Origin of the sequence: Streptomyces sp. NPDC048331 (assembly GCF_043201215.1) — a bacterium.
Classification (GTDB): domain Bacteria; phylum Actinomycetota; class Actinomycetes; order Streptomycetales; family Streptomycetaceae; genus Streptomyces.
On sequence record NZ_JBICYT010000017.1, the window covers coordinates 1 to 171,798 of the forward strand.

145 protein-coding genes and 1 tRNA gene are annotated in these 171,798 nt (G+C 72.7%); 80 read left to right on the top strand and 66 right to left on the bottom strand.

What is annotated here, in order from left to right:
- Nucleotides 1-126: 126 nt before the first annotated feature.
- Both ACGFYY_RS23630 and ACGFYY_RS23635 read right to left on the bottom strand, forming a co-directional pair.
- A complete protein-coding gene (locus ACGFYY_RS23630) occupies nucleotides 127-1,047 on the bottom strand; it encodes an NADP-dependent oxidoreductase (RefSeq protein ID WP_393712060.1) in 921 nt (306 codons plus the stop codon).
- Nucleotides 1,048-1,431: 384 nt separating this feature from the next.
- Nucleotides 1,432-2,151, bottom strand: coding sequence for a DUF2470 domain-containing protein (locus tag ACGFYY_RS23635; RefSeq protein WP_393712062.1), 720 nt, complete (start codon nucleotides 2,149-2,151; stop codon nucleotides 1,432-1,434).
- A gap of 155 nt (nucleotides 2,152-2,306) precedes the next feature.
- Here ACGFYY_RS23635 and ACGFYY_RS23640 point away from each other — a divergent pair, with 155 nt between their 5' ends.
- From ACGFYY_RS23640 to ACGFYY_RS23655, 4 genes are all read left to right on the top strand, one after another.
- The gene (locus ACGFYY_RS23640) at nucleotides 2,307-2,702 is read left to right on the top strand and encodes a cell division protein SepF (RefSeq protein WP_030012729.1); all 396 of its coding nucleotides are present in this window, start codon (nucleotides 2,307-2,309) and stop codon (nucleotides 2,700-2,702) included.
- A 229-nt stretch (nucleotides 2,703-2,931) separates the two neighbouring features.
- A complete protein-coding gene (locus ACGFYY_RS23645; protein ID WP_393712065.1) occupies nucleotides 2,932-4,095 on the top strand; it encodes an ATP-binding protein in 1,164 nt (387 codons plus the stop codon).
- A gap of 146 nt (nucleotides 4,096-4,241) precedes the next feature.
- Entirely contained in the window at nucleotides 4,242-4,583 is a 342-nt protein-coding gene (locus ACGFYY_RS23650) for a nucleotide pyrophosphohydrolase (protein ID WP_365274369.1), read from the top strand.
- A gap of 123 nt (nucleotides 4,584-4,706) precedes the next feature.
- On the top strand, nucleotides 4,707-5,192 hold the full coding sequence (locus tag ACGFYY_RS23655) for a DUF6099 family protein (protein ID WP_109778095.1): 486 nt from the start codon (nucleotides 4,707-4,709) through the stop codon (nucleotides 5,190-5,192).
- 45 nt (nucleotides 5,193-5,237) lie between these two features.
- Here the strand turns inward: ACGFYY_RS23655 and ACGFYY_RS23660 are convergent, their stop codons facing one another.
- Nucleotides 5,238-5,492: a hypothetical protein gene (locus ACGFYY_RS23660; protein ID WP_393712303.1), complete on the bottom strand. Its 255-nt coding sequence runs from the start codon at nucleotides 5,490-5,492 to the stop codon at nucleotides 5,238-5,240.
- Between the two features lie 203 nt (nucleotides 5,493-5,695).
- Here ACGFYY_RS23660 and ACGFYY_RS23665 point away from each other — a divergent pair, with 203 nt between their 5' ends.
- Both ACGFYY_RS23665 and mmuM read left to right on the top strand, forming a co-directional pair.
- On the top strand, nucleotides 5,696-6,619 hold the full coding sequence (locus tag ACGFYY_RS23665; protein ID WP_393712067.1) for an LLM class F420-dependent oxidoreductase: 924 nt from the start codon (nucleotides 5,696-5,698) through the stop codon (nucleotides 6,617-6,619).
- 13 nt (nucleotides 6,620-6,632) lie between these two features.
- Nucleotides 6,633-7,541, top strand: a complete 909-nt coding sequence (gene mmuM / locus ACGFYY_RS23670) for a homocysteine S-methyltransferase (RefSeq protein ID WP_393712069.1) — start codon at nucleotides 6,633-6,635, stop codon at nucleotides 7,539-7,541.
- Here the strand turns inward: mmuM and ACGFYY_RS23675 are convergent.
- A complete protein-coding gene (locus ACGFYY_RS23675; RefSeq protein WP_393712071.1) occupies nucleotides 7,535-8,317 on the bottom strand; it encodes a hypothetical protein in 783 nt (260 codons plus the stop codon). The two genes, mmuM and ACGFYY_RS23675, sit on opposite strands and share 7 nt — an antisense overlap.
- A gap of 189 nt (nucleotides 8,318-8,506) precedes the next feature.
- Between ACGFYY_RS23675 and ACGFYY_RS23680 the strand changes: the two genes are divergently transcribed.
- From ACGFYY_RS23680 to argF, 5 genes are all read left to right on the top strand, one after another.
- Nucleotides 8,507-10,036 (top strand): 3' terminal RNA ribose 2'-O-methyltransferase Hen1, encoded by a 1,530-nt coding sequence (locus tag ACGFYY_RS23680; protein ID WP_393712076.1) that lies wholly within the window; start codon nucleotides 8,507-8,509, stop codon nucleotides 10,034-10,036.
- Nucleotides 10,033-12,588: a polynucleotide kinase-phosphatase gene (locus tag ACGFYY_RS23685; protein ID WP_393712078.1), complete on the top strand. Its 2,556-nt coding sequence runs from the start codon at nucleotides 10,033-10,035 to the stop codon at nucleotides 12,586-12,588. The genes ACGFYY_RS23680 and ACGFYY_RS23685 overlap by 4 nt, the downstream gene beginning before the upstream one ends.
- 185 nt (nucleotides 12,589-12,773) lie before the next feature.
- The gene (locus ACGFYY_RS23690; protein WP_393712080.1) at nucleotides 12,774-13,280 is read left to right on the top strand and encodes a hypothetical protein; all 507 of its coding nucleotides are present in this window, start codon (nucleotides 12,774-12,776) and stop codon (nucleotides 13,278-13,280) included.
- 46 nt (nucleotides 13,281-13,326) lie between these two features.
- Complete coding sequence (locus ACGFYY_RS23695) at nucleotides 13,327-14,553, top strand: arginine deiminase (RefSeq protein ID WP_030009169.1); 1,227 nt, start codon at nucleotides 13,327-13,329, stop codon at nucleotides 14,551-14,553.
- 124 nt (nucleotides 14,554-14,677) lie between these two features.
- On the top strand, nucleotides 14,678-15,697 hold the full coding sequence (gene argF, locus ACGFYY_RS23700; RefSeq protein WP_393712083.1) for an ornithine carbamoyltransferase: 1,020 nt from the start codon (nucleotides 14,678-14,680) through the stop codon (nucleotides 15,695-15,697).
- Here argF and ACGFYY_RS23705 read toward each other — a convergent pair whose 3' ends face one another.
- Nucleotides 15,698-16,219 carry an ATP-binding protein gene (locus ACGFYY_RS23705; RefSeq protein WP_393712084.1) on the bottom strand — a complete coding sequence of 174 codons (522 nt, stop codon included), beginning with the start codon at nucleotides 16,217-16,219 and terminating at the stop codon, nucleotides 15,698-15,700. It abuts the gene before it with no gap.
- Nucleotides 16,220-16,348: 129 nt separating this feature from the next.
- Here ACGFYY_RS23705 and ACGFYY_RS23710 point away from each other — a divergent pair, with 129 nt between their 5' ends.
- The 3 genes from ACGFYY_RS23710 to ACGFYY_RS23720 all read left to right on the top strand — a co-directional run bounded on the left by ACGFYY_RS23710 (nucleotide 16,349) and on the right by ACGFYY_RS23720 (nucleotide 19,845).
- Nucleotides 16,349-17,176: an enoyl-CoA hydratase family protein gene (locus ACGFYY_RS23710; RefSeq protein WP_365274314.1), complete on the top strand. Its 828-nt coding sequence runs from the start codon at nucleotides 16,349-16,351 to the stop codon at nucleotides 17,174-17,176.
- A 4-nt stretch (nucleotides 17,177-17,180) separates the two neighbouring features.
- The gene (locus ACGFYY_RS23715) at nucleotides 17,181-19,430 is read left to right on the top strand and encodes a bifunctional salicylyl-CoA 5-hydroxylase/oxidoreductase (protein ID WP_393712087.1); all 2,250 of its coding nucleotides are present in this window, start codon (nucleotides 17,181-17,183) and stop codon (nucleotides 19,428-19,430) included.
- A 193-nt stretch (nucleotides 19,431-19,623) separates the two neighbouring features.
- The gene (locus ACGFYY_RS23720) at nucleotides 19,624-19,845 is read left to right on the top strand and encodes a hypothetical protein (protein WP_393712089.1); all 222 of its coding nucleotides are present in this window, start codon (nucleotides 19,624-19,626) and stop codon (nucleotides 19,843-19,845) included.
- 29 nt (nucleotides 19,846-19,874) lie between these two features.
- On the opposite strand, the gene ACGFYY_RS23725 is transcribed toward ACGFYY_RS23720, so the two are convergent.
- From ACGFYY_RS23725 to ACGFYY_RS23740, 4 genes are all read right to left on the bottom strand, one after another.
- Nucleotides 19,875-20,714: a GNAT family N-acetyltransferase gene (locus tag ACGFYY_RS23725; RefSeq protein WP_393712091.1), complete on the bottom strand. Its 840-nt coding sequence runs from the start codon at nucleotides 20,712-20,714 to the stop codon at nucleotides 19,875-19,877.
- A 72-nt stretch (nucleotides 20,715-20,786) separates the two neighbouring features.
- Nucleotides 20,787-20,975, bottom strand: coding sequence for a hypothetical protein (locus tag ACGFYY_RS23730; protein ID WP_393712092.1), 189 nt, complete (start codon nucleotides 20,973-20,975; stop codon nucleotides 20,787-20,789).
- A gap of 109 nt (nucleotides 20,976-21,084) precedes the next feature.
- Nucleotides 21,085-21,885, bottom strand: coding sequence for a PaaX family transcriptional regulator C-terminal domain-containing protein (locus tag ACGFYY_RS23735; RefSeq protein WP_393712094.1), 801 nt, complete (start codon nucleotides 21,883-21,885; stop codon nucleotides 21,085-21,087).
- A gap of 9 nt (nucleotides 21,886-21,894) precedes the next feature.
- The gene (locus ACGFYY_RS23740; RefSeq protein WP_393712096.1) at nucleotides 21,895-23,550 is read right to left on the bottom strand and encodes an AMP-binding protein; all 1,656 of its coding nucleotides are present in this window, start codon (nucleotides 23,548-23,550) and stop codon (nucleotides 21,895-21,897) included.
- Between the two features lie 146 nt (nucleotides 23,551-23,696).
- Between ACGFYY_RS23740 and ACGFYY_RS23745 the strand changes: the two genes are divergently transcribed.
- Together ACGFYY_RS23745 and ACGFYY_RS23750 are read left to right on the top strand one after the other, a co-directional pair.
- Nucleotides 23,697-24,887 carry an acyl-CoA dehydrogenase family protein gene (locus ACGFYY_RS23745; RefSeq protein WP_393712097.1) on the top strand — a complete coding sequence of 397 codons (1,191 nt, stop codon included), beginning with the start codon at nucleotides 23,697-23,699 and terminating at the stop codon, nucleotides 24,885-24,887.
- Nucleotides 24,884-25,282, top strand: coding sequence for a RidA family protein (locus ACGFYY_RS23750; RefSeq protein ID WP_393712098.1), 399 nt, complete (start codon nucleotides 24,884-24,886; stop codon nucleotides 25,280-25,282). The genes ACGFYY_RS23745 and ACGFYY_RS23750 overlap by 4 nt, the downstream gene beginning before the upstream one ends.
- Before the next feature lie 505 nt (nucleotides 25,283-25,787).
- On the opposite strand, the gene ACGFYY_RS23755 is transcribed toward ACGFYY_RS23750, so the two are convergent.
- Nucleotides 25,788-27,158: an aminopeptidase P family protein gene (locus ACGFYY_RS23755; protein WP_393712099.1), complete on the bottom strand. Its 1,371-nt coding sequence runs from the start codon at nucleotides 27,156-27,158 to the stop codon at nucleotides 25,788-25,790.
- A gap of 174 nt (nucleotides 27,159-27,332) precedes the next feature.
- Here ACGFYY_RS23755 and ACGFYY_RS23760 point away from each other — a divergent pair, with 174 nt between their 5' ends.
- The 9 genes from ACGFYY_RS23760 to ACGFYY_RS23800 all read left to right on the top strand — a co-directional run bounded on the left by ACGFYY_RS23760 (nucleotide 27,333) and on the right by ACGFYY_RS23800 (nucleotide 37,482).
- Nucleotides 27,333-29,708, top strand: coding sequence for a collagenase (locus ACGFYY_RS23760; protein ID WP_393712100.1), 2,376 nt, complete (start codon nucleotides 27,333-27,335; stop codon nucleotides 29,706-29,708).
- A gap of 100 nt (nucleotides 29,709-29,808) precedes the next feature.
- On the top strand, nucleotides 29,809-30,984 hold the full coding sequence (locus ACGFYY_RS23765; protein WP_393712101.1) for an NAD(P)/FAD-dependent oxidoreductase: 1,176 nt from the start codon (nucleotides 29,809-29,811) through the stop codon (nucleotides 30,982-30,984).
- Nucleotides 30,984-31,295 carry a (2Fe-2S)-binding protein gene (locus ACGFYY_RS23770; RefSeq protein ID WP_365274726.1) on the top strand — a complete coding sequence of 104 codons (312 nt, stop codon included), beginning with the start codon at nucleotides 30,984-30,986 and terminating at the stop codon, nucleotides 31,293-31,295. Before ACGFYY_RS23765 ends, ACGFYY_RS23770 begins: the two co-directional genes overlap by 1 nt.
- Nucleotides 31,276-32,730, top strand: coding sequence for an NAD(P)/FAD-dependent oxidoreductase (locus tag ACGFYY_RS23775; protein ID WP_393712103.1), 1,455 nt, complete (start codon nucleotides 31,276-31,278; stop codon nucleotides 32,728-32,730). Before ACGFYY_RS23770 ends, ACGFYY_RS23775 begins: the two co-directional genes overlap by 20 nt.
- Before the next feature lie 75 nt (nucleotides 32,731-32,805).
- Nucleotides 32,806-33,720, top strand: coding sequence for a dihydrodipicolinate synthase family protein (locus ACGFYY_RS23780; protein WP_393712105.1), 915 nt, complete (start codon nucleotides 32,806-32,808; stop codon nucleotides 33,718-33,720).
- A gap of 18 nt (nucleotides 33,721-33,738) precedes the next feature.
- The gene (locus tag ACGFYY_RS23785; RefSeq protein WP_393712106.1) at nucleotides 33,739-34,743 is read left to right on the top strand and encodes a proline racemase family protein; all 1,005 of its coding nucleotides are present in this window, start codon (nucleotides 33,739-33,741) and stop codon (nucleotides 34,741-34,743) included.
- Complete coding sequence (locus ACGFYY_RS23790) at nucleotides 34,740-35,759, top strand: proline racemase family protein (RefSeq protein WP_393712108.1); 1,020 nt, start codon at nucleotides 34,740-34,742, stop codon at nucleotides 35,757-35,759. The genes ACGFYY_RS23785 and ACGFYY_RS23790 overlap by 4 nt, the downstream gene beginning before the upstream one ends.
- A gap of 29 nt (nucleotides 35,760-35,788) precedes the next feature.
- A complete protein-coding gene (locus ACGFYY_RS23795; RefSeq protein WP_393712110.1) occupies nucleotides 35,789-36,697 on the top strand; it encodes an ornithine cyclodeaminase family protein in 909 nt (302 codons plus the stop codon).
- A 71-nt stretch (nucleotides 36,698-36,768) separates the two neighbouring features.
- The gene (locus tag ACGFYY_RS23800; RefSeq protein WP_365274743.1) at nucleotides 36,769-37,482 is read left to right on the top strand and encodes a GntR family transcriptional regulator; all 714 of its coding nucleotides are present in this window, start codon (nucleotides 36,769-36,771) and stop codon (nucleotides 37,480-37,482) included.
- A 21-nt stretch (nucleotides 37,483-37,503) separates the two neighbouring features.
- Here the strand turns inward: ACGFYY_RS23800 and ACGFYY_RS23805 are convergent, their stop codons facing one another.
- Nucleotides 37,504-39,426, bottom strand: a complete 1,923-nt coding sequence (locus ACGFYY_RS23805) for a bifunctional metallophosphatase/5'-nucleotidase (protein ID WP_393712288.1) — start codon at nucleotides 39,424-39,426, stop codon at nucleotides 37,504-37,506.
- A gap of 258 nt (nucleotides 39,427-39,684) precedes the next feature.
- On the opposite strand from ACGFYY_RS23805, the gene ACGFYY_RS23810 reads away from it, so the two are divergent.
- The 8 genes from ACGFYY_RS23810 to ACGFYY_RS23845 all read left to right on the top strand — a co-directional run bounded on the left by ACGFYY_RS23810 (nucleotide 39,685) and on the right by ACGFYY_RS23845 (nucleotide 47,848).
- Entirely contained in the window at nucleotides 39,685-41,427 is a 1,743-nt protein-coding gene (locus ACGFYY_RS23810) for an ABC transporter substrate-binding protein (protein WP_365274746.1), read from the top strand.
- Between the two features lie 22 nt (nucleotides 41,428-41,449).
- Nucleotides 41,450-42,565, top strand: a complete 1,116-nt coding sequence (locus tag ACGFYY_RS23815; RefSeq protein ID WP_393712113.1) for an ABC transporter permease — start codon at nucleotides 41,450-41,452, stop codon at nucleotides 42,563-42,565.
- Entirely contained in the window at nucleotides 42,562-43,548 is a 987-nt protein-coding gene (locus tag ACGFYY_RS23820) for an ABC transporter permease (protein WP_365274749.1), read from the top strand. Before ACGFYY_RS23815 ends, ACGFYY_RS23820 begins: the two co-directional genes overlap by 4 nt.
- On the top strand, nucleotides 43,548-44,615 hold the full coding sequence (locus tag ACGFYY_RS23825; protein WP_393712116.1) for an ABC transporter ATP-binding protein: 1,068 nt from the start codon (nucleotides 43,548-43,550) through the stop codon (nucleotides 44,613-44,615). The genes ACGFYY_RS23820 and ACGFYY_RS23825 overlap by 1 nt, the downstream gene beginning before the upstream one ends.
- On the top strand, nucleotides 44,612-45,679 hold the full coding sequence (locus tag ACGFYY_RS23830; RefSeq protein ID WP_393712118.1) for an ABC transporter ATP-binding protein: 1,068 nt from the start codon (nucleotides 44,612-44,614) through the stop codon (nucleotides 45,677-45,679). Before ACGFYY_RS23825 ends, ACGFYY_RS23830 begins: the two co-directional genes overlap by 4 nt.
- Before the next feature lie 126 nt (nucleotides 45,680-45,805).
- Complete coding sequence (locus ACGFYY_RS23835) at nucleotides 45,806-46,147, top strand: hypothetical protein (protein WP_365274755.1); 342 nt, start codon at nucleotides 45,806-45,808, stop codon at nucleotides 46,145-46,147.
- 5 nt (nucleotides 46,148-46,152) lie between these two features.
- Nucleotides 46,153-47,535, top strand: coding sequence for a hypothetical protein (locus ACGFYY_RS23840; RefSeq protein ID WP_393712120.1), 1,383 nt, complete (start codon nucleotides 46,153-46,155; stop codon nucleotides 47,533-47,535).
- Entirely contained in the window at nucleotides 47,528-47,848 is a 321-nt protein-coding gene (locus ACGFYY_RS23845) for a hypothetical protein (RefSeq protein ID WP_393712122.1), read from the top strand. The genes ACGFYY_RS23840 and ACGFYY_RS23845 overlap by 8 nt, the downstream gene beginning before the upstream one ends.
- Nucleotides 47,849-48,075: 227 nt before the next feature.
- Here ACGFYY_RS23845 and ACGFYY_RS23850 read toward each other — a convergent pair whose 3' ends face one another.
- Nucleotides 48,076-50,133 (bottom strand): alpha/beta fold hydrolase, encoded by a 2,058-nt coding sequence (locus tag ACGFYY_RS23850; RefSeq protein ID WP_393712124.1) that lies wholly within the window; start codon nucleotides 50,131-50,133, stop codon nucleotides 48,076-48,078.
- A gap of 83 nt (nucleotides 50,134-50,216) precedes the next feature.
- On the opposite strand from ACGFYY_RS23850, the gene ACGFYY_RS23855 reads away from it, so the two are divergent.
- Nucleotides 50,217-51,770, top strand: coding sequence for an MFS transporter (locus ACGFYY_RS23855; protein ID WP_393712126.1), 1,554 nt, complete (start codon nucleotides 50,217-50,219; stop codon nucleotides 51,768-51,770).
- A 44-nt stretch (nucleotides 51,771-51,814) separates the two neighbouring features.
- Here ACGFYY_RS23855 and ACGFYY_RS23860 read toward each other — a convergent pair whose 3' ends face one another.
- Nucleotides 51,815-52,324: an FBP domain-containing protein gene (locus ACGFYY_RS23860; RefSeq protein WP_393712128.1), complete on the bottom strand. Its 510-nt coding sequence runs from the start codon at nucleotides 52,322-52,324 to the stop codon at nucleotides 51,815-51,817.
- A gap of 147 nt (nucleotides 52,325-52,471) precedes the next feature.
- Nucleotides 52,472-53,953 carry a cytochrome P450 gene (locus ACGFYY_RS23865; RefSeq protein ID WP_393712130.1) on the bottom strand — a complete coding sequence of 494 codons (1,482 nt, stop codon included), beginning with the start codon at nucleotides 53,951-53,953 and terminating at the stop codon, nucleotides 52,472-52,474.
- A 185-nt stretch (nucleotides 53,954-54,138) separates the two neighbouring features.
- Between ACGFYY_RS23865 and ACGFYY_RS23870 the strand changes: the two genes are divergently transcribed.
- Nucleotides 54,139-54,975 (top strand): class II glutamine amidotransferase, encoded by an 837-nt coding sequence (locus tag ACGFYY_RS23870; protein ID WP_393712133.1) that lies wholly within the window; start codon nucleotides 54,139-54,141, stop codon nucleotides 54,973-54,975.
- Between the two features lie 33 nt (nucleotides 54,976-55,008).
- On the opposite strand, the gene ACGFYY_RS23875 is transcribed toward ACGFYY_RS23870, so the two are convergent.
- Nucleotides 55,009-55,530 carry a hypothetical protein gene (locus tag ACGFYY_RS23875; RefSeq protein ID WP_393712135.1) on the bottom strand — a complete coding sequence of 174 codons (522 nt, stop codon included), beginning with the start codon at nucleotides 55,528-55,530 and terminating at the stop codon, nucleotides 55,009-55,011.
- Nucleotides 55,531-55,824: 294 nt separating this feature from the next.
- On the opposite strand from ACGFYY_RS23875, the gene ACGFYY_RS23880 reads away from it, so the two are divergent.
- Nucleotides 55,825-56,166, top strand: coding sequence for a His/Gly/Thr/Pro-type tRNA ligase C-terminal domain-containing protein (locus ACGFYY_RS23880; protein ID WP_393712137.1), 342 nt, complete (start codon nucleotides 55,825-55,827; stop codon nucleotides 56,164-56,166).
- Between the two features lie 169 nt (nucleotides 56,167-56,335).
- Here the strand turns inward: ACGFYY_RS23880 and ACGFYY_RS23885 are convergent, their stop codons facing one another.
- The 3 genes from ACGFYY_RS23885 to ACGFYY_RS23895 all read right to left on the bottom strand — a co-directional run bounded on the left by ACGFYY_RS23885 (nucleotide 56,336) and on the right by ACGFYY_RS23895 (nucleotide 59,568).
- Nucleotides 56,336-57,301, bottom strand: a complete 966-nt coding sequence (locus tag ACGFYY_RS23885; protein WP_393712140.1) for an HNH endonuclease — start codon at nucleotides 57,299-57,301, stop codon at nucleotides 56,336-56,338.
- Nucleotides 57,302-57,482: 181 nt separating this feature from the next.
- The gene (locus ACGFYY_RS23890) at nucleotides 57,483-59,012 is read right to left on the bottom strand and encodes a UDP-N-acetylglucosamine 1-carboxyvinyltransferase (RefSeq protein WP_365281480.1); all 1,530 of its coding nucleotides are present in this window, start codon (nucleotides 59,010-59,012) and stop codon (nucleotides 57,483-57,485) included.
- 70 nt (nucleotides 59,013-59,082) lie between these two features.
- Nucleotides 59,083-59,568, bottom strand: coding sequence for a MarR family winged helix-turn-helix transcriptional regulator (locus tag ACGFYY_RS23895; RefSeq protein WP_393712142.1), 486 nt, complete (start codon nucleotides 59,566-59,568; stop codon nucleotides 59,083-59,085).
- 97 nt (nucleotides 59,569-59,665) lie between these two features.
- On the opposite strand from ACGFYY_RS23895, the gene ACGFYY_RS23900 reads away from it, so the two are divergent.
- Complete coding sequence (locus ACGFYY_RS23900; protein WP_393712145.1) at nucleotides 59,666-60,550, top strand: haloalkane dehalogenase; 885 nt, start codon at nucleotides 59,666-59,668, stop codon at nucleotides 60,548-60,550.
- Nucleotides 60,551-60,601: 51 nt separating this feature from the next.
- Here ACGFYY_RS23900 and ACGFYY_RS23905 read toward each other — a convergent pair whose 3' ends face one another.
- On the bottom strand, nucleotides 60,602-62,521 hold the full coding sequence (locus tag ACGFYY_RS23905) for an amidohydrolase (protein WP_393712147.1): 1,920 nt from the start codon (nucleotides 62,519-62,521) through the stop codon (nucleotides 60,602-60,604).
- Nucleotides 62,522-62,613: 92 nt separating this feature from the next.
- On the opposite strand from ACGFYY_RS23905, the gene ACGFYY_RS23910 reads away from it, so the two are divergent.
- The 5 genes from ACGFYY_RS23910 to ACGFYY_RS23930 all read left to right on the top strand — a co-directional run bounded on the left by ACGFYY_RS23910 (nucleotide 62,614) and on the right by ACGFYY_RS23930 (nucleotide 70,182).
- Entirely contained in the window at nucleotides 62,614-63,672 is a 1,059-nt protein-coding gene (locus ACGFYY_RS23910; protein WP_393712150.1) for a LacI family DNA-binding transcriptional regulator, read from the top strand.
- Between the two features lie 155 nt (nucleotides 63,673-63,827).
- Entirely contained in the window at nucleotides 63,828-66,542 is a 2,715-nt protein-coding gene (gene acnA, locus ACGFYY_RS23915; protein WP_365272988.1) for an aconitate hydratase AcnA, read from the top strand.
- Nucleotides 66,543-66,840: 298 nt separating this feature from the next.
- Nucleotides 66,841-68,268 (top strand): N-acetylglucosamine/diacetylchitobiose ABC transporter substrate-binding protein, encoded by a 1,428-nt coding sequence (gene ngcE / locus ACGFYY_RS23920; protein ID WP_393712290.1) that lies wholly within the window; start codon nucleotides 66,841-66,843, stop codon nucleotides 68,266-68,268.
- Between the two features lie 19 nt (nucleotides 68,269-68,287).
- Nucleotides 68,288-69,232 carry a sugar ABC transporter permease gene (locus tag ACGFYY_RS23925; protein WP_365272942.1) on the top strand — a complete coding sequence of 315 codons (945 nt, stop codon included), beginning with the start codon at nucleotides 68,288-68,290 and terminating at the stop codon, nucleotides 69,230-69,232.
- Between the two features lie 14 nt (nucleotides 69,233-69,246).
- Nucleotides 69,247-70,182 carry a carbohydrate ABC transporter permease gene (locus ACGFYY_RS23930; RefSeq protein ID WP_393712153.1) on the top strand — a complete coding sequence of 312 codons (936 nt, stop codon included), beginning with the start codon at nucleotides 69,247-69,249 and terminating at the stop codon, nucleotides 70,180-70,182.
- Between the two features lie 4 nt (nucleotides 70,183-70,186).
- Here ACGFYY_RS23930 and ACGFYY_RS23935 read toward each other — a convergent pair whose 3' ends face one another.
- Nucleotides 70,187-71,068, bottom strand: coding sequence for a hypothetical protein (locus ACGFYY_RS23935; RefSeq protein ID WP_393712155.1), 882 nt, complete (start codon nucleotides 71,066-71,068; stop codon nucleotides 70,187-70,189).
- A 100-nt stretch (nucleotides 71,069-71,168) separates the two neighbouring features.
- Nucleotides 71,169-73,889 (bottom strand): magnesium-translocating P-type ATPase, encoded by a 2,721-nt coding sequence (gene mgtA / locus ACGFYY_RS23940; protein ID WP_393712157.1) that lies wholly within the window; start codon nucleotides 73,887-73,889, stop codon nucleotides 71,169-71,171.
- A 633-nt stretch (nucleotides 73,890-74,522) separates the two neighbouring features.
- Here mgtA and ACGFYY_RS23945 point away from each other — a divergent pair.
- The 6 genes from ACGFYY_RS23945 (at nucleotide 74,523) to ACGFYY_RS23970 (ending at nucleotide 83,035) form a co-directional block, all read left to right on the top strand.
- Complete coding sequence (locus tag ACGFYY_RS23945; protein WP_365272952.1) at nucleotides 74,523-75,737, top strand: ROK family transcriptional regulator; 1,215 nt, start codon at nucleotides 74,523-74,525, stop codon at nucleotides 75,735-75,737.
- 117 nt (nucleotides 75,738-75,854) lie between these two features.
- Nucleotides 75,855-76,964, top strand: coding sequence for a sugar ABC transporter substrate-binding protein (locus tag ACGFYY_RS23950; protein ID WP_181382417.1), 1,110 nt, complete (start codon nucleotides 75,855-75,857; stop codon nucleotides 76,962-76,964).
- Nucleotides 76,965-77,125: 161 nt separating this feature from the next.
- A complete protein-coding gene (locus tag ACGFYY_RS23955) occupies nucleotides 77,126-77,914 on the top strand; it encodes an ATP-binding cassette domain-containing protein (protein ID WP_030760712.1) in 789 nt (262 codons plus the stop codon).
- Nucleotides 77,915-77,940: 26 nt separating this feature from the next.
- On the top strand, nucleotides 77,941-79,227 hold the full coding sequence (locus ACGFYY_RS23960) for a sugar ABC transporter permease (protein ID WP_393712292.1): 1,287 nt from the start codon (nucleotides 77,941-77,943) through the stop codon (nucleotides 79,225-79,227).
- A gap of 264 nt (nucleotides 79,228-79,491) precedes the next feature.
- On the top strand, nucleotides 79,492-81,408 hold the full coding sequence (gene dxs, locus ACGFYY_RS23965) for a 1-deoxy-D-xylulose-5-phosphate synthase (protein WP_393712161.1): 1,917 nt from the start codon (nucleotides 79,492-79,494) through the stop codon (nucleotides 81,406-81,408).
- 124 nt (nucleotides 81,409-81,532) lie between these two features.
- Nucleotides 81,533-83,035 carry an amino acid permease gene (locus ACGFYY_RS23970; protein ID WP_393712164.1) on the top strand — a complete coding sequence of 501 codons (1,503 nt, stop codon included), beginning with the start codon at nucleotides 81,533-81,535 and terminating at the stop codon, nucleotides 83,033-83,035.
- Nucleotides 83,036-83,140: 105 nt separating this feature from the next.
- On the opposite strand, the gene ACGFYY_RS23975 is transcribed toward ACGFYY_RS23970, so the two are convergent.
- The 3 genes from ACGFYY_RS23975 to ACGFYY_RS23985 form a co-directional block, all read right to left on the bottom strand.
- On the bottom strand, nucleotides 83,141-84,178 hold the full coding sequence (locus ACGFYY_RS23975; RefSeq protein WP_365272962.1) for an LCP family protein: 1,038 nt from the start codon (nucleotides 84,176-84,178) through the stop codon (nucleotides 83,141-83,143).
- Nucleotides 84,179-84,269: 91 nt separating this feature from the next.
- Entirely contained in the window at nucleotides 84,270-86,408 is a 2,139-nt protein-coding gene (locus ACGFYY_RS23980) for a 3-hydroxyacyl-CoA dehydrogenase NAD-binding domain-containing protein (RefSeq protein WP_393712166.1), read from the bottom strand.
- On the bottom strand, nucleotides 86,405-87,631 hold the full coding sequence (locus ACGFYY_RS23985) for an acetyl-CoA C-acyltransferase (RefSeq protein ID WP_327264969.1): 1,227 nt from the start codon (nucleotides 87,629-87,631) through the stop codon (nucleotides 86,405-86,407). The genes ACGFYY_RS23980 and ACGFYY_RS23985 overlap by 4 nt, the downstream gene beginning before the upstream one ends.
- A gap of 342 nt (nucleotides 87,632-87,973) precedes the next feature.
- Between ACGFYY_RS23985 and ACGFYY_RS23990 the strand changes: the two genes are divergently transcribed.
- Nucleotides 87,974-89,146: an alpha/beta hydrolase gene (locus ACGFYY_RS23990; protein WP_393712169.1), complete on the top strand. Its 1,173-nt coding sequence runs from the start codon at nucleotides 87,974-87,976 to the stop codon at nucleotides 89,144-89,146.
- 51 nt (nucleotides 89,147-89,197) lie between these two features.
- Here ACGFYY_RS23990 and ACGFYY_RS23995 read toward each other — a convergent pair whose 3' ends face one another.
- From ACGFYY_RS23995 to ACGFYY_RS24005, 3 genes are all read right to left on the bottom strand, one after another.
- On the bottom strand, nucleotides 89,198-90,481 hold the full coding sequence (locus ACGFYY_RS23995; RefSeq protein ID WP_365272971.1) for a ribonuclease D: 1,284 nt from the start codon (nucleotides 90,479-90,481) through the stop codon (nucleotides 89,198-89,200).
- A 161-nt stretch (nucleotides 90,482-90,642) separates the two neighbouring features.
- Nucleotides 90,643-91,305, bottom strand: a complete 663-nt coding sequence (locus tag ACGFYY_RS24000; protein WP_007267191.1) for a response regulator transcription factor — start codon at nucleotides 91,303-91,305, stop codon at nucleotides 90,643-90,645.
- Between the two features lie 273 nt (nucleotides 91,306-91,578).
- Nucleotides 91,579-92,235 carry a DUF3000 domain-containing protein gene (locus ACGFYY_RS24005; RefSeq protein WP_365272974.1) on the bottom strand — a complete coding sequence of 219 codons (657 nt, stop codon included), beginning with the start codon at nucleotides 92,233-92,235 and terminating at the stop codon, nucleotides 91,579-91,581.
- A 91-nt stretch (nucleotides 92,236-92,326) separates the two neighbouring features.
- Between ACGFYY_RS24005 and hemE the strand changes: the two genes are divergently transcribed.
- Nucleotides 92,327-93,391 (top strand): uroporphyrinogen decarboxylase, encoded by a 1,065-nt coding sequence (hemE, locus tag ACGFYY_RS24010; protein WP_365272977.1) that lies wholly within the window; start codon nucleotides 92,327-92,329, stop codon nucleotides 93,389-93,391.
- 89 nt (nucleotides 93,392-93,480) lie between these two features.
- Nucleotides 93,481-94,665, top strand: coding sequence for a GDSL-type esterase/lipase family protein (locus tag ACGFYY_RS24015; RefSeq protein ID WP_393712173.1), 1,185 nt, complete (start codon nucleotides 93,481-93,483; stop codon nucleotides 94,663-94,665).
- Here the strand turns inward: ACGFYY_RS24015 and ACGFYY_RS24020 are convergent.
- Nucleotides 94,662-96,041, bottom strand: coding sequence for an FAD-dependent oxidoreductase (locus tag ACGFYY_RS24020; protein WP_393712176.1), 1,380 nt, complete (start codon nucleotides 96,039-96,041; stop codon nucleotides 94,662-94,664). The genes ACGFYY_RS24015 and ACGFYY_RS24020 overlap by 4 nt on opposite strands.
- A 59-nt stretch (nucleotides 96,042-96,100) precedes the next feature.
- Nucleotides 96,101-97,096 carry a DUF4349 domain-containing protein gene (locus ACGFYY_RS24025; protein WP_393712178.1) on the bottom strand — a complete coding sequence of 332 codons (996 nt, stop codon included), beginning with the start codon at nucleotides 97,094-97,096 and terminating at the stop codon, nucleotides 96,101-96,103.
- A 139-nt stretch (nucleotides 97,097-97,235) separates the two neighbouring features.
- On the opposite strand from ACGFYY_RS24025, the gene hemG reads away from it, so the two are divergent.
- Both hemG and hemQ read left to right on the top strand, forming a co-directional pair.
- On the top strand, nucleotides 97,236-98,702 hold the full coding sequence (gene hemG, locus ACGFYY_RS24030; RefSeq protein WP_393712180.1) for a protoporphyrinogen oxidase: 1,467 nt from the start codon (nucleotides 97,236-97,238) through the stop codon (nucleotides 98,700-98,702).
- Nucleotides 98,703-98,706: 4 nt separating this feature from the next.
- Nucleotides 98,707-99,420 carry a hydrogen peroxide-dependent heme synthase gene (hemQ, locus tag ACGFYY_RS24035; RefSeq protein ID WP_030719802.1) on the top strand — a complete coding sequence of 238 codons (714 nt, stop codon included), beginning with the start codon at nucleotides 98,707-98,709 and terminating at the stop codon, nucleotides 99,418-99,420.
- A gap of 130 nt (nucleotides 99,421-99,550) precedes the next feature.
- On the opposite strand, the gene ACGFYY_RS24040 is transcribed toward hemQ, so the two are convergent.
- From ACGFYY_RS24040 to ACGFYY_RS24055, 4 genes are all read right to left on the bottom strand, one after another.
- Entirely contained in the window at nucleotides 99,551-101,206 is a 1,656-nt protein-coding gene (locus tag ACGFYY_RS24040) for an alpha/beta hydrolase (RefSeq protein WP_393712183.1), read from the bottom strand.
- 133 nt (nucleotides 101,207-101,339) lie between these two features.
- Nucleotides 101,340-102,392: a TIGR04222 domain-containing membrane protein gene (locus ACGFYY_RS24045; RefSeq protein ID WP_393712185.1), complete on the bottom strand. Its 1,053-nt coding sequence runs from the start codon at nucleotides 102,390-102,392 to the stop codon at nucleotides 101,340-101,342.
- Nucleotides 102,389-103,732, bottom strand: coding sequence for a DUF692 family multinuclear iron-containing protein (locus tag ACGFYY_RS24050; protein ID WP_393712187.1), 1,344 nt, complete (start codon nucleotides 103,730-103,732; stop codon nucleotides 102,389-102,391). The genes ACGFYY_RS24045 and ACGFYY_RS24050 overlap by 4 nt, the downstream gene beginning before the upstream one ends.
- Nucleotides 103,733-103,864: 132 nt before the next feature.
- Entirely contained in the window at nucleotides 103,865-104,617 is a 753-nt protein-coding gene (locus ACGFYY_RS24055) for a peptidyl-tRNA hydrolase (RefSeq protein WP_393712189.1), read from the bottom strand.
- A 71-nt stretch (nucleotides 104,618-104,688) separates the two neighbouring features.
- Here ACGFYY_RS24055 and ACGFYY_RS24060 point away from each other — a divergent pair, with 71 nt between their 5' ends.
- The 4 genes from ACGFYY_RS24060 to ACGFYY_RS24075 all read left to right on the top strand — a co-directional run bounded on the left by ACGFYY_RS24060 (nucleotide 104,689) and on the right by ACGFYY_RS24075 (nucleotide 107,473).
- Nucleotides 104,689-105,363: an AIM24 family protein gene (locus tag ACGFYY_RS24060; RefSeq protein WP_393712191.1), complete on the top strand. Its 675-nt coding sequence runs from the start codon at nucleotides 104,689-104,691 to the stop codon at nucleotides 105,361-105,363.
- Entirely contained in the window at nucleotides 105,360-106,178 is an 819-nt protein-coding gene (locus ACGFYY_RS24065) for an ATP-binding cassette domain-containing protein (protein WP_393712294.1), read from the top strand. The genes ACGFYY_RS24060 and ACGFYY_RS24065 overlap by 4 nt, the downstream gene beginning before the upstream one ends.
- Complete coding sequence (locus ACGFYY_RS24070; RefSeq protein WP_393712193.1) at nucleotides 106,175-106,825, top strand: ABC transporter; 651 nt, start codon at nucleotides 106,175-106,177, stop codon at nucleotides 106,823-106,825. Before ACGFYY_RS24065 ends, ACGFYY_RS24070 begins: the two co-directional genes overlap by 4 nt.
- 216 nt (nucleotides 106,826-107,041) lie before the next feature.
- On the top strand, nucleotides 107,042-107,473 hold the full coding sequence (locus tag ACGFYY_RS24075) for a hypothetical protein (protein WP_393712195.1): 432 nt from the start codon (nucleotides 107,042-107,044) through the stop codon (nucleotides 107,471-107,473).
- Here ACGFYY_RS24075 and ACGFYY_RS24080 read toward each other — a convergent pair.
- Genes ACGFYY_RS24080 through ACGFYY_RS24090 form a run of 3 tightly spaced genes read right to left on the bottom strand, consistent with a single transcriptional unit; the run spans nucleotide 107,368 to nucleotide 111,121 of the window.
- A complete protein-coding gene (locus ACGFYY_RS24080) occupies nucleotides 107,368-108,510 on the bottom strand; it encodes a TolB family protein (RefSeq protein ID WP_393712197.1) in 1,143 nt (380 codons plus the stop codon). The two genes, ACGFYY_RS24075 and ACGFYY_RS24080, sit on opposite strands and share 106 nt — an antisense overlap.
- Entirely contained in the window at nucleotides 108,507-109,763 is a 1,257-nt protein-coding gene (locus ACGFYY_RS24085; RefSeq protein ID WP_393712199.1) for an MFS transporter, read from the bottom strand. Before ACGFYY_RS24085 ends, ACGFYY_RS24080 begins: the two co-directional genes overlap by 4 nt.
- Entirely contained in the window at nucleotides 109,763-111,121 is a 1,359-nt protein-coding gene (locus tag ACGFYY_RS24090) for a discoidin domain-containing protein (RefSeq protein WP_393712201.1), read from the bottom strand. The genes ACGFYY_RS24085 and ACGFYY_RS24090 overlap by 1 nt, the downstream gene beginning before the upstream one ends.
- A gap of 245 nt (nucleotides 111,122-111,366) precedes the next feature.
- Here ACGFYY_RS24090 and ACGFYY_RS24095 point away from each other — a divergent pair, with 245 nt between their 5' ends.
- Complete coding sequence (locus tag ACGFYY_RS24095; protein ID WP_365277207.1) at nucleotides 111,367-111,564, top strand: hypothetical protein; 198 nt, start codon at nucleotides 111,367-111,369, stop codon at nucleotides 111,562-111,564.
- 111 nt (nucleotides 111,565-111,675) lie between these two features.
- Here ACGFYY_RS24095 and ACGFYY_RS24100 read toward each other — a convergent pair whose 3' ends face one another.
- The 4 genes from ACGFYY_RS24100 to ACGFYY_RS24115 all read right to left on the bottom strand — a co-directional run bounded on the left by ACGFYY_RS24100 (nucleotide 111,676) and on the right by ACGFYY_RS24115 (nucleotide 115,703).
- A complete protein-coding gene (locus tag ACGFYY_RS24100) occupies nucleotides 111,676-112,545 on the bottom strand; it encodes a polysaccharide deacetylase family protein (RefSeq protein ID WP_393712296.1) in 870 nt (289 codons plus the stop codon).
- A 98-nt stretch (nucleotides 112,546-112,643) separates the two neighbouring features.
- Complete coding sequence (locus tag ACGFYY_RS24105) at nucleotides 112,644-113,690, bottom strand: PPK2 family polyphosphate kinase (protein WP_393712204.1); 1,047 nt, start codon at nucleotides 113,688-113,690, stop codon at nucleotides 112,644-112,646.
- A gap of 64 nt (nucleotides 113,691-113,754) precedes the next feature.
- Nucleotides 113,755-115,143, bottom strand: coding sequence for an alkaline phosphatase PhoX (locus ACGFYY_RS24110; protein ID WP_393712206.1), 1,389 nt, complete (start codon nucleotides 115,141-115,143; stop codon nucleotides 113,755-113,757).
- Entirely contained in the window at nucleotides 115,143-115,703 is a 561-nt protein-coding gene (locus ACGFYY_RS24115; RefSeq protein ID WP_365277197.1) for a hypothetical protein, read from the bottom strand. The genes ACGFYY_RS24110 and ACGFYY_RS24115 overlap by 1 nt, the downstream gene beginning before the upstream one ends.
- Nucleotides 115,704-115,951: 248 nt before the next feature.
- Between ACGFYY_RS24115 and ACGFYY_RS24120 the strand changes: the two genes are divergently transcribed.
- Together ACGFYY_RS24120 and ACGFYY_RS24125 are read left to right on the top strand one after the other, a co-directional pair.
- Nucleotides 115,952-117,286: a cytochrome P450 gene (locus tag ACGFYY_RS24120; RefSeq protein WP_393712209.1), complete on the top strand. Its 1,335-nt coding sequence runs from the start codon at nucleotides 115,952-115,954 to the stop codon at nucleotides 117,284-117,286.
- An 8-nt stretch (nucleotides 117,287-117,294) separates the two neighbouring features.
- A complete protein-coding gene (locus ACGFYY_RS24125) occupies nucleotides 117,295-118,416 on the top strand; it encodes an amidohydrolase family protein (RefSeq protein WP_393712211.1) in 1,122 nt (373 codons plus the stop codon).
- Nucleotides 118,417-118,556: 140 nt separating this feature from the next.
- On the opposite strand, the gene ACGFYY_RS24130 is transcribed toward ACGFYY_RS24125, so the two are convergent.
- Both ACGFYY_RS24130 and zapE read right to left on the bottom strand, forming a co-directional pair.
- On the bottom strand, nucleotides 118,557-118,982 hold the full coding sequence (locus ACGFYY_RS24130; RefSeq protein ID WP_365277665.1) for an OsmC family protein: 426 nt from the start codon (nucleotides 118,980-118,982) through the stop codon (nucleotides 118,557-118,559).
- Nucleotides 118,983-119,044: 62 nt separating this feature from the next.
- Nucleotides 119,045-120,100, bottom strand: a complete 1,056-nt coding sequence (gene zapE / locus ACGFYY_RS24135; RefSeq protein ID WP_393712298.1) for a cell division protein ZapE — start codon at nucleotides 120,098-120,100, stop codon at nucleotides 119,045-119,047.
- 84 nt (nucleotides 120,101-120,184) lie between these two features.
- On the opposite strand from zapE, the gene ACGFYY_RS24140 reads away from it, so the two are divergent.
- From ACGFYY_RS24140 to msrB, 4 genes are all read left to right on the top strand, one after another.
- Complete coding sequence (locus ACGFYY_RS24140; RefSeq protein WP_393712214.1) at nucleotides 120,185-121,003, top strand: pyrimidine reductase family protein; 819 nt, start codon at nucleotides 120,185-120,187, stop codon at nucleotides 121,001-121,003.
- A 147-nt stretch (nucleotides 121,004-121,150) separates the two neighbouring features.
- Nucleotides 121,151-121,618 carry an indole-3-glycerol-phosphate synthase gene (locus ACGFYY_RS24145; RefSeq protein WP_033217927.1) on the top strand — a complete coding sequence of 156 codons (468 nt, stop codon included), beginning with the start codon at nucleotides 121,151-121,153 and terminating at the stop codon, nucleotides 121,616-121,618.
- A gap of 61 nt (nucleotides 121,619-121,679) precedes the next feature.
- Nucleotides 121,680-123,077: a UDP-N-acetylmuramate--L-alanine ligase gene (gene murC / locus ACGFYY_RS24150; RefSeq protein ID WP_393712217.1), complete on the top strand. Its 1,398-nt coding sequence runs from the start codon at nucleotides 121,680-121,682 to the stop codon at nucleotides 123,075-123,077.
- Nucleotides 123,078-123,100: 23 nt separating this feature from the next.
- The gene (gene msrB, locus ACGFYY_RS24155; RefSeq protein WP_365277654.1) at nucleotides 123,101-123,514 is read left to right on the top strand and encodes a peptide-methionine (R)-S-oxide reductase MsrB; all 414 of its coding nucleotides are present in this window, start codon (nucleotides 123,101-123,103) and stop codon (nucleotides 123,512-123,514) included.
- 14 nt (nucleotides 123,515-123,528) lie between these two features.
- Here the strand turns inward: msrB and ACGFYY_RS24160 are convergent, their stop codons facing one another.
- The 4 genes from ACGFYY_RS24160 to ACGFYY_RS24175 all read right to left on the bottom strand — a co-directional run bounded on the left by ACGFYY_RS24160 (nucleotide 123,529) and on the right by ACGFYY_RS24175 (nucleotide 127,494).
- Nucleotides 123,529-124,839, bottom strand: a complete 1,311-nt coding sequence (locus tag ACGFYY_RS24160) for an MFS transporter (protein WP_393712220.1) — start codon at nucleotides 124,837-124,839, stop codon at nucleotides 123,529-123,531.
- A gap of 3 nt (nucleotides 124,840-124,842) precedes the next feature.
- Nucleotides 124,843-125,370, bottom strand: coding sequence for a DUF5825 family protein (locus ACGFYY_RS24165; protein ID WP_393712222.1), 528 nt, complete (start codon nucleotides 125,368-125,370; stop codon nucleotides 124,843-124,845).
- Entirely contained in the window at nucleotides 125,367-127,256 is a 1,890-nt protein-coding gene (locus tag ACGFYY_RS24170) for a RiPP maturation radical SAM C-methyltransferase (protein WP_393712225.1), read from the bottom strand. The genes ACGFYY_RS24165 and ACGFYY_RS24170 overlap by 4 nt, the downstream gene beginning before the upstream one ends.
- A 115-nt stretch (nucleotides 127,257-127,371) precedes the next feature.
- Nucleotides 127,372-127,494 carry a hypothetical protein gene (locus tag ACGFYY_RS24175; RefSeq protein WP_258309265.1) on the bottom strand — a complete coding sequence of 41 codons (123 nt, stop codon included), beginning with the start codon at nucleotides 127,492-127,494 and terminating at the stop codon, nucleotides 127,372-127,374.
- Nucleotides 127,495-127,707: 213 nt separating this feature from the next.
- Between ACGFYY_RS24175 and ACGFYY_RS24180 the strand changes: the two genes are divergently transcribed.
- The 6 genes from ACGFYY_RS24180 to ACGFYY_RS24205 all read left to right on the top strand — a co-directional run bounded on the left by ACGFYY_RS24180 (nucleotide 127,708) and on the right by ACGFYY_RS24205 (nucleotide 137,497).
- The gene (locus ACGFYY_RS24180) at nucleotides 127,708-132,204 is read left to right on the top strand and encodes an Hsp70 family protein (RefSeq protein WP_393712228.1); all 4,497 of its coding nucleotides are present in this window, start codon (nucleotides 127,708-127,710) and stop codon (nucleotides 132,202-132,204) included.
- 4 nt (nucleotides 132,205-132,208) lie between these two features.
- Nucleotides 132,209-133,561, top strand: coding sequence for a serine/threonine-protein kinase (locus tag ACGFYY_RS24185; RefSeq protein ID WP_393712231.1), 1,353 nt, complete (start codon nucleotides 132,209-132,211; stop codon nucleotides 133,559-133,561).
- Nucleotides 133,562-133,751: 190 nt separating this feature from the next.
- Nucleotides 133,752-136,106 carry a nitrate- and nitrite sensing domain-containing protein gene (locus ACGFYY_RS24190; RefSeq protein WP_393712232.1) on the top strand — a complete coding sequence of 785 codons (2,355 nt, stop codon included), beginning with the start codon at nucleotides 133,752-133,754 and terminating at the stop codon, nucleotides 136,104-136,106.
- Complete coding sequence (locus ACGFYY_RS24195; RefSeq protein ID WP_030012808.1) at nucleotides 136,103-136,519, top strand: roadblock/LC7 domain-containing protein; 417 nt, start codon at nucleotides 136,103-136,105, stop codon at nucleotides 136,517-136,519. The genes ACGFYY_RS24190 and ACGFYY_RS24195 overlap by 4 nt, the downstream gene beginning before the upstream one ends.
- Entirely contained in the window at nucleotides 136,519-136,899 is a 381-nt protein-coding gene (locus ACGFYY_RS24200) for a DUF742 domain-containing protein (RefSeq protein WP_393712234.1), read from the top strand. The genes ACGFYY_RS24195 and ACGFYY_RS24200 overlap by 1 nt, the downstream gene beginning before the upstream one ends.
- Nucleotides 136,886-137,497 carry an ATP/GTP-binding protein gene (locus ACGFYY_RS24205; protein WP_393712235.1) on the top strand — a complete coding sequence of 204 codons (612 nt, stop codon included), beginning with the start codon at nucleotides 136,886-136,888 and terminating at the stop codon, nucleotides 137,495-137,497. Before ACGFYY_RS24200 ends, ACGFYY_RS24205 begins: the two co-directional genes overlap by 14 nt.
- On the opposite strand, the gene ACGFYY_RS24210 is transcribed toward ACGFYY_RS24205, so the two are convergent.
- From ACGFYY_RS24210 to ACGFYY_RS24230, 5 genes are read right to left on the bottom strand one after another with little or no spacing between them, the layout of a single operon-like run.
- Nucleotides 137,487-138,410: an NAD-dependent epimerase/dehydratase family protein gene (locus ACGFYY_RS24210; RefSeq protein WP_393712236.1), complete on the bottom strand. Its 924-nt coding sequence runs from the start codon at nucleotides 138,408-138,410 to the stop codon at nucleotides 137,487-137,489. The genes ACGFYY_RS24205 and ACGFYY_RS24210 overlap by 11 nt on opposite strands.
- Complete coding sequence (locus tag ACGFYY_RS24215) at nucleotides 138,407-139,552, bottom strand: cytochrome P450 (protein WP_393712237.1); 1,146 nt, start codon at nucleotides 139,550-139,552, stop codon at nucleotides 138,407-138,409. Before ACGFYY_RS24215 ends, ACGFYY_RS24210 begins: the two co-directional genes overlap by 4 nt.
- Entirely contained in the window at nucleotides 139,549-141,045 is a 1,497-nt protein-coding gene (locus ACGFYY_RS24220) for an AMP-binding protein (RefSeq protein ID WP_393712239.1), read from the bottom strand. The genes ACGFYY_RS24215 and ACGFYY_RS24220 overlap by 4 nt, the downstream gene beginning before the upstream one ends.
- A complete protein-coding gene (locus ACGFYY_RS24225) occupies nucleotides 141,045-141,800 on the bottom strand; it encodes a glycosyltransferase family 2 protein (protein WP_393712241.1) in 756 nt (251 codons plus the stop codon). Before ACGFYY_RS24225 ends, ACGFYY_RS24220 begins: the two co-directional genes overlap by 1 nt.
- Nucleotides 141,797-142,819 (bottom strand): ketoacyl-ACP synthase III, encoded by a 1,023-nt coding sequence (locus tag ACGFYY_RS24230; protein ID WP_365280255.1) that lies wholly within the window; start codon nucleotides 142,817-142,819, stop codon nucleotides 141,797-141,799. Before ACGFYY_RS24230 ends, ACGFYY_RS24225 begins: the two co-directional genes overlap by 4 nt.
- Nucleotides 142,820-142,978: 159 nt before the next feature.
- On the opposite strand from ACGFYY_RS24230, the gene ACGFYY_RS24235 reads away from it, so the two are divergent.
- Nucleotides 142,979-144,460 carry a hypothetical protein gene (locus tag ACGFYY_RS24235; RefSeq protein WP_393712243.1) on the top strand — a complete coding sequence of 494 codons (1,482 nt, stop codon included), beginning with the start codon at nucleotides 142,979-142,981 and terminating at the stop codon, nucleotides 144,458-144,460.
- Between the two features lie 23 nt (nucleotides 144,461-144,483).
- Nucleotides 144,484-144,810 (top strand): hypothetical protein, encoded by a 327-nt coding sequence (locus ACGFYY_RS24240; RefSeq protein WP_393712245.1) that lies wholly within the window; start codon nucleotides 144,484-144,486, stop codon nucleotides 144,808-144,810.
- 43 nt (nucleotides 144,811-144,853) lie between these two features.
- Here the strand turns inward: ACGFYY_RS24240 and ACGFYY_RS24245 are convergent, their stop codons facing one another.
- Genes ACGFYY_RS24245 through ACGFYY_RS24280 form a run of 8 tightly spaced genes read right to left on the bottom strand, consistent with a single transcriptional unit; the run spans nucleotide 144,854 to nucleotide 155,715 of the window.
- Nucleotides 144,854-146,185 carry a protein kinase gene (locus tag ACGFYY_RS24245; RefSeq protein WP_393712247.1) on the bottom strand — a complete coding sequence of 444 codons (1,332 nt, stop codon included), beginning with the start codon at nucleotides 146,183-146,185 and terminating at the stop codon, nucleotides 144,854-144,856.
- Nucleotides 146,182-147,138, bottom strand: a complete 957-nt coding sequence (locus ACGFYY_RS24250; RefSeq protein ID WP_393712249.1) for a PP2C family serine/threonine-protein phosphatase — start codon at nucleotides 147,136-147,138, stop codon at nucleotides 146,182-146,184. Before ACGFYY_RS24250 ends, ACGFYY_RS24245 begins: the two co-directional genes overlap by 4 nt.
- A gap of 8 nt (nucleotides 147,139-147,146) precedes the next feature.
- The gene (locus ACGFYY_RS24255; protein WP_365280262.1) at nucleotides 147,147-147,809 is read right to left on the bottom strand and encodes a tellurium resistance protein; all 663 of its coding nucleotides are present in this window, start codon (nucleotides 147,807-147,809) and stop codon (nucleotides 147,147-147,149) included.
- A 36-nt stretch (nucleotides 147,810-147,845) separates the two neighbouring features.
- Nucleotides 147,846-147,974 carry a hypothetical protein gene (locus ACGFYY_RS24260; RefSeq protein WP_365280241.1) on the bottom strand — a complete coding sequence of 43 codons (129 nt, stop codon included), beginning with the start codon at nucleotides 147,972-147,974 and terminating at the stop codon, nucleotides 147,846-147,848.
- Nucleotides 147,971-149,653, bottom strand: a complete 1,683-nt coding sequence (locus ACGFYY_RS24265; RefSeq protein WP_393712252.1) for a hypothetical protein — start codon at nucleotides 149,651-149,653, stop codon at nucleotides 147,971-147,973. Before ACGFYY_RS24265 ends, ACGFYY_RS24260 begins: the two co-directional genes overlap by 4 nt.
- A complete protein-coding gene (locus ACGFYY_RS24270; protein ID WP_393712254.1) occupies nucleotides 149,650-152,100 on the bottom strand; it encodes a GTPase-associated protein 1-related protein in 2,451 nt (816 codons plus the stop codon). Before ACGFYY_RS24270 ends, ACGFYY_RS24265 begins: the two co-directional genes overlap by 4 nt.
- Nucleotides 152,097-153,389 (bottom strand): hypothetical protein, encoded by a 1,293-nt coding sequence (locus tag ACGFYY_RS24275; protein WP_393712256.1) that lies wholly within the window; start codon nucleotides 153,387-153,389, stop codon nucleotides 152,097-152,099. The genes ACGFYY_RS24270 and ACGFYY_RS24275 overlap by 4 nt, the downstream gene beginning before the upstream one ends.
- Before the next feature lies 1 nt (nucleotide 153,390).
- Entirely contained in the window at nucleotides 153,391-155,715 is a 2,325-nt protein-coding gene (locus tag ACGFYY_RS24280) for a hypothetical protein (RefSeq protein WP_393712259.1), read from the bottom strand.
- A 185-nt stretch (nucleotides 155,716-155,900) separates the two neighbouring features.
- Here ACGFYY_RS24280 and ACGFYY_RS24285 point away from each other — a divergent pair, with 185 nt between their 5' ends.
- Nucleotides 155,901-157,961 carry a phosphocholine-specific phospholipase C gene (locus ACGFYY_RS24285; RefSeq protein ID WP_393712261.1) on the top strand — a complete coding sequence of 687 codons (2,061 nt, stop codon included), beginning with the start codon at nucleotides 155,901-155,903 and terminating at the stop codon, nucleotides 157,959-157,961.
- On the opposite strand, the gene ACGFYY_RS24290 is transcribed toward ACGFYY_RS24285, so the two are convergent.
- Nucleotides 157,948-158,679: a hypothetical protein gene (locus ACGFYY_RS24290; protein WP_393712264.1), complete on the bottom strand. Its 732-nt coding sequence runs from the start codon at nucleotides 158,677-158,679 to the stop codon at nucleotides 157,948-157,950. The two genes, ACGFYY_RS24285 and ACGFYY_RS24290, sit on opposite strands and share 14 nt — an antisense overlap.
- Nucleotides 158,680-158,750: 71 nt before the next feature.
- Here ACGFYY_RS24290 and ACGFYY_RS24295 point away from each other — a divergent pair, with 71 nt between their 5' ends.
- On the top strand, nucleotides 158,751-159,506 hold the full coding sequence (locus tag ACGFYY_RS24295; RefSeq protein ID WP_393712266.1) for an alpha/beta fold hydrolase: 756 nt from the start codon (nucleotides 158,751-158,753) through the stop codon (nucleotides 159,504-159,506).
- 68 nt (nucleotides 159,507-159,574) lie between these two features.
- Here ACGFYY_RS24295 and ACGFYY_RS24300 read toward each other — a convergent pair.
- Nucleotides 159,575-159,647: transfer RNA gene (locus tag ACGFYY_RS24300), tRNA-His, on the bottom strand.
- A gap of 74 nt (nucleotides 159,648-159,721) precedes the next feature.
- Nucleotides 159,722-160,531 (bottom strand): hypothetical protein, encoded by an 810-nt coding sequence (locus ACGFYY_RS24305; protein ID WP_393712268.1) that lies wholly within the window; start codon nucleotides 160,529-160,531, stop codon nucleotides 159,722-159,724.
- Between the two features lie 79 nt (nucleotides 160,532-160,610).
- Here ACGFYY_RS24305 and ACGFYY_RS24310 point away from each other — a divergent pair, with 79 nt between their 5' ends.
- Both ACGFYY_RS24310 and ACGFYY_RS24315 read left to right on the top strand, forming a co-directional pair.
- Nucleotides 160,611-161,456 (top strand): LysR family transcriptional regulator, encoded by an 846-nt coding sequence (locus ACGFYY_RS24310; protein WP_365277946.1) that lies wholly within the window; start codon nucleotides 160,611-160,613, stop codon nucleotides 161,454-161,456.
- Nucleotides 161,453-162,577 (top strand): M24 family metallopeptidase, encoded by a 1,125-nt coding sequence (locus ACGFYY_RS24315; protein WP_393712271.1) that lies wholly within the window; start codon nucleotides 161,453-161,455, stop codon nucleotides 162,575-162,577. The genes ACGFYY_RS24310 and ACGFYY_RS24315 overlap by 4 nt, the downstream gene beginning before the upstream one ends.
- 3 nt (nucleotides 162,578-162,580) lie before the next feature.
- On the opposite strand, the gene treZ is transcribed toward ACGFYY_RS24315, so the two are convergent.
- Nucleotides 162,581-164,338: a malto-oligosyltrehalose trehalohydrolase gene (gene treZ / locus ACGFYY_RS24320; protein ID WP_393712274.1), complete on the bottom strand. Its 1,758-nt coding sequence runs from the start codon at nucleotides 164,336-164,338 to the stop codon at nucleotides 162,581-162,583.
- 110 nt (nucleotides 164,339-164,448) lie between these two features.
- On the opposite strand from treZ, the gene ACGFYY_RS24325 reads away from it, so the two are divergent.
- Nucleotides 164,449-165,012 (top strand): DUF1707 and FHA domain-containing protein, encoded by a 564-nt coding sequence (locus tag ACGFYY_RS24325; protein WP_365277941.1) that lies wholly within the window; start codon nucleotides 164,449-164,451, stop codon nucleotides 165,010-165,012.
- Nucleotides 165,013-165,101: 89 nt separating this feature from the next.
- Nucleotides 165,102-165,635 carry a GNAT family N-acetyltransferase gene (locus ACGFYY_RS24330; RefSeq protein WP_393712277.1) on the top strand — a complete coding sequence of 178 codons (534 nt, stop codon included), beginning with the start codon at nucleotides 165,102-165,104 and terminating at the stop codon, nucleotides 165,633-165,635.
- On the opposite strand, the gene ACGFYY_RS24335 is transcribed toward ACGFYY_RS24330, so the two are convergent.
- Nucleotides 165,625-166,740, bottom strand: a complete 1,116-nt coding sequence (locus ACGFYY_RS24335; protein WP_393712279.1) for a MerR family transcriptional regulator — start codon at nucleotides 166,738-166,740, stop codon at nucleotides 165,625-165,627. The two genes, ACGFYY_RS24330 and ACGFYY_RS24335, sit on opposite strands and share 11 nt — an antisense overlap.
- 230 nt (nucleotides 166,741-166,970) lie before the next feature.
- Between ACGFYY_RS24335 and ACGFYY_RS24340 the strand changes: the two genes are divergently transcribed.
- Complete coding sequence (locus tag ACGFYY_RS24340) at nucleotides 166,971-167,807, top strand: 2OG-Fe(II) oxygenase (protein WP_393712281.1); 837 nt, start codon at nucleotides 166,971-166,973, stop codon at nucleotides 167,805-167,807.
- A gap of 19 nt (nucleotides 167,808-167,826) precedes the next feature.
- Here ACGFYY_RS24340 and ACGFYY_RS24345 read toward each other — a convergent pair whose 3' ends face one another.
- Nucleotides 167,827-169,158, bottom strand: coding sequence for a M14 family zinc carboxypeptidase (locus tag ACGFYY_RS24345; protein WP_393712301.1), 1,332 nt, complete (start codon nucleotides 169,156-169,158; stop codon nucleotides 167,827-167,829).
- 138 nt (nucleotides 169,159-169,296) lie between these two features.
- Nucleotides 169,297-170,709 carry a dihydrolipoyl dehydrogenase gene (gene lpdA, locus ACGFYY_RS24350; RefSeq protein WP_393712283.1) on the bottom strand — a complete coding sequence of 471 codons (1,413 nt, stop codon included), beginning with the start codon at nucleotides 170,707-170,709 and terminating at the stop codon, nucleotides 169,297-169,299.
- A gap of 83 nt (nucleotides 170,710-170,792) precedes the next feature.
- On the opposite strand from lpdA, the gene ACGFYY_RS24355 reads away from it, so the two are divergent.
- On the top strand, nucleotides 170,793-171,798 hold a 1,006-nt coding region (locus tag ACGFYY_RS24355), incomplete at its 3' end, for a LysR family transcriptional regulator (protein WP_393712285.1).

Consider the following 171,798-nt stretch of genomic DNA (forward strand, 5'->3'; position numbering starts at 1 on the left):
CGCCCCGCCGCCCCCCCCCCCCCCCCGGCCCCCGCCCCGGGCCCCCCCCCCCCCCCCCCGCCGGCCCCCCCCCCCCCCCGGGCCCCGCCGCCCCCCCCCCCCGCGCCCGTATGCGGGGGAGGCCGGTCAGACGGTCAGGACGATCTTGCCGCGGGTGCGGCCCGCGGCGCTCAGCTCCCAGGCCTTGGCGGCCTCGGCGAGCGGCAGCGCGTGTTCCACGTTGACCGTGAGCTTCCCCGCGTCGGCCAGTTCCGCCAGGAAGGTCAGGTCGGCGGTGTCCGGGCGCACCCACAGCTGGTGCGCACCCTTGGCGGCCGCGGCGTAGTCGGCGATGGAGACCACCCGGTGGCGTTCCTTGACCAGGGACTGCAGCGTCCCGATGACATCGTCGCCGTAGAAGTCCAGGCCCGCGTCGATGCCTTCGGGTGCGAGCTCGCGGATCCGGTCCGCCATTCCCTCCCCGTACAGCACGGGCTCGGCGCCGAGGGAGCGCAGGTAGTCGTGGTTGTGCGCGCCCGCCGTACCGATGACCCGCAGGCCGAGCGCGACCGCGATCTGCACGCCGAAGGATCCGGTGCCACCGGCCGCGGAGTGGATGACCACGGTCTCCCCGGCCTTGAGGCCGACGCGGGTGAGCGACTGGTAGGCGGTGAGGCCGGCCAGCGGGAGGCCCGCGGCCTGCTCGAAGCTCAGCTCGCGGGGTTTGCGGGCGAGGGTGCGCACGGGGGCGGACACCAGCTCCGCGTACGTGCCGAGCTCGACCCACTCCTTGCGGACGTAGCCGTAGACCTCGTCGCCGACGGCGTGGTCGAAGGTGTCCTCGCCGACCGCCTCGACGACTCCGGCCACGTCCCAGCCGGGTATGACCGGGTACCGGACTTCGAGGATCGGGTCGAGATATCCGGCGGCGAGCTTCCAGTCCACCGGGTTGACCCCGGCGGCCTTGACACGCACGAGCACCTCGCCCGGCCCCACCTTGGGCCGCGCTACGTCAACGAGCTTCAATGTGGCGGGAGTTCCGTATGCGCTGTATGCGATGGCCTTCATGATCGCCCCCAACGCGGTCCCGCAGTAGGGTATTCCGCAGGGTCGACCCGGGGCGCTCGACGACGGAACGCGACATCTCCTACCCTGCCCCGGCAGGGGGTGGCGCCTGGGCGGGGGGATCCAGCGGTAGCCACTCGACCTCGCCGCCGCGCAGATCACCTCTGAACGTCAGCGCCTCACGGCCCACGCCCAGTGCCGTGAGCAGGATGTCGATCGCGGCTTCGTCCTCCTCCGTGTCCCGGATGACGAACTTCCGCCTCCGCTTCGACCGAACCCTACTCGGGGCCGACCGGCCGACCGGCCGAACCCCCGGGATCTGCCCCAGCCCCGCGCCGGGCCGCAGGGGAGGCCATGGGAAGGCCATGGGGGAGGCGGTGCGCCCCGTCAGGCCGGCAGGGTGTTGTGGTGCGAGCTCCGTCGGGCCGCGCTGAAGAGTGCCTGGATCTGCGTACCGGCCTGCTCGACGTCGTCGAGCGGAGAGGGGAACGCCAGCCGTACGTCGCGGTGGCCGCGCCGTTCCTCCAGGCGCAGGGTGATCCCGTAGCGGTCCATGGCGACCGGCAGCGCGCGGAGCACGGTGGCGGTGGGCAGCGGCCGGATCAGGCGCAGCAGCAGGGTGACGAGGTCGTGGTGGTCGTCGAGGAGGTGGGTGAGCATACCCGCCTCGTACGGGGACAGCGGGTCGGGGCAGGACGCGTCCAGCTCTTCGAGGCCGACGTGCGAGCGGCCCTCCGGGGTCTCCAGGACGGCCCGGTCGAACTCCATGCAGGTGGAGTCGGCGCCGGAGCCTTGGGCCAGGTCGGAGTAGGGGGTCAGCAGGCGGCCGAGCACGGTGACGCGGGCCCGCACCCGGTCCCGTACGGGGGTGGGGGCGATGTCCGTGAACTCCAGCCGGATCGTGGGCCGGAACTCGGACTCGCCCCCGGGCTCGGCGGGGTGCAGGTGCAGTCGGCCCATCGGGTCGCTGCCGTCGAGGTGGCGGACCTCGGAGCGCTGTCCGTCGGTCACCACGGTCATGGAGTGCGCGGCGGTCAGGATCGACCGGATGCGCTCGGCATCGGTGGGCCGGTCGGCCGGGGTGGCGGGGGCACCGATCAGGCGCATGCGGATCTCTCCTCGTCCGAGTGACTTAGGTATGCCTAACCTAACCTATCTGGCTCTCCGGGAGTACCCGGGACGCTCGTGTCGTTGTTGGGCTGAACGGGTGAAACGCGAGAGGATGGGGGGATGCACATGAAGCGCACGGCCGAGGCGGCCCGGTGAGCAGGTACGACGTCACCGACGAACAGTGGGAGGGGCTCGCGCAGGTGGTCCCCCTGCGCAGTCGCAACGAATGGCCCTCCCGGGTGGACCACCGCACGATTCCCACGGCGCCCGGGGCGTCGGCGGCGGAGCAGCGGCGCTTCGTGGTGATCAGAGTCCAGATCTTCGCGGACGCGCGGGAGGTGGCGGAGTACCTGATCGCGCAGATCCCGGTCCTGCTCGACCTCACCGGGGCGGACAGCGAAGTGGCCAAGCGGATCCTGGACTTCAGCAGCGGTGTGGTCTTCGGCCTGGGCAGCGGGATGCACCGGGTGGACCGGAACGTCTTCCTGCTCGCGCCGGTGGGGACCGAGGTCGAGGGGATCGCGGCCGCGGCCGTCCCCCGATCGTAGGAAGGTCCCCGCGAGGGAACGGTTCGCCGGAGCCACGGGGGGTCCGGCGGGCCGTACCGTCCCGCGCATGGACGCCATTTCGGACGCGACGGCGCTGGGCGCGCCGGCCGCCGTCGCGTTAGCCGACACCCCAGCCGTTCCCGTTCCCTCAGCTGTTCCTGTACCCGTTCCTCCAGTCGTTCCTGCTCCCGCGGCCGCCGCCGGGGCGGCGGAGGGCGACGCCCCGGTCGTGCCCGCCCAAGCCCGCCCCGCCGAGCCCGCGCAGCGGCATCCGCGGCCCGTGGTGACCGAGCTGCGGCTCTCCGCCTTCGGCCCGCACCGCTCGGCGGTCTTCCCGCTCGGCCCCGTCACCCTCTTCGCCGGGCCGAGCGGCAGCGGCAAGTCCCAGGCCCTGACCGCCTACGAGGCCTTGGCCGGGCTGGGCTCCGGGGCCACGCTGGAGGAGGCCTTCCCGGATCCGCGGGCCCGCATCCCCGACCGGGCCGTCCCCGACGCGCAGCGCCGGCGCGGGATCCGGCTCGGCTGCACCGTGGACGGCCCCGTCGGCCCGGTCCGGCTCGACCTCGCCGTCCAGGTCGAGCCCACCCTGCGGATCGTCGGCGAGCGGCTCTCCCAGGACGGGCAGATCCTGCTCGCCACCGCCCTGCGCGACCCCGGCCGACGCTCGGTCCAGGCCGCGTGGCTCACCGGTGGCGCCGTCGGCGTCACCCGGGCCCCGCTGCCCGACGACCGGCTGGGCACGGCGCTGCTCCCGCTCCGCGTCGCCGGTTCCACCGCGGGCCAGCGCCAGGTATTGGCCGCCGCCGAACAGGTGGTCGTGGCCCTGCGCGCGGTGTTCCCGTGCGACCCCCGCCCGGACCGGATGCGTGCCGCCGTCGCGCCGGGGGAAGGGCGGCTGCTGGGCGACTGCGCCAACCTGGCCGATGTGCTGCGCCGGACCCGTAGCGAATGCGGTACCCGCCACGCACTGCTGGCGGAGGCGGCCCGGACCGGTTGCGCCGGGTCCGTGGCGGGGCTGGACGTACGGGCTCCCGCGGGCGGTGGCCCCGTCGAGGCGGTGCTGGACCGCGGCCCCGGCCGGCCCGCGACCGAGCTGGCCCGGCTGGGCGCGGGCGAACTCCGCTTCCTCGCGCTGGCCCTGGTCCTGCTCACCGGACCGGGGGTGCTGGCCATGGAACCGGCGGCCGAACTGCTCTCCGCGCGGCAGGCGCTGACGGTGCTGGCCGACGACTTCGACCGGGCCCTCGACGGGTGCCAGAGCGCCGAGCTGTTGCGCCTGGCCCTGCTGTCCTGCGGCCGCGGCCATGTCCGGCTCGTGGCGGCGGTGGGGGAGGGGACCGCGGCGGCCGCCCGCGACCTGCCGGGCGTCGCGATGGTAGACCTGACGGCATGAGCGAGACGCAGGAACAGCCCGAGCGACGGCCGGAGTCGCCGGAGGGGCGGCCCGCCGACGGGCCGGGTGAGGGGATCGACGACCGGCCTGACGAGCGGATCGGCGACCGGCCTGACGAGCGGATCGGTGACCGGCCCGACGAGCGGCTGGACCGACTGCAGCGTCGGCTCGCGCGGTTCGCGGCCGCGCGCGGCTGGGAGCCGTACCACACGCCCAAGAACCTGGCGGTGGCGCTGAGTGTGGAGGCGTCCGAACTGGTCGAGATCTTCCAGTGGTTGACGCCCGAGCAGTCGGCGAAGGTCATGGAGAAGCCGGAATCGGCCCACCGCGTGGCCGACGAGGTGGCCGACGTGCTCGCGTATCTGCTGCAGTTCTGTGAGGTTCTCGGGGTGGATGTGCTGGATGCGCTCGCCGCGAAGATCGAGAGGAACGAACTCCGCTTTCCCGTGCCGGGTACATCGACACCGAATCGTCACTCTTCGGAGTGATGGACTCATCCACAATCACGTTTGTGTCCACATTTTCCGAATACCCCTGGCTTTACTGGCTCATTGCCCTCACTCTGGGTAGTGGTGAGGATGGCGGGATGTCGTGCGGACGGGGGACGGCATATGGATGCGGTACGGCTCATCGCGGCCGGCCGGCACGCGCTGGCACAGAGTGGGGTCGCGTGGGACATCGTGGGCGAGGCCTGGCAGGCCCAGGCGCTCGCGCAGGGCATAGGGAGCTATCTGGCGGTCACCGGGCCGCCGGAGCTGAGATCGGAGGCACGGGGACTGGGGGAAGCGGGAGGCAGAGGCTGCGGGGTGCTCGACCGGGCGGCCCTGCGCGGAGAGGGCAGCGCGCCCGAGTATCCGCCGAGAGCCGCGCAGTTGAGTGAGGTGTCGGACGTCCGGCAGGCGATGCTCGGACTCCAGGCGCTGCTGGGCGAAGTGGGGATAGCCCTGGTCGGGGTGGCCTGCGGGACGGACGACGAGGCCCTGTACTGGCAGTGCATAGAGTCGATCGACGCGGCCGACGAGTCGAGCGACCGGGTGCGGGCGATCCTGCGCCGCATGGTGGTCCGGGAGCGGGGGTCCGCCTCGGGCGTGGCCTGAGGGCGCTGCGGATGGGTCCCGCCGCGCTCGGCGGGACCCGCGTGGTCAGGACGGCCGGGAGGACGGACGCTCGCTCTCGGTGGTGCGGTCCGTGGCGGCCTGGAGGTCGGCGTCGAGCTGGGACAGGTCGGCGTTGAGCGCCGCCATCAGTTCTTCCATCTGCTGGAGCAGGCCCTTCGGCGCGCCGTCCCCCTGGGCGGCTGCCGCAGGCTCCTGACCTGCCCGGTCGTGTGCTGCCTGTGCTGCCTGTCCGATCGGTCCGGTGTGTCGGTGGGTATCCGGCACGGCCTCGTGGGACATGGCGGCCTCCTCGGCCCTGGCCCTTCCAAGGCGGAAGGGGGCGGTGGACGCACCTGCGGGACGCCGCCGGCGCGCGGGCCGGGCGGTCCGGCTCCGTCCGAGCCAACGATCACCGTCCGGGCTGGTCACTGGCGCGCCCGGGCGTGGACCGTCCGGTTGACGAGGATTCACCCTGCGGGGGCGGGAAGTGCAGGATGGAGAGTATGGATCTTCGCATCTTCACCGAGCCCCAGCAGGGCGCGAGCTACGACACCCTCCTGACCGTCGCCAAGGCCACCGAGGACCTGGGCTTCGACGCCTTCTTCCGCTCCGACCACTATCTGCGCATGGGATCCGCCGACGGCCTGCCCGGCCCCACCGATGCCTGGATCACCCTCGCGGGCCTGGCCCGGGAGACCGAGCGGATCCGCCTCGGCACCCTGATGACGGCGGGAACCTTCCGGCTGCCCGGAGTCCTCGCCATCCAGGTGGCCCAGGTCGACCAGATGTCCGGCGGCCGTATCGAACTGGGGCTCGGCGCGGGCTGGTTCGAGGAGGAGCACAAGGCGTACGGGATCCCCTTCCCGGCGGACCGGATGTCCCGGCTGGAGGAGCAGCTCGCCATCGTCACCGGCCTGTGGGCCACGGAGGCCGGCGCCACCTTCGACCACGCGGGCAAGCACTACCAGGTGGAGAACTCGCCCGCGCTCCCCAAGCCCGCCCAGGCCAAGGTGCCCGTCCTCGTCGGCGGCCACGGGGCCAAACGCACCCCGCGGCTCGCCGCCCGGTACGCGGACGAGTTCAACATGCCCTTCGCGTCGATCGCGGACAGCGAGCGGCAGTTCGCCCGCGTCCGGGAGGCGGCCGAGGAGGCCGGGCGGGGGCCCGACGCCCTCCGCTACTCCAACGCCCTCGTCGTCTGCGTGGGCAAGGACGACGCCGAGGTGGCCCGCCGGGCCGCCGCCATCGGACGGGACGTCGACGAGCTCAAGGCCAACGGCCTGGCCGGTTCTCCGGCCGAGGTCGTGGAGAAGATCGGTGCCTACGGCGCCGTCGGAGCCTCCCGCGTCTACCTCCAGTTGCTCGACCTCCACGACCTGGACCACCTGGAGCTGATCTCCGCCCAGGTGCTCTCCCAGGTCCGCTAGGACGGGGAAAGCCGTGCCACGCGCCGTCGGCCCGCTCGCCGAAGCCCTCGCCCGCCGAGCCGTGCTCCTGGACGGCGGGCTCAGCAACCAACTCGCCGCCCAGGGCTGCGACCTGTCCGGAGACCTTTGGTCGGGCCGGGTGCTCGCCGAGCATCCGGACCAGGTGGTGGCCGCCCACACGGCGTACGCGCGGGCCGGCGCCGAGGTACTGATCACCGCCAGTTACCAGGTCGGCTACGAGGCCTTCGCCGCCCACGGTCACGACCGCGCCGAGACCACCGCCCTGCTGCGGCGCAGTGTGCGCCTGGCCGCCCGGGTGGCCGAGGCCGCCGACCAGGAGGTGTGGGTGGCCGCCTCCGTGGGCCCGTACGGAGCGGTGCTCGCGGACGGCTCCGAGTACCGCGGCCGGTACGGGTTGGGTGTGCGCGAACTCGCCGCCTTCCACCGGCCCCGCGTCGAGGCCCTGCTCGCCGCCGGCCCCGACGTCCTGGCCGTGGAGACGATCCCGGACACCGACGAGGCCGAGGCGCTGCTCACCGTCCTCGCGGAGACCGGCGCCCCCGCCTGGCTCTCCTACACGGTGGCCGACGGTCGCACCCGGGCCGGGCAACCCCTGCGCGAGGCGTTCGCCCTCGCCGCAGCCTCCCCGCAGGTGATCGCGGTCGGTGTCAACTGCTGTGATCCCGCCGATGTCCTGCCCGCGCTCGAGGCGGCCGCCTCCGTCACCGCGAAACCGCTGCTGGCCTACCCCAACGACGGCTCCGTCTGGAACGCCACCACCCGCACCTGGCACTCACCCGAAGCCCCCGCCCCCTGGCCCACCCACGCCTGGCGCACCACCGGAGCCCGCCTCGTCGGCGGTTGCTGCCGCATCGGCCCGGACCGGATCGCGGAGTTGGGCGCCGACGTCCTGCGTCACTGACGCCAGTGCTTGTCCCGGCAGGTGTACACGCGGCCCTTGTACGTGCCGGTGGCGCCGGCCGGGGAGCAGAAGGCGCCGGGCCTGATGGTGCCGACGCTGTCCGACCCGCCGGAGGAGCCCGTCGACCCGCCCGAGGAACCGGTCGAGCCGTCCTCCTCGACCGTCGGCTCGGGGGTGGGCGTCGTGGGGGTGGGCTTCGGCGTGGTCTTCGGGCGCAGGAGGGAGTCCTTCCCGGTCGGGCAGGTCGTACCGGGTGCGACGAGGTGGACGGTGACCGGGACGGACTTCGACGCGAGCGGGGTGCCCGCCGCGGGCTCCTGGAAGCACACGACCCACGTCGCGTGGTCGGCCGCCGGCGTCACGTCCTTGTACGCGCCGAGGGCGGTCAACCGGGTGTCGACCACGGCTTCCACGGCCTTCTCCGCCGAGGCGAAGGGGGTGCCGACGACCGAGGGCATCACCACGGCAGGGGCCGGTGGCTGCTGCGTGGCCGCCGGCGCCGAGGACCGGGGCGTGTCCGTCGCCGTCGCGGCGGCCGGGGACTTGGCGTCGTCGCCGGTCTTCTTCGACGAATCCGGTGACAGGAAGACCAGCAGGAACCAGAGGCCCGACAGGACCGAGGCGATGATCTTCTTCTTCTGGCTCCACCGGCTCATCCAGACCAGTGCGATGCCCGCCGGAGCGAACAGGACAAGGGCGGCGATGATCAGCGCCGGGTGTTGCCACCAGCGTCGTATCGGCTGGAACGGCGTGTGGGAGTGAGGCGGAGGGTACACAGGGCTCCTGAGGGCACGGGGATAACGGTTGTGTTCAAGCCAGCACAGAGTGTCAAAACGTGACCGACTTTGTAGGGGAAACGTGAAGATCACTTACGGAGCTGTTCGGACGACCGACCGCCGACGGCCCGTCCCGGCGCACGTAAAACGTGGTGGTCCCCTGAGCAGCCTCAACGCATACTCGGACGTGTGTTCCTGACGATCTCCACCACCGGCTCCCCTGAACGACCCGCCACCGACCTGGGCTACCTGCTGCACAAGCATCCCGGGAAGACGCAGGCGTTCTCCACCTCCTACGGCACCGCCCATGTCTTCTACCCCGAGGCCTCGGCCCAGCGGTGCACGGCGGCCCTGTTGCTGGAGGTGGATCCCGTCGCGCTCGTGCGGCGCGGCCGGGGCAAGGGCCGGGGCGGGGCGCCGGACGCCGCGCTCGCGCAGTACGTGAACGACCGGCCGTACGCCGCGTCCTCGCTGCTCGCCGTCGCGCTCGGCGGAGTGTTCCGCACCGCGCTCAAGGCGCAGTGCGCCGCCCGTCCGGAGCTGCCGGAGCAGGTGCGGCCGCTGCGCGTCGAGATCCCGGTGCTGCCCGCCCGCGGCGGCGCCGCGCTCGTGCACCGGCTGTTCGGCCCGCTCGGCTGGGACCTCGTCGAGGCCGAGGCCGTACCGCTCGACGAGCAGTTCCCCGAGTGGGGGGACTCCCGCTACGTCCGGCTCGTCCTGGAGGGCGAGCTGCGTCTCGCCGACGTGCTGCGCCAGCTCTACGTGCTGCTGCCGGTCCTGGACGATGCCAAGCACTACTGGATCGCGCAGGACGAGGTCGACAAGCTGCTGCGCGCCGGCGACGGTTGGCTCGCGGCCCACCCCGAGAACGGACTGATCACCTCCCGCTACCTGGCCCGGCACAAGCGGCTGACCCAGGACGCCATCGAGCGCCTGGAACTGGTCCGCCTCGCCGAGGCCGACGGCAGCGAGGTCGAGGAGATCGACAACGCGGTCGACGAGACCCGCGACACCGAGGAGCGGCCCGTGCCGCTCGCCGTGCAGCGGCGCGAGGCGATCCTGGCCGCCCTGCGGGGCGCCGGCGCCCAGCGGGTGCTGGACCTCGGCTGCGGCCAGGGCCAGTTGCTCCAGGCGCTGCTCGGGGACCCGACGTACTCCGAGATCGTCGGTATGGACGTGTCCGTACGGGCCCTGCAGATCGCGGCCCGGCGGCTGCGACTGGACCGGATGGGCGAGCGGCAGAGCGCGCGCCTGAAGCTCCTGCAAGGCTCGCTGGCGTACACCGACAAGCGGCTGGCCGGCTACGACGCGGCCGTGCTCAGCGAGGTCATCGAGCACCTGGACCCGGAGCGGCTGCCCGCGCTGGAGTACGCGGTGTTCGGCTCGGCCCGCCCCCGCACGGTCCTCGTCACCACCCCCAACGTCGAGTACAACGTGCGCTGGGAGACCCTGCCCGCCGGGCACGTCCGCCACGGCGACCACCGCTTCGAGTGGACCCGCGAGGAGTTCCGCGCGTGGGCCGAGGAGGTCGGGCGGCGCCACGGCTACGCGGTGGGGTACGCGCCCGTCGGCGACGACGACCCCGAGGTCGGTCCGCCGACCCAGATGGCCGTCTTCACGCAGAGCGATCCCACCGACACCACAGACGCCGCGGACACCGTGGACACCGCGGACACCACCGACACCACCGACACCCCGAAGGAGGGCGAGGCAGCATGACCAGCACCGAGACCCCCCGTACGCGCACACTTCCCGTCACCGACCTGTCCCTCGTCGTCCTGATCGGGGCCACCGGATCGGGCAAGTCCACCTTCGCCCGCAAGCACTTCAAGGCCACCGAGGTCATCTCCTCCGACTACTGCCGGGGCCTGGTCTCCGACGACGAGAACGACCAGAGCGTCAGCCGCGACGCCTTCGACGTCCTGCACTACATCGCGGGCAAGCGCCTCGCCGCCGGCCGACTCACCGTCGTCGACGCCACCAGCGTCCAGGCCGACGCCCGCCGACAGCTGGTCCAGCTCGCCCGCGAGCACGACGTGCTGCCCATCGCCATCGTCCTGGACCTGCCCGAGCAGGTCTGTGCCGAGCGCAACGCCGCCCGCCCTGACCGGGCCGGCCTGCCCCGCGCGGTCATCCAGCGGCACCGCCGCGACCTGCGGCGCTCGCTGCGCGGTCTGGAGCGCGAGGGCTTCCGCAAGGTCCACGTGCTGCGCTCCGTCGACGAGGTCGAGACCGCCGAGGTGGTCCTGGAGAAGCGGTTCAACGACCTCACCCACCTCACCGGCCCCTTCGACATCGTCGGCGACATCCACGGCTGCTCCTCCGAACTGGAGACCCTGCTCGCCAAGCTCGGCTACGAGGACGGGGTCCACCCCGAGGGCCGCACCGCCGTCTTCGTCGGCGACCTCGTCGACCGCGGCCCCGACAGCCCCGGCGTGCTGCGCCGCGTCATGGGCATGGTGAAGTCCGGCAACGCCCTGTGCGTGCCCGGGAACCACGAGAACAAGCTCGGCCGTTACCTGAAGGGCTCCAAGGTCCAGCGGACCCACGGCCTGGCCGAGACCATCGAGCAGCTGGAGAAGGAGCCGGAGGAGTTCGTCGAGGAGGTGCGGGAGTTCATCCGCGGCCTCGTCAGCCACTACGTCCTCGACGGCGGCAAACTGGTGGTCTGCCACGCCGGCCTGCCCGAGAAGTACCACGGCCGTACCTCCGGCCGGGTCCGGTCGCACGCCCTCTACGGGGAAACCACCGGCGAGACCGACGAGTTCGGCCTGCCCGTGCGCTACCCGTGGGCCGAGGACTACCGGGGCAAGGCCGTCGTGGTCTACGGACACACCCCGGTCCCCGACACCACCTGGATCAACAACACCATCTGCCTCGACACCGGCGCCGTCTTCGGCGGCCGGATGACCGCCCTGCGCTGGCCCGAGCGCGAACTGGTCGACGTACCTGCCGAGAAGGTCTGGTACGAGCCGGTCAAGCCGCTCGTCGCCGAGGCGCCGGGCGGGCACGACGGCCGCCCGCTCGACCTGGCCGACGTGCACGGCCGCCGGGTCGTGGAGACCCGGCACCTGGGCAACGTCAACGTGCGCGAGGAGAACGCGGCCGCGGCCCTGGAGGTCATGAGCCGCTTCGCGGTGGACCCCCGCCTCGTCCCGTACCTGCCGCCGACCATGGCGCCCACGGCCACTTCCCGCGAGGACGGCTACCTGGAGCACCCGGCCGAGGCCTTCGCCCAGTACCGCAAGGACGGCGTCGCCCAGGTGGTGTGCGAGGAGAAGCACATGGGCTCCCGCGCCACGGTCCTCGTCTGCAAGGACGCCGACGCGGCCCGGACCCGCTTCGGCGTGGACGGACCCACGGGCTCCGTCTACACCCGCACCGGGCGGCCCTTCTTCAAGGAGCCGGAGGTCACCGAGGAGGTCCTCACCCGGCTGCGCTCGGCGGTCACCGACGCCGGCCTGTGGGAAGAGCTCGACACCGACTGGCTGCTGGTCGACGGGGAACTCCTGCCCTGGTCCCTGAAGTCCACCGGCCTGTTGCGCAACCAGTACGCCGCCGTGGGCGCGGCCTCCGGCGCCGTCTTCCCGGGCGCCATCGCCGCCCTGGAGGCGGCCACCGCCCGGGGTGTCGACACCGGCGAGCTGCTGGAGCGCCAGCGCGGTCGGGCGGCCGACGCGGCGGCTTTCACCGACTCCTACCGGCGCTACTGCTGGACCACCGACGGGCTGGAGGGCGTACGGTTCGCGCCGTTCCAGCTGCTGGCGGTGGCCGGGCGGTCGCTGGCCGCGGTGCCCCACGACGAGCAGCTGTTCTGGCTGGACCGCCTGGTCGCCGCGGACGAGGCGGCCGGCACCGGGCTGCTGCGCCGCACCGGCCGGATCCTGGTGGACACCGCGGACGAGGACTCCGTACGGGCCGGGACCGACTGGTGGCTGGAACTGACGGCCGCCGGCGGCGAGGGCATGGTCGTCAAGCCGCTCCAGGCGTACGCCAAGGACGGCAAGGGCCGACTGGTCCAGCCCGGGGTCAAGGTGCGCGGACGTGAGTACCTGCGGATCATCTACGGCCCGGAGTACACCCGCCCGGACCACCTGGAGCGGCTGCGGGAGCGGTTCCTCGGGCACAAGCGCTCGCTCGCCCTGCGCGAGTACGCGCTCGGGCTGGAGGCCCTGGACCGGCTGGCGGCCGACGAGCCGCTGTGGCGGGTCCACGAGGCGGTCTTCGCAGTGCTCGCGCTGGAGTCGGAGCCGGTCGACCCGCGCCTGTGAGCCGGCACCTTCGCGGGAGCGGGCCGCGTCAGCACGGCCCGTAAAGGGGTGGCCCCCGTACGGCCTCGAATTAGGTCGTATGGGGGAACTTTCGCGGAGAACTCCGGGAAATCCACCGGCGGGATCGTTCATCCAGGGCAGCGGAATGTCCGCGACCCTGGAAGGACGGAACGTCACCTATGAAGATGACCGCGCGCGGAAGCATTGCGGCACTCCTGACCTGTATGGCCGCGGCCGGTGCGGCCACCCCGGCCATGGCCCAATCGGTGCCGGTCGATCTCCCGCTCGACGCCGTGAAGACGACGCTGGGCGTGGACACCCCGCGCGTGGGCACGGGCGTGCCGATGCCGGTCACGGGAGCGCCCGAGGCGCCCCGCTTCCACAAGGGGAACATGCTCCCGACCCCACTGCTCCCGTCGGTCCCGATCGGTACCGAGCTCGGCCGCACCCTCGTCACCTCCCCGGTGCCGAACCTGCTGGGCAAGCCGGAGACGGACGGCGAGGGTTCCGTCGAGGCGCCGGCCACCGACCTGCTCGCCCGGACCCCCGGTCTGGTCGCCGGCGGTCTGCTCACGATGCCGGACGCCTCCAACTCCGGGGTGCCGAACCTGACCATGCCCGAACTGGGCCTGACCACCCCGGAGCTCACCGGCGCCCCCTCGGCGCTTCTCGGCCTCGCCACCCCTCGCTGAGCCGACGCCAGGTCAAAAAGCCGTTCGGTCTGGGAATGTGTACGGCATGGGATTCCATGTCGACTCCGAGACCGGGCGGCTTCGCCGCGTCATCCTCCACCGGCCCGACCTGGAGCTGAAGCGGCTCACACCGAGCAACAAGGACGCGCTCCTCTTCGACGACGTGCTGTGGGTGCGCCGGGCCCGGCAGGAGCACGACGGCTTCGCGGACGTGCTGCGGGACCGGGGCGTGGAGGTGCACCTCTTCGGTGACCTCCTGTGCGAGGCCCTCGACATCCCGGAGGCGAGACACCTCGTACTGGACCGGGTCTTCGACGAGAAGGAGTACGGGCCGCTCGCCACCGACCACCTGCGGTCGGTCTTCGACGGGCTGACCTCGGCCGAGCTGGCGGAGGCGCTCGTCGGCGGGATGACCAAGCGGGAGTTCCTGGAGCGGCACGCCGAGCCGGTGTCGGTGCGCTTCCACGCGCTGGACCTGGACGGTTTCCTGCTGGGCCCGCTGCCCAACCACCTCTTCACCCGGGACACCTCCGCCTGGATCTACGACGGGGTGTCCATCAACGCGATGCGCTGGCCCGCCCGGCAACGCGAGACGGTCCACTTCGAGGCGATCTACAAGCACCACCCGCTCTTCACCACCTCCGGCGCCTTCCACTACTGGTCGCAGGGGCAGGCGGACTATCCCTCGACCATCGAGGGCGGGGACGTCCTGGTCATCGGCAACGGGGCGGTGCTGATCGGGATGAGCGAGCGGACCACCCCGCAGGCGGTGGAGATGCTGGCGCGCGGCCTGTTCGCGGCCGGTTCGGCGACGTCCATCGTGGCGCTCGACATGCCCAAGTCGCGGGCCTTCATGCACCTGGACACGGTGATGACCATGGTCGACGGAGATACGTTCACTCAGTACGCCGGACTCGGGATGCTGCCCTCCTACACGATCGAGCCGGGCGGCGGTCCGCACGAGCTGAAGGTGACCGACCATCCGGAGGACCACATGCACCGGGCCATCGCGGGGGCGCTCGGTCTGGATTCGATCCGGGTGCTGACCGCCACGCAGGACGTGCACTCGGCGGAGCGCGAGCAGTGGGACGACGGGTGCAACGTGCTGGCCGTGGAGCCGGGGGTGGTGGTCGCCTACGAGCGGAACGTGACGACCAACACGCACCTGCGCAAGATGGGCATCGAGGTGATCGAGATCCCGGGCAGCGAGCTGGGGCGGGGCCGGGGCGGGCCGCGCTGTATGAGCTGTCCCGTCGAGCGGGACGCGGTCTGAGGCGGCCGGACCTGGGGGAGGGGTCCCGGGCCCGGGGAAAGACCCTGGGCCCGGTCCGTATATCAATACAGAGGATCGTATAGACTTCCATCATCCCCTGTCACCGTGACGCTGGAGCGACCCCATGGCCATCGACCTCGCCGGCCGCAGTTTTCTCAAGGAGCTGGACTTCACGGCCGCCGAGTTCCGCGGTCTGATCGAGCTCGCCGCCGACCTGAAGGCGGCCAAGAAGGCCGGGGTCGAGCAGCGCCACCTCCAGGGCAGGAACATCGCGCTGATCTTCGAGAAGACCTCGACGCGGACCCGCTGCGCCTTCGAGGTCGCCGCCGCGGACCAGGGCGCGCACACCACCTACCTGGACCCGGCCGGCTCCCAGATGGGACACAAGGAGTCGGTCAAGGACACCGCCCGAGTGCTCGGCCGGATGTTCGACGGGATCGAGTACCGGGGCGACAGCCAGCAGGCCGTCGAGGAACTCGCCGCCCACTCGGGCGTCCCCGTCTTCAACGGCCTCACCGACGACTGGCACCCGACCCAGATGCTGGCCGACCTGCTCACCATGACCGAGCACACCACCGAGCCGCTGAACCGGATCGCCTTCGCCTACCTCGGCGACGCCCGCTTCAACATGGGCAACTCCTACCTCGTGACCGGCGCGCTGCTGGGCATGGACGTACGGATCGTCGCGCCCCGGTCCTACTGGCCCGCCGAGTCGGTGGTGGCCGCGGCGCGCAAGCTCGCGGCGGAGAGCGGTGCCCGGCTCACCCTGACCGAGGAGGTCACCGAGGGGGTCCTCGGCGCGGACTTCGTCGTGACCGACATCTGGGTGTCCATGGGGGAGCCCAAGGAGGTCTGGGACGAGCGGATCGCGGCCCTGTCCCCGTACGCGGTGACCATGGACGTGCTGCGCGCCACCGGTAATCCGGACGTGAAGTTCATGCACTGCCTGCCGGCCTTCCACGACCTCGGCACCAAGGTGGCCCGGGAGATCCACGAGCGGCACGGGCTCGACTCCCTGGAGGTGACGGACGAGGTGTTCGAGTCGGAGCACTCCATCGTCTTCGACGAGGCCGAGAACCGACTGCACACCATCAAGGCCGTGCTCGTCGCCACCCTCGGCCGACCCGCCCGAGGTGACGCATAGTCATGCGCCGCGGGGGCCGGTCCGCTGCGCGGGCAGGGTGAACCACACGGCCTTGCCCTGGGGAGTGGGGCGGTGGCCGCAGTCGGAGCTCAGGCTCCGGATCAGCAGCAGGCCGCGGCCGTGCTCCTGCCAGGGGTCGGGTCGGCCGTCGTCCCGACGGGCCGACAGGTCGCCGGGCGGGCAGGGGTCGCCGTCGTGGACCTCGACCTGACAGCCGTTCGCCAGCAGCTCCACGACCAGCTCGATCGGTGCGCCGGAGCTGGTGTGCGCCACGGCGTTGGCGACCAGCTCCGCCGTCAGGAGCTCCGCGGTGTCCCGGTCGGCGGGCGCGTCGGTGTCGGCCAGCGCGGTGCGGACGAGGGCGCGGGCGAGGGGTACGGCGGCCGCCGTGTGGGGCAGGGCGATCCGCCAGGCGGAGGCGTCGGGCAAGGAAAGGCCATCCGTTCCGGGGTCGGGGGGTCGGCTTCGGGCTCGGATCGGGGTCGGGGGCGAGGTCGGGGTCGGGGTCGGGACAGTAGACATCCCATTTTCAACGATACGAAGTCGAATTCTCATTCCGCAGGCGCCCCCCGGATCTCCGATCCGTCCCGCGGAGGCGAATGTGTCGCGCTTCTGTGACGGCAGTCACGATCAGGTGATACCGTCGGTGAGGTGAGCCCCTTCATCGGTTCCACACCAGCGACCGAACGGTGGCACCACCTCCGGGTCACCCGGCAGGACGGCGTCGCCACCGTCACCTTCGACCGCCCCGAAAAGCTCAACGCGCTCACCTTCGGCGCCTACGCCGACCTGCGCGATCTGCTCGGCGAACTGTCCCGTGAGCGCTCCGTACGCGCCCTCGTGCTCGGCGGCGAGGGGCGCGGCTTCTGCTCCGGCGGGGACGTGGACGAGATCATCGGCGCCACCCTCGCCATGGACACCGCCCAACTCCTCGACTTCAACCGGATGACCGGCCAGGTGGTCCGCGCCATCCGCGAATGCCCCTTCCCGGTCATCGCCGCCGTGCACGGGGTCGCCGCCGGAGCCGGCGCCGTCCTCGCCCTCGCCGCCGACTTCCGGATCGCCGACCCCACCGCCCGCTTCGCCTTCCTCTTCACCCGCGTCGGCCTCTCCGGCGGCGACATGGGCGCGGCCTACCTGCTGCCCCGGGTCGTCGGCCTCGGCCACGCCACCCGCCTGCTGATGCTCGGAGAGCCCGTACACGCGGCCGAGGCCGAGCGGATCGGCCTGCTCAGCGAGCTCACCGAGGAGGGCAAGGCCCACGTACGGGCCGCCGAACTCGCCACGCGCCTGGCCGCGGGCCCCGCCCTCGCCCACGCGCAGACCAAGGCGCTGCTCACCGCCGAGCTCGACATGCCCCTGGCGGCGTCCGTGGAACTGGACGCCAACACCCAGGCCCTGCTGATGCACGGCCAGGACTACGCCGAGTTCCACGCCGCCTTCACCGGGAAGCGGCCGCCGGAGTGGAAGGGCAGGTAGCCACATGACTCCTGGTGCCATGCGGGTCGCCGTCGTCGGCGGGGGACCGGGAGGGCTCTACGCCGCCGCGCTGCTGGCCCGCCAGGGCCACACGGTGGAGGTCTGGGAACGCAACGCCCCGGACGACACCTTCGGCTTCGGAGTGGTGCTCTCGGACGAGACCCTCGGCGGCATCGAGCGGGCCGACTCCGTCGTCCATGCCGCCCTGAGCGCCGAGTTCGTGCGCTGGGACGACGTGGACATCGTGCACCGCGGACGGCTGCTGACCTCCGGCGGGCACGGCTTCGCGGCCGTCGGGCGACGCCGGCTGCTGGAGATCCTCCACGAGCGCTGCGCCGGACTCGGCGTCCGCCTGCGCTTCCGCTCCGAGGCCCCGCCCGTGGCCGAACTCGCCGCCTCGTACGACCTGGTGGTCGCGGCGGACGGGGTGCACAGCGCGATCCGGGAGGCCGGCGCCGCGCACTACGGGCCGACGCTGACCGGCGGACGCTGCCGCTACATCTGGCTCGCCGCCGACTTCGCCTTCGACGCCTTCCGCTTCGAGATCGCGGAGACCGAGCACGGCGTCATGCAACTGCACGCCTACCCCTACTCCGCCGACGCCTCCACCGTGATCGTGGAGATGCGCGACGAGGTCTGGCGGGCGGCCGGCTTCGACCTGTGCGACGAGGAGGAGTCCGCGACGCGCTGCGCCAAGATCTTCAGCGAGGCCCTGCGCGGGCGCCCGCTGCACGGCAACCGCTCCGCCTGGACGCGGTTCCGTACCGTCGTCAACGAGCGCTGGTCGCACGACAACATCGTCCTGCTCGGCGACGCCGCGCACACCGCCCACTTCTCCATCGGGTCCGGCACCAAACTGGCCGTGGAGGACGCGCTCGCGCTCGCCGAGGCGGTGGGCGCCGCGCCCGGCGACGTCCCGGCCGCCCTCGCCGCGTACGAGGCGACACGCCGCTCGGCGGTCGCCAGCACCCAGCGGGCGGCGGCGGCGAGCCGGCAGTGGTTCGAGGAGATCGCCGGATACGTCGACCAGCCCGCCCGGCAGTTCGCCTTCAACCTCCTCACCCGCAGTCGCCGCGTCACGCACGACAACCTACGGCTGCGCGACGCCCGCTTCACGCGGGCGGTGGAGAAGGACTTCGGCTGCCCGGACGGCACCCCCGCGATGTTCACCCCCTTCACCCTGCGCGGCCTGACCCTGCGCAACCGGGTCGTCGTCTCACCGATGGACATGTACTCGGCCGAGGAGGGCGTGCCGGGCGACTTCCACCTCGTCCACCTGGGCGCGCGGGCCCTCGGCGGCCCCGGCCTGGTGATGACGGAGATGGTCTGCGTGTCCGCCGAGGGCCGCATCACCCCCGGCTGCACCGGCCTCTACACCCAGGAACAGGCCGCCGCCTGGAAGCGGATCACCGACTTCGTCCACACCTCGGCGCCCGGCACCGCCCTCGGCGTCCAACTCGGCCACGCGGGCCGCAAGGGCTCGACCCGGGTGATGTGGGAGGGCATGGACGACCCCCTGCCCGAGGACAACTGGCCGCTGGTGGCCGCCTCCGCGCTGCCCTACCGACCCGGCGTCTCGGCGCTCCCGCGCGCCCTCGGCCCCGACGACCTGGCCGCGCTGCGCTCCGAGTTCGCGGCCGCCGCCGTCCGCGCCGCCGACGCGGGGTTCGACCTGCTCGAACTGCACTGCGCCCACGGCTACCTGCTCTCCGGATTCCTGTCCCCGCTGACCAACCACCGTGACGACGCGTACGGCGGCTCCTTGGAGAACCGGCTCCGGTTCCCGCTGGAGGTCTTCGACGCGGTCCGCGCGGTGTGGCCCGAGGACCGCCCGATGACGGTCCGCCTCTCGGCCACCGACTGGGCACCCGGGGGCACCTCGCCCGAGGACTCGGTGCGGATCGCGGCCGCCTTCGCCGCCCGGGGCGCGGACGCCATCGACGTCTCGACGGGCCAGGTGGTCGCCGACGAGGCCCCCGAGTACGGGCGCTCGTACCAGACCCCGTACGCCGACCGGATCCGCGGCGCGCTCGGCGTGCCCGTCATCGCGGTCGGCGCCATCTCCTCGTGGGACGACGTGAACTCGCTGCTGCTGGCCGGCCGTGCCGACCTGTGCGCGCTGGGCCGCCCCCACCTCTACGACCCCCACTGGACCCTGCACGCGGCGGCCGAGCAGTCCTACGAAGGCCCGGGCGCCCCCTGGCCGGCCCCGTACCGCGCGGGCAGCCGCACCCCGCCGACGGGACGCGGCTAGGGCCTGCCCTTCGGATCAGGCCGGATCAGGGAGCGGCGCACACCGAGAGCTCCGTGGGCGGGCCGCTGCTGTGGCCGGCGGACGAGGCGTGGCCGGTCGCCGGGTGTGGTGCCGACTTCGCCGAGGCGCCGGGCACCGAACCCGGCGGATACCCCTCCTGGTTCACCGGGGAGGGACGGGTGGACTGCGAGGGATGCGGCACCGCACGGACCACCTGCTCACGGTGGCAAGTCGGGAGTGCGACGGCGCCTCGTGGCGCATCCGGCTGCCGTCGGAGGACCGGGACGAGGACGGCGGCCGTGCGGTCCCGGTGGACCCCACGGCCCTCGAACCGGGCGGTGTGGGCGCGGTGTACGTCTTCCAGTGCCGCGCCCGCCCGGATCGCCCCTTCGCCCACGGGTGGGACTGCGGCTGACCGGCCCCACGCGAAACGGCGCCGCGCCGTCACGTCGCGACGATCTCGGTGCGATCCTCGACCGGGGTGTAGCCCAGCCGCAGGTAGACGCCGTTGCTCGTGGGGTTGGCCAGGTCCGTGAAGAGCAGGACCTCGGCGGCGCCCGTCGCGTACGCCGCTTCGCTCGCCCCGTGTGTGACCCCGGCGGCGTAGCCGCGGCCGCGGTGCTCCGGCGGGGTGTAGACCGGGCCGATGCGGGAGGTGGAGCCCATGGCTCGGGTGAAACCGGCCAGCGAGACGGGAGCCCCGGCCCGCTCCCACAGCAGGGCCCCGCCGTAGGAGATCCGGTCGCGCAGCACGGCCTCGGAGGCGCTGCCGGGCACCCCCGCCTCGGCCTTGAAGGCCGTGACCCAGTCCAGCAGCAGCGGGAGGTCGGCCTCGGTGGCGGGCCGGGCCCGCCCGGCCGGGGCGGGGTCCGGGGCGGCCAGTGCGGCCAGCCGGTACAGGCGCTGCTCCTCGGAGGTCCGGGTGGGCCGCCCCCAGGCCGCGGCCAGCGCCTGGGCGTCCGGGCGGCGGGCGTTGAGCGTGCGGACCCCGGCGAGCAGCGGCTCGGTGGCGAGCGCCGCCCCCAGTGCCCGGACCGCCTCCGCGGGCACCACGCCGAGGTGCAGCGGGAACGGCGGGGTGCACAGCAGACCACCGGCGACGGCGCCGTCGGCGCCGGTCCACCAGCCGAAGAAGGGGGTGCCGCCGCCGTAGGTACCGGTGCCCCGCCGCACCAGGGCGTCGGTCACGCTCAGCAGGACGGTGTTGGGGACGGGCCGCGCGGCCAGGGCCGGGCCCGCCGCGCGCACGAAGGCCGCCAGATCCGTGGTGAAGGTCCAGGTCATGTCCCATCGTGATGCGGCGCGCGCCCGCCCGCACCCGGATTTCCGCCCGGCCCCCGGTCCGCGAGGCGCTCCCTACCGGGGCAGACCGTCCGGCCACCACGGCGGCACGTTGTCCGGCCCGCACCTGGAGGGGTCCCCGGGATAGCCGTCGAGGGTGCCGAACACCGAGAAGAACACCAGCGTCAGGACGGTGAGCACCAGCAGGACGGCGCTCAGTCGCAGTACCTCCGGGCATGGGAGGACAGCGATACGGCGACGCAAGCTGCGGCGATTCCGGCGAGCGCGGCCGGGCCCAGCGTGAGGAGAGGCCTCTTCGGCGAGGGCCGCGGAACGGATGAGGTCATGACCGGTGAGGACGTCCACCGGCCGGTCACGGTTGCGCGAAGCGCTCCCCGGCGGCGCGCAGCCGTTCGTGCAACTCGGCGAAGACGGCCGCCGCCCGGTCGCCCGGCCAGTCCGCCGGGAGCAGTTCGCGCGGCAGGCCCGGGTCGGCGTACGGCAGCCGGCGCCAGGTGTCCAGCGCGAGGAGGTAGCCCCGGTAGGCCTCCTGCGGGGTCGGCTCCGGGCCCGACCGGAGGGCGCGCAGGACGGGTTCGTGAAGGTCCAGGAACTCCTCGTGCTGCTTGGCCAGGGCCGCCAGGTCCCACCAGCGGGCCACCGCCTCGGCGGTCGGGGCGAAACCGAGGTGGGCACCGCGGAACAGTTCCACGTACGGGGTCAGGTGCAGCCGCTCCAGGGTGTGCGCGGTCTCCTCGGCGAGCCGGGCCGGGGCGATCCACACACCCGGCGCCACCGCGCCGAAACCGAGCCGGGCCAGCCGCGAGCGCAGCAGGTGCCGCTTGCTCCGCTCCTGCTCCGGGACCGAGAACACCGCCACCAGCCACTCGTCCGACAGCCGCGGGCTGCCGTAGATCCGGCGGTCGCCGTCGTCCAGCAGCTGCCGGGCTTCCTCGGAGAGCCCGTACGCCGCCGAGCCGTCCGCCGTGCGCTCGGGCAGCAGGAAGCCGCGCCGCTTCAGCCGGGACACCGACGAGCGGACGGACGGGGCGTCCACGCCGGCCGCGCCCAGCAGGCGGATCAGCGCGGCCACCGGGACCGGGCCCTCGAAGGCCCGCCCGTAGGCTCCGTAGAACGTGACGATCAAAGATCGCGGAGTGTGCTGCTCGACCACGGTTTCACTCTAGGCGGTGTGGGGCGGGTCGGGTCGGGCGTCGGGATCACGCAGCCGGAACCGCTGCAGTTTGCCCGTCGCGGTACGAGGGAGGGCCGGGAGGAAGACGAAGGAGCGCGGGCACTTGTGCGGGGCCAGTTCCGCCCGCATGAAGGTACGCAGGATCTCCTCCGTCAGCACCGCGCCGTCGCGTGCCACGGTGTACGCCACCACGATCTGGCCGCGGCGCTCGTCCGGGAGGCCCACGACCGCCGCCTCCACCACGTCCGGGTGGCGCAACAGGGCCTCCTCCACCTCGGGGCCGGCGATGTTGTAGCCCGCGGAGACGATCATGTCGTCGGCCCGGGCGACGTAGCGGAAGTAGCCGTCCGGATCACGGACGTAGGTGTCGCCGGTCAGGTTCCACCCGTCCCGTACGTACTCGCCCTGCCGGGGATCGGCCAGGTAGCGGCAGCCCACCGGGCCGCGCACGGCCAGCAGTCCCGGCTCGTCGTCCGGGACCGGGCGGCCGGCCCGGTCCACCACCCGGGCCTCCCAGCCCGGGACCACCCGACCCGTCGTACCGGGGCGGATGTCCTCGTCGGCGGCGGAGATGAAGATGTGCAGCAGCTCGGTCGCCCCGATGCCGTTGATGATGCGCAGGCCGGTGCGCTCGTACCAGGCCTGCCAGGTGGCGGCGGGCAGGTTCTCCCCGGCCGAGACGCAGCGGCGCAGCGCCGACAGGTCGTACATGCCCACGTCGTACGGGCCCAGCGCGTCCAGCATCGTCCGGTACGCGGTGGGCGCGGTGAACAGCACCGTCACCCGGTGTTCCGCGAGCGCGGGCAGCAGCCGCCGCGGCACCGCCTCCTCCAGCAGCAGCGCCGAGGCCCCGGCGCGCAGCGGGAAGACGACCAGCCCGCCGAGGCCGAAGGTGAAACCGAGCGGTGGGCTGCCCGCGAAGACGTCGTCGGGGCGGGGCCGCAGCACGCTGCGGGAGAAGGTGTCGGCCACCGCGAGCAGGTCACGGTGGAAGTGCATGCAGCCCTTGGGCCGCCCGGTGGTCCCGGAGGTGAAGGCGATCAGGGCGACGTCGTCCGCGGAGGTCGGGGAGGCCGGGAACGGCTCGGGGTGTTTCTCGGCCAGCCGGAGCAGATCGTCCGGGGCGGCGCCCCCGTACACGGTGATCCGCAGCCCCGGCACCTCTGCCTTGACCAGGTCGTCCAGTACGTCCGCATGGCACAGGGCGTGCCCCACCCGCGCCATCGCGCACACCGTGGCCAGCTCCTGCGCGCGCTGCTGGGGCAGTACGGTGACGGCCACCGCGCCCGCCTTCATCACCGCGAGCCAGCAGGCCGCGAGCCAGGGGCCGGTGGGCCCGCGCAGGAGCACCCGGTTGCCGGGGACCACGCCGAGGTCGGCGGTGAGGGTGTGGGCCAGTCGGTCCACCCGCTCGCGCAGACCTCCGTACGTCCACACCTCACCCGTGGAGCTACGGAAGGCCGGGCGATCGGCGCCCGCCGGACCGAACCGGGCGATGGTGGCGTCGAGCAGCTCGGCCCCGCAGTTCAGACGGTCCGGATAGGCCAGTTCGGGCAGATCGAAGACAAGCTCCGGCCAGGTGTCCGCAGGTGGCAGATGGTCACGGGCGAAGGTGTCGATGTGAGCCGAAGGCTTGAGGTCCAAGGCGGGTCGCCCCCCTTGCGGCGGTCCGGGGTGGGGTGGAGCCGGCCGTGCGGTAGTTCCCGCCGGCCACGCCGGAAGGTCCTCCCAGGAGCGTATCGTGATGGTGACGGCAGTCAACAGGACGCGATAGATGCGGGGATGTTCGGATGACCGGATTCGCGCTCGGGGTGGACCAGGAGGAGTGGTGCGGGCAGTTGCGCGCACTCGCGGCGGAGCGGCTGCGGCCACTGGCCGAGAAGGGGGAACCGGGCCGGGTCAACCGGCCGCTGCTGGCGGCGCTGGGCGAGCTGGGCCTGCTGGAGCGGGTGTTCGCCTCGGGCGCGCTGGAACTGTGCCTGCTGCGGGAGTCCCTCGCCTACGGTTGCACGGAGGCCGAGACGGCGCTCGCCCTGCAGGGGCTCGGGGCGTACCCGGTCCTGCGCGAGGGGAGCGAGGAGCAGCGGGAGCGCTGGCTGCCGGGCGTACGCGCCGGGCGGACGGTGGCGGCCTTCGCGCTGAGCGAGCCGGGGGCGGGCTCGGACGCGGCGGCACTGGCCTTGGCGGCGACCGCCGATCCCGCCGGTGGCGGTGGCGGTGGCGGTGGTGGCCGTGGCTGGCGGCTCAGCGGTGAGAAGTGCTGGATCTCCAACGCCCCCGAGGCGGACTTCTACACCGTGTTCGCCCGAACGGGGGAGGGGCCGGGGGCGAAGGGCGTCTCGGCCTTCTTGGTCCCGGCAGACCGTCCCGGACTCTCCGGCGCGGCTTTGGACATGCTCTCCCCGCACCCCATCGGTTCCCTGGCCTTCGACGGAGTGCCGGTCGGCCCGCGGGACCTGCTGGGTGAGCCCGGGCGGGGATTCCGCGTCGCGATGGACACCCTGAACCTCTTCCGGCCGAGCGTCGGCGCCTTCGCGGTGGGCATGGCCCGGGCCGCGCTGGACGCGACGCTCGCGTACACGGCGGACCGGACCGCCTTCGGCGGAACGCTGAGCGACCTCCAGGCGGTGGCGCACCGGGTGGCGGAGATGGCCACCCGCACGGAGGCCGCCCGGCTGTTGGTGTACGCGGCGGCCGGGGCCTACGACCGCGGCGCGGGGGACGTCCCGCGCCGGGCGGCGATGGCGAAGCTGCTGGCCACGGAGACGGCCCAGTACGTGGTGGACCACGCCGTCCAACTGCACGGCGCGGTCGCCCTCCGACGCGGCCACCTGCTCGAACACCTCTACCGGGAGGTACGGGCACCGCGGATCTACGAAGGGGCGAGCGAGGTGCAGCGCACGATCATCGCGAAGGAGCTGTACGCGGGGGTCGCGGGGGTCGCGGGCGCGGCGGGTGTGTCGGGGGTGGCGGCGCGATGAGCCTGGACCGGATCAATCCGCCGGAGCTGTCGCCGGCGACGGGCTTCTCGCACGCGGTCGCGGCGATCGGCACCCGGTTGGTGTTCCTGGCGGGCCAGACCGCCTTGGACGGCGCGGGCAAGGTGGTGGGCGAGAGCCTGCCGGAGCAGTTCGAGATCGCCCTCACCAACCTCCTGACGGCCCTCGCCGCAGCGGGCGGTACCCCGGCGGACCTGGCCCGGGTGACGGTGTACGCGGTGGACGTGGCGGCGTACCGGACGCACGCGGCCGAACTGGGCCGCATCTGGAAGCGGTCGGCGGGCCGCGACTACCCGGCGATGGCCGTCATCGGCGTGGTCCGCCTGTGGGACGACGCGGCCCTGGTCGAGCTGGACGGGGTGGCGGTCCTGGCGTAGCCGCCGGGGGCTCCGCCCCCGGGCCCCCGCCGGGGCGCTGCCCCGGGCCCCCGCGCCTCAAGCGCCGGCGGGGCTGGTGGTGTGGGTCGGTGCCCCGGTGGAGTGTCTCCTCGGCTCGCGCGGTACGGCATGTCTCGGCCGTACCCGGTGGTGCGCGCTCGTCCTGCGGGGACACTCCACCGTGTCCCCGCCCCACGGCAGGACTTCGACAGTGGCCCCGAAGCCGCCCCGACGCGTGGGGAGCGGGGACGGGCAGGGGTGTCCCCGCAGGACGAGGCGCCACCACCGGGTACGGCCGAGACATGCAGCACGCGCCGAGCCGAGGAGACACCCCTGCCCGGCCCCGCGCACCCGCCCGCGCCGTGATCGGATCCCGCCCCGCAGACCGATACGGATCGGCTAGGTCGGCCGGGGCCGCTACCTGCCGCGGGAGCGGTCCGGGCGGACCGATACGGATCGGCTAGGTCGGCCGGGGCCGCTACCTGCCGCGGGAGCGGACCGGTGGTCAGGGCTCCAGGAGGGTGCCCATCCATTCCTCGATACCGGCCACCGTGCGCGGCAGTCCGCCGGACATCAGGCGGGCGCCGGTCGGCGTGATGACCAGGTCGTCCTCGATGCGGACGCCGATGCCCCGCAGTTCCGCCGGGAGGGTCTCGTCGTCGGGCTGGAGGTAGAGGCCCGGCTCCACCGTCAGGACCTGCCCCACCTCCAGGACGCCGTCCAGGTAGGTCTCCGCCCGCGCCTTCGCGCAGTCGTGCACGTCCAGCCCCAGCATGTGGCCGCTGCTGCACAGCGTGTACCGGCGGTGCAGGTCGCCCTCCGCGTTCTTCAGGACGCCCCACTCCGCCAGGCCCTCCGCGATCACCCGCATCCCGGCCCGGTGGAAGTCACCGAAGCTCGCCCCCGGGCGCAGCGCCGCGATGCCCGCGTCCTGCGCGGCCAGGACCAGTTCGTACACCTGGCGCTGCACGGGGGAGAAGCGGCCCGTCAGCGGGAGGGTGCGGGTGATGTCCGCCGTGTAGAGGGTGTCCGTCTCCACACCCGCGTCCAGCAGCAGCAACTCGTCGCCGTTCAGCCGGCCGTCGTTGCGGATCCAATGCAGGGTGCAGGCGTGGGCGCCGGACGCCGCGATCGTCTCGTAGCCGGTGCCGTTGCCCTCGGCCCGGGCGCGCAGGCCGAAGACCCCCTCGATCCAGCGCTCCCCGCGCGGATGCGCCAGCGCGCGCGGCAGGGCCCGTACGACGTCCTCGAAACCCGCCGTCGTGTGGTCGACGGCCAGTTGGAGCTGGGCCACCTCCCACGCGTCCTTCACCAGGCGCAGCTCCGAGAGGGCGGCGGCGAGTTCGGCGTCGGAGGCCGCGTCGCGCCCCGCCGGTGAACCGAGCCGGTCCAGGTGCGCGCAGCGGATGCCGGTGAGGCGTTCGGCCTCCGCGAGGTCGGGCCGGCGGCCCACCCAGAACTCCCCGTATCGGCGGTCCCGGTAGAACTCCCCGTCCCCGCCCTGCCGCGGTGAGCGTGGCCGCAGGTACAGCACGGCCTCGTGGCCGTGCGGACCCGACGGTTCCATGACCAGGACGTGGCCCGCCTGGTCCTCGCCGGTGAGGCCGGTCAGCCAGGCGTACGCGCTGTGCGGCCGGAAGCGGTGGTCGCAGTCGTTGGAGCGGACCTTCAGCTCCCCGGCCGGGACGATCAGCCGCTCGCCGGGGAAGCGGGCCGAGAGGCGCGCCCGGCGGGCCGGGGTGACGTCGTGGCCGGGGACGCGGGCGGAGTCGGGCAGCGGGCTCGCGGCCCAGTTCCCCGCCATGAACCGGGACAACTCCGGCGAGACCGGGCGGTCATGACTGCCCGTGTTGAGGCGGTCGGAGGCGTCGGTCACGAGGACTCCCTCTGGAAAGAAACGAACTGGTGGGCGCACAGGGGTTGTCAGTGCAATTTCACATTACTATGTTACAGCTCACACCGCGGCACGTTAATCCCCGTCAAACGCCGTGTGACGCAGGGCAGTTCACGCACCACCCCCCACCTCACCCTCTCCAATCAGGAGTTATCGGTGCTCAAGCACAGAGCTGTGCGCTCTTCCCTCCTCGCCTCCGCCGTGGCCGTGACCCTCCTCGCCACCGCGGGGCAGGCCACCACGCAGGCCGCCGAGTTCGCGGCCCCGGCGTCCTTCGCCGGCGCGCAGGCCCCGGCCGCCCCCGGCCCCACGGGGAACCCGTTCGACGAGGTCGACCGCCTGGCCGACCCGAAGGACAACACCCCGGTGCCGGCCCCGGCCCCGGGCGGGCAGAACATCACCGGGCAGGTCCCGGGCGCCGCGACCGCCGCCGCGCCCGCCGACGACCTGCAGAAGCGCGGCAGGACGGCCAAGGCGGCCCCCACCGCGAAGAGCGTCGCCGCGGGCGTTCCCTGCACCCTCGACGGGATCACCGGACTCACCCCCGAGCAGTTCGCCGACTTCCTCGCGGACCAGGCGGTGCTCGCCGACGGCTGTCTGCGCGGTCTCATCTGGACCTGGGACGCCCGCCTGACCCCGGTCATGTCGGACGCGCACGTGCAGGCCGTCTCCCGCCGGATATCCGGCCTGGCCGCCGCCCACGACGGCCGTAACTCCTCGCACCTGGAGGAGATGTTCACGTACCTGCACGCGGTCGCCTACCACGACTACTCGCGCCCCGAGATCGACGTCACCGACGCCCCCACCGTCGATGCCATGCGCCGGGCCATCGCCGACTTCGGCGCCGCCGCCCGCACCTTCGACGCGACGCCCTCCAACGCCCGCACCCTGCGCGAGGCCCTCTACGCCGGCAGTGCGCCCGGCCTGCGCCAGCACCAGCTCGGCCTCATCAAGAAGGTCCTGGCGACCATGGACCCGGCCCACCCGGCCACCCACCTCGACGCCGGCTGGGGCGGCGCCGCGCTGGCCGCGCTGTCCGTCTCCTACCTGGGCGTCTACCCGGGCAACCAGGACGCGGCCTTCCACTCCGCCGTGGCCGCGGACCCCTCCTATCGCGACGCCTTCAAGGCCTTCTCCGGATACACCCACCTCAAGGGCACCGGCAACGCCTGGGTGGTGCGCGACGCGCTGAGCGAGTACGCCCGCTTCGGCCAGGTCGAGGGCCTGCGGGACCGGGTCGTCGCCGACCTCGGCGCGATGCTCGGCCCGGTCCGGGCCGCCTTCGGTGACGGCAGCGAACCGTGGGCCAAGATCGTCTCCTGGCTCAACGTCTACGAGGCCTGCAAGCCGTACGGGGTGTGCAAGGAGGACATCGAGAAGCAGCTCTTCCCCTACACCTACTCCTACGACAACGGCGCCATCAAGGTCCGCACCGCCTTGGACCGGGCCACGGTCGACCAGCTGTACTACGCGAGCAAGCAGGTGAAGGCCCAGTACCACCGGGTGCTCGGCACCGACCAGCCGCTCGCGGGCGACCCCAACACCACGCTGAACATCGTGCTCTACGCCTCCCGCGCCGACTACGTGAACTACCACCCGATCCTGACCGGTTACGACACCAACAACGGCGGCATCTACATCGAGAACGGCGCCACCTTCTACACCTATCAGCGCCGCGTCCCCCAGGACTCCTCCCTCACCCTGGAGGAGCTCTTCCGCCACGAGTACACGCACTATCTCAACGGCCGGTTCGCCGTCCCCGGCTTCTTCGGTCAGGGTCCCTGGTACGAGAGCGACCGCACGACCGCCATGGACGAGGGCACGGCCGAGTTCTTCGACGGCGCCACCCGCGACAACGGCATCGCCGTCCGCAAGTCGCTGGTCAAGAGCATCATCAGCGACACGGCCGGCGGCGGCCCGCGGATGAGCGTCGAGCAGTTGTTGAACGCCACCTACGACGGCGACGGGTTCCGCTTCTACAGCTACGCGGGCACCTTCTTCGAGTTCCTGTGGGCCGAGAAGCCCACGCTCCTGCGCGAGATGTACACGCACCTGCGGGCCGACGACGTGGCGGCCTACGACGCCTGGCGCCACCGGATGGGCGCGGACACCTACCTCCAGCGCGACTACGACCGCTTCCTGGACGCGCAGATCGCCAAGGTCGACCAGCTCTACGTGCCGAACACCTCCTTCACCGCGAACGACCGGCTGCGCGACGCGGCGCTCGCCTCGGTGAAGTCCTCGTTCGCCGCGGCCACCTACAACACGCCGGACTGCGTGGAGAACGGTGACCCCGGCAAGCGCCGCTTCACCTGCACGGGTCGGATCACCGCGAACCTGAAGAACTGGCGCAACGACGACCAGGTGTTCAAGGACATGTCGGAGACGGTCGACTACTTCATCCTCGACCGCGCGGGCGCGGCCTCCAACAACCTCGCCGACATGAACTGTTCCTTCGGTCCGGTGGAGATCTGGACGAACAAGGTCGCGGGCACGTCCAGTTACAGCTGTGAGGGTCCCCTCCGCAGCTGACCGGCGCAGGCCCGGCACCCGAGCGGTCCCGCATCCGAGGGGGGTGCGGGACCGGTCCGGGGAGCTGGGCAGGCTCTAAAGAATGTGACATATTACTGCCGTGCTCAAGAGACACTCCCTGGACGCCGTGATCATCGGCGCCGGCGTCGTCGGGGCGGCCTGCGCCTACTACGCGACCCGCGCCGGACTCTCCGTCGCCGTGGTCGACCGGGGCCCCGTGGCGGGCGGTACCACCGGTGCCGGTGAAGGCAACCTGCTGGTCTCCGACAAGGAGTCCGGACCCGAACTCGACCTCGCCCTGCTGTCCACCCGGCTGTGGACCGAACTCGCCGCGATCCTGCCGCGGGAGGTCGAGTACGAGGCCAAGGGCGGGCTCGTCGTCGCCCCCGACGAGACCACCGTGAAAGCCCTACGGCACTTCGCGGAGGGCCAGCGCGCGGCCGGCGTCGACGCGGTCGAGGTGGCCGCGGACGCCCTGCGCGACCTGGAGCCCCACCTGGCCCCAGGCCTCGCGGGCGGTTTCCACTACCCGCAGGACGCCCAGGTCCAGCCCGCCCAGGCGGCGGCCCGACTGCTGGCCGCGTCGGGTGCCCAGGTGCACCTCGGCGAGGAGGTGACGGAGATCCTGCTGGACCGCGGCGCCGTACGCGGCGTGCGCACACCGCACCGCGAACTCCTCGCCTCGGCCGTGGTGAACGCGGCCGGCACCTGGGGCGGCCGCGTCGCCTCGCTGGCCGGGGTCGACCTGCCCGTGCTCCCGCGCCGCGGCTTCGTCCTGGTGACCGAACCCCTGCCGAGGGTGGTCCGGCACAAGGTCTACGCCGCCGACTACATCGCGGACGTCGCCAGCGGCTCCGCCGCCCTGCAGTCCTCGGCGGTGGTCGAGGGCACCCCCTCCGGCCCGGTCCTGATCGGCGCCACCCGGGAGCGGGTCGGCTTCGACCGCACCCTCTCGACGGAGGCCCTGCGCCGGCTCGCGGGCCAGGCCGCGGCGCTCTTCCCCGTGCTGGCCGACGTCCGGGTGCTGCGCGCCTACCACGGCTTCCGCCCCTACCTGCCCGACCACCTCCCGGCGATCGGCCCGGACCCCCGACGTCCCGGGCTGCTGCACGCCTGCGGTCACGAGGGCGCGGGCATCGGCCTGGCCCCGGCCACCGGAGCGCTGATCGCCGCCGCCCTGACGGGGACCGAACCGCCGCTCCCCGCGCACCCGTTCCGCCCGGACCGCTTCCCCGCGGAACCGGCCGACCCCGACACCCCCGAGGAGCAGCACTGATGCGCAGCCCCCGCTCGCTGGTCGGTGGCAGCCCGGCAGCCGCGTACGAGATCACCTTCGACGGCCGGGAACTGCCCGCCCTGCCCGGTCAGAGCATCGCCGCCGTGCTCTGGGGCGCGGGCATCCTGGCCTGGCGGACCACCCGGGAGGGCGGCGCCCCGCGCGGCGCGTTCTGCGGGATCGGCAGCTGCTACGACTGCCTCGTCACGGTCAACGGCCGCCCGAACGGACGCGCCTGCCTGCTCCCGGCCCGGCCGGGGGACTCCGTCACCACCCAGGAGGGAACCGGCCATGCCGACCTCGCCGTCTGAACCCGCCGCCGCTGCCGGGCTCGTCGACCTGGCCGTCGTCGGGGCCGGTCCGGCCGGCCTCGCCGCAGCCGTCACGGCCGCGGGCCTCGGGTTGCGGGTCACCCTGCTCGACGCGGGCGACCGGCCCGGCGGGCAGTTCTACCGCCATCCCGCCCCGGGGTTGGGCGCGGCCCGGCCCGAGGCGCTCCACCACGGTTGGCCGCGGTTCGCGACCCGTGAGGCCGCCCTGCGCGCCCACGTCTCGGAGGGCCGCATCACCTACCTCCCGCTCCACCCTGTGTGGGCGGTCGTACCGGGCCGGGCCGCCGTGACGCGCCGCGGGTCCGCCGCCCCCGTCACGGAGTGGATCCTGCACGCCGTCGCCGGTCACGCCCCCGAGGAGGAGGCCGCCACCGTCACCGCCCGGGCGGTGCTGATCGCCACCGGCGCCTACGAGCGGCAACTGCCCTTCCCCGGCTGGACCCTGCCCGGAGTGGTCGGGGCCGGCGGGGCGCAGGCGATGCTGAAGGGCGGGCTGGTCCTGCCGGGCAAGCGGGTCGTCGTCGCCGGCAGCGGGCCGCTGCTGCTCGCCGTGGCCGGGTCGCTCGCCGCCGCCGGAGCCACCGTGCCCGCCGTGGTGGAGGCCGCCGCCTACACCGCGTACGCGGGTCAGGTCCCCGCCCTGCTGCGCAACCCCGGCAAGCTCGTCGAGGCGGCCGGCTACGCCGGGGCGCTGGCCCGCCACCACGTCAGGCTGCTCACCCGGCACGCCGTCACCGAGGCGCACGGCACCGACCGGGTCGAGGCCGTCACCGTGGCCCGGCTCGACCGGGACTGGCGGCCGCTGCCCGGCACCGCCCGCCGGATCCCCTGCGACGCGCTCGCCGTCGGCCACGGGTTGGTGCCCCAGCTGGAACTCGCCACCGGCCTCGGCTGCGAGACCCGCCTGTCCGCCGACGGCACCGTCGCCCTCGTCCTCGACGCCGAGCAGCGGACCTCCGTCGCCGGCATCTGGTCGGCGGGCGAGACGGGGGGCATCGGCGGAGCCCAACTGGCCATGATCGAGGGCGAGCTGGCCGCGCACTCGGTGGCGGGCGCGCCGCCCGGGGCCCGCCTCGTCCGAAGCCGCGCCCGGATGCGGGCCTTCGCCGACGCGATGGCCACCGCCCACCGCCCCGGCGAGGGATGGACCGGCTGGCTCCCGGACGACGCCGTGGTCTGCCGCTGCGAGGAGGTGCCGGCCGGGCGCATCCGCGAGGCGGCGGACGAGCTCGGCGCGCGGGACGCCCGTACGGTCAAGCTCCTCACCCGGGCCGGGATGGGCTGGTGCCAGGGCCGGATGTGCGGTCCGGCCGTCGCGGCCCTGGCCGGGGACGAGCCCGCGGCCGACCGGCGGCCGCTGTCCTGTCCGGTTCCGCTGCGCCACCTCGCCGAACTTCCGCCCGCCACGCACTGATCGGGGCGCCGGGGCCCTTGTGGCCGCGCCGCACCCACTAGTAAAATGTCACACACCACACTAGGGAGCTCTCACATGACCCACGCGCACACCCCCGCGCCCCGCACCCGTCCCTGGCACGGAATCATGGTCGCCACCGCGCTCCCGCTGCGCGAGGACCTCACCGTCGACCACGACGCGTACGCCGAACACGTGGCCTGGCTGATCGCCAACGGCTGCGACGGCGTGGTCCCCAACGGCTCTCTCGGGGAGTACCAGACCCTCACCGACGAGGAGCGGGCGCGGGTCGTGCGTACCGCCGTCGAGGCGGCCGGTGACGGCGCCCGCGTCATGCCCGGCGTCGCCGCCTACGGCAGCGCCGAGGCCCGCCGCTGGGCCGACCAGGCCGCCGAGGCCGGCGCCGGCTCCGTACTCTTGCTGCCCCCCAACGCCTTCCGGGCCGACGAGGACGCCGTACGCGCCCACTACGCCGAGGTCGCCCGCGCCGGGCTGCCCGTCGTCGCGTACAACAACCCCATCGACACCAAGGTGGACCTGACCCCGGACCTGCTCGCGCGGCTGCACGCCGACGGCTCGATCGTCGCCGTCAAGGAGTTCAGCGGGGACGTGCGCCGCGCCTACGAGATCGCCGAGCTCGCCCCCGGCCTCGACCTGCTCATCGGCGCCGACGACGTCCTCCTCGAACTCGCCCTCGCGGGCGCCGTCGGCTGGATCGCCGGTTACCCCAACGCGCTCCCGAACGCATGCGCCCAGCTCTACCGGGCCGCCGTCGCCGGAGACCTCGACACCGCCCTGCCGCGCTACAAGTCCCTGCACTCGCTGCTGCGCTGGGACTCCAAGACGGAGTTCGTCCAGGCCATCAAGCTCTCCATGGACCTCGCCGGGCGCCCCGGCGGCCCCACCCGCCCGCCGCGCTTCCCGCTCACCGGCGAGATCGAGGCCGCCGTCCGCGCCGCCACCGAGAAGGCCCTCGCCGAGGGCCTCAACTAGTCATCGGGGGAACCGCACATGCGCACGCGTCACGTCTACCACGCGGTGGACTCGCACACCGAGGGCATGCCGACCCGGGTCGTCACCGGGGGAGTCGGGGTGATTCCCGGCGCCACCATGGCCGAGAAGCGGCTCCACTTCATCGAGCACATGGACCACGTCCGGACCCTGCTCATGTACGAGCCGCGCGGGCACTCCGCGATGAGCGGCGCCATCCTGCAGCCTCCGACCCGCCCCGACGCCGACTACGGCGTCCTCTACATCGAGGTGTCGGGCCTGCTCCCCATGTGCGGGCACGGCACCATCGGCGTGGCCACCGTCCTCGTCGAGACCGGCATGGTCCCGGTCGTCGAGCCGGTCACCACCGTCCGGCTCGACACCCCGGCCGGGCTGGTGAGCGTCGACGTCCGGGTCGAGGACGGGGCGGCCACCGCCGTCACCCTGACCAACGTGCCCTCCTTCGCCGTCGGCCTCGACCTCAAGACCGAGGTCCCCGGTTTCGGCACGGTCACCTACGACCTGGCCTACGGCGGCAACTTCTACGCCTTCGTCGAACTGGACTCCCTGGGACTGCCCTTCGACCGTGCGCGCAAGGACGACCTGCTCGCCGCCGGGCTCGCGGTGATGGACGCGATCAACGCCGGCCCGGACCGGCCCGTCCACCCCGAGGACCCCGCCATCGCCGGGGTCAAGCACGTCTACCTCGCCGCCCCCGGCTCCGACGCCCGTCGCTCCCGGCACGCCATGGCCATCCACCCCGGCTGGTTCGACCGTTCGCCCTGCGGTACGGGGACCAGCGCGCGGATGGCCCAGCTGCACGCCCGCGGCCTCCTGGAACTCGACACGGACTTCGTGAACGAGTCCTTCATCGGTACGGAGTTCACCGGCCGGCTGGTCGCGGAGACCACCGTCGGTGGGCTCCCCGCCGTGATCCCCACCGTCACCGGTCGGGCCTGGATCACCGGCACCGCCCAGTACTTCCTCGACCCGGCCGACCCCTTCCCCGGAGGGTTCCTCCTGTGATCACCGTCCGCACGGTGGACTACCACACCGCCGGCGAGCCCTTCCGGATCGTCGACACCGCCGCGGCGGGAATGCCGCCGGCCGCGGGTGACACCGTCGCCGAGCGCTGCGCCACGGCCATCGGTCCGGGAGGCTCCGGGACCGCTCCGCGCCGGGGCGCCCTGGACGACGTACGGCGCCTGCTCGTGCAGGAGCCGCGCGGGCACGCCGGGATGTACGGGGGGTTCGTGGTCCCGGCCGACGACGACGGGGCCCACTTCGGCGTGCTGTTCTGGCACAAGGACGGCTACTCCACCGCCTGCGGCCACGGCACCATGGCGCTCGGGGTCTGGGCCGTGGACACCGGCCGGGTCGCCGCCCCGGACGACGGGGACGTCCCGGTGCGCATCGACGTACCGTCGGGACGGGTCACCGCCACCGTCCATCGCGCCGGGGGCCGCACCACCGGGGTCACCTTCCGCAACGTCCCGGCGGTGGTCGGCGCCCGCAAGGTGCCGGTCGCCACCTCGTTCGGGCTCGCCGAGGTGGACATCGCGTACGCCGGAGCCTGTTACGCCGCCGTCCGCGCGCGCGACCTCGGCCTGGATGTCACCCGGGCGGCGCTGCCCGCCCTGGTGCGGGCCGGACAGGAGATCCGGGCGGCGCTGGCCACCCATCCCGCCACCTGGCACCCGGACGGCCCGCTGCTCTCCGGCGTCTACGGGGTGATCCTCCACGAGGAGCTGCCCGACACCCCCTTCGGGCCGCACCAGCGCAACGTCACCGTGTTCGCCGACGGGCAGGTCGACCGCTCGCCCTGCGGCTCGGGAACCTCGACGCGGCTCGCGCTGCTGGCGCAGGACGGGCGGCTCGGTCCGGAGGAGGACCTGCTGCACGAGTCCGTCACGGGCACGGTGTTCACCGGGCGGATCTCCGCAGGCGGGGTCACCGAGGTCACCGGCACCGCCCACCGCACCGGCGAGCACACCTTCGTGGTGGACCCGCAGGACGCGCTCGGTACCGGATTCCTGCTGTGACGGGCATCCCGCAGCTCGGGGCGGGGAGGATGGCCGAGCTGATCGGTCCCGCGGCGGCCGCCGACGCCGTGGCCGCCGCCCTGCTCGGCGGACTCGACCCGGAGAGCTGCCCACCGCGTTCCGCGATCGAGGTGCCCGGCGGGGGCGAACTGCTGCTGATGCCGGCCGCGTCCGGCGCGTACGCCGGGGTGAAGATCGCCGGGGTCGCGCCGGGCAACCCGGCCCGCGGGCTGCCCCGGATCACCGGCTCCTACCTCCTGCTGGACGGGCCCACCCTGCGCCCGCTGGCCCTGCTCGACGGCGCGGCGCTGACCACCCTGCGCACCCCGGCGGTCTCCTCCCTCGCGCTGCGTCACCTGGCGCCGGCGGGTCGCCCGCTGCGGCTGGTGCTCTTCGGATCCGGGCCCCAGGCGTACGGACATCTGGAAGCGACCCTCGCCGTACGGGAGTTGGCCGAGGTGGTGGTGGTCGCCCGGGACCGCGGGCGGGCGGAGGAGCTCGCCGCGTACGCCCGCACCCTGGGCCCGGCCGCCCGGACGGGCACCCCGAAGGAGGTGGCCGACGCCGATCTGGTGATCTGCTGCACCACGGCGCGCGAGCCGCTCTTCGACGGGCGTCCGGTCCGGCCGGGTGCCACCGTCGTCGCCGTCGGCTCGCACGAGCCGACGGCCCGGGAGACGGACACCGCCCTTGTGCGACGGGCGGCGGTGTACGTGGAGTCCCGGGCGGCGGCCCTGCGCGAGGCGGGGGACCTGCTGGTCCCGGAGGCCGAGGGAGCCATCGGACCCGGTCACATCAGCGGCACCCTCGCCGACCTGGTCGGCGGTCGGATCCCGGCGGGCGGGACGCCGAGTTGTCCACAGCTCTTCAAGAGTGTGGGCATGGCCTGGGAAGATCTCGCTGTGGCGGTCGCGCTGTACGAGGCCGCCGGAGTGTGAGCAGCGCAACGTGACATTGTACGCTGTTCCTCTCCTCGTCGGTGGTGTACGGGGGTCTCGGAGGAAAAGCAATGGGTGACCTGAAGCAGCACAGTCTCATCAAGGCCCAGGAACGCCTCCGCGACCAGGTCGGCCACGCCCTTCGGGCCGCGCTGATAGCGGGTGAGCTGCGCCCCGGGAGCGTCTACTCCGCACCGGGCCTCGCGGCCGAACTGGGCGTATCGGCCACCCCCGTCCGCGAGGCCATGCTCGACCTGGCCCGGGAGGGGCTGGTCGAACCGGTCCGCAACAAGGGCTTCCGGATCACCGAGGTCAGCGAGCGCGACCTGGACCAGTTCACCGAACTGCGCACGATGATCGAGGTGCCGACCATCGGCCGGATCACGAAGATCGCCACGGCCGAGGCGCTGGAGGCGCTGCGCCCCATCGCCGAGGAGATCGTCACCAGCGCGCGCGAGCACAACCTCATCGGCTACCTGGAGGCCGACCGCCGCTTCCACCTCTCCCTGCTGGCTCTCGCGGGCAACGACCGGCTGGTGGAGACGGTCGGCGACCTGCGCAAGCGGTCCCGGCTCTACGGTCTGACCGGACTGGACGAGGCCGGCAAGCTGGTCTCCTCGGCGGAGGAGCACATCGAGCTGCTCGACCTGATGCTGAGCGGGGACGCCGAGGCGGCGCAGGAGTGCATGCTCCGCCACCTCGGCCACGTGCGCTCCCTGTGGGCCCAGGGCCGCGACGAGCCGGTCGGCCGGGTCCCCGGCGGTCTGGGCTCGGGCGTGCAGTAGCCCGCAGGGGGTTCGCGCCGATCAACAGGGTGCGCGGCCGCCGTCGTGGGCCGGCCGTGGCCGGTCCGCCGAGATGATCGCCGCCTCCGGGCGCGGTACCGGGGTGCCGTCGGGCAGGAGCGGCACCGGCGGGTCCACCACGGTGCCCACCGCGCCCGCCCCGCCGCTCGTTGCCGCCACCGTGACCCGCCCCCGGGGCTGCGGGGTCAGCACGGCCGTCTCCCGCACGTACGCCACGAAGCTCTCGAAGTCCCGCTGGTGCCGGAAGGGCTCCTCGAACGCGGAGAGGGCCGGATAGCCGTCGCTCGCGAGCAGGGTGTACGAGGGTGCCGCGAGCCGGTAGCTGCGGTCGAGGTCCAGCGCGACGCCGCCGACGAACACCTCGGCGGGGTGCACCCGGTCCCCGACCGGGCCCCCCGCGTCGAAGCTGTAGCGCACGTTCCGGGAGACGGCCAGGGGCGCGAAGCGCAGCTCGCCGCTCTCCGTCGTCGTCCACTGCTCCTCCAGCGCGTCGTGGATCCGCTCCCCGCTCACCCACGCGCTCACGATCGGATCGCCGAAGCCGATGGCCCGCCAGGCACTGCCGAAGGTGACGACGCCGCCCGAGGCCGAATCGAGGACGAGGTCCCCGGCGACGACGGTCTGGCCGACCCGGGGCGCCGCGGCGACCACGGCGAGCTCGGCCGGGACGTTGGGGTGGATGTTGGCGTCGTTCTCGGGATCGGTGGGCCTGCTGCCCGCCCACAACGCCCAGTCGGCGGCCAGGTTGCCCATGGTGCTCTCGCCGGCCGTGTTCCGCGCGCGCAGGAACGAGCCGGTCTGCCGTCCGATCGGGGTCCTGTCGCGCTCGGCCGCCTGCCCCGCCCAGTAGGTGACGACCTCCTGCAGCTCCGGATGCGGTGCGATGTCCCGGGTGTTGGGGTGGTTGGTGGAGACGGTCAGCTCTCGGACGACGCGGCCGGTGAGCGGGTCGAGCCGTAGGTTGATCTCGTTGATGACCTGGCCGTAGCAGCCGGCCTCGACGAACGGGCGGGGGACGCCGTTCGGGTCGGGGACCATCATGTTGAACCGGGTGTGCCAGTGCCCGGTGACGATCACGTCGATGTCGGGGGAGACCCGTAGCGCGAGGTCGAGGGCCGGCCCCGAGGGGTCGACGCCGCTGTTGAAGTCGGCTCCCGCCACCGCCCCGTCGTGCAGGCTGAGCACGATCGCGTTCACACCCTGGCTCTTGAGCAGCGCGGCGTAGCGGTCGGCGGTGGCGACGTCGTCGAGGGTGGCGAGCCCCGGCTGGTAGGAGCCGGGGAAGCGTTCGGCGCCCACGGCGGTGAGGTGGATGAACCCGATGGGCAGCTCCCGGCCGTCGGCGGTGCGTACCCGTTCGATGTTGTAGGCGGGCAGGACCGTCCCCCCGTCCTGGGCGCGGACGAGGTTGGCGCTGTAGTAGCGGAAGTCGGCGCCGTGGAAGCGCAGGCCGGTTGAGTCGGTGAAGGAGGTGTCGCGGCCCTCGACCGGGAAGGGGATCCCCTGCTCCATGTGGCGCCGGAGCATGGCGGGCGACTTGTCGAACTCGTGGTTGCCGGCCGTCGCGAAGTCGAGCCCCATGCGGTTCAGGGCCTCGATCGTCGGCTCGTCGGCGAAGGCGGCGGCGTCGAACTCCCAGCCGGAGAAGGCGTCCCCGGGGGTGAAGAAGAGGGAGTTGGGGTGCCCGTCGCGGAGCCGTTCGAGGTGCGCGGCCATGTACGCGACGCCGCCGACGGTGTAGCCGATGCCGCCGTTGCCGACGATGACGGAGTTGCTGCCCGGTGCGCCCTGCAGGAAGCCGTGCAGGTCGGTGATGTCGAGGAGCTGGACGTCGACGTACTCGACGGCCGTGGCGGCGTCCCGGGCGGCGTCGGTGGCGCGTGCGGGGACCCCGAGCGCGAAGGTCGCCGCCGCGGCCCCCACCGCGGTGAGGAAGTCGCGCCGCCCCGGTTCCGGCCGCCCCGACTCCCGGCGCCGTGAACTCCTGTTCCACCGTGTGCCCTTGGTCGTGGTGATCACATCGGGCATGTTCCCGCCCGCCGGGTCGGCTGTCGTGCCGACGCGCCGCCCGCCCGTTTTGGACACGGCTGGATAACGGCGGCCCCCACCCCTTGTCAGTGCAATTTCACATTACTATGTTACCGGTCACATCCTAGAGCGCGGCCCTTCACTGGAGTGACCATGACCAAGCGCACCCAACTCGCCCTCGCCACCGCCCTGGTGGCAGCTCTCGCACTCGGCGCCTCGGGCTGCTCCGACACCAAGAAGGGCTCGGCCGGCGCGGGCGGTGCCAACCCCGCCGCCGCCAACGACGGCAAGATCCTCGGCGGGACCCCGGTCAAGGGCGGCACCCTCACCGTCCTGTCCAACCAGGACTTCGCGCACCTCGACCCCGCGCGCAACTGGACGATGCCGACCATGGACTTCGGCACCCGGCTGCTCTACCGCACGCTCGTCACCTTCAAGGCCGAGCCCGGAAAGGCCGGCAGCGAGCTGGTCCCCGACCTCGCCACCGACCTCGGCACCTCCTCGAACGGAGGCCGCACCTGGACCTTCACCCTCAAGGAGGGCGTGAAGTACGAGGACGGCAGCCCGGTCAAGGCCCAGGACATCAAGTACAACGTCGAGCGCTCCTTCAGCCCCGACCTCACCGGCGGCCCCGACTACGCCGCCCAGTACCTGGCCGGGACCGAGGGCTACAAGGGCCCGCTCCAGGGGCAGCACCTCGACTCCGTCAAGACCCCCGACGACCGGACGATCGTCTTCGAACTCAAGCGCCCGGTCGCCGAGTTCTCCGCGACCGCCACCCTGCCCACCTTCGCCCCCGTGCCCCAGGCCCAGGAGAAGGGCACCCAGTACGACGCCCGCCCGTTCTCCTCCGGCCCGTACAAGATCGAGTCGTACGACCGCGACAAGAAGCTGGTCCTCGTCCGCAACGAGCACTGGGACCCGGGCACCGACACCGTCCGCAAGGCCTACCCGGACAAGTTCGTCGTCGTCATGGGCCTCAAGGGCGGCCAGATCGACGACCGGATCATCGCCGGCGAGGGCGCCGACGCCTCCACCGTCCAGTACGCCGACATGCGCCCCGAGAGCGCCCCCAAGGTGCTGCCCAAGCCCGAGGTCAAGGCCCGGCTGCTCGCCGAGTCCCAGGGCTGCACGGAGATGCTGCACCTGAACAACTCCCGCGCCCCCTTCGACGACCCGAAGGTCCGCGAGGCCATGCAGTACGCCGTGGACAAGGAGGCCGTCATCACCGCCGGCGGCGGCCCGGCCCTCAACGAGATCGCGACCGCCTACCTGCCCCCGGCCCTCTCCGGCGGCAAGCAGGCCGACGTCCTGAAGATCGCCCCGGCCGGCGACCCGGCCAAGGCCAAGGAACTCCTCAAGGCCGCCGGCAAGGAGACGCTCAAGGTGTCCCTGTCCGTCTCCACGGGCGACAAGGGCAAGGCGGAGGCCATCCAGCAGGGGCTGTCACGCGCCGGCATCGAGGTGGTCATCGACACCGTCGACCCGGGCGCCTACTACGACGTCATCGGTGACCTCTCCACCACCCCCGACATGACCCTCACCGGCTGGTGCCCCGACTACCCCTCCGGCTCCACCTGGATCCCGTTCGTCTTCGACGGACGCACCATCAAGGAGAAGGGCAACCAGGGCAACTACAGCCAGTTCCGCGACGAGGCGACCATGAAGCGGATCGACGAGATCAACGCCATGGCCGACGCCAAGGAGGCCAACCAGGCCTGGATCGACCTCGACGCCGCCCTGATGGCCAAGTCCCCGAACGTCCCGCTCCTCCTGGAGCGCAAGCCGCTCCTCGTCGGCACCAACATCGCCGGCGCCTTCGGCCACCCCGTGTGGACCGGCACCATCGACTACGGAACCGTCGGCCTCAAGGACCCGGCGAAGAGCCAGGGCTGAGGAAGCCGGAGCCCTGGACGCCATGACCACCACCGCACCGGTCCCGGAGGACCGGGCACACCAGGCCACCGCAGGCCCCCCGGCCCCGGACGCCGCCGCTGCCGCGAGCCCGAGCCCGAGCCCGAGCCCGAGCCCGAGCCCGAACCCGGGCCCGGCCCCCGACGGCGCGACAGCCCACGGCCCGGACCCGGTCCCGGCCCCCGCCCCCGATGCCGCCACCGTCCGGCCCGCGGCAGCGTCCGGCAGCAGCCCCTGGCAGCTCGCCCGACGGGAACTGCGCCGCCGCCCCGCCGTCCGCGTCAGCCTCGGCGTCGTCCTCCTCTTCGTCCTGATGGCCGCCACCGCCCCCTGGCTGGGCGCCCTCGGCGGCTGGTCCCCGAACGAGTTCGACAAGACCGCCATCGACCCCTACCTCGGCGGCCAGCCGCTCGGCGCCCTCGGCGGGATCAGCCCCGAGCACTGGCTCGGGGTCGAACCCGTCACCGGCCGCGACCTGTTCGCCCGCGTGATCAACGGCGCGCAGGTCTCCCTCCTGATCGCCTTCGCGGCCACCGCCATCGTGGTGGTCGCCGGTACCGCGGCCGGGATCGCCGCCGGCTACTTCGGCGGCCGCACCGACACGATCCTGTCCCGGCTCATGGACCTGACCATGTCCTTCCCCTCGCTGATCTTCATGATCGCGATGCTGTCCGTGGCCAAGGACGTCAACCGGATCGTCCTCATGACCACCGTCATCGGGGTCTTCGGCTGGCCCGGCGTCGCCCGCGTGGTCCGCGGCCAGACCCTCTCCCTCAAACACCGCGAGTACGTCGACGCCGCCCGCGTCGGCGGCTCCGGCCCCTGGCGGATCCTCACCCGCGACATCCTCCCGGGCGTCTCCGGCCCGGTCATCGCCTACACCACCCTGCTGATCCCCGGAATGATCAGCACCGAGGCCGCCCTCAGCTACCTCGGCGTCGGCGTCCGCCCGCCCACCCCCTCCTGGGGCCAGATGATCGCCGAGTCCGTGGCCTACTACGAGACCGACCCCATGTACTTCGTCATCCCCAGCGTCTTCCTCTTCCTCGCCGTGCTCGCCTTCACCCTGCTCGGCGACGCCCTGCGCGACATCCTCGACCCGAGGGGCGGCCGCAGTTGATCCTCTACTTCGCCCGCCGGCTGCTCGCCCTCGTCGGCGTGCTCCTCGCCATCGCCGCCGTCACCTTCCTCATCTTCTACGTGCTGCCCGCCGACCCGGCCGCGGCCGCCTGCGGCAAGACCTGCAGCGCCGAACGTCTGGCCGACGTACGCGCGTACCTGGGCCTCGACCAGCCCCTGTGGCGGCAGTTCACCGACTTCCTCACCGGCATCTTCACCGGCCGCACCCTGGGCACCGGCCAGTACGCCGTCGACTGCGACTTCCCCTGCCTCGGCTACAGCTACGAGAACTCGCTGCCCGTCTGGGACCTGCTCATGGACCGGCTCCCGGTCTCCGCCTCCCTCGCCGTCGGCGCCGCCGTGCTGTGGCTGCTCCTCGGCCTCGGCGCCGGGGTCACCGCCGCCCTGCGCAAGGACACCGCCACCGACAAGGCCCTGATGGTCGGCGCCGTCGCCGCCGCCTCCCTGCCCGTCTACTTCACCTCCGTGATGCTCATCTACGGCGTCATCCGCGTCGCCGGCCTCCTGCCCTACCCCACCTACCAGGCCTTCTCCGACAACCCGCTCGCCTGGGCCACCAACCTGACCCTGCCCTGGATCGCCCTCGCCCTGCTCTACGCCGCCATGTACGCCCGCCAGAGCCGCGGGTCGATGATCGAGGCGATGGCCGAGCCGTACATCCGCACCGCCCGCGCCAAGGGCATGCCCGAGCGCACGGTCGTCGTCAAACACGGGCTGCGCTCCGGCATGACCCCGATCCTCACCATTTTCGGGATGGACCTCGGCGGCCTGCTCGCCGGAGCGGTCATCACCGAGTCCATCTTCGGACTCCCCGGCATCGGGCGGCTGTTCTACGGCGCCCTGGTCAACTCCGACCAGCCCGTGGTCCTCGGCGTCACCCTGCTCGCCGCTTTCTTCATCGTCGTCGCCAACCTCCTCGTCGACCTCCTGTACGCCGTCATCGACCCGAGAGTGAGGTACTGATGGCAGCCGACACCGCCGCTCCGCTCCTCGACGTACGCGATCTGCGCGTCACCTTCACCACCGAGCGCGGCACCGTACGGGCCGTCGACTCGATCGGCTTCACCGTCGAAGCCGGCCGCACCCTCGGCATCGTCGGCGAGTCCGGCTCCGGCAAGTCCGTCACCTCGCTCGCCGTCATGGGCCTGCACCGTGGCCCGGTCGAGGTCAGCGGCTCCGTAGCCCTCGCCGGCCGGGAGCTGACCGGGCTCCCGGAACGGGAACTGTCCAAGGTCCGCGGCCGCCGGATGGCCATGATCTTCCAGGACCCGCTTTCCAGCCTGCACCCCTACTACACCGTCGGCGAGCAGATCGCCGAGCACTTCCGGGTGCACTTCAAGGCAGGTCGGGCCGCCGCCCGCAAACGCGCCGTCGACATGCTCGGCGAGGTCGGCATCCCGGAACCGGCCCGCCGCGCCGGGGAGTACCCGCACCAGTTCTCCGGCGGCATGCGCCAGCGCGCCATGATCGCCATGGCCCTGGCCTGCGAACCGGACCTGCTGATCGCCGACGAGCCGACCACAGCCCTGGACGTCACCGTGCAGGCGCAGATCCTGGAACTGATCGCCCGGCTCCAGCAGGAGCGCGGCCTCGGTGTCGTGATGATCACCCACGACCTGGGCGTCGTCGCCCGGGTCGCCCACGAGGTGCTCGTCATGTACGGCGGTCGTGCCGCCGAACAGGCCCCCGCGGACGATCTGTTCGCCGACCCCGCCCACCCCTACACCCGAGGACTGCTCGACTCGCTGCCCCGCCTCGACACCGCCGACGACGTCCCCCTGCCCTTCATCCCCGGCTCCCCGCCCTCCCTGCTCACGCCCGCCCCGGGCTGCGCCTTCGCACCGCGCTGCCCCGTGGCCGCCGCCGGCCCGGCCGACCGGAGGGCGCGTTGCTCGGGCGAGCGGCCCGAACCCGCACCGTACGGGGCGCGGGGGCGGCTGGCCGCGTGCCATTTCGCGGGATCCACCGCGACCTCACCGGGCGGCTCCGCGCCCGGGGTCCCTTCGACCGCCCCGGGGGTGTCCCGATGACCGTCGGAGCCGATTCTTCCGCGAACGCCGCAGTCCAAGGCGCGGCCCAAGGCACGGCCCCTGCGGCAGCCGCGACCGCCGCAGGGCCCGACCCGGCCGCACCGCTGCTGTCCGTCCAGGACCTCACCATGACCTTCCCCGGCCGACGATCCGTGACCGGGCGCCGGGGGGCGCCCGTGCGCGCCGTCGACGGGGTCTCCTTCGACCTGGCGGCCGGGCAGACCCTGGGCCTGGTCGGGGAATCGGGCTGCGGGAAGTCCACCACCGGCCGGATGCTGGTCCGGCTGCTGGAGCCCACCGCGGGCCGGGTCGCCTTCGAGGGCAAGGACATCAGCCGCCTCTCCCCGTCCGCCATGCGTCCGCTGCGGGGGCACATCCAGATGGTCTTCCAGGACCCGCACTCCTCCCTCAACCCGCGCCAGACCGTGTCCCGGATCATCTCCGACCCGCTGCTGGTACAGGGCTGGAGCGCGGGGGACGCCCGCCGCCGGGCCGCCGAACTGATGGAGCTCGTCGGACTGATCCCGGAGCACATCGACCGCTACCCGCACGAGTTCTCCGGCGGTCAGGCCCAACGCATCGGCATCGCCCGCTCGTTGTCCACCAGCCCTCGCCTGATCGTCGCCGACGAGCCGGTCTCCGCGCTGGACGTCTCCGTGCGGGCGCAGATCGTCAACCTGATGGAACGGCTACGGGCCGAACTCGGCCTCGCCTACGTGTTCATCGCGCACGACCTGTCGGTGGTCAAACGGGTCAGCGACCGGGTCGCCGTCATGTACCTCGGCAGGATCGTCGAGATCGGGGACAAGAAGTCCCTCTACGAGAACCCGCAGCACCCGTACACCCGGGCGCTGCTGTCCGCCGTACCGCTGCCCGACCCGGCGGCGGAACGGCGGCGGGAGCGGATCGTGCTGCTCGGCGACCCGCCGAGCCCGGCCGCTCCACCTCCGGGCTGCACCTTCCACCCGCGCTGCCCCAAGGCCCAGCAGCTCTGCCGCACCGACCGCCCCCCGCTGCGCCCCGCCGCCGCCCGCGAGGTGGCCTGCCACTTCCCCGGTGACTGACGGGGACCCGAGGGAAGGAAGGGGGAGGACCCGGAGCCGACACGATCGGCCCCGGGTCCTTCCGCTACCCGGGTGTTCGCGCCGTGTCCCGTAACATCATTCACCGCAAATGATCTAGGGGCGGACATGACATCGAGTAGCGACGGATATGTGGCGAACGCCGCGTCCATCAACGGGAATTCGCACCTCCTCGTGGAACTGGCGGGGCTCTTGTACGCGGGGCGGCCCGACGGCGAGATGACGGTCATGGCCCGGGTGCCACGCTCGCACCAGGAGGTGTCCACCGCTCTGGACTCCTTCGCGCGGTTCGGCAACGACCAGTACCTGGACACCGTTTCGCTCCTGGCCGCGCTGGCCACCAAGCTGAAGGTGGCGGGTGGTGACTACGCGCAGACCGACCTCGCCGCGGAAGGCGCGTTCCGCACGGTTCTCGACAACGGCCGGTTCATACCCGCCGAGGACAGGTGACCGGCATGACCTACCGCACCGAGGTCGAGTTCCTCGAACTGTGCAGTCCTCCCCTGATCGAACGCACCGCCCAGGAGTACCGCAGGCTCCATCTGCTGCTGGAATCCGCCGACTCGGCCTTCCTGAAGGCGACGCGCACCCACTGGGTGAGTGACGCCGAGCAGCTCTACGTCAAGCGGCTCGGCGAGGCCGAGAAGCTGGCCACCGCCCTGTCGGGCGCCTTCCGCGGTGTCCACGCCGCGCTGGTGGACTACGCCGAAGCGGTGGGCCGGGCCAAAGGGCGCTACGAGAGCGGCCTGTCGAACGAGCGCGCCCTGTCCAGGGTCATGGCGCGGGTGGCCAGTCCGGTGACCGAAACGGCGCAGCGGGCCGAGCCGATGAGGCAGTGGGAGGACCTCCGCAAGCGCACCGGCGTCCTCGACTGGCTGGCCGAGATCACGGTCGACGTCGACGAGATCCGTGACGAGGCGGAGCAGCAGTACAACGGGGCGAAGCAGGCCTTCGGCGACGCCGAACGCATCGAGCACGAGGCGCGCACCACGTGCGTGGCCCAACTGGGCAAGGCACAGCGCGACCTGCCCGACTTCCGGGGCGACCTGCCCCACCCTTCGGTGCTCCTCGCGGGGATGCCCGCGCTGAGGCAGGAGGTGGGGGAGGCCGCACACGACCCCAACGCCGCGCTCCCCGGCGCCGGCCCACGCGTCGACGGCATCGCCCCGAACGTCGGCCAGGAGACCGTGTCCCCCAAGCTGAGGGAGATCCGGTCCCGGCTGGCGGGACTACCGCCCGCCATGGACCAGAACCAGTGGCTGCCGTCGGATTCGGACGAGGACCGGCGCGAGTGGATCCGCGCCAACCGCGCGCACATCCGGGACGCGGCCGCGTACACGGGTCTGCCGGCCGACATGATTGCGGGAATCGCCTGGAAGGAGGTGCAGGGCGACCCGAAGTGGGCCGACAACATCGCGGTGAACTACCGGCGGAGCCAGTACGAGGTCTGGCCGGAGTTCCAGTGGTTGGCGGAGAAGGCCCACCTGTCGGGCGAGGCGGACCAGACGTCCATGGGGCCGATCGCCATCCAGCTCCGCCGCTCCGCGGAAGTGCTCGGCTACGACCCGGAGAATCTCACGCGGAACCAGAGGGACGAGATCCAGAGGGCGACGCAGAACCCTTCGACGAACATCTACATCGCTTCCGAGTACCTCGCCCAACTCAAGGCGGAGAGCTCGTTCGCGGACGTACCCGCCGAGGAGATGACCCCCGCCCAGTACCAGGAACTGGCCGCCAGGTACAACGGCGGACCGGGCTGGCGCACGGACGAGGCGCAGAACTACGGTCGTGGCTTCGGGGCGAACATCGAGAACGCGAGGCGGGCGCTGAATGACTGAGCAGCGGACAGCGCGGGTCACGCGCGCTCATGTGGCCACGGCCGCGTGGGCGACCGTCCTGGTGGGGTTGCACGCGGTGGCGGGGTTCTTCGTGCTCAACGCGGTGCTCACCCAGTCCGAAGGACCCTGGGATCGTACGGTGACGGGCACCGCGCGGCTGATGGCGGGGCTCGGGCTGGTGGTGGAGCTGATGGCCCTCGCGGGGACGGCGGCCGGTGTGAACACGGGCCGGCTGCGGCGTTGGTGGTACGCACCGGTGGCGATGCTGGTCGTCATCGCCCTGGTGCGCATCGTGTTCGCCCCGCAGCCCTGACCGCCCCGCCGGCGGGCAGGTCGGTCAGGGCCGCGACGACCTGGTGCCGTGACCGGAAAGATTCACCGGGTCGCGCTGCCCGGCACGGCACCTCGCCGCGTTGTCGGACCACGGCGGTACGTCCGGTACGAGCCGTGGCCCTCCGCCCGGGGGCCCCTCCCAGCGGTAGCTGGGGGAGATGCACCGCACCGGACAACACGACCCGGCAAACCTTTCCGGTCACGGCACTAGGCGAGTTCGCGGCGGAAGAAGTCGAGTTCCAGCGCCATGATCTTCTCCCGGATGCCGCCCGGGGTCATGTGGGTGACTCCGGGCAGCGCCAGGAGCTGGTGGGGTCGGCCCGCGTCCGTCAGGGCCTGGGACAGCCGCAGGGTGTGCGAGGGGTGGACGTTGTCGTCGGCCAGGCCCGTGATCAGCATCAGGGGGCGGGACAGCTTCGGGGCGTCGGGGATGAGGGAGTCCCGCTCGTACACCTCGGGGTGCTCCTGCGGGAGGCCCAGGTACCGCTCGGTGTACGCGGTGTCGTAGTGCCGGAAGTCGGTCGGCGCGGCCCCGGCGGCCGCCGCGTGGAAGACGTCGGGGCGGCGCAGCACGGCCATGGCCGAGAGGTACCCGCCGTACGACCAGCCGCGGATGCCGACCCGGCCGAGGTCGAGGTCGGTGTGGCGGGCGGCGAGCGCGTGCAGCGCCGCGACCTGGTCGTCGAGGGTGATCTCGGAGAAGCCGCGGTACAGGGCGTGGGTGTGGGCGGGCGAGACGTAGGCGGTGCCCCGGTTGTCGACGGTGACGACGGCGAAGCCCTGGTCGGCCCACCACTGGCGGTGCTGCCAGCGGCGCGGGTCGGCGGTGACGTCCTGCGCGCAGGGGCCGCCGTAGCTGTCCATCAGGACGGGCAGCTTCCGGCCGGGGACGTGGTCGCGCGGCAGGACGAGGGCGGTGGGGACGCGGTGCTCGGTGACCCGCTCCAGGACGGGCTCCACCCGGTGGGGGAGCGGCTGGGACAGGTCGGCGGGGGTGAACTCCCGCCCGTCGGGGGTGCGTACGGTGCGCCGTACCCCGTCGGCGTCGGCGGTGGTCAGCAGCAGGGTCCCGGCCGACGCGGACACGGTGTGCACGCCGGGCCCGTCGGCGAGCGGGGTCAGCTTCCCGGTGTCCGGGTCCAGCAGCAGGACCTGCTGCTCGGACGGGTCGCGCAGGCCCGCCTCGATCAGCAGCCGGCCCTCGTGGACCCCGGCGACGGCACGGACCTGGATCCCGTCCCCGGTGAGCGGTGCGCCGTCCACCGCGAGGGCGCGGGCGGCGCCGTCCGGGGTGTCGGCCGCGGTCAGCATCCGCCCGTCGGCGAGGCGGGCCGGGGTGCCGGGGACCAGCGGGTCCACCCACCGCGGGTGCGTGGTGCGGGAGAGCTCCCGGGTACGGCCGGTGGCCGGGTCGGCGGAGAGCAGCAGCACGCTCTGCTGGAGCCGGTCCTGGACGGTCAGCAGGATCTCGGTCTCGGACTCCCAGCCCGCGTCGGAGACGTACGGGTAGGTGTCGGCGTCCCAGTCGAGCCGTATCCGGGTCCCGCCCTCGCCGAGCACCCACAGCTGGACGTCGGCGTTGGGGCCGCCCGCCTCGGGGTAGGCGAAGTCCTCGGCGGGCCGTTCCGGGTGCGCCGGGTCGGCGAACCAGCGCCGCTGGAGGGCGGATTCGTCGACGCGGGCGGCCAGCAGGGTGACCCCGTCGGGGGACCACCAGTGGCCCCGGGGGCGGCTCAGCTCCTCGGCGGCGGCGAATTCGGCGAGGCCCCAGCGGGCCCCGTCGTCGGGGCTGATCCGGCCGCCCGGGGCGACGTACAGGACGTCGTCGGCGACGTACGCGGTGCGCGAGCCGTCGGTGTTCGGCCGCGGGTCCAGCGCGGGTCCGGCGGCCGGGATCTCCTCGGGGGTGCCGGCGCCGCCCGCGGCCACCGCGAAGAGCCGCCCGTACAGCGCGAAGGCGGCGCGCAGGCCGTCACCGGAGAGGGCGTACGAGCCGATTCCGGCGGCGACGAGCCGGGTCCGCTCGCGCAGCCGGCGCTCGGCGTCGGGGAGGGGGCCGGGCTCGGCGCACAGTTCGCGGGGATCGGCGAGCCGGGTCTCGGCGCCGGTGGTGGTGTCCAGCACCCAGAGCGAGTCGAAGGCGTCGGTGGGGCCCGTCGACCGCAGGAACCAGAGCAGTCGGCCGTCGTCCCCGAAGGAGAAGGCGCGCGGGGCGCCGTGGGTGAAGCGGGCCGTGCTCGCGGAGAGCCGAAGAAAGTCATCCATGATCGTAGTGTGACATGTGAAATGTCACCACTACTAGGCTGTTCGAGTGGTGACCCCAGAGGCGCGGGCTTAGCGTCGAAAAGGTGGATCCGAACGCATCGCCGAGCAACAGCGGGACCGAAGGCAAGGTCCGGGGAAGCGGCAGCGGACTCGCCCTGTTCGTCATCGCCTCCTGCCAACTCATGGTGGTTCTCGACATCACCATCGTGAACATCGCGCTGCCACACATCCAGACGGCTCTCGACTTCTCGACCGAAAGCCTTTCCTGGGTCGTCAACGCCTACACCCTCGCCTTCGGCGGACTGCTGCTCCTCGGCGGCCGCACCGGCGACATCCTCGGCCGCAAACGCGTCTTCATCTTCGGCGTCCTGCTCTTCGGACTCGCCTCGCTCCTCGGCGGACTCGCCCAGAACGAGGGCCAGCTGATGGCCGCACGCGCCCTCCAGGGCGTCGGCGGCGCCATCGCCTCACCGACCTCCCTCGCCCTGATCACCACCACCTTCCGCGAAGGCCCGGCCCGTAACCGGGCGTTCGGCGTGTTCGCCGGAGTCTCGGCCGCCGGCGGCGCGATCGGCCTCCTCGCGGGCGGCGTCCTCGTCGAGTGGCTCGACTGGCGCTGGGTGCTCTTCGTCAACGTCCCGATCGCCATCGTGATCGCGCTGCTGGCCACGAAGGTCCTGCGCGAGTCCGAACGCCACCCGGGACACTTCGACTTCGCGGGCGCGCTGCTGTCCACGCTGGGCATGGTCTCGCTGGTCTACGGCTTCATCCGGGCGTCCCAGGAGGGCTGGCGCGACCCGATCACCCTCGGCTCCTTCGGCGCCGCCGTGGTCCTGCTGACCCTCTTCATCCTCAACGAACGGCGCTCGCCGCAACCGATCACCCCGCTCCACATGTTCGCCGACCGCAACCGGGCCGGGACCTACGGCATCATGCTCATGCTCGCCTGCGCGATCTTCGGCATGTTCTTCTTCCTGACCCTCTTCGTGCAGATCGTGCTGGGCTTCAGCCCGATCCAGGCCGGCCTCGCCTTCCTGCCGGTCAGTGCCGTGATCGCCGTGGGCGCCGCCCTGACCGCGAAACTGCTGCCGAAGCTCGGCCCCAAGCCCTTCATGGTCACCGGCGCACTGTCCTCGGCGGCCGGCCTCGCCTGGCTGACGCAGATCGACGTCGACTCGACGTACCTCGGGAGCATCCTGGGGCCGATGCTGCTCTTCGCCCTCGGCATGGGCCTGCAGTTCGTCTCGCTGACGCTGATGGCCCTGTCCAACGTCACCGACCGGGAGTCGGGCGCCGCGTCCGGACTGCTGAACACGATGCAGCAGGTGGGCGGCTCACTGGGCCTGTCGATCCTGGTGACCGTCTACGGCACGGCGAGCCGCAACGAGGCCAAGCAGCAGATACCGGAGTTCCTCAGCACCGCCGGCCCGGTGCAGAAGGCCCTGTTCCGGCGCACCGGACAACTCCCCAAGCCCTGGGGCGACCAGGTCCTCACCTCGGGCATCAGTACCGCCTTCGTCGTGGCGTCCGCGTTCACCCTGGTCGGCGCGCTGATCGCGCTGTTCGTCATCCAGGTCCGCCCCTCGGACCTCGCACGCCTCCAGGGCAATCACACACCGGCGGCGGACCGGACCTGAGGGGGCCCCGGGGGCGCCCGGGAGCGGAGTGCGGCTCCGTGCCGCTACACCGCCGTGACGCGGGCAGCGAAGGCGTTCAGGTTGTCCCCCATGCGGGCGAGCCGCTCGTCCAGCGTCAGGGACTCCTCGTACTGCCCGGCGCGCAGCTTCGCCTGACGCTTGCCGCGTACGTACAGCGGACAGGCGAGGTCCGCGCAGATGTACGTGCCGACCGTGTTGCCCTCACGACCGCGGGCGCCCGCCAGTGGCGCGGCGAGCAGGGTCACCCCGGAAGAGGCGTGCCCCGTCAGGCAGATCTGGCACAGGCTGGACTTCACCACGCTGGTGCGGCCGACCGCCGGTACGCGCAGCGAGATTCCCAGCGGACCTGAACCGTCCTCCCGGGGCAGCACCAGATGGGCCCGCAGGGGCGCTCCCGGGTCCACCCACCCCAGGAAGTCCAGGTCCTTCCAGGGCAGTTCGGCGAAGTCGAGCGGTAGGCGCAGCCGTGCCGCCTCGCCCTTGGTGCAGTTCACGAAGGACGAGCGGATCTGTTTCTCGGTGAGTGGTTCCACGGGAATCGACCCTATTACCCGCCTCGACCTGCCCGCATCCCGTATATCCGTGACACGGAGCGGTCTACGGCGCGTCGTCGACGCGGTCCACGACGCGGTCCACGACGCGGTCCACGACGCGGTCCACGACGCGGTCCACGACGCGGTCTACGGCGTGCTCGGGCGACGGATCCGGCAGCGCGCCGGGCCGGTCGTCCGCAGGGTGATTCCGGCCCCCACCGGGACCTCGGTGTCCACGGCCTCGAACTCGTAGGCCCGCAGGATCATCGCCAGCGCGATCACCGACTCCAGCATGGAGAAGTGCTGCCCGATGCAGGCGCGCGGCCCGCCGCCGAACGGGAACCACGCGTAGCGCGGCCGCCCGGCCTCCGCCTCGGGGGTGAAGCGCTCGGGGTCGAAGCGGTCCGGGTCCGGCCAGTACGCGGGATGGCGGTGCGTCACCCAGGGCGCCACGATCACGTCCGCGCCCGCGGGGACGGTGTGCTCCCCGATCCGGGTGGCGGCGACGGCCTTGCGCCCGATGACCGGCGCGGCCGGGTACAACCGCATGGCCTCCTTGAGGACCTGGGTGAGGTACGGGAGCCGCTCCAGGTCGGCGGCCTCGGGCGTACGGTCGCCCAGCACGCGGGAGACCTCCGCGCGGGCCCGGTCCTGCTGCTCGGGATGGAGGGCCAGCAGGTGCAGGGCGAAACAGAGGGAGGTGGCGGTCGTCTCGTGCCCGGCGAGCAGGAAGATCAACACCTGGTCGCGCAGCTCGGCGGCGTCGAACTCCCCGTCGTCCGAGCTCTTGGCGGCGGCGAGCAGCGTCAGCAGGTCCTCGCCGGGAGCCCCGGCTCGGGCCCCGGCCCCGGTGCCGTCGTCGCCGGCGCCGTCATCGGCGGTGACCTCGCGCCGGCGCTCCGCGATGATCCTGTCGCACACCCCGTACAGCTCGTCCAACGCGGCGGCGGCCCGCCGGTTGCCAGGAGTGGGCCAGTGACGGGGAATGTTGGCGGGGGAGTAGCCGCGGCGCAGCACGTAGTCGGTGATGACCGGAAAACATTCGGCCACGACATCGGCGGTGGTCTCGACATCGGTGCCGAAGAGGATGCGCGCGACGGCCCGCAGGGCCAGGTGCATCATCTCGTCGGAGACGTCGACGACGCCGTCGAGGGCATCACCCCAGGAGTCGATGACGGATCGGGTCTCGGCGGCGATCGCCTCGGCGTACCCGTCCACCCGGCGGCGGGTGAACAGCGGTTGCACGAGCCGACGCTGGCGCAGGTAGTCCTCGTCCTGGCTGGTCAGCAGGCCGTTGCCGAAGGACTCCCGGACCTCCTGGTAGAAGCGGTTGTCCTTGCGGAAGCCCGCCGCGTCGGAGGCGAGCACCTGCTGCGCGCCCTCGGCGGAGAAGACGCAGTACAACTCGGCGCGCATGCCGGGCGGACCGGCGGTGATGCGCACCAGGTCGCCGTGTTGCTGCTGGGCGCGCAGATAGGTCCCGAGGGAGTCGGACCTGAGGTCGAGGAGTGAGCCGAGCAACGGAACGCCGGCCGGGCCGGGGACCTCCGTACGCGTGCCCGTGCCCGTGCCCGTGCTCGTGTCCGCACCCGTACCCGTGTCCCCGCTCGCGTTCGCCTGCACCGTCATGGCCCCCGCCCCTTCGTCCTACGGAAACCCGATTCTGCCGCCCCCGTGCTCGCCTGGCGAGGACGAGGGCCCATCAGGCCGCACAGTGGCCTGATCGCGACGCCCCCGCCGGCGTGGCGATCATCAAGGGGTGCCCCCACACTGGATAGGGCTACCGTGCGTGTTGTCCCCGGAGGTGATCGCTCATGTGCCGATGGCTCGCGTATTCGGGAACACCCCTGCTGCTCGAAACCATCCTGTACAAACCGGCCCACTCGCTGATCGACCAGAGCCTGCACTCCAAGCTGGGTGTGGAGACGACCAACGGGGACGGATTCGGCGTCGGGTGGTACACGGAGGAGGACACGACCACCCCGGCGACCTTCAGGGACATCGGCCCCGCCTGGAACAACCGCAATCTGCGGGAACTCGCGGACCACGTCCGCTCCCCGCTGTTCTTCGCCCACATCCGGGCGTCGACCGGTACGGCGGTGCAGCAGACGAACTGTCATCCCTTCCGGTACGGCCGCTGGCTGTTCATGCACAACGGGGCCATCGCCGACTTCCACCGAATGCGGCGGGAACTCACCCTGCTCATCGACCCCGTGCTGTACCCCGACGTCGAGGGGACGACGGACTCCGAGGTGATGTTCCACCTGGCGCTCACCTGCGGCCTGGAGGCCGATCCGCCGGGCGCGGTGGCCCGGATGGCGGGCGTGGTGGAGCGCGTCGGCCGCGAGCACGGTGTGGAGTACCCGCTCCAGATGACGCTCGCCATCAGCGACGGCGAACGCCTCTGGGCCTTCCGGTACTCCAGCCGGAGCGAGTCGCGATCGCTGTTCTACAGCAGCCGGGTGGACGCGCTCCGCAAGTTGCACCCCGACATGGAGTTCCTCCAGGAAGTCTCCGACGAGACCCGCCTGGTCGTCTCCGAGCCCCTCGGTGACCTTCCCGGCGCCTGGAACAAGGTCCCGGAGAGCACCTACGGCATCGTCGGTCCAGGCGGCGATTCCCTCCACCCCTTCACCCCGCAGGCGGCGTAGGGCCCGGGGCCGGGGCCTGCGAACGGCGGACGGTCAGTAGCCCCAGCGCTGGCCGACGCTGTCGTCGTCGCGGCAGTGGATGGCGCGCCCGCCCGCGTCCCGCCCGGACGTGCCGACATCGGCCTTCCGGCATATCTGACCGGCCTTGTAGCAGTTGCCGGCGTTGGAACGGGGATAGCAGCCGGCGGTCGCCTTGGTGGGCTCGGGCGCGGGCGCGGGCGCCTGGGTACGGGTACGGGTCGGGGCCGGCGGCGCGGGGGCGGCCTTGGTGGGTGCCGGAGCCTCGGTGGTGGGGGCGGCGACGGGGGCCGGTAGGGTCGGCGCGGCCGTGGTGGGTTCGGCGCTGGGGGTCGGGCTCTCGCTCGGGCTCGGGGTGACCGACACCGCGGAAGGGCTGGGACTCGTACGCGCGGTGGCGGAGGCGCTGACGCTCGGGGTGGTGGCCGGCGCCGCCGGATCGCAGGCGGCGAGCGACAGAACGGCGGCGAGGACGACGAGGGCGCCTCTGGAGCGCTTCTTCATGGCGTTCGTTCTGCGGCGGGTCGGGATGTTCATCGGTAACTCCTGGGTCGTGAGTGCTCCTTGAGCGGCGCTCAAGATACCCAGAAGGTTGAATTCGCTACCAGTGTTGACGAGGGGTGAGACGGAGGGGCGGTTCGAAGGGGGTCGGCGTCGGTGGCGCCGCCTCAAGTCGGTTGATCACGCACAGCTCCGTGTACGACGCTGGTCACCGGCGTCCGATCGAGTCCGCGACTCGACCGTCGAGCGGATCACGGCGAAATCTGCTCCGGCGGGCGCTACGAGAACCTGACCGGATCCTTCATCCGGCGCGGGCTCCCGGGTGTGGGGATGTCGATCGGGCTGACGCGCATCTTCGCCAAACTCCTGGCGGAGGGGCTCCTGGAGACCCCCGTGAAGTGCCCCAGCGACGTACTCGTGGTCGTCCCGCGGGACGACCGCCGGCCCGAGGCCGAGGCCACGGCGGCGCTCCTGCGCCGCCGCGGGATGAACGTCGAGCTCTACCACCAGGCCGACAAGGTGGCCAAGCAGGTCCGCTACGCGTCCCGGAAGGGCATCCCGTTCGTCTGGTTCCCGCCGTTCGAGGAGGGGGCCGCACACGAGGTGAAGAACCTGGCGACGGGCGAGCAGCCGACGTCCGATCCCACGACCTGGCTCCCGACCCCGCACTGACGGCGCACCGGTCGGCGGTGTCGTCTCGAGCGGGTTCACGACTCTGCGGAGTGCCCACCGAGCGGGTTCCCCTTCTGGGAGTGGGTGATGGCAGGACTGCGCGGGGCGGCTCAGGTTGTGGAGGGGCACGATCACCTCCCGCCGGCGGTTCGTGGCCGATCCGGCGTACCTACCCGGCCATGGCCGCCTGGTGGGCCTTGCGGGCGATCTCGAGCAGGGTCTGCTGGAGCTTGTGCCGCGTGGATCCACGCGTCTTGACGGCGTGACAGTTCGGGCACAGCGCCACCATCTGCTCCGGATGATCACGGCCCTCCTCGGCGATGGGGCGGACGTGATCGACTTCGAGGATCGGCTTCCCGGTGTCGGTGACATCTGTCGGCATCCCTGAGCATTCAGGACTCTCGCACCGGCCGCCGCAGCGCTCCAAGACCGCTTCCTTGGCCGACTGCCGGCGCACCGGGACGCTGCTGGTGCGCTGGGCGCGATGGCCGGGGACTTCCCTCTGCTCGATGCGAGCGACCAGCTCCTGATATCGGTTGCGGTGAGCCGGCACCGCCGGCCCGGGATCCGTGATGGCGAGACGGGGGTTCTCGCAGCGCTGATGCCGGGTGTAGCCGGACGGGAGGGGCTGGTGGCAGACCGGACAGGCCTTCTTCGGCCGGGGCGCCCGCGGTGCCTGATCCCCGGCCTGCGCGGCGTTGCCCGGAGCGGAGGTGCGTTTCTCGGGGGTACCCAGGGTCGCGTTGATCACGGGGCGGAGCCTTTTGAAGGTGTGCTCGACCCAGTCGACGGCTCGACTACGCAGTCCGAACGGAAGCGGCTCGCTGACCAAGCCGATCTGCGCAGTGGTGGGGTTCAACGGTTTGGCATAGGTGGTCGAGCCGTACTTCGCCACGGCTCGCAGGAGCACCCTCATCTTGTCGGCATCGCAGTCCCGCACGGTGAGGACGATCTGCGGGGCGAGCCGGTTCTCGCCGTCGAACCCGTGCTCGTAAACGGAAGCCGCGTACCGCAGCCTGCCGTCTTTGTGCAGAAAGACTTCCCGACCTTTGACGTTCCAGTGCGGTCGCCGGTCGCTCACCCGGCCCAGGAAGCGGTCGATTTCGCGCTCTGCCGTCGCCGGCTCGTGCCCCATGCTCTCCCCCATGCCGATTTCGAGGACATTGAAGCAAAACGGGATGCCGAGGGGTAGTGATCATCGCCTGGTGGACGTAAGGACCGAAGCGCTGAGGCCCCATCGCCCTTGGTGAAGGGGGATGGGGCCTCAGGCGTGCGCTTGCCTCGTAGTTGGCGCGTCGGTCGATCGATCCGGCTTCCTAGATGTCGCGGAAGATCTCGATCTGGGCGCCGACCGAGTTGAGGCGCTCGGCCAGTTCCTCGTAGCCGCGGTTGATCACGTAGACGTTGCGCAGCACCGAGGTGCCCTCCGCCGCCATCATCGCCAGGAGGACGACCACCGCCGGGCGCAGGGCCGGCGGGCACATCATCTCCGCCGCCCGCCAGCGCGTGGGGCCCTCGACCAGGACGCGGTGGGGGTCGAGGAGTTGGAGGCGGCCGCCGAGGCGGTTCAGGTCCGTCAGGTAGATGGCCCGGTTGTCGTACACCCAGTCGTGGATCAGGGTCTGGCCCTGGGCCACCGCGGCGATGGCCGCGAAGAAGGGGACGTTGTCGATGTTCAGGCCGGGGAACGGCATGGGGTGGATCTTGTCGATCGGCGCCTCGAGCTTCGAGGGGCGGACCGTGAGGTCGACGAGCCGGGTGCGGCCGTTGTCCGCCGAGTACTCCGCCGAGCGGTCGTGGTCCAGGCCCATCTCCTCCAGGACCGCGAGCTCGATCTCCATGAACTCGATCGGCACCCGGCGGATGGTGAGTTCCGACTCCGTGACGACCGCGGCGGCGAGCAGGCTCATCGCCTCGACCGGGTCCTCGGAGGGGGAGTAGTCCACGTCCACGTCGATGCTCGGGACGCCGTGGACGGTGAGCGTGGTGGTGCCGACGCCGTCGACCCGGACGCCCAGGGCCTCCAGGAAGAAGCACAGGTCCTGGACCATGTAGTTGGAGGAGGCGTTGCGGATGACGGTCACGCCGTCGTGTCGGGCCGCGGCCAGCAGCGCGTTCTCGGTGACGGTGTCCCCGCGCTCGGTCAGCACGATCGGGCGGTCCGGGGAGATCCCGGGGACGACCTTCGCGTGGTAGATGCCCTCGGTCGCGGTGATGTCCAGGCCGAAGCGGCGCAGGGCGATCATGTGCGGCTCGATGGTGCGGGTGCCGAGGTCGCAACCGCCCGCGTAGGGCAGGCGGAAGGTTTCCATCCGGTGCAGCAGCGGGCCCAGGAACATGATGATGCTCCGGGTCCGGCGGGCCGCGTCCGCGTCCATCGCCTCCATGTCGAGGCGGGCCGGCGGGATCAGCTCCAGGTCCACGCCGTCGTTGATCCAACGGGTGCGGACACCGATGGAGTTGAGGACCTCCAGGAGGCGGTAGACCTCCTCGATGCGGGCCACCCGCCTCAGCACCGTACGGCCCTTGTTGAGCAACGAGGCGCAGAGCAGGGCGACGCACGCGTTCTTGCTGGTCTTGACGTCGATGGCGCCGGACAGGCGGCGGCCGCCCACCACGCGCAGATGCATCGGGCCGGCGTAGCCGAGGGAGACGATCTCGCTGTCGAGCGCTTCGCCGATGCGGGCGATCATCTCAAGGCTGATGTTCTGGTTGCCGCGCTCGATCCGGTTCACTGCGCTCTGGCTGGTGCCGAGGGCGTCGGCGAGCTGACTCTGTGTCCAGCCGCGATGCTGCCGGGCGTCACGGATGAGCTTGCCGATGCGTACGAGGTAGTCGTCTGCCATAGGGGCACGCTATCTCAGATATGAGATGACTCCCGCGTCGGGTGTGGCAAATGGGTGAATTGAGTAGTTGTTACCGACCCTCAGGTCCCATTGCGGGGGCCCCGTACGCGTGATGGTCGACGATCCGACCCAGTAGGTGGGTCAGCTGCTCCCGCTCCTGGATGGACAGTGGGGCCAGCAGTTCCTCCTGGGCCGCGGTGAGGATCTGTTCCAGTTTGCGTAGGTGTCGCCGGCCGGGCGGCGTGAGGGTGACGACATTGCGCCGGCGGTCCGCGGGGTCGGGGGTCCGCTCCACCAGTTCGCGTGCGGCGAGTTCGTTGACGACGGCGACCAGGTCGCTGCGGTGGATGCCGGTGCGGGCACTGAGGGTGGCCTGGCTCGCCGGGCCGGACTCCTCCAGGGCGACCAGGGCCGCGTAGTGCCACGTACGGGCGTCCGCCCCGCTCAGCCCCTCGGTCACGAGCCGCTGCGCGTGGGTGGAGGCCTGTCCCAGTAGTCGGCTGGGCAGTTCGCGCAGCCGCGCGGGGACGCGGGGGTCGTTCTCTTCCGTGGTCATGGGCCGATGGTACCCATTGCGTTGGTGGCACTAACGATATAACTTCGTTCGTGTCACTAACGTTAGTCAGACCAACGATTGCTGGAAGGGGCCTTCCATGCCCACGATCGACGTACTCGGCACGACGATGTACTACGAGGACCACCGCGGCGACCACGCGCGGCCCGGCGCCGTGCCCTTCGTGTTCCTGCACGGCAACCCGACCTCCTCCCACCTCTGGCGGCGCGTCCTGCCCCGGATCGAGGGCGCGGTCCGCGTCCTGGCCCCGGACCTCATCGGGATGGGCCGCTCCGGAAAGCCGGGCGGGGAGTACCGCTTCGAGGACCACGCCCGCCATCTGGACGCCTGGTTCGACGCGCTCGGGCTCGACGAGGTGGTGCTGGTCGGTCAGGACTGGGGCGGGGCGCTCGCCTTCGACCGGGCCGCCCGCCACCCCGGTCGGGTCCGCGGCATCGCTTTCATGGAGACCATCGTGCGACCGCTGAGCTGGGCGCAGTACCCGCCCGCCGCGCGGGCCCGGTTCGAGGCGATCCGCACCCCGGGCGTGGGGGAGGAGATGGTCCTGGACCGGAACATCTTCATCGAGGACAGCGTCGGGCAGACCGTGTTGCACCCGATGGGCGAGGCGGACCACGCCGTCTACGCCGCCCCCTACCCGACCCGCGAGAGCCGGCTGCCCCTGCTGCGGTGGGCCCGCTCGCTGCCCATCGACGGAGATCCGGCCGATGTGCACGCCGCCGTCGAGCGGTACGGCGCCTGGCTGGCGGACAGCCCGGAGGTGCCCAAGCTGCTGCTCACCTTCGACGGCTCGCCGGCCCTCATGGTGGGCCCCGAGACGGTCGCCTGGTGCGAGGAGAACGTCTCGGCGCTGGAGGTCGAGTACTGCGGGCCGGCCGCCCACCTCTGCCCCGAGGACCGGCCCGAGGAGATCGCCGCCGCGCTCAACTCCTGGGCCGCCCGTCACGGTCTCGCGGCGGGCTGAGCCCGGCGACCGGCCCGCGGCGGCCGAACCCCGCCGGCCGCGGACCCCCGCTCAGTTCTTGCAGGCGTGGTGCCGCCCGCCGGCGTGCACCGTCGCGTACGAGGCCGGGCGCGGGCCCGACGCCGCGCCCGCCACCCGCGCCGAGGCCGCCTTCCCCGACGCGGAATCCGCGTCGTGCACCACGCGGCCGCCGACCAGGGTCATCCGGACCCCCGTCCCGCTGATGTCGGCCACCGGGCAGCGCCTCACGTCCCGGTCCAGCACCACCAGGTCCGCCGCCCGGCCCGGCTCCACCGTGCCCGTCAGCTCCTCCTGGCGCAGTTGCCACGCCGTTCCCGAGGTGTGCATCCGCAGCACGGCGTCCCGGTCGAGCCCCTCCAGCTCGCGGTACAGCGGCCCCGCCCCGAAAGCGCCCTGGCGGTCGATCGCGGTCCGCAACTGGTTCCACACCTGGAGGGCGTCCACCGGCCAGTCGGAGCCGCCCGACAGCCGCGCACCCGCCTTCTCCAGGCTCCGCGCCGGGTACATCCACCGGTGCCGCTCGGGGCCGATGTAGGGCAGCAGCGCCTCCATCGTCCAGGTGTCCTTCGCCGCCCACTGGAGCTGCATGCAGGCCGTCACCCCCAACTGGGCGAACCGCCGCAGGTCCGCCGGGTCCACGAGCTGCAGGTGCGCGACGGCGTTGCGGGCGTCCCGGAGGCCCGTCACCCGCTTGGCGTAGGCGTATCCGTCCAAAGCGGTGCGTACCGCACGGTCACCCAGCCCGTGCGCGTGCATCTGCCAGCCCGCCTTGTTGAAGGCGGCGGCGAGCCGCCCGTAGTCCGCCGCCGAGGTGTACAGCTCGCCCCGGTTGTCGGTCGGCCCGCCGTTCCCGTCGAGGTAGGGCTGCAGCAGCGCGGCGGTCTGCGCCGGATACTCGATGACCCCGTCCAGGAACACCTTGACCATCCCGAACCGCAGTCCCCGCACGCCCGCGAACTCCCGCCGCAGGCCCCGGGCGTACGCCAGCGCGCCCGCCGGGTCCTTGGTCTGCTCGGCCTCCAACCGGATCGCGGGCACGATCCGCTGCGGCAGCTTCCCGGCCGCCGACAGCGCCTGGTAGAGCTCCAGTTCGTGCCGACCCACCAGCGCGTCCATCATCGTGGTCACCCCGGAGGCGGCCGCCAGCCGCAGCACCTCGGCGCACGCCGCGACCAGGTCGGCCCGGGTGGGCTCCGGTACGTGCCGCCGTACCAGGCCCTGGGCGTCGTCCTTGAGGACGCCCGTGGGTCGGCCGTCCGCGCCCTTGACCACCTTGCCGCCGACCGGGTCCGGCGTGGCCGCCGTGATCCCGGCGATGTCCAGGGCCCGCCCGTTGGCCCACAGGTTGTGGCCGTCGCCGCCGACGAGGGCGATCGGCCGCCGGGTCGGGAGCGCGTCCAGCATCGTGTGGTGGGGGTTGGTGCCCACGGGGAGCAGTCCGACCGGGTTCCAGTCCTCGACCACCAGCCAGCGGTCGGGCTCCGCGCCCGCGCCGCCCGTGTCGGCGAGGAAGCCGGTCAGGATCTCCTGGAGCTCGGCCAGGGTGGTCTCCGCGCCCTCCAGGGAGGGCGACAGCGAGCGCTCGCCGGCGCCGAGCGGATGGACGTGGCCGTCGTGGATGCCGCTCATGACCGTGTTGCCGCGGGCGTCGACGACCTCGGTGTCCCGGCCCACGTACCGGCGCAGCGCCGCGTTCGTCCCGGTGGCGAGGATCCTGCCGTCCCGGCCGATCGCGACGGCCTCGACGCGTGCCCGGTTGCCGGTCCCGGTGAACACCGAGGCGTTGTGGACCACCAGGGCCGCCGAACCGCGCCCGGAGGTGGGGGCGGGGGCGGAGGCGGGGGCGGCCGAGGCCGGGGCGGCCCCCAGCAAGCCGGCCGCCCCGGCGACCCCGGTGATCCCGGCGGCCGCGAGCAGTCCCCGGCGGGAAAGGTGCGAAGAAGACGTCATGCCCACTCCAAACGTTGGTGTGGCCAGGACACTGTTTGATTAACCGCTTAACCAGAAGCCGCCCCCATCGACGAAATCCGTACGATGGCCGCGTGCCAGAGCAGCCACCCGCGCCCGGACCGACCCTCGCCGACATCGCGCGCGCCGCCGAGGTGTCCACCGCGACCGTCTCCCACGCGCTCAACGGCACCGGCCGCCTCGGCGAGTCCACCCGGCGCCGGGTCCGCGAGGTGGCGGGCGCCCTCGGCTACGGAGCCCGCCGCGGCCCGCGCACCCGCAGCCTCGGCGTCGCGGTGACCACGTACGCGGGGGACGCCTGGGACTTCGTCGGGATCGCCTACTTCTCCCGGCTGCTCACCGCCGCGACCTCGGCGGCGCACGCGCACGGGTACGCCCTGACCACCCTGCCCGCCGACCGGGGCGCCGAGCCGCTGTGGCACACCCTCTCCGTGGACGGGATGCTGCTGCTCGACAGCCCGGCCGGCGACCCGGTGCTACGGGCCCTACGGGCGCGGGGTCTGCCGGTGGTCTTCGACGGCCGGCCGCCCGACCCGTGGCCCGCGGACGTGTGGGTGGACAACGACCACACCACGACCACCCGTGAGGTGCTCGACCATCTCACGGCCTCCGGGGCCCGGCGGATCGCACTGCACTGCGGCTACGGCCGCGAGTTCTACACCGGGGCCGTCACGTCGGCCTACGAACAGTGGTGCGCGGAGCGCGGCCTGGCTCCGCTCCTGGTCCCCTTCGATCCGGACGACGCGGCGGGGCACGCCTTCGACTCCGCCTTCTCGGGGCCGGACCGCCCCGACGCCGTGTACTGCGTGTACGACCCGGGGGGCCGCCAGGTGCTGGCCGCGGCCGCGCGCCACGGTCTCCGTATACCCGGCGTACCCGGCGTACCCGGCGTACCGGGCGGCTCGGGGCGGGATCGGGGGCTGCTGCTGGTCTGCGCGAGCGAGGATCCCGCCTACGCGGAGACCGAACCCGCCGTGACCACCGTCACCCTCGATCCGGAGCGGATCGCCGCTTCGGCGGTATCTGTCCTGGTCAACCTGATCGAATCCGGGCATGCGGAATCGCCTGGTCAGCGGACGGTCCCGGCAGGACTGCGGGTGCGCGCCTCGTCCCTCCCCCCGGACATGTACTAGAGTTATCTCGACATCGAGATATCTGCCGAAGGCGTACCGCAGCCGCCCCCGCTGGTAAGGGTTACCTAACTTAGCCCTACCTTAGCGGATTGGCCAAGGGGCGTGGCGGCAGGATTGCGGTAATACGCGCGAATTCATGCATGAAGGAGACTGTCGTGTCGGCGAACAGCTTCGACGCCCGCAGCACGCTGCAGGTGGGCGACGAGTCGTACGAGATCTTCAAGCTGGACAAGGTCGAGGGCTCCGCCCGCCTTCCCTACAGCCTGAAGGTCCTGCTGGAGAACCTGCTTCGCACCGAGGACGGCGCGAACATCACCGCCGACCACATCCGGTCGCTCGGTAACTGGGACTCGCAGGCCCAGCCCAGCGAGGAGATCCAGTTCACGCCGGCCCGCGTGATCATGCAGGACTTCACCGGCGTCCCCTGCGTGGTGGACCTCGCCACCATGCGTGAGGCCGTCAAGGCCCTCGGCGGCGACCCGGCGAAGATCAACCCGCTCTCGCCCGCCGAGATGGTCATCGACCACTCGGTCATCGCCGACAAGTTCGGCACGAAGGACGCCTTCGCGCAGAACGTCGAGCTGGAGTACGGCCGCAACAAGGAGCGCTACCAGTTCCTGCGCTGGGGCCAGACCGCCTTCGACGACTTCAAGGTCGTCCCCCCGGGCACCGGCATCGTGCACCAGGTCAACATCGAGCACCTGGCCCGCACGGTCATGGTCCGCAACGGCCAGGCGTACCCCGACACCCTCGTCGGCACCGACTCGCACACCACCATGGTCAACGGCCTGGGCGTGCTGGGCTGGGGCGTCGGCGGCATCGAGGCCGAGGCCGCGATGCTCGGCCAGCCGGTCTCCATGCTGATCCCGCGCGTCGTGGGCTTCAAGCTGACCGGCGAGCTGCCGACCGGCACCACCGCCACCGACCTGGTGCTGACCATCACCGAGATGCTGCGCAAGCACGGCGTCGTCGGCAAGTTCGTCGAGTTCTACGGTGAGGGCGTCGCCGCCACCTCCCTCGCGAACCGCGCCACCATCGGCAACATGTCGCCGGAGTTCGGCTCCACCGCCGCGATCTTCCCGATCGACGACGAGACCCTGAAGTACCTGCGCCTGACCGGCCGCGACGCCCAGCAGGTCGCGCTCGTCGAGGCGTACGCCAAGGAGCAGGGCCTGTGGCTGGACCCGGCCGCCGAGCCGGACTTCTCCGAGAAGCTGGAGCTCGACCTCTCCACGGTCGTCCCCTCCATCGCCGGCCCGAAGCGCCCGCAGGACCGCATCGTCCTGGCCAACGCCGCCGAGCAGTTCGCCGTCGACGTGCGCAACTACGTCTCCGACGACGAGGAGGCCGGCAAGGAGTCCTTCCCGGCGTCCGACGCCCCGGCGTCCTCCAACGGTGTGCCCACCAAGCCCACCCTGGTGACCCTGGCCGACGGCACCTCCTTCGAGATCGACCACGGCGCCGTCACCGTCGCCGCGATCACCTCCTGCACCAACACCTCGAACCCCTACGTCATGGTCGCCGCGGCGCTCGTGGCCAAGAAGGCGGCCGAGAAGGGCCTGAGCCGGAAGCCCTGGGTCAAGACCACCCTGGCCCCCGGCTCGAAGGTCGTCACCGACTACTTCGACAAGGCCGGCCTGACCCCGTACCTCGACAAGATGGGCTTCAACCTCGTCGGGTACGGCTGCACCACCTGCATCGGCAACTCCGGTCCGCTGGACGAGGAGATCTCGAAGGCGATCAACGAGGCCGACCTCGCGGTCACCTCGGTGCTCTCGGGCAACCGCAACTTCGAGGGTCGCATCAACCCCGACGTCAAGATGAACTACCTGGCCTCCCCGCCGCTGGTCGTCGCGTACGCCATCGCGGGCTCCATGAAGGTGGACATCACCAAGGACGCGCTGGGCACCGACACCGACGGCAAGCCGGTCTTCCTCGCGGACATCTGGCCCTCCGAGGCCGAGGTCAACGACGTCGTGGCGAACGCCATCGGCGAGGACATGTTCAGCAAGTCCTACCAGGACGTCTTCGCGGGCGACGCCCAGTGGCAGGCGCTGTCGATCCCGACGGGCAACACCTTCGAGTGGGACCCGCAGTCGACCTACGTGCGCAAGCCCCCTTACTTCGAGGGCATGACCATGGAGACCACCCCGGTCTCCGACATCGCCGGCGCCCGCGTGCTGGCGAAGCTGGGCGACTCGGTCACCACCGACCACATCTCCCCGGCCGGTGCGATCAAGGCCGACACCCCGGCCGGCAAGTACCTCACCGAGCACGGTGTCGAGCGTCGCGACTTCAACTCGTACGGTTCCCGCCGTGGCAACCACGAGGTCATGATCCGCGGCACCTTCGCCAACATCCGCCTGCGCAACCAGATCGCGCCGGGCACCGAGGGCGGCTTCACCCGCGACTTCACCGTCGAAGGCGCGCCGGTCTCCTTCATCTACGACGCCTCGCAGAACTACCAGGCCGCCGGCATCCCGCTGGTCATCCTGGCGGGCAAGGAGTACGGCTCGGGCTCGTCCCGTGACTGGGCTGCCAAGGGCACCGCGCTGCTCGGCGTCAAGGCCGTCATCGCCGAGTCCTACGAGCGCATCCACCGCTCCAACCTGATCGGCATGGGCGTCCTCCCGCTGCAGTTCCCGGAGGGTGCCACCGCGGCCTCCCTGGGTCTGACCGGCGAGGAGACCTTCTCCTTCACCGGTGTGGAGGAGCTGAACGACGGCACCACCCCGCGCACCGTCAAGGTGACCACCGAAACCGGTGTGGAGTTCGACGCGGTCGTCCGCATCGACACGCCGGGTGAGGCGGACTACTACCGCAACGGCGGCATCATGCAGTTCGTGCTCCGGAACCTCATCCGCGGCTGAACCGCGCAGTAGACGCCGAAGGGCCGTACCCCCGTCGAGGGGGTACGGCCCTTCCGTTCGTCCGGCGGCGTGTCCATGTGACGGACAGGTCTCAACTCGGAAAAACTGGTGGCCATAAATGTGCATGATCTTGCTCACACGAGCGCAAGTGGACTATACCTGTGCCCGTCCGGATCACCGCGAGACGAGCGGCTCCGGGCCGGGGGTGGGCGGGGACCTGTGGTGATGTCCGCATGCACGGTCACCACCGTGAATCCCCGGTCTCCTTCACACTTCTGACGAAGGCGAGGACATGAGCATGGGATCCACTGGTGAGGGCCTCGGACGCCGCGACCTGATCAAGCGCTCCGCAGCACTCGGACTGATCACGGTGCCGACGATGAGCTTCCTGTCCGCCTGCGCGTCCGGCGGTGCGGAGAACTCCACGAAGGGCCCGGCCAAGGCGCCGGTGACCAAGGAGAACCCCTTCGGCGTCGCGAAGGGCGGCAAGCTGGACGTCGTCGTCTTCAAGGGCGGATTCGGCGACGACTACGCGAAGGCCTGGGAGGCCGCCTTCGACAAGAAGTGGGGCACCACCAGCTCCCACCTGGGCACCCAGGAGATCACCGCCAAGCTCCAGCCCCGCTTCAACGCCGGGAACCCGCCGGACGTCGTCGACGACTCCGGCGCCCAGCAGATCAAGCTGGACGTGCTCGCCAAGGGCGACCAACTCGCCGACCTCACCGCCGTGCTCGACTCGCCCTCGCTCGACGACCCGAGCAAGAAGGTGCGCGACACCCTGGTCGACGGCGCCTACGAACAGGGCCTGCAGGGCGGCAAGTTCGTCGTCCTGAAGTACGTCTACGCCGTATTCGGCTTCTGGTACTCCGGCAAGCTCTTCAAGGAGAAGGGCTGGGCGCCGCCGAAGACCTGGGACGAGTTCCTGGCCGTCTGCGCCAAGGCCAAGGAAGCCGGCATCGGCGGCCTCGCCCACCAGGGCAAGTTCCCGTACTACATCAATGTCGTCATCATGGACCTGATCGCCAAGAAGGGCGGTCTGGACGCCATGAAGGCGATCGACAACCTGGAGCCGAACGCCTTCGAGGGCAACCCCGCCGCCCTCGCCGCGGTCGAGGCGGTCTACGAGGTGGTGGAGAAGGGCCTGCTGATGCCGGGCACCAACGGCCTCACCCACACGGAGTCACAGACGGCCTGGAACCAGTACAAGGCCGCTTTCATCCCCTCCGGCTCCTGGCTGGAGAACGAGCAGCTGAAGCAGACCCCGGAGGACTTCGACATGAAGTTCCTGCCGATGCCGCTGCTCGCCGACAGCAAGCTGCCCTTCGAGGCGATCCGGGCCGGTGTCGACGAGCCCTTCATCGTCCCGGAGAAGGCCGCCAACAAGGCCGCGGCCTTCGAGTTCCTCCGCTCCATGCTGTCCCGCGAATGGTCGACGATCTTCGCCCAGCAGGCGAACTCGCTCACGGTGGTCAAGGACGGGGTGGACCCCGGCGTCAAACTGCGGCCGGGCACCCAGTCGGCGGTCGAGGCCCTCAAGGCCGCGGGCGGCAACACCTTCAGCTACCGCTACCCCGACTGGTACAGCGAAATGGACACCGAGATCCAGAACGCGTCCAATGAGCTCATGGCGCAGCGGATTCAGCCGAAGGAGTGGATCAAGCGAGCCCAGGCCGCGGTGGACAAGGCGGCCAAGGACCCGAACGCCAAGAACAACAAGCGCGCCTGACACCGCGGGGACGGACACCATGAGCCAAGTAGCCCAGAGGAAGGGGCGGGCCGGTTTCATCACCGGCTTCCTCTTCGCACCCCTAGCGCTGTACCTGACCTTCGTCATCTGGCCGTACGTGCAGACGTTCGGTTACTCCTTCACCAACTGGAGCGGGCAGTCCCCGACGTTCGACTTCGTCGGCATGGACAACTACGCGACGTTGCTGACGGACGAGGTCTTCCGCGGCGCGCTCTGGCACAACCTGCTGCTCCTGGTGTTCGTCCCGCTCGTCACCATCCTGCTCGCCCTCTTCTTCGCCTTCATGGTGAACGCGGGCGGGCGCGGCGGAGCCGGCGGGGTGCAAGGAGTCGGCGGATCGCGCTTCTACAAGGTCGTCTACTTCTTCCCCCAGGTCCTCTCCCTCGCCATCCTCTCCGTGCTCTTCGGCGCGATCTACCGCAGCGACGAGGGCGGCCTGCTCAACGGCTTCCTGACCAAGGTCGGCCTGATCGACGCGGCCCACCCGGTCGAATGGCTCAACGAGCCGAACCTCGTCCTGTGGTGCCTGCTCCTCGTCGTCGTCTGGCACGGCGTCGGCTTCTACCTCGTCCTGTTCTCCGCGGCCATGCAGTCCGTCCCCAAGGACATCTACGAGGCCGCCCTGCTCGACGGCGCCGGGCGCGCCCAGACCTTCTTCAAGGTGACGCTGCCCTTGCTGTGGGACTCTGTGCAGACCTCGGCGGTCTATCTGGGCATCGCCGCCATGGACATGTTCGTGCTGGTGTCGACCATGACCTCGGGTCAGTTCGGCGGCGGGCCCGACCACCACAGCGAGGTCATGTCGACGGTGCTGATGCGCAACTTCCTCTACTTCGGCAAGAGCGGGTACGCCTGCGCCATGGGCGTGGTCATGCTCGCCCTGACCATGATCCTCTCCGTCATCACGCTGCGCGCCACCCGCCGCGAGCGCATCGAGTTCTGAGCGGAGTTTCCACGATGACCGCACCATCCACAGTGATCAAGGCTCCCGGTGAGAACACCGCGGAGCGGGCCGGCGGCGCCGGACGGCCGGGGAAGCGGGAGGGGCGCCGCTCCGAGGGCATGGCCCTCAACGTCTTCTCGCACGGCTTCCTGGTCGTCTGGGCGATAATGATCGTGCTGCCCCTGCTCTGGCTGGCGCTCGGGGCCTTCAAGACCGACGCGCAGATCGGCGGCTCGGCCCTCAGTTGGCCCTCCAACTGGCACTTCGACGCCTTCGGGCGGGCCTGGACGAAGGGCATCGGAGGCTACTTCGCCAACACCCTCATCGTGCTGGTGTTCTCGGTCCCGCTGACGATGCTGTTCGGCTCCATGGCCGCGTACGTGCTGGCCCGCTACCCCTTCACGGGGAACCGGCTCATCTACTACTTCTTCGTCAGCGGGGCGATGTTCCCCGTGTTCCTGGCGCTCGTACCGCTGTTCTTCATGGTCAAGCGCTTCGACATGCTGAACACCTACCAGGGTCTGATCCTGGTCTACGTCGCCTACTCGATGCCCTTCACGGTCTTCTTCATGCACTCCTTCTTCCGGACGCTGCCGACGGCGATCCACGAGGCGGCGGTCATCGACGGAGCCTCCGACACCCGGATCTTCTTCCAGGTGATGCTGCCGATGGCCAAGCCCGGTCTGATCAGCGTCGGGATCTTCAACGTCCTGGGCCAGTGGAACCAGTACATCCTGCCCGCCGTGCTGATGCAGCCGCAGACCAGCGCCGACCCCGAGCGGTACATGCTCACCCAGGGGCTCATCCAGCTCCAGTACCAGATGGGCTACGAGACCGACCTGCCGGTGCTGTTCGCCGGTGCCACCATCGCCATGGTCCCGATGCTCGTGGTCTACCTCTCCTTCCAGCGCCAGATCCAGGCGGGCCTCACCTCGGCGACCCTGAAGTAGAGCCTCAGGGCCGGGTCCCGTCAGGAGCCTTGTTCAGCCTGTAGAGGTATCCGGGACCCTGGTCGCCGATCTGCCGGACGATCCGGGGGTTCTCGGCGGTGCCGCCGACGTCCCACACGGGCAAGGTGCACCCGGGGATGTCGATGCGCACCTTCTGCGCCCGGACGTTCGGGCCGCCCTCGTAGACCCAGGTCCCGGAGCCCCAGCAGCCCGGGTACGGGTCGTAGGGGTAGTCGAAGGCGAAGCGCCTGCCGACGCCGGTGGCGGTGACCCGGCCGTCCGCGGTGAAGACCAGGTCGTGGCCCATGCCGTCGTTCCAGAGGCCGACCATGGTCTGCGGCCCGATCCTCGGCGGCTCGTACGCGGGCAACAGGCCGACGGCCAGCCCGAGCGCGCCGAACAGCCCCGTCCCCACCACCACACCCGTGCCCCACCGCGCCACCCGCCCCAGCAGCCGGTCGTCCCGGGGCAGGGCGATCAGCGCTCCCGCCGAGAGCGAGGCCGTGGCAGAGACCCAGAAGAGCAGCGTGGCCCGCGTCTGCGTGTCGTTGTACGCCGCGTAGCCGAAGACGGGCGGCGTCAGCAGGGCCGCCACGATCAGCGGCGCCGACCACCAGGCCGCGTGCCTGCCGAGCCATCGGCCGAGGAGGTCGGCCAGCGCGACCGCCGGGAGGACGAAGACCAGCGACAGCAGGAAGGAGATGAAGCCGATGAGGGGCACGGTGGCGACCAGGTCCGCCCCGATCTCGACCCAGTCCGGGCCCCTGTCCGGCGGCGGTTGCGTCTGTACGTACAGCACGACCACCACAACCGTGAGCGCCACCTCCAGGAGTCCCACCAGCGTCGAGACCACCAGCACGACTGCGTACGACCGTTTCTGATGCACGATCAACCCCCCTCGTGGCACGGCGAACCCACGGTCCGCCCGGCCGGCGACGTCCTGGAGCCATAGTGCCGGCCGGGCTGAACGTGTTCAATTCATTCTCCTACAGCCAGGTGCCGAAGCGGCGGATGTACCAGGTCTTCACGAGCTGGGTGAGCGTGCAGTACGCGAGCAGCACGCCGATCAGCCACGGGAAGTAGCTCGCCGGCAGGGCCACGAAGCCCAGCGAGGACGCCAGCGGCGAGAAGGGCAGCCAGAGCCCGGTCAGCACCGCGAGGACGGTCATGACCATCACCGGCCAGGAGGCGCGGGACTGGATGAAGGGGATCTTCCGGGTGCGGATCATGTGGACGATCAGGGTCTGCGAGAGCAGGCCCTCGACGAACCAGCCGGACTGGAAGAGGGACTGGCTCGCCTCGCTGTTCGCCGCGAACACGTGCCACATGATCAGGAACATCGCGATGTCGAAGATCGAGCTGATCGGGCCGATCGTGACCATGAAGCGGCCGATGCCCTTGGCGTCCCAGTTGCGGGGCCTGCGCAGGTACTCCTCGTCCATCCGGTCCCACGGGGTGGCCAGCTGGGCGATGTCGTAGACCAGGTTCTGGACCAGCAGCATGATCGCGAGCATCGGCTGGAAGGGGATGAAGGCGCTCGCGACCAGGACCGAGAAGACGTTGCCGAAGTTCGACGACGCCGTCATCTTGATGTACTTGATCGTGTTGCCGAAGGTGGTGCGGCCCTGGAGGACGCCCTGCTCCAGGACGGTGAGGTCCTTCTCCAGCAGGATGATGTCGGCCGACTCCTTGGCGATGTCCACGGCGGTGTCCACCGAGATGCCGACGTCGGCGTCGCGCAGCGCGGCCGCGTCGTTGATGCCGTCGCCGAGGAACCCGACGGTGTGGCCGCCGGCCTGCAGGGCCCGGACGATCCGGGCCTTCTGGACCGGGTTGACCTTGGCGAAGACCGTCGTACGGGCGGCCAGCGCGCGCAGTTCGGTGTCGTCCAGGTCGTCGGTCTCGGGGCCGAGCACCACCTGGCCGACGTCGATGCCGACATCGGCGCAGACCCGGGCGGCGACGAGGTCGTTGTCGCCGGTGACCACCTTCACCGCGATGCCCTTGTCGGCCAGGCCCTGGAGGGCTCGGGCCGCGTCGGCCTTCGGCGGGTCGAGGAAGGCGAGGAAGCCGACCAGCGTCAGCCCCTCCTCGTCGGCGACCGTGTAGGTCTCGCGCGGGCCGGCGATCGTGCGGGTGGCGACGGCGAGGACGCGCAGGCCCTGACGGTTGTTGTCCTCGGCGATCCGGGCGACGTGCCACCGCAGCTGCTCGGTCAGCTCGACCGTCTCCCCGCGGTCCGTCATGTGCGTGCAGAGGTCCAGGACCTCTTCGACGGCACCCTTGGTGATCATGATGTGCTCGCGCCGTCCGAAGTCGCCGACCAGGGAGTTGCGGGAGAGGACCACGGACATCCGGCGTCGGGCGAAGTCGAAGGGGATCTCGTCGACCATCGAGAACCGTGCGTCGACGACAACCTCCTCGGCCTCGTCGACGCGGTCGATGACGGCCTGGTCCATCAGGTTCCGCAGGCCGGTCTGGAAGTGCGCGTTGAGGTAGCCGTACTCCAGTACCTCGCCGTCCTCGTGGCCGTGCACGTCCAGGTAGCGGTCCAAGGCGATCCGGTCCTCGGTGAGGGTGCCGGTCTTGTCCGTGCAGAGCACGTCCATCGCGCCCAGGTTCTGGATCGCGTTCAGTCGCTTGACGACCACCTTCCGCCTGGACATGGCCACCGCGCCGCGCGCCAGGTTGGCGGAGACGACCATCGGCAGCATCTCGGGGGTCAATCCGACGGCGACGGCGATGCCGAAGAGGAGGGCCTCGTCCCAGTCGCCCTTGGTCAAGCCGTTGATCATGAAGACGACCGGGACCATCACCAGCATGAAGCGGATCAGCAGGAAGCTGACCTTGCGCACGCCGGTGTCGAAGGTGGTCTGCGGGCGCTCGCCGACGAGCGAGCCGGCCATCGAACCGAAGTAGGTGTCGGCGCCGGTGGCGACGACCACCCCGGTGGCGGTGCCGGAGGTGACCGAGGTACCCATCAGGGCCAGGTTGTCGGCCTCCACCGGGTCCGTGGTCCCCTGCCCGCCGAGGTCCGGAGTGCGGGTGTCGGCCTTGGCCACCGGCAGGGACTCGCCGGACAGCGCGGCCTGGCCGACATTGAGGTCCTTGGCGGTGACGATCCGCAGGTCGGCCGGGATCAGGTCACCGGCCGCCAGCTTGACCACGTCGCCCGGGACCACCTGGTCCATGGGTACCTCGAACGTGGTGGGCGCGGAGCCGCTGCCGGCCCGGCGCTGCACCGCGCACGTGGTGGTGACGAGCTTCTTCAGCGCGTCGGCGGCGCGGCCCGAGCGGAATTCCTGCCAGAAGCGCAGCAGTCCGCTGATCCCCACCATCACGGAGAGGATGACGACGCCCGGGTCACCGGGGTCCTGCCAGTACATGACCGCCGCGAGGAGGACCAGTACGGCGATGAAGGGGTTCGCGTAGGCCTTGGCCAGCTGGAGGTACCAGCGGGGGGCGCGCTCGTGGGCGACGGTGTTGGAGCCGTGCCGCTCCAGGCGCAGCGCGGCCTCGGCGTGGGTGAGGCCGGCCGGGGAGGTGTCCACCTCCTGAAGGACCTCGACGCCCGAGCGGGCGCCGATCCCGGCGAGCCGCTCGCCGACGAGGCGGGTGCGGTCCTGGAGCTCGGCGGCCTTGCGCTCACGGCGGGAGCGGCCCGGCGGTGCGAGGGTGGTCGGGGTACGGGGGGTGAGCATGGTCATGACGAATACCTCCCTCCACGGTGTCCGGGCAGCGCGGAGCCGCTCGGTCACGTGGAGTGATCACGGGTCGGCGCACGACGGCCCGATGGGCCCGCGGCACGCCGGTGGGCATGGATGACGCACGCCCGGCGGAGTTGGCAGGGCATGCGGAAGGAAGGGAGTGTGGAAGGAGTGAACGCGAAGGAACGCGAAGGAACGCGACGCGATGCGAACGGAACGCGAGCGCGCACAGGGCAGGCGGTCCACCGCTGCCGTGCGTACCCGGAGAGAGGTCAGCCGGTCACGAGGTCAGCCGACGAGAGCAACGAGAGCGCTGCAAGGACTTCGATCGGGACTCATCCCGAACACCTCCTTGCGTAGCGCGGTCAATGCCCGACGCCAGGTCCGGCCGAAAGGGCCGCAGAGGACCGGCGTCCCAGCGACCGTAGCACGATCCAACAGGCGCTTCTCTCCATCTTTAGGTCGGTACCAGCCGTTTCATCCCGTGTCAGCCTCTTGACGTGTGGATGCGTTAAGGCTCGACTTAAGGTTCACAAGTTGGAGAGATGCCGGGGTCTCGGAGCGTGCAGCCGTGACATGCCCCGGCCGGGGGGCGACGGCTCGCCGTCGCTAATGGGCAGGAGTGGATGAGTCGTGCAGACTCCCGGATCGCAGTCGTCACTGCATCGCGCGAATCTCGAACGGGTCGTGCGGGCGGTGCGGCTCGCGGGATCGCTGACCCAGGCGGAGATCGCCCGTGCCACCGGACTGTCGGCGGCCACGGTCTCCAACATCGTCCGGGAGCTGAAGGACGGCGGGACCGTCGAGGTCACCGACACCTCGGCCGGTGGCCGCCGGGCGCGCAGCGTCTCGCTCAGCGGTGACGCGGGGATCGTCATCGGTGTCGACTTCGGCCACACCCACCTGCGGGTGGCGGTGGGGAACCTGGCCCACCAGGTACTGGCGGAGGAGTCCGAGCCGCTGGACGTCGACGCGTCCTGGACGGACGGCTTCGACCGGGCGGAAGCCCTGGTCGGAAGGCTGATCGCGGACATCGGCGTGGGGCTGGAGAAGGTCATCGGCGTCGGGCTCGGCGTGCCGGGCCCGATCGACGTGGAGTCCGGGACCCTGGGCTCGACCGCGATCCTGCCGGGCTGGGCGGGCATCAATCCCCGCCAGGAGCTCTCGCAGCGCCTCGGAGTGCCCGTGTACGTGGACAACGACGCGAACCTCGGCGCCCTCGGTGAACTCGTTTGGGGGAGCGGGCGGGGAGTGAAAGACCTGGCCTACATCAAGGTGGCCAGCGGCGTCGGCGCCGGCCTGGTGATCAACGGCCAGATCTACCGCGGACCCGGCGGCACGGCGGGCGAGATCGGGCACATCACCCTGGACGAATCGGGCCCGGTCTGCCGCTGCGGCAACCGCGGCTGCCTGGAGACCTTCACGGCGGCCCGGTACGTACTCCCGCTGCTCCAGGGCACGCACGGCCCGGAGTTGACGATGGAGCGCGTGGTCGAACTGGCCCGTGAGGGGGACCCGGGCTGCCGCCGGGTGATCACGGACGTCGGCCGGCACATCGGCAGCGGCGTGGCCAGTCTGTGCAACCTCCTGAACCCCAGCCGGGTGGTGCTCGGCGGCTCGCTGGCGGAGGCCGGTGAGCTCGTCCTCGCGCCCATCCGTGAATCGGTGGGGAGGTACGCGATCCCCAGCGCGGCCCGGCAGTTGTCGGTGCTGACGGGGAACCTGGGAGGGCGGGCCGAGGTGCTGGGAGCACTGGCGCTCGTCCTCAGCGAGATGGGCGATTCGACACTTTTGTCAGATCATGGAAGTGGAGTGCGAGCTCCAGCCGTCTTGTCTTCAGGTAGATAACGAATGGCACCGTTGTCATCTCGTTAAGAATTCACTCCTTGACGGCAAAACGCGGCCGGGGTTGACTCACATCCACCTCGGCCGCGCCGCTGCGGCCTCGTCAGGGAGGTTCAAGTAATGAACACGCGTATGCGCAGAGCCGCCGTAGCTGTCGCCGCTGGTGCCATGGCCGTTTCGCTCGCCGCTTGTGGCAGTGCGAAGGAGGCGGGCGACACGACGAAGGAGTCCTCCGGCGCTGCCAAGGGCGATGCGATCAAGGTCGGTCTGCTCCTGCCGGAGAACCAGACCGCGCGTTACGAGAAGTTCGACAAGCCGCTGATCGAGAAGAAGATCGCCGAGCTCACCGGCGGCAAGGGCGAGGTCGTCTACGCCAACGCCAAGCAGGACGCGACCACGCAGAACTCCCAGGTCGACACGATGATCACCAACAAGGTGGACGTCCTGATCATCGACGCGGTGGACTCCAAGGCCATCGCCGGCTCGGTCAAGAAGGCCAAGGACGCCGGCATCCCGGTCGTCGCCTACGACCGCCTGGCCGAGGGCCCGATCGACGCCTACACCTCCTTCGACAACGAAGAGGTCGGCAAGGTCCAGGGCAAGGCCCTGCTGGAGGCGCTGGGCGACAAGGCCAAGGACGGCCAGATCGTCATGATGAACGGTTCGGTCACCGACCCGAACGCCAAGCTCTTCAAGTCCGGTGCGCACTCCGAGCTCGACGGCAAGGTGAACGTCGGCAAGGAGTACGACACGGTCGAGTGGAAGCCGGAGAACGCCAACACCAACATGGCGGCCGCGCTCTCCGCGCTCGGCAAGGACAAGGTCATCGGCGTCTACTCCGCCAACGACGGCATGGCCGGCGGCATCATCACCGCCCTCAAGGCCGCCGGCGTCAACCCCCTGCCGCCGGTCACCGGCCAGGACGCCGAACTCGCCGGTGTGCAGCGGATCGTCGCCGGTGAGCAGTTCATGAGCGTCTACAAGCCGTACGCCCCCGAGGCCGAGGCCGCCGCGAAGATGGCCGTCGCCCTCGCCAAGGGTGGCAAGCCCGAGTCCACGTCCACGGTCGACAGCCCGACCGCCAAGGGCGTCGCCTCCGTCCTGATCCCGGTCGTCTCGCTCACCAAGGCCAACATCAAGGACACCGTCGTCAAGGACGGCGTCTACTCGGTCGACGAGATCTGCACCGACAAGTACGCGGCCGCCTGTGCCGCCGCCGGCCTGAAGTAACGGCCCCCCGCCGTCTCCCCACGAGACGGCCCCCGTGCCTGACCGGCGCCCCTCCCTCTCATCCCGCCACCGGGCGGGGCGCCGGGCAGAAACGTTCCTCCCCTATTCGTCCCGCTCCTGCTCTTTTGCACGACATCCCCGCCGGTCAGGCGGCGAAGGAGATGGTTCATGTGTCCGCTGCGCCCGTGCTGGCGTTGCGAGGGGTCTCGAAGCGGTTCGGCGCCGTTCAGGCCCTCACCGACGTAGAACTCGAGATCCACTCCGGTGAAGTGGTCGCCCTCGTCGGCGACAACGGTGCCGGAAAGTCCACGCTGGTCAAGACGATCGCCGGCGTGCACCCCATCGATGAAGGTGTCATCGAGTGGGAGGGGCGCCCGGTCGCCATCGGCAAGCCGCACGACGCCCAGAACCTGGGCATCGCGACGGTCTACCAGGACCTGGCGCTGTGCGACAACATCGACGTCGTCGGCAACCTCTTCCTCGGCCGGGAGCTCAAGAGCTTCGGCATCCTCGACGAGGTGGAGATGGAGCGGCGCGCCCGCGAGCTCCTGACCACCCTGTCCATCCGGATCCCCAGTGTCCGGATCCCGATCGCCTCGCTCTCCGGCGGTCAGCGCCAGACCGTGGCGATCGCCCGTTCCATGCTGGGCGAGCCCAAGCTCGTCATCCTCGACGAGCCCACCGCCGCCCTCGGTGTCGAGCAGACCGCACAGGTTCTCGACCTGGTGGAGCGGCTGCGCGAGCGCGGCCACGCCGTCATCCTCATCAGCCACAACATGGCCGATGTGAAGGCCGTCGCCGACAAGGTGGCGGTCCTGCGGCTGGGCCGCAACAACGGTGTCTTCAACGTCGCCGACACCTCGCAGGAAGAGATCATCTCCGCCATCACCGGTGCCACGGACAACGCCGTGACCCGCCGGGCGGCCCGCACCTCGGAGGCCGGCAAGTGAGCACCCAGAACCCTGCCACCGGTCCACTGGACAAGGGCGTCGATCAGCAGGAACACATCGACCCGGTCAACCCCGCGGCCGCGCACGACGCGATCCCGGCGGTGGACCCCCGCCTGCTCGTCCGCGAGGAGGGCCTCGCCGGGTACGTGGGCGAGTTCAAGCGGAAGATGAAGGCGGGCGACCTGGGTTCCCTCCCGGTCGTCATCGGCCTGATCGTCATCTGGTCGATCTTCCAGGGGCTGAACTCGAACTTCCTCTCCCCGGAGAACCTGACCAACATCGCGATCACGATGACCGGCACCGGCATGATCGCCATCGGCATCATCTTCGTGCTGCTGCTCGGCGAGATCGACCTCTCGGTCGGCTCGGTCAGCGGTGTCTCGGGCGCGATCGTCGCCGTCATGGCCGTCACGCACGGCGTGAACGAATGGCTCGCCATTCTCGCGGCCGTCGTGGGTGGCGCCCTGATCGGCTCGATCCACGGCTTCTTCTTCGCCAAGGTCGGCGCCCCGGCCTTCGCCGTCACCCTGTCGGGCCTGCTCTTCTGGCTCGGCGCGATGCTGCAGATCCTCGGCAGCAACGGCACGATCAACATCGACTCCGACGGCGTGGTCGGCCAGCTGACCACGTACTTCTTCTCGGACGTGGCCGTCGCCTACGGGCTGGCCGCGCTCGCGGTGGCCGGCTACTTCCTCGCGGCCTTCCTCGATGCGAGGCGCCGCGAGGCGGCCGGGATGCCCTCCCGCCCGCTCGCCGAGATCCTGCTGCGCACCGGCCTGCTCGCGCTGTGCACCTTCGGCCCGGCCGTGCTGTTCAACCAGTACAAGGGTCTGCCGCTCGCGGTGGTGCTCTTCCTGCTGGCCCTGGTCCTCACGGACTTCCTGCTGCGTCGCACGACCTTCGGGCGAAACGTTTTCGCACTGGGTGGCAGCGTCGAGGCCTCCCGCCGCGCGGGCATCAACGTGACCCGCGTCCGGATCACGGTCTTCGCGATCTCCAGCACCTTCGCCGCCATCGGCGGCCTGTTCTGGGCCTCCAAGATCGCGGCGGCCAACCAGAGCGCCGGCGCCGGCGACCTGCTGATGAACGTGATCGCGGCGGCCGTCATCGGCGGCACCAGCCTCTTCGGTGGCCGGGGCCGGACCTGGAACGCCCTCCTCGGCGTCATGGTCATCGTCTCGATCCAGTACGGTCTGGCCCTGGAGGGCATCGCCACGCCGATCCAGTACATGATCACCGGCGCGGTGCTGCTGGCGACCGTGGTGATCGACTCGGTGACGCGCAAGACCCAGAAGACGGCCGGCCGCGCCTGATCGCGCGTCCGACCCGCCCGCCGGAGTGATGTCCGGCGGTAAGACCGGTCACAGTGCCCGGCGCCACTTCTCGTGGCGCCGGGCATCCGTGCGTGCCTGAACGGGGTACTCATGTACGGGTATACGCCCGTATGTGATGTGTGGCCGCCAGGCCGTGCGTACATGTATGACAAAGGTGTGACTCCCTCGGGACGGCCCGATGACCGTGGCCGGGGGCGGAACATTAGACTCGACAGACCAGCAAGCAACTGCAAGGAGGCACGGGTGCTGCTGACCCGCATCAAGGGACCGCGCGATCTGGACCGGCTCAGCCAGGAGGAGCTCGACCAGCTCGCGGCCGAGATCAGGTCCTTCCTCGTCGACGCCGTCTCCAAGACCGGCGGGCACCTCGGCCCCAACCTCGGGGTGGTCGAACTGACGATCGCCCTGCACCGGGTCTTCGACTCGCCCAAGGACAAGGTCCTCTTCGACACCGGCCACCAGGCCTACGTCCACAAGCTGCTCACGGGCCGCCAGGACTTCGCCGGCCTGCGGACCAAGAACGGTCTGTCCGGCTACCCCTCGCGCGCCGAGTCCGACCACGACGTGATCGAGAACTCGCACGCCTCCACCGTGCTCGGCTGGGCCGACGGCCTGGCCAAGGCCAACGAGGTGCTGGCCCGCGAGGACCACCACGTCGCCGCCGTCATCGGCGACGGCGCCCTGACCGGTGGCATGGCCTGGGAGGCGCTGAACAACATCGCCGCCGCCAAGGACCGCCCGCTGGTCATCGTGGTCAACGACAACGAGCGCTCGTACGGCCCCACCATCGGCGGCCTCGCGAACCACCTGGCGACCTTGCGCACCACGGACGGCTACGAGCGCTTCCTGGCCCGCGGCAAGGAGATCCTGGAGCGCACCCCGGTCGTCGGGAAGCCGCTCTTCGAGACCCTGCACGGCGCCAAGAAGGGCCTGAAGGACTTCATCGCCCCGCAGGGCATGTTCGAGGACCTCGGGCTCAAGTACATCGGGCCCATCGACGGCCACGACATCGAGGCCCTGGAGTCCGCCCTGCAGCGCGCCAAGCGCTTCAGCGGCCCGGTCATCGTGCACTGCCTCACCCAGAAGGGCCGCGGCTACACCCCGGCCCTGGAACACGAGGCGGACCGCTTCCACGCGGTCGGCGTCATCCACCCGGACACCGGCCTGCCGGTGAAGACCGCCGCCGCCAGCTGGACCTCCGTCTTCGCCGACGAGATGGTCAAGATCGGTCACGAGCGCGAGGACATCGTCGGCATCACCGCCGCCATGCTCCACCCGGTCGGCCTCAACAAGTTCGCCGAGGCCTTCCCGAACCGCATCTACGACGTGGGCATCGCCGAGCAGCACGGCGCCACCTCGGCGGCCGGTCTGGCCACCGGCGGGGTCCACCCGGTCTTCGCGGTGTACGCGACCTTCCTCAACCGTGCCTTCGACCAGGTCCTGATGGACGTGGCCCTGCACAAGTGCGGGGTCACCTTCGTCCTGGACCGCGCCGGTGTCACGGGCGACGACGGCGCCTCCCACAACGGCATGTGGGACATGTCCATCCTGCAGGTCGTCCCCGGCCTGCGGCTCGCCGCGCCGCGCGACGCCGAGCAGCTGCGCGCCCAGCTCCGTGAGGCCGTCGAGGTCAAGGACGCCCCGACCGTCGTGCGCTTCTCCAAGGGCGTCGTCGGCCCGGCCGTCCCGGCCGTCGGCAGGATCGGCGGCATGGACGTGCTGCGCCGTCCGGCCGACGAGGTCACCCGTCCGGACGTACTGCTCGTCTCGGTCGGCGCACTCGCCCCGATGTGCCTGGAGATCGCCGATCTGCTGGACAAGCAGGGCATCTCCACGACCGTGGTCGACCCCCGCTGGGTCAAGCCCGTGGACGAGGCCCTGGCCCCGCTCGCGGACCGGCACCGGGTGGTCGTGACCGTCGAGGACAACGGCCGTGCCGGCGGTGTGGGCTCCGCCGTCTCGCAGGCCCTGCGGGACGCGGGTGTCGACGTACCGCTGCGCGATTTCGGTATCCCGCAGCGCTTCCTCGACCACGCCCTCCGCAAGGAGATCATGGCCGAGATCGGCCTGACGGCGCCGGACATCGCCCGGCAGGTCACCGGCCTCGTCGCCAAGCTGGACGGCCGTTACGACAGCGAGCCGGCCGCCGCCGTCGACTAGTCCGGAACTCGCCACGCGCGCCGTTCGTAGATCGACGCGCGGTTGCACGTCACGGGCCGGGAGATCACTCTTGAAGAGTGGGCCTCCCGGCCCGTTCGTGCGTCGTCACCTCTCGGAGGCGTCGGTGAGCAAGGATCTGAACAGCCCATTCCGTACCAAGACGGTGGAGCAGTCCATCCGCGACACGGAGGAGCCGGAACACGCGCTCCGGAAGTCGCTTTCCGCGTGGGACCTCACGGTCTTCGGTGTGGGCGTCATCATCGGCACCGGCATCTTCGTCCTCACGGGCATCGCCGCCCGGAACAACGCCGGTCCCGCCACCGCCCTGGCCTTCGTGGCCGCGGGCATCGTCTGCGCCCTCGCGGCGCTCTGCTACGCCGAATTCGCGTCCACCGTCCCGGTGGCCGGATCGGCGTACACGTTCTCGTACGCCTCGATCGGCGAGCTGCCCGCCTGGATCATCGGCTGGGACCTGGTGCTGGAATTCGCACTGGGCACGGCCGTCGTCGCGGTCGGCTGGTCCGGGTACGTACGCCACCTCATGGACACCAACCTGGGCTGGACGCTGCCGGCCTCCCTGTCCGGCCCCGATGTCCCCGGCGGGCACTTCGACCTGCTGGCGTTCCTGCTGGTCCTGGTGCTGACGTGGATCCTGGTCGTCGGGACGAAGCTCTCGGCCCGCATCACCGCGGTCGTCGTCGCCATCAAGGTCACGGTCGTGCTGCTGGTCATCGTCGCGGGTCTGTTCTTCATCAAGGCCGACAACTACTCGCCGTTCATCCCGCCGGCCCAGCCACAGGCCGAGGGCGTCAGCGGCTGGCACTCGCCCCTGGTCCAGGTGCTCTTCGGCTACGAGCCCACCAACTTCGGCGTCATGGGCATCTTCACGGCGGCCTCGCTCATCTTCTTCGCCTTCATCGGCTTCGACGTGGTGGCGACGGCGGCCGAGGAGACCAAGAACCCCCAGCGGGACATGCCGCGAGGCATCCTCGGCTCGCTGCTGGTCTGCACCGTGCTCTACGTCGCCGTGACCCTGGTGGTCACGGGCATGCAGAAGTACTCGGAGATGTCCCCGACCGCGCCGCTCGCCGAAGCCTTCAAATCGGTGAACCAGCCGTTCTTCTCGGGCGCCATCAGCCTCGGCGCGGCCGTCGGCCTGATCACCGTGTGCATGATCCTGCTGCTCGGCCAGACCCGTGTGTTCTTCGCGATGAGCCGTGACGGACTGCTGCCGCGGGTCTTCTCCGTGACGCACCCGAAGTACCGCACCCCGTACCGGGCGACCATGTTGCTCGGTGGGGTCATCGCGGTCGTCGCGGGCTTCACCAGCCTGGAGACCCTCGCGGAACTGGTAAACATCGGCACCCTGTTCGCCTTCGTGGTGGTCGCCCTCGGCGTGATCGTCCTGCGCAAGACCCGCCCCGACCTGCACCGGTCCTTCCGTACCCCGTGGGTACCGTTCATCCCGATCGTGTCCATCGCGGCCTCGCTCTGGCTGATGCTCAACCTGCCGGCCGAGACCTGGGCCCGATTCATCGGCTGGATGGTCATCGGCGTCATCGTCTACTTCGTCTACGGCTACCGGAACAGCCGGCTGCACAAGGTCGGCCGGAACGCGGAGTTCTGAGCGCCGGCGTCGTCACCCCGCACATGACACGGCGGGCCCGTACGGGACATCTCCCGTACGGGCCCGCCGCGGCCGCGGTGGCCGAAGGCTCGGCGGCTCGGCGGCTCAGCCCTTGGCGGGGGAGTTCTTCGCCGAGGCCGGGACCTTCTGGTCGTTGCGCAGGGCCTCCCACAGCTGGGTCGCCTGCGGTTCGGCCACGATCACGCGGTTCGGGTCCACCTTGTCGTAGGCGACCGGAAGCATGATCGTCTCCATGGTGTCCGGGTCGACGCCCTTCATGCTCTGCGCGAAGTCGGACAGCGCGGTGAGCGAGGCGAGGTCGCGGTCGGTGGTGAGCGACTTGGTCCCGGCGTCGGCGAGCTTGTACAGCCGCGCCGGGTTGCCGAGGGCGTCCTGCTTCTTGATCTCGGACAGCATGGCCATCATGAACTGCTGCTGCAGGCCGATGCGGCCGAGGTCGCTGCCGTCGCCGTAGCCGTAGCGGGTACGGACGAACTTCAGCGAGTCGGTGCCGTTCAGCCGGTGCGAGCCGGCGTCCAGCTTGAGGCCGCCCTTGGCGCCGCTCATCGGCTTGTCCAGGGTGACGGTGACCCCGCCCAGCGCGTCGACCAGGCCCTTGAAGCCGGCGAAGTCGACCTCGACGAAGTGGTCCACGCGGACGCCGGACATCTGCTCCACCGTGTTGACCACACAGGCCGGGCCGGCGAGCGAGTAGACGGAGTTGAACATGACCCGCTTGGCGGACGGCAGGGTCTTGCCCTCGCCGTCCTTGCACTCGGGCCGGGTGATCAGGGTGTCGCGGGGGATGCTCACCGCGGTCGCCTTGGCCCGGCCCTCGGGTATGTGCACCAGCATCGCGGTGTCCGAGCGGGCACCGCTGACCTCGCCGTGGTCGAGGTCCGCGTTGGCCCCGGCGCGCGAGTCGGAGCCGAGGACCAGGATGTTCTGGGCGTTCGCGACAACCTTCTTGGGCCGGTTGTCGCCGATCGCCTGGTCCAGGTCGACGCTGTCGATGTTGGAGTTCAGGTGGCTGAAGGCCCACCAGCCGGCCCCGGCCGTGCCCAGGATCAGCACGGCGACCAGCAGCAGGGTGATCCGCAGAACGCGGCGGCGGCGCTTGGGCCGCGCGTGCTTTTCCGTCATGGGGGTGAATCTTAGACAGGTATTCGAACGGCTGTGGCCCGCCCCCCGGAAGGGGCGGGCCGAGCCGTGGAACAGCCCTCGCAGACCCGGACTAGGCCGGGATGCTCGCGAGGCCGGGGGCGAGGAACTTCTTGCCGTTCACGCGCTCCGAGACGCCTTCACGGTCCAGGTACGGGGTGATGCCGCCCAGGTGGAAGGGCCAACCGGCGCCCGTGATGAGGCAGAGGTCGATGTCCTGGGCCTCGGCCACGACACCCTCCTCCAGCATCAGGCCGATCTCCTGCGCCACCGCGTCCAGGACGCGGTCGCGGACCTGCTCCTCCGTCAGGACGGAGTCGCCCTGCACCAGGAGGGCGGCGACCTCGGGGTCCAGCTCCGGCTTGAAGCCGTTCTCGGCGGAGTAGACGTAGAAGCCGCGCTTGCCGGCCTTGACGACCGCCGCGAGGTTCGGGGAGACGGTGAAGCGCTCCGGGAAGGACCGGTTCAGGGTCTCGGAGACGTGCAGGCCGATCGCCGGGCCCACGAGCTCCAGCAGCACCAGCGGGGACATCGGCAGGCCGAGCGGCTCGATGGCCTTCTCCGCCGTGACGACGGGGGTGCCCTCGTCGATGACGTTCTGGATCTCGCCCATGAAGCGGGTCAGGATGCGGTTCACGACGAACGCCGGGGCGTCCTTGGTGAGGACCGCGGTCTTCTTCAGCTTCTTGGCGACACCGAAGGCCGTGGCCAGGGAGGCGTCGTCGGTCTGCTCACCGCGGACGATCTCCAGCAGCGGGAGGATCGCGACCGGGTTGAAGAAGTGGAAGCCGACCACACGCTCCGGGTGCTGGAGCTTGGAGGCCATCTCCGACACCGACAGCGAGGAGGTGTTGGTGGCGAGGATCGCGTGCGCCGGGGCGACCGCCTCGACCTCCGCGAACACCTTCTGCTTGACGGACATCTCCTCGAACACGGCCTCGATGATGAAGTCCGCGTCCGCGAAGCCCTCGGCCTTGTCCAGGACACCGGTCACCAGGGCGGTCAGGCGGTTGGCCTTGTCCTGGTTGATGCGGCCCTTGCCGAGCAGCTTCTGGATCTCGGCGTGGACGTAGCCCACACCCTTGTCCACGCGCTCCTGGTCGATGTCGGTGAGGACCACCGGCACCTCCAGGCGGCGCAGGAAGAGCAGCGCCAGCTGCGAGGCCATCAGGCCCGCGCCGACGACGCCGACCTTCGTGACCGGACGGGCCAGGGACTTGTCCGGGGCACCGGCCGGGCGCTTGGCGCGCTTCTGCACCAGGTTGAAGGCGTAGATGCCCGAGCGCAGCTCGCCGCCCATGATGAGGTCGGCCAGGGCCGTGTCCTCGGCGTCGAAGCCGGCCTGCAGGTCGCCCGACTTGGCGGCGGCGATGATGTCCAGCGCGCGGTAGGCGGCGGGAGCGGCGCCGTGCACCTTGGAGTCCGCGATGAAGCGGCCCTTGGCGACGGCCGCGTCCCAGGCCTCACCGCGGTCGATCTCGTCGCGCACGACCTCGGTGGTGCCGTTCAGGACGTTCGCGGTCCACAGGAGCGACTGCTCCAGGAAGTCCGCGCCCTCGAACAGCGCGTCCGCGATGCCCAGGTCGAAGACCTGCTTGCCGCGCAGCTGCTTGTTCTGGTTGAGCGAGTTCTCGATGATCACCGAGACCGCCCGCTCGGCGCCGATCAGGTTCGGCAGGATGGCGCAGCCGCCCCAGCCGGGAACCAGGCCGAGGAAGACCTCGGGCAGCGAGAAGGCCGGGATGGCCTTCGAGACGGTGCGGTAGGAGCAGTGCAGACCGACCTCGACGCCGCCGCCCATGGCCGCGCCGTTGTAGTACGCGAAGGTCGGGACGGCCAGCGCCGAGAGGCGCTTGAAGACGTCGTGGCCGCCCTTGCCGATGGCGAGCGCCTCGTCGTGCTTCTTCAGCAGCTCGACACCCTTGAGGTCGGCGCCGACCGCGAAGATGAACGGCTTGCCGGTGATGCCCGCGCCGACGATGGTGCCGGCGGTGGCCTCCTGCTCGACCTGGTCGATCGCCGCGTTCAGGTTGGCGAGGGACTGCGGGCCGAAGGTGGTCGGCTTGGTGTGGTCGAAGCCGTTGTCCAGCGTGATGAGCGCGAAGCGCCCGGCGCCGAACGGCAGGTCCAGGTGGCGGACGTGCGCGGACGTGACGACCTCGTCCGGGAACAGCTCGGCCGCGCCCTTCAGGAGCTCAGCGGTGGTGCTCACTTGGAGTCTCCCTCGGCGTTGAAGTTCGGGTTCTCCCAGATGACCGTGGCGCCCATGCCGAAGCCGACGCACATGGTGGTCAGGCCGTAGCGGACGTGCGGCTGCTCCTCGAACTGACGGGCCAGCTGCGTCATCAGGCGCACGCCGGAGGAGGCGAGCGGGTGACCGAAGGCGATGGCGCCGCCGTACTGGTTCACGCGGGCGTCGTCGTCGGCGATGCCGTAGTGCTCCAGGAACGCGAGGACCTGGACCGCGAAGGCCTCGTTGACCTCGAAGAGACCGATGTCCTCGATCGTCAGGCCGGCCTGGGCCAGGGCCTTCTCGGTGGCCGGGATCGGGCCGTAGCCCATGACCTCGGGCTCGACACCCGCGAAGGAGTACGAGACCAGGCGCATCTTGACCGGGAGGTTGTTCTCCCGGGCGAAGTCCTCGGACGCGATGATCGCGGCGGTGGCACCGTCGTTGAGACCGGCGGCGTTGCCCGCGGTCACGTTGCCGTGCACGCGGAACGGGGTCTTCAGGCCGGCCAGGTTCTCCAGCGTGGTGCCCGGGCGCATCGGCTCGTCGGTGGTGACCAGGCCCCAGCCCGTCTCACCGGCCGCCTCGTTGGTGTTGCGCACCGAGATCGGGACCAGGTCCTGCTGGATCTTGCCGTCGGCGTACGCCTTGGCGGCCTTCTCCTGCGAGCGCACGGCGTACTCGTCGGCGCGCAGCTTGGTGATCGTCGGGTACCGGTCGTGCAGGTTCTCGGCGGTCATGCCCATGAACAGGGCGGACTCGTCGACCAGCTTCTCGGAGACGAAGCGCGGGTTCGGGTCCACGCCCTCACCCATGGGGTGACGGCCCATGTGCTCGACACCGCCGGCGAGGGCGACGTCGTAGGCACCGAAGGCCACACCGCCCGCGACGGCGGTCACGGCGGTCAGCGCGCCGGCGCACATGCGGTCGATGGAGTAGCCCGGTACGGACTGCGGGAGGCCCGCGAGAATTCCGGCGGTACGGCCCAGCGTCAGGCCCTGGTCACCGATCTGCGTGGTCGCGGCGATGGCGACCTCGTCGATCTTCTTGGGGTCCAGGTCCGGGTTGCGGCGCAGCAGCTCCCGGATCGCCTTCACGACGAGGTCGTCGGCGCGGGTCTCGTGGTAGATGCCCTTCGGGCCCGCCTTGCCGAACGGGGTGCGGACGCCGTCGACGAAGACGACGTCCCTGACGGTACGAGGCACGTTGGCTCTCCTCCAGGTGCGGGGTGGCACTGCTGCGCGGGGGCGCGTTCGGCATACGTTGCTGAGCGCCCGCTCACCCGACCATGCTACTTGCGGGTAACCAATGTGCACACCCCCTCCCGGAGGAGCGGCGAAGGTCACACTCCGCGCCCCGCGCCGCGACTCCGTGCGCCCCCTCCTCACGCCCGCCCGATCGGAGCGCGGGCGGTGACCCGATCGGGTCGGCCGCCCGATCGTCACGGTCACGTCAATGGCGTCGGGCACACCCGCTTCCGGATTCTGGCCTCGTCCCGGGGCGTCCCGCCCCCCGGACCCCGGCCGACCCGAACGGAGACCCCGGCCATGCAGATCAAGACGATCGACCACGAGGTCAAGCACTCCTCCACCCTCCCCGTCAACGACGGGGAGGTGATCAAACTCTTCGTCCGGGAGCGTGACGGGACGAAGAATCCGACCAAGCGCACGGCCGTCCTGATGCTGCACGGTCGCAGCGTCCCCGTACTGCCCGGTGCGGACCTGGGCACCGGTGAGTACAACTGGATGCTGTTCCTCGCCAAGGCGGGCTTCGACGTCTTCGCCATGGACCTCCAGGGCCACGGCCGCTCGCCGCGCCCGACGGTCATGAACGAGCCCTGCAACACCAATGCCGCCCAGCAGGCGAAGCTCCTGCACGACAACCACCCGCTGCCGGGCCCCTGCACCCCCCCGTACGCCAAGCACCTCGGCGACTCCGCCGCCGACTGGGCCGAGGTCCACACCGTCGTGGAGTACATCAAGGCCGAGCGCGGCGTGGAGAAGGTAGCCCTCTTCGGCTGGTCCGCCGCCGCCATCGCGTTGGGCCCGTACGCCATCCAGCACCCGGAGAACGTCTCCAGCCTCTTCCTGCTCGCCCCGGTCTTCCGGCCGGACGGACCCGAGAGCAAGCCCGGCACCAAGTGGGAGCGGCCGGACGCGCTGCCGCCGCCGCCCACCCTGTGGAACTTCCCGATGCACATCACCGGCAGGCAGGGTTTCGGCGAGGCCTGGGACAAGGAACTCGGCTGCGGCGACGAGCAGCGTGAGGAGGGCATGGTCGACACCGTGTGGGCGGCGATCATGGAGAACGACGTGGTGGGCCGCAACTGGGGGCCACCGGTGTCCGGCGTGCCCTCGGGCGTGCTGCGCTTCCGCAACGCCTTCTGGTGGGGCTGGAACAAGGCCGGTGCCAAGGTGGACAACATCCTCGGCCACAAGATCCCGGTGCTCATCGTCGTCGGCGAGCACGACAAGACGGTGAACAGCGCTCCGGGCACCAATCCCTTCCTCTCGGTCACCGAGCTCTACAAGGCCATTCCGGGTCCGAGGAAGATGCACTTCAAGGTCGCCTGCGCGGGCCACCAGATCCCGTGGGAGCGGGTGGTCAAGCACGTCCACCACCTGTCCCGGAAGTGGCTCAAGCACACCGAGATCGACGGCAACACGAAGGGCACCTTCTACATGGACACGGAAGGCGACTACGTCGAGCAACCGCTCTGACCCGGACCTGCCCCGGTCCGCGCGGCGCGGACCGGGGCACGCCGGCGTCCCCTACGCGGTGGCCGACAGGGCCGTGACCAGGGCGGGGGTCACCAGTTCGATCTGCCAGGGGCGGGCACCGTGGCCCGCCAGGACCTCCGCCACCGCGTCCGCCTGCAACCGCTGCGGCGGCTCCCAGCACAGCCGGCGGACCGTGTCCGGGGTGATCAGGTTCTCCTGGGGCAGGTTCAGCTCCTCCGCCAGCGCCGAGACGGCCGCACGGGCCGCCGAGAGCCGGGCCGCGGCCGCCGGGTCCTTGTCCACCCAGGAGCGCGGCGGCGGGGGGCCGGCCGGGGTCGCCCCCGGCTGCGGCAGCTCGTTCTCGGGCAGGGCCTTCGCCCGGTCCACGGCGGCCATCCACTGGTCCAGCTGCCGCCGGCCCATCCGCTGCCCGTAGCCGGGCAGCGCGGACAGGGTGTGCACGTTGGTCGGCAGGGCGAGCGCGGCCTCCACGATCGCGGCGTCGCCCAGTACCTTGCCCGGGGACACGTCACGCCGCTGCGCGATCCGGTCGCGGGACTCCCACAGCTCCCGCACGACCGCCATCTGCCGGCGGCGGCGCACCTTGTGCATGCCGGACGTACGGCGCCACGGGTCCTTGCGCGGAGGGGCGGGCGGGGCGGACGCGATGGCGTCGAACTCCTGGTGGGCCCATTCCAGCTTGCCCTGGCGGTCCAGTTCCTTCTCCAGCGCGTCCCGCAGGTCGACCAGCAGCTCCACGTCCAGGGCGGCGTAGCGCAGCCACGGCTCGGGGAGCGGGCGGGTGGACCAGTCGACGGCGGAGTGGCCCTTCTCCAGTGCGTAGCCGAGCACGCTCTCGACCATCGCGCCGAGTCCGACCCGGGGGAAGCCGGCGAGGCGGCCGGCCAGCTCGGTGTCGAACAGGGAGGTGGGCACCATGCCTATTTCGCGCAGGCAGGGCAGGTCCTGGGTGGCGGCGTGCAGGATCCATTCGGTGCCGGACAGGGCTTCGCCCAGTGCGGACAGGTCGGGGCAGCCCACCGGGTCGATCAGCGCGGACCCCGCACCCTCACGGCGCAGCTGCACCAGGTAGGCGCGCTGGCCGTAGCGGTACCCGGAGGCCCGTTCGGCGTCGACGGCGACGGGGCCGGTGCCCGCGGCGAAGGCCGCGACCACTTCGGCGAGGGCGTCCGCGTCGGCGACCACCGGAGGAATCCCCTCACGGGGCTCCAACAAGGGGGTCGGCAGCCCACCGGGCGGAACAACGACGTCGTCCGAGGGGCCGCCCCCGGTGGTGGTGCGCAGGTCTGCTGCGGGATCTTGGGCGTCGGTCACCGGTCAAGGGTATCCGTGTATACGACGCGCCCGTCGCCGGAACGTTCCGTCGACGGGCGCGGGCGGTATGCGGGGCGTTCTCCCGGGGTATTCCGGGGGTCTCCCGGCACGTTCCCCGGCAGCGGCTCCCGGGGTGGATATCCGGGGGCTCCGGGCCGCGGTCAGTGGATGATCCCGGTACGCAGCGCCACGGCGACCATTCCGGCGCGGTCACCGGTGCCCAGCTTGCGGGCGATGCGGGCGAGGTGGGACTTGACGGTCAGGGCGGACAGGCCCATCGAGACGCCGATGGCCTTGTTGGACTGGCCCTCCGCGACGAGGCGCAGGACCTCGACCTCGCGGCCGGAGAGCTCTCGGTAGCCGCCCGGGTGGCTCGGGGCGCCCGGGGGGCGGCGGTGCATACGGGCGGCGGCAGCGCCGATGGGGGCGGCGCCGGGCCGGGTGGGGAGCCCGATGTTGGTCCGCGTACCGGTGACGACGTAGCCCTTGACGCCGCCCGCGAGGGCGTTGCGCACGGCGCCGATGTCGTCGGCGGCGGACAGGGCCAGGCCGTTGGGCCAACCGGCGGCCCGGGTCTCGGAGAGCAGGGTGAGACCGGAGCCGTCGGGCAGGTGTACGTCGGCCACGCAGATGTCGCGCGGGCTGCCGACGCGGGGGCGGGCCTCCGCGATGGACGACGCCTCGATCACGTCACGTACTCCGAGGGCCCACAGATGACGGGTCACGGTGGAGCGGACGCGCGGGTCGGCCACGACGACCATGGCCGTCGGCTTGTTCGGGCGGTAGGCGACCAGGCTTGCGGGCTGCTCGAGAAGAACGGACACCTAGGCCTCCTGGGGGAGTGGCGGGACGGCCGGCTCGGGGAAGGAAGCCGGTGCGAACCGTGCGGATGGTCACCCACTCCTTCGGCACGTCACCCGCCCGGCTTTAGGGAATGATCACGATTTGGTGAGTAACAATTCGGGCAATTCGGACGCACGATCGATCATCGGTTGATCAGAAGCCCGCAAGGGGCGCCGTCTTTCGACCGTCCGACCTGTTCTTCGATCAGCCGTTCTGCGGTGCGCGCCGCATGCGGCCGCCGTCCGGCCCCACGGCTACGGGTGGTGCGGACCGCGACGCTGTGGCAGGGAGACCACACCCGTCGCCGTGTCGGTCGGACCCACCGGCGGCAGCCCCGCGACCTGGCACAGCAGTTCGCACCACGCCGACAGGTGAGCCGAGGTGTCCGGCACCCCGCCCACGCCCTCGCGCGGCGTCCACGAGGCCCTGATCTCGATCTGGGTGGCCGGCCGTCGCTCCGCGAGTCCGCCGAAGTAGTGCGAGCCCGCCATGGTCACGGTGCCGCTCGCCTCCCCGTACGCCAGCCCGCGCGCCTCCAGCGCCCCCGTCAGCCAGGACCAGCACACCTCGGGCAGCAGCGGGTCCGCGGCCATCTCCGGCTCCAGCTCGGCGCGCACCAGCGTCACCAGCCGGAAGGTCCCCTGCCAGGCGTCGTGCCCGGACGGATCGTGCAGCAGGATGAGCCGGCCGTCGGCCAGGTCCTCCTCGCCGTCCACCACCGCGGCTTCCAGGGCGTAGGCGTGCGGCGCCAGTCTCTGGGGCGGTTTCGTGGGGTCGATCTCGATCCCCGGACGCAGCCGGGCCTTCCTCAAGCCGTCGACCGCCCGCCGGAACGGGAGCGGGACGGAGCTCTCCTTCGCGCTGTCCATACCCTCGGCGCCATCTGAAAATCGTCCCTGAGCCGCAGCCATGCGGGGAAGACTAGGCGGAACGAGCGCCCGTACGGCGCAGGGACACCCTCGCCGGGTCGGACACTTCTTCATACGTGCGAAGATTTGGGTCGTGAGCGCCAACACCCGCCCCACGGGCCAGCCGAGTCAGACGTACGATTCCGCCTTCCTGAAGGCGTGCCGGCGGGAGCCGGTGCCGCACACCCCGGTGTGGTTCATGCGGCAGGCGGGACGCTCACTCCCGGAGTACCGCAAGCTGCGCGAGGGCACGCAGATGCTGGAGTCCTGCATGCGGCCCGACCTGGTCACCGAGATCACGCTGCAGCCGGTGCGCCGCCACGACGTGGACGCGGCGATCTTCTTCTCCGACATCGTGGTCCCGCTCAAGGCCATCGGCGTCGACCTGGACATCAAGCCGGGCATCGGCCCGGTCGTCGCCCAGCCGATCCGCCGCCGCGAGGACCTCGCACAGCTGCGCGACCTCACCCCTGAGGACGTCCCGTACGTCACCGAGGCGATCGGCATGCTCACGGGTGAACTGGGTGCCACGCCGTTGATCGGATTCGCGGGCGCGCCGTTCACCCTCGCGAGCTACCTGGTCGAGGGCGGTCCTTCCAAGAACCACGAGCACACCAAGGCCCTCATGTACGGGGACCCGCAGCTGTGGGCCGACCTCCTGGACCGCCTCGCGGAGATCACCTCCGCCTTCCTGAAGGTCCAGATCGAGGCCGGCGCCTCCGCGATCCAGCTCTTCGACTCCTGGGTCGGCGCCCTCGCCCCGGCGGACTACCGCCGCTCCGTGATGCCGGCCTCCGCGAAGGTCCTGGAATCCGTCGCCTCCTACGGAGTCCCGCGGATCCACTTCGGCGTGGGCACGGGCGAGCTCCTCGGCCTCATGGGCGAGGCCGGCGCCGACGTCATGGGCGTCGACTACCGGGTCTCCCTCGACGAGGCCGTGCGCCGGGTCGGCCCCGGCAAGGCGCTCCAGGGCAACCTGGACCCGGCCGTGCTCTTCTCCACCCCCGAGGCGGTCGAGGCCAAGACGGACGAGGTCCTCGCGGCCGCCGCCGGCCTGGAGGGCCACGTCTTCAACCTGGGCCACGGCGTCCTCCCGACGACCGACCCGGACGCGCTGACCCGCCTGGTGGACTACGTCCACACCCGCACCGCGCGCTGAACCCGTACCCCGCCACATCATGACCGGGCGCACGGCGCGGCCCGGTAATGGTGTGGCGGACGCGGGAGCCGGTTCGGCAGGGTGGGTGGATGAGTCACGAATCCGACCGGATCACCACACCCCTCACCCCGGACCTGCTGCGCGGCGCCCTGGAACTGGAACGCACCGAGCACGGGCTGCTGCCGCACCGGCTGCCCGCCCGGGCCCGGGCCCAGTCCGCCGACGGTGATCTGGCCACGGTCGAGGCCCAGCCCTCCGGCGTACGGCTGGTGTTCCGCACCCGGGCCACCGTCATCGAGCTCGACACCCTGCGCACCAAGATGGCCTACGACGGCGCCCCGCCCCGCCCCGACGGCCTCTACGACCTGCTGATCGACGGCCTGCCGGCCGGGCAGGAACGTGTCGGCGGCGGCAACGTCCTCCAGGTCGACATGGCCACCGGCGCCACCGAGACCAGGCCCGGCCCGCCCGGGACCGTACGGTTCTCCGGCCTGCCGGGCCGTGCCAAGGACATCGAGATCTGGCTGCCGCACAACGAGATCACCCAGCTGGTCGCCCTGCGCACCGACGCCCCCGTCGAGCCGCGGCCGGACACGGGCCGCCGCCGGTGGCTGCACCACGGCAGTTCGATCAGCCACGGCTCCGACGCCGCGAGCCCCAGCACCACCTGGCCCGCGCTGGCCGCCGGCCTCGGCGGGGTGGAGCTGACCAACCTGGGCCTGAGCGGCAACGCGCTGCTCGACCCGTTCACCGCCCGGACCCTGCGCGACACTCCGACGGACCTGATCAGCGTCAAGATCGGCATCAACCTCGTCAACCGCGACCTGATGCGCCTGCGGGCCTTCGGCCCCGCCGTGCACGGGTTCCTCGACACCGTGCGCGAGGGGCACCCCACCACCCCGCTCCTGGTCGTCTCGCCGATCCTGTGCCCCATCCACGAGGACACCCCCGGCCCCAGCGCGCCGGACTTCACCGACCTCGCCGAGGGGCGGCTGCGGTTCCGGGCCGCGGGCGACCCCGCCGAACGGGCCTTCGGCAAGCTGACCCTGCGCGTCATCCGGGAGGAACTGGCCCGGATCGTGCGGCAGCGCGCGGCCGACGACCCGAACCTGCACCTCCTCGACGGCCGCGCCCTGTACGGCGAGGCGGACACGGCCGAGCTGCCACTGCCCGACGCCCTCCACCCGGACGCGGCCACGCACCGCCGGATGGGCGAACGCTTCGCGGCCCTCGCCTTCGCCCCGGACGGCCCGTTCGCGGCGCCGGCGGCCTAGACCGCCGCGCGGACCGCCGCGACCGCCTTGCGGGCCGCCACCAGGATCGGGTCCCAGACCGGGGAGAACGGCGGGGCGTAGCCGAGGTCCAGGGACACCATCCCGTCCACGGTCATCCCCGCGGTCAGGGCCACCGCCGCGATGTCCACCCGCTTCGCGGAGCCCGCCCCGCCGACGATCTGGACCCCGAGGAGGCGGCCCGTGCGGCGTTCCGCCAGCATCTTCACCGTCATCTCCGCCGCGCCCGGGTAGTAGCCCGCCGTGTTGGTGGAGGTGATGGTGGCCGTCACGAACCGCAGGCCCGCCTCCAGCGCGTCCCGCTCGCGCAGCCCCGTACGGGCGATCTCCAGGTCGCAGACCTTGCTGACCGCCGTCCCCACCACCCCGGGGAAGGTCGCGTAGCCGCCGCCCACGCCCGAACCGATGACCTGGCCGTGCTTGTTGGCGTGCGTGCCCAGCGGGATGTGCCGGGTCCGCCCCGCGACCAGGTCCAGGACTTCCACGCAGTCGCCGCCCGCCCAGATGTTCTCGTGGCCCCGGACCCGCATCGAGAGGTCCGTGAGGATGCCGGCCGACGGGCCGAGCGGGAGGCCGGCCGCGCGGGCCAGGGCCGTACGGGGCTCGACGCCGATGCCGAGCACGACCACGTCCGCCTCGTACTCCTCGCCCGCCGAGGTGGCCACCGCCCGGGCCCGGCCCTCCTCGTCGGTGAGGATCTTCGTCACCTCGGCGCGGGAGACCGTACGGATCCCCATCCGGTTCATCGCGCTGTGCACCAGGCCGCCCATGTCCGGGTCCAGCGTGGCCATCGGCTGCTCGCCCCGGTGCAGGACGGTGACCTCGTACCCCCGCGCGACCAGGGCCTCCGCCATCTCCACGCCGATGTAGCCCGCGCCGACCACGACCGCCCGGCGGCCTTCCGTGCGCCGCAGGGTGTCCATCAGGCGCCGGCCGTCGTCCAGACTCTGGATGCCGTGGACCCCGTGCGCGCCGATGCCGGGGAGCCTGGGCCGGATCGGGCGGGCGCCCGTCGCCAGGACCAACTTGTCGTATTCCGTCCAGGATTCGGACCCGGTGTCCAGATCGCGGGCGCGGACCCGGGACCCGGGGAGGTCGAGCTCCACGACCTCCGTGCGCATGCGCAGATCGATGTCCCGGGCCCGGTGCTCCTCCGGGGTACGGGCGATCAGGTCGTCGCGTTCGGCGACCTGACCGCCGACCCAGTACGGGATCCCGCACGCCGAGTAGGAGGTGAAGTGCCCGCGCTCGAAGGCCACGATCTCCAGCTCCGCCGGGCCCCTCAACCTGCGGGCCTGTGACGCGGCGGACATCCCCGCCGCGTCACCGCCCACCACCACCAGTCGTTCCGTCGCCATCGTCCGTACCGCCCCTTCACCACTCTCGGATGGTGAACACGCTACGGCCGAAGGCACGTTCAGTCCTGTACGTCTGCCTCGGCCTCGGGAGCCGTCCGGGCCGCCGGTACCGTCGCCCGCCACGGCACCGGGGCCGGCTTCGGGGCCGCCGGACGCCACCGCCGGTAGGCCCGGAACAGCAGCAGCCCCACCACGGCCGTCAGCACGAACGGCAGTACCGCGCCCACCGCCACCGTCAGGTAGCGGACGACCTTGGTGAAGACGTCCCAGCCCCCGCCCAGGGCCCCCAGGAAGGTGGGCTCCTTCTTCTTCTCCTTCTTCGCGGCCTCCGGCTTCGCGGGCGGCTCCGAGACCTCCAGCGTGATCGTGCCCAGCGAGGTCTGGTCCTTCAGCGCCGTCTGCTGCGCCAACAGCGACTCCAGGTCGGACTGACGGCGCGACAGCTCGCTCTCCAACATCACCACCTCGCTCAGCGCCGAGGCCTTGCCCATCATCTCCCGCACCCGCGCCACGCTGGCCTGCTGCGAGGCGACGCGGCTGCCGATGTCGGCGACCTTCTCCGTGACGTCCTGCGCGTCGACCTTGCGGTGCAGGAGCTTCCCGCTGCCCTCCATGGCACCCAGCACGGCGTCGTAGCGCTCGCCCGGCACCCGCAGGGTCACCGTCGAGGTCATCCGGCCGTCCTCGCCGCGCTTGGTGGACTCGTTGCCGACGTAGCCGCCCGCGTCGTCGGCGGCCGTGCGGGCCGCGGCGAGCGTCTTCTGGACGTCCGCCGTCTCGATGCCGAGCGTCGCCGTCCGGATCACGTTCGGACGGACCGCGACCGGCGGCGCGGCGTTCTTGCTCGTGGAGGAGCCCGCGGCGCCCGCGGACCCGGCCGGCGCCGGGGCCGCCGCGGCGCCCTCCGGGGCCTTGCCGTCGGCGGCGGGCGCCACCGCCGCCTTGTCGCTCGCCGAGCCCTGGCCGCTCGCGCCGCAGCCGGTGAGCGCGAGCGCCCCGGTCAGCGCGAGGGCGGCCAGGGCCGCCGCGGAACGGTGTCTGTCGAAACTGCGCATCGCTGTGAACCCCCGAGGATCGGCTGGTGTTGCCGGTTCGACGTCCAGAGTCCCGTCGCGGGTTTCGAATCCACGGTCCCGGGGTGATCCCGATGCGGTCACGGTCCGGCCTCGGAGATCGGTCTGAGACGATGTGTCCATGCACGAAGCGGACATGCGTACGGATCAGGGCCACGCCGTTGTCATCGGCGGTGGCATCGCCGGCCTCGCGGCGGCCCACCGGCTGCTCGCCGAGGGCGTCCGCGTCACCCTGCTGGAAGCCGGCCCGCGGCTCGGCGGCAAGCTGTACTCCGGCGAACTCGCCGGAGCCCCCGTGGACCTCGGCGCCGAATCCATGCTCGCCCGCCGCCCCGAGGCCGTGGCCCTCGCCGAGGCCGTGGGTCTCGCCGAGGCCGTACAGGCGCCCGCCACCGCCACCGCCCAGCTGTGGACCCGCGGCGCGCTGCGGCCGATGCCGCGCGGCCACGTCATGGGCGTCCCCGGCGACCTGGGACCGCTCGCCGCCTCCGGGGTGCTCTCCGCCGAGGGACTGGCCCGCATCGAGGCCGAGCGCACGCTGCCGCCCACCGAGATCGGTGAGGACGTCGCCGTCGGCGAGTACGTCGCGGCCCGCCTCGGCCGCGAAGTCGTCGACCGGCTGGTGGAACCGCTGCTCGGCGGGGTCTACGCGGGCGACGCCTACCGCATCTCCATGCGCGCCGCCGTGCCCCAACTCTTCGAGGCCGCCCGTACGCACGCCCTCCTGGGCGACGGCGTACGCGAACTGCAGCGCCGGGCGGACGCCGCGCCCCAGCCGGCCGGCCCCGTCTTCGCCGGCATCGACGGCGGCATCGGACGGCTCCCGATCGCCGTGGCCGAGGCCTGCCGCGCCGCGGGGGCCCGGCTCGTCACCGACACCGCCGTCGACGAGGTCGTCCGTACCGCCGAGGGCTGGCGGGTGGTGGCCGGCGCCGAGGTCCTCGACGCCGACGCCGTGATCCTGGCCACCCCGGCCGGGGCCGCCGCACGGCTGCTGGACGGGCTCGCCCCGGCCGCCGCCGCCGAGCTGCGCGAGGTCGAGTACGCCTCGATGGCCCTCATCACGATGGCGTTCCGCCGCTCCGACCTGCCGGAGGCCGTCGCCGGCGGCGGCGCCAGCGGATTCCTCGTACCGCCCGTCGACGGGCGGACCATCAAGGCCTCCACCTTCTCCAGCAACAAGTGGGCCTGGGCCGGGAGGGATCCCGACCTCTTCCTGCTGCGCACCTCGGTCGGCCGCCACGGCGACGAGAAGGAGTTGGCCCGCGAGGACGGCGAGCTCGTCGACGTCTCCCTCACCGACCTCGGGGAGGCCGTGGGTCTGACGGCCCGGCCGGTCGCCTCCACCGTCACCCGGTGGGACGGCGGGCTGCCCCAGTACCCGGTCGGCCACCTCGACCGGGTCGCCCGCATCCGCACCGCGGTCGGCGCCCTGCCGGGCCTCGCGGTGTGCGGAGCGGTCTACGACGGCGTGGGCATCCCGGCCTGCGTCGCGAGCGCCGGCAAGGCCGCGGACGCGGTGATCGCGGCACTCGGCACGCGTACGGCACCCCTGGCACAGACCACTGATCAGCGCACGGGACAATAGGCACATGACTGCACCAGAGAAGATTCCCAACGCGGGGAAGAAGGCGAAGGACCTCAACGAGGTCATTCGCTACACCCTGTGGTCCGTCTTCAAGCTGAAGGACGTTCTTCCCGAGGACCGCACCGGCTACGCCGACGAGGTCCAGGAGCTCTTCGACCAGCTTGCCGCCAAGGACATCACCGTCCGCGGCAGCTACGACGTCTCCGGCCTGCGCGCCGACGCCGACGTCATGATCTGGTGGCACGCCGAGACGGCTGACGAGCTGCAGACCGCCTACAACCTGTTCCGCCGGACCAAGCTGGGCCGCGCCCTGGAGCCGGTGTGGTCGAACATGGCCCTGCACCGCCCGGCCGAGTTCAACAAGTCGCACATCCCGGCCTTCCTGGCCGACGAGGTCGCGCGCGAGTACGTCAGCGTGTACCCCTTCGTGCGCAGCTACGACTGGTACCTGCTGCCCGACGAGGACCGCCGCCGCATGCTCGCCGACCACGGCAAGATGGCCCGCGGCTACCCGGACGTGCGCGCCAACACCGTCGCCTCCTTCTCCCTGGGCGACTACGAGTGGCTGCTGGCCTTCGAGGCGGACGAGCTGTACCGCATCGTCGACCTCATGCGTCACCTGCGCGCCTCCGAGGCCCGGATGCACGTCCGTGAAGAGGTGCCCTTCTACACCGGGCGCCGCAAGTCCGTCGCCGATCTGGTGGCCGGGCTCGCCTGATACCTCCCCTGGGGGGAAGGACCGGAGGACGACCACACCGTCAGGTGAGTTCCTCCGGTGGATCGGGAGGCTGGTCCGGAAGACGGCCCCTGCCCCCGAAACGACGCAGCCGGAGATCCCGCCCGGAAGTTCAGACGATCGGTGGCAGCAGTGCCCTGTGGGTACTCGCTGCCCGGTCGTCCAGCGACACCGGTGCGGGCTCCGGATGCGGCGCACATGTGACACGCCACCCGGGGGTGGCGCCCGTCAGCAGATACCGCTCCACGTGACGGTCCACGCAGCTGTTGCGTCCGCCGACCACTCCGTGGGAGCCCGCCCCCGTCTCCGTCACCAGCGAAGCCCCGGCGCCGAGCCGCCGCTGCAGTTCCAGAGCGCCCGGGTACGGGGTCGCCCCGTCCCGCTCCGCCGCGACCACCAGGGTCCCGGGCAGCCGCTCCGGCTGGGCCCCGACCGCCACCGGCCGCTGCCGCTCCCGCACCGGCCAGAAGGCGCACGGGAGGTTCAGGAAGGCATTGGCCCAGGTCTCGAACGGGGCCCTGCGCGCCAACTCGGTGTGGTCGCGGTCCCAGGTCCGCCAGTCCGCGGGCCAGGAGGAGTCGTTGCACAGCACCGCCGTGTACACCGCCGTCGCGTTCTCCACCTCGGCCGCCGTCGCCGGGTCCGGGGCGGCCTGGGCGGTCAGCCGCGCGGGATCGCCGCGTAGGAAGGCCGCGAGGGCCGCCGCCCGGTCCGGCCACACGTCGTCGTAGTACGCGGCCTGGAGGTAGGCGGCCCGCAGCTCGCCGGTGCCGACGACCCCGCCCGCCGGCGTACGGGCCACCGCGTCCCGTACCCGGGCGTAGCTCGCCTGCACGGCCGCCGGGGTGGCGCCGAGGCCGTACGTCGCGTGGTGCCGGGCCGCCCAGGCGCGGAAGTCGTACCAGCGGCGCTCGAAGCCGGCCGACTGGTCGAGGTTGTTGCGGTACCAGACGCGGCGCGGGTCGGGGTCGACCGCCGAGTCCAGGACCATCCGCCCGACGCGCCCCGGATGCAAAGTGGCGTAGACGGCGCCGAGGTAGGTGCCGTACGAGGCCCCCATGAAGCTCAGTTTCCGCTCGCCGAGCGCGGCCCGCAGGACGTCCAGATCACGGGCGTTGTCGAGCGTGCTGTAGTACGGCAGGGCCGCGCCGGCCCGCCGCGCGCAGCCGCGGGCGTAGGCCCGGGCGGCCGCGAGGCGCTGCCTCTTGTACGCGGGCGAGGGCTCGGCCGGGACCTGGGTGGGTCCCTCGGCCGCCGGGGCGGGGTCCTGGCAGGAGAGCGGGGCGGAGCGGCCGACGCCGCGGGGGGCGTAGCCGACCAGGTCGTAGGCGGCGGCGATCCGCTCCCAGCCGGGGAGGTCGGCGAGCAGCGGGAAGGACATGCCGGAGGCTCCGGGACCGCCGGGGTTGTGGACGAGCGCGCCTTGGCGGACGGCGCCGCGGGCGCCGGTCGCGGCGACCTTGCTGACGGTGAGGGAGATCTGCGGGCCGTCGGGGCGGGCGTAGTCGAGCGGGACCCGCAGCGTCGCGCAACGGACCGGCGCGGGAAGCCCCTCGGCGTCGGGGCAGTGGCGGAAATCGAGGCCGCCGCTGCCTCCGGCCGTGGCCAGGGCCGCCGCGCGGCGGGCGGCGAGGGCGGCGCCCGCGGCCTCGGGAGCCGTCCCGCCGGTCGGTCCGGGCCACGTCGGCCGCGCGGCGTGGGCCGGCGCGCAGAGGAGGACGGAGAGCGCCGTCACGGCGGCCGCCCGGCCCGCGAGTCCCGTCCGCATGGCGGCCCCTTCCTCTCATCCGATGAACCGATGAGAGGTCGGGCCGCCCTCCTTGTAAAGGATCACCGGCCGGTGTCGGCGCCGATGGCCCCGTTGCCGCGGATTCCGCCCCCGGTTGCCGTACGTCCGGCGGTCAGGAGCTGCTGCCGCAGCTGGAGCTGGACGAACTGCCGCAGCTCGACGAACTGCCGCAGCTGGAGCTGGACGAACTGCCACAGCTGGAACCGGACGAACTGCCGCAGCTGGAGCCGCCGCCCGAGGACCCGCAGCCACCCCCCGAGGACCCGCACCCCGAACCGCCGCCGCAACTCGAGCCGCCGCCACCGCCGTCGCTTCCGGCGCACCAGACGATCGGCAGCATCTCGACCCCCGACGGATGCGAGGAGCTGTTCGTGCTGTGGGGGCGGGTGTGCGACTGGGCCGCGGCCAGCCGGGTACCGCGCACGGCGGGCACCAACTGCTGTCGCAGGTACGGGTCCCGTAGACCGCGGAGCCCGAACAGCGCGGTCTGCACGTGCGGGGTCCGGTCGTGCAGGTATGCGGAGCGGATCGAGGCCAGCGCCCGCGCCCCGGCCTTCGTGACCCGACTCCTGGCCCGGGCCGCGCAGATCAGGCCGACCAGGATGCCGCCCACCAGGACGAGCACCACCTTCGCGACGAACGGCACCTGGGAACCGGAATCGAGGGCGAGCCCCACGACGGTCAGCACCACGGACACCGGGAACAGCAGCAGCGCGCACACGACGGCCTGGATCAGCGCCCAGCGGCGCATGCGGCGCATCCCCGATCCGGGCGGGTTGATCAGCCCGCGGTCGGCCAGCGCGCTCCCGATCTCCTGCACGGCGGGGTCGCACATGGCGCCGTAGCGCACCTGGTAGAGCCATCCCGAGGGCGCCGCCCGATGGGCCTGGAGCACGGCCCGCTCGGCGGTGTCGACGGCCCGCGCCCCGGGGCGTACCTGGACGATGCCCGGGCCCCCGGCGATCAGCCGGCCGTCGCCGAGCATGGAGACGAGCGCGGCATCCACCACCGTGCCGGGGCCGCCCACCAGGAAGGCGGCCTCGGAGAGGTCGTGCAGGGCGGGCGCGGGGCCGGCGGACGCGGACCGGGCGCCGCGGAGCCTGACCATCAGCAGGACGGAGGAGAGGACGACGGCGATCCAGATCACCACGGCGATGACGTTCATGCGGCTCTCCCCGACAGCGTCCGGGCCCAGCGCACGATCCGGCGGGGCGGTTTGGCCCCGGCCCGGTCCCGCCACCAGGTGGTGAGTCGGCGCCGGGCGGCCGGATCGGCCGGCAGGTCCCGGATCAGCAGGTCCTCGGCGAAGTCCAGCGCGTCCCGGCGGTATCCGGAGGTCATCGGGCGGCTCTTGGCGTAGGAGAGGAAGGCCTCGCGGTACGGGTCCGGGCCGCCCAGGATCACCGGCAGCTCGGGAGCCACCTTCGCCACGACATCGGCCCGCTTGGCGGCCAGCGCCCGGGCCTGTACCCGGATGCGCCGGCGGTCGAAGCCCTCGGGGACCGGGGTACCCGCCACCAGCGCCGAGAGCAGCGCGGCCTGGCCGAGCGCCACCCGGGTCCGGGTCGACTCCGCGACCGGGTGCGGCTCCGCGACCGGGTGCGGTTCCGCGACCGGGTCCGGATCGGCGGCCGCCTCGGTGCCCGCCGTGCCGGATCCGGCGGCGGTCGGGGCCACGGGCGTGCCGGCGCCGGCCGTCACCACGGCGCGGATCGCCGTCAGCTCGCCCGCGAGCTCGGCCTCCGGCGGGAAGTCGTCGTCCCGCTCCAGCAGGACGCCCGCCGGTTCCACCCGGGAGCGCAGCTCGGCCAGCAGGTCGAGCACCACCGGCGGGACCGGGTGCGCATGGGTGTCGTGCCAGACACCGCCGCGTTCGACGCCGCCCGCCACGTGCACGTACGCCAGTGCCTCCAGCGGGATCGCGTCCAGCACGGCGGCCGGGTCCTCGCCCCGGTTGACCCGGTTGGTGTGCAGGTTGGCCACGTCGATCAGCAGCCGGACACCGGTCCGCTCGACCAGCTCCGTGAGGAACTGCCCTTCGGTCAGTTCCTCGCCCGGCCACGAGAACAGCGCGGCGATGTTCTCCAGGGCGAGGGGGACCGGCAGGGCGTCCTGCGCGATCCGCACGTTCTCGCACAGCACGTCCAGCGCGTCGCGGGTGCGCGGTACCGGCAGCAGGTGTCCTGCCTCCAGCACCGGCGAGGAGGTCCGTACGAAGGCGATGTGCTCGGTGACGAGCGGCGCCCCCAGCGCCACCGCCCGCTCGCCGAGCGCCGCCAGCTTCGCCGGATCGGGGCGGTCCGCCCCGCCGAGGCCGAGCGAGACCCCGTGCGGAACCACGCGCGTGCCCCGCTCGCGCAGTCGCAGCAGGGACTCGGGCAGGTGGCCCGGGCATACGTTCTCGGCCACCACCTCGACCCAGTCCAGGCCGGAAAGCCGCTCGACGGCGTCCGCGATCTCCGGCCGCCAGCCGATGCCCACCCCCAGGTGTGCCATGGGCTTCATGTCCCCTCGCCCCCTCTCGTCGTACCGTGTGCCGATGTCATGGCCCCGACGGAGTCGCGCCAATCGCAGGAGGGGACGTTCAGAGGAACATTTGAGGTTCCCGCCCGGCCGGCGCGCTCCGGGCCGGAGCCCTCAGAGCCTGGAGCGCAGCGCCGGATGGTCGGCGACCACCGTCGCGCTGCCCGGCGCGATCTCGGTGAACCCGGCGTCCCGGACCACCGGCAGCCCGCTCCCGCTCAGCTCGGCCCACCGCTCGCGGGGGGCCGTCCGTACCGCCAGCCGGAAACCGGAATCCCGCCAGGCGGCCCGCTCCGCCTCCGTCAGCTCCCACCACGCCAGCTGCGCCGCGTGACCGGCCTGGGCCATGGCCTTGCCGGCCGACATGTCGAGGCCGGGGTTGAGCCACAGCACGGGCAGCTCCGGCTCCACGACCGCGGCGACCGGCTCCGGATCGTCCAGATCGGTGCCCGACACCTGGAGCTTGGCCAGTTCCTTGGGCCAGCCGTCGAGGGGCACCGGCGGGAACACCCGGACCCGCGCGGCGTCACCGTGCACGGTGACGCCCGGCAGGGTCTCCGCCTTGCGCCACTCCGCCCCCCGCGCCCGCCGGACCACCTTGCGGATCCGGGCGTCCTGCCAGTCGCGGACGGCCTGGGCCCATGCGCCCTCGCCGTGCGCCCGCTCGTCGGTGAGCAGGACCAGTACCGCCCGGGCCGCCGTCTCCAGGGCGTCCGTCCGGGCGGGCGGCTCGGCCTTCTCGATCCGCACCACCAGCGGCAGCACGAACTGCGGTGCCTCGTCGCGCAGTACGTGCTCCTGGCGGAAGGGGCTGTCCGCGCCGACCGAGGGGAGGCCGGAGATGTCGTTCGTGTGCTGGCTGCTCATCCCGCCAAGGATGCCGGCCTCCGCCTTCAGGATGATGCCCCGGGTGGCCGTACCGGGTGAGGATCGACGCCATGAAGAGTGATCTTTTCGCGTCCGAGAACCTGGCCCAGGCCGCCGTCGCCCCCGGCATGACCCTGCAGAACGCCAAGTCGGTGAAGTACAACGTCAACGGTGAAATGCTGGCCCGTCAGGGCTCGATGGTCGCCTTCCGCGGCAACCTCCAGTTCGAGCGCAAGGGACAGGGCATAGGCGGCATGCTCAAGCGCGCCGTGACGGGCGAGGGCCTCGCGCTCATGTCCGTACGCGGACAGGGCGAGGCCTGGTTCGCGCACCGGGCGGGCAACTGCTTCATCATCGACTTCGAGCCGGGTGACGCCCTCACCGTCAACGGCCGCAACGTGCTCTGCTTCGACCCGACCTTGTCCTACGAGATCAAGATGGTGAAGGGCGCCGGCATGACCGGCGGCGGCCTCTTCAACAGCGTCTTCACCGGCACCGGCAAGCTCGCCGTCGTCTGCGACGGCAACCCGATCATCATCCCGGTCACCGCCCAGGCCCCTGTCTACGTCGACACGGACGCCGTGGTCGGCTGGAGCGCCCAGCTGGAGACCGGCCTGCACCGCTCCCAGTCGGTCGGCTCGATGATCCGCGGCGGCTCCGGTGAGGCCGTCCAGCTGAAGCTGAGCGGCGAGGGCTTCGTCATCGTCCGACCCAGCGAGGCCGTCGAGACGGTGGCCGCGCACTGAACCTGACCGATGTGGGCCGCCGCTACGGACGGCGCCGACCCTGGGTGCTGCGCGGGATCACGCTGGAACTCCCGCGCGGCGCCCTCGTCCGCGTCGAAGGCGGCAACGGCGGCGGCAAGTCCACCCTGCTGCGCCTCGTCGCCGGGATCGAGGCCCCGAGCGAGGGGCACGTCGACGGCCGCCCACGCCGCACCGCCTACGTGCCCGAGCGCTTCCCGGCGGCGCTGCCGCTCACGGCCGCCGCCTACCTGACCCACCTGGGCCGGGTGCACGGCCTGCGCCGTGCCGAGGCGGCCCGTCGGGCGGTCGACGCTCTGGAGCGCTTCGGCGCCGCCGCCCACGCCCGTACCCCGATGGCCGAACTGTCCAAGGGAGGCAGCCAGAAGGTCGCCGTCGCCCAAGCCCTGCTCGCGGAACCGGAGCTGCTCGTCCTCGACGAGGCGTGGACCGGTCTGGACGCGCCCGCCCGGACGGAGCTGGACCGGGCCGTCGCCGAACGCACCGCGGCCGGCGCCACGGTGGTGTTCGTCGACCACGACCCGCGGCGGCTCGCGGGCGCGGCCGACGCCCACTACCGGGTCCAGGACACCGCCCTGCTACCGGTGTCCGGCCCGGCACGGCCCCGCGTACGGATCCACGCCGTCGGCCCGCCCGGCCGGGCGCTCCCCCCAAGGCCCCCGGACCTGGACGCGTCTCCGGCACCCGGCGGGGGAGTGCTGCTCACCGTGGACGCCGAACGCTCCGACGCGGTCCTGCGCGACCTGCTCACCGCCCGGCCGCCCTGGCACATCCGTGCCGTGGAGGAACTCCCGTGACCGCACTGTTCCGCTACCAGGCTGTCCTGTTGCTGCGCTCCCAGCGCTGGCTCGCGCCCCTGATCACCTACGCCGCCTTCGTGGCCGTCGGTATCCGCCCGGGCGACCCGGTGCCGGACTCCCTCGGCCTCGCGGCCGCCGGCCTGGTCCCGGCCACCGCCTGGTTGGTCCGGATCTGCGTGACCGTCGAACCCGCCGCGGCCCGCGACTGCACGGCCGCCGCGGCCGGTCCCGTACGGGTGCACGCGGCGGCCCTGCTCACCGCCTTGGCCGGGGCGGTGCTCGCCGGATCCGCGGCCGCCGCCCTCGCCCTGCTGACCGGTGAGCGGTCCGGGGCCGGCCCCGGCGGGGCCGCCCTGGCCGGAGCCTTCGCGGTGGTGGCCTGCGCGCTGACCGGCGCGGCCGTGGGCGCCCTGTGCAGCCGGCCCCTGCTCCGGCGCCGGGGCTACGCCGTCCTGGCCGGGACCCTGGGCTCCCTGCTCGCCCTGGTCCTCGCGGGCTCCCCGGCCCGCGGCGCGGTGTCGGCCCTGGTCGCGGCGGGACGCTCGGGGGTGGTGCCGTTGCCGCTCGCGCCCCTGGCGCTCGCCCTGCTGCTGGCCGCGGGGGCGGGCACGGCGGCATGTCTGACCGCCGCCCGCCGGCGCTAGCGCGTCGTTGGAGCCGTTCGCAGTTCCGAAGAGTGATGATATGTAGCCGTCTGTGATCGGCCTGTCGGGGGCGGGAATGTTCGTTCCCGTAGATGTGGCCACTTCGCGCATGCGGCGGAGGGCCTCCCCTCCAGGAAAGGACGCACATGAGGAAGCCGGCTGGGGCTGCGCGGGGCATGTCGGTCGTATCGGGAGCGGTCACTGCTCGGGGCCCTCGTGGCCCCGTCCGCGGTCGCCGAGGACAGCCCGGGTAGCACCCCGTCCCCCAACAGCTCCATGGCGGTGCAGGGCAAGAAGTGCGGTGCGCGCGACGTCAGCTCCGCCGCTCCGGACTATGTCAACTTCAACACCCCCGTCGTCTTCCGGGTCGCGACCGACGCGCAGGGCCACTCGTTCGTCAACGACAGCCGCAACGCGGGTGTGTGGATCAACCTCGGCCTTCTCGCGAACGCGCCGACGTGCGTCACCGACAGCGCGCTCTCGGTGACCGAGGCCAACCCGGGCATCCTCTACACCACCCTGCTCGCCGGGAACGGGGTGCTTCACGAGGCCCAGTGCACCACCAGCGACACGGCGTTCGCGCCGTCGAACCTCGTGGCGGCCTGCGGCGCCGGGTTCTCGATCCTCCCGAACACCCCCGTCGTCTGAGTTGAGCCATGACCAGGGGCGTCCTGCTGCCCGACGGCGGCAGGACGCCCCTGGTCCACCCGGACGGGGGAGGAGCCGCCCGGGACGAGGAGGGCGGGCTCGCCCGTGCCGTCCGCCGGGGTCGACCAGACGTCGCTCGCGCGGGAGCCTTGGCCCGGCAGGGCGTAGGCCAGGGTCGCGTCGTCCAGCCACGCGGCCTGGTCGTCGACGCTGCGGGCCTCGGCCAGTGGGTGTTCGCGCATCGTCGCCAGGTCGAGGACGTACAGCCGCCAGGGTGCCCGGGGGTCGTCGGAGACCTTCTTCTTGAAGGCGACACGCGTGCCGTCCGGGGACAGCGAGGGGCATTCGGCGTTCTCCCGCAGGGCCTTCGCCGACCAGGCGCGCAGATCGCCCTCGACGAGGTGGGTGGCGCCCCGGGTGGAGACGGTGGCGTAGAAGCGGTTGTCGTCGGCGGCGAAGGTCACGCCCCAGTAGTTGACGTCGGAGTCGTGGTGGCGGGCCCCGTCGAGGGTCAGCGGGATCTGCTCGATCGACTTGATCAGATACCCGGTGCGCAGGTCCAGGATGGCCGTCCGGGTGGAGAACGCGGCCGTGTTGTAGGAGTCGCCGGTCGTGAAGGTGGTCCAGGACAGGACCTGGCCCGAGGCCGAGACGCGGGCCCGGTTCGGGATGCCGGGGACGGTCACCTTGCGGACCTCCCGCATACGTCGATCCAGTACGAGAGCCTCCGTGCGCGCCGGTAGCCCGGGCAGCTTGCGCAGGCACAGGGCGTGGCCGCCGGCGGTGTGGAAGCGGTCGCAGGACGGGCCGCCGGTCACCCGCGGCAGGCCGGGGCCGCCCTGGCGCGCGATCCGCCCGCCGGTCGCGTCCCGGAAGTAGAGGCCCGGCTCCAGGGCGCCGAAGGAGGCGTCGACCCCCTGAGCGGGCGGCCGTTCGCGGTGTCGCGCGTGCAGTACGTAGCCCAGCGAGCCGCCCGCCAGCAGCAGCACCGCGGTGACGACCAGGACCAGGCGAAGCCGGCGGGACGGGGGATTCACGGGACCTCCGGAGCGGCCGAGGCGTTCGGGGGAGCGGCGGGCAGGATGCGCGAGGCGGCCGCGAGCGCCCCGGCCAGCGCGAGGGTGGCGACCCAGAGGGCGGGCCGCTGCCCCCAGAGGGTCCAGGCCGCCCCGAAGCCGGCGGCGCCCAGCAGTCGGGCCAGCGCCTGCCCGGTCTGCAGCACCGCGAGCCCGCCGGCCCGACCGGCCGTGGGCAGCGCGGGAGCGGCGAGCGCCATCAGCACCCCGTCGGTGGCCGCGTAGAAGATCCCCAGCAGGGCGAGCACCCCCACGACGGTCGGCGTCGAGACGGGGGCGAGCAGCAGGGCGTACGCGCCGAGCAGGCCGCAGTGCCCGAGCAGGAAGGCCGTCCGGCGGCCGGTCCGGTCGGCGATCCGGCCGGCGGGGACGGCGAGCAGCAGGTAGACGGCGGCGGACCCGAGCGGCAGCAGCGTGAACAGGGCGGGTGGCAGGTCCAGTGCGCGCAGGAGCAGCAGGTAGAGGAAGGCGTCGCCGATGGTGGTGGCGCCGAGAAGGGCCGAGGCGTACAGCACCCGGCGGAACGCGCGGTCGCGCAGGACCGGGAGCCTGGGCGGACGGGCCCCGGCCGGAGCCGGAGCGGCCGACCCCGGTGCCGCCGGGACGTACACGACCAGCAGCAGCACGCCGAGCAGGCCGACGCAGAAGCTGACGGCGAACACCGCGTCGTAGGCGTCGGCGGTGGCCCACAGCACGGCGAACGCGGCGAGCGGCCCGAGCAGCGCGCCCGTGGTGTCCATGGCCCGGTGCACGCCGAAGGAGCGGCCGAGACTCTCGGGGGGCCCGCTGAGCGAGATGAGGGCGTCGCGCGGGGCGGTACGGATGCCCTTGCCGAGCCGGTCGGCGGCGAGCGCGGCGGCGATCCCACCCGTGGCGCCGCCGGCGAGCAGCAGCCCGAGCCGGGAGAGGGCGGAGAGCAGGTAGCCGGCCCCGGCGACCCGCTTGTGGTGACCGCGTCGGTCGGCGAGCCGCCCGCCGAGCAGCCGGACGAGGGCGGTGGCCCCGTTGAACATCCCGTCCAGGAAGCCGAACTGCAGGGGGGTCAGGCCCAGACCGAGGACGAGGTAGAGGGGCAGCACCGCCGTGACCATCTCGGAGGAGATGTCGGTGACGAGGCTGACCGTGCCGAGCGCGAGGACGGCGGCGGGGACGCGCCGCCGGACCCCTGGGGGGCGGGGCGGCGCGTCCGGGCGGCCGTTGGCGGCCAGGTACATCAGTGGCAGCTGTACTTCGGGCTCGTGTCCTTGACCTGGCCGTCGGTGGCCACGTAGGTCCACCCGTAACCGGAGTCGGTGAAGTCCAGCTTCACCACGCCGTACGGTCCGCTGATCCGCTTCTGGCTGTTGGGCTGGACCTCCTCGATCGGATAGGGCTCGGCGCCGCCCATCCCGCCGACGATCTCCACGATCCCGTCGGCGGTCGCCCGGCCCTCGGGGTCCTGCGGGGCGAAGCGCTCGTAGTGGTGGTCGTGCCCGTTCAGGACCAGGTCGGCCTTGGCGGCGTAGAGGATCTTCCAGACCGGTTTGGAGACGGGGTCGTTGCCGTGCCCGCCGGAGGAGAACAGCGGGTGGTGCCAGTAGGCGGCGACGCACGGCTTGGTGTTGGCGGCGAGGTCGGCCTTCAACCAGTCGATCTGGGCTGCCTTGTCGAAGGAGTTGGAGTCGAGGGCCACGAAGTGCCAGTTGCCCTCGTCGAAGCTGTAGTAGCTCTTGCCCTGCGGGTACGCGATGCTGCCGAAGTACGCCTTGTATCCGGCGAGCGGGCCGGCCGGGTCGTACGTCTCGTGGTTGCCGGGGACCGGGCGGGTCTTGGCCTTGAAGGCGCCCCAGCTCTTGTCGTAGTAGGCGCGGTAGTCGGACAGCCGGGCGTCGTCGTACTGGTTGTCGCCCATCGTCAGGTAGAACTTCGGGTCGATGCGCCGCGCGAGCGCGGCCGTCTTCGGGTGCGCGCAGCCGCTGTCGGACGCCGTGCACTGCGCGGCGATGTCGCCTGCCGCGACGACCGTGAAGGAGCCACCCGGCGGCGGCCCGTCCCCGACGGTGCCGTACACCTCGGCCTCGAAGAGCGAGTAGCCGTACGAGGTGCCGCGCGCGGTGCCCTGGACGCGCAGGTAGCGGCCCTTGCCGGACAGGCCGGTCCAGTCGTCGACGCCACCGTTGCCGGCGCTCTCGACGGCGAGCGCCGTCCAGGTGGTGCCGTCGGCGGAGACCTCGACGCGGTACGCCTTGGCGTAGGCGGCCTCCCAGGTGAGCCGCACGCGCGAGACGCGGGCCCCGGCGCCGAGGTCGACCCGGATCCACTGCGGGTCCTTGCCCTCGGCGCTGGCCCAGCGGGTGGCCGGGTCGCCGTCGAAGGCGTTCTTCGCGCCCAGCGCGGAGGATTCGGTGGAGGAGGCGGTGGCGGGCTTGCCACGGGATATGAGGGGGTCGGCGGCGGCCCCGGCCCGGCCGGGCCAGGCCAGGAGGAGTCCGCCGACGAGCGTGAGTGCGGCGAGGCCGGTGAGGGCGGTGAGCAGGAGGGTGCGAAGGCTGCCGCGTAACAGAGGGGGATGAGCGGAGGCGTTCAGGCGCATACCTGGAACTCCCTGCCTTGAGGGGCGGCGAGAGCTGGACACTGGCGCGGAGCGCCGCCCCCTGCCCGCGGGCGGGCAGGGGGCGGCGCCACGGCGGCCGGGTCAGAGCTCTCACTGAGCGCGTCATGCCCGTGGGGGTGGGCACCGCGCCAAGCCGCCGCCCGGGACACTAACAGGAAGGAAAGTTTCCTACCAGTACTCGTGCGGCACCTGTCCGAGAGCCGTCGGCCGATAGGCTCGTCCCCATGGACCGGACGGACGAAAGCGCCTCGTACTGCCCCGCACCCGCCGACCACGCCCCCGCCGGCCGGGTGGCGGGACCGCCGTACGCGGACTGCGTGCTGTGCGGCGAGCCCACCGAGTACGGGGTCGCCACCCCGGGCGTGGTGCTCTGTCCCGTGTGCGAGTGGCAGGAGGCCCAGCGCACCGCCTGCTCCGGCTGACCCTGGGATCCGCCGGATCGGCCGGATCGGCCGGATCCGCCGGAGCCGCCGGAGCCGCCGGAGCCGCCGCACCCGGTGGACGCGCCGGCCGAAGTCCGGCGCACGGCACGGCTACTTCCCGATCAGCTCGGAGACCTTCACGAAGCGGTAGCCGCGCTTGCGCAGTTCCGGGACGATCCGCCGGACGGCTTCCTCGGTGACCGGCGCGGCGCTGCGCGTGCAGTGCATGACCACCACCGAGCCGGGCTTCACGCCGTCGAGCACCTGCTCGGCCACCGGGCCCGGGTCCTTGGCGAAGGCGTCCCCGCTGACCACGTCCCACTGGACCGCCGTGACCCGGGCCGTGGACAGGGCCCGCAACGCCTGGTCGTCGTAGCAGCCGCCGGGGAAGCGGAAGTACGGGACGGTGTTGACGGCGCCCGCCTGCCGGAAGGCGGCGAAGGCCCGGTCGACATCGGCGCGGGCGGCCGCGCCGTCGAGGGCGGGCAGCCCGTAGCAGGGGGACGTGAAGGCGTGGTGGCTGTACGAGTGGTTCGCGATCTCGAAGTTCGGGTCGGTGCCGATCGACTTGGCCTGGTCCGGGTACTCCTCGGCCCAGCGGCCCGTCATGAAGATCGTCGAAGGCACCTCGAGGGTGCGCAGGGTCGAGATCAGCGCGGGGTTGTCGAAGTGCTCCCCGTCCGCGGCGCGCGGCCCCTGGTCGGAGGTCATGTCGGCGTCGAAGGTCAGCGCCACGGTCTTGTCCGTCCGCTGCTTCGCCCGTTCGAAGACGGGGGTCAGGCCGTTCGGGCCGGGTGCCATGGTCGGGGGCTTGGCGGGCGCACCGGCCTGCGGGGAGGCGGCGGGTGATCCGGAGGCGGGGGCCGAGGACGCCGTGGAGGACGCCGAGGCGGCGGGGGTGCCCATACGGGCCTCACGGCCGGCGTCCGACGCGCCGGCGCCGCCCCCACATCCCGCGAGCGCGGCGCCGAGCACCGCCATGGCGGCCGCGGCAGCTACTTTTCGTACGGAATTGGTCACGTACGCAAAATATATGACTAACTGATCAGAAGAATGAACGACAGGCGGTCAGCCGGAACTCACCCCGCCAGCAGCCTCCTACGGCACTCCTCGACATCGAACTCCGCCTTCGGATACCGCGGATCGATGCCCTCCAGGTGCTCCCGCAACAGCGTGCTGATCGCCCAGTTGCGGTACCACTTGCGGTCCGCGGGCACCACGTACCAGGGCGCCTCGTCGGTGGAGCAGCGCTCCATCGCCACCTCGTACGCCTCCTGGTACGCGGGCCACACGGTGCGCTCCTCGATGTCGCCCACGTTGAACTTCCAGTGCTTGTCCGGGTCGTCCAGCCGCTGCAGGAGCCGGGTCCGCTGCTCCTCGTAGCCGATGTGCAGGAAGACCTTCACCACGGTCACCCCGTCGTCCGTGAGGGCCTTCTCGAACCGGTTGATCTGGGCGTACCGGGCGCGCACCCGGTTGCGCGGCACCAGCTCGCGGACCCGGGCGATGAGCACGTCCTCGTAGTGGGAACGGTCGAAGATGCCGATCTCGCCCGGCCGGGGGAGTTCCTGCTTGATCCGCCAGAGGAAGGGGTGGCCCAGCTCCTCCTCGGTGGGCGCCTTGAAGGCCTTGATCCGGCAGCCGGAGGGGTTGAGCAGCCCGATCACGTGCTTGAGGGTGCCGCCCTTGCCGCTGGTGTCCATGCCCTGGAGGACGAGCAGGACCCGACGGCGGTCACCGGCGGTGCTCGCCGCGTAGAGCCGCTCCTGGAGCGAGCCCAGCGGCTGCGCCAGCAGAGCGGTGGCCGCCACCCCGGCCGCCTTGTCGACGGGACCGCCGGGCGTCGCGGAGGGGTCGAGGCGGGCGAGGTCCGGCCGGTCGCCCGGGGTGACGCGCAGCAGCTCCCGCAGCGGCCGGGCAGGGGAGGCCGCGGCCGCGGACCGCTTCCCCGACTCCCCGTGCTTGCCGTGCCTCGCGGACTTCGCGCCCTTCCCGGCCTTGCCGGACCTGGCGTCCTTCACGTCCTTCGCCGGCCCGGCGGACTCCTCCCGCTTCTCGGACGACCTCGCCGATTTCCGCTTCTCGTCCCGTTTCTCGTTTCGTTTCTCGTTCTGCTTCCCGGCCATAGCTGACCACCCCAATCCCGTCGGTTCCGTACGATCTTCCGGCAGACCGAACGGGAGCGCGAGATCAGTGCCAGGGCCCCGTCACCGCGAACGTGGTCCCCGGCGCGTAGGCGTTCACGAACATCGTCCGCCCGTCGGGGGAGAAGGTGACCCCGGCGAACTCCCCCCACTCCGGGGCCCCGAGCCCTCCGATGTCCTCGGCGTTGCGGGCCATCGGGTAGACCTCGCCGCCCTGCGTCACCCCGAAGACGTACTGCGCGCCGCCGCCGTCCTCGCACACCATCAGTCCGCCGTCCGGAGCCAGGCAGATGTTGTCGGGGGAGTCCCCGGGCAGCGCGATGTCCGTGGCCGGGCCGAAGCGCACGTCCAGTCGGATCGTGGAGCGCCGCGGGTCGTGGAACCACACCTGCCCGTGGTGGTCGGCGGCCGCGCCCTCACCGCTGCGGGCGAAGCTGGACACGAAGTGCACCCCGCCGTCGCCCCAGTAGCAGCCCTCCAGCTTCTGCGCGTGGGTGATCCCGCCGGGCCCGAAGTCCTGGAGCCGGATCGGCGTACCGGCCGCCGAGGGATCGGGTACCGGCACCCACTCCACCGGGAACTCCGCCCCGGGCTCGTCCACCACCGCCAGGTCCGCGAGCCCGGGTACCCGCAGGGCCTCCAGCCGGCCCCCGGCCCGCAGCGAGCCGAGCCCGCCCAGCGGCCGCTCCGGCAGGAACCGGTAGAACAGCCCGAACGGCCGGACGAAGGCGTCCTCGGTCTCGTAGACGACCCCGCGGTACGGGTCCACGGCCACGGCCTCGTGCGCGAACCGGCCCATCGCGGTGAGCGGAACCGCGCCCGAGCGGCGCGGGTCGGCCGGGTCCACCTCGAAGACGTAGCCGTGGTCGCGGGTGTAGCCGGAGGTGCCCGCGCGGTCCTCGGTCTCCTCGCAGCTCAGCCAGGTGTTCCAGGGGGTGCGCCCACCCGCGCAGTTGACGGCGGTGCCGGCGAGGGCGACCCGCTCGCCGGTGACCCGCCCGGCCGCGTCCAGCTCCAGGGCGGTGCAGCCGCCGAGGGCCTCGGGGTCGTAGGTCAGCCCCGGGACGGCGGGGACGCGCAGAGCGGCGGTGGTGCGGTTCTCGTGGTTGCGGACGAGGCGCACGCGGCCGCCGCCGGCCCCGAAGGCGGCCATGCCGTCGCAGTTGGCGGGTACGGCGCCCTCGCCGGAGCGCAGCGGCTCGCCGGCCCGGGACAGCACCCGGTACGTGAACCCCGCGGGCAGGTCGAGCAGCCCGCGCGGATCGGCGACGAGCGGCCCGTACCCGCGGCCGGTGCGGGGGGACCGCGGGGCCCGGGCGGCGGCCCGGGAGCCACCTCCGGCGAACAGGGCGCCCAGCGCCCCGCTGAAGACGATCCCGCCCGCGGCGAGCAGGCCGCGTCGGGTGAGGGGCGCCGATGCCTCCCGGTGGGGCATCAGAGCGACGGCTTGGGGCGCGTGGTGCCCGGAAGGCAGGTCACCGCCCGGTTGAAGGTCTCGAACAGGCCGTCGGGATTCTTCTTCCAGAGCCACATGTGCAAGGCGTAGTGCACCGGCTGGCCGGGGAAGTTGCCGGGCTTGGGGCCCTTGAAGGGGATGCCGAACATCGTGGGGCGGTCGTCGTCCGTCGTCAGCTTCTGGTCGCGGTCGTAGAGCAGCCACTGGACGGCGACGAGCCGCTTGCCGCCGCGCCCGTCGTCCTCGTAGAACAGCGCGGCGGGCTTCTTCGGGTCGAGGGAGTTGTCGTACTTGTGGTTGAAGTGCGGGTAACCGAGCGCGCCCGGGCCCGCCTTGTCGACGACGCAGTACTGGTCGGGCTTGTAGCCGTCCGCCACGGCATTGGCGTGGACCTGATATCTGGCGGTCGCCGCGTAGGTGAGCGCCCGATCGCCCTGGGCCCGGCCGGGGCCCGGGTCCGAAGCGGCGGGCGGAGCGGCGACGGCCGCCAGGGTGAGCGAGGCGGCTGCCGTGAGGGCCAGGGCGAGACGACGGGCCATGCGCGGGCTCCTTGTGACGGGCTGGCTGGGGGCACCAGCAGCCCTTCCCCGGCCCGCCGCGCCCGCCACACACTCGGCCCGGACGGGCGACCGCCGATCGGCTGACGGTCGGCCGGACCCGTACCCCGACCCGGCCCGGCACCCGCCGCCGCCGGCTCACTCGAACGGGAGCGGCGTCGTTTCGCGACGTACCCGCGCGGGGAACCGGTGATGTCCCCAGCAGGCGAGTGCGACGGAGGGTGCGGACCATGGCGCAGCAGGATGCGGCATTGGACGGCGGCGGAGAGCTGCACGAGATCGTGTCGGCCGTGTCCAGGGGCGCGCCCGAGTACCGGCAGTGCCCCCATCCGATGTACGCCGCCCTGCGCGAGCGGGATCCGGTGTGCCGGCTGACGCCTCCCCACGGGATCGACACGTACCTCATCACCCGTCACGACGACGCCCGTGAGGCCCTGTCGGACCCCCGCTTCAGCAAGAACATGCACGGCGCCATCGACACCTACCACGCCGTGTACGGCAGCTTCTTCGACGCCCTCGACGACAACGTGCTCTTCTCGGACCCGCCCCGGCACACGCGGCTGCGCCGCATCCTGCGGAGCGCCTTCACCCCCCGGCGGGTGGAGCGGATGCGCCCGAGGATCACCGAGATCGCCGAGCGCATCCTCGGCGAGTGCCGCGAGGCCGGCACGGTGGACCTCATGGCCTCGTTCGCGTTCCCGCTGCCCATCGCGGTCCTGTGCGAACTGATGGGCATCCCCGAGGAGGACCGCCCGGAGATCCTGGAGCAGTTCGCGGTGGTGACCCGCTCCCGCTTCGACCCCAGCCGGAAGGCCGAGCTGAAGGCGGCCGAGGAGCGCCTGCAGCACCGGTTGGAGCGGCTCATCGCGGACACGCGCGCGCACCCGTCGGACTCCTTCCTCAGCGACCTCCTGCAAGGGGAGGAGCAGCTGGAGGACCCCGAACTGGTCGCCTCGCTGTGGGTGCTGTTCTTCGCCGGCCACAAGACCACCGCCTACCAGATCGGGAACTCGGTCCTCAACCTGCTGCTGCGCCCCGATCAGGCGGCGTTGCTGCGCGCGGACCCGACGCTCGTTCCGCGGGCGGTCGAGGAGATGCTGCGCTTCGAGGGCTCCGTGGAGACGTCGACCTTCCGCTACGCGGCGCAGGACGCCGAGATCCGGGGTACGCGCATCCCCGAGGGTTCCCTCGTGCAGATCGCGCTCTCCTCGGCCAACCGGGACCCCGAGAAGTTCGACCTCCCCGACGAGCTGGACGTGACCCGCGAGGGCCTGCAGGGCACGCACCTGGGCTTCGGGCACGGAACCCACTACTGCCTGGGGGCGCCGCTGGCGCGGCTCGAACTCGAGATCGCGCTCGCCACCCTCCTGCGGGAGTTCCCGGACATGGAGCTCGCCGACGCGAGGGAGACCGGGAAGGCGTGGCTCAAGGGGCCGGTGCCGGCGTTCCGGGGCCTCGAACACCTCCGGCTCGTCCTGGAGCCGGAGCGCGTGCGGGAGCCGGACCCGGTCCGACCCGACGCGGACCCGGGCGAGGCGTCCCTGGCCTCCGTGGTCTCGGCATGACGGATTCCATGAGTACGTCCGCGCTGCGCCTGCTGGGGACGCCGGCGGACGAGCTGCGCATCGCCGCGGTGGGCACCAGCGAGGTCATCCGGGTCGCCCGGGGTTCCTCCGTACCGGGCCCGGACGCGGCGCGCGCGGTCCATCCGAAGATCGACATGCATCATCACTTCTGCGCCCCGCAGTGGCGTGACTGGGCCGCGCACCACGAACTGATCGACCCGGATCGGCTGCCCCCGTGGTCCCGGCTCGGCACCGAGGCGGCGATCCGCTTCATGGACGACGTGGGCATCACGACCGCCGTCCTCAAACCGATGCTGCCGGCGCGCTACCGGTCGTCGGCGCAGTTGCGCGAAGCCGTCAACATCACGCTGCAGTCGATGGTCGAGGTGGCGCAGTCGCATCCGGGCCGGTTCTCGTACTACGTGCCCCTCTTCCTGGACGACACGGACGCCTCGTCCTGGGCCGTACGCCGCGGGCTCGGGCAGCTCGGGGCCGTCGGGGTGAACGTGACGGCCAACTACGGGGGCGTCTACCTCGGCGATCCCGCCTACGACCGGCTGTTCCACGAGCTGAACGAGTTCTCCGCCGTGGTGGACACCCACCCCCACAACCTGCCGGACGGCCCGTGCGGCCCGCCGGCCGGGTCCGGTCCGCCGTCGGGTCCGCCCGGTGGGTCGACGGTCCCGGGGATCCCGAACTTCATGTGCGACTTCCTGCTGGACACCACGCGGGCCGCCGTGAACATGATCAGCCACAGGACGCTGGACCGCTTCCCGGACATCTCCGTCGTCCTGCCGCATGCCGGGGGCTTCCTGCCGTACATCGCGTCGCGCCTGCAGGCCCTCGGTCGGTTCTGCGAACCGCGCGTCGAGCCCGCCGCCGTCCGTGACCATCTGAGCCGCTTCTACTACGACACGGCCGGGCCCATGGCGCCTGCCGCGACCTTGCTGGAGCACGTGCCGGCCGACCACATCCTCTTCGGCACGGACTGGCCGGCCGCCCCCGCCGACACGGTCACGGACCTGGCGCTGCCCGCCCTCGAAGCCGACCCGGCCTTCACCCCGGAGCAACTGCGGGGGATCTACCACGACAACGCGATGCGCCTGATCCCGCAGCTGGCGACCGCCTGACGGGACGGGACGGGACACGAAGGGGGGGGGGGGGGGGGGGGGGGGGGGGGGCCCCCCCCGCGCGGGGGGGGGGGGCGGGCCCGCGGGGGGGGGGGGCGCGCCCGGGGCCCCCCGCGCCCCCTTCGCCGTGGCGACGCCGATCAGGCGAGCTTGGCGCTCAGCGTGATCGTCGTACCGGTCAGCGCCTGGCTGACGGGGCAGTTCTTCTTGGCGTCCTCGGCGGCGGCGACGAAACCGTCGTTGTCGAGACCCGGTACCTCACCCTCCACCGTGAGGTGGATGCCGGTGATGCCCTCACCGGGCTGGAAGGTGACGTCCGCCTTGGTCTCCAGCCGGGTGGGCGGGGTACCCGCGCCCGCGAGGCCGTGGGACAGCGCCATCGAGAAGCAGCTGGAGTGGGCGGCGGCGATCAGCTCTTCCGGGCTGGTCTTGCCGTTCGCGGCCTCGGCACGGGAAGGCCAGGAGACGTCGAAGGTGCCCTTGCCGGAGGAGTCCAGGGTCACCTGACCCTTGCCCTCCAGCAGGTTGCCTTCCCAGACGGTGTGCGCGTGACGCGTGGTGGCCATGGTGATCCCTTCGAAGATGTGGGAAACGGCCGGGTCCCCGAAGGTCCCCGGCGTCCCCAAACCTACTGGGAGACCAGGGGTTTCGCGTCGCGCGCCAGCGCGGTGAGCCGCGATATGGCGCGGAAGTACTTCTTCCGATAGCCGCCGTTCAGCATGTCCTCACTGAACAGCTTGTCGAAGGGGACTCCGGACGCCAGCACCGGGATCTCACGGTCGTACAGGCGGTCGGCCAGTACCACCAGCCGCAGTGCCGTCGACTGGTCCGGCACCGGGCCGACATCGGTCAGGCAGACCGCCGTGAGGCCGTCGGTCAGCGCGCCGTAGCGGCTGGGGTGCACCCGGGCCAGGTGTTCGAGCAGGCCGGGGAAGTCGTCCAGGCTCGCGCCCTCGGTCGCGTACGCGGCCTTGGTGACCTGCTCGTCCGAGAAGGGCGCCGGGGCCTCGGGCAGCCCGCGGTGGCGGTAGTCCTGGCCGTCGATCCGCAGCGGCCGGAAGTGCGCCGACAGCCCCTGGATCTCGCGCAGGAAGTCGGCGGCGGCGAAGCGGCCCTCGCCGAGCTTGCCGGGCAGCGTGTTGGAGGTGGCGGCCAGCGCCACCCCCTGCTCGACGAGCCGGCTGAGCAGCGAGGACACCAGTACCGTGTCGCCCGGGTCGTCCAGCTCGAACTCGTCGATGCACAGCAGCCGGTGCCCGCCCAGGGTCTGCACGGTCTGCTGGAAGCCGAGCGCGCCGACCAGGTTGGTCAGCTCCACGAAGGTGCCGAAGGCCTTGAGCGCGGGCTCGGCCGGGGTGGCGTGCCACAGGGAGGCCAGCAGGTGGGTCTTGCCGACGCCGTAGCCGCCGTCGAGGTAGACCCCGCGGGGGCCGGTGGGGGCGGCGGGCTTCTTCGAGAACCAGCGCTTCTTGCCGGCGCCACTGGCGTGCGCGCCGCCCAGACCGGCGGCGAAGCCGCTCAGCACGGAGACGGCCTCGGACTGGCTGGGCTGCGTCGGGTCCGGGTCGTACGTGTCGAAGCGCACCGAGTCGAACCGCGGCGGCGGGACCATCTCGGCCACCAGGCGTTCGGCGGGCACCCGCGGCTCGCGCGCGCAGAGGGCCTGGGGCCCCGCGTCGGCTATGGGGGGCCGGCCGGAGGTGTAACCGGAGGTGGAGAGAGATGTCGACACAGCTCTCAACTCTACGGGGCGTGGCACACTGCACCGATGCGACGCCTGTTCCCTGTGACCGATCAGACACCAGCTCCGCCCCGGGACGCGGCCGACGGCACCGACGCGGCCGACGCGGCCGACACGGCCGACCGGGAGTGGTCGCTCGACGAGCTGGCGGAGGCCTACGCGTACCCCGCGCTGAAGGCGGACGGCCACTGGCTGCGGGCCAACATGGTCTCCACCCTGGACGGGGGCGCCCAGCACGAGGGCCGCTCGCAGCCCATCTCCGGCGAGACGGACATGCGGATCTTCGGCACCCTGCGGGCGCTGGCCGATGTGGTGGTCGTCGGCGCGGAAACGGTTCGCCAGGAGGGCTACCGCCCGGCCCGGGTCCGGGAGGCCTTCGCCGCCCGCCGTGCCGCCTCCGGGCAGGGCCCGGCCCCCGCCGTCGCCGTGGTCACCGCGAGCCTGGACCTGGACTTCTCGCTGCCCCTGTTCACCTCCCCGTCGGTGCCGACCCTGGTGGTCACGGGGGCCGCCGCGCCCGCCGACCGGGTGGCCGAGGCGATCCGGGCCGGGGCCGAGGTGGTGGTGGCCGGGGACGGCGTGGGCGTGGACGCCGCCCGGGTCGTCCGGGAGCTCGCCGCCCGGGGGCTGCGCCGCCAGCTCACCGAGGGCGGGCCCCGGCTCCTGGGGCAGTTCGTGGCCGCCGACGCCCTGGACGAGCTGTGCCTGACGATCTCCCCGATGCTCGTGGCGGGAGGCGCCCAGCGGATCGCCGGAGGCCCCTCCGTCACGGTTCCGCACCGGCTCGCGCCCGCCTGTGTACTGGAAGAGGCCGGGTTCCTCTTCACGAGCTACCGTCGGATCTGACAAGGCGCGGAATTTGTCGTTCCGCTTTGCTTCCGCCGGCCACATAACTGGGCAGGTATGTCTGCGTAGGCCCCGTGCGACAGCGGGGCAGGATGGTTTCCGCAGGGGTCGGCCGGTCGGCCTCGGCCCATGAAGGAGAGGGCGTCCGTGTTCACGAGCGTATTGATGATCGAGCAGCCGCTGACCGCGGTGGACGTGGACTTCGTCACCACCCTGCACGGGGACGACGCGGTCTCCTTCATCGTCCTCATGCAACCGCGGGGCGACCAGGACCGACTGCTGCGCGCCATCGACGACGTAGCGCTCGGTGAGATTCCGGAGGCCATCCGCGAGGGTGACGAGCCCGAGGGCGAGGCCGCCCTCGGCCCGGCCGCGCACGCCCTCGCGCACTCCCTGAACGCGTTGCGCGCCAAGGGGGCCAAGGCCGTGGGACAGCTCGTCGAGGACCACCCGCTCGACAAACTGAAGTCCGTGGTCGAGGAGCACGGCGCCGACGAGGTGATCGTCCTGACCGCCCCGCACTTCGTGGAGGAGTTCTTCCACCGGGACTGGGCCTCGCGGGCCCGTCACAAGGTCGGGGTTCCCGTGCTCAAGCTCTTCGCCCACAACGAATAGGCTTGGGGCCAGTCAGAGCCTCACGCGCACCCGCAAGAAACACGATCCTGGAGCGACCTGAATGAAGCCCGGCCTGCCGACCGCCATGGAACGGCCCCACTTCATCGGCATCGGCGGCGCCGGCATGTCCGGTATCGCGAAGATCCTGGCCCAGCGCGGAGCGCACGTGGCCGGCAGCGACAGCCGCGGTGACTCGGAGACCGCCGAGGCGCTGCGCGCCCACGGCGTCACGGTCCACGGCGGACACGCGGCCGAGAACCTCGCCGCCGACTCCACCTGCGTGGTCGTCTCCAGCGCGATCCGCGCCGACAACCCGGAGCTGGCCCGCGCCGCCGAGCTGGGCATCCCCGTCGTGCACCGCTCCGACGCGCTGGCCGCCCTGATGGACGGGCTGCGGCCGATCGCCGTCGCCGGCACGCACGGCAAGACCACCACCACCTCGATGCTGGCCGTGTCCCTCTCGGCCCTGGGCCTGGACCCCTCGTACGCGATCGGCGGCGACCTGGACGCGCCCGGCTCCAACGCGCATCACGGCGAGGGCGACATCTTCGTCGCCGAGGCCGACGAGAGCGACCGCACCTTCCACAAGTACACCCCGCAGGTCGCGATCATCCTCAACGCGGAGCTCGACCACCACGCGAACTACGCCTCGATCGACGAGATCTACGAGTCCTTCGAGACCTTCGTCGGCAAGGTCGTCCCCGGCGGCACCCTGGTCGTCGCCCACGGTCAGGAGGGCGCGGCCGAGATCGCCCGTCGGGTCGCCGGCCAGGAGGGCCTCACCGTCGTCACGTACGGCGAGGAGGAGGGCGCCGACGTCCGCATCACCAAGATCACCCCGCGCGGCCTGACCAGCGAGGTCACCGTGGTCCTCGACGGCCGGATGCTCACCTTCACCGTCTCGGTCCCCGGCCGCCACTACGCGCACAACGCCGTCGCGGCCCTCGCCGCGGGCGTGGCGCTCGGCATCCCGGCGCACAACCTGGCGAGCGCGCTCGGCAAGTACACCGGCGTCAAGCGTCGCCTCCAGCTCAAGGGCGAGGCCGCGGGCGTCCAGGTGATCGACTCCTACGCGCACCACCCCACGGAGATGACCGCCGACCTGGAGGCCGTCCGGGGCGCCGCCGGCGACTCCCGGATCCTGGTCGTCTTCCAGCCGCACCTCTTCTCCCGCACCCAGGAGCTCGGCAAGGAGATGGGCGATTCCCTGGCCCTCGCCGACGCCTCCCTGGTGCTGGACATCTACCCGGCCCGCGAGGACCCGATCCCCGGCGTCACCAGCGAGCTCATCATCGCGGCCGCCCGGGCGGCGGGCGCCGACGTCACCGCCGAGCACGACAAGGCGGCCGTCGCCGACGCCATCGCGGGAATGGCCAAGCCCGGTGATCTCGTTCTCACCATGGGCGCGGGTGACGTCACGGACCTCGGTCCGGCCATCCTCGCCCGGCTGTCGAGCTGAAGGTACGAGGGAGCGGGAGAGTCATGTCCTACGAGGTCGAGAAGACGGACGAGCAGTGGCAGGCGGAGCTGACCCCGTCCGAGTACCAGGTACTGCGCCTGGCGGGCACCGAGCCGGCCTTCCGCGGTGAATACACCGACACCAAGACCGAGGGCGTCTACTCCTGTCGCGGCTGCGGGTCCGAGCTGTTCCGCTCGTCGGAGAAGTTCGAGTCGCACTGCGGCTGGCCGTCCTTCTTCGACCCGAAGGACACCGACGCGGTCGAGCTGATCGCGGACACCTCGCACGGAATGGTCCGCACGGAGGTCCGCTGCGCGAAGTGCGGCTCCCACCTGGGCCACGTCTTCGAGGGCGAGGGCTACCCGACCCCGACGGACCAGCGGTACTGCATCAACTCGATCTCGCTGCGGCTGACTCCGAGCGGCCAGGAGGGCTGAACCCGTCCGGTTCCCTACGGGGCCACCTCCCGTGGGGAACCGGACGGTACGGCCGTGTCCGTGCGGTGCGGCAGCCAGAAGCAGGCCGCGGCCAGCAGCGCCGCCGTCGCGGCGCCGGTCAGCACGGGGACGTTCCCCGCCCAGGCCGCCAGCGCGCCCGCGGACAGGGCCCCGACCGGGACGGTGGTCAGGAGCGCCGCCTGGGCGAAGCCGGCGACGCGGCCCTGGAGGTGCGGTGGGGCGATCAGCTGCTGGGTGGTGGTCATGGAGATCGCCCACACGGTCGCCGCCATGCCGAACACCAGTTGGTACGTGAGCAGCGCGGGGAAGGCGAGCCCCAGCGACGCCGCCGGGACGAGGAAGATCGCGAGGGCGGCGACCACCGCGCAGATCCGGGTGGCCCGGTACAGCTCGACGGAGGTCGCGAACCGGCCGGCGAGCAGGACCCCGACCACGGTGGCCACGCTGAACGCGGCATACACCATCCCCAACTGCCATGCGGGTAACGCGAGTTCACGATTCGCGTACACCACGAAGAGCGCGTCCGCGGCCCCGCTGCCGAGGTTGAACCCGGCGCCCGCGAGCACCTGTCGGCGTAGCACCGGATGCGCCCGGACCACCGCCAACCCCTCGCGGAGCGCGGCGAGTCGGGGGCCTTGGCGCCCGGTCGCCTCCGCCGGCCGGTTCAGCGACGCGGGCAGGGCCAACAGCAGGGCGGCCTCGACCGCGTAGGCGACGCCGCCGGCCAGCAGGGCGGAGGACGCCCCGGCGAGACCGACGAGGACACCGCCGAGGGCGGGGCCGCCGATCATGCCCGCCGTACGGGCTCCGGTCAGCGCCGAGTTACCGGTCAGGAGCTGCTCGGGCCGGACCACGCGGGGCAGCGCCGCCTGCAGCGCCACCGAGAGGGTCCAGGTCAGCGCGCCCGACAGGGCGGCCACCACGTACAGGTGCGGCAGACCGAGTCGCCCGAGTGCCCCGGCGAGCGGCACCGAGGCGACGACCACCACCTGCAACGAGGTGAGCGTGGCGGCCAGGGTGCGCAGTCGGGCCCGGTCGGCGAGCACACCGGCGAGGGGGCTCAGCACGGCGCCGGGGAGGTAGGTCAGGGCCAGCAGCGCCGACGCCCCGAACGGGCCCGCGTCCAGCCGGGTCACGGCCAGCATCGCCAGTGCCAGCGCGGTGATCTGCCGTCCGACGGAGCTGGCCGCCTGCTCGCCGCAGAGCAGCAGGAACGGGCGGTGTCGACGCAGCGCGCGCCACGGCGTGCCGCCGCTGTCGGCGGCCGTGGTCGGGGCCGGGGGGCGGGTCGGCGAGGAGGTCACCGGTCAGACGCTCGTGCAGGGGACGGGCCAGCGGCTCAGGCGTGGCGGCAGTGCCACCACCCATCCCCGCGTGACCAGGACGAGACGTTCGTCCGCCAGCAGGGACACGGCCTCGCGCCGTGTCGTGTCGAGCTCGTCGAGGGCCGTGGGTTCCTGCACGGCGAGGAAGGCGCCGAGCAGTGCGGGATGGTCGATGGTGAACCGGGCCGAGGCCGAGGGGTCCCTGCGGTCCATGACCGTCACGAAGTCCGGCCCGCGGCGATGGTAGAAGAGGCCGTACGCGTACCGGGACCGCCACGCGGCCGCCTCGTCGGACCCGCCGGACCCGCCCGTGGGGGTGGGTCGGTGGGCCGGTGGCGGGAGGTGGTGCAGCAGCCCGGTGTCGAAGGGCAGGGCGTCGCGGTCCGGGACCCAGTCCACCGTGAGCGCCCGGCTCTGGCAGTCGCGCAGGAAGCGCACCGCGTCCGCCGCGCCGCGTCCGCCGGTGCCCAGCGGCAGCGGCTCGTCCACCACCACCTGCCCGCCGGTCATCGGGCCACCACCTCGGCGTCCGCCCCGGCCTCGGCGACGTCCGTGCCGGCGGCCGTACGGACCGGCGCGTTCCGCAGCGGCAGCGACACGTACGACCGGCCGTCGAAGAACAGCAGCCCCAGGGCCAGCTGCTCGCCGAGCCACTCCGTGAGCCGTTCCGGGGTGACCGTGAGCCCTGCCTCGGTGAGGAGCCGGTGCAGGGCGGGCCCGGAGCGGCCGTGTTCCAGTCGCCGGAACGCGGCGGCCTCCCAGCCGGTGAGCCGATGCGTCCGGGCCGGCCGGCCGTGCCGCCGGTCGTGCACCAGCAGCTCCCCGTCCGCGCCGGGTTCCATCAGCAGGGTCGAACCGGCGTGCCCGGCCCGCCAGACCTCGACGGCCCGTACGAGCCGCTCCTCGGCCCGGCCGCCGATCCCGCGGGGAGGGGTGTCGAAGAGGTACACCAGATCGGCCAGTTCCTCCTCGGGGAGGTCGTACACATGGCCGTACATCTCGGCGGGCGTCCGCTCGGCGAAACCGAGAGCCGGATCGGCGAAGTGCGGGCTGAACCGCTCCAGCTGGATGCGGAACGCACCGCCCGGCGGCTGCAGGTGGACGAGCGCGGGCATCTGCTCGACGACCGCGTCGTAGTCGTCCGCCGTCTCGCCCGGGAACCCGTACAGGTAGTTCCACGTGCAGGTGAGGGACCGGTCGGCGCACTCCCGGAGCGTGCGGACGTTGCGGGAGCCGGTGACCCCCTTGTCCATGAGCCCGAGGACGCGGTTGTTCAGGCTCTCGATCCCCGGTTGGATGTGCACCGCTCCCGAGCGGGCCAGGAGCGCCAACTGGTCGCTGTCGAGGTTGGACTTGACCTCGTAGTGCATCAGCAGGTCCCAGCCGCTGTCGGCGGCGAGCGGCAGGAAGTCCGTGAAGTACGCCATGTCGATGATGTTGTCGACGGTGACGATGTCGAGGATCCGGTGCCGGCGGACCAGCCGGTCGACCTCGGCCCACAACTGCTCACCGGGCTTGGCGCGGAACGCCATCGCCGAGCCGTTGAGTCCGCAGAACGTGCAGTGGTGCTTCTCGCCCCACCAGCAGCCGCGTGCGCCTTCCACGACCAGTTTCGGGCGGACGTACTCGGCCACCGGGGAGGCGTCGAGCTCCGCCTGCCAGATGTCGTAGGCGGGCGAGGCGATGTCCCGCGGTGCCACCGTCCGGCGGCTCTCCTCGTTCGCCCGCGAGGTCCCGCCGTCCCACCAGCACAGGCCCGGTACGTCGACGGGCGGGGTCCCGGCGTCCAGATGGGCCAGCAGGGCGGGGAACGCGTACTCCCCCTCCCCACGCACCACATGGTCGACGAAGGGATGGTTGCGGTGCAGGGCGTGGCCCATCGGCCCGTCGCAGTTGCTGCCGCCGAAGACCACGGTGAGGCCGGGACGGCGGCGCTTGAGCTCGGCGGCGAGCGCGAGCGAGGACACGTTCTGCATGAACGTGCTGGTGAACCCGACGACGTCCGGATCCTCGGCGAGGATCTCCGAAGCGCTGCGGGAGATGAACTCCGCCGCGTGGACCCGCATGGCGTGCGCCTTGTCCACCGGGACGCCGCGCCGCTTCGCGTACGCGCCGAGCCGTGCGACACCCCAGTCGGGGTCCGCGTAGAGCACACCCGAGAAGACCCAGTCGCCCAGTCCGTCGAAGATCGAGTCGCTGCCCACCTCGGCGTGGTCGGCCGGGCGCAGCAGGCCGTCCGTCCGCTCCAGCAGGAAGTGCGCCCAGCGCAGTGAGCCGTGGAACTCGTGGACCTCGTCCGACGGCCTGGTGCGGGTCAGGAGGGCGTGCAGCAGGCCGATCTGGAGCGAGGGCAGGTCGATCGGCTGCCAGGGCATGGTCACCAGATGAACGCGCATACGGCCCTCCCCGCCCGGCCGTGCGCCGTCCGCCGGGCCGGCCGGTCGGCGGCCCGGCACGGGGTATCGGCGCCCGGTGTCCTCGGTGCCACGCCGGGCGTCGATTCCCGCCCGGTCAGGACGACGGTCGCTTGTCGATGGTGAGCCGATCGCGCTTCCTGGCCTCGTCGCGGACGGCCACCTTCTTGATCTCTGGCTTGGTCCGGGTGTCGTCCTCTGGTGCCCTGTCGCTTTCCATGGTGCCTCCCCTTCCTCAAGTCCGTTGACCCTAAAGGCCGTTACTCGCGGTACGCAAGGGATGATTCCGGCCCGTGGGGCGGTTGCTCCGCGCATCCGACCCGCGTCCGCAGGCGGTCGCGAGCAGTCACGCGGTCCCATCTCCCGCCGCCTCCGGGGTCGTTAGCATGGGAGATCAGGGTCCGGCCTTGTGATCGCAGGGGGATGACGACAGGTGTGGCTCAACAGGTCCTCGGACGGCAGACCCCGCAGCCTGCGCAAGGCACTGAAGGCGGTGGACCAGACCTTCCGGCCCTCGCTGCTGACCGGAAGGGACCTGGACCTGGCCGCCGAAGCCTTCGGCCGGGCCCTCGTGGAGGCGCTCGACCACGACCCGGCGCTGGCGTCCGAGTTGTTGGAGCGGCCTGGCCGCCGACTGCCCGCCGAGGGGTACGCGGCGGCCCTGGGGTCGGCCCGGAAGGCTGCGCTGCACGAAGCCGTCGGGCAGGGCGACCATACGGTCCTCACCGTGATCGCCGAGGCGGCGGGCCGCGCCGGAGACCTCGCGCTGGAGCGTGAGGCCGGCGGCCGGCTGGCGGTGCTGGTGGGTGAGCGGGACGGCGCCGACAGCCTCGTCTCTCTGCTGCGCCGCCGCCAGGACGCGGGACTTCTCGACCTCGGCACGACGACGGACGCCTTACGGGCGTACACCGCGAGGGCCGCGCTCGCCCAGGACGCCGCGCTGTGGAGCGCCTTCTTCGACCACCTCGCCGACCCCCTCGTGCCGGACCTGTACCCGGTGAAGCTCTTCCTCGGCCGCGGCGGCGACGCCGTGCGACTCGCGGACACCCCGGTACGCAAGCGCGAGGCGCTGGACTGCTGTGCGACGTCGCAGCGCCTCGGTGACGTCCTCGCCGGACTGGAACTGGCCCGGACCGAAGGGCTGTCCCGGCGGACCCGGGACTTCCACGACCGGGCCGGTGAACTCCTCCTCGCCGCGGGCCGGCCCGCCGAGGCGCTCGCGCACTGCGAGCAGGCCGGCCGGCGCGATCTGGTGAGCCGCTGCCACGAGCGACTCGGCGATCGGCGGGCCGCGCTGGCGACCTGCCCCGCGGAGGAGCCCGACCGGCTGGCCGCCCTGGCCGCCGCCTGCCACCCGGACATCGACGAGCAGGTGCAACAGGGTGACCGGCTCGCCGCCCTCGCGCTCGTCTCGGAGATCCTCGGCCACCTGGAACGGGCCGCGCGGCCGACGGAGCGGATCGCCGAGGAGACAGGCGAGTTGGAGGGGCTACGGGCGGCGGTCGGCGCGGTCGAGCGGCGCCGACTGGGGGATCTGCTGGGGCGGACCACCCCTGCCGACCGCGCGGCCGTGTGCCTGGAGTGGAGCCGGTTCGAGGAGGCGGCGGGCCGGCCCGCGGAGGCGGCCGGGCTCGCCGAGGACGCCGGTGATCTCTACCGCGCGCATGCCCTCTTCCGGAAGGCCGAGCGGTTCGGCGAAGCCGACCGCGTCCTCAAGAGCGAGGACTCGGCCGAGGGCCGGGCCGCCCGCGCCGCGTCCCGCGAGGCCGGTGGCGACCTGCTCGGGGCGGCCCGTCTGCACGAGCAGGACGAGCGGTTCGAGGAGGCCGTCGACCTCTACGGCCGTGCGGACGACGCTTCGGCGGCGGGTCGCTGTCTGATCCGCTGGAAGGGCGAGGAGGCGATCGAGGACCCGCGGTTGGCCCCGTTCCTGCGCCGGACGGGCGACATCGCCGAACTCGTCGAGCGCTGCCTGGACGCACTGGAGCGCAGGGGACGCGACTCGGCGGCCGCCGGGATCCTGAAGGCGCTGGTCGAGCAGGACGACGCGGCCGTCCCCGAGCTCCAGCGGGAACGGGTGAGCCACGCTCTGGAGGCGATCGGCGCCGTCGGCCGCAAGGAGTTCGAGGAGCGGGCGGCCGAATGGGCGCAGCGGGCCCGCGCCGAGACGGACGCCCGCTTCGCCGACGTCTGGGGTCTCGACCTCGGGACCCACTCGTGCGTGGCCGCCCTCTACGACACGCGCGGCGGGCGGCCGGTGATCTGCCCGGACGGGGTGAACGCCCAGTTCGCCTCCACCCTGACGGTGACCGGGTCGGGCGAGGAGATCGTCGGACTGAGCGGTGACCAGATCCTCGCCTCCTGGGTCGTCGGCCACATCAGCGCCGCGAAGCGCCGGATGGGCGACGGCATGTCCTACACCATCCTGGACCGCTCGTACCGGCCGGAGGAGGTCGCCGCCCGCCTGATCGCGCACGCCCGGACTCTGGTGGAGAGACACCTCGTCGGGCAGGTGCGGGAACGGCTCGCCGAGCTGGCCCGCGAAGCGCTCGGGCAGGTCCGCGACGACTGGCTGGACTGGGCGGCCGAGCACCACGACCTCACCCTGGAGCGGGAGGAGGTGATCGTCACCATCCCCGCGTACTTCCGCAACAACGCCAAGCACGCCACCCGTAGCGCGTGCGACATCGCGGGGGTGAAGGTTCGGCGCCTGATCCACGAGCCGACCGCGGCCTGCCTGGCGGCCGCCGCCCAGCGGAGGCTGAGCGGCGAGGTCACCGTCGTGGACCTCGGCGCGGGCACCCTCGACGTGAGCGCCATGGAGGTGCAGGGCAACCACTACCAGGTCCGGAACATCCTCGGCGACAACGAGTACGGCGGCTACGACTTCGACCGGATCGTGGCCGACGAGCTCGCGCGGCGGCTGCGCACCCGCGGACTCGACGTCCCGGCGACCGGCCGGGCGCGCCGACGGCTCGAACTGGCTGCCGAGCACCTCAAGATCGCACTCTCCTCCCAGCCCGAGGCCGAATACATCCTCAACGCCTACCTGGGGCAGCCGGAAGTACGCCTGGAGCTGACCCGCGAGGAGCTCGCCACCCTGCTCGCCGACTCGCTGGGCACCTTGCGCGCGGTCTGCGAGCTGATGACGCAGGAGCGGGGCCGACTGCCGGACCATCTCGTCCTGGTCGGTGGCCCGATGCTCTCTCCGCTGATCAGCAAGGCCGTGGAGGAGGTCTTCGAAGCCGACCGCACCGTCCTGTCGGACCCCCGGACGGCCGTGGCCTACGGCGCCGCGCTGGAGGGGGCGGCGCTCTCCGGCCATCTGACGGGGTTGGAGCTGCATGATGCGACTCCCTTCGACCTCGGGATCGCGGTCGCCGAGGCCGACGACACCGAGGGCTTCTCCATCCTCATCCCGCGGAACACGCGCATTCCGGAGAAGGCGTCGAAGACCTACACCACGACCCGGGACCTTCAGTCGGAGGTGCTGATCAGGGTCTACATCGGCCGGATCGAGCCCCGTTCGCTGGTGGGGGTCCTGCGGCTGACGGGCATCCCGCCACTCGTGCGCGGAGTACCGCAGATCGAAGTGACCTTCGGGTTCGACAAGAGCTGCGTCCTCACGGTCACGGCGCGCGACACGGTGACCGGGAACAGCAGCTCGGCCGAGTTCACCGAGACGACCCTGCTCGCACCGGATGAGATCGAGACGATGAAGCGGCGGCACGGCGTCCAGCGCGAACGGGAGGAACTCGGACGCACCCTGGGCCGGTTGGTCGAGGAGGCGGCCGAGCTCGGCGACTGTGAGCCGCTCTGCCGTGAGTTCCGCGAGCGGCTGAGCGCCCACCGGCCCGCCCGCCGGGCCCTGGACCCGACCACACAGGGCCTGCTCGCCGAGATGTACGGCCCGCGGTCGGCCGAGCTGGAGGGCGAACTCCTCTCCCTGCGCGCCCCGTTGCGAGATCTGCTGGCCAACGCGCGGAGCCATCTGGCCCAGCCGCTCCTGGCGGAACGGACCGCTGCGGGACAACACCTCGCCCGACAACTCGCGGTGCACCTCTCCGCCATGCGCCAGGGCATGGCCCGGCTGACGCGCTGGAACGGCGTGCTCGCGGCCCTCGCCGCCGTGGACAGCGACCCGCTGACGCGTTTCCGCGCCCTGCACGCCGCCGGCGACCACGGTCGGGCGCTCCAGGCGCTGGAGGAACGGGCGGAACCGCTCACCGACCCCGAGGACCTCCGGCGACGGCTGCACTGCCTCGCCGGCGCCGGAGACGTGGAGGGCTACCGGCGGACGCTGCTCGCCGACGCGGCCCGGCTGGGCGCGGTCGTACTCGACCCCGCGAACCCGGGGGACTCCACGGAGTTCACGGCGTCCGCCCGGGCCGCCCTGGTGCGGGTGGCGGACGGCGGCGGCCAGGAGGGTGACGGTTTCCTGATCTCGGACCGCCACGTCCTGACCAGCCGGCGGTGGGCGGCGCAGGATCCCGAGGCGATGACGGTGCGACTGGTCGAAGGGGAGCGGGCCGTACGCCGGGTCTTCCTCCCCGACTCCTCCTCCATCGCCACGGCCGTGCTGCTCCTGGCAGAGCCGGTGCGGGCGGCGGCGCTGCGCCTGGGCTTCCCCCGGCTCGTCCACATCGGCGACCTCGTCTGGGCCGCGGACCCGGACGCACTGGTGCCGGGCACCGTCGAGAAGTTCGAGGTCTTCCCGGAGCAGCGACTCCAGTTGTTCAAGATCGATCTGACCCTGCCGCCCGATGCGGCCGGCGGCCCCCTGTTCAACGAACTCGGCGAGGTGATCGGCACGCTGGCCTTGCGCGCGGAGTCGGACGGCGTCTTCGCCGTGTCGATCGACTCGCTGGCCCCCCTGCTCGTGAGCGCCGGGTTCGGTCTGACGGGCGCGGCCGGCGGAGACGGAAGGTAGCGCGGTGAGCGACGACATGGCGGGCCGGCTGCTCGACGGGCGCTACCGGATGCGCGTGCCGCTGGGGGCGGGTGGGATGGGCGAGGTGTGGCGCGCCCACGACGAGGTGCTCGACCGGGAGGTCGCGCTCAAGCTGATCCACCCCGCCGCGGCGCAGGACGCGCATTTCCGGGCCCGGTTCGAGCGCGAGGCCAGTTTCACCGCACGGCTGGCCGGAGACCCGCACATCGTCACGGTCTACGACTTCAGGAAGGACCCCTGCTATCACGTGGTGATGGAGCTGGTCGAGGGCAGCTCGCTGGACACCCTGGTCCGCGACGGAGCACTGCCGCCCCTGACCGACGTACTCGCATGGGCCCGTCAGATCTGTGCCGCGCTGCACACCGCGCACGCGAAGGAGATCGTCCACCGGGACCTCAAGCCCTCGAACGTCATCCTGACCCGGGCCGGAACCGTGAAGGTCGTGGACTTCGGCATCGCCGCGCTGCTGCCCGGAGCCGCGCCGGGCAGCCGGGGCCAGACCAAGCTGACGGTGAGCGGGCACTTCCTCGGCAGCCCGCCCTACGCCTCCCCGGAACAGATCCGGGGTTCGGAGGTCGACGCCCGCGCCGACCTCTACTCACTCGGCTGCCTGCTGTACGAACTGGTCACAGGTGCCCCGCCGTTCGGAACCGGATCAATCCATTCCGTCGTCGACCGGCACCTCGGCGAGCCGGCGCCGCCACCCACGGAGCTCCGCCCCGACCTGCCCCTCGGCCTGGAAAGGCTCATCCTCGATCTGCTGGCCAAGGACCGCGAGGCCCGGCCGGCCGACGCCGAGGCCGTCAGCGGACGGCTCCGGCTGCTGGAGGCACCTCGGGGCTACACGCCCACGTCGGCCGACCCGCTCGCCGCCGCGGCCGCCCCGCGACCGTCGGACGGCGGGACGTCCTCGGCCACCGCGCTGCACCTCGCGCGGGTCTTCGACTTCCGGGGGCCCGACGGGGCGCCGGCCATCGCGCCCGACCGTGAGCACGTGACCTCGGCCGAGGAATGCGCCGCCCTCCTCAGGTCCCTCCGGCAGGCCCCCGTGGCCCTGCACGGCCTCGTACCGGAACCGGACCGCCTCGATCCGTCCCGGAACAGGGTGGTGCCGGCCGGCTTCCGCACCGACGGCCTCTGGGTCTGGTCCGACCAGATCGCCTACTACCTCGAACGCTACCGATGCGCCCCGGACCCGGCCCTGCGCCACCACCTCGCGCGGCGCGCCGAGCAACGGCCGGACGTGCCGGCGCGGCTCCTGAGCGCCGCCGGAAAGCTGGTACGGGGCGAGCCCCAGGGATCGCTGACCGGCCGACCGGCCGCCGCTACCGGGTAGTCCGCCACCACGGCCGGAACACCACCGGACGGCCTTGGTGTCGGGTACGTCGCGGTTCGATTCCGATCCGATCTCTGGCCTGCGATGATTTCCCGTGACTAGCACGCTTCGGGCTCGGAAGACACCTATCCGAAACTCCGCCATGTCTGGTTATGATCGGCCTCCCGCCGTCCCCCGCTCGCGAGGACCGATGTCTCCCACAGAACCCGAAGGCATACGACGGCAGTCGACGACCCGTCGGCGGCGTACCGTGCGTCTGCGCACCCTGCTCATCTGGCTGGCGGTGGTCCCCACCGTGGCGATGGGCACCCAAGTGACGCTGACCGCGGAACGGTTGCTGGCCCAGTCGGACAAGCTGCGGTCCGACGTGGCCGCCGCCGAACAGGTCGGTGCCCCGCTCTACACGCTCATGGTCGACATGCAGGCCGAGCGGACGGCGACGGCCGCCCGGTGGGCGGACAACGACGGGTCCGAGGGCGAACTGCGCGTCCGGCGCGAGGCCACGGACCTGGCGGCGGCCGAGTTCCGCCGATTGGCGGTCGATCCCTCGCGCTCGTTCTCCGAGGTGACCCGGCAACTGGAGAAACTGGCCGAGTACCGGCAGCGCGCGGACACCCGCAGCGGCGCCGCCGACAGCACCCTGGCCTACTACTCCGAGGTGATCGGCAAGGTCATCCAGGTGTACCAGCAGGAGTTCAGCCATGCCGAGGACGCCGAACTCGCCCAGGCGAGCCGTCCCGTGGTGTCGATGCTCCAGGCCACCGAGATGGTGGCGCGCGAGGACACCGTCCTCGCCCTGGCCGGGCCGTCCGGCGAACTGACCTTCGTCGGCTACGACCAGTTCGTCAGCGCCCTGGGTGCCCAGCGGTACCTGCACGAGGCGCTGATCGTGCCGCACCTGACCGATCGGGACCAGCGGTTCTACGAGCGGGTCGTGGGCTCCGCGGACTGGCAGACCAAGACCCGCATCGAGAGCGCGGTCCTCTCCGGACACAAGGACATCGTCTCGGGCATCAGGTTGCCCGCCGAGGTCGGCGGTTGGTCCTCCGCGCACGCCAACTTCTCGGTGCAGATGACCACGCTCAACATCGACCTGGCGCGTTCGGTGCTCGCCCGTGGCGAGGCCAAGGCCGGGGAGCTGCAGACCGAGGTCGCCTGGCTGATCGGGGGCAGCGCCGGCGGGCTGCTGGCCGTCGTGGTGGTGGTCTTCTTCACCACCCGGTCGGTGCTCCGCCGCCTGAACAAGCTGCACGAACGCACGGTGACCGTCGCCGAGCAGACCCTTCCCGACGTCGTCGCCCGGCTCCAGCGCGGCCAGTCCGTGGACCCCGAGGCCCTGCCGGCGGTGACCGGGGACCGGGACGAGGTCGGACGCATCAGCGACGCCTTCGCCCGGGCCGTGGAGGTCTCCGTCGACGGACACCGCCGACTCGCCGCCGAGCGCCACGGATTCGGCCTGTTCGCCTCGGGCATCGCCTCGCGCACCGGAAACCTGGTCAGCCGCCAGCTGAGCCTCACCGAGGACCTCCAGGACACCTTCGGCGACGACGAGGCGCTGCTGGCCGAGCTGATGCGCGCCGACCAGCTGACGGTCGGCATGCGGCGGCAGATCGAGAACCTCCTCATCCTGGCGGGCGGCGAGGTCCCCGACCCGCACACCGAACCCATGCGCGTCGCCGACCTGCTGCGCGAAGCGGCCGCGGAGGTCGAGGACTTCCGGCGCATCGAGCGCCAGGCCCTGGACGAGACCAGCGTGGAACCGAGCGCGATCAGCCAGATCAGCCACCTGCTCGCGGAACTGCTGGACAACGCCACCCGGTTCTCCCCGCCCAAGTCCAAGGTCGTCATCCGGGCCGAACTGGTGACGGACGGCCTGTCGGTCGAGATCGAGGACCGGGGGCCGCGGGTGAGCCCGGAGCGCTACGAGGAGATGAACGGGCGCCTGCACGAGGCCCCGCCGTACTCCGTGCTGGCGCAGAACGCGCACCGACTCGGCCTCTTCGTGGTCGGGCACCTCGCCGACCAGCTCCGCGCGACGGTCACCCTGCGCCGCTCGGTGTACGGGGGCACCTCGGCGGTGGTGATCCTGCCCGGGCAACTGCTGGTGGCGACCGACCCGCGGGCTCCGCGCGAGATCGAGCCGCAGCCCCGGGTCCTGGAGCTGCTCCCCGCCCCGGACCCGGACCCGGTCGCCTCCGTGTCGAGCGACCCCGCACCCGAGCCCGAACCCGTCCCCGCGCCCGAGCCGGTCGTGCGCACGCCCGCCGGGCTGCCGAGCCGCCGCACGAAGGCACCGGTCGCGGTGGCCACGGCCGTGCCCGCGCCCTCGCCGGCACTCGTACCCGCACCCGCACGCACGGCGCGTCCGGCCCTCCCGGAGCGCGTCCCGCAGACCCACATCGCCGAACAGCTGCGCGAGCCCCGCGCGCAGGAAAGCGTCGTCCGGCCCGACACCGCGACACCCGAAGAGGTGGCCGATGCCTGGGCGGACTACGAACAGGGGACCCAGACAGTGGAAGAAGAGCTCCGACGGGATCAGCCATGACCACCTCACCGAACACCGCGGCATCCAACGACGCGATCTACAGCGTCCTCGACAACAACCTGAGCAGGATTGCCGGCGTCCAGGGAGCCGTGCTGCTCTCCAACGACGGCATCAAGCTCAGCGCCTACCTGCTGGACGAGCCCCAGGCCGAGCGCATGGCGGCCGCGGCCTCCGGCATCGCGTCCACGATGAAGGCGATATCCCGGGAGATCGACGGCGGTCGCGTCATCCGCCAACTGGTCGAGATGGACGACCGGTACCTCTGCATCGTCGGCTGCGGGGAGGGCAGCACGCTCATCGTGGTGACCTCCCGCAAGGCGCGGCTCGGAGAGCTGGGTGGCGAGGCCGTACGGACCGCCCAGGCGCTCGGCGAGTGGCTGGGCACCCCCGAACGCGGCCAGCCGTCCGCGTAATGCCGCAGGACGAGCCACAGCCACAGCCGCAGCCCCCGGGCCGCCGACGGACGCGGCTGTACGCCCTGACCGACGGGCGTACGGCCGCCGCGCACGCCGTCCTCACCATGGACACCACCATCACGGCGGCGGCCGACGGCGAGGTGGACGGGACCCTGCCCACCGAGTGGCAGGAGATCCTCGCCATGTGCGCGGCGCCGGGCGGCCGGGCGGTCGCCGAGATAGCGGCCCGGATGCACATCCGCCTCACCCCGATGACGCTGCTCCTCGGCGAACTGGCCGACCGCGGGCTGATCCACCACCGGCCGCCCCTGGCGGTCGCCGAGACCACCGACGTCCATCTGCTCCAGAGAATCAGGGACAGCCTTGCCCGGATATGACACGACCGCCCCGCAGGAACAGGGACATGAGCCGGCCCCGGTCAAGATCCTCGTCGCCGGTGGGTTCGGGGTCGGGAAGACGACCCTGGTCGAGACGATCTCCGAGATCGAGCCGCTGCGGACGGAGGAGCGGCTGACCTCCGCCGGCATCGGCGTCGACGACCTCGACGGCATCGAGTCCAAGACGGTGACCACCGTGGCCATGGACTTCGGCCGGCTCACCCTCACCGACGCCGGTGTGGTCCTCTACCTGTTCGGTACGCCCGGCCAGGAACGCTTCTGGTTCATGTGGGACGACCTGCTGAACGGGGCGCTCGGGGCGATCGTGCTGGTCGACACCCGGCGCCTGGACCGCAGCTTCCCGGCCGTGGACTTCTTCGAGAGCCGCGGACTGCCCTTCGTGGTCGGAGCGAACTGCTTCCACGGCGAACAGCCCTATACCGCCGAGGAGATCGGGGCGGCGCTGCACCTGCGCGATCCGAACACGCCCGTCCTGATGCTCGACGCCCGCTCCCGGACGGACGTCCGCGGCTCCCTGCTCGCGCTGCTCGACCTGCTCATCGCCAAGGCCCAGGTACCGGCCGCCGTCAGCGGCTGAGCTCCGGCCGGGCGCCGCCGGCCACCGAGGCCAGGTGGTCCGCCAGGTTCCGGTGCGGGGCCCAGCCCTGGGCGCGGGCCCGGGTGAGGTCCAGGACCACCGGGTGCGCCAACTGGTCCACCGCGTAGCGGCTGAGGGCCGGCTCGGCCCCGGCCACGCTCGCCACGGCCTCCGCGATCCGGGCCGCCGCCCCGGCCACCGGCAGCGGGAGGTGCCCGACCCGGGCCCGGACACCATGGGCGCGCAGGACCGCGCGGACCGCCGCGTCACGCCCGTACGGCTCCCCGTCGGCGATGTTGTACGCGCCCGGCGCCCAGCCCGACGCCGTCAGGCAGGCCCGCGTCAGGTTCTCCACCGCCGTGAGACTGAGCCGTACGTCCGGGCCGGGCAGCAGCAGCGTGCCCGCCCGGACCCGGGACAGCAACCGGGGCAGCAGCGTGGTGTCGCCCGGCCCGTAGACGGCCCGCGGTCGCAGCACCACCGCCCCGGCGGCCAGCGCCAGGGCCTCGCCCTCCGCCTTCGTCCGCCCGTAGGCGTTCAACTGCCCGGCGCGCGGATGCTCCTCGTCGACCAGACCGCGGTCGAGCCGGGGGTCGTAGACACTGGCGCTGCTCACCCACACCACGGGCCGCCCGCCCGCCGCCCCGAGCAGTCGGCGCGTGCCGTCCACGTTCACCGCGCGCATCAGAGCCTCGGCCCGCGAGCCGGGGGCCGGATCGCCGACGGCCGCCGCGCAGTGCACCACCACCTCCACGCCCGTCAGGTCCGGCGGCTCGGCGGCCGCGTCCCAGAAGCGGTGCGTGCCGACCGGGCCCGGCCTCCGGCCCAGGCACACCACCTCGGCGCCGGCCGCCGCGGCGGAGCGTGCGAGGTGCCCGCCGCAGAAACCGCTCGCGCCGGTGACCGCGATCACGCCCGGCTCCCGCGGGCCCCGATCGCGGCGCCCCCGGCCGCGCGGTCCCCGGCCCGTACGGTCAGCACGCGCCAGCCCGGAAGCGCCGCGCCGCGGTCCACCCGGGCCCGGGCCACCACCGGCCGGTACGGGGCCAGCACGCCCAGCACGTCGATCAGTTGGGCCCGTGCCGCCCGGGCCCCGGGGCACGCGTGCGGTCCGACGCCGAACACCAGCCGGTCCACGGCCGGGCCGGCGGGCCGCCGGGCGTCCGGGTCACGCCGGTGCGCCTCGGCCGCGTGCCGGGCGACCAGCAGCAGCCGGTCGCCGCCGCGCACCGGGCAGCCGCCCACCGCCCCGTTCGCCGCGGCCACCCGGGGCAGCAGCGGCGAGGCAGCGGTGACCCGCAGCAACTCGTCCGCGAGCACCGGCCGCAGCGCCTCGTCCGCCGCCTGCTCCCACAGCCCCGCGTCGGCGCACCAGGCCACCGCGCGGGGCAGTGCGGCGATCGTGGTGTTGACGGCCGCCACCGCCACCATCGCCGACAGGGCGTCGGCCTCGGACCCCAGGAGCCGGCGGAGCCGGTCGGCGGCGCGGGCCGCGGCGACCTCGGCGCTCGGGCGGCGCGGCCCCGGCAGATGGCTGCGTACCGAGGCCGCCGCGGCCTCGGCCGCCGCCTCCGCGACCGCCCGCGGGTCGGCGCCGGACCCCAACAGGGCGCACACCACAGACCCGGACAGCTCCCGCGCGAGGTCGACGAGGTCCACCTCGCCGCCCCGGCCGAGCGGCGCCCGCCGGCGTACGAGCAACGGCCGCCAGAGCGAGCGGAGGTCCTCGACACCGGCCCCGCCCAACGGACCGGCGAGATCCCGCCGGTCCGCCCGGTGCCCGGCCCCCTCCTGGTCGAACAGCACACCCCCGGCCCCGCCCTCGCCCAGGGCCGAGCGCGCGGCGGCGCCCGTCGTGCCGGCCGCCGTCCGGTCGAGCGGCAGCCGCGTCAGGGCCTCCCGGTAGGCCTCCGGGCCGTGCACCAGCAGGGTCCGGCCGAGCCGGCGCACCGGACGCCCGCGGGTGGCGGCGAGCAGAGCGAACAGCAGCGGACGGCTGCGGAGATAGACCCGGCGGTCCCGCCGCCGGGCGCGTGCCTGGGACACCGTGGTCATCGGCCGGACACCTCCAGCCGGCGCGCCGCCAGCGCGGCCGTCGCCGCCCGGTCCGGTTTGCGCGAGCGCCCCGACAGCGGGATCCGTGCCAGCAACAAGGCGTCGGGCCGAGCCGTGCCCATCCGCCGGACCGGCTCCGACAGGGCGGCGCGCAGCGCCTGTTCGTCCGTACCCCGCCGCGGCTGTACGACGGCGACGAGCCGTTCGTCGCCGTCGCCCGCGGGGATTCCGACGAGCACGGCAAGCTCCACCCCCGGCACGTGCAGGGCGGGTTCGTACAGGCCCGGGTAGATGTTCTCCGCCCGGCGCAGCACCATGTCCTTGCTCCTGCCTTCGAGGACGATGCGCCCGGCGGCGTCCAGCCGTGCCCGGTCGCCCGTCCGCACCCACGGGTCGGGCTCCTCCCCGAGGTAGCGATGGCGGGCGGCGGGGCCGGACAGCAGCAGCTGCCCGTCCCCGTCCGGCTCGGCGCGTACGCCGGGCAGTGGCGCCCCGACCAGGTCACCGGGCTCCCCGGCCGCCGCGAACGCGGACTTCTCCCGCGCCTCGACCGCCGCGGCGGGGAACAGTTCGGTCAGCGCGTACACCCCCCAGGCCTCGGCCGCGCCCGCCGCGCGGACGCGTTCCAGCAGCCCGGCGCCGGCCGGGGCCGAGCCCGTCCACACCCGGCCGTGGAAGCGGGCCCCCGCGCTCAGCGCGTCCCGCAGCCGGGGCGGGGTCAGATAGGTGTCCTCGGGCCGCAGCCGGTGCAACTGGCGAGCCAATACCCGGGAGTTGCGCGCCGGGAGGGCGACGGCGGCGCCCCGCGCCAGCGAGGGGACGAGGACGAAGAAGGTACCCCCGAGCACCGGCCGGTCCCCGTGCGCGTCGAACAGGGCGGAGACCGTGCTCATGCCCGCGGCCAGGCTCGCCCGGGTGTGGACGACGGCCCGCGGCAGGGAGGTGGTCCCGGAGGTGAACACGATCACCGCGTCCGCGTCGGCGTCCGGATCGGCGCCGGGCGCGGGAACCCCCCGGCGGGGCGCGCCCAGGTCCAGCGCGGGCGCGCAGCCCGGCAGCCGGGGCCCGACCGTGGCCACCGGCCCATGCTCCGCCAGATCCGGCAATGCCAGGCGCGCCCGGCGGGCCAGCGGCCGGGCCCAGCCCGCGACCGCCTGGGCGGCCGCGTCGGCCAGCACCAGTGCCGGCCGGGCCAGCGCGAGACGGGCGCGCAGGACGTCGGGCCCGGCGCCCGGGTCCAGTACGGCCCCGCGCAGCCCGAGCCGCCACAGCGCGAGCAGGACGGCGAGAGCCCGCGGCCCGGGGCGGACGGCGACGCCGACGGTGTCCCCGGCGCGCAGCCCGCGCGCGTGCAGGGCCGCGGCGAAGGCGTCGGCGAGGTCGACGAGTTCGCCGCGGGTGGCCCGTACCCGGGGAGCGCCGGTGCGGGTGGCGGTGAGCACGGCGGGCCGCTCGGGGTGCCGGCGCAGCGCGTGGTCGAGGTGGTCCAGCATCAGCGGGGGTCGTCCGTTCCGTGCGTGCCGCTGCCCTGGTCCAGGTACCAGCGGGCGGTGCCGGCGAGCCCGTAGGCCCGCAGCCGCCGCGTCGAGTTCTCCACGACCATCCCCCGGCAGTGCGTGATCCGGTCGGTGTGGCGGCGTACGGCGTTGAGGAAGAGCCGGTCGGTCGGCGAGGGGCGCCGGGGCATGCCCCCGACGGTCAGGTACAGCTCGGCGGTGATGGCCATGTTGTTCCCGGCGTGCATGCGGTACGGCGCCCGGTAGCCGTGCCGCCGGGCGTGCTCGGGCCGCAGCCGGCCGAACAGCGCGGCGAGGGCCACCAGCGCGCCGAACCCGGCCCGACCCAGCGGTCCGTGCTCGTCACGGCGGGCCACGATCCGCCCGCACACCAGCCCGGGGCCGCGGACCAGCGCGCCGCGGGCGGCCCCGGTCCAGCCGGGTCGGGGCAGGCAGTCGGCGTCCGTGCGGGCGAGCAGGGCCGCCCCGCGGCCGATCGCGTACCGGAAGCCGGTGTCCACGGCGGAGCCGACCCCCTTCTCCGGCTCCTCGATCACCTCCATCGGGAAGGGCGCGCCGGCCGCGAAGGCGCGGGCCACGGCGCCCGTGCCGTCCGTCGAGGCGTTGTCGACGACCAACAGGGTGAAGTCCCGGTCCCGCTGCGCGGCGAGCGCCCGCAGGGTGTCGGCCAGCCGGGCCTCCTCCTCGTGCGCCGGCACGACCACCCACAGGGGCGCGGTGGTGCCCGTCACGACTTCTCCCAGACCATCGTCATGATGCTGATGCCGCCGCCCAGACCCACGAACAACACCCTTTCCCCCGGGACGAGTTCGTCGAACACCCGGTCCAGCTGGAGTCCGATGCTCGCGCTCGCGACATTGCCGAGCTCGGGCACCGTCACCACCAGCTTCCCGGCGGGCACCCCGGTCAGCTCCGCGAAGCGTTCCAGGTACGGCACGGTCACCTGGTGCACCAGCACCTTGGCGAAACCGTCCATGTCCATCCCCGCGCGGTGCAGCGTCCGGTCGATGACGGCGGTGCCCACCTTCTCGAAGACGCCCCGCAGTTCGTGCCCGTCGCCGCGGAAGTAGGTGTACGCGTCCCCGCGCGGGTGCCGCGACCCGCCGCCCGGGATGCCACCGACCTCCCAGTGCTCCGAGTGGGTCTCGGTGTCCACGTCGATGATCCCGCCGCGCTCCACGGCCTCCACGAGCACCGCCGCACCCGCGTCGCCGAAGGTGTAGCCGGCGAAGCCGTCGCGCAGCTCCGCCGGATCGGCCGGGTCCTTGCGTACGGCCCGGCTCGGCGTCTCGCCCGTGACCACCAGGGCCCGCCGCGCCCGCCCGGCGAGGATCATGGAGCGGGCGAGGTCGATCCCGTTGACGAAGCTGTTGCAGGCGTTGGTGACGTCCAAGGCGTGCGCCCGCGAGCCCAGTTCGGCCTGCACGATGTGCGCGGTGGCCGGCTCGACCAGATCGCGGGAGGCGGACGCGAACAGCAGCAGGTCCACGTCGAGCGGGCCGAGCCCGGCGGCGTCCAGGGCCCGGCGGGCGGCGCCCACCGCGAGGGTGGAGGCGTACACGCCCTCGCCCGCCACCCGGCGGGACACGATCCCCGTGGCCTGGGTCAGCAGCCTCGGCGGCAGCGTCAGGCCGCTGCGGCGCGCCACCTCCCGCTGGAGCGCGTCGGAGGACAACACCTCGTCGGGCAGCAGGCTGCCGACGGCGGTTATCCCGACGCGCGGCAGTGGATCACATGGCTGAATGAACATGCCCACACGATGACAAGCGGGCCGGCCCCCAGCCTGAGTACGGATGCTCAGTTCGCCACCGTGCCCCGCACGGACCGCCTGAGTACGAGGCCCGACCCCGGGACAGGCAGGCCCCGTTTGCATAGGGTGAGGCGACACGGCCACGGGGGAGGACGCGATATGGCAGCACGCCGATTACCGGTGCTGGCGCAGTACCGGGACGACGCGGTGACCCGGCTGCTGTGCGCCGGAGCCCACCTCGACGAGTACTTCGCCCGCGAGGTGGACGTGGAACTCACCGAGGACCGGTTGCATGCCACCGGGCTCTCGCTCGGCATAGACCTGGTGGCGCTGGCCCGGCACGCGCGGGCCTCCGTACGGCGGATCGACCTGCGCGACCGGCGGCTCGCCGGGCTCTGTGCCGTCGGCGTGTGGGCGGCGGTACCGGCCGCGCTGTACGGGCTGGTCGGGGGAGTGCCCGCCCTCGCGCTCGGAGCCGCCGGCGCTCTCGCGCTCGCCTACGTGAGCGCCTGGGCGCTGGTCCGGCGCGCCGAGGACGAGGCCCGTACGGCGGCCCTCGGCGTCGAGCACGGCGCCGGGCGGGCGGGGGACCTCGCCCCCGGCGTGGGGGCGGAGGTGGAGGACCGGCTGCTGGAGCAGGAACGGGCCAACGTGGTCCCGTACACGGCGAGCGCCGAGCGCACCAGCCCGTTCGTGGGCAGCGGCTCGAAGATCAAGGAGATGGTCTGGCAGCCCATCGACGTGAGCCGGCCCGCCGAGGATCCCGCGGGCGGCGGCACACTGACCATCAAGCCCTTCGACGCCGTCGACCTGCACGGCTTCGTCGCCCGCGAGATGGAGCACATCGCCGGACTGAAGGGCCTGCGGGCCCGTAACCGGCTCTACGTCATAGGCGATCACGTCTCCTACGTCGGGGCCGACCTGCTCCCCGACCGGCTGCGCCGCCCGCGCGCCCAGATCCCCAAGCAACTCGTGCAGGCCGGGGTGGTCCAGCCGGGCGCCGGCATGCGCACCTACCTCAGCCTGGAACGGACCGGGGAGGGCGGCCGTGTCATCGTCTCCATGCACCTACGGGCCCGGCTCCAGTACCCCAGCCTCACCTGGGAGGTGGCGGCCTACGGGATCCCTCCGCTCCAGTCCCGCTTCCACCGGGTGCACACGCTGCCCCTGGGTGGCTGGGAGCGCTGGTGGAGCCTGTTCTCCTTCGCCACCGCCACCACCGGATCGGCGCTGCTCGGCGCCCCCGGACGGCTGGTCCGGCGGGCCTCGGCCCGCCGCGAGCGGGCCCGGTGGCTGGAGCGGACACGCCGCGAGATCGACCGGCGGCACCTGCGCTTCGACTACGGAGCCGTGGACAGCCTCCGCGAGCGGGTCTCGGACTGGCAGCAACTGGGCTTCTCCGAGCGGACCGACTCCCAGGACTTCCTTCAGCGGCTGCAGCAGGGCGTGCTGATAGCGACCGAACGGTTCCTCAAGGACCACCACGTCGACACCAGCTCCTACGACCAGGCGCAGCAGGTGATCAACACCCACACCTACACCTTCCAGGGCGACATCCACTCCAGCAACATCGGCGCCCACGGCACCGTCAACCAGGGCGGTCAGGCCCAGGCGGCGGGCAAGCCGGCCGGGCAACCCTGAGCGAGCGAGCACGAGGAGTACACATGAGCACCTACCACTTCCACGGGAACGTCTCCGGCCCCAACAACATCGGGGACCACGGCACCGTCAACATCGGGCAGCAGGACACCGCCGCGCAGACCCTGCGCCTCGCCGCCGAACTCGCCCGGTGGCTGCGGGCCGAGGGAGCGACGCGGGAGCGGCTCGACGCGGCCGAGGTCCTGCGCGGCGAGCTGGACCGGGCCGGCCAGGAGGGGCGCGCCGCCGAACCGGGCCTGATCCGGCGGTCGCTGGAGACCATCACTCTCGGGCTGGGCGCGGGCAGCACCGGTCTCGCCCTCGCCCAGGAGCTCAGCCGCCTGCTCGGCTGACCGGCCGCACCCCGGCGGCCCCGCCGCACCCGGCCGGGCCGTGTCAGCTCGCCCGTACGACCGCCCGCGCACCGCCGAAGTCCAGCTCCAGACCCGAACGCAGCGGCACGGTCTGACCCGGGGCGATCTCCTGTGTGCTGCCGTCCGCGCGGGTACGCGTCCACGCCGCCCCGGAACGGTTGGCCAGCCCGAACTTCCCCGGCCGCTGCGGGTGTTCGGTCAGCTGCGCCACCAGCGTGCCGTCGCCGTAGTCGTGCCGGGCCGGCTCCGGCGCCAGGTGGTGCGCCTGCACCCGTGAGGACCGGTGCAGCAGGATGTGGTGCTCGGTGCGCGGCGGAGGCGTGGTCAGTACCAGCCGGGGCGGCAGCACCAGCGTGTTCCCGCAGCTCCAGCAGGTGCCCGGGGTGGCGGACCGAGGCTCCGTCATGTTCTGCTTGCCGCAGTGGGCGCAGTCCACGACCGCGTCGAGGACCGCCCGGAGCGCGTCGCGCCACTGCGACTCCCGCACCCGGCCCGCCGGGTCGTGCAGGCCCCGCGTGAAGTTCCGTGTGAAGAGGTCGCGCAGGGAGTCGGGCACCACCGCCCACGTCGCCAGTACCGTGGCGTGCTCCGCGGGATCGGGAGCGTTGGAGCGGTCCAGCGGGTCGAAGAGGAACAGCGGGTCCTTCCCGTACAACTTGCGCTCCGCGGCCTCGTCGAAGCACCGGATCGACAACTCGCGCCCGCCCATCAACGGGTGATGGTTCATCAACAGCATGAACAGCAGCACGGACAGGGAGTGCAGATCGCTCTGGGTGCCGGGGGAGACCCCGTGCTCGCCGCGTACCAGCTCGGGCGCCATGAACGCCATCGTTCCCGAGATGCCCGTGCTGTCGCCCTCGACCACCGCGTTGTCGTTGTCGCAGACCAGCACCTCGCCCGTGGCCGGGTCGAAGAGCAGGTTCCCCCAGGAGATGTCCCGGTAGGCGATCCCGCGCGAGTGCAGAGCCTGGTACGCCTCGACCGTGTAGAGGCAGGCGGTGAGCAGGGCACGGATCGTGGTCCGCAGCTTGCGGCGGAAGAGCAGGGGCAGGCCCTTGAACCGGTCCGGGCGGATGTCCATCAGGTAGCCGAAGCCGCCGCGTCCGTCGCCCACGAAGTCCCGGGGCCACAGGAATCGGTCGTCGTCGAAGCCCCGGTCCACCAGCTGGCGGACGATGTCCTCCTGCTCCGGTGTCGCGCAGGCCGGGTAGTACCACTTGAGGGCCTGGTCGCCGGCCGGCGTGCGCACCCGGTAGACCTCCCCCTGGCCGCCGGCGCCGAGCAGGTCGAAGACCTCCACGCCCAGGCCGCTGTCGGCCATCAGCCGGGTACCGCTGTCGAGCATGCCGCTCATTCGTCACTCCTGTACGGGTCGGTCATGTCGGCCGGATCGGCCGGATCGGCGGCACCGGCACCGGCACCGCCGCTGCCGCTGTCGGGTGGCACCGCGCGCGGTTCGGTCGGGGCCGGTGCGGTGTGCCAGGCCGCGACCAGGGTGGTGTCGTCCCCCGAGTGCCGCGAGGCCTCGGTCAGCCACTGGGGCAGGACGGCCCGGACGCACTGCGGACCCTCCGCCGACAGCCGGTCGTCCAGTCCGGCCATGAACTGCCGGAAGCCGGTGTCGGAGGCGAAGCTCTTGGACAGCCCGTCGGTCGAGAGCGACACCAGCCGCGGCGCCCGCGCCGGGGCGGTCACCGGAGCCCAGTGCGTACGCACCCGCAGCCAGGCCTGCGGGGAGCACAAGGACTCCGTCTCGTCGCCCAGATCCGCCTCGTCCGGCGCGAGCGGTACGGTCACCCGCCCGTCGTCGGTCACCACGGCCAGCTCCCCGTCGCCGAGCTGCCAGGCCGCGAAGACCCGGGGGGTCAGCACCGCGCCGACGAGCGTGCTCCCGTACAGCACCAGCTTGTCCGTCGGGGACAGCCCGGGCTCCAGGTGCGAGCTGTTGCGCTCCCAGTGCCCGAGCGCCGTCTCCTGCCAGGCGCTGACCAGTTGACGCGGCAGCGTGTACTGGGCGTAGTTCATCAGCCAGGCCAGGCTGGGCGACCGCGTACCGTCCTGGGGCTCGGCGAGCGCGGCGAACTGCCGGGCCTGCTGGACGAACAGGTCCACCGCGAACCGGGACCCGAGATGACTGCGCGCGTGCGCCGCCGATCCGTGGCCGTCGGCCACCGCCATGATCAGGGGTTGCCCGAGGGTGCCGAGCCCCTCCGCGTCGTGATAATCCTGGTTGCGCGCCTTGTTCACGCCCTGGACGCTGCCCTGGAGCGTGTCCCAGAGCGGCAGCGGTCCGTGGCTCGTCCGCACGGGCCCGCTCACCACACGTCGTCATCGTCGTCGGCGAGCACCGGCGGGGCGTAGGGCGGCTGCTTCACGGTCGCGTCCCCGAAACCCGCCACCGGCTGGGAGGCCGCCTTCACCGCGGCCGTGGAGGCCCAGCGGATCGCCGCCGCCAGCTGCTTGGGACTGTTCGCGTCCAGCGGCTGGAGCTCGGGATTGCCCAGGAACTCCTGGAGTACGCCGCGGTCGGCGTCCGCGCCGATCGCGATCGCCACCCGGACGGCCTTTCGGCCCCACGGGGTCGCGTCGACCGCCCGCAGCCCCGCCTTCCAGTCGTCCGTCGGTACCCCGTCCGAGACCAGCGCCAGCACCGGCTTGAGCGCCCGCTGCGGCATCGGCGGGGTGTCCAGTTCGCGCGCCGCGAGCTGGAGGGCCTCACCGAGATTGGTCATCCCGTCCACCTGGACGTCCTGCCAGGTGAACTGTTCCACCGGCACCGGATCCTTGTGGTGCCAACGGGCCGTCGTGGAGAACGTCATCGTGCGCAGCAGTAGTTGGGCCGCCGGATTGTCCTGCGCGACGGAGAGCATCTCCGGAACCGCTTCTCTGATCGCGTAGTTGAGCTGGCCGATCTTCTCGCCCTGCATCGAGTACGAGCAGTCGATCAGCCAGATGAAATGGACGGGCCGGTTCGCCATCGGCCCGCCGGGGATGTCACTCACCGCGTGTCTCCTTCAACTTCCGGTCCATTGCGGGATGTACCGCACCAGCGCCGCCACCGCGGCGGCCGCCGTCATCACGACCGCCGACACGAACAGGACCGCCGTCATCCGTCGGCCCCGTGTGATCTGCGGGGTCATCATGGGGTGTCGCTCCTCTCCTCACCGTGCCCGACCCGCACGTCCCGCGCGGCTTCCGTGTCCTGGCCGGCCGGTGTGTCCGCCCGGGCCGCGGCGTCCGGGCGCTCCCGCCGGTCCCCGACGAGCCCTCCGACACGCAGCCCGGTCCGTGACAGCAGCCACAACACCGGCTCCGCCGCCCGCCGCCGCTCGCTGTCCAGGGCGCCCGCCCCGGTCGCGGCGCGGGCGCTGACCACCCAGTACCGGGCCGCCGCGAAGTCGTGGCCGAGGGCCCGGACCAGCTCGTCCAGCCCGATCTCGGCCAGCCACGCCTCCACCGGGTCCGTCGGCCGCGGCAGCGAGTCCAGCCGGTCCAGCGCGTCCCGCTTGGTCACCACCGTGGCCACCGGCAGCCGCCCGCGACGGCCGCCGAGCCCCTGCAACTCGCCGGTGAACCCCGCGTACGTCTCCACCGGCCCGAGATCGGCCGGCCGGGCCGCCTCCGCCCGCTCCGTGTCACCCGCGTGCAGGGCGCGGCGTACGACCGGCGCCGCGAGGACGTCGGTCACCAGCAGGACCCCGTCGGCGTGGGCGAGGTAGCCCTGGCCGCGGGTCGAGTCCGCGTCCCGGAAGGACTCGCCCATCGGGTCGTACAGATACAGCAGCCGACGCCGGCGGCCGTGCCCGACCAGCAGCATCAGGGCGCGCGGCTGCCCGCCCTGGGTCTTGAGGGCCCACCCGGTCCGGTCCAGCGACCGCCCCAGGGTGTTGGCCTCGCGGAGGTCGTCGGGGGAGGCGGGTTCGACCGTCAGCCCGGACTCGTGCGACCAGGACCGCAGACCGTCGAGCACCGCCGCCAGCAGCATCGTCTTCCCGGCGGAGGTGCCCCCGATCAGCGGGAGGTGCACGACCCGGGTGGTGCCGACGGCCGGCGGCAGGTTCCGGTCGCAGTGCGGGCAGCGGGCGGCGAGCCCCCGCCGCCCGGTCATCAGCGTGCTCGGCAGGGCCTTGCCGCAACGGCAGACGTGCCGCAGCGCGCCGAAGGCGCCGGGCCGCAGTTCGCGGTGGGCGGCGCCGCAGCCCGGGCAGAGGTGTACGGCCAGGGGGAACGGCCGGTAGCAGCCGGGGTAGGGGCACGCCATCCGGATGCCCCGGACCAGCTTCCACAGCCGATCGGCGGCCCGCCCCGCCAGGGTGGCGATCAGGGCGACCAGCGCGACCAGGGCGAGCTCCACGGCGAAGAACAGCGCGACGCCGGCCAGCAGGACCGAGGCCAGCAGCGCCGACAGCAGCGCGGCGAGCGCCGTACCGGGCGCCAACAGGCGCAGCAGCAGCCGACCGAAGGCGTTGTCGGCGAGCTCACCGGTCTGCCCGTTGCGGCCCTGCAGCAGCCGGCGGCGCACCACCAGGCCCAGCCAGTGCCGGGTCAGCAGGTACCAGAGGGTCAGCGCGGCGGCCTGTCCGGCGAACCGGGCGTCCAGCCACATCTGCCCCGACCAGTACGCGGGCCGCGCCGGTTCGGGACCGGTGTACGGGGTGATCCGCGGGTCGTGGCCGCCCGGCGGATCCGTCCGGAACGCCGCCCAGGCCGCCGACAGGGCCAGCGCCAGGAACCGCCACAGCCCGTACCCGAGACACACGGCGACCCCGACCACCCCGGTGAGGGCGCCGAGGATCCGCGCGATCAGCTCCGGATCCGTCACGTCGGCCCCCCGTCCCCGCCGGCCTTGCCGCCGCCCCCGGCGGAGCCGGAGCGGCGCCCCCCGAAGCGCTCGCGCAGGCGGCCGAAGGCACCCGGCCGCTGCCAGCCACGGAACTCGTCCGCCCAGCTTCCGCCCAGCCGGGCCAGCGACTGCTCCACCTCGGACAGTTCCGCCAGCGTCAGGCTCCGCACCGTCGGCCTCAGCACCCCGTCGAGCAGGTCCGTACGGGCCTCCTGCCAGGCCGGACCGGCCTGCGGCTGGGAGGACCACACCGTGAAACAGTCCGCGGCGTAGTCCGGATCCAGCCGCAGCCGGTCACGCACCGCCGGCGCGCGCGCCGCCGCCCGATAGGCGGCCAGCAGCTCCGCATCGTTGCTCTCGATCAGCGCCCGCAGCTCGCCGGCCGGCCGGTCCCCGGCCAGCAGCCGCGCGCACAGCGCCGCGTACGCGCTCTCCCGGGGCCCCGGCTCCGGATCCAGCGACCGCAGGTCCAGCACCTGGCGCACCCAACCCCCGCCCGCCGGGCCCGACCGCAGGTTCCGGGCCAGCTCCAGCAGCAGCAGCGACGGCCGCAGCCGTGCCGGGATCTCCTCCTGGAACTGCCCGAGGAGCTCCGGAGCCAGCTCCGCCGCCTCCACGTCCCCGGCCGGGGCCCGCACGGCCGCCCGCACGAGCAACTCCCAGGTCCCGGCCTCCCGGTGGACCTGCGCGCCGGCCGCCATCAGCACCAGCCCGGCCTCGCCCGCACCCGGCGGCTCCCCGTCCCACACCAGCCGCATCGCGGTCCGCAGCACCAACGGCTCCGCGTACAGCGAGACGCCCGACCGGGCCAGCAGGGCGTTCAGTGCCCCGACCCGGTCCGCGGCGGCGGTCGCCGGCGCCGTCGCGGCCTCGGCGCACATCCGCAGGTGCGGTCGGGCGTCGGACGCGGTCGGCCGGAGCGCGGTGCGTTCGAACAGCCGCCGCCCGGCGGCCGGATCACCCGCCGCGAGCGCGTCCAGCCGGTCGAGCACGAGGGCACGCAGCGCGGGCAGTTCGGCCAGCGCCGCCCGCACCCCCGGTCCGTACGCCCGCTCCGGATCGGCGAGCAGCGCCTGCGCCGACCGCCGTGCCACCCCGGGCAGCAGGTCGCTCACGTCCACCCCGAGCGCCGAGGCCACCCGCAACAGCCCGGCGCGATGCTCCGGTTCGGCCTCGGTGTCGCCCAGCGCCGCCCGCAGGCCCGGTTCCAGCTCCGCCGCGAGCCGGCCGCGGACGGCCGCGCCCAGGGCGCCCGCGGTGGGCAGCTCCGCGGGCGGCGCGCCGGTCCGGACCGCCTCGGTCAGGGTCAGGGCCACCAGCGGCTCGCACACCGCGGGCGGGGCCCAGCCGTCCAGCGCCGCGAGCAGCCGTCCGGCCGCGGCGACCTCCGCCGGGTCCCGGTCCCCGCTCGGGCGGCCCAACGCCACGGCCAGCGCGCGCAGTCGTACGGGGTCCAGCGCGTCCCGTCGGTCGGCGGCCCAGTCGGCGGCCGCGGTCCGGCCGGGGGAGGGCAGGGCGATGTCCTCGGCCAGGGCGAGCGCCGCCAGCGGGCCGGCGTCGTAGGGCCCGACGGACAGCCGCCGCACCTCGGCGACCAGATCCTGGCGCCGCGCCTGCCAGACCCGCGCGGCGGTGTCCGCCCACACGTCCGGCTCGAGGACGGCGGGTGCGGTGGACCGCGTGGAGTCGTAGACCCGGTAGCGGTGTTCCTGCCCGGCCAGGCTCGGCCCGTCCTCGGGCATCACCCCGATGATCTGCTGCCGGGCGAGCTGCGGCCGCCGGGTGTAGGTGGTGAAGGTGAGCCACTGACCCCGCTGGTGCGGCAGCACACTGCACGCGAGCATGATCCAGCGGGCCACCGCCTCGCTGTCCGCCTCCACGAGCACGATCTGCGGGGCGTCCGGATCCTCACCGAGCCGGCGTACATCGGCGAAGAAGGCAGCCAGCCAGGGCCCGCGGGCGGCGACGAAGGCGGCCAGCGCGGCCCGGTCGAGGCGGCCCGGCACGGGCACCGCCGCGAGCACGGGAGCGCCGGTCTCCGGGGTCGCCGCGGCCCACTGCGGCGAGCCCCAGGCGGTGATCGGCAGCTCGCCCACGGCCGGACCGGAACCGGCGGGCTGCGGCAGGTGCACCGCGTGCGCGTGGAAGTTGCCCCAGCGGCCGCTGTAGTCGGCGCCCGTGTACACCGAGCGCGCCAGCAGCCGGCTGCCGTCGGCCAGCACGTTCAGGCTGAGCGCCTGCGGGAAGGCGGCCAGCTCCTGCGGCCCGGGGCGCGACGGCGCGTCCCGCGGCGGCTCGTAGCCGATCAGCTGTTCCGCCTCGCGCAGCAGCGCGGCCGGCACCCCGGGGCTGACGGCCGTGAACCGGAAGCCGGAGCCGTCGGGACCGGGCGGCGCCGAGGTGTAGTGCAGTTGGGCGAGATTCATGAGTTCCCCTCGGAGCCGCTACGGCCACCCGTGCCGGCGTCGCGACCCCTGCCGGTGGGGCCGCCGGTGCGCGGCAGCAGCCCGCCCAGCCCCAGCAGCCACAGCAGCGGATCCTCCACACGCAGGGGCCGCGGCCCCGACTTCGGGGCGTCGGCCGGCGCGTGCGCGGGCGGCGCCGAGCCGAGCGACGACAGCCCGAACAGCGACAGCCGGGCGAAGTCCCGCTCCAACTGACGCAACAGCGCCCCCGAGTCCCAGCCGTCGAGGAGCGAGCGCAGCTCCTCGTGCACCGCCCGCCGGTCCTCCTCGTCCAGCGCCCCGGCGCCGTGGTCGGCATTGCGCAGCAGCGGCGAGTGCGGATCCAGCAGCGGCGTCAGCGAGTCCGTCTTGGTCACGGCCACCGCGACGGGCGTGGTGACCCGGCCGCGCGAGGTCCCCCGGCCGTGGGCCCGCAGCTGCGCGGCGAGGTCGGCGGCGATCTGCTGCGGCGGCGTCTCGATGACGGGCAGCGGCGGACCCTCGTCCACCGGCAGCCGGTCGCGCACCGCCCGCATCTGCAGCGGGTCCACGAGCAGGATGATCCCGTCGGCGGCGGCCAGGTAGTGCGTGTAGCGGTCCATGGCCTCGGCGTCGGCGAGGTCCTCCCCCGCCGCGTCGAAGAACACCAGCGCGGTGTGCCGGCTGCCGTCCCCGCGCAGCCGGCGCCGCAGGGGCAGGCTCAGCCGGTACAGCAGCGGGTCGTTGAAGCCGAGGGCCGCCGGTCGCGTGGCCTCCGGCAGCCGCAGCCGGTCGTAGAGGTCCTCGGCCAGCTCGCGGTCGCGGCGCTGGGTCTCGCCGCCCATCGCGGTGACCGAGGCCCCGTACGCCCGGCCCACCCTGCCGCGCAGCTCGTTGAGCAGGACCGAGACGTAGGTGCTCTTGCCGGAGGCCTTGGGGCCGAGCAGGGCGATGATCCGGGTGTCCTGGTCGCAGTAGTCGCTCGGGAAGTCGCTGTGGCAGCGCCGGCAGACCCGCACCGGGGTGGACCCGCCGCAGGCGGGACAGTCCGCGCGCGATCCGCCCCCGTACGGGGTCAGGCGCCGGCCGAGGCCGCGCGGGGCGGTGAAGACCGGGCCGCGCGTCTTCAGCGCGGGAGGCACGCCGGGGCCCATGAAGTCGGCCCATACGGTGTCGAGTTCGGCGGTGCACGGCTTGGCCCCGCGCACCCCCGTGGCGGCCATCTGGCAGCGGTAGGGCAGCCGGGCCGCCGGGGACCGGTCGAAGCAGTAGGGGCAGACGACGGAGGTCATGTCAGCGGACCACCAGGGTGGGGAGAGGAGGCTCTTCGAGCCGGACGGAGGCGGCGGCGCCGCCGAGGAGAAAACCGCGGAGGGCGTACGGGCGGCCGGGCGCGACCGCGGTGTCGATCGGGCGCTCCACCGTGCCCGTCCCGGTGCCCGCGGCCGAGGCCGCGAGTTCGGCCCCGGTCACCCGGCACACGACGGTGCCGCCGCTCGGTCCGCTCGGGCGCGGTGGCGTGCGGCCGCCGTCTCCGCGGGCCACGAGGACGAAGTCGGGGAGGTCCGGGCCGGGGGAGCCGCCGGGCGCCCGTACGGTCACCCGCAGGACGGCGGGCCCGCGGCGCAGGCCGCGCCGGGTGCCGGGCACCAGTGCGTAGGCGACGGCCACGTCGGCGGGCAGTTCGGCCCGCGCGTCGCCGCCGGGCGAGGCGAGCACGGAGCGGGCGCCGCGCGGCGCGCTGTGGGCCTCGACGGACAGCGCGGCCGGGGTGACCCGCAGGCGCAGACCCTCGCGCAGGAACACGCTGCGGGCCACGGCGAACGCGGTGCGCCGGCCGTCCTGGGTGAGGACGGCGCTGACGCTGCCGGCGGTGTCGGGCCAGTCGAAACGGACCTCGACCAGGTCGGGCGCGGCCCGCCGCAGCGCGAGCCCGGTGACCGGCAGGGGGGCCTCGACCAGGACGGAGGGTCCGGCCAGCGCCCGCGCGCCCAGCACGGACACGGCGGACACGGTGGTGAGCGTTCCCGGCGGCGGGTGCCCGACGCAGACCGGGTCGTTCGTGCCCAGGTCGTTCGTGCCCGGGTCGTTCGCGGTCGGTCCGGTCCAGCCGGGCTCGGTCCAGTCCAGCGGCGGCGGCACTTCGGCCGCCGTCAGTTCGGCCCGCTCGGCCGGTGCGGTGCCGGGCCACCGCACCAGCCGCACCTCGGCCCCGGTGCCACCGGACCGGCGGAACTCCACCCCGCCCGTCGCCCGGGCCAGGGCCGTCAGGGTGAGCACGGGCTCCGGCCAGGCGTGCACGGTGACCGGGACGGTCACGGCCGCCGACAGCACGCCGCGTTCGGCACCGCCCTTCGGGGCGTACCGGGCCCGCACCACCCACTCGTACCACCCGGGCGGCGTCCCTTCCACGCGCAGGCTCTCGCGCGGGCCCGCCCGCACCACCGGGGGCAGCGGGACGGGTCCCCGCGGCCCGGTCAGCGTGACCTCGCAGTGGGACGCGCCCGCCGGCGCCGTCCACGATGCCCCGATCCACCCGTTGCCGTCGGCGGCGGCCGCCTCGGTCACCGCCGGCGCGACCGACAGCGGGGCCGCGATCAGCGGCGGCCCGTCGACGCTGCCGTCGGCCCGCAGCGGCAGCGCCACATGACGGATCTCCACGCCGATCCCGGCGCCACCGTCCAGGAGCACGCCGCCGACGGGCCGCCCCGGCACCTCGGCGAGCGGGGCATCGGCGGGCTCCCCGCGGGTCAGCCGCACCACCCGCCAGCGGGTGTCCCCGAAGTCCCCGCCCGGCCAGCGAAGTTCGACGCCGCCGGGGACGAGCACGGACCGCGGCGGACCGGGGTCCCCGGGATCGGGTCGGTAGGTGCGGACCAGCCCGCGGATCGCGCGCGGGCAGTCGCCCGCCAGCGCCGCGGCCTCCTCGTAGTGGAGGCAGGCCCGACCCGGATCCCCCTGTTCCTCGGCCCTCCGGGCCACCGCGAGCGCGGTGTCGGCGGCGGTCGCCCGGGCGGCCACTTCGGCGAGGAGGGCCGCGAGCGGCCGGTCCTCGCCCGCGGGCGGCAGCAGGGCGGCCCGGCGGGCAGCCGAGCGGATCCGGTGCGCCGGCACGTCGTCGGGCAGGGCCTCGGCGGCGGCCCGCTGCGCGGCGTCCAGCCGGGCCCGCCGGGCGGCGGCGTGGACCAGGGCGGCGGCCTCGGCCGGGTCCACCCCGAAGCCGGCCGCGGTGGTCGGCAGCTGCCCCTGGGGATGGTCATGGAGCAGATGGGTCAGCTGGTACAGCAGGACCCGGCGCAGGGCGGCGGGGTCCGCGTCCTGGATCGCGGCCAGCCGCTCCAGCAGCCAGGTCGCGGCCGGCTCCGGCCGATCCCGGCGCAGCGACCGCAGCACCTCGGCGCCCACGTGGCGGCGCCGACCGGGGCCGGTGACGGCGAAGACTCCGTCGAGGACCCGTAAGCGGCCGCCGGGCGGGATCAATAACTCGCCCAAGTGGCTCGATCCGATGGTCTGTTGTGCGGTGAGCAGTTCCCCGTACCCTCCCACGAGCGGCGACAGCGGCAGGCCGGAGAGCGCACGGGGCAGCCCGATGGCATGCCCGAAATCGGTCCCGGCCATCCGTTCTGCGCCCCCCGTGCAGTGTCGTGGGAGGTCATTTCAGCAGATACGCAGGTCGTTCGGGAGCTCTTTCCGTTCTCCAGGTGTACGGCGCAGTGTCACGAAGTGATCTCCGGCCGGTACCCCGGGACCGCTGTCCTTGGGGCGCCCCTCGACTCCCCCCTCACCGCAGAGGTCGTCACCCCATGGCAGAACTCAACCGTCGCAGGTTCCTGCAGATCGCCGGTGGCACCGCCGCCCTCACGATGCTGAACGACAGCATCGCGCGGGCCGCCGCCATCTCGGCGCAGGGCACCACCGGAACGATCCAGGACATCGAGCACATCGTCGTCCTGATGCAGGAGAACCGGTCCTTCGACCACTACTTCGGCGCGATGAAGGGGGTACGGGGCTTCGGCGACCCGCGGCCGGTCCTCCAGGACAACGGCAGGTCGGTCTTCCACCAGTCGAACGGCACGAAGGACATCCTGCCCTTCAACCCGCAGATCCAGGACCTCGGCATGCAGTTCCTGGAGGGGCTCAACCACGACTGGACCGGCGGCCACCAGGCGTACAACAACGGCAAGTACGACAAGTGGGTCCCTGCCAAGACGGCCACGACCATGTCCTACATGACCCGGAACGACATCCCGTTCCACTACGCCCTCGCCGACGCCTTCACGGTGTGCGACGCCTACCACTGCTCCTTCATCGGCGCCACGGACCCGAACCGCTATTACATGTGGACGGGCCACACGGGCAACGACGGGACCGGCGGCGGCCCGGTCCTCGGCAACCAGGAGGCCGGCTACGGCTGGAAGACCTACCCCGAGCGGCTGGAGTCCGCCGGTGTCTCGTGGAAGGTCTACCAGGACATCGGCGACGGCCTGAACGCCGCCGGCTCCTGGGGCTGGATCAACGACGCCTTCCGCGGCAACTACGGCGACAACTCGCTGCTGTACTTCAACACCTACCGCAACGCCCAGCCGGGCAGCGCCCTGTACGAGAAGGCCCGCACCGGCACGAACGTCAAGGCGGGCGACGGCTACTTCGACCGGCTGCGCGCCGACGTCGTGGGTGCCACCCTGCCCCAGGTCTCCTGGATCGCCGCCCCCGAGGCGTTCAGCGAGCACTCGAACTGGCCGACGAACTTCGGCGCCTGGTACATCTCGCAGGTCCTGGACGCGCTGACCGCGAACCCGGCGGTCTGGGCCAAGACCGCCCTGTTCATCACCTACGACGAGAACGACGGCTTCTTCGACCACGTGGTCCCGCCGTACCCGCCGGCCTCCTCCGCCTGGGGCCTGTCCACGGCCGACGTGTCCAAGGACCTCTACGCCGGGGGCGGCGGCTACGCGGCCGGACCCTACGGGCTCGGCCCGCGCGTCCCGATGATCGTGGTCTCCCCCTGGAGCAAGGGCGGCTACGTCTGCTCCGAGACCTTCGACCACACCTCGGTCATCCGCTTCATGGAGAAGCGCTTCGGCGTGCAGGAGCCCAACATCTCCCCGTGGCGCCGCGCCGTCTGCGGCGACCTGACCTCGGCCTTCGACTTCACCCGGGCCGACGCCGCGCCCGCCGCGCTGCCGTCCACGGCCGGGTACGTCCCGCCGGACAAGGACCGCCACCCCTCGTACCACCCGACCCCGCCGGCCACCGGCACCCTGCCCCGGCAGGAGGCGGGCGCCAAGCCGACCCGCGCGCTCGGCTACAGCCCCTACGTGGACGGCGCCCGCACCACCTCCACCGGCAAGTTCACCCTCACCTTCGCCTCCGGACCGACCCTGGGCGCCCACTTCCACAGCACCTCGGGCAACCGGACGGACGGCCCCTGGCCCTACACGGTCGAGGCGGGCAAGACCCTCTCGGACACCTGGTCCACCAGCGGTTCCACCGGCAACCAGATCAACCTCACGGTATGGGGCCCGAACGGCTTCCTGCGCACCTGGAAGGGCCCGACGAAGAAGGCCGGCCCCGAGGTCACGGCCCGCCACCAGGCGGCCACCGGGAACCTGGCCCTGAGCCTGACCAACTCCGGGACGGCGGCCGTCAACCTCACGGTGACCAACACCTACGGCGGTGCGCCGCGGACCCTCCGGGTGGCGGCCGGCGCGACGGTCCCGCACACGGTGGACCTCGCCGCCTCCGGCCGCTGGTACGACGTGGCGGTCGTCTCCGACGCCGACACCACCTTCCTGCGCCGCTTCGCCGGACACGTGGAGACCGGCGCGCCGGGCGTCTCGGACCCGGCGATCAAGACCGTCTGATCCGGTCCTCCGGTGCGCGCAGCAGCCGCCGTTCCAGGACCGGGAGGTCCGCGGGACGGTGGCTGCGGGCGTACCGGAGCAGAAGGTCCCGCGCGGTGTCCGGCACCCGGCGCCGCTTCGGGTGCCGGGTGGTGAACTCCTCGCTCGCGAAGAACCGTACGGCCCCTTCCAGGCCGGCGCGGTCCGTCTCCCGGACGGCCCACGCGAGTTGATCCGTGGGCGTCCCGGCCAGCAGCCGGACGGGGGCCCGTTCCGCGAGGAGCCACGCCGCGTCGCGGGGTTCTTCCCGTACGGCGCCCAGCCAGCCGAACACCACGGCCGGCGGCACCCCGTGCGTGGGGCCGGGCGTCGCGCCACGGGCCAGGTCGGCGGCGTACCCACGCAGTGCCGCGGGGGCGGCGGCAGCCCACCGGTCCCGGTGCCGGGCCGGCAGCCCGGCGGGGTCCAGCGGATCGAACAGGGGCCGGAGCGGACCGGTCGGCGCGGCGGACCTGATCCGCTCGCCGCCGGCCTCGTACAACGCGACCCCGCGGTCCCCGTGGCACATGCAGACGAAGTCGGCGTGCGGCTCGCCCTGCGGCCACAGGGCGAGCACCTCCGCGATCTCGGCCCGGTCGAGGACCTCGTACGCGTCCGGGTGGTCGGGATGGTGCGGGCGGTCGGCGGCGATCCGGGGGGCCGTGACGGCGATGCGCACCGTGCGCGATGTCGGCTTCACGGTGTGATCGTAGACCCGGTGGGCAGAAGGTACGGGTCCGTTTTCGTCGCCCCGTCACCGAGGGAGAACGCATGGCCATCGCCCACCGCAGGATCGGCACCGGACCCGTCCGCGTCATCGTGCTGCACGACTGGTTCGGGACCTCCGCGAACTGGGGCTCCGTACTGGACCACCTGGACCCCGAGGGCTTCAGCTACGTCTTCCTCGACTACCGCGGCTACGGCGACCGCCGCGACGTCGCCGGCCGCCACACCCTGGCCGAGATCGCCGACGACGTCCTCGAACTCGCCGACCAGCTCGGCTGGGACACCTTCTCCCTGCTCGGCCACTCCATGGGCGGCAAAGCGGTCCAGCAGGTCCTCGTCCGCGCCCCCGAGCGGGTGGAGAAGCTGATCGGGCTCGCCCCGGTCCCGGCCGCGCCCTACGCGATGGACGACGCCACCCACGCCCTCTTCCACGGCGCCGCCACCGACCCCGAGAAGCGCCGCGTCATCCTCGACCTGGTCACCGGCAACCGCGTGAGCCGCCACTGGCTCGACCGGATGGTCGCCCACTCCCTCACCGTCTCCCGCCCCGAGGCCTTCGCCGGCTACCTCGCGAGCTGGCAGCCGCTGGACCTGTCCGCCGCCGTGAAGGGCAACACCGTCCCGGTGCTCGTCCTCGTCGGGGAGTACGACCTCGCGATCACCCCGGATGTGATGCGGGACACCTGGCAGGCCTCGTACCCGGACTGCAGGATCGTGACGGTCCCGGGCTCCGGCCACTACCCGCCGCACGAGACCCCCGTGGCCTTCGTCACCGAGGTGGAGGCCTTCCTCCGGATCTAGTGCCTGACCGGAGGGGCAAAAAAATCCCGTGGGGTACGAGGAGACCTCGTACCCCACGGGATCGACAGGGTGAGTGACGGGACTTGAACCCGCGGCCACCTGGACCACAACCAGGTGCTCTACCAACTGAGCTACACCCACCACGAAGGGCGGCGGACCGCCCGTTCGATGTGCAAGCACAGCATAGCCGATCAGAGGGGTGGTCCCGCGACGCCTTATCGGGCGACGGACCTGCTTCCGGCCAGGCCGGAAGCCCGGCCGGAGGAGTCGGCGGCGGCGCGGGCGACGGCGGCCGCGGCGAGTGCCCGCACGATCGGGTGCGCCCTCGACCCGTCGCCGTGCAGCTCCGGCTGGAACAGCGTGGCCAGGAAGAAGGGGTGTCCGGGCAGCTCCGCGATCCGGACCTGACCGTCCTCGTCGTGCCCCGACAGCCGCAGGCCGCGCGCGGTGAGCTCCGGCAGGTGCGGGGCCGCGGGCCCGTACGAGCAGTAATAGCGCTCCATCGACCGATCCGCCCCGAGCGCGGCCTCGGCGAGCGAGCCGGGCTCGCACCGTACGAGGCCCTCGTGGCCGACGAGCGAGCAGGCGAGCGGCGCGATCAGCGGGTCCGCCGCCCCGGGGTCGTTCTCGGCGTGCGCGGCGCCGGCCAGCCCGCACACGTTCCGGGCGTACTCCAGCAGGGCGTGCTGGAAGCCCCCACAGGTCCCCAGGAAGGGAATGCCCTCCTCGCGAGCCACCCTGATCGCGGCCAGCGCCCCGGCCTCGTCGGCGTACGGGCTTCCGGGCAGCACCCATACCGCGTCGAAACGGGCCAGGACCCCGGCGGCCGCCTCGGCCCGCGCGTCGCCGGTGGGGATCCAGTAGCCGTCGAGGACGAGCCCGTCGCGGGAGGCCAGGGCGTCCAGCAGGAGCGGGATCCGGGTGTGGGACTTCACGTGCGGGGATCGGTCGCCGACGAGGGCGATCCGCGCGACCGGTGACGCGGGTCCGGTCACCGGGGTGGGTGCGGTGGTCATACCGACCATCGTGCGACCCCGCCCCACTTCAGCGCCAACGATGGTTCGCGCATCACCGATAAGCGATCCTGATGGCACCCTGCGGGGCATGGACCCGCACCTGCTCCGCACCTTCATCGCCGTGGCCCGGCTCTCCTCCTTCTCCGCGGCCGCCCGCGAGCTGGGCTACACCCAGTCGGCCGTCTCCCAGCACATCGCCGCACTGGAAGGGGACCTACGGGCCGAGCTGCTCACCCGCCGGCCCGTCGCCCCGACCCCGGCCGGGGCGCGGCTGCTGGAGCACGCCCAGCCGCTGCTGCTGCGGCTCGACGCCGCCCGGGCCGACGTGCTGCGCCTGGCCGCCGCCCCGCCCGGACGCGTCACCCTCGCCGCCTCCCCGCTCGCCGTCGGCCCCCGGCTGCTCGCGGCCCTGCCCACCACCGGGGTCACCCTGCGCGTGCTGCCCCCGGCCGAGGTACCCGCCGCCGTCGCCACCGGCGGCTGCGACCTCGGGCTCGTCGACGGCCTCGCCGCGCCGAGCGATCCGCTGCGGCTGCCCGACGTGGCCCCGCTCACCGTCACGGGCGCGGGGGAGGAGGAACTGGCCGTGCTGCTGCCGATCGGGCACCCCTTCGCCCGGCGGGCCTCGCTCCGGCTGGACGACCTCGCCGACGCGCGCTGGATCGACGCCCCGGGAGTGGGGCTGCCGCTCACCGCCGCCCGCGCCTCCGTCCGCTACGACGGCACCGACCTGCTCGCGCTCTGCGCACTCGCCGCCGCCGGGCACGGCCTCGCGCTGCTGCCGCGCCGCGTCGCGGAGGCCGCCGGGGCGGGGGTCGCCGTACCGCTGTCGGCCCCGCGCCTGGTGCACCGTACGGAGCTCCTCGCCCCGGGCGGTTCGTCCGGCGTGGCCGCTGCCCTCGCCGCGCGACTCACGGCAGGATCACCCGTATGACACGTGAACCCGCACCCTTCACGGCCGATGACTACGCCGCCCGGATGGCCGCCGCCGCCCGGACCGCGGCCGACGCGGGACTCGCCGGCCTGCTGATCTCCCCCGGCCCCGACCTCACGCACCTGACGGGCTACCGGCCCACCGCCGAGACCGAGCGGCTGACCCTGCTCGTGCTGGCCGCCGGGCAGGACCCGGTGCTCATCGTGCCCGCGCTGGAGGCACCCGACGCGGCGCACGCCCCGGGCGCCACCGCGCTGACGCTGCGGGACTGGGCCGACGGGAAGAACCCGTACGCCGTCACCGCCCCGCTGCTCGACTTCCGCGGCCGCTTCGGGGTGAGCGACAACACCTGGGCGCTGCACCTCCTTGGCCTCCAGCGGGAACTGCCGAACAGCTCCTACGCGCCGCTCACCGACTGCCTGCCCATGCTCCGCGCCGTGAAGGACGAGCGGGAGCTGGACCGCCTCGCCGCGGCGGCGGCCGCCGCCGACGCCGCCTACGCGCAGGTCCTCCACCTGCCCTTCGCCGACCGCCGGGAGAGCGACGTCGCCGAGGACCTGGCCGGCCTGCTGCGCGCGCACGGCCACTCCCAGGTGGACTTCACGGTGGTCGGCTCCGGGCCCAACGGGGCCGACCCGCACCACGAGGCCGGCGACCGCGTCATCCGCCGCGGCGACATGGTGGTCCTCGACTTCGGCGGCCTGCGCTTCGGCTACGGCTCCGACATCTCCCGGACCGTGCACGTCGGCGAGCCCACCGCCGAGGAGCAGCGGGTCCACGACATCGTCCGCGAGGCCCAGCAGGCCGGGGTCGCCGCCGTCCGTCCCGGGGTCTCCTGCCAGGAGATCGATCGGGCCGCCCGCGCGGTGATCACCGAATTCGGCTACGGGGACCGCTTCATCCACCGCACCGGCCACGGCATCGGCGTCACCACCCACGAACCCCCGTACATGGTCGAGGGCGAGGAGCAGCCGCTGGTCCCCGGGATGTGCTTCTCCGTCGAGCCGGGCATCTACCTGCCGGGCCGGTTCGGGGTCCGCATCGAGGACATCGTGACCGTCACCGAGGACGGCGGGCGCCGCCTCAACAACGCCCCGCGCGAGCTGGCCGTCGTGGAGTGAGCCTCACGGGGCCAGGACGACCGCCGTCTCGCCCGGAACGTGGATCCGCCCGTCGGGACCCGGGTGCGCGACCGGCTCCCAGGAGGCCAGCACCCGGACCCCGTTGCGGCCCAGCGCGATCGTCACCGGGTTCGGGGAGAGGTTCACGGCCACCCGGACGTCACCCCGCCGGAAGGTGAGCCAGCGCCGCTCCTCGTCATGGGCGACCCGGACCGCCGCCAGGTCCGGGTCGCGCAGGTCGTGATGGGTGCGGCGGAGCGTGATCAGGGTGCGGTACCAGGCCAGCAGGCGGGCGTGGTCGCCCTGTTCGGGCTCGGCCCAGTCCAGGCAGGAGCGGTCCCGGGTGGCCGGGTCCTGCGGGTCCGGGACCTCCTCGGCCCTCCAGCCGTGCGCCGCGAACTCCCGCCGGCGGCCGGACCGTACCGCCTCGGCGAGCTCCGGGTCGCGATGGTCGGTGAAGTACTGCCAGGGCGTCCTGGCGCCCCACTCCTCGCCCATGAACAGCATCGGCACGAACGGTCCGGTCAGGGCCACGGTCGCGGCGCACGCCAGCAGTCCGGGGGAGAGCGAGGCGGAGAGCCGGTCGCCGAGCGCCCGGTTGCCGATCTGGTCGTGGGTCTGGGTGTAGCCGAGGAAGCGGTGGGCCGGGGTGCGGCGGTGGTCCACCGGGCGGCCGTGGGTGCGGCCCCGGAAGGAGGACCAGGTCCCGTCGTGGAAGAAGACCCGGGTCATGGTCTTGGCGAGGGCGCCCAGCGGGGCCGCGGCGAAGTCGGCGTAGTACGCCTGGGATTCGCCCGTCAGCGCACAGTGCAGGGAGTGGTGGAAGTCGTCGTTCCACTGGGCGTGCAGGCCCAGGCCGCCGGCGGCGCGCGGGGTGGTGGTGCGCGGGTCGCAGCGGTCGGACTCGGCGATGAGGAACAGCGGCCGGCCGGTGTCCGCGGCCAGCGCGTCGACGGCCGCGGACAGTTCCTCCAGGAAGGTCAGCGCCCGATCGTCGGCCAGCGCGTGCACGGCGTCGAGCCGCAGTCCGTCGATCCCGTAGTCGCGCAGCCAGGCCAGGGCGCTGCCGATCAGGTACGCGCGCACCTCGTCGGAGCCGGCCGCGTCCAGGTTCACCGCGGAGCCCCACGGAGTGTGGTGGGTGTCGGTGAAGTACGGGCCGAAGGCGGGCAGGTGGTTGCCGGAGGGGCCGAGGTGGTTGTGGACCACGTCCAGCACCACGCCCAGCCCCGCCTCGTGCGCGGCGGCCGTGAAGCGGGCCAGGCCGGCCGGGCCGCCGTACGGCTCGTGCACCGACCAGGGCGCGACCCCGTCGTACCCCCAGCCGTGCCGGCCGGAGAACGAGCAGACCGGCATCAGCTCCACGTGCGTGACGCCGAGGGCGGTGAGGTGCCCGAGCCGGGCGGCGGCCGCGTCGAAGGTGCCCTCGGGGGTGAAGGTGCCGATGTGCAGCTCGTACAGGACCGCGTCCTGAAGGCGGGTCCGCGGCGCCGGCGCCGACCGTGGGGCGAGGGCCTCCAGGTCGACCACCGCCGACAGGCCGTCGGGTCCGTCGGGCAGCCGTCGTCCGCGCGGGTCCGGCCGCGGGCCGGCGCCGGGCCCGTCGCCGTCGAGCAGGAATCCGTAGCGACTCCCCTCGGCGGCCGGGGCCTCGGCGGTCCACCAGCCGTCCCGGTCCGGATCGCGTGCCATGTCGTACGTCGCCCCGTCGAGCAGCATGGCGACGTGCCCTGTCAGTGGTGCCCACACCTCGAACTGCACGGAGGGTCCCCTCGTCGGCGGCGGTGTCCAGCATGCGTATCGTGCCCATCATTCCGGGCGTGGCGGAGGAGTTCTGGACACTCCGGCCCCGACGGGCCGACAATCACCCTGTGACGTCCAGTTTCGAGATTCCCGCCTTCCCCGCGCCGCGGCTGTCCGACGCCGAGCGGGACCGGGCGCTGGGCCAGCTCCGGGAGGGCGCTGCCCTCGGCAAGCTGTCCCACGACACCTTCCTGCGCCGGATGGAACTCGCCCTGGTCGCGCGCCGCTCCGAGGACCTGGCGGTGCTCACGGCCGACCTCCGGTCCCGGGACGCCGCCGAAAGCCCGTGGACCCGTCGGCTGTTCGGCTGGGTCGGCCGGGCCTCGGCCGTCTCGCTCGGCGTGCGGCGCGCCTGGAACGCGGAGCGCCTGCCCAAGCTGCTGCTGCCGCACCCGAGCGCGGCCGCCCTACGGATCGGTCGCGACCCCGGCAACGGGCTGCGGCTCAGCCACGAGACGGTCTCCCGCGTACACGCGGAGCTCAGCCTGCGCGGCGGGGCGTGGGTGCTCACGGACCTCGGCTCCACCAACGGGACCACGGTCAACGGGCACCGGGTGACCGGCTCCGCCGTGGTCCGCGACGGCGACCAGGTCAGCTTCGGGAACATGACCTTCCGGCTCTCGTCGAGCTGAGGGCCACCCGCGCGTTCCCGCGCGTTCCCGCGCGTTCCGGAGGGGCCCCGCCGGTCCGTCGGCGGGAGCGGGCACGCAGGATGGCGGTCATGGAACACACCGACGTCACCGCAGACACGACCGTCACCGCTGACACCCCCGTCCCGGCCGACACCTGCGTCGTCCGCCGCGCCCGCGTCGGGGATCTGCCCCGCCTGGTCGAACTCGTCCACGAGCACGTGGCGTACGAGAAGTCGACGCCCCGCCCGGACGACCTCGCCGAGCGCCTCGGCCCGCAACTGTTCGCCGAGGACGCCCGGCTGTGGGTGCTGCTCGCCGAGACCCCGGACGGCACGGTCGCCGGATACGCCGCCTGCTCCGCCGAGTTCGCCTTCTGGGACGCCCGGCACCACCTGCACATGGACTGCCTCTACCTGACCGAGGAGGCCCGCGGTCACGGCCTCGGCACCGCCCTGATGGACGGGGTGACGAGCCTGGCCCGCGCGCTCGGCCTCGACCAGGTCCAGTGGCAGACCCCCGACTGGAACGAGGGCGCGATCCGCTTCTACGACCGCCTCGGCGCCACCGGCAGCCCGAAACTCCGCTACGCCCTCGCGGTGGAGGCGACGCCGTTCACGCCGTGAGCAGGCGAAGGCCCAGATCCGCCGCGTCGAGGCCGGCGAGGTCGCCGTTGCGCTCGGCCCACCGGCCGGAGGCGAGGTCGTCCCCGAGGCTTCGCACGGCCCGCCGCTCGGCCTGCGGCCCGACCCTCGTCCACACCGACATCGCACGGCGCACGTGATCCTCCAGATACGCCCCCGGTCGGCGCCAGTACGCCTCGAACAGGCCGTCGGCGCAGTCCCACGGGACGGGCACCGGCTCGGCGCGGGCGCCGATCGCGTCGGCCATCCCGGCGAGCGAGGGAAAATCCGCGAGGACGCCGGCGAACTCGGGCAGGTAGTCGCGGGTGAGCCAGAACCGGTCCTGCCATCCGGGCTCGTCGGTGTCGAAGGTGAGCACCACCACGCGGCGGGCCACGCGCCGCATCTCGCGCAGCCCCGCCATCGGGTCCCCCCAGTGGTGAACGGTGGAGACGGCCATCGCGACGTCGAACGCCCCGTCCGCGAACGGCAGGCTCTCGGCCGCGGCGGCCACGCACGGCGCCGCACCGGCGGGGCGCTGCTCCCGCATGACAGCCGACGGCTCCACCGCGGTCACCTCGCGGTCGGTGGGCTCGTAGGAGCCGGTGCCGGCCCCGACGTTCAGCACCGTGCGCGCGTCCCCGAGCGCGTCCCAGATCTGTGCGGCGATCCGCGGCTCGGTACGCCGTGTCGCGGGGTAGGCGCCGCCGATCGTGTCGTACAGCCGTGCACCGAGCACCTCGAGTTGCTCCTCCGGTGTCACCTTCAGTCCCTTCGCCCGTGCTGCCAGTTCCCTGTCGATGGCCGCCACCATGGCCTCGGCCCGATCCCGCCGCTCCAGCAGCAGGCCGCGCAGGCGGCGCAGGTGCGCCGCCGCGTCGGCGGACGGGTCGCCGACCAGTTCGGCGACCTCCCGCAGTCCGAAGCCCAACCGCCGGTAGGCCAGTACCTCCCGCAGCCGCTCCATGTCGTCGACCGAGTAGGCCCGGTACCCGGTCGCGGTCCGTGCCGACGGCCGGACGAGCCCGATGGCGTCGTAGTGATGCAGCGTGCGGACGCTCACGTCGGCCAGTTCGGCCACGCGTCCCACGGTCCAGTGATCGTCCATGGCCCCGACTGTGCCGCCTGACGCCACGTGAGGGTCAAGAGCCGCACGCGCGGGCTCGCGGTGGAGCCACCCGTGTCCGGTTCCGTGGCGTTCCGCGGCCGTTCCGCTTCCCGACGGTTTCCCGCCGGCCGCGACGCGTCGGACGGTGGGCGCGGGCGCGCACCGTGCACTTCCGTGCGCCCCCTTGTGCTCCTTCGGCGCGGAGGGCCACCGCCGTACGGTTCCGGGCTATGAGCGGATACACGATGGAACCGGCCACGCCGATGGAAATCGGCCCCCGCGTACTGCCGCCCTCCGACCGGTGGTCCCCCGCGCTCGCGGTACCGGCACCGGTCTGCCGTTTCGAGAACTTCCTGGGGGCGGAGCGCGCCGCGGCCCTGCTGGAGTACGCGACGGCGCGGGAGGAGGACTTCACGGCGGGGACCGTCCTCGACCCCCTGACCGGACAGGTGTCCCGCAAGGGACGGGACTCGCTGGTCCTGCCCGTGACCAGCGAGGTGTTCAGCGCGCACCTGGCGGACTGTCTGCCGCTCGTCCAAGAGGTCCTCGGTCACCGGGCCGCTCTCGCACAGTCGTTGACCGTCCTGACGGCACACGGCGAAGGCGGCCACTTCGGCATCCACACGGACGCCTCACGCGTGCGGGACGTGAGCCAGGCGCTGTCCGCGGTGTACTACCTGCACCGCACCCCCCGAGGCTTCGGAGGTGGCCAACTCCGGCTGTACGACACCGTGGTGGCCGACGGCCGGGCGCGACCGGGGGAGTCCTACCGCACCGTCGAGCCCGAGCACGACACCATCGTCTTCTTCCCCTCCGGGGCCTTCCACGAGGTGGTGCCGTCCACCTGCCCGAGCGGGCTTTTCGCCGACCACCGGTTCACCCTCACGACCTGGATCTCCGGTGAGGAGAGCACCGCGGTCCCGGACGCCCACGGGCCGGACGTCTGGCGGTGGCTGGCGGACGCCGCCGAAGGCACCCGCCCGCTCCACGAGGCCGCCGAGGACCACGACGGTGCCAGGCCGGTGACCCTGCCGCCGCCCGGCCCCGACACCCGCCTGAGGCGCTGAGCCGTCCGAAAGGGTCGACCTAGGGGGGAGGAGCCGCCCCAGGTCGGCTCTGCCGACCCGCCGCCACGAGACGGTCGTAGGCGGCCAGGACGGTCCGGGACTGGTGTTCCACCTGGGTCGCCACCGGGACCCAGCGGGCCCCGAACCGGGCCGCGAAGTCCTCGCACCATCCGGTGACCAGCCGGTCCAGCCCGGGCGCGGACGGATGCCCCTGGGCGCGCAGCACCCGCAGGAGCATCGCGGCGGCGCGCAGCGACAGCCGGCGCCCGAAGGCGTCGATGCTGGCGACGTACGCCGCCGTGGCCTCGGCCGGGGCCACGGCCGTCCACTCGGCCGCGACCCGGGGGATCAGGGCGAGCGTCCAGTCCACCGCGCGCAGCAGCGGAGCCGCGTCCGGGTCCTCGTAGGGGGCGTTGTACGGGCGCGGGTCCTCCGGTACGCGGGCGCCGCCCCGGACCCCGGCGACGAGCGCGGCGTCGGTGGTCAGCCGCTCGGCCAGCATCCGCAGGGCGCCGCGCGGGTCCGGGTGCGGGGTCGGATCGTCCACCAGGTCGGAGGCCCACATGGGGACTTCGACGACGGCGGTCGTGCCGGCGTACCGGTGGGCGTGGTACCAGGTGCTCAGCCGGGTGTCCTCCTGGTGGAAGGCCCCGGCGGCCTCGCTGCCCGGTTGAGGGATCACGAAGATCCCGGGGCCGGGGGAGGGCCAGCCGGCCGCGTCCGAGGCCCCGTTCTCCACCGGGATGCGCAGGTCCGCGGCCGATTCGGCGAACGGCTCGGCGAGGCCAGGTATGTCGCGGGTGAGCTGTACCCAGGAACCGCCGAGGTCGGTGGCGTGCAGGGAGACCTGGAGGACGGGCCGGAGCTCGTCGATGAGCGCGGTCAGGGCCAGGGTCTCGGGCGGCAGCCGGTCCGGGGGCAGTAAGGACGGCGCCCACTCGGGCTGTTCGGGGCCGGGCGGCCGGAAGAAGTTCCGGTGGTAGTCCAGCAGCGAGTGGGGCAGGGGGGTGCGGTGCAGGTTCGCGCCGTCGGGGTCGGCGCAGAGCAGGAAGTGCCAGCCGCAGCCGGCCCGCGGCGCCGGGTCGTCGAGGACGCGCCGGGCGAGCGAGAGGGCGGTGGCGCCGCCGACCGGCTCGTTGGCGTGTGCCCCGGCGACGACGAGGACGCTGCGGTCGGCCGCGCGCGGGGCGCCGCCCGTCGCGGCGACGGACAGCACCCAGAGCGGCTGCCCGGCCCGGGAGGTGCCCGCCTGGCGGAGCCGGACCTCGTCGGGGTGTTCGTCCGCCAGAGCGCGGGCGGCGAGCCCGAGTTCCCGCGGTGTGGGGTAGCACATGTCACGGAGGAGAGTCACAAGGGATGCCATGCCCGCAGGGCCCGCCGCCTACTGCTCCCAGGGCTCCGCAGTTCCCCCGATCGGCGAGAAAACCCCTGGCCAAGGCCTGCGTCCCCGACCGGTCGGGGACGGCGCCGCCGACGGGATAGCCCCGGCCTACCGCTGGTGCAGGCCGCGACCCGCCAGGCCGAGGAAGGCCTCCCCGACCGCCTCCGACAGCGTCGGGTGGGCGTGGATGTGCCGCGCCACATCGGCCGGCTCCGCCTCCCAGCCCACGACGAGCTGGTTCTCCGCGATCATCTCCGACACGTGCGGCCCCACCAGGTGCACACCGAGCACCCGCCCGGCCCGCTCCGCGACCACCTTCACCATGCCGCCCTGCCCGTGCACCATGCCCTTGGCCACGGCGGTCAGCGGCATCGTGTTCACCACCACGTCGTACGCGGCCTCCCGCGCCTGCGCCTCCGTCAGCCCGACGGCGGCGGTCTGCGGGGCCGAGTAGGTCACCCGCGGTACCGCCGCGTAGTCCACCGGCGCGCTCGCCACCCCGGCCAGGGTCTCCGCCACCAGCAGGCCCTCCGCGAAGGAGGCGTGCGCCAGCCCGAGCGAGGGCGGCGGCAGCAGGTCGCCCACCACATGGATCCCCGGGACGGTGGTCTCCAGCCGGGACCAGTCGGCCGGCGCCACGAACCCCCTTTCGTCGGTGGCCGGTCCGCCCGCCGCGAGGTCCAGCCCGTCGGTCACCGGGACCCGGCCGACGGCCACCAGCAGCCGCTCCGCCCCGATCTCCCGAAGCTCCCCCTGCGAGGTGCGCACGGTGGCCCGGACGCCCCCGGAGGCGAGCCGCTCGACCCCCTCCAGCCGGGCCCCGGTCCGCACGTCGATCCCGCGCTTCCTCAAGCCACGCGCCAGATGCCGGGACACGTCCGCGTCCTCCAGCGGGACCAGCCGGTCCGCGGCCTCGACCAAGGTCACCTCCGCGCCCATGGAACGGTGGAACGACGCGTACTCCACCCCGATCGCCCCGCCGCCCAGCACCAGCACCGAAGCCGGCAGACCGGGCGCGAACAGGGCGTCGTCACTGGTGACCACCGTGCGGCCGTCCGGCTCCAGGCCGGGCGGCGTCCGCGGCCGGGATCCGGTGGCCAGCACGATCCCGCGGCCGGCGGTGAACTCCCGCCCGTCCTCGGTCCGCACCGAGCGGGGACCCGTCAACCGGGCTCCGCTGCGCACCACCCGTACCCCGGCGTGCTTCAAGTGCCCCTCCACGCCCCGGTGGTTGCGGGAGACGATGTCGTCGCGGGTGGCGGTCAGGGCCGACCAGTCGATCGACTCCACGCGCGCCCGGACCCCCCAGCGCTCCCGCGCCTCGGCCACGCCGTCGACGAGTTCCGCCGCGTGCAGCATGGCCTTGCTGGGGATGCAGCCCCGGTGCAGGCAGGTCCCGCCGACCTTGTCCCGTTCCGCGAGCAGGACGCTCAGGCCCAGGGCCGAGGCGCGCAGGGCGGTGCTGTAGCCGCCCGTACCGCCGCCGATCACGATCACATCCACTGCGCTGTCGTCGGTCATGCGGCCAGCCTGTCCCTCCCGTCGGGTCAAGTCCAAGGAAATGATCTTCTGAAGGTCATGCAGGATCTTTATGCTTCGCGGTCATGAGCCTGCGCCAGATGGAGTACTTCCTGGCCGTCGTGGAGGAGTCATCCTTCACCCGTGCCGCGGACGGTCTGCACGTCACGCAGCCCGCCCTGTCCCACCAGGTCAAGGCCCTGGAGCGGTCGGTGGGCGGCGCGCTGCTGGAGCGGATGCCCCGCGGGGTGCGGCTCACCCCCATGGGCCGCGCCTTCCTCCCGCACGCCCAACTCGCCGTCCGTAGCGCCCGTCAGGCCGAACGGGCCGCCCGCGCCGCCGCCGGAGTGGCGGGCGGCGAACTGCACATCGCCACCGTGCACGCGCTGGCCGTCGGTCTGCTCCCGGGCGTCGCCGCCCGCTGGCGGTCCCTGTACCCGGGGGTCTCCCTGGTGCTACGGGAGTACGGCAGCACCGAGGCGCTGGAGGAGCAGCTGGAGCGGGGTGTGGCGGACCTCGCGGTGGGCCCGGAGCCCCCGGGTTGGTCGGGGCCGCTGCTGCGGATCGGTCGGGAGGAACTGGTCGTCGTGGTCCCCTTCGACGATCCGCTGGCCAGCCGCACGGCCGTCACCCTCACCGAACTCGCCCACCGCGACTGGATCCGCTGCGCGATGGAACCCCTGGTGGACGGTGTCCTCGTCCTCGACCGGGCGTGCGGGGCGCTCGGCTTCACCCCGCACACGGTGCTGCGTACGGAGCACACCTCGACGGCGGTGCGGATGGCGGCCGCCGGGGTGGGCCTCGTCATGGCCCCGGCCCACATGGTCCACGGCGCCGTCGGCGAGGACTGCGTACTGCTCTCCCTCGACCCGCCGTGGCACCGCCCGCTGGCCGTCTTCTCCCGGGTCCCGCTGACCGGTGCCGCGGCCGCCTTCGCGGAGTTGGTCGGAGCCCGGTCCGCGCCGGGTCCGGGCCCGGGCGGGGGCGCCCGCCCCGCCGGGGGGGGGGGGGGGGGGGCCCGGGGGGCCGCCCCCCCCCCCCCCCCCCCCCCGGCCCGGCCCCCCCCCCCCCCCCCCCCCCCCGCCGCCGGGG

Bases quoted from the DNA above. Each gene is read 5' to 3' on its own strand.
- ACGFYY_RS24195 (WP_030012808.1), top strand. From the start codon at position 136,103: ATGACCACCTCACCGAACACCGCGGCATCCAACGACGCGATCTACAGC.
- ngcE (WP_393712290.1), top strand. From the start codon at position 66,841: ATGGGATCCACTGGTGAGGGCCTCGGACGCCGCGACCTGATCAAGCGC.
- ACGFYY_RS24190 (WP_393712232.1), top strand. From the start codon at position 133,752: ATGTCTCCCACAGAACCCGAAGGCATACGACGGCAGTCGACGACCCGT.
- mgtA (WP_393712157.1), bottom strand. From the start codon at position 73,889: ATGACCATGCTCACCCCCCGTACCCCGACCACCCTCGCACCGCCGGGC.
- ACGFYY_RS24095 (WP_365277207.1), top strand. From the start codon at position 111,367: ATGGACCGGACGGACGAAAGCGCCTCGTACTGCCCCGCACCCGCCGAC.
- ACGFYY_RS23990 (WP_393712169.1), top strand. From the start codon at position 87,974: ATGCAGATCAAGACGATCGACCACGAGGTCAAGCACTCCTCCACCCTC.
- ACGFYY_RS23800 (WP_365274743.1), top strand. From the start codon at position 36,769: ATGGGTGACCTGAAGCAGCACAGTCTCATCAAGGCCCAGGAACGCCTC.
- ACGFYY_RS24340 (WP_393712281.1), top strand. From the start codon at position 166,971: ATGAGCGGATACACGATGGAACCGGCCACGCCGATGGAAATCGGCCCC.
- ACGFYY_RS23865 (WP_393712130.1), bottom strand. From the start codon at position 53,953: ATGACGGTGCAGGCGAACGCGAGCGGGGACACGGGTACGGGTGCGGAC.
- ACGFYY_RS23750 (WP_393712098.1), top strand. From the start codon at position 24,884: ATGAGCCTGGACCGGATCAATCCGCCGGAGCTGTCGCCGGCGACGGGC.
- ACGFYY_RS23885 (WP_393712140.1), bottom strand. From the start codon at position 57,301: ATGGGGCACGAGCCGGCGACGGCAGAGCGCGAAATCGACCGCTTCCTG.
- ACGFYY_RS24015 (WP_393712173.1), top strand. From the start codon at position 93,481: ATGAGTCACGAATCCGACCGGATCACCACACCCCTCACCCCGGACCTG.
- ACGFYY_RS24140 (WP_393712214.1), top strand. From the start codon at position 120,185: ATGCGACGCCTGTTCCCTGTGACCGATCAGACACCAGCTCCGCCCCGG.
- ACGFYY_RS24255 (WP_365280262.1), bottom strand. From the start codon at position 147,809: ATGGCGAACCGGCCCGTCCATTTCATCTGGCTGATCGACTGCTCGTAC.
- ACGFYY_RS23925 (WP_365272942.1), top strand. From the start codon at position 68,288: ATGAGCCAAGTAGCCCAGAGGAAGGGGCGGGCCGGTTTCATCACCGGC.
- lpdA (WP_393712283.1), bottom strand. From the start codon at position 170,709: ATGACCGACGACAGCGCAGTGGATGTGATCGTGATCGGCGGCGGTACG.
- ACGFYY_RS23665 (WP_393712067.1), top strand. From the start codon at position 5,696: ATGGATCTTCGCATCTTCACCGAGCCCCAGCAGGGCGCGAGCTACGAC.
- ACGFYY_RS23875 (WP_393712135.1), bottom strand. From the start codon at position 55,530: ATGAACATCCCGACCCGCCGCAGAACGAACGCCATGAAGAAGCGCTCC.
- ACGFYY_RS24215 (WP_393712237.1), bottom strand. From the start codon at position 139,552: ATGACCACGGTGTCCCAGGCACGCGCCCGGCGGCGGGACCGCCGGGTC.
- ACGFYY_RS23685 (WP_393712078.1), top strand. From the start codon at position 10,033: ATGACCAGCACCGAGACCCCCCGTACGCGCACACTTCCCGTCACCGAC.
- msrB (WP_365277654.1), top strand. From the start codon at position 123,101: ATGTCCTACGAGGTCGAGAAGACGGACGAGCAGTGGCAGGCGGAGCTG.
- ACGFYY_RS24175 (WP_258309265.1), bottom strand. From the start codon at position 127,494: ATGGAAAGCGACAGGGCACCAGAGGACGACACCCGGACCAAGCCAGAG.
- ACGFYY_RS23870 (WP_393712133.1), top strand. From the start codon at position 54,139: ATGTGCCGATGGCTCGCGTATTCGGGAACACCCCTGCTGCTCGAAACC.
- ACGFYY_RS24110 (WP_393712206.1), bottom strand. From the start codon at position 115,143: ATGCCCCACCGGGAGGCATCGGCGCCCCTCACCCGACGCGGCCTGCTC.
- ACGFYY_RS23660 (WP_393712303.1), bottom strand. From the start codon at position 5,492: ATGTCCCACGAGGCCGTGCCGGATACCCACCGACACACCGGACCGATC.
- ACGFYY_RS24025 (WP_393712178.1), bottom strand. From the start codon at position 97,096: ATGCGCAGTTTCGACAGACACCGTTCCGCGGCGGCCCTGGCCGCCCTC.
- ACGFYY_RS23930 (WP_393712153.1), top strand. From the start codon at position 69,247: ATGACCGCACCATCCACAGTGATCAAGGCTCCCGGTGAGAACACCGCG.
- ACGFYY_RS23950 (WP_181382417.1), top strand. From the start codon at position 75,855: ATGAACACGCGTATGCGCAGAGCCGCCGTAGCTGTCGCCGCTGGTGCC.
- ACGFYY_RS23975 (WP_365272962.1), bottom strand. From the start codon at position 84,178: ATGACGGAAAAGCACGCGCGGCCCAAGCGCCGCCGCCGCGTTCTGCGG.
- ACGFYY_RS24125 (WP_393712211.1), top strand. From the start codon at position 117,295: ATGAGTACGTCCGCGCTGCGCCTGCTGGGGACGCCGGCGGACGAGCTG.
- ACGFYY_RS24240 (WP_393712245.1), top strand. From the start codon at position 144,484: ATGAGCACCTACCACTTCCACGGGAACGTCTCCGGCCCCAACAACATC.
- ACGFYY_RS23795 (WP_393712110.1), top strand. From the start codon at position 35,789: ATGGCCGAGCTGATCGGTCCCGCGGCGGCCGCCGACGCCGTGGCCGCC.
- ACGFYY_RS23745 (WP_393712097.1), top strand. From the start codon at position 23,697: ATGACCGGATTCGCGCTCGGGGTGGACCAGGAGGAGTGGTGCGGGCAG.
- ACGFYY_RS24200 (WP_393712234.1), top strand. From the start codon at position 136,519: ATGCCGCAGGACGAGCCACAGCCACAGCCGCAGCCCCCGGGCCGCCGA.
- ACGFYY_RS23830 (WP_393712118.1), top strand. From the start codon at position 44,612: ATGACCGTCGGAGCCGATTCTTCCGCGAACGCCGCAGTCCAAGGCGCG.
- ACGFYY_RS23690 (WP_393712080.1), top strand. From the start codon at position 12,774: ATGACCGCGCGCGGAAGCATTGCGGCACTCCTGACCTGTATGGCCGCG.
- ACGFYY_RS24260 (WP_365280241.1), bottom strand. From the start codon at position 147,974: ATGATGACCCCGCAGATCACACGGGGCCGACGGATGACGGCGGTCCTG.
- ACGFYY_RS24220 (WP_393712239.1), bottom strand. From the start codon at position 141,045: ATGCTGGACCACCTCGACCACGCGCTGCGCCGGCACCCCGAGCGGCCC.
- ACGFYY_RS24060 (WP_393712191.1), top strand. From the start codon at position 104,689: ATGAAGAGTGATCTTTTCGCGTCCGAGAACCTGGCCCAGGCCGCCGTC.
- hemG (WP_393712180.1), top strand. From the start codon at position 97,236: ATGCACGAAGCGGACATGCGTACGGATCAGGGCCACGCCGTTGTCATC.
- ACGFYY_RS23890 (WP_365281480.1), bottom strand. From the start codon at position 59,012: ATGGCAGACGACTACCTCGTACGCATCGGCAAGCTCATCCGTGACGCC.
- ACGFYY_RS23775 (WP_393712103.1), top strand. From the start codon at position 31,276: ATGCCGACCTCGCCGTCTGAACCCGCCGCCGCTGCCGGGCTCGTCGAC.
- ACGFYY_RS23720 (WP_393712089.1), top strand. From the start codon at position 19,624: ATGCGGCACCGCACGGACCACCTGCTCACGGTGGCAAGTCGGGAGTGC.
- ACGFYY_RS24020 (WP_393712176.1), bottom strand. From the start codon at position 96,041: ATGGCGACGGAACGACTGGTGGTGGTGGGCGGTGACGCGGCGGGGATG.
- ACGFYY_RS24230 (WP_365280255.1), bottom strand. From the start codon at position 142,819: ATGTTCATTCAGCCATGTGATCCACTGCCGCGCGTCGGGATAACCGCC.
- ACGFYY_RS24315 (WP_393712271.1), top strand. From the start codon at position 161,453: ATGACACGTGAACCCGCACCCTTCACGGCCGATGACTACGCCGCCCGG.
- ACGFYY_RS23815 (WP_393712113.1), top strand. From the start codon at position 41,450: ATGACCACCACCGCACCGGTCCCGGAGGACCGGGCACACCAGGCCACC.
- ACGFYY_RS24310 (WP_365277946.1), top strand. From the start codon at position 160,611: ATGGACCCGCACCTGCTCCGCACCTTCATCGCCGTGGCCCGGCTCTCC.
- ACGFYY_RS23835 (WP_365274755.1), top strand. From the start codon at position 45,806: ATGACATCGAGTAGCGACGGATATGTGGCGAACGCCGCGTCCATCAAC.
- ACGFYY_RS24115 (WP_365277197.1), bottom strand. From the start codon at position 115,703: ATGGCCCGTCGTCTCGCCCTGGCCCTCACGGCAGCCGCCTCGCTCACC.
- ACGFYY_RS23900 (WP_393712145.1), top strand. From the start codon at position 59,666: ATGCCCACGATCGACGTACTCGGCACGACGATGTACTACGAGGACCAC.
- ACGFYY_RS23715 (WP_393712087.1), top strand. From the start codon at position 17,181: ATGACTCCTGGTGCCATGCGGGTCGCCGTCGTCGGCGGGGGACCGGGA.
- ACGFYY_RS23850 (WP_393712124.1), bottom strand. From the start codon at position 50,133: ATGGATGACTTTCTTCGGCTCTCCGCGAGCACGGCCCGCTTCACCCAC.
- ACGFYY_RS24170 (WP_393712225.1), bottom strand. From the start codon at position 127,256: ATGCGCGTTCATCTGGTGACCATGCCCTGGCAGCCGATCGACCTGCCC.
- ACGFYY_RS23840 (WP_393712120.1), top strand. From the start codon at position 46,153: ATGACCTACCGCACCGAGGTCGAGTTCCTCGAACTGTGCAGTCCTCCC.
- ACGFYY_RS24270 (WP_393712254.1), bottom strand. From the start codon at position 152,100: ATGAATCTCGCCCAACTGCACTACACCTCGGCGCCGCCCGGTCCCGAC.
- ACGFYY_RS24335 (WP_393712279.1), bottom strand. From the start codon at position 166,740: ATGGACGATCACTGGACCGTGGGACGCGTGGCCGAACTGGCCGACGTG.
- ACGFYY_RS23725 (WP_393712091.1), bottom strand. From the start codon at position 20,714: ATGACCTGGACCTTCACCACGGATCTGGCGGCCTTCGTGCGCGCGGCG.
- hemQ (WP_030719802.1), top strand. From the start codon at position 98,707: ATGACTGCACCAGAGAAGATTCCCAACGCGGGGAAGAAGGCGAAGGAC.
- ACGFYY_RS23655 (WP_109778095.1), top strand. From the start codon at position 4,707: ATGGATGCGGTACGGCTCATCGCGGCCGGCCGGCACGCGCTGGCACAG.
- ACGFYY_RS23825 (WP_393712116.1), top strand. From the start codon at position 43,548: ATGGCAGCCGACACCGCCGCTCCGCTCCTCGACGTACGCGATCTGCGC.
- ACGFYY_RS24040 (WP_393712183.1), bottom strand. From the start codon at position 101,206: ATGCGGACGGGACTCGCGGGCCGGGCGGCCGCCGTGACGGCGCTCTCC.
- ACGFYY_RS24165 (WP_393712222.1), bottom strand. From the start codon at position 125,370: ATGACCGGCGGGCAGGTGGTGGTGGACGAGCCGCTGCCGCTGGGCACC.
- ACGFYY_RS24085 (WP_393712199.1), bottom strand. From the start codon at position 109,763: ATGTACCTGGCCGCCAACGGCCGCCCGGACGCGCCGCCCCGCCCCCCA.
- ACGFYY_RS24280 (WP_393712259.1), bottom strand. From the start codon at position 155,715: ATGGCCGGGACCGATTTCGGGCATGCCATCGGGCTGCCCCGTGCGCTC.
- ACGFYY_RS24285 (WP_393712261.1), top strand. From the start codon at position 155,901: ATGGCAGAACTCAACCGTCGCAGGTTCCTGCAGATCGCCGGTGGCACC.
- murC (WP_393712217.1), top strand. From the start codon at position 121,680: ATGAAGCCCGGCCTGCCGACCGCCATGGAACGGCCCCACTTCATCGGC.
- ACGFYY_RS24090 (WP_393712201.1), bottom strand. From the start codon at position 111,121: ATGCGCCTGAACGCCTCCGCTCATCCCCCTCTGTTACGCGGCAGCCTT.
- ACGFYY_RS24245 (WP_393712247.1), bottom strand. From the start codon at position 146,185: ATGAGCGGCATGCTCGACAGCGGTACCCGGCTGATGGCCGACAGCGGC.
- ACGFYY_RS24045 (WP_393712185.1), bottom strand. From the start codon at position 102,392: ATGAACGTCATCGCCGTGGTGATCTGGATCGCCGTCGTCCTCTCCTCC.
- ACGFYY_RS23880 (WP_393712137.1), top strand. From the start codon at position 55,825: ATGTCGATCGGGCTGACGCGCATCTTCGCCAAACTCCTGGCGGAGGGG.
- ACGFYY_RS23785 (WP_393712106.1), top strand. From the start codon at position 33,739: ATGCGCACGCGTCACGTCTACCACGCGGTGGACTCGCACACCGAGGGC.
- ACGFYY_RS24235 (WP_393712243.1), top strand. From the start codon at position 142,979: ATGGCAGCACGCCGATTACCGGTGCTGGCGCAGTACCGGGACGACGCG.
- ACGFYY_RS23845 (WP_393712122.1), top strand. From the start codon at position 47,528: ATGACTGAGCAGCGGACAGCGCGGGTCACGCGCGCTCATGTGGCCACG.
- ACGFYY_RS24105 (WP_393712204.1), bottom strand. From the start codon at position 113,690: ATGGCCGGGAAGCAGAACGAGAAACGAAACGAGAAACGGGACGAGAAG.
- ACGFYY_RS24330 (WP_393712277.1), top strand. From the start codon at position 165,102: ATGGAACACACCGACGTCACCGCAGACACGACCGTCACCGCTGACACC.
- ACGFYY_RS24130 (WP_365277665.1), bottom strand. From the start codon at position 118,982: ATGGCCACCACGCGTCACGCGCACACCGTCTGGGAAGGCAACCTGCTG.
- ACGFYY_RS24055 (WP_393712189.1), bottom strand. From the start codon at position 104,617: ATGAGCAGCCAGCACACGAACGACATCTCCGGCCTCCCCTCGGTCGGC.
- ACGFYY_RS23705 (WP_393712084.1), bottom strand. From the start codon at position 16,219: ATGTCTACTGTCCCGACCCCGACCCCGACCTCGCCCCCGACCCCGATC.
- ACGFYY_RS24305 (WP_393712268.1), bottom strand. From the start codon at position 160,531: ATGGTCGGTATGACCACCGCACCCACCCCGGTGACCGGACCCGCGTCA.
- ACGFYY_RS23955 (WP_030760712.1), top strand. From the start codon at position 77,126: ATGGTTCATGTGTCCGCTGCGCCCGTGCTGGCGTTGCGAGGGGTCTCG.
- ACGFYY_RS24120 (WP_393712209.1), top strand. From the start codon at position 115,952: ATGGCGCAGCAGGATGCGGCATTGGACGGCGGCGGAGAGCTGCACGAG.
- ACGFYY_RS23630 (WP_393712060.1), bottom strand. From the start codon at position 1,047: ATGAAGGCCATCGCATACAGCGCATACGGAACTCCCGCCACATTGAAG.
- ACGFYY_RS23810 (WP_365274746.1), top strand. From the start codon at position 39,685: ATGACCAAGCGCACCCAACTCGCCCTCGCCACCGCCCTGGTGGCAGCT.
- ACGFYY_RS23780 (WP_393712105.1), top strand. From the start codon at position 32,806: ATGACCCACGCGCACACCCCCGCGCCCCGCACCCGTCCCTGGCACGGA.
- ACGFYY_RS23895 (WP_393712142.1), bottom strand. From the start codon at position 59,568: ATGACCACGGAAGAGAACGACCCCCGCGTCCCCGCGCGGCTGCGCGAA.
- ACGFYY_RS24005 (WP_365272974.1), bottom strand. From the start codon at position 92,235: ATGGCTGCGGCTCAGGGACGATTTTCAGATGGCGCCGAGGGTATGGAC.
- ACGFYY_RS24050 (WP_393712187.1), bottom strand. From the start codon at position 103,732: ATGAAGCCCATGGCACACCTGGGGGTGGGCATCGGCTGGCGGCCGGAG.
- ACGFYY_RS24275 (WP_393712256.1), bottom strand. From the start codon at position 153,389: ATGACCTCCGTCGTCTGCCCCTACTGCTTCGACCGGTCCCCGGCGGCC.
- ACGFYY_RS23905 (WP_393712147.1), bottom strand. From the start codon at position 62,521: ATGACGTCTTCTTCGCACCTTTCCCGCCGGGGACTGCTCGCGGCCGCC.
- ACGFYY_RS23770 (WP_365274726.1), top strand. From the start codon at position 30,984: ATGCGCAGCCCCCGCTCGCTGGTCGGTGGCAGCCCGGCAGCCGCGTAC.
- argF (WP_393712083.1), top strand. From the start codon at position 14,678: ATGGCCATCGACCTCGCCGGCCGCAGTTTTCTCAAGGAGCTGGACTTC.
- ACGFYY_RS24295 (WP_393712266.1), top strand. From the start codon at position 158,751: ATGGCCATCGCCCACCGCAGGATCGGCACCGGACCCGTCCGCGTCATC.
- ACGFYY_RS24100 (WP_393712296.1), bottom strand. From the start codon at position 112,545: ATGGCGGTGCTCGGCGCCGCGCTCGCGGGATGTGGGGGCGGCGCCGGC.
- ACGFYY_RS23695 (WP_030009169.1), top strand. From the start codon at position 13,327: ATGGGATTCCATGTCGACTCCGAGACCGGGCGGCTTCGCCGCGTCATC.
- ACGFYY_RS23635 (WP_393712062.1), bottom strand. From the start codon at position 2,151: ATGCGCCTGATCGGTGCCCCCGCCACCCCGGCCGACCGGCCCACCGAT.